170 protein-coding genes and 5 pseudogenes are annotated in these 202628 nt (G+C 63.4%); 81 read left to right on the forward strand and 94 right to left on the reverse strand.

Features of this window, described 5'->3' with window-relative positions:
• Positions 1–100 precede the first annotated feature (100 nt).
• From AC58NV_RS18365 to AC58NV_RS18400, 8 genes and pseudogenes are all read left to right on the forward strand, one after another.
• Complete coding sequence (locus AC58NV_RS18365) at positions 101–967, forward strand: PhzF family phenazine biosynthesis protein (RefSeq protein ID WP_497228408.1); 867 nt, start codon at positions 101–103, stop codon at positions 965–967.
• Positions 964–1959 carry an ornithine cyclodeaminase family protein gene (locus AC58NV_RS18370; RefSeq protein WP_497228409.1) on the forward strand — a complete coding sequence of 332 codons (996 nt, stop codon included), beginning with the start codon at positions 964–966 and terminating at the stop codon, positions 1957–1959. Before AC58NV_RS18365 ends, AC58NV_RS18370 begins: the two co-directional genes overlap by 4 nt.
• Positions 1960–2050: 91 nt before the next feature.
• A complete protein-coding gene (locus AC58NV_RS18375) occupies positions 2051–2473 on the forward strand; it encodes a hypothetical protein (protein WP_497228410.1) in 423 nt (140 codons plus the stop codon).
• Between the two features lie 2 nt (positions 2474–2475).
• Positions 2476–3216 (forward strand): SDR family NAD(P)-dependent oxidoreductase, encoded by a 741-nt coding sequence (locus tag AC58NV_RS18380; RefSeq protein WP_497228411.1) that lies wholly within the window; start codon positions 2476–2478, stop codon positions 3214–3216.
• Between the two features lie 60 nt (positions 3217–3276).
• Positions 3277–3897, forward strand: coding sequence for a TetR/AcrR family transcriptional regulator (locus tag AC58NV_RS18385; protein ID WP_497228412.1), 621 nt, complete (start codon positions 3277–3279; stop codon positions 3895–3897).
• Positions 3898–3919: 22 nt separating this feature from the next.
• A complete protein-coding gene (locus AC58NV_RS18390; RefSeq protein ID WP_497228413.1) occupies positions 3920–4834 on the forward strand; it encodes a DMT family transporter in 915 nt (304 codons plus the stop codon).
• 226 nt (positions 4835–5060) lie between these two features.
• Positions 5061–5264, forward strand: a pseudogene (locus AC58NV_RS18395) (IS110 family transposase); the annotation flags it as partial.
• A pseudogene (locus tag AC58NV_RS18400) lies at positions 5225–5599 on the forward strand (ATP-binding protein); the annotation flags it as partial. The pseudogenes AC58NV_RS18395 and AC58NV_RS18400, both read left to right, overlap by 40 nt.
• Positions 5600–5721: 122 nt before the next feature.
• Here the strand turns inward: AC58NV_RS18400 and AC58NV_RS18405 are convergent.
• From AC58NV_RS18405 to AC58NV_RS18415, 3 genes are all read right to left on the reverse strand, one after another.
• Positions 5722–8673 (reverse strand): response regulator, encoded by a 2952-nt coding sequence (locus AC58NV_RS18405; RefSeq protein ID WP_497228414.1) that lies wholly within the window; start codon positions 8671–8673, stop codon positions 5722–5724.
• A gap of 142 nt (positions 8674–8815) precedes the next feature.
• Positions 8816–9277, reverse strand: a complete 462-nt coding sequence (locus tag AC58NV_RS18410; protein WP_497228415.1) for a hypothetical protein — start codon at positions 9275–9277, stop codon at positions 8816–8818.
• 284 nt (positions 9278–9561) lie between these two features.
• Complete coding sequence (locus tag AC58NV_RS18415; protein ID WP_497228566.1) at positions 9562–10074, reverse strand: autotransporter outer membrane beta-barrel domain-containing protein; 513 nt, start codon at positions 10072–10074, stop codon at positions 9562–9564.
• Between the two features lie 541 nt (positions 10075–10615).
• On the opposite strand from AC58NV_RS18415, the gene AC58NV_RS18420 reads away from it, so the two are divergent.
• The 3 genes and pseudogenes from AC58NV_RS18420 to AC58NV_RS18430 all read left to right on the forward strand — a co-directional run.
• Positions 10616–11809 (forward strand): sensor histidine kinase, encoded by a 1194-nt coding sequence (locus AC58NV_RS18420; RefSeq protein WP_497228416.1) that lies wholly within the window; start codon positions 10616–10618, stop codon positions 11807–11809.
• A 25-nt stretch (positions 11810–11834) separates the two neighbouring features.
• The gene (locus AC58NV_RS18425) at positions 11835–12224 is read left to right on the forward strand and encodes a response regulator (protein ID WP_497228417.1); all 390 of its coding nucleotides are present in this window, start codon (positions 11835–11837) and stop codon (positions 12222–12224) included.
• Between the two features lie 131 nt (positions 12225–12355).
• Positions 12356–12576, forward strand: a pseudogene (locus AC58NV_RS18430) (tyrosine-type recombinase/integrase); the annotation flags it as partial.
• Here AC58NV_RS18430 and AC58NV_RS18435 read toward each other — a convergent pair.
• The 4 genes and pseudogenes from AC58NV_RS18435 to AC58NV_RS18450 form a co-directional block, all read right to left on the reverse strand.
• Positions 12503–12862 carry a helix-turn-helix domain-containing protein gene (locus AC58NV_RS18435; RefSeq protein ID WP_497228418.1) on the reverse strand — a complete coding sequence of 120 codons (360 nt, stop codon included), beginning with the start codon at positions 12860–12862 and terminating at the stop codon, positions 12503–12505. The pseudogene AC58NV_RS18430 and the gene AC58NV_RS18435 overlap by 74 nt on opposite strands.
• 173 nt (positions 12863–13035) lie before the next feature.
• Positions 13036–14508 (reverse strand): ATP-binding protein, encoded by a 1473-nt coding sequence (locus AC58NV_RS18440; protein WP_497228419.1) that lies wholly within the window; start codon positions 14506–14508, stop codon positions 13036–13038.
• Positions 14509–14539: 31 nt separating this feature from the next.
• Entirely contained in the window at positions 14540–15436 is an 897-nt protein-coding gene (locus tag AC58NV_RS18445) for a phosphate/phosphite/phosphonate ABC transporter substrate-binding protein (RefSeq protein WP_497228420.1), read from the reverse strand.
• A 226-nt stretch (positions 15437–15662) separates the two neighbouring features.
• Positions 15663–16091, reverse strand: a pseudogene (locus AC58NV_RS18450) (LysR substrate-binding domain-containing protein); the annotation flags it as partial.
• 46 nt (positions 16092–16137) lie between these two features.
• Between AC58NV_RS18450 and AC58NV_RS18455 the strand changes: the two are divergent.
• From AC58NV_RS18455 to AC58NV_RS18465, 3 genes are all read left to right on the forward strand, one after another.
• Complete coding sequence (locus AC58NV_RS18455) at positions 16138–16470, forward strand: hypothetical protein (RefSeq protein ID WP_497228567.1); 333 nt, start codon at positions 16138–16140, stop codon at positions 16468–16470.
• A 217-nt stretch (positions 16471–16687) separates the two neighbouring features.
• The gene (locus AC58NV_RS18460) at positions 16688–17041 is read left to right on the forward strand and encodes an isocitrate/isopropylmalate family dehydrogenase (RefSeq protein ID WP_497228421.1); all 354 of its coding nucleotides are present in this window, start codon (positions 16688–16690) and stop codon (positions 17039–17041) included.
• 539 nt (positions 17042–17580) lie between these two features.
• On the forward strand, positions 17581–18621 hold the full coding sequence (locus tag AC58NV_RS18465; protein WP_497228422.1) for a hypothetical protein: 1041 nt from the start codon (positions 17581–17583) through the stop codon (positions 18619–18621).
• Here the strand turns inward: AC58NV_RS18465 and AC58NV_RS18470 are convergent.
• Entirely contained in the window at positions 18593–20158 is a 1566-nt protein-coding gene (locus tag AC58NV_RS18470; RefSeq protein WP_497228423.1) for a winged helix-turn-helix domain-containing tetratricopeptide repeat protein, read from the reverse strand. The two genes, AC58NV_RS18465 and AC58NV_RS18470, sit on opposite strands and share 29 nt — an antisense overlap.
• A 165-nt stretch (positions 20159–20323) precedes the next feature.
• On the opposite strand from AC58NV_RS18470, the gene AC58NV_RS18475 reads away from it, so the two are divergent.
• From AC58NV_RS18475 to AC58NV_RS18485, 3 genes are all read left to right on the forward strand, one after another.
• Positions 20324–21280 (forward strand): homocysteine S-methyltransferase family protein, encoded by a 957-nt coding sequence (locus tag AC58NV_RS18475; protein WP_497228424.1) that lies wholly within the window; start codon positions 20324–20326, stop codon positions 21278–21280.
• Positions 21281–21345: 65 nt separating this feature from the next.
• Complete coding sequence (locus tag AC58NV_RS18480) at positions 21346–21618, forward strand: DUF1127 domain-containing protein (RefSeq protein WP_497228425.1); 273 nt, start codon at positions 21346–21348, stop codon at positions 21616–21618.
• Positions 21615–22619, forward strand: coding sequence for a peptidoglycan-binding domain-containing protein (locus AC58NV_RS18485; protein ID WP_497228426.1), 1005 nt, complete (start codon positions 21615–21617; stop codon positions 22617–22619). The genes AC58NV_RS18480 and AC58NV_RS18485 overlap by 4 nt, the downstream gene beginning before the upstream one ends.
• A 323-nt stretch (positions 22620–22942) precedes the next feature.
• On the opposite strand, the gene AC58NV_RS18490 is transcribed toward AC58NV_RS18485, so the two are convergent.
• Positions 22943–23479 carry a hypothetical protein gene (locus AC58NV_RS18490; protein ID WP_497228427.1) on the reverse strand — a complete coding sequence of 179 codons (537 nt, stop codon included), beginning with the start codon at positions 23477–23479 and terminating at the stop codon, positions 22943–22945.
• Entirely contained in the window at positions 23476–23883 is a 408-nt protein-coding gene (locus AC58NV_RS18495) for a hypothetical protein (protein WP_497228428.1), read from the reverse strand. The genes AC58NV_RS18490 and AC58NV_RS18495 overlap by 4 nt, the downstream gene beginning before the upstream one ends.
• Positions 23884–23949: 66 nt before the next feature.
• Between AC58NV_RS18495 and AC58NV_RS18500 the strand changes: the two genes are divergently transcribed.
• Positions 23950–24948, forward strand: a complete 999-nt coding sequence (locus AC58NV_RS18500; RefSeq protein ID WP_497228429.1) for a GlxA family transcriptional regulator — start codon at positions 23950–23952, stop codon at positions 24946–24948.
• A gap of 579 nt (positions 24949–25527) precedes the next feature.
• Here AC58NV_RS18500 and AC58NV_RS18505 read toward each other — a convergent pair.
• The 9 genes and pseudogenes from AC58NV_RS18505 to AC58NV_RS18545 form a co-directional block, all read right to left on the reverse strand.
• Positions 25528–26541, reverse strand: a complete 1014-nt coding sequence (locus AC58NV_RS18505; RefSeq protein ID WP_497228430.1) for an alpha/beta fold hydrolase — start codon at positions 26539–26541, stop codon at positions 25528–25530.
• Between the two features lie 49 nt (positions 26542–26590).
• Positions 26591–26719 carry a hypothetical protein gene (locus AC58NV_RS18510; RefSeq protein WP_497228431.1) on the reverse strand — a complete coding sequence of 43 codons (129 nt, stop codon included), beginning with the start codon at positions 26717–26719 and terminating at the stop codon, positions 26591–26593.
• A gap of 31 nt (positions 26720–26750) precedes the next feature.
• A pseudogene (locus AC58NV_RS18515) lies at positions 26751–27868 on the reverse strand (IS3 family transposase).
• Positions 27869–28122: 254 nt separating this feature from the next.
• Complete coding sequence (gene tcuA / locus AC58NV_RS18520) at positions 28123–29598, reverse strand: FAD-dependent tricarballylate dehydrogenase TcuA (RefSeq protein WP_497228432.1); 1476 nt, start codon at positions 29596–29598, stop codon at positions 28123–28125.
• A 5-nt stretch (positions 29599–29603) separates the two neighbouring features.
• Positions 29604–31286: a thiamine pyrophosphate-binding protein gene (locus AC58NV_RS18525; protein WP_497228433.1), complete on the reverse strand. Its 1683-nt coding sequence runs from the start codon at positions 31284–31286 to the stop codon at positions 29604–29606.
• Positions 31287–31290: 4 nt separating this feature from the next.
• On the reverse strand, positions 31291–33702 hold the full coding sequence (locus AC58NV_RS18530; protein ID WP_497228434.1) for an FAD-dependent oxidoreductase: 2412 nt from the start codon (positions 33700–33702) through the stop codon (positions 31291–31293).
• The gene (locus AC58NV_RS18535) at positions 33695–36100 is read right to left on the reverse strand and encodes a GcvT family protein (protein WP_497228435.1); all 2406 of its coding nucleotides are present in this window, start codon (positions 36098–36100) and stop codon (positions 33695–33697) included. Before AC58NV_RS18535 ends, AC58NV_RS18530 begins: the two co-directional genes overlap by 8 nt.
• On the reverse strand, positions 36097–37386 hold the full coding sequence (locus AC58NV_RS18540; RefSeq protein WP_497228436.1) for an aspartate aminotransferase family protein: 1290 nt from the start codon (positions 37384–37386) through the stop codon (positions 36097–36099). The genes AC58NV_RS18535 and AC58NV_RS18540 overlap by 4 nt, the downstream gene beginning before the upstream one ends.
• A complete protein-coding gene (locus tag AC58NV_RS18545) occupies positions 37383–38930 on the reverse strand; it encodes a trimethylamine methyltransferase family protein (protein ID WP_497228437.1) in 1548 nt (515 codons plus the stop codon). Before AC58NV_RS18545 ends, AC58NV_RS18540 begins: the two co-directional genes overlap by 4 nt.
• Before the next feature lie 105 nt (positions 38931–39035).
• Here AC58NV_RS18545 and AC58NV_RS18550 point away from each other — a divergent pair, with 105 nt between their 5' ends.
• Positions 39036–39926 carry a LysR family transcriptional regulator gene (locus AC58NV_RS18550; protein WP_497228438.1) on the forward strand — a complete coding sequence of 297 codons (891 nt, stop codon included), beginning with the start codon at positions 39036–39038 and terminating at the stop codon, positions 39924–39926.
• A 1258-nt stretch (positions 39927–41184) separates the two neighbouring features.
• Here the strand turns inward: AC58NV_RS18550 and AC58NV_RS18555 are convergent.
• The 8 genes from AC58NV_RS18555 to AC58NV_RS18590 all read right to left on the reverse strand — a co-directional run bounded on the left by AC58NV_RS18555 (position 41185) and on the right by AC58NV_RS18590 (position 49846).
• Positions 41185–42123, reverse strand: coding sequence for a 3-hydroxyacyl-CoA dehydrogenase NAD-binding domain-containing protein (locus AC58NV_RS18555; RefSeq protein WP_497228439.1), 939 nt, complete (start codon positions 42121–42123; stop codon positions 41185–41187).
• A 19-nt stretch (positions 42124–42142) separates the two neighbouring features.
• Positions 42143–42883, reverse strand: a complete 741-nt coding sequence (locus AC58NV_RS18560; protein ID WP_497228440.1) for an SDR family NAD(P)-dependent oxidoreductase — start codon at positions 42881–42883, stop codon at positions 42143–42145.
• A complete protein-coding gene (locus AC58NV_RS18565; protein ID WP_497228441.1) occupies positions 42883–44301 on the reverse strand; it encodes a gamma-aminobutyraldehyde dehydrogenase in 1419 nt (472 codons plus the stop codon). Before AC58NV_RS18565 ends, AC58NV_RS18560 begins: the two co-directional genes overlap by 1 nt.
• A 12-nt stretch (positions 44302–44313) precedes the next feature.
• The gene (kce, locus tag AC58NV_RS18570; protein ID WP_497228442.1) at positions 44314–45249 is read right to left on the reverse strand and encodes a 3,5-dioxohexanoate:acetyl-CoA acetone transferase; all 936 of its coding nucleotides are present in this window, start codon (positions 45247–45249) and stop codon (positions 44314–44316) included.
• A 10-nt stretch (positions 45250–45259) separates the two neighbouring features.
• Entirely contained in the window at positions 45260–46060 is an 801-nt protein-coding gene (locus tag AC58NV_RS18575; protein WP_497228443.1) for an SDR family NAD(P)-dependent oxidoreductase, read from the reverse strand.
• On the reverse strand, positions 46044–47585 hold the full coding sequence (gene betC, locus AC58NV_RS18580) for a choline-sulfatase (protein WP_497228444.1): 1542 nt from the start codon (positions 47583–47585) through the stop codon (positions 46044–46046). The genes AC58NV_RS18575 and betC overlap by 17 nt, the downstream gene beginning before the upstream one ends.
• On the reverse strand, positions 47582–48721 hold the full coding sequence (locus AC58NV_RS18585; RefSeq protein WP_497228445.1) for an aromatic ring-hydroxylating oxygenase subunit alpha: 1140 nt from the start codon (positions 48719–48721) through the stop codon (positions 47582–47584). The genes betC and AC58NV_RS18585 overlap by 4 nt, the downstream gene beginning before the upstream one ends.
• Before the next feature lie 96 nt (positions 48722–48817).
• Positions 48818–49846 carry a GlxA family transcriptional regulator gene (locus tag AC58NV_RS18590; protein WP_497228446.1) on the reverse strand — a complete coding sequence of 343 codons (1029 nt, stop codon included), beginning with the start codon at positions 49844–49846 and terminating at the stop codon, positions 48818–48820.
• A 246-nt stretch (positions 49847–50092) separates the two neighbouring features.
• On the opposite strand from AC58NV_RS18590, the gene AC58NV_RS18595 reads away from it, so the two are divergent.
• Entirely contained in the window at positions 50093–50452 is a 360-nt protein-coding gene (locus AC58NV_RS18595) for a transposase (RefSeq protein ID WP_497228568.1), read from the forward strand.
• Between the two features lie 49 nt (positions 50453–50501).
• On the opposite strand, the gene AC58NV_RS18600 is transcribed toward AC58NV_RS18595, so the two are convergent.
• The 3 genes from AC58NV_RS18600 to AC58NV_RS18610 are packed head-to-tail and all read right to left on the reverse strand — an operon-like array spanning position 50502 to position 53982.
• Positions 50502–51209, reverse strand: coding sequence for a sulfite exporter TauE/SafE family protein (locus AC58NV_RS18600; RefSeq protein ID WP_497228447.1), 708 nt, complete (start codon positions 51207–51209; stop codon positions 50502–50504).
• On the reverse strand, positions 51206–52621 hold the full coding sequence (locus AC58NV_RS18605) for an amidohydrolase family protein (RefSeq protein ID WP_497228448.1): 1416 nt from the start codon (positions 52619–52621) through the stop codon (positions 51206–51208). The genes AC58NV_RS18600 and AC58NV_RS18605 overlap by 4 nt, the downstream gene beginning before the upstream one ends.
• Complete coding sequence (locus AC58NV_RS18610) at positions 52618–53982, reverse strand: uracil-xanthine permease family protein (RefSeq protein ID WP_497228449.1); 1365 nt, start codon at positions 53980–53982, stop codon at positions 52618–52620. The genes AC58NV_RS18605 and AC58NV_RS18610 overlap by 4 nt, the downstream gene beginning before the upstream one ends.
• 173 nt (positions 53983–54155) lie before the next feature.
• On the opposite strand from AC58NV_RS18610, the gene AC58NV_RS18615 reads away from it, so the two are divergent.
• The 5 genes from AC58NV_RS18615 to AC58NV_RS18635 all read left to right on the forward strand — a co-directional run bounded on the left by AC58NV_RS18615 (position 54156) and on the right by AC58NV_RS18635 (position 58742).
• On the forward strand, positions 54156–55154 hold the full coding sequence (locus tag AC58NV_RS18615; RefSeq protein WP_497228450.1) for a LacI family DNA-binding transcriptional regulator: 999 nt from the start codon (positions 54156–54158) through the stop codon (positions 55152–55154).
• Between the two features lie 574 nt (positions 55155–55728).
• Entirely contained in the window at positions 55729–55893 is a 165-nt protein-coding gene (locus tag AC58NV_RS18620; protein ID WP_497228451.1) for a hypothetical protein, read from the forward strand.
• Between the two features lie 69 nt (positions 55894–55962).
• Positions 55963–56118 (forward strand): hypothetical protein, encoded by a 156-nt coding sequence (locus AC58NV_RS18625; RefSeq protein ID WP_497228452.1) that lies wholly within the window; start codon positions 55963–55965, stop codon positions 56116–56118.
• 427 nt (positions 56119–56545) lie between these two features.
• Positions 56546–57976: an NfeD family protein gene (locus AC58NV_RS18630; protein WP_497228453.1), complete on the forward strand. Its 1431-nt coding sequence runs from the start codon at positions 56546–56548 to the stop codon at positions 57974–57976.
• Between the two features lies 1 nt (position 57977).
• Positions 57978–58742 carry a slipin family protein gene (locus tag AC58NV_RS18635; RefSeq protein ID WP_497228454.1) on the forward strand — a complete coding sequence of 255 codons (765 nt, stop codon included), beginning with the start codon at positions 57978–57980 and terminating at the stop codon, positions 58740–58742.
• Between the two features lie 969 nt (positions 58743–59711).
• On the opposite strand, the gene AC58NV_RS18640 is transcribed toward AC58NV_RS18635, so the two are convergent.
• Positions 59712–61961: a methyl-accepting chemotaxis protein gene (locus tag AC58NV_RS18640; RefSeq protein WP_497228455.1), complete on the reverse strand. Its 2250-nt coding sequence runs from the start codon at positions 61959–61961 to the stop codon at positions 59712–59714.
• Positions 61962–62336: 375 nt separating this feature from the next.
• On the opposite strand from AC58NV_RS18640, the gene AC58NV_RS18645 reads away from it, so the two are divergent.
• Positions 62337–62786, forward strand: a complete 450-nt coding sequence (locus tag AC58NV_RS18645) for an Lrp/AsnC family transcriptional regulator (RefSeq protein WP_366662828.1) — start codon at positions 62337–62339, stop codon at positions 62784–62786.
• A gap of 21 nt (positions 62787–62807) precedes the next feature.
• Here AC58NV_RS18645 and AC58NV_RS18650 read toward each other — a convergent pair whose 3' ends face one another.
• On the reverse strand, positions 62808–63743 hold the full coding sequence (locus tag AC58NV_RS18650) for a LysR family transcriptional regulator (RefSeq protein ID WP_497228456.1): 936 nt from the start codon (positions 63741–63743) through the stop codon (positions 62808–62810).
• A gap of 168 nt (positions 63744–63911) precedes the next feature.
• On the opposite strand from AC58NV_RS18650, the gene AC58NV_RS18655 reads away from it, so the two are divergent.
• From AC58NV_RS18655 to AC58NV_RS18670, 4 genes are all read left to right on the forward strand, one after another.
• On the forward strand, positions 63912–64925 hold the full coding sequence (locus AC58NV_RS18655; protein ID WP_497228457.1) for a TRAP transporter substrate-binding protein: 1014 nt from the start codon (positions 63912–63914) through the stop codon (positions 64923–64925).
• A 72-nt stretch (positions 64926–64997) separates the two neighbouring features.
• Positions 64998–65534 carry a TRAP transporter small permease gene (locus AC58NV_RS18660; RefSeq protein ID WP_497228458.1) on the forward strand — a complete coding sequence of 179 codons (537 nt, stop codon included), beginning with the start codon at positions 64998–65000 and terminating at the stop codon, positions 65532–65534.
• A 17-nt stretch (positions 65535–65551) separates the two neighbouring features.
• Complete coding sequence (locus AC58NV_RS18665; protein WP_497228459.1) at positions 65552–66892, forward strand: TRAP transporter large permease; 1341 nt, start codon at positions 65552–65554, stop codon at positions 66890–66892.
• Positions 66893–66911: 19 nt separating this feature from the next.
• Entirely contained in the window at positions 66912–67415 is a 504-nt protein-coding gene (locus tag AC58NV_RS18670; protein ID WP_497228460.1) for a universal stress protein, read from the forward strand.
• Positions 67416–67472: 57 nt separating this feature from the next.
• Here the strand turns inward: AC58NV_RS18670 and AC58NV_RS18675 are convergent, their stop codons facing one another.
• From AC58NV_RS18675 to AC58NV_RS18705, 7 genes are all read right to left on the reverse strand, one after another.
• Positions 67473–68969, reverse strand: a complete 1497-nt coding sequence (locus AC58NV_RS18675; RefSeq protein WP_497228461.1) for a M81 family metallopeptidase — start codon at positions 68967–68969, stop codon at positions 67473–67475.
• Between the two features lie 2 nt (positions 68970–68971).
• Positions 68972–70594 (reverse strand): amidohydrolase, encoded by a 1623-nt coding sequence (locus AC58NV_RS18680; RefSeq protein WP_497228462.1) that lies wholly within the window; start codon positions 70592–70594, stop codon positions 68972–68974.
• 38 nt (positions 70595–70632) lie between these two features.
• Positions 70633–71556: an oligopeptide/dipeptide ABC transporter ATP-binding protein gene (locus AC58NV_RS18685; protein ID WP_497228463.1), complete on the reverse strand. Its 924-nt coding sequence runs from the start codon at positions 71554–71556 to the stop codon at positions 70633–70635.
• Complete coding sequence (locus AC58NV_RS18690; RefSeq protein ID WP_497228464.1) at positions 71553–72533, reverse strand: ABC transporter ATP-binding protein; 981 nt, start codon at positions 72531–72533, stop codon at positions 71553–71555. The genes AC58NV_RS18685 and AC58NV_RS18690 overlap by 4 nt, the downstream gene beginning before the upstream one ends.
• Positions 72530–73387: an ABC transporter permease gene (locus tag AC58NV_RS18695; RefSeq protein WP_497228465.1), complete on the reverse strand. Its 858-nt coding sequence runs from the start codon at positions 73385–73387 to the stop codon at positions 72530–72532. The genes AC58NV_RS18690 and AC58NV_RS18695 overlap by 4 nt, the downstream gene beginning before the upstream one ends.
• Positions 73388–73401: 14 nt before the next feature.
• Complete coding sequence (locus tag AC58NV_RS18700; RefSeq protein WP_497228466.1) at positions 73402–74340, reverse strand: ABC transporter permease; 939 nt, start codon at positions 74338–74340, stop codon at positions 73402–73404.
• 111 nt (positions 74341–74451) lie between these two features.
• Entirely contained in the window at positions 74452–76014 is a 1563-nt protein-coding gene (locus tag AC58NV_RS18705; RefSeq protein ID WP_497228467.1) for an ABC transporter substrate-binding protein, read from the reverse strand.
• Between the two features lie 222 nt (positions 76015–76236).
• On the opposite strand from AC58NV_RS18705, the gene AC58NV_RS18710 reads away from it, so the two are divergent.
• Positions 76237–77040: a helix-turn-helix transcriptional regulator gene (locus tag AC58NV_RS18710; protein ID WP_497228468.1), complete on the forward strand. Its 804-nt coding sequence runs from the start codon at positions 76237–76239 to the stop codon at positions 77038–77040.
• Positions 77041–77112: 72 nt separating this feature from the next.
• Here the strand turns inward: AC58NV_RS18710 and AC58NV_RS18715 are convergent, their stop codons facing one another.
• The 3 genes from AC58NV_RS18715 to AC58NV_RS18725 all read right to left on the reverse strand — a co-directional run bounded on the left by AC58NV_RS18715 (position 77113) and on the right by AC58NV_RS18725 (position 80578).
• Positions 77113–78810 (reverse strand): Na/Pi cotransporter family protein, encoded by a 1698-nt coding sequence (locus AC58NV_RS18715; protein WP_497228469.1) that lies wholly within the window; start codon positions 78808–78810, stop codon positions 77113–77115.
• Positions 78811–78814: 4 nt separating this feature from the next.
• Positions 78815–79588, reverse strand: a complete 774-nt coding sequence (locus AC58NV_RS18720; RefSeq protein ID WP_497228470.1) for an inositol monophosphatase family protein — start codon at positions 79586–79588, stop codon at positions 78815–78817.
• A gap of 192 nt (positions 79589–79780) precedes the next feature.
• Positions 79781–80578: a helix-turn-helix transcriptional regulator gene (locus tag AC58NV_RS18725; protein ID WP_497228471.1), complete on the reverse strand. Its 798-nt coding sequence runs from the start codon at positions 80576–80578 to the stop codon at positions 79781–79783.
• A gap of 99 nt (positions 80579–80677) precedes the next feature.
• Here AC58NV_RS18725 and speB point away from each other — a divergent pair, with 99 nt between their 5' ends.
• The gene (gene speB, locus AC58NV_RS18730; RefSeq protein ID WP_497228472.1) at positions 80678–81649 is read left to right on the forward strand and encodes an agmatinase; all 972 of its coding nucleotides are present in this window, start codon (positions 80678–80680) and stop codon (positions 81647–81649) included.
• Positions 81650–81674: 25 nt separating this feature from the next.
• Complete coding sequence (locus tag AC58NV_RS18735) at positions 81675–82760, forward strand: extracellular solute-binding protein (RefSeq protein ID WP_497228473.1); 1086 nt, start codon at positions 81675–81677, stop codon at positions 82758–82760.
• On the opposite strand, the gene AC58NV_RS18740 is transcribed toward AC58NV_RS18735, so the two are convergent.
• Positions 82749–83435 carry a TetR family transcriptional regulator C-terminal domain-containing protein gene (locus AC58NV_RS18740; protein WP_497228474.1) on the reverse strand — a complete coding sequence of 229 codons (687 nt, stop codon included), beginning with the start codon at positions 83433–83435 and terminating at the stop codon, positions 82749–82751. The two genes, AC58NV_RS18735 and AC58NV_RS18740, sit on opposite strands and share 12 nt — an antisense overlap.
• Positions 83436–83674: 239 nt before the next feature.
• Between AC58NV_RS18740 and AC58NV_RS18745 the strand changes: the two genes are divergently transcribed.
• From AC58NV_RS18745 to AC58NV_RS18775, 7 genes are all read left to right on the forward strand, one after another.
• A complete protein-coding gene (locus AC58NV_RS18745; RefSeq protein ID WP_497228475.1) occupies positions 83675–84538 on the forward strand; it encodes an ABC transporter permease in 864 nt (287 codons plus the stop codon).
• Positions 84539–84582: 44 nt separating this feature from the next.
• A complete protein-coding gene (locus AC58NV_RS18750) occupies positions 84583–85386 on the forward strand; it encodes an ABC transporter permease (RefSeq protein WP_497228569.1) in 804 nt (267 codons plus the stop codon).
• 14 nt (positions 85387–85400) lie between these two features.
• Positions 85401–86501: an ABC transporter ATP-binding protein gene (locus AC58NV_RS18755; RefSeq protein WP_497228476.1), complete on the forward strand. Its 1101-nt coding sequence runs from the start codon at positions 85401–85403 to the stop codon at positions 86499–86501.
• 20 nt (positions 86502–86521) lie between these two features.
• Positions 86522–87580 carry an extracellular solute-binding protein gene (locus AC58NV_RS18760; RefSeq protein ID WP_497228477.1) on the forward strand — a complete coding sequence of 353 codons (1059 nt, stop codon included), beginning with the start codon at positions 86522–86524 and terminating at the stop codon, positions 87578–87580.
• A 75-nt stretch (positions 87581–87655) separates the two neighbouring features.
• Complete coding sequence (locus AC58NV_RS18765) at positions 87656–89731, forward strand: oxidoreductase (RefSeq protein WP_497228478.1); 2076 nt, start codon at positions 87656–87658, stop codon at positions 89729–89731.
• Complete coding sequence (locus AC58NV_RS18770; RefSeq protein WP_497228479.1) at positions 89731–90930, forward strand: aromatic ring-hydroxylating oxygenase subunit alpha; 1200 nt, start codon at positions 89731–89733, stop codon at positions 90928–90930. The genes AC58NV_RS18765 and AC58NV_RS18770 overlap by 1 nt, the downstream gene beginning before the upstream one ends.
• A gap of 70 nt (positions 90931–91000) precedes the next feature.
• A complete protein-coding gene (locus AC58NV_RS18775; RefSeq protein ID WP_497228480.1) occupies positions 91001–92572 on the forward strand; it encodes a trimethylamine methyltransferase family protein in 1572 nt (523 codons plus the stop codon).
• A 15-nt stretch (positions 92573–92587) separates the two neighbouring features.
• On the opposite strand, the gene AC58NV_RS18780 is transcribed toward AC58NV_RS18775, so the two are convergent.
• Positions 92588–93796, reverse strand: coding sequence for a mandelate racemase/muconate lactonizing enzyme family protein (locus AC58NV_RS18780; RefSeq protein WP_497228481.1), 1209 nt, complete (start codon positions 93794–93796; stop codon positions 92588–92590).
• A 13-nt stretch (positions 93797–93809) separates the two neighbouring features.
• Positions 93810–95468 carry a GMC family oxidoreductase gene (locus tag AC58NV_RS18785; protein ID WP_497228482.1) on the reverse strand — a complete coding sequence of 553 codons (1659 nt, stop codon included), beginning with the start codon at positions 95466–95468 and terminating at the stop codon, positions 93810–93812.
• A 104-nt stretch (positions 95469–95572) separates the two neighbouring features.
• Between AC58NV_RS18785 and AC58NV_RS18790 the strand changes: the two genes are divergently transcribed.
• Positions 95573–96463 carry a LysR substrate-binding domain-containing protein gene (locus AC58NV_RS18790; protein WP_497228483.1) on the forward strand — a complete coding sequence of 297 codons (891 nt, stop codon included), beginning with the start codon at positions 95573–95575 and terminating at the stop codon, positions 96461–96463.
• Between the two features lie 50 nt (positions 96464–96513).
• Here AC58NV_RS18790 and AC58NV_RS18795 read toward each other — a convergent pair whose 3' ends face one another.
• The 3 genes from AC58NV_RS18795 to AC58NV_RS18805 all read right to left on the reverse strand — a co-directional run bounded on the left by AC58NV_RS18795 (position 96514) and on the right by AC58NV_RS18805 (position 100493).
• Positions 96514–97629, reverse strand: coding sequence for a cystathionine gamma-lyase (locus AC58NV_RS18795; protein ID WP_497228484.1), 1116 nt, complete (start codon positions 97627–97629; stop codon positions 96514–96516).
• 115 nt (positions 97630–97744) lie between these two features.
• Positions 97745–99436 carry a thiamine pyrophosphate-binding protein gene (locus AC58NV_RS18800; RefSeq protein WP_497228485.1) on the reverse strand — a complete coding sequence of 564 codons (1692 nt, stop codon included), beginning with the start codon at positions 99434–99436 and terminating at the stop codon, positions 97745–97747.
• A gap of 133 nt (positions 99437–99569) precedes the next feature.
• Positions 99570–100493: a LysR family transcriptional regulator gene (locus AC58NV_RS18805; RefSeq protein ID WP_497228486.1), complete on the reverse strand. Its 924-nt coding sequence runs from the start codon at positions 100491–100493 to the stop codon at positions 99570–99572.
• Positions 100494–100644: 151 nt separating this feature from the next.
• Here AC58NV_RS18805 and AC58NV_RS18810 point away from each other — a divergent pair, with 151 nt between their 5' ends.
• From AC58NV_RS18810 to AC58NV_RS18835, 6 genes are all read left to right on the forward strand, one after another.
• A complete protein-coding gene (locus AC58NV_RS18810) occupies positions 100645–101655 on the forward strand; it encodes a TAXI family TRAP transporter solute-binding subunit (protein WP_497228487.1) in 1011 nt (336 codons plus the stop codon).
• A 119-nt stretch (positions 101656–101774) separates the two neighbouring features.
• Positions 101775–104000, forward strand: coding sequence for a TRAP transporter permease (locus tag AC58NV_RS18815; protein ID WP_497228488.1), 2226 nt, complete (start codon positions 101775–101777; stop codon positions 103998–104000).
• Positions 103997–105262 (forward strand): NAD(P)/FAD-dependent oxidoreductase, encoded by a 1266-nt coding sequence (locus AC58NV_RS18820; protein ID WP_497228489.1) that lies wholly within the window; start codon positions 103997–103999, stop codon positions 105260–105262. Before AC58NV_RS18815 ends, AC58NV_RS18820 begins: the two co-directional genes overlap by 4 nt.
• The gene (locus AC58NV_RS18825; protein WP_497228490.1) at positions 105259–105987 is read left to right on the forward strand and encodes an aspartate/glutamate racemase family protein; all 729 of its coding nucleotides are present in this window, start codon (positions 105259–105261) and stop codon (positions 105985–105987) included. The genes AC58NV_RS18820 and AC58NV_RS18825 overlap by 4 nt, the downstream gene beginning before the upstream one ends.
• 121 nt (positions 105988–106108) lie before the next feature.
• On the forward strand, positions 106109–107362 hold the full coding sequence (locus tag AC58NV_RS18830; protein WP_497228491.1) for an aminotransferase class V-fold PLP-dependent enzyme: 1254 nt from the start codon (positions 106109–106111) through the stop codon (positions 107360–107362).
• A gap of 144 nt (positions 107363–107506) precedes the next feature.
• Positions 107507–109924 carry a GcvT family protein gene (locus AC58NV_RS18835; protein WP_497228492.1) on the forward strand — a complete coding sequence of 806 codons (2418 nt, stop codon included), beginning with the start codon at positions 107507–107509 and terminating at the stop codon, positions 109922–109924.
• A gap of 59 nt (positions 109925–109983) precedes the next feature.
• On the opposite strand, the gene AC58NV_RS18840 is transcribed toward AC58NV_RS18835, so the two are convergent.
• From AC58NV_RS18840 to AC58NV_RS18850, 3 genes are all read right to left on the reverse strand, one after another.
• Positions 109984–110370 carry a type II toxin-antitoxin system death-on-curing family toxin gene (locus AC58NV_RS18840; protein ID WP_497228493.1) on the reverse strand — a complete coding sequence of 129 codons (387 nt, stop codon included), beginning with the start codon at positions 110368–110370 and terminating at the stop codon, positions 109984–109986.
• A complete protein-coding gene (locus AC58NV_RS18845; RefSeq protein WP_497228494.1) occupies positions 110367–110591 on the reverse strand; it encodes an AbrB/MazE/SpoVT family DNA-binding domain-containing protein in 225 nt (74 codons plus the stop codon). The genes AC58NV_RS18840 and AC58NV_RS18845 overlap by 4 nt, the downstream gene beginning before the upstream one ends.
• Before the next feature lie 81 nt (positions 110592–110672).
• Positions 110673–111560, reverse strand: coding sequence for a LysR substrate-binding domain-containing protein (locus tag AC58NV_RS18850; protein ID WP_497228495.1), 888 nt, complete (start codon positions 111558–111560; stop codon positions 110673–110675).
• A gap of 209 nt (positions 111561–111769) precedes the next feature.
• Between AC58NV_RS18850 and AC58NV_RS18855 the strand changes: the two genes are divergently transcribed.
• Both AC58NV_RS18855 and AC58NV_RS18860 read left to right on the forward strand, forming a co-directional pair.
• Positions 111770–113122, forward strand: coding sequence for an MmgE/PrpD family protein (locus AC58NV_RS18855; protein WP_497228496.1), 1353 nt, complete (start codon positions 111770–111772; stop codon positions 113120–113122).
• 29 nt (positions 113123–113151) lie between these two features.
• Positions 113152–114690 (forward strand): trimethylamine methyltransferase family protein, encoded by a 1539-nt coding sequence (locus tag AC58NV_RS18860; RefSeq protein ID WP_497228497.1) that lies wholly within the window; start codon positions 113152–113154, stop codon positions 114688–114690.
• A gap of 96 nt (positions 114691–114786) precedes the next feature.
• Here AC58NV_RS18860 and AC58NV_RS18865 read toward each other — a convergent pair whose 3' ends face one another.
• The 5 genes from AC58NV_RS18865 to AC58NV_RS18885 all read right to left on the reverse strand — a co-directional run bounded on the left by AC58NV_RS18865 (position 114787) and on the right by AC58NV_RS18885 (position 122026).
• Positions 114787–115527 carry a maleate cis-trans isomerase family protein gene (locus tag AC58NV_RS18865; protein ID WP_497228498.1) on the reverse strand — a complete coding sequence of 247 codons (741 nt, stop codon included), beginning with the start codon at positions 115525–115527 and terminating at the stop codon, positions 114787–114789.
• Positions 115524–116591: a pyridoxal phosphate-dependent aminotransferase gene (locus AC58NV_RS18870; RefSeq protein WP_497228499.1), complete on the reverse strand. Its 1068-nt coding sequence runs from the start codon at positions 116589–116591 to the stop codon at positions 115524–115526. The genes AC58NV_RS18865 and AC58NV_RS18870 overlap by 4 nt, the downstream gene beginning before the upstream one ends.
• Positions 116588–118237, reverse strand: coding sequence for a hydantoinase B/oxoprolinase family protein (locus tag AC58NV_RS18875; protein WP_497228500.1), 1650 nt, complete (start codon positions 118235–118237; stop codon positions 116588–116590). The genes AC58NV_RS18870 and AC58NV_RS18875 overlap by 4 nt, the downstream gene beginning before the upstream one ends.
• Positions 118237–120348, reverse strand: a complete 2112-nt coding sequence (locus tag AC58NV_RS18880) for a hydantoinase/oxoprolinase family protein (RefSeq protein ID WP_497228501.1) — start codon at positions 120346–120348, stop codon at positions 118237–118239. The genes AC58NV_RS18875 and AC58NV_RS18880 overlap by 1 nt, the downstream gene beginning before the upstream one ends.
• 256 nt (positions 120349–120604) lie before the next feature.
• Positions 120605–122026 (reverse strand): aldehyde dehydrogenase family protein, encoded by a 1422-nt coding sequence (locus tag AC58NV_RS18885; protein ID WP_497228502.1) that lies wholly within the window; start codon positions 122024–122026, stop codon positions 120605–120607.
• Positions 122027–122336: 310 nt separating this feature from the next.
• Here AC58NV_RS18885 and AC58NV_RS18890 point away from each other — a divergent pair, with 310 nt between their 5' ends.
• A complete protein-coding gene (locus AC58NV_RS18890) occupies positions 122337–123746 on the forward strand; it encodes an efflux transporter outer membrane subunit (protein ID WP_497228503.1) in 1410 nt (469 codons plus the stop codon).
• A gap of 34 nt (positions 123747–123780) precedes the next feature.
• On the opposite strand, the gene nqrM is transcribed toward AC58NV_RS18890, so the two are convergent.
• The 3 genes from nqrM to AC58NV_RS18905 form a co-directional block, all read right to left on the reverse strand.
• Entirely contained in the window at positions 123781–124026 is a 246-nt protein-coding gene (nqrM, locus tag AC58NV_RS18895) for a (Na+)-NQR maturation NqrM (protein WP_497228504.1), read from the reverse strand.
• A gap of 35 nt (positions 124027–124061) precedes the next feature.
• The gene (locus AC58NV_RS18900) at positions 124062–125108 is read right to left on the reverse strand and encodes an FAD:protein FMN transferase (RefSeq protein WP_497228505.1); all 1047 of its coding nucleotides are present in this window, start codon (positions 125106–125108) and stop codon (positions 124062–124064) included.
• 89 nt (positions 125109–125197) lie between these two features.
• Entirely contained in the window at positions 125198–125386 is a 189-nt protein-coding gene (locus AC58NV_RS18905) for a hypothetical protein (protein WP_497228506.1), read from the reverse strand.
• 112 nt (positions 125387–125498) lie between these two features.
• Between AC58NV_RS18905 and AC58NV_RS18910 the strand changes: the two genes are divergently transcribed.
• Entirely contained in the window at positions 125499–126023 is a 525-nt protein-coding gene (locus tag AC58NV_RS18910; RefSeq protein ID WP_366662906.1) for a CBS domain-containing protein, read from the forward strand.
• A gap of 24 nt (positions 126024–126047) precedes the next feature.
• Here AC58NV_RS18910 and AC58NV_RS18915 read toward each other — a convergent pair whose 3' ends face one another.
• Entirely contained in the window at positions 126048–126491 is a 444-nt protein-coding gene (locus AC58NV_RS18915; protein ID WP_497228507.1) for a MarR family winged helix-turn-helix transcriptional regulator, read from the reverse strand.
• Positions 126492–126646: 155 nt separating this feature from the next.
• On the opposite strand from AC58NV_RS18915, the gene AC58NV_RS18920 reads away from it, so the two are divergent.
• On the forward strand, positions 126647–127225 hold the full coding sequence (locus AC58NV_RS18920) for a YceI family protein (protein WP_497228508.1): 579 nt from the start codon (positions 126647–126649) through the stop codon (positions 127223–127225).
• Between the two features lie 136 nt (positions 127226–127361).
• On the opposite strand, the gene nqrF is transcribed toward AC58NV_RS18920, so the two are convergent.
• The 16 genes from nqrF to AC58NV_RS19000 form a co-directional block, all read right to left on the reverse strand.
• Positions 127362–128585 carry an NADH:ubiquinone reductase (Na(+)-transporting) subunit F gene (nqrF, locus tag AC58NV_RS18925; RefSeq protein ID WP_497228509.1) on the reverse strand — a complete coding sequence of 408 codons (1224 nt, stop codon included), beginning with the start codon at positions 128583–128585 and terminating at the stop codon, positions 127362–127364.
• Positions 128586–128601: 16 nt separating this feature from the next.
• The gene (nqrE, locus tag AC58NV_RS18930) at positions 128602–129210 is read right to left on the reverse strand and encodes an NADH:ubiquinone reductase (Na(+)-transporting) subunit E (RefSeq protein WP_019296950.1); all 609 of its coding nucleotides are present in this window, start codon (positions 129208–129210) and stop codon (positions 128602–128604) included.
• The gene (locus AC58NV_RS18935; protein ID WP_222505390.1) at positions 129210–129863 is read right to left on the reverse strand and encodes an NADH:ubiquinone reductase (Na(+)-transporting) subunit D; all 654 of its coding nucleotides are present in this window, start codon (positions 129861–129863) and stop codon (positions 129210–129212) included. The genes nqrE and AC58NV_RS18935 overlap by 1 nt, the downstream gene beginning before the upstream one ends.
• On the reverse strand, positions 129863–130666 hold the full coding sequence (locus AC58NV_RS18940) for a Na(+)-translocating NADH-quinone reductase subunit C (protein ID WP_497228510.1): 804 nt from the start codon (positions 130664–130666) through the stop codon (positions 129863–129865). The genes AC58NV_RS18935 and AC58NV_RS18940 overlap by 1 nt, the downstream gene beginning before the upstream one ends.
• Complete coding sequence (locus AC58NV_RS18945) at positions 130659–131867, reverse strand: NADH:ubiquinone reductase (Na(+)-transporting) subunit B (RefSeq protein WP_497228511.1); 1209 nt, start codon at positions 131865–131867, stop codon at positions 130659–130661. Before AC58NV_RS18945 ends, AC58NV_RS18940 begins: the two co-directional genes overlap by 8 nt.
• Positions 131868–131872: 5 nt before the next feature.
• Positions 131873–133216: a Na(+)-translocating NADH-quinone reductase subunit A gene (locus AC58NV_RS18950; protein ID WP_497228512.1), complete on the reverse strand. Its 1344-nt coding sequence runs from the start codon at positions 133214–133216 to the stop codon at positions 131873–131875.
• A gap of 357 nt (positions 133217–133573) precedes the next feature.
• Positions 133574–134698, reverse strand: coding sequence for a mandelate racemase/muconate lactonizing enzyme family protein (locus AC58NV_RS18955; protein ID WP_497228513.1), 1125 nt, complete (start codon positions 134696–134698; stop codon positions 133574–133576).
• Positions 134695–135789 carry an alcohol dehydrogenase family protein gene (locus AC58NV_RS18960; RefSeq protein ID WP_497228514.1) on the reverse strand — a complete coding sequence of 365 codons (1095 nt, stop codon included), beginning with the start codon at positions 135787–135789 and terminating at the stop codon, positions 134695–134697. The genes AC58NV_RS18955 and AC58NV_RS18960 overlap by 4 nt, the downstream gene beginning before the upstream one ends.
• Before the next feature lie 199 nt (positions 135790–135988).
• Complete coding sequence (locus tag AC58NV_RS18965) at positions 135989–136228, reverse strand: hypothetical protein (RefSeq protein WP_497228515.1); 240 nt, start codon at positions 136226–136228, stop codon at positions 135989–135991.
• A gap of 3 nt (positions 136229–136231) precedes the next feature.
• On the reverse strand, positions 136232–137683 hold the full coding sequence (locus AC58NV_RS18970; RefSeq protein WP_497228516.1) for an aldehyde dehydrogenase family protein: 1452 nt from the start codon (positions 137681–137683) through the stop codon (positions 136232–136234).
• Complete coding sequence (locus AC58NV_RS18975; protein ID WP_497228517.1) at positions 137680–138834, reverse strand: aromatic ring-hydroxylating oxygenase subunit alpha; 1155 nt, start codon at positions 138832–138834, stop codon at positions 137680–137682. The genes AC58NV_RS18970 and AC58NV_RS18975 overlap by 4 nt, the downstream gene beginning before the upstream one ends.
• A gap of 96 nt (positions 138835–138930) precedes the next feature.
• Entirely contained in the window at positions 138931–139845 is a 915-nt protein-coding gene (locus tag AC58NV_RS18980) for a LysR substrate-binding domain-containing protein (protein WP_497228518.1), read from the reverse strand.
• A gap of 133 nt (positions 139846–139978) precedes the next feature.
• Positions 139979–140929: a GlxA family transcriptional regulator gene (locus AC58NV_RS18985; RefSeq protein ID WP_366662921.1), complete on the reverse strand. Its 951-nt coding sequence runs from the start codon at positions 140927–140929 to the stop codon at positions 139979–139981.
• A gap of 75 nt (positions 140930–141004) precedes the next feature.
• Positions 141005–141994 (reverse strand): glycine betaine/L-proline ABC transporter substrate-binding protein ProX, encoded by a 990-nt coding sequence (gene proX, locus AC58NV_RS18990; protein ID WP_497228519.1) that lies wholly within the window; start codon positions 141992–141994, stop codon positions 141005–141007.
• Positions 141995–142033: 39 nt separating this feature from the next.
• Positions 142034–142969, reverse strand: a complete 936-nt coding sequence (locus AC58NV_RS18995) for an ABC transporter permease (protein ID WP_497228520.1) — start codon at positions 142967–142969, stop codon at positions 142034–142036.
• Between the two features lie 12 nt (positions 142970–142981).
• Positions 142982–144064 (reverse strand): quaternary amine ABC transporter ATP-binding protein, encoded by a 1083-nt coding sequence (locus AC58NV_RS19000; RefSeq protein WP_497228521.1) that lies wholly within the window; start codon positions 144062–144064, stop codon positions 142982–142984.
• 160 nt (positions 144065–144224) lie between these two features.
• Between AC58NV_RS19000 and AC58NV_RS19005 the strand changes: the two genes are divergently transcribed.
• From AC58NV_RS19005 to AC58NV_RS19020, 4 genes are read left to right on the forward strand one after another with little or no spacing between them, the layout of a single operon-like run.
• The gene (locus AC58NV_RS19005; RefSeq protein WP_366662925.1) at positions 144225–144935 is read left to right on the forward strand and encodes a GntR family transcriptional regulator; all 711 of its coding nucleotides are present in this window, start codon (positions 144225–144227) and stop codon (positions 144933–144935) included.
• Positions 144936–144943: 8 nt separating this feature from the next.
• On the forward strand, positions 144944–145861 hold the full coding sequence (locus AC58NV_RS19010) for a dihydrodipicolinate synthase family protein (protein ID WP_497228522.1): 918 nt from the start codon (positions 144944–144946) through the stop codon (positions 145859–145861).
• Between the two features lie 3 nt (positions 145862–145864).
• Positions 145865–147364, forward strand: coding sequence for an aldehyde dehydrogenase (locus AC58NV_RS19015; protein ID WP_497228523.1), 1500 nt, complete (start codon positions 145865–145867; stop codon positions 147362–147364).
• On the forward strand, positions 147361–148701 hold the full coding sequence (locus AC58NV_RS19020) for an NAD(P)/FAD-dependent oxidoreductase (RefSeq protein WP_497228524.1): 1341 nt from the start codon (positions 147361–147363) through the stop codon (positions 148699–148701). The genes AC58NV_RS19015 and AC58NV_RS19020 overlap by 4 nt, the downstream gene beginning before the upstream one ends.
• Before the next feature lie 98 nt (positions 148702–148799).
• On the opposite strand, the gene AC58NV_RS19025 is transcribed toward AC58NV_RS19020, so the two are convergent.
• The 4 genes from AC58NV_RS19025 to AC58NV_RS19040 all read right to left on the reverse strand — a co-directional run bounded on the left by AC58NV_RS19025 (position 148800) and on the right by AC58NV_RS19040 (position 153007).
• Positions 148800–149534 (reverse strand): SDR family NAD(P)-dependent oxidoreductase, encoded by a 735-nt coding sequence (locus AC58NV_RS19025; protein WP_497228525.1) that lies wholly within the window; start codon positions 149532–149534, stop codon positions 148800–148802.
• A complete protein-coding gene (locus tag AC58NV_RS19030) occupies positions 149531–150265 on the reverse strand; it encodes an SDR family NAD(P)-dependent oxidoreductase (protein ID WP_497228526.1) in 735 nt (244 codons plus the stop codon). Before AC58NV_RS19030 ends, AC58NV_RS19025 begins: the two co-directional genes overlap by 4 nt.
• A gap of 15 nt (positions 150266–150280) precedes the next feature.
• The gene (locus tag AC58NV_RS19035; RefSeq protein ID WP_497228527.1) at positions 150281–151384 is read right to left on the reverse strand and encodes a mandelate racemase/muconate lactonizing enzyme family protein; all 1104 of its coding nucleotides are present in this window, start codon (positions 151382–151384) and stop codon (positions 150281–150283) included.
• A gap of 66 nt (positions 151385–151450) precedes the next feature.
• Positions 151451–153007 (reverse strand): trimethylamine methyltransferase family protein, encoded by a 1557-nt coding sequence (locus AC58NV_RS19040; RefSeq protein WP_497228528.1) that lies wholly within the window; start codon positions 153005–153007, stop codon positions 151451–151453.
• A 492-nt stretch (positions 153008–153499) separates the two neighbouring features.
• Between AC58NV_RS19040 and repA the strand changes: the two genes are divergently transcribed.
• The 8 genes from repA (at position 153500) to hutU (ending at position 163938) form a co-directional block, all read left to right on the forward strand.
• Positions 153500–154675 (forward strand): plasmid partitioning protein RepA, encoded by a 1176-nt coding sequence (gene repA, locus AC58NV_RS19045; protein WP_497228529.1) that lies wholly within the window; start codon positions 153500–153502, stop codon positions 154673–154675.
• A complete protein-coding gene (gene repB / locus AC58NV_RS19050; RefSeq protein WP_497228530.1) occupies positions 154675–155649 on the forward strand; it encodes a plasmid partitioning protein RepB in 975 nt (324 codons plus the stop codon). The genes repA and repB overlap by 1 nt, the downstream gene beginning before the upstream one ends.
• A 181-nt stretch (positions 155650–155830) precedes the next feature.
• Positions 155831–156973 (forward strand): plasmid replication protein RepC, encoded by a 1143-nt coding sequence (gene repC, locus AC58NV_RS19055; protein ID WP_497228531.1) that lies wholly within the window; start codon positions 155831–155833, stop codon positions 156971–156973.
• Positions 156974–157317: 344 nt separating this feature from the next.
• On the forward strand, positions 157318–158643 hold the full coding sequence (locus AC58NV_RS19060; protein WP_497228570.1) for an MFS transporter: 1326 nt from the start codon (positions 157318–157320) through the stop codon (positions 158641–158643).
• A 105-nt stretch (positions 158644–158748) separates the two neighbouring features.
• The gene (hutI, locus tag AC58NV_RS19065; protein WP_497228532.1) at positions 158749–159957 is read left to right on the forward strand and encodes an imidazolonepropionase; all 1209 of its coding nucleotides are present in this window, start codon (positions 158749–158751) and stop codon (positions 159955–159957) included.
• Positions 159954–161477: a histidine ammonia-lyase gene (hutH, locus tag AC58NV_RS19070; protein WP_497228533.1), complete on the forward strand. Its 1524-nt coding sequence runs from the start codon at positions 159954–159956 to the stop codon at positions 161475–161477. The genes hutI and hutH overlap by 4 nt, the downstream gene beginning before the upstream one ends.
• Positions 161474–162259, forward strand: coding sequence for an N-formylglutamate deformylase (gene hutG / locus AC58NV_RS19075; RefSeq protein WP_497228534.1), 786 nt, complete (start codon positions 161474–161476; stop codon positions 162257–162259). The genes hutH and hutG overlap by 4 nt, the downstream gene beginning before the upstream one ends.
• Positions 162256–163938, forward strand: a complete 1683-nt coding sequence (gene hutU / locus AC58NV_RS19080) for a urocanate hydratase (protein ID WP_497228535.1) — start codon at positions 162256–162258, stop codon at positions 163936–163938. The genes hutG and hutU overlap by 4 nt, the downstream gene beginning before the upstream one ends.
• Positions 163939–163991: 53 nt before the next feature.
• On the opposite strand, the gene AC58NV_RS19085 is transcribed toward hutU, so the two are convergent.
• Complete coding sequence (locus tag AC58NV_RS19085; protein ID WP_497228536.1) at positions 163992–164666, reverse strand: GntR family transcriptional regulator; 675 nt, start codon at positions 164664–164666, stop codon at positions 163992–163994.
• Positions 164667–164773: 107 nt separating this feature from the next.
• Between AC58NV_RS19085 and AC58NV_RS19090 the strand changes: the two genes are divergently transcribed.
• The 7 genes from AC58NV_RS19090 to AC58NV_RS19120 all read left to right on the forward strand — a co-directional run bounded on the left by AC58NV_RS19090 (position 164774) and on the right by AC58NV_RS19120 (position 170948).
• The gene (locus AC58NV_RS19090; protein ID WP_497228537.1) at positions 164774–165376 is read left to right on the forward strand and encodes an amino acid synthesis family protein; all 603 of its coding nucleotides are present in this window, start codon (positions 164774–164776) and stop codon (positions 165374–165376) included.
• A complete protein-coding gene (locus AC58NV_RS19095) occupies positions 165348–166151 on the forward strand; it encodes an alpha/beta fold hydrolase (protein WP_497228538.1) in 804 nt (267 codons plus the stop codon). The genes AC58NV_RS19090 and AC58NV_RS19095 overlap by 29 nt, the downstream gene beginning before the upstream one ends.
• The gene (locus tag AC58NV_RS19100; RefSeq protein WP_497228539.1) at positions 166148–167074 is read left to right on the forward strand and encodes a flavin reductase; all 927 of its coding nucleotides are present in this window, start codon (positions 166148–166150) and stop codon (positions 167072–167074) included. The genes AC58NV_RS19095 and AC58NV_RS19100 overlap by 4 nt, the downstream gene beginning before the upstream one ends.
• Positions 167071–168108: an LLM class flavin-dependent oxidoreductase gene (locus AC58NV_RS19105; protein WP_497228540.1), complete on the forward strand. Its 1038-nt coding sequence runs from the start codon at positions 167071–167073 to the stop codon at positions 168106–168108. Before AC58NV_RS19100 ends, AC58NV_RS19105 begins: the two co-directional genes overlap by 4 nt.
• 12 nt (positions 168109–168120) lie before the next feature.
• Entirely contained in the window at positions 168121–169584 is a 1464-nt protein-coding gene (locus AC58NV_RS19110; protein WP_497228541.1) for an aldehyde dehydrogenase, read from the forward strand.
• A gap of 179 nt (positions 169585–169763) precedes the next feature.
• Positions 169764–169970 carry a dodecin gene (locus AC58NV_RS19115; RefSeq protein ID WP_366662862.1) on the forward strand — a complete coding sequence of 69 codons (207 nt, stop codon included), beginning with the start codon at positions 169764–169766 and terminating at the stop codon, positions 169968–169970.
• An 81-nt stretch (positions 169971–170051) separates the two neighbouring features.
• The gene (locus AC58NV_RS19120; RefSeq protein WP_497228542.1) at positions 170052–170948 is read left to right on the forward strand and encodes a complex I NDUFA9 subunit family protein; all 897 of its coding nucleotides are present in this window, start codon (positions 170052–170054) and stop codon (positions 170946–170948) included.
• On the opposite strand, the gene AC58NV_RS19125 is transcribed toward AC58NV_RS19120, so the two are convergent.
• The gene (locus tag AC58NV_RS19125) at positions 170896–171921 is read right to left on the reverse strand and encodes a GlxA family transcriptional regulator (protein WP_497228543.1); all 1026 of its coding nucleotides are present in this window, start codon (positions 171919–171921) and stop codon (positions 170896–170898) included. The two genes, AC58NV_RS19120 and AC58NV_RS19125, sit on opposite strands and share 53 nt — an antisense overlap.
• A 138-nt stretch (positions 171922–172059) precedes the next feature.
• On the opposite strand from AC58NV_RS19125, the gene AC58NV_RS19130 reads away from it, so the two are divergent.
• From AC58NV_RS19130 to AC58NV_RS19145, 4 genes are all read left to right on the forward strand, one after another.
• Positions 172060–174006, forward strand: coding sequence for an acetoacetate--CoA ligase (locus AC58NV_RS19130; protein WP_497228544.1), 1947 nt, complete (start codon positions 172060–172062; stop codon positions 174004–174006).
• An 18-nt stretch (positions 174007–174024) separates the two neighbouring features.
• Positions 174025–174942, forward strand: coding sequence for a 3-dehydrocarnitine:acetyl-CoA trimethylamine transferase BcoG (gene bcoG / locus AC58NV_RS19135; RefSeq protein WP_497228545.1), 918 nt, complete (start codon positions 174025–174027; stop codon positions 174940–174942).
• An 88-nt stretch (positions 174943–175030) separates the two neighbouring features.
• Positions 175031–176452 (forward strand): carnitine 3-dehydrogenase, encoded by a 1422-nt coding sequence (locus AC58NV_RS19140; RefSeq protein WP_497228546.1) that lies wholly within the window; start codon positions 175031–175033, stop codon positions 176450–176452.
• 231 nt (positions 176453–176683) lie between these two features.
• Positions 176684–178375 (forward strand): BCCT family transporter, encoded by a 1692-nt coding sequence (locus AC58NV_RS19145; RefSeq protein ID WP_497228547.1) that lies wholly within the window; start codon positions 176684–176686, stop codon positions 178373–178375.
• 70 nt (positions 178376–178445) lie between these two features.
• Here the strand turns inward: AC58NV_RS19145 and AC58NV_RS19150 are convergent, their stop codons facing one another.
• From AC58NV_RS19150 to AC58NV_RS19170, 5 genes are all read right to left on the reverse strand, one after another.
• Positions 178446–178790 (reverse strand): RidA family protein, encoded by a 345-nt coding sequence (locus AC58NV_RS19150; protein WP_497228548.1) that lies wholly within the window; start codon positions 178788–178790, stop codon positions 178446–178448.
• A gap of 94 nt (positions 178791–178884) precedes the next feature.
• A complete protein-coding gene (locus AC58NV_RS19155; RefSeq protein WP_497228549.1) occupies positions 178885–180546 on the reverse strand; it encodes an acetolactate synthase large subunit in 1662 nt (553 codons plus the stop codon).
• 32 nt (positions 180547–180578) lie between these two features.
• The gene (locus AC58NV_RS19160; RefSeq protein ID WP_497228550.1) at positions 180579–182087 is read right to left on the reverse strand and encodes an FMN-binding glutamate synthase family protein; all 1509 of its coding nucleotides are present in this window, start codon (positions 182085–182087) and stop codon (positions 180579–180581) included.
• Between the two features lie 346 nt (positions 182088–182433).
• Positions 182434–183225 (reverse strand): SDR family NAD(P)-dependent oxidoreductase, encoded by a 792-nt coding sequence (locus AC58NV_RS19165; RefSeq protein ID WP_497228551.1) that lies wholly within the window; start codon positions 183223–183225, stop codon positions 182434–182436.
• Positions 183226–183291: 66 nt separating this feature from the next.
• Complete coding sequence (locus AC58NV_RS19170) at positions 183292–184302, reverse strand: zinc-binding alcohol dehydrogenase family protein (protein WP_497228552.1); 1011 nt, start codon at positions 184300–184302, stop codon at positions 183292–183294.
• A 111-nt stretch (positions 184303–184413) separates the two neighbouring features.
• Between AC58NV_RS19170 and AC58NV_RS19175 the strand changes: the two genes are divergently transcribed.
• From AC58NV_RS19175 to AC58NV_RS19200, 6 genes are all read left to right on the forward strand, one after another.
• Positions 184414–185310: a LysR family transcriptional regulator gene (locus AC58NV_RS19175; protein WP_497228553.1), complete on the forward strand. Its 897-nt coding sequence runs from the start codon at positions 184414–184416 to the stop codon at positions 185308–185310.
• 129 nt (positions 185311–185439) lie between these two features.
• Positions 185440–187143, forward strand: a complete 1704-nt coding sequence (locus tag AC58NV_RS19180; protein ID WP_497228554.1) for a sensor histidine kinase — start codon at positions 185440–185442, stop codon at positions 187141–187143.
• On the forward strand, positions 187140–188477 hold the full coding sequence (locus AC58NV_RS19185) for a sigma-54-dependent transcriptional regulator (RefSeq protein ID WP_497228555.1): 1338 nt from the start codon (positions 187140–187142) through the stop codon (positions 188475–188477). Before AC58NV_RS19180 ends, AC58NV_RS19185 begins: the two co-directional genes overlap by 4 nt.
• A 139-nt stretch (positions 188478–188616) precedes the next feature.
• Positions 188617–189627 (forward strand): C4-dicarboxylate TRAP transporter substrate-binding protein, encoded by a 1011-nt coding sequence (locus AC58NV_RS19190; protein WP_497228556.1) that lies wholly within the window; start codon positions 188617–188619, stop codon positions 189625–189627.
• 70 nt (positions 189628–189697) lie between these two features.
• On the forward strand, positions 189698–190330 hold the full coding sequence (locus AC58NV_RS19195) for a TRAP transporter small permease subunit (protein ID WP_497228557.1): 633 nt from the start codon (positions 189698–189700) through the stop codon (positions 190328–190330).
• An 11-nt stretch (positions 190331–190341) separates the two neighbouring features.
• Positions 190342–191742: a TRAP transporter large permease gene (locus AC58NV_RS19200; RefSeq protein WP_497228558.1), complete on the forward strand. Its 1401-nt coding sequence runs from the start codon at positions 190342–190344 to the stop codon at positions 191740–191742.
• Positions 191743–191796: 54 nt separating this feature from the next.
• Here the strand turns inward: AC58NV_RS19200 and AC58NV_RS19205 are convergent, their stop codons facing one another.
• The 7 genes from AC58NV_RS19205 to AC58NV_RS19235 form a co-directional block, all read right to left on the reverse strand.
• On the reverse strand, positions 191797–193344 hold the full coding sequence (locus tag AC58NV_RS19205) for a sensor histidine kinase (protein ID WP_497228559.1): 1548 nt from the start codon (positions 193342–193344) through the stop codon (positions 191797–191799).
• Positions 193329–194024: a response regulator gene (locus AC58NV_RS19210; protein ID WP_497228560.1), complete on the reverse strand. Its 696-nt coding sequence runs from the start codon at positions 194022–194024 to the stop codon at positions 193329–193331. Before AC58NV_RS19210 ends, AC58NV_RS19205 begins: the two co-directional genes overlap by 16 nt.
• Before the next feature lie 13 nt (positions 194025–194037).
• Entirely contained in the window at positions 194038–195564 is a 1527-nt protein-coding gene (locus AC58NV_RS19215; protein WP_497228561.1) for a DUF4153 domain-containing protein, read from the reverse strand.
• A 240-nt stretch (positions 195565–195804) separates the two neighbouring features.
• The gene (locus AC58NV_RS19220; protein ID WP_497228562.1) at positions 195805–196476 is read right to left on the reverse strand and encodes a TetR/AcrR family transcriptional regulator; all 672 of its coding nucleotides are present in this window, start codon (positions 196474–196476) and stop codon (positions 195805–195807) included.
• A gap of 1 nt (position 196477) precedes the next feature.
• On the reverse strand, positions 196478–198034 hold the full coding sequence (locus AC58NV_RS19225; RefSeq protein ID WP_497228563.1) for a trimethylamine methyltransferase family protein: 1557 nt from the start codon (positions 198032–198034) through the stop codon (positions 196478–196480).
• A 4-nt stretch (positions 198035–198038) separates the two neighbouring features.
• Positions 198039–200444: a GcvT family protein gene (locus AC58NV_RS19230; RefSeq protein ID WP_497228564.1), complete on the reverse strand. Its 2406-nt coding sequence runs from the start codon at positions 200442–200444 to the stop codon at positions 198039–198041.
• Between the two features lie 143 nt (positions 200445–200587).
• Positions 200588–202628: 2Fe-2S iron-sulfur cluster-binding protein (locus tag AC58NV_RS19235; RefSeq protein ID WP_497228565.1), on the reverse strand; the 2041-nt coding region annotated here is incomplete at its 5' end.

The following is a 202628-nucleotide window of genomic DNA, read 5'->3' on the forward strand; positions in this document are numbered from 1 at the left end:
TACGGCGCTTGGCATGCCTATTACGCGGCCCGTGGAATAAGTCTATCCGGGGAAAGGGGAGCTGCGTTCAGCTCCCGATTTGTGCAACAAGGCCTGCGGCATGCACTATGTCCTTTGCGATGTTTTCTCGGATGGCCCGTTCTCCGGCAACAGCCTGGCGGTTTTCCCCGAGGCTTGGGCGCTGGACGGCCGGCAGATGCTGAAGCTGACCCGGGAGCTCAAGCACTTTGAATCCGCCTTTCTGACGGGGCCTGCCCTCGCGGACGGCAGCCGCCCCCTGCGGGTTTTCGATCTGGAAGAGGAGCTGCTTTTTGCCGGCCACCCTTTGCTGGGCGCCGCGGCCGTGCTGCATCACCTGGAGCAGCCCGCAGAAACGGCTGAGGCCACCTTTGCCTTGGAAGACCGCCGGGTGACTCTACGTTCTGCCAACTGCGCAGCGGGGTTTGACGTGTGGATGGATCAGGGAAAGCCGCTGTACCTGGCAGAGCTGAACGGCGCCGCCGCCCGGGAGCTTGCCAGCTGTTTCTCGCTGGCGCCGGAGGATCTGACCCCGGGCCTGCCGCTGGAAGTCGTCTCGACCGGGTTGCGCTATCTGGTGGTGCCGGTCCGGCAGGGTTTGGACAGGGCGGCTATCCGTGTCCCGGACCTCGAGCAGCGGCTGGCGGACGTGGGCGCTCAGTTCGCTTACCTGTACGACGTCCACCAAACCGAAGGGCGCCATTGGACCAACGACGGGCGGATCGAGGACATCGCAACCGGCAGCGCCGCAGGCGTCATTGGCGCTTATGCCCATAAGCACGGTCTGCTGAACGCGGCCAACACGTTGGAACTAAAGCAGGGGCAGTATGCAGGCCGCCCCAGCCGGATTTCGGTGCAGGTCGACAGCGGGCCGGACGGGATCAGAGCTATCCAAGTCAGAGGTCAGGTTTCAATCCTGGGCACCGGCCGGTTCGAGGTGCTGCCATGACCCCTGCCCTGCGCCATATCACCCGCGAAGAAATCGCCGCCCGGCTGTCCCACGCAGCCCTGCTGTCACCAGTGCGCCAGGCGATGATTGCCTACAGCACGGGCAAAGCCACCGCGGCGGCTCAGGTGCTGTTCCCGGCGCCGGGCGCCGATGTGCATGTCAAAAGCGCAGTTCTGCCTGGCGCCCCCATTTTCACCGTCAAGCTCGCGGGCTGGTCGGAAAGCCTGAAAGCAGACACCGGCAGCGGCCATAGCGGGCTGATCCTTGCCTGCTGCTCCAAGACCTGCCAGCCGCTTGCGCTGCTGCACGACGGCCACCTGATTTCCGACTACCGGACCGGCGCTGCCGGCGCTTTGGCCGCGCACAGCTGCCTTTCCGCTGGCCCGGTGGACGCGGCGCTGCTGGGTGCCGGCACCCAGGCGCGCCATCAGATCCAGGCGCTGGCGCAATTGCGGGAAATCCGCAGCCTCTGCATCTGGGCCCGCCGGCCTGAGGCAGCCAGATCGCTATTAGCTTCCCTGCAGGCCGGATTTCCGGCAAGCCGGATCTCCACCGCCGGCAGCCCGGCCGAAGCGATGCTCGGAGCCCGGCTGGTTGTCTGCGCTACCGCCGCCACAGAACCCTTGTTCCAGGCCGAAGATATAGAGCCCGGACAGACGGTGATCAGCGCCGGTGCCGATGACGAAACCAAATGCGAATTGCCCCCTTCCCTGCTCGTCCAGGCCGGCAAGGTCTTTACCGACAGCCTCGGACAGGCCCGCGCCTATGGCAACGCAGCCCGCGCCCTGTCTTCTGGCCTGACGGAGGCAGAACTTGGGATGCAGGAATTGGGCGCTGCCTGGGCCAGCAATGACCGGCTGCGCAACAGCGGACGCCAAGTCATCGTTTGCAGCCTGACCGGGCTGGGCGTGCAGGACCTTGCTGCGGTTTCAACCCTGTTCAACTGGGAAACACCCCGGACGAACTCCGCACCCGCTCAAAAGACCGGATAAAGGCGGCGGCCTTGGGGAACCCGCTGTGGCGAGCGGGACCTGCTTCCGCCTTTTCATAATGATCGATGTGAAAACCTAAGGAGACATGAAAATGACCGACACTCTGGGCTGGAAAGTCGAAGGCCATTCGTTCCGGGACGGCAGCCTGCTGGCAGATTGGGAAAAGATCTACCAGGACAGCATCTGGCACTGGCAGTACGACACCCACGAGATGACCTTCGCCATCTACAGACACGACGGCCAGTACTGGAAACTGTATCATGCCCGCTTTGTACAGCCCGGCGCCGATGAATATTCTTATGGCTTTGGCGGCCAGTCATGCCGGATGGTGGAGGTGGAATACACACGCCGTGCGCGCTCGACCCATTCTCACATGCTGATGGAAAAGGGCGACCGCCAGTGGATCCGGACCTACGAGTACGACCCCGCGATCATGACCGTCATCACCGCCGGTGAGGAGAACGGAAAATACGGCGCGCCCTATACCGAAATCCGCAAGAAGCAGTGGGCCTGACCATGGCCGGGCCTCTCTGCATCATCACCGGCGTCGGCGACGCCACCGGCAGCGCCACGGTGCGCAAGTTCATCTCGCAAGGCTACCGGGTAGCCATGATCGCCCGCAACGCGGACCGCCTGCAGGCGCTGGCAGACCAGCACCCCGGTGCGCAAGCCTATGCCTGCGACCTTTCCGATCTGCAGGCCTTCGAGACCTGCCTGACCAGGATCGAGGCGGAAATGGGTGTGCCCCGGGTGCTGGTGCATAATGCGGTTTCGCACAGTTTTGGACGGTTCCGCGAGCTGGATCCGCTGGAGATCGAACGGAACTTCCGGGTCAACACCACCGCTTTTCTGGTCTTTGCCCGCTTCTTTGCGGACAAGATGGCCGCCAATGGCCGCGGGGCAATCCTGGCCACCGGCAATACCGCGTCGCACCGCGGCGTGCCGAACTACGCGCTATTTGCCCCGACAAAGGCCGCACAGCGCAACCTGTGCGAGGCGCTGGCGCGGGACTTGGGCCCGGAAGGCATCCATGTCTGCTACCTGTCGGTGGATGCCGCCATCGATGTGACCTGGCTAGGCGCCAGCGACGCAGAACGCCCCAGCTGGCTGGTGCCGCCGGCGGACTGGCCGCATGCGCGGGAGGATTTCTTCGCCCACCCCGACGGCATCGCCGCGGAGATCTATCACCTCACCCACCAGCACCGGACCACCTGGTCCTTTGAGACCACAATCCGCCCCTTTGCGGAAAAGTGGTGACCCCGCAGCCGCGGCAGGCGGCCTTAGCCTGCCGCGGCCTCAAGCAACAGGAAGAGCACCATGGGAAGGCACAAGGAGTTTGACCCGGACGACGCCGTGAATTCCGCGCTCAAGGTGTTCTGGCGCAAAGGCTACCATGATGCCTCGCTGAAGGATCTGATCGCCGGCACCGGTGTCAACAACTACGGGCTCTATTCGGTCTTCGGCTCCAAACACGGTTTATACCTGGCCGCCTTCGACCGCTACAACCGGGATGTGACTGGCCCGCTGGTCCGCGGTATTGCCCGAGCCGGCGCCAGTCCTGAAGGGCTGCGCGATGCCTTGCAAGGAGCAAGAGAGCGGCTGACCCCAGGCGGCGAGCCGCTGGGCTGCTTCGTTTGCAACAGCATGGTCGAAATGTCCGCTTCCGATGAGAAGGCTGCCGAACTGGCAGCCCGCAACCGTCAGATGCTGTCGCAGGAGTTTGCCAGGTTCTTGCAGCGGGCAGCGCCTGAGGACACGGAACCCGCGCGCCGCGCAAAGGCGGGGCTACTGGCCAATGGCATGTACACTTTCGGCCTGCTCATCCGGTCGCGCAGCCCGGAACCCCTCATCCTGGATCACCTCAGCGGCCTCTGCGCCCTGATCCGTCCCGCCGCACGCTGCCAGGCAGGCAGCAGCAGCCTGCATCTTAACGGTTGATGTGTTTAAGGAGGAAACCACAATGCGCTGGACACTGTTTCTGATCTTCCTGGGGCTGGCCTGGGGAGCAACCATACCTCTAAACAAGCTCGCCGTGGCGGGCGGGCATGCCACCGCTGCCCTGGTCTTTTGGCAGCAGCTGGCCGGGTTTGCCCTGCTGCTGGCCTGGCAGTCTTTCCGGCGGCTGAAAGGACGGCGCAGAGCGGCCAGGCCGCAATGGGGTCTCTATTTCATCGTTGCGTCGCTGGGTACGCTGCTGCCGCACGGGCTGAGCTTTGCGGCCGTCAGCATGGTGCAGGCGAACATGATGTCCGTCGGCATCGCCGTCACCCCGATGGCAGCCTACCTGATCGCCCTCGGCCTGGGCCGGGAAACGCTCAGTCTCCGGCGCGGCTCCGGTCTGCTCCTAGGCGCCACGTCCATCCTCCTGCTGCTGGGCATTTCGCTCACGCTGCTGGGTCAGCAGGCAGCCTGGGGCATAGCCATCGCCTTGCTGCCCGGGCTGTGCTACGCGGCCGAGAGCAACGTGATTGCCGCCCGCGCTCGCGACCGCTTCGACCCTGTCGAAACGCTGTTCTATGCGTCCGGCCTGTCTTGCCTTCTTGCTCTGCCCCTGGTCCTTGGCAGCGGCGCCGATTCGCTGGCCCTGGCCACTCAATCTCTGCCCTTTACGGCACTAATCCTCTCCGGCCTGCTGCATGTTCTATGCTACGCGGCCTATTTTGCAATCGTGGCCCGCACCGGCGCGGTCTTTGCCAGCCAGGTGGCCTATTTCGTGACAATTGGCGGTTTCTTGTCCGGCACTCTGTTCCTGAACGAGACGGCGCCGCCCGCCTTGATGATTTCCTTAGTACTGATGGTATTGGGGGTCGGGTTGGTGCAACCGCGGCAACAGCAGCGACAAGGGTTGGGCATCGCCGATAGTATCAACGGTTAGACTTCTGCATAAGCAGCTAATAGGTTCAATTCAAAAAGGTCTCCTTGCAGCCCGGTTTAGCGCCCCGCAACCAATGGTATTAGCGGCCCAATTCGGTCACTCGCCACAGTAACCGGGTGCTGCAGTGCGGCCCGTCAGGGGGGATGGGGTGGATGGCTCCTGCTCCACCGGCGTCGCAATGCGCCATAGTGCAGTTGTTATCGACTGCTAGGAAAGGAGCCATCCAATGCAGGTTGCAACAGTCGGGCTAGATCTGGCCAAGAACATCTTTCAGGTACAAGGGGTCACAGCGGATGGAACCGTTGCGTTCAATCGGTCGCTCAGGCGCGCGCAGCTCATACAGTTCTTCGAGAAACTTGAACCCTGCCTCATCGGCATGGAGGCTTGTGGATCTTCTCAACCGTCGAGCTGGTCAACGCCCTTGAACAGGAAAAGGCCGCAGGCAAGGCGGGCAAGATTGCCGAAAGCCTGGTGAGAGCCGATTTGGTCATCCTCGATGAGCTGGGCTACCTGCCATTCAGTGCATCCGGAGGCGCATTGCTTTTCCACCTGCTGAGCAAGCTGTACGAGCGCACCAGCGTGATCATCACGACAAACCTCAGCTTCAGCGAATGGGCCGCCGTCTTCGGGGATGCCAAGATGACCACGGCGTTCCTCGACCGGCTCACCCACCGCTGCCAAATCCTGGAAACCGGAAACGACAGCTACCGCTTCAAAGCCAGTTCCGCCGCCGCAAAATCAGAACAGGAGAGAAAGAGCCGTTGACCCAGACATAACCACCAGAACATAACTACCAGGCGGGTCAGATCTCGATGAAAATCCCGGGTCAGATCTCAGCGGAAATCAACAGCAAAGGTGCCTGGTTGCCTCCTCAGAGCGTCGCGCAGCTAACCTGTTTTGGCTAGGATCGCCTTCAGCGTTGATCTGCAGCGTTCCAATTGCACTTCGAGATCACGCTGCAACGGCGGTGCCTCTCCGAGACGCCGGTCACGTCCCACATTCTCCAGTCGTAGCGCGGCTTCGACCACTGGCAAGGCACTGACGGTCGCAGCCGACCCTTTGAGCGTATGAGCTGCGCGCCGAAGCTCTTCGGCGTTTCCGGTCCGGCACGCAGTTTCAATGTCCGCTGCCAGCCCCGGAGCCTGGGCCAGGAAAAGCTCTGCGATCTCTCGCAGCAAGCCTTCATCGCCCAGCTTCGCCAGGGCGCCCTGCCAGTCAACCGGCTCCGCCTGATTGCCGTCGCGTTTCGGACTGGCTGTGGCGGGTGTTGCAACCGACGGAACGGAATCGAGCCCAGTCTCCCCGGATCTGGCCTGCGCGGGCCCCTGCATTGCGCCGAAAACCGTCCGTTCGACGGCACGCAGCAAGCTATCAGCCCGGAAAGGCTTGCCGACGAAGTCGTCCATCCCGGCTTTGGCGCAGCGCTCCCGGTCCGCCGGCGTTACGCTGGCAGTGCAGGCAACGATCGGCAGACGACCACCTCCCGCCTGTTCGCTGGCCCGGATCGCTTTGGCGGCAGCCACCCCATCCATGACTGGCATGTGCATATCCATCAGCACCAGGTCGTATTTGCTGCGTTCTGTGGCTTCGACTGCCTCTTGGCCGTTCTCAGCGAGATCCACGCTGTGGCCGAGCCGGGTCAACAGATCGGTGGCGACCTTCTGATTGACCACACCATCCTCGGCCAGCAAGATTCTTAGCGGTGTGACACCCGCTGCGGCCGGCGTAGGGAGAGGCTCTGTCTCGCGAACGGCAGTACCAATTGCCGCGAGGACTGCGTTCAGCAGGTCGGACTGTTTCACCGGTTTGACCAGCATGCGGTGAATGTTGAGCTCACGCAGGGGTATTTCGGAGCCCGAGTAGCCGGCAGAGGACATTACCAGAATGCGCATTGCATCCAGCAGCGGTCGTTCGCGGATTTGCGCGGCCAGTGCGGTGCCGTCCATTTTGGGCATCATCAGGTCGAGCAGTGCTAGCCGAGGCGTTATACCACTGACGATCATCTCGTCCAAGCAGGCCAGCGCACTGGCCCCGCTGCCTGCCAGCACCGGTGTCATGCCCCAGTTCTCCAGGACCTCCGCGAGAATCCTCCGGTTGGTCTCGTTGTCGTCGGCAACCAGCACCGGCATCCCGATCAGCTCCTTGGGCACCGTCGCACGCGGCAGATCGTCCTCGCTAGCCAGCCCCAACTGGACAACAAAGGAAAAAACGCTGCCCCTGCCCGGAGCGCTGTCCAGCTTCATTTCCCCACCCATCTTGCGGGCAAGCTGTGCCGAGATTGCAAGGCCCAGACCGGTACCGCCGTATCGCCGGGTGGTCGAAGTATCGGCCTGTCCGAATGCCTCAAAGATCCGCTCCTGCTGTTTCGCGGGTATGCCGATGCCGGTGTCGCGCACTTCGAATTCCACCGTTACTTCCGTTTCGCAGCGCACGGCAAGCCGGGTATCGACCACCACTTCGCCCGCATCGGTGAACTTGATGGCATTGCCGACAAGGTTGACCAGAATCTGGCGCAACCGGGTCGGGTCACCGACAAGTCGGTCGGGCACTTCGGGCGGGATATGATGGGCTAGTTCAAGGCCTTTTTCGCCTGCGCGTGTGGCAAGTGTCTGCAACGTATCCCCCAGCAGATCGCGCAGACGGAATGGTGTAGACTCCAGTTCCAGCCGCCCGGCCTCTATTTTGGAAAAGTCGAGGATGTCGTTAATCAGAGCCAGCAGGGTGTCGCCGGATCGCACTATGATGCGGGCATACTCCCTCTGCTGCGAATTGAGATCAGTGCCACTGAGTAGTTCGGCCATGCCAATTACACCATTGAGCGGTGTTCGGATTTCATGGCTCATGTTGGCTAGAAACTGGCTTTTGGCAATGCTGGCTTGTCTGGCAAGGGCGAGCGCACGCTCGGTGTTCTTCTGCGATTTGTGCAGCTGTTCGGTCCGTTCCTCGAGCGTGGCAGTGCGCTTGGAGACCAGATCCTCCAGATGGTTCTTGTAGCACTCGATTTCGGTGATGTCGGAATAAACCCCGACCAGCCCGCCGTTGCGGGTGCGCACCTCTCGGATCCAAAGCACCCGGCCATCCATACGCTTACTACGGAAAGCGCCAGTGGGGTTGCGGTGTTTCTCCATCCGCCACGCCACCCATTCCTCGACACCCATCCCGGCGGCTTCGGCGTTGCCGGCCTCCGCCACCAACCGCGCTAGTGTCTCAAAACAGGTACCTACCGCGATGTGCCCCCCTTCGGAGCTCTTGAACATGTCCTCATAGGCTTGGTTGAACATCAGCAGCCGGTCGTCGGAATCGTAGATCGCAAACCCTTCGGAGGAGGAATCAATAGCGTTGACCAATTGACTGCGGGCGAGTTCCGCCGCTTCCTGGGCGCGCCGGGTTTCTTCCATTTGCCGGGCAAGCGCCTGTTCTGCACGGCGCTGTTCGGTGATGTCGGTAATGAAACCTTCCAGAAAAAGCAGGTCGCCCTTGTCATCGAAAATGCCGCAGCCCTGTTCCCAGACCCATTTCTCGGTACCGTCCCTGGTGCGTATGCGGTAGGTGATGCGGAAGCGGCGGCGGGCCTTCAGCGCTTGCTGCACGGTTTCCCAGACCCGAAGGGCGTCGTCAGGATGCATTAGGCTGCCAAAGCTGACCCGCCCGCCCGGCATCAGCTCGTCACGCGTGTAACCGGTAAGATCGAGACAGCCATCCGACAGAACGGTCATCGTCCAGTCGTTGTCGTTTTCCCCTCGGTAGGCAATTCCCGGGAGGTTGGACATTAAGGTTTGGAGTTGCCTCTGGCTGTCGCGGAGCGCTTCAAGTTCCTGATGCTGTTTGTTCCGGTTCATTGTTGCAGAACTCCTTGCTTGGCGGTCGCGGCTCTACGGGAAGACCCCGATCAGCAGTTTGGCCCGGGTCACCCGGGCAACGCCCTCGACCAGCGCGACAGTGCGCTCCAAAGCGTCGAGCATTATATCCCGGAGCCGACCGCTAATCTCTTCCAGCTCCATGATCTGCACCGCTTTCAGGAATTGCTGCTCGGCGAGCCGAAACATCGGGGAATCGTATTCTGCAGTCTGCTCCCGCGCACAGGCCGGCGAGTAACAGACCGTGCGGCCCAGTGAGACCAAGTTGAGATTGGACTTGAGCAGAAAGTCGCTGGCTTCGGCCTTTTACCGCATTTACGGCAAGCTTTAAGCCGTCCAATGCAGTCTGGATAACTGCCGACATATCCGGCGCCGCGCGGACCCAGAATAGCATCTCCAGGTCCTGGATGCCAGGCAGCACCAGGTCGATGCCTCCAGATGTCAGGCCGGCAAGGCCATCGGCCAGATTTCCGGCAGGATCGACGGAGCACTGCAGTTGAGGCTCACCTTTGATCAGCCGCTCGACCGGTTTCATATGAAAGGGGTTGTCATCGACAAGCAGGACACGGACGGGTTGGTCGGCCATGCTGTTTCCTTTCGGTACAGAAGAGGCGTTGGGCAGTCCCATGCTGATACAGAGTTCCGCCGCAGTCATCTCGTGGGCGGCTCAATCGCCAAGAAGTGATCGTCAGCCCCGTGCTCGCGCACCGGCGGAAACATAGACTTTCAAAGCGTACCATGTTTGCGCTCATGACGCCCGTCAGGCAAATTTTGGCATCCATCAAAATGAGTAAGAACCGGACCGTTTTTCAGTGTCTGCAGATATGCCTAACGTGAGAGACTGTGCGGTGATACCAGCCGCTTATCCGATCAAATTGACCATTTGAGGCCAGCTCTTACAAATGGTCCCTGTGCGTTGCTGCCGATTTCCTTCTCTGCGCTCAACTCGAGCTGCAGGTTGGAGGCAAATGCTTTCTCATAACCGGCTCGGAAGCTTGCTCCCGTAAAGTCTTCAGCCGAATAAGTGAGCGGGTTGGTGACCGAAAACACTGTTACATCAGCGGACGTATCACCCAGGTTTCGGCGCAAGACACCGGTTAAGCGGCCAGATAGTACCCCGCCTTTGGCAAGGGGCTTTTGCGCTTCGAACCCGAGCCTGGCTTCGGCCACTTCGGTTGTCACCTCGCTGACTGTGGCGTTGGGGGCTGAACCGCTTTCAGTGTAGCTGTCGTCATCCTGACGGGTATAGCGAAGGCTGCCAAAGCCAAGCAGCGTGTAGCTGTCCGTGGTATCAAATTCCCGTTCAACGCCAATACGTGCCGTCACCAAGGTGCTGTCATAATCCGCTGCCGCGTCGGCACTGCCGGAAACACTCCGGGTCAGAGCTCGTTGCTGCCCACGCTGACTACCGCAGCGAGGAGTCCAGAAACCGCCCGCACGAGCGACTGCTACGCGGAACTTTCCGGACTTTTACCCATGCGGCATTTGCTTGCGCAGAAAATGCTCGCGGACAGGGCATGGTTCTCGCTGCAAAGCAGCGTTGGTCGTCAGAACGGTCATTGAAAGGCAGTCTGAGGAGAGAAATTCAAACCGTCTCTTCCCCGCGACCGGGATTGACCATCGAGGAGCTGGACAAAGCGGCCCTACGCCAAAAGTACCCCAATGTCCGCTTACGGTTGATCGGAAGCTTGCAGGTCCTTTTTGTCAATCAAGATCACTTAGCGGGCGGATGAGGGCTTTGTCATGCCTCTCATCAAACCACATGGATTCGCGATGTGAATCCTTCAAAGCCAGAGTTCTGCAACAACACCCCCTCAGACGGTTTTCGTATCGGAGCCGAATACCCTGAGCACAAAAATTAACCTTTAGGTAACTGATTTGGAGCTAATAATTTTATTATTTGGCCGTCAGCTGAGTTCTCCATATGAGTGCAAAACACTACCTTGAAAAAGAGCTGGGTGAATTATTCCAGGCCGACGCCGAGATGTGGGAATTCCTGCAGAAGGGGTCTTTGGACGGGGTTTGGTACTGGGACCTGGAAAATCCTGACAATGAGTGGATCAGCCCAGAGTTCTGGCAGTTACTTGGTATCGATCCAGCATCAAAGAAGCACAGCCCAGAAGAGTGGCAGGATATCATCTTCCCTGAAGACCTGCAGGTCTCCCTTGAAAACTTCCAGAGGCACTGTGCCGATGAGGCTCATCCGTACGATCAAATCGTTCGGTACCGGCACGCTGACGGATCAACTGTTTGGGTGCGGTGTCGTGGATTGGCTATTCGCAACGTTGAGGGAAAGCCGATACGAATGCTGGGGGCGCACAATGATCTGACCCAGCTCAAAGTCCACGCTGAGAACGCGCGCGTGCATGAGCAGCAGAAGGCCGAACTCGCTCATGAAAAACAAGTTGTCGAGCAGGTTAATGAGGAACTCAGTGCATTTGCCTATGCAGTTTCGCACGACCTCAAAGCACCAGCCAACACCGCCCATATGCTGTTGAGTGAGCTCGTCAATCACAGCGACACCGTTTTTGATGATGAAGGTCGTGAGTTAGCTGAAACAGCGATGAAGACCATGGATCGCATGCGCAATCTGATCGAGGATCTTCTGCGTTATACACGGGTTATTGGCCAGGATTTGACTTTCGAGCCCGTTGACCTCAATGAGATCTTGCAGAATGTCGCAGACGATCTAACAGGCGACATCTATGATGCTCAGGCAGAGATCGCTATTGGTGACTTGCCATTAGTCTATGGCCACCCATTGCAGATGCGTGCCCTTCTACAAAACTTGATTACGAACGCCATTAAATTTAGGCGAGTCGGAGAAGCATGCAAAATAAGAGTTGAAAGCAGCGCGCACCACAACGCGTCTCGAGTTATGATCTCCGTCACTGACAACGGAATTGGAATTTCAGACGCGGACAAAAACCGGATATTCGGAATGTTCAAACGCCTGCATGGCCAGTCAGATCGGCCAGGTTTAGGTCTTGGGTTGGCGCTTTGCCGTCGTATTGCGATCAATCATGGCAGCGATATCACAGTGGATACTCCAGAAAATCACCCGGGTTCAGTCTTTAGTGTAAGTCTAGCAAAGCACGGTGAACAACATGTCTCATGAAAGAAAAAGCACAATTAGGAATCTAATGTTTGTCGATGACGATGAGGCCGATCAAATGCTTTATCGGAGAATTGTTAGAAGAAGCGAACTCGTCGAAAACACCCTTGAGTTTCACGCTGCCGATGATGCTCTGGAGTTTATACTGTCTGACGGCTGCCCGTTGCTTGATGCTATTATCCTGGATGTGAATATGCCTCGGATGGATGGCTTTGAATTCCTGGATGAACTTGCAAAGATAGGAAACGGTCATTCAAAGACCTGCGTCATTATTATGCTGACAACATCCCTTGACCCAAGAGACGAAGAGCGGGCAGAAAAAAATCCGCTCGTTAAAGGGTTTATGCACAAGCCGCTTACTATCGAACACCTAAACGAAATAGCAAGCTATATAAACCAGATGAACTCTGTTTCTTGACAATTCGATCGTCGGAATGGTTTTTTCCTCTAAACCTCCCCGTCTGAGAAAGCAGCGGAAGGCAAAATGCATGTAACCCACCTCTGGGAACCGTTCCCTACCAGCCTGATCTGGAATCCGATGCGCCGGATCGAGGATGGGCGGCAGCGATTGGGCTGGAACCCAGCGGATACAGCACCCATTCGCTGCGCAGGACCAAAGCAGCGGAGATTTACCGAAAACCGGAAATCTCAGAGACGTTCAACTGCTGCTAGGACACACAAAGGTTGACAGCTCTGTCAGATACCTTGGCGTCGATCTTGAAAATGCGCTAAGCGTCGCTGGGGAGCCTGATCTGACAGGTCCGGTTTGATTGTTAGTGCATGACTGGCCTTTGGTCCATCGGGACGATGGTTTCCGGCGCAGGCGGCCGGTAGCGCCCGGATGTCGGCCCTCACCTCATCCAGTGTCGAGGTCGGTGAAATCCTTGTGCCCGCCCGGTCAAGCAGGCGGCACTGATACTGCTGCTCCAGAGAATAAACGAGATTGGACACTGTCGGCTGCGACACGCCAAGCTCCTTGGCGGCCAAGGTGAAGCTGCCAAGCCTGGCCACCGCTTCCAGGGCCTGCAGCTGCTTTAAGCTGATCTTTGCTTTCATGCCTGTCTCCACCTGCCGCCTGGCTTTTCCTAGCAACAAAGGCAAACGCAATCCAAGAGACACGCGACGCGCAGCGGCCTGGATCGCCAGTCAGCTCAGTTCAGCATTTGGTTTCTTCCCGCCCCAGCTATGCCGCCCCGCCGCGCCACTGCCTCCGGCATTACACATCGCAGTTACCCCGTCACCAGATTTTCAGCGGTTGCAAAGGCGCATGTGAAGGTGAACGTAGAGCCCTTGCCAAGCAAAGACTGGACCTCAATACCGCCCCCCATTAGTTGCGCGAGACGGGAAGCGATCGCCAGACCCAGCCCGGTGCCGCCGTAACCCCGGGTAGCGGTACTGTTAACTTGTGAAAACGCAGTGAAGATCTTCTCGAGACTGTCTTCGGGAATGCCCACCCCGGTGTCTGTCACGGCGATCCGCATCTTCGCCATACCGCCAGCAGCCCGACCGGTGACTCTTACGGTCACCAATCCAGCCTCGGTGAATTTCAGCGCATTGCCGACAAGGTTCACAATGATCTGCCGAATCCGCCCTTCATCCCCCAGGATGTCCTTCGGCACCTCGGGATCATATTCCAGCCGCAGCGAGACCCGGCTTTCCGCCGGATTGGGTGCCAGCATACGGACCACCCCGCTCAGAAGCTCCTCCAGATCAAGCGGCGCGGTCCGCAGCTCCAGTTTCCCGGCCTCTACCTTGGAGAAATCGAGTAGCCCGTTGATGATGTCCAGCAGCGCTTCGCCGGATTCAGAGATTGTCCTGGCATAAAGCGCCTGCTCCTCATCCAGGCTGGTTTCCTCCAGCAACGAGGCCATGCCCAGCACCGCGTTCATCGGGGTCCTGATTTCATGGCTCATTGTGGCCAGAAACTCGGACTTCGCCTTGCTCCCTGCTTCAGCAGCCCGCGTCCTTTCCTTCACCTTATGCTCCAGCGAGTTCGCAAGCGCCTTCAGCTCGGCATTGCTGCGGTCCAGGTGGTTCAAAACCTCGGTGAAAGCATCTCCCAGGCGGCCGACTTCATCGTGGCCACACTCAGGGACTTCCCGCTTGGCACTGCCCAGGCGGATACTGGTGGCAAAGTCCGTCAGCCGCTTGATCGGCCGCGTTATCCGGTTGGCCACGATGACTGCGGCAATTGAGGCAAGACCGGCACAGACACCGGCCAGGAGCAGGGTCAGCCGGATATGCTTCATCCATTCCGCGTCAAGCCGCGCGGTGGAAAATTCCAGCACCACATACCCCAGCCGCCGGTCCGCCGTTGCCTGCACTGGGCCAGCAACCTGGATCACGCCGTCCTGCAGCCGGGTGACCCATTCAGCGGTTTCTCTGGCCTTCCGCAAATAGGGTTCATTGAACTCCTTTCCCCGCAGCGGATTTTCATCGGTCCCATCGGTCAGAACACGCGTGCCCGCATCCAGAATCATCACCTGCAAGGCACCTTCTCCGATCAGGACCGAGCTCACCTGCTGGCGCATCAGTTTGACATTCAGCTCATACAACGGTTCCAGAACTGCTTCGCCCAGGACCTTTGCGAGCACCGTTGCATGGCGTTCGAACGCAGCAACAGATGTCTGGTGGGCCAAGGTTATCGAAATGGCCGAAATCGCCCCTGCAACCGCAAAGACGATCAGAACCGTGTAGACCACCAGTTTTGTCCTGAGGCCCGACATAAGCAACTCAATTGCCGCCAATCAGGGCTGTCACCGGCTTCTCAAATTCTTCCAGCATGTCCAGCGTTTGATCCGGTATGGTATCAAATTTCGTGGTTCTTTCAAAATTTTCCAGAATCCAGCGGCCTTCATCGTTCTGATCCATGCTGATCAGCACGGCCTGCACCGCCGCGGTGAACTCAGCGGATGTCCCTGGCGACAAACTGACAACATGCCGCGGGATATTTTCCGTTTGGACAAGCACGTCGAGGCTCCCGAAATCATCTCCGGCGCGTTTTTTCAGCCCGATCAGCGACATGGCGCCGGCATCAACCAGCCCGCGCAGCACCCATTCGATGGTGTTTTCGTCATCCCCGGAAAACACATAGCCCGTGGCCTCCGCAGGCCGCGCCGCCCGAGGGCCGCTCATCGCGGCGAGCTGAACACCTTGCGTTGCAATCGTGTGGCGCGGCAGGATGTAACCGCTGGAGGAGAAGGCCTCTTCAAAGGCGATGACCCTGCCCTTGAGATCTTCCAGCGACTGGATGCCGCTGTCCCGGCGGACAAAGACGACAGACCGGTATTCGGCGACACCCTTTTTCCATCTTCGCGCCACCAAACGGCTGCCGCATTTTGCCCTGACCGCGAGCGAGACAAGTGGGCTGTCAACAAAGATATCGACCTCACCATTGCTCAACAGTTCCGCCATATGGGCAATGTTCCGGGCAATTCTGACTTCTCCCGCCGTGACCCCTTCATCCTGAAGCTGCGCTGCCAAATATTTGGCAAAGGGCAGAAAAACGCGGGTTTCCTTGACCGTCTCGTCACTGATTGTGCCGATGACGAGGCTACGGGCCCCGGCGGTATGACCGAAAAGCAGGCTGAGGCAAAGACAGGCTAAAGGGACTGCATTCTTGAGGTTCACGGGGCTATTCCTCTCATTTTCTGCAGACAGCGCGGGGCAAGGAACTGAATACCGCAAACTGCGCAGACAGGAAGGCAAAAGATAAAATTCTCAATTTGTCTCATGGGGACACCCAAGCACAGAGGTTACACTGCACAGGCAAAGCCTTCCTTAATTTTTTCCCACTGGCGGATTTTCCAGCTGCACTGACCGGAAAACAACGCCTTCCGGTCAGCCCGCGGGTCCATCAGATGTAGCCGGGAATACTGCGCCCTGACCGCTCCAACAGCCAGCGAGCCACTCGCTTGGCTATGGGCCGGGCATTTTCCAGCTGCTGTGCCGCAAAGCCATGCATCTTGCCCGGCAGGTATTTCCCGGGGAACGCCTCTACCAGCGTCTCTGATCGCAAGTCGCCCGAAATGAATGGTGCCGCCGCAAGCGAAACGCCGCTCCCGGCCCGGGCCAGCCGTATCGCGGCGGCCAGGGAATTGACCTCGACAACCCTTCCGTCGAGTGGGTCGGCTATTCCCAGTGCTGCACACCACTGGGGCCAGGCCACGCGCGGACCGGCACATTCAATCAACACACACTGCCCCCATTTGCCGCCATGCTGTTCCAGATAGGCCGGGGTGCAAACTGCCGTCACCGTTTCCTGCACTAAGGGCACAAAGCTCGCGGCATCGGGCGCGGCATTCGGGTGGCACCGAACCTTTCCTCACATGATGGGGATCGCTTTCGGGTTCGCCGTGATGATCAGCTCGGTCGTTCTGGGTCTCGGCGCCGTTCTTCAGCAGGAATCACAATTATGGATATTGTTGCGCATCGCTGGAACGGTTTGGCTCCTGTGGCTGGTATGGCAGCTTGCCGAACCGTTGCTGCGCACAAGCCGGCAGGAAAGCACATCTGTTTTCAGATCCCCGCCAGCCGTCCAATACGTTTCCACGAGGCCGCTATCTTTCAGTGGATTAAGCCCAAAGCGTGGACCATGGCTTTGGCGTCAAGCTCAGCCTATGCCGAAGTCGCATCCGATCCGATCACCCGTGCCGTCATCATAGCGGTGACGTTCCTGGTTCTGGCGCCGTTGTGCAACGGAACCTGGGTAGCCAACGGTCAAACCCTGCAACGCTTGATGAACTCGGGTCAGGGGTCCCAGTTCTTCAGTGCGATCATGGTGTGTTTGGTTGCTCTGAGTGCCGTGCTGATCAACTGGGGCTGAACAAGCGGCTGATCCCGGGATTTGGATAGCAGCAACATCGCGGGCTGAAGGAGCAGATGAAGATCAACCGAGAGTGGATCATCCTGCTTGGGCTCGCCCTTTGTGTCAGTGTCAGCAACACGTTCGCACGATTTGCCTATGGTCTGATCCTCTCTTCCTTGCAGGCTGGATCAACGCCGCCAATGCGCTCGGGTATCTCCGGACAGGGGGTCGCCAATCCGATGGGCGCTATCCTGTCGGTTGCGATGATGTTCGAGCACGGCTTTGGGCAGCCTCAGGCCGCGCGTGCCATCGAACAGGCCGTGGACAACGTATTGACTGCAGGTTTGCTGCCGCCGGACCTGGGCGGGTCGGCTGATACAGCCGCTATCACGCAGTCGGATTTGAACAGTCTTAGGCCGAACGCATAATGATCGGAGTGCCCCACTTGGACGCCTTCACCAGCCCGGGGACAGACTGATCCCGTCCAATCTGTGTTTTCATCCCGGTGATAGAAGGCTATGAGGCCATGCTTTCTTAGGCAGGCTCGCTTACTTGGTTACCCGATGTAGGGCAATGCCGCGCCACGCACCAATGACCGCTTCCGGGTGGCTGAATGCAAGCTGTGAAGGTTGGCTAAAGGTCGTAGCTTTCCAATAGATAATCCTCTTCCGGCTAAGTTGCCTAGAAGGTGGGGGTGCAATCCTAACAGTATTTCAATGCGCTGAACTGTGGCTTTCCTTGAAGGAGCCACGCGGGGACCGTGTTTTGACGTGGGAAACAGGGGAACTTCAAAGAGTTTGTAGTCCTAGGAAGCAGCCCGCTGCCATGGGGCCCGCAACACTCTCCTTCTAGCTGAGCCCTTTGCCTGCATTCTGGCTGCGAGGGGGTATAGAGCTATAATCTTTGGAGATTGGCAGAACTTGCGCCTTTCTGCACAGTGTGACCAGAAACTAGGACAGTAGGAAATTTGCGCATCCTAGAGATCAAAATTCCAATACTACTGATCGGTTACGCTGTGACCGTCCTGAACACGATGCCGGTCTGGCTGGCGGAACTTTCGGAAAAAAGCGGCAGCAGCACCAGCACGGCAGGATTGATTGCCAGCCTGCTTCTTCTGACATCAACGGCTGGCTGCCTGCTGGGGCCGGGATTGCCGCGGCCGTCCGGGCCCAGGGCCGCTGCCTGGATCGTCTTTGCCTGCGTGCTTTGCGCCGCAGCCGTCCCGGCATACGGTTTGGCCTATCTTGCTGCAGGGTCTGTTCTCGTCGGCATTTCTCTTGGCGTGGTGCTCTCCGTGCCTTTGTCCCACGGTCAGTACAGCGGGCAAGCGCTGCGGGTGTTCGGGTATGGCATGAGCCTGGGCTGTGTGGTCTCCTTTGTGCTTCTTGCCCTTCTGGCAATGGCGGGGTTGAATTCCTTGCCGTTCCTGGCTGCCTTGGCTGGTGTGCAGCTGGCCATCCTGTTGCTTGCGGTGCCGGAAGGCTGCAGCCTGGATTATAGATCTTTTGCCTGGTTGCGGGACCTCAGCCTGTTTCCCTTTTTTGTTTTTATGGGCGCTTACTGGGCCCTGCTGGAAATCTTTGCCTCCGAGCTGGGTATCGGCACATTGAGCGGTTGGCTGGCAGCAAGCCTGCTGTTTTCGGCACTTGGCTCTTACATTGCGGGTCTGGCCACCAGCCGCCTGAGGCAAGCGCTGCAGCTCGCCGGTCTGCTGATCGCGGCACTGGCGGGCGGACTCACCTATGTTGCCTTTTCTGGGGTCACTCTGGGGCTGGCGATCCTGTGCAATGCTTTCGGTCTGTTCCTTTTCTTTCCGCTGTATTTGGAGGCCACTGACGCACCGCCATTCGGAATGGCGAGATACCTGCTGGGATTTGCGCTTGGCGGTGGTGCGGGCAGTCTTCTGGTAACGGCCGGGGGGTTCCCGGCACTGGCTGCCGCCATCGCGGTCTCTGGGGCAGCTGCCGTTCCGGGTGTGCTTAGGTCGAGTCCCGGGACGAGCCGGTAAGGATGTTCAGCCCGGCCTTTCTCCAGCCATTGATTGCTGCTGCGCCGTGCTCTGCGCTGATGTTGGTCAGTTCCAGTTCCTGAAGCGCCACCTGCTCGAACTCGGGAAACATCTCCCGCATCAGGTCCACTGCCTGGGCCGCGGCCTGCATGTTGTCCAGTTCCGCGTGCAACCACGCCAGATGCGCCTGGTACCAGAAGAAGTCCGGCATCGGGACGCGTTCTACCTCGACCAAGGCGGCCTCGAAGAACCCCTGGCTGGCATAGAGCCAGCAGCGCGCGTAGTGGTACCAGCCGGGATGCACCGGGCTGAGGTCGATGGCCCGGTCCAGGAGTTCAACGGCACGGTCGTATTCGCCGAGGAACAGGTAGCAGGAGCCGATTTCCGCCAGCACATCGCAATGGCCGGCGTTCAGGGCCAGGGCGCGGTCCGCCGCGTCCCGGAAGCCGGCAATGTCCTTTTGATAGAAGATCGCCAGCGCCAGGGTCATCTGCGCAAAGGCATTCAGGCTGTCGCAGGCCACGGCCCGGCGCGCGGCCGCGGCACAGAGCGCCAGCGCGTCAGCATCCGGGCGCTGGTTGATGTGATAGCGGTGTTCTTCCAGCAGAAGCATGGCGTAAGCTGCCCAACCCTCGGCGGAGTCGGGGTCTGTTTCCAGCGCCTGGCACAGCCCGTCCCGGGCTTCCGCGTGGATGGCGGGGTCGTAGCAGCGGTAATACTCGTAAAAGCGGGAGATCAGGCGCAGGGTGTCCCAGGACTGGCTGCGTCCTGCGGGTGCGGTCCGGGCGATCTGATCCGCCATTTCGCCATGGCGGCTGCCAAGGCGGCCGGCAATCAGCCGTGCGATGTCCTCCAGAATGGCGAACAGGCCGCCGGTGCCGCCGCCGCGGTCGAACTGTTCGGTTGCGGCCAGATGGCCGCTGGCGGCCTCGGTCACCTGAACCGTCACCCGCAAGTGCTCTGCCGACCGCCGGACGCTGCCCTCGATGACATGCGAAACACCGTGCGCCTGGCTCATCTCCGCGTTTGAAATGCCGTCCGCTGCAAGCTGTTCCGTTGTGCGGTGCGACAGCAGGGTGAACTCGCGGAACCGGGACAGGCCGGCAATGGTGTCCTCGGTCAGGCATTCGCCGACAAAGGCATTGTCCGCGCTGCTGCCCAGGCAGCGGAAGGGCAGCACCGCCAGAACGGTCTGCCCAGTGCGCACGGCAGGATGGGCGGCCTTGGCGGGTTCCGTAACCGTTGCCACAAACCGGAACCCCTTGCCGTGAATGGTGCGGATCGTGTGCTGGTCGCGGCCGTTGTCGCCCACCACCTGGCGGGCTTCCTTGATCGCTGTCGACAGGGTCGCGTCGGTGATGAAGCGGCCGTCCCAGACCGCGACCACCAGATCCTCCTTCAGCACCACCCGGTCCCGGTTGCGGATCAGGTATTCCAGCAGCTGCATGGTCTGCGGCGTCAGGCTTTGCCTGACCCCGCCGCGCGAAATCTGGAACAGGCCGGTGTCAAGCTCGCAATCGTTGAAGGTGAATTTCATGCTGTTTCCCGGTTCCGGACTGGCTTTGCAGGCAAGAACTTAGCGCGCGGGCTCAGGGTTTCTCAGGAAAAGCTCAGAACCCGCGCAAGTCTCAGGCTGCGCCGCCGCCTATCCAATTGCTGCACGACATTGCCCGCACCCGGGCTGCAGCACTGGAGAAAGCAGATGAAATACCGTGATGCGCTGCCGCAATTGAACGGACAGCAAATGATTGCCGATGGCGGCCTGGAAACCACGCTGGTGTTCCATGAAGGGCTCGAGCTGCCGCTGTTTGCCGCCTTCATGGCACTGGAAACCAGCGAAGGCCGGGCGGCCATCAACCGCTACATGCGCGGTTTTGCCGAACTGGCGGTCCGCAACCGCCGCGGCTTTGTGATGGACACGCCGACCTGGCGCGCCAGCCCGCGGTGGGCGGCGGAACTGGGGGTCAGCAGGGAGCAGCTGCGGCAGGTCCATGCCGAGGCGGTGGCCACTCTGCGCGGGTTGCGCGATGCGTTTGAGACGCCGCAGTCGCCCTTTGTTATCAACGGGGTGATCGGGCCGCACAGCGACGGCTATGCGCCCAGCGAAATCCTGACCGCGGAGGAGGCACGGGTGTACCACCAGACACAGGTCGAGTGGTTCGCCGGATTGGGCGCCGACATGGTCTCTGCCATCACCATGACCTACGCGGAGGAAGCCATCGGCGTCGTCCTGGCGGCCCGTAGTGCGGGAATTCCGGCGGTGATCTCATTTACCGTGGAAACCGACGGCCGTCTGCCCTCGGGCCAGAACCTGCGAGCGGCGGTTGAACAGGTCGATGCAGAGACCGGCGGGGCTGCTGCCTATTTCATGATCAACTGTGCACACCCCGACCACTTTGCCGGTGTGCTGGCCGAAGGCGGCGAATGGACTGACCGCATCCGTGGCCTGCGGGCCAATGCGTCGCGGCTGTCGCATGCCGAACTGGACGAGGCGGAGGAGCTGGATGACGGCGACCCGCAGGAGTTCGGCGCGCTGCACCGGGATCTGGCGCATCTGCTGCCCAATCTGACTGTCGTCGGCGGCTGCTGCGGCACCGATCACCGCCATGTCGAACACGTCTGCACAGACAGCCGTCACACCGCCGCTGCGGCGGGCTGAGATCTTTAGCGATCACGAAACTGACTGGAGCGGCTGACCGGTCCGGCCTTCAAGGGAGATGAGATATGAAGCTCTACCAGACCACTTACACGCAATCCGATTTCCTGCGGCATCCGGGCAGCTTTCCCGGAGGAATTTCAGGTGCTGGGACACCGCCGCAGCCTGGCTTTTGGACTCGTCTGCGCAATTGGATGAACCGAAAATGGAAGCTGCGCAGGGACATTGCGCATCTTGAACAGCTTGATGCCCGGCTGCTGAAGGACGTCGGGCTCGAGCGGCACGATTTCAGAGGCCAGCTGCGCCGCGGACGGGATGTTTACTGGGAGTTCCGGCCATGAGCACGCTGAAGAACGGATCCAAGGGATCCCAGGTCAAGGCGCTGCAGCGCGCCTTGAATACCGCAGGCGCCAAACCCGTGCTTAAAGCCGATGGTAAATTCGGCAGCAAGACCGAGGCCGCGGTCAAGGCATTCCAGAAGAAGGCCCGCTTGAAGGCCAGCGGCATTGCCGGCATCGATACGCTGGCCGCGCTGGGTCTGGGCCGCAAGGCAGTGAAATGGCCGCTGCCGGACCTGCTGCCGGAACGCCGCGAGGTCGACAAGCATTACATGAAGGCCCGCAAGACCGTGAAGGCCGGCATCTTGCTGGCGTCCCGGCACAAGGCCTATTCCATCCGCGTGCTGCACGACGAAATGCTGGCGGCGGGCGAGCGGCTGGACACGGTCTATGCCGGGGTGGTCGATCCGCTGTGCGATGCGGAATTCCTAGAGCACCGCTTTGACCAGCTGCCCGCGACCGAGATCAGAAAACGCCAGGCCCTGATCGCACAGGCCAAGAAGAAGATGGATCAGTTCAGCAAGCAGTCCGCGATTTTCTATGGCCACATCATCGAGATCGGCCGCATCGAATCCGAGACCAAGAGCGCGATCAGCAAGCGCGGTCGGGTCGTCTGGCCGGTTCCCGATTACCGCAAGGTCTTCAACCGGAACATTCAGAGGCTGAAGGCTGTGAAGGAGCGGATGCAGGAGATTTTCAGCGACTGCCACGGGCACGAGAACGCCGAGGTCCGCGAATTTGCACAGGTGGCGCTCAAAGTGCTTTCAAAAACAGACAAGGCCTATGTCGCCTATGAGGCGCAGTTCATGGTGCTCAACGACACCAAAGAGGTCTTTGAACGCAGCTTTACTAAGGTCAGGGACGCCGAGCTGCTGAAGATCTCAAAGAAGGCCAAGATGCAATACTCCAAGCTACTGCAGCTTGCCCGCATCTGCATTGCCCAGCTGAAGTCCTGCTGGGGTATTGAGAAGCGGCACCGGGAGCTGATCGGGTTTTCAGCCTGAAAACACGACATCATGCTATCACCGAGCGGCGATGGAAATGGTTTAGTCAGCCAAGGCAGGGTTCTGTGGAAACCGCAGGACGGATATCAATTATGGTTGCTCACATCGCTTCCGCCTCGTCACGTTCCAACCGTTTGTAAGCTGCAACAGTCAGTTTGTTCCCGAAATGCTGCATCTGATTGCGAATGGCCGCTCTGGGGAAGCTGCATCGCGGCGGTTGGGGCAGTGATGAATGTCTGAATTGGGCCGTCGGCTCGATGACACACAAAGAGTAATGCGACCGGAGCGCCTTCGTCCGGTCGCTTACCGCGACTGACCGGCGGCTATTGCATGGGTCGTTTATGCTCCGGTTGCCGGCTTCCTTTGGGGGCAGCTACGGAGAGCAGGAACCCGGCAAGTCCTAGGTCCGCTGCGATGCAAGCGATGATGTACCAGTCCGGGACATACTCGGTATTTCCAAAGTGGAGCGCGTCCCAAACCGCATGCATTCCAACGCCTATCCAGATGATGTCTGTGCGCCAGCGGGATAAGACCGCGAGCCCCATCCAGAAGACGAGCCCAAGGAGTTCGAGCCATAGGGCCTCGGCCGAGCCTCCCCAGCGAAGCCAGTTGGCGACGTAGATTACGGGCAGGCCAGCCAGGAAAAGCGTGAAAAGCCCCCGCAACAACGGGCTCTCCAGATCCCATGACTTTTGAACAGCGACGATGCCAGCGACGCCGAGAAATCCCAGCACACCCCAGTGACTGGGATCATCGAGATGGCGTGTCGGCAGGTCGGGAACAAAAAGCAGAGCTACAAATGCCACCAAGGCGAGGAAGACGACCTGAGGGGATCTCAGGAGGTGAGACAACTTGTTCATGAGAGCAGGCTCCCCCTTATGCCGCGAAGCGTGATGCTTCCGGAGACCAAGAAAAGTGTTACAATGTGAAACGCGACAAGTTGATTGAGGTATCCGGCCTGCTCTGGCGAGGGCAAGAATTCGGCCGGGACGTCAAGTACCCACGTGCGGAACACGCTGTAGAGGATGATCTGGCTAACAGCGGCAATTGCGAATGCGGCGAGACCGACCCTAGGAAACAAGAAGATGCCTGCCACTACGGCCAAGTCGAGGATCAGATAGGAAACGTCCAGGCTTTGCCACTTCAGCGGTGCCGCCGACCAACTGAACCCGTTCATACCCGTCATATTGGCCACATGCACCCACGCGCCATACAGGTAGGCAGTAGAAAGAAGATATTTGAGCGGCGGATGTAAAAGTTCCATTGCGGTAGTTCCTTGTGAGAAACGGCCAGTTGGCCGGTATGGAACCCGTGCTAGAAAGATTGAGGGTTGGCAGCTACGACAAAGGCCGACAAAATTCTGCCAATGCAGAGCCGCCGCGTGATATTCCTTGTCTTTCCGAAGTTCGAGATGCTCGACATGTCGGGACCAGGCAGTGTGTTTACGGCCGTCAACGGCCTGCTTGAAAAAGATGTGTACGAGGCTGTCGCTGTGTCGGCCAATGGCGGGCTCGTCCGTTCCTGGTCCGGCTTTGAAGTGAACACGGCTAGCTGTGCTGCCGTGACGCCGGCAATGCATGACACGGTTCTCGCCGTCGGCGGTGTCGAGGATGTGATTGCAGCTGCCTGCGGAAATGAAGTTCTCATGAGCTGGCTGCGCAAGGCTTCGGAGAACGCCGCGCGAGTTGGGTCGGTGTGTACGGGTGCATTCCTTCTTGGAAGCGCAGGGATTGTCGGGAAGAAGCGTGTGGCGACCCATTGGATGGCTGTGGATATGCTTGCGGACCTGTATAAGGACGCAGAAGTCGACAGCGGATCAATATACGTCAATGACGGCAACCTCTGGACTTCTGCAGGCGTGACCAGCGGAATCGACATGGCTCTGGCAATGGTCGAAGAAGACCACGGTCCCGACATCAAGGCACGGGTGGCCAAAATGCTCGTCGTCTACGCCCATAGGCCTGGAAATCAGAACCAGTTCAGCGATGTCTTGTCGGCACAAATAGCGTCAGCGGGCAGGTTCTCCGACCTGGTCGATTGGGTCTTGAGCAATTTGAACCGCCCGCTGCGGGTCGGCGATTTGGCGGGCCAGGCTGGAATGAGTGAGAGAACCTTCGTTCGGCAGTTTCGGGCGCATATGGGCCAGACGCCTGGCCGGTTTCTTGAACTCGCACGGATCGAACGCGCCAAGGCACTCCTTCAAGCCGGCGCACCGGTGAAAACTGTTGCATACGCGGTTGGCTTTCGATCCGAAGCGGGCTTCCGGACAGCTTTCGAAAACCGACTCGGAATTTCCCCTTCGCTCTATCGGGAGATGCACGCGCATTAGACTCGGTGCCGTCAGACGCTGCAAATCTCGGTTCTTTCAAACAGTTGAACACCTGATTACCATTCAAATCGTAGCTCCGCGCATTCCCGGATTGAAGTTGCTGCGCCACCGCGAATAGCTGTTCTGGGGAAGCTGAACTGCAGCGTGGGAACGCTGATCAATGACCACATTGGGCCGGCTTCGCCACTAGGGCCTGAAGGACGCTCACATGGCAGCCGCAGCGGGGAGATCGGCTGGTTTGAGCCCATTGCCGCCATCTCTACCTTGCCACGGTATTGCAGGCGCACGAGACCGCTCCCCAGCCCAGACTCCCCCAATAAACGAGGTAGGCAGCGCCAACGGTCTTGAGCAGGGTGAAAGCTGCGGGCATCACCGTGCACAGCACCACCCGGCCGTTGGGGCGCACCAGCCCGGCCGGGGCGGACGGCATATCCTGCGGCCACAGCAGCCCCGGACCAGAATGCAGAGAAGAAAGAGCACCATAAGCCTGGCAGTTACCTGCCTTGGCTCTCTCAGATTGCGGTTCCCAATCACAAGAAAGATGGGGAAAGCCTTTACACTCCAAATTCTCACGAAGCACTACTCTCCAAGTAACTCCCGGATGTTTGCATCCAATTGGGCGGTAAATCCTGCATCATTGCCTGGGTTGGCAGCGCAATGGCCCCAGGGAGAGTCATAGGGGCGGAAGACGGCGTTTAGCATATGGCGGGCTTCGATCTCGTTGTCTTCGGGCAGGAAGTAGAGATCCTGGGTGCAGGGCATCAGGATGGAGCGGGCCTTGATGCCGCCAAGTGCAGCCTGGAAATCGCCGTTGTAGAGCGGCCCTGCTGAGATGTCGCCGGCCTGCCAGGTGGCGAGTTTGGCCAGCAGATTGTTGGCGTCCCAGCCCAGCACGTGGTCCTGTTCCCAGTCCTGCAGCAGGTCCTCTATGGTCTCGAACCCCAGCTGGCGGTAGAGCCCCTCTCGGTAGAAAGTCTGCGAGAAGGCCCAGCCGGCATAGACCGTGCCAAAAGCCTTGAGCCCGGCCTCGGGCGGGCTCGAATAATTGCCGCCGTTCCAGCTCTGGTCGGCGCAAAGGGCAGCTTTGACGCCTTCGAGGAAGACGAAGTTGTGCGGCGAAGTCTTCGCAGAAGCGCAGAAGGGCAGGATCGCTTGCACCATATCCGGATATTGCGTCGCCCATTGGTAGGACTGGCAGCCGGCCATTGACCAGCCTGCGACCAGGGCAATCTGTCCGATGCCCAGGTGGTCGTGGATCAGCCGGTGCTGGGCGGCGACGTTGTCCCACATCTGCACCAGCGGGAAGCGCGGGCCGTCCTGCGGGACAGGCGCATTGGAAGGTGAGGAGGAGCGGCCGTTTCCGAACAAGTTGGGGCTGACGATGAAATGCCGCGCCGGGTCGATGGCACGCCCCGGGCCGAAGAAGCCTTCGTTACCGGAATTGGTGCCGGTGTAGAAAGTGGGCAGAACGATGACGTTGTCACGCGCCGGCGAAAGGCTTCCGTAGGTCTGATAGGCAAGTTTTGCGCCTTTCAACACCTCGCCTGACAGCAGCGGGAAGTCTCCGAGGTCAAAGATTTGATAGTCCTGCATATTGAAACCCTTTGAAAATCTATCGGTCCCGCCGGCGGAACCTGAATTGCTAGGCGTCTTCTTCCTGCTTGGCTTCGCCGCGCATCAGCTGCATGATCTCGCGCTCGCACTCTGGGTATCCCGATAGTTCCACCAGATCCTCCTTGCTGCGGATCTCCTTGCCCTTCTTGAAATCCAACTCGAGGATAGTCTTGTGTCCAGCCCCATTTCTATGTGCCAATTCGAAGTAGAGTCTCGGGGGCTGGCGGGCGCATGTTAAGTGCCTGATGCGGGAGGGTTTGATTGTATTGTCTGAGCCAGCAATTGATGACGACCTGGGCCTGTTTGGTTGTTGTGAACCATTCCGCATTGAGAACCTCGTGGCGGAGAGTGCCATTGAACCGCTCGTTGTACCCGTTCTCCCAAGGTGATCCCGGATAAATCCGGATCGGGTTCACGCCAACTTTCTCGAGCCAGCTCTGGGTCGCCTGAGACGCGAACTCCGGGCCGTTGTCGCTGCGGATGAACTCAGGCTTCCCGTGGCGAAGAAACAGGCTGTAGAGCACCTCCAGAACGTCTTCGGAACGCATCCGGGTTCGGACTGCCACCGCGAGCGCCTGGCGGGTGTATTCGTCCAGAACCGTCAGCATTTTGTAGCTTCGGCCATTGCTGAGCTTGTCGTGAACAAAGTCCACGCTCCAGACGTGATTAGGATGCTTCGGCCGGAGCCGGATGATTGAACTGTCTTTGTGGTAGAGGCGCCTCTTCCTCTTGTGCCGCCGCGGAAGCTGCAGCCCTTCTTCGCGCCAGAGGCGTTCAACCTTCTTGTGGTTCACCCACCAGCCCTCGATCCGCAGCAGCTCAGCTATCTTGCGGTAGCCATAGCGGCCATAGTTCTTGGCCAGACGGATCATGGCAAGCCGCAGACCGTCATCGTTTCTTTTCACCGGCTGATACTGCATGGAACTGCGCGCAAGGCCGACGGCCTGACAGGTCCGACGCTCCGATGTGGCGAGCTTCTGGCGCGTGTGAGTGACAGCCTGACGAAGCTGGCTTGTCGTCAGGCCTTCGGCTTAAGGTAACTCAGGCTTTCCTTGAGGATCAGCTTGTCCAGCTCAAGCTCTGCCACAATCTTCTTCAGCCGGGCATTCTCTTTCTCCAGGCTGCGCAGCTCCGACAGCTGAGACCTGCCCATGCCACCGAACCGGCGCCGCCAAGTGTAGTAGGTCGCATCGCTGACACCGACACCGCGGCAAGCACTGCGTACGTCGCTGCCATCCGCCAGCTTCAGTTCAATCTCACGCAAAAGCTTCAGGATGTCCTCGTCCGAATACCGTTTCCGAGCCATCTTCTATCCCCCTTCCTCGGCAAAAGTAGTGGCCCAGGTTTAGGGGGCAAAGACAGGCTCGGTACCGGATTTGGCTGGAAATCGTGGCATGACCGGTCTTAGAAACCGAACGGCCGAAACCGTCCCCCCTTGATGAGTTTCAATCTTCCCGGCAGCGCTCAGCGCCTCTTCAAGTCCGGCGCCCAGGTATGCCATGGGAAACACGTCGTATCCCATGGGGCTGTTAGGACAGTCCCGGAAGGACCTAACTCTCTCTATCCGCCCAAGACATGCTCCCCGGCCAACCGGCCGAAAACCGATCCGCTGATCAGGCCTGTTCCGCCCGGGTAGTTGAAATAGAAGATGCCGCCGACCAGCTCGCCTGCAGCGAACAGGCCGGGGATCGGCGCGAGGTCGTTGTCCAGGACCTGCGCGCTGTCCGGATCGATCCTGAGCCCGCCGAAGGTGAAGGTGATGCCGCAGCCCACCTGGTAGGCTTCGAACGGGCCGTCGCCGATGGTGTTGGCCCAGTTGGATTTCGGCACCGCCAGCCCCCGCGTTCCGCGGCCGTCCTTGACGTTCGGGTCAAACGGCGTGCCGGTGTCCACCGCGGCATTGTAGGCACGGATTTCATCGAGAAAACCCTGCGGGTCCACGCCTTCCAGCTTCTGGGCAAGCTCCTCCAGCGTCGGGGCGGTCACCTTGGTCACCCGCTTGATGCGGTATTCGTCGCGCAAGAGGTGGGTGACCTTGGCATCAAAGACCTGCCAGGCGAACTGATCCGGCTGGTTCAGGATCACCCGGCCGTATTTGGCATAGGTGTAATTGCGGAAATCCGCGCCCTCGTCGACAAAACGGCGCCCCGTTGCGTTGACCATCACCCCCCAGGGGTAGGAATGCTTCTGGAAGCCGTCGCCCACATCCAGGTCGCCGAACTCCGGTGCGTTGTAGTCCCAGCCGACCGCGTGGCAACCCGACCAGTTGCCATAGGTGGAGGCGCCGGCCGCCATCGCCATCTTGATTCCCTCACCGGTGTTGAAGCGGGAACCGCGCACCCGGGCCATCTCCCAGCCGGGGCCGAGGTAGCGGGTGCGCATTTCCGGGCTGGCCTGGAAGCCGCCCGAGGCAATCACCACGGACCTTGCCCGCAGGTCCTGGAGTTCGCCCCTGTGGCGGACCTTCACTCCGGTCACAGCATGGCCATCAGTCAGAAGCTCCAGTGCGCGGGTTTCATAGCGGATTTCCACGCCGCTGGCCCGGGCGATTTCGGTGTGGGCATCCACCAGGCCGGGACCGCCGCCCCAGGCCTCCAGCGTCAGCCCGCCCCAGAACTTGAACCGCCCATCGACCTTGAACGCCTGCCGCCCGTAGATCGGCATGAAACGGATGCCCTTGCCGCGCATCCAGTGCATGGTCTCGCGCGAGGTGGTCACCAGCCGTTCGCACAAGGCCGGATCGGTGCGGAAACGTGTGACGCGGAACATGTCGTCAAAGAACTGCTCCTGCGTGTAGGTGCCGAAATCGGTGATGGCGATCTGCTCTTCCGAAAGGTCCGGGCACAGCGCGCGGATGTCCTCGACCCCGTCATAGGCAAAGCGGATGGCGCCCGCGGTATAGCGCGAGTTGCCGCCGTTTTCCGCCTTGGGCGCGCATTCCAGCATCAGCACGCTTGCCCCCTTTTCCCGCGCTGCGTGGGCGGCGCAGAAGGCGGCATTGCCGGCCCCGATGATGATCGTGTCCCAGGTTTGCATGGCGCTCACTCCTTTGCCGGCGCTGTGAACAGGTCCTTGCGCAGCGTCATCAGCGCACCGGGGTCGATCCTGGCCTGGATGATGGTGGTCTCCGCACAGGCAATCGCCGCCTCCAGCGCCAGGCCTATTTCGCCGGGACCATCCACCCAGATGCCCCTGCCGCCGCACAGTTCCGCGAATTTGTCATAGCGCGGCGAGGTGATCTCCGCGCCCAGCAGACGCCCGCCATAGAATTCCTGCTGATAAGCCTTCTCTGCTCCCCACGCCTGGTTATCCAGCACCACGATCACAACCGGCAGCCGGTGCTGAATGGCGGTCTGTATCTCGATCATCGTGTAACCCACGGCGCCGTCACCCATCACCGCCACCACTGGGCGCTCCGGGCTGGCAGCCTTGGCGCCGATGGCCGCAGCCAGGCCAAAGCCGACCAACCCGAAGTCCAGCGGCGTGATCAGGCTCATCGGCTCGTAATGCGCCAGCCGGTCGGCGGCCTGCAGGCAGGTGTTGCCAGTGTCGAGCGTGACGATAGCGTTCTTTGGCAATACGGTGCGGATCTCACCCAGCGCCCGGCGCGGGTGCATCGGCAATGTCGCGATCTGCGCTTCTTCCGCGCGCTCGGCAGCAAGGCTTTCCATATCTGCCTTGAAGGCTGCCCGCCATTCGTCCGCAGCAGGTTTGGAGGCCGCTGCGGCCAGTGCCTCCGCCGTCAGCCGGGCATCGGCCTGCACCGCAATCTCCGCCGGGAAGTAGCGGCCCACGGCAGAGCCGTCGATGTCCACATGGGCGATGCGGGTCTCCGCGCCGACATAGTCGTTGCTGTGAAAGGTGGAGTTGAAGCCCAGCCGCGCGCCCAGCACCACCATCACGTCGGCTTCCTTGGTCAGGCGGCTGGCCACCCGGTTGCCCCGCGGCCCCGCCTGGCCTGCAAACCACGGATGGCCATGGCGCATCACGTCGGCATGGCCGGTCGAGGCGACCACCGGCACCTTCAGCGTTTCGGCCAGTGCAGTCAGCGCCTCGCGCCCCCTGCCCCATTTGAACCCGCCGCCCGCAAAGATCACCGGGCGTTTTGCCGTGGAGAGCATGGCCGCGATGGCGTTGATGTCTTCCGGCGCCGCAGGCCCCGGGCGGGCGATGTTAACTGGCTTGGGATCAATGGCCGGCACGCCGGCAGCAAACAGGTCGCGCGGCACATGCAGCACCACCGGCCCGCGGCGGCCCGAATTGGCCAGCCGGATCGCGTCCTCCAGCATCGGCGCCAGGCGCGACGGATCGGTGACCATGACCGAGCGTTTGGAGATCGGCGCAAACAGGGCCACCTGGTCGACCTCTTGAAAAGTGTCCTTGGCCTGGTCGGCGCGGGTGATGGCGCCTGCAATCACCACCAGCGGCGAATAGGCCAGTTGCGCCTCCGCCACCGCGGTCACGATGTTGACCACCCCCGGCCCGGCCTGCGCCCCCAGCACCACACCGGGCTTGCCGGTCATCCTTGCCCAGGCATCGGCCATATGGCCCGCCGCACGCTCGTCCCGGGCACCGACATAGGCGATTTCGCCGCCCTGATACATCGCGTCATAAAGCTCCAGCATCGACCCGCCCAGCAGGCCGAATACGGTGCCGATGCCATTGGCTTTCAATACGCGGTAGACGGCCTCGCCTCCGGTGATCTTGCTGTTGATCGTGGTCATGGTCTCAATCCTCGGATCGGGGCCGCAGGTTCTGCGGGTCAAAAATTGCTTCATCATGGATGGTCACAGTGAATTGCTGGTTCAGGATCTGCACGGTCAGCCCTTCACGCGGCGTGCCCTTTCGGACAAACAGCCAGCCTAGAGATTTGCCAACCGTGTAGCCGTAGCCGCCGGAGGTGGTGAGGCCGACGGGCTTTCCCTCCAGCAGCACCGGCTCGCCGCCGTGGATGTCGATCCCGTCGGAATGCAGTTCCGCGTAGAACAGCTCCCAGCCCGGATCACGCGCCAGCAAGGCCTCCTTGCCCTGGAAATCCCGGCCTTCTGCCGCCACAAACCGCTCCAGCCCCACGTCCAGCGGCCCCGCGTCGGTGGTCAGCTCGCCGGAGGCACGGTAAGCTTTCTCCATCCGCATCCCGTTGAAGGCATAGGAGCCCAGGTCGGCCAAACCGTGCTTCTCTCCGGCAACAAAAAGCGCGTCGTAGAGTTCCCCGATTTGATCCAGCGGCGCGTGCAGCTCCCAACCCAGTTCGCCCACGAAAGAGACCCGCAGCGCATAGCAAGGAATCCCCGCCACGGTGATCTCCTGCCCCGAAAGCCAGGGGAACGCCTGGTTCGAGAGATCCGCATCCGTCAGCTCCGCCAGGATCCGGCGCGAGGCCGGGCCGGAGAGCGCCAGCATGCCCCAGTCGTGGGTGCGGTTGATCATCCGCACGTCTTCGCCATCGCGGATGTGCGATTTGATCCAGTCGAAATCAGGATTGCAGCGGGCGATGGGCGAGCCGGTGAAATAGCGGTCCTCCGCGATGCGCCAGATGGTGATCTCTGTCTCGAACCGGCCTCTCTCCGTCAGCAGGTGGTTGAGGCTCATCCGCCCGTCCTTGGCCGGGATCTTGTTGGCCGAGAGCCTGTCCAGCAGTGCGCCTGCGTCCCTGCCTGTGATCTCAAACTGGGCAAAGGCGCAGAGGTCGATGACGCCGGCTGCTTCCCGTGTTGCCTTGGCCTCCGCCATCGCGTTGGCATGCCACGGCTGGTGGCCCCAGCCGATCTGCTCAGTCTCGCCAACCTCGCCAAAGTAACGCGGCCGCTCCCAGCCGGCGACCTCGCCGAAGACCGCGCCCTTGGCGGCCAGCCGGTCATAGAGCACATGGCGGTTCAGAGGGCGCAGGCTCTCAAACTGCTTGCCGGGGCACGGGGTGTCATGGCGGCGCATGAACTCATCCTTGGTGCGCTCAACAATGAAATGATCGGTCGAGAAATTGCCATAACGGCGCGGATCGAGACCGCGGGTGTTTATCGGGGTCTCGCCATGCACCATCCAGTCGGCCAGCACCTTGCCCGCGCCGCCGCCCCAGGCAAGCCCGATGGAGGAGCCGCAGGACAGCCAGACATTCGGCGCACCCGAGGGGCCCACCAGCATGCCGCCATCCGGCGTATGGGTGATTGCGCCGCGCACCACGCGCTTGATGCCCAGCTCAGCCAGCACCGGCATCTTCTCAAACGCCACCATCAGGAAATTGCCGATGGAGTCGTAATCCGCCTCAAACAGCTCATTCTCCGCCGCCCAGGGCGCGCCCTGCGGCATCTCCCAGACGGTGGGGCAGGTGTGGCCCTCGTAGATGCCGATGAGGCCCGATTTCTGCTCCTGCCGGATATAGCCGCCATAGGCGTTGTCGCGCATCACCGGCAGCTCCGGCCGGTCCAGAAACTCCGGCACGGTATCTGTCACCAGATAATGGTGCAGGCAGCTGACAGACGGGATTTTGAGCCCGAACCATTCGCCCACCTGATTGGCATAGGAGCCCGCGGCGATCACCACATGCTCGGCCAGCACATCGCCTTTTTCCGTGCGCAACAGCCACATACCCCCCTTGCGGGAGGCGCCCAGCACCTGGTTGCGCCGCTCGATCTTCGCACCGCGCGCGCGGGTGGCGGCGGCCAACGCCATGGTCACCGAAGACGGGTCGATATGCCCGTCCTCATAGGTGCGCACCGCCGCTTTGACGCCGTCCACCTTGTAGAACGGGTTCACGCGGGCGACCTCCTCCGGACCGACCAGCTCCATCGGCAGGTCCAGCAGCTTGCCGACGCCCATGATCGACTTCATCCAGTCGACCTCATCGTCGGTTGTGGCAATGCGGAAACCGCCGACTTCATGCCAGCCGATGCTCTGGCCGGTCTCCTTCTCAACCCTCTTGTAGGTCTCGATCGAGGTCTTGTTGATCCAGCCCATCAGCCGGCTGCCGACCGCGTGGGCAATCTGCCCCGCCGCGTGCCAGGTGGAGCCTGAAGTCAGCTCGGCCTTTTCAAACAGGATCGTGTCGGTCCAGCCGTTCTCGGCCAGCTGAAACTGGGCAGCCACGCCCATGATTCCGCCGCCGATAATGGCAACCTGTGTGGTGCGTATGGTGTCAGTCATGGGCAAAGGCCTCTTTGGCGGGTTTCAGCGATGCCTTGGCGGCGTAGCGGGTGCAGGCGATTTCGACTTCGAAACCGGAAACAACTGTGCCGCTGGCAAGCTGATCCAGCGGCGCATCAATCATCGCCAGCGCAACCGAGCGGCCATAGCGGTAGCTCCAGGCCGCGGAGGTGATCTGGCCCGCAACTTGGCCGCCGTAGTAAACCGGCTCATCATGGATCGGGACCGCCTCCGGGTCGTCGAACAGCATCGAGACGATCCGGCGTTCCGGGATGTGGGCCCTCAGCGCATCTTCCCCCACAAACCCGGTGCCAAAAGCGCAGAATGCCCCCAGCCCGGCCTCCTGCGGCGTGGTGCCGGGGCCCAGTTCGTGGCCAAAGGCACGGAAACCGCTTTCGATCCGCAGCGAGCCGCTGGCATAAAGCCCGGCGTGACTCGCCCCTGCTGCCACCAGCGCCTCATAGGCCGCCATCGCCATGTCGGCAGGGATATAGAGCTCATAGCCCTCCTCACCGGTGAAGCTCAGCCGCCCGGCCCAGCCGCGCGCCAGGCCGATCTCAACCGGGCCAAACTGGAAGCGTTTCAGGTCCGGCACCGGCGCGTTTGAAGTGGCGTGCAGCACCTCACGGGCTTTAGCTCCGGCCAGGCCGAGGACCGCATAGCCGCTGGTCACGTCGGTGAACTCCACGCGGAACGCGCCTTTGGTTTCGCGCATCCGTTTCAGATCGCGCACAACCTCGCCCGCGCCCACGATCATCAGGTAGGTCTCCGGCCCGTGCCGCTGCACGGTGATGTCGCTTTCGATACCGCCCTTGCGGTTCAGGATCTGGCTGTAGGCAATGCGGCCCTCGGCAATATCCATCTGTGCGGCGCACAGATGGTTGAGGAAGGCGCAGGCATCCGGCCCCTGAACCATGATCTTGCCAAAGGCGCTCTGGTCCAGGATGGCGGCCCCGTTGCGGCAGGCGTCCACCTCGCGCCCCACCTTTTCCCGCCAGGCAGGCACACCAAAGGTCAGCGGCAGATGCGCGGCCTCGCCGCCGAAATGCACCGCCCGCTCCCAGCCGCCGCGGCTTTCAAACCTTGCACCGGCGGCAACCAGACCCGCGTGGATTGGGGAGCGGCGCTGGCCGCGGGCGGTCTCCATCGAACGGCCCGGGAAGGGGTTGTCATAATGGCGGCCCAGCACCTCGGGGATGCGGGCCTCCAATGCGCCCAGCACGTTCATCTCCGGGCTGAAGCGGCGGATGTCGGCTTCGTTCAGCTCCATCGTCGGCTCGCCCGCGATGATCCATTCCGCCATCGCGCGCCCGGCACCGCCCGCCAGCGCGATGCCGGTGGAATTCATGCCGCCCATCAGGAACAATCCCGGCACCTCGGGGCTTTCGCCCAGCATGAACTGGCTGTCGAGGGTGAAGCTTTCGGGGCCATTGAGCAGCATCCGCACCTCGGCCTTCTCCAGTGCCGGGATGCGGCGCAGGGCGTTTTCCATCATCGGCATGAAATGGTCCCAGTCCTCGTCCAAGAGGTCGAAGGAGAAATCCCTGGGCAGCCGGTCCAGCGGCAGCCCTTTGGCGTGCGGCTCAAAACAGCCGACCAGAAGGCCCTCCACATCGTCACGGGCATATAGGAAGGCATCCTGATCATTGAGCGTCGGCAGATGCGCGCCTTTGCCCAGGGCCTGCACCTCTTCCAGCGGCTTGGTCAGGATGTAGAAATGCTCGCAGGCATAGAGCGGCATATGCGCGCCAGCCATCGCGGCCACCTCGCGGGACCAGAGACCGCAGGCGACCACCACCTCCTCCGCCTCGACCAGATGCTCACCCACCGCGACGCCGGAGATCCGCCCGCCCGTCTTCTGCAGGCCCGTAACAGCAGTATCCTCAAAGATCTGCACCCCCCGTGCGCGCGCGCCCTTGGACAGCGCCAGCGCCACGTCCGAAGGGTTCACCCGCCCGTCCGCTGGCGACCAGACAGCGCCGATCACGTCGTCCGTTTCAATCAGCGGCCACAGCTCCTTGGCACGGGCGGCATCCACCACCTCGGCCTCCAGCCCGAATGCGCGGCCCAGCGAGACCTGCCGCTTGATATTGGTAAGCCGGTCCGGGTTGGTAGCCAAAGTCAGCGAACCGGTCTGGGTCCAGCCGGTGGCCTGACCGGTTTCGACCTCCAGCTCGCCATAAAGGTCGATCGAGTAATTGATCAGCTTGGTCAGCGTCGCCGAAGGCCGCAGCCGGCGCACCAGCCCTGCCGCGTGCCAAGTGGTGCCGCTGGTCAGTTTGGAACGCTCCAGCACCACGATGTCCTTCCGGCCCTCGCGTGCCAGGTGATAGGCGATGGAACAGCCGATGACGCCGCCGCCGATGATGACGGTGCGGGCGCGGGAAGGCAGGGTCATTGCAGCACTCCGTCCTGGATAAGCGCGGCAAACACCGCATCGAAGGCGTCCAGCGCCTCGCCGATCAGCTCCGGTGAATGCGCCGCAGAGGTCACGCAGGATGTATGGCTCATCAAATCCACGCCGCGCGCCAGCAGGCCGCCGCGCAGGCCAGCCACCAAGGCAGGCGGCACGCTGCGGATTTCAGCCGGGCTCAACCCCGCCGGGTCTGTTGCGCCGAACAGCAGATGGCAAGTTGAGCTTTCGCCATAGGCGCACCCCGTGATGCCATGCTGTGCCATCAGCGCATTAAGGCCACCGCGCAGGTGCTCTGCCATGGCATCGGCCTGTGCCTGCGCCTCCCCGGTGGCCAGCAGCGGCATCGCCGCGCAGGCCGCGGCGGCAATCAGTGGGGAGCCGTTGAAAGTTCCCTTGTGGCTGACCGGCGGCGACAGCCCGTCCCGCGCGGCGACGTTGTTCATCAGCTCCATGATCTCCGCCCGCCCGCAAACGGCCCCGCCCGGCAGGCCGCCGGTCACAACCTTCGCCAGTGTGGTCAGGTCCGGCACGATGCCATCGCGCGCCTGCCGTCCCCCGGGCGACCATCGCAGGCCGGTGATAATTTCGTCAAAGATCAGCACCACGCCCGCGGCACGGGCCGCGTCCTGCAAAGCGCGCAAAGTTTCCACGGACAGCGGCACCGAACCGTAATTTGCCCCGGAGGCCTCAATAATCACCGTGCCGATGCTGCTGTCCTGCAGGGCCGCTTGCATCGCCTGCAGATCGGCGGCGCAGACCTCGACCAGGCCCGTCACCGCGTCGGGAACTCCCAGCGACGCGGCCTGCAGACTGCCCGCCTTGGCACCTTTGAGCGCATGATCGTGCCAGCCGTGGTAATGGCCGTCGACCCGCAGCACCTTGTCCTTGCCGGACCAGGCCCGGCCCAGCCGCATCGCCAGCATGGTCGCCTCGCTGCCCGAAGCGGTGAAGCGGGTGCGTTCCGCGCAGGGAAACAGCCGGTTGACCCATTCCGCCCATTCAATCTCGCTCTCGTGGCAATCGGCACTGAATACTGTGCGCTCCGCCTGCTTCTGCAGCGCTGCTACAATGGCGGGGTGGCCGTGGCCCAGCATCTGGCTGGCCGACCCCATCTTGAAATCGATATAGCGGCGCCCTTCGGCATCCCATTTCTCGGCGCCGGCAGCGCGTTCGACATAGATGGGGTGCGGCGCGCGGTAGCGCAGCTCGTGGCTGACCCCGCCCGGCAGCGCCGCACGGGCTCGGGTGCTGAGTTCAATGGTGTTCATGCGGGCCTGCCGATCTGTTCGCGGGTGAGCCGGATATCGAATGCCGCGCGCAGCGCGCGGTCGGTCTCATCGCTGACATGCTGCGGGAAATGCGCACCCAGAATCCCGCGGGCTGTGTCCCGCGCCGTGTCGCCCACCGGCCGGGCGCCATCCTCCTGCCATTCGCGCGGGCTGCGCCGGTCGCCGATATGCGGATAGAAGTAGTCTGATTTCATCCGCTCAAAAGTGTGCTGCTCGCCCAGATAGTGGCCTTCGCCGCGGCACACCTGGGCGATCACATCAGCGGCAATGTTTTCCGGCGTGGCCTCGACCCCGCGGATCGTGCGCAGAATGTTGCCCAGCAGATCATTGTCGCTGACATAGGCCGCATGGCTGACCCCCAGCAGGCTTGCCTGCATTCCGGCTGCCTGGGTGACGATGTTGGATCCCGCGTGGGCGGCCATCGCCACGGCCAGCGATTTCTCGGCGCCGTACTGCGCATCCAGGCATTTGGAATCGGTGATCCCCGCGATGGAGGAAACCGGCAGGCCGAAATGCCGCCCCATCTGCGCCGCGCCCGCCATCAGGATCGCCTGCTCGCCGCCGCCGCCGCACATCGACCCGGTGCGCAGATCGGCCACCAGCGGCTTGGGGGCAAAGATCGCCTTGGCCCCCGGATCGACCAGCCTGGCAAAGACCAGCCCGGCCAGGGTTTCGGCAACCGCCTGCACCAGCGACCCGGCAATTGTGGCGGGGCTGGTCGCCCCGGCCTGGCCTGCGCTGATCAGCTGCACCGGGAACCCTGCCCTGATCGCGGCCTCCAGCACCTCGCAGGCCTCCTCGGCAAAGCGCATCGGCGGCACCACATGGCAGACCATCACCGTCAGGAAGGGCCGCGCCCGGAATGCGGCCTCGCCGCCGGCGATCTGGTAGCAAAGATCCGCGATTGGCCCCACGTTCTCCGGCGCGCTGATCGAGATCGAAACATGCTTGGAGGTGCCCATCAGGCAGGCATAGGCGGTGTTCAGATCCATCACCGCGTTGTCCTCGATGTCGCGGGCCACCACCGAGCGGCTGAAGTGGTGGATATTCTCCATCCGGTTGACTATCCGCGCCGCGTCATACAGGTCCGCCAGCGTCGAGTCGCGGTAGGCCCCGGTGTCGAGGTCGAACACCCCCGGTGCCGCGCCGCCGGTCGACATGTGGACCCGGGCGCCGGAGATCTGCAAATCGTGTTCCGGCTGCTGGCCGCACAGCGTGAAACCTCTCTGCGCGCCCTCCACGGCCCATCGCACCAAGGCACGCGGGAACAGCAGCCTGCAGTGTTCGGTCAGCTGTCCGCCAGCGGTGCAGACCTTGTCGATCATGGACGGTACGGCCTGGCTCAGCCCCAGCGTTTCCAGAAGCGACAGTGCCGTCTCCTCCACCAGCGCAACCTCCTCAGGCGCAAGCGGTCTCAGCCGTCCGCCTTCGACCCCGGGCCACACCGGCCTGACGCTGCCGGCCTCGCTGGCCGCATTAAGCCGCTCCTTGCGCCCGCGCCTTCGATTTCCGGATACCGCCATATCATGAGTCCAGCTAATTTCTCTCAGACGGTGATGCCAAAAACCCTCGTTTACAAATGGTCTTTGCTCAGCAAATAATGAGTTTTGCTCATCTAAGGAAACAGCATGCTGCCGTCTCTCTCCGCATTACGCGCCTTCGAAGCCGCCGCCAGAACGGGCAGCTTCCGCGCTGCGGCTGAGCATCTGTCCGTGACCCCCACCGCAATCAGCCACCATATCCGCGGCCTCGAGGAGCAGCTTGGCACCAAGCTGTTCAAACGTTCCGGGCGCGAGGTGGTGCTGACGGAAGACGGGCAGCGGCTGGCTGAAACGGCGGTTCAGGCCTTCGGCATGCTGGAAGATGCCGTCCGCGCCCTGAGACGCACGTCCCGCAAGACCGTGCGCGTTGCCACCGGACCGATCTTCACTGCCCGCTGGCTGATGCCGCGGATCAGCGACCTCTGGGAGAAGCATCCCGAAATCGAGCTGGAAGTGGTGCCGTCTTATCAGCCCGGCACGCTGAATAGGGAAAACGTCGATATCGTGATCCGCTGGGAGCGCATGTCGGAGATGCCCGAAGGGGCTGTCAAACTGCTTGAACTCAGCCCGGTGGCTATTGCGTCAAAAGAGTTCCTCACCCGGTTCGGCCCTGTGAAATCGCCCGGAGACCTGTTGCAGCTGCCTCTGTTGCACCAGAGAAACCACTGGGGATGGCTGGACTGGTTCACGGCGATGAACGTGCGGGTTCCCGGTTCTCTGCGCGGTCCGGTATTTGAAGACGCCAATGTGCTTTTACGGGGTGCGGCCGAAGGCCAGGGGGTCATTGTCGGATGGCTGCCGCTGATTGACCAGGATCTGGCAGACCACCGGGTCGTCCGGCTCTTTGATGAGCAGATCGCCCCGACCCATGGCTATTACCTAGAAGACCGCCATGGCAGCCGGACGCGCCGCGAAACGCAGGTTGTGCTGAAGTGGCTGACGGACCAAAGCGGCCGGGCCGGCATTGGACACCACTGACCTTCGGCCGGACTGATTTGGCCCGGCCGAACCGGCTTGCCGGGAACGGTCTGGCGAACCTCCGGCAGCCGGTATCTTCCCTGATACACGAAACCGAACAGTCGGATTGCAGGCATTAGACCCCTGTCGGAGGAGGGCTGCTTCATCTGCGCGGCCCAGCCTTGGCCTTTGAAACACCACTGTGCCTGGTCTGAATGGCCGGGTTTTCTTCTGCCATGCAGCGGGAGCTTTTGCACATCGAAGGTCCTCCCGCCGTGTTGGTTCTCGGTAACGTTGCCTGCAAGGTGGGACAGGGCTATTTCCCGGTCTTCTTACGGCACTACAACGTGTCTGACATCAGCACCTGTGGGACTCTGATTGAGGGATTTGCATAATGGAAGGTTTCTGGCTCATCTGAACCGTCAAGGAGTGAAAATGAGACGGAAAGCTGAAACCGGGGACAAACCGACGGCTGATCGGGTCGTTAAAGACATTCGCCGCAAGACGCGCAAGCACCTTTCGGCTAAGGAGAAGATCCGCATTGTGCTGGAAGGTTTCCAAGCGCGGATCCTAATGGCTGCGGACCGCCCGCCTGTCAGCAGAGCCAAAAGTGATCCATATTAGGTGACAACTCCGGCGCATCCTCGCCGATCACCGCCGTTTTTTTCCAGTCTCTTCCAGTCATAGAGGATTTCTTCAACAGCACCACCCATGGCGGAGGATGCTGCAACATGACAGCGTAGGACAGGCTGCAGGTCCTAGTCGGCAGCCAAGCGGCCCCTGAGCCATCGGTTACGGCTAAGCGGCATCGAGAACAGCTAAACCTTGCGGACCACGCCGGGCGCGTCGATGAACTTGGAAAACCGACCGGGGACTTGCCCCGGCGGAGTTTCGAGCCGCCGTTCAAATTGGGTTTGCTTGGCCGGTCGGACCTCACACAGGAAATTGGTCAACATCGTGTACCTGGCAATTCTTGACATAAATTCACTTAGGCGGTTTCCGGGCCCGTAGCATTAAGCGCTACCGGAACTCGCTAGTACACCTGCTGAGAGAGCCACGGGCCCGATGGCTTGGAATGCTCCAAGGCGATTGAAACCTTGCCGTTAGCGCTGCTTGCGAAGGCGCCCTTTTGCAGCCGTCTAACAAATTTGCAATTGCGACCGTACTGCTTGCCCAAAACGGCCGTTGCCACTCAGTGCAGGACGTCAGATTTAAGATGCCGATTAGCGACTATCTTGCAATTCTTCCCCACGCCCCCAAATCCTGCATTATTCTGATCTTACCGTCCCTTTTCCATGTCTGCCAGGGCGCTTTGCAGCTTCACGATTTTCGCGTCGCGCTGGGCTGCCAGGTCTTCGACAGACATATCGCCCGTCGCTTCGGCAAGGCCGTTTGCAAGGATTTCGGAGACTTCAGGGGTGAGTTCCGGCGACCCCAGATCATCCCACCAGCCGTTGAAGGTATCAGAGAAATGCTCGCAGAAAGCCGCCAGCCCGCCCGATCCGGCCCCCAGGCTGAAAAGAGTTGTCGGCCCCATCACCGCCCATCGCAGCCCGGGACCCGCGAACATCGCCTTGTCGACATCGCCAACGCTGGCCACGCCGGACAGCACCAGGTGGATCGCCTCGCGCCAAACGGCGGCTTGAAGCCGGTTGGCAACATGGCCGGGGACATCCTTGTTCACCCGGATCGTGACTTTGCCGATGTCCTTGTAGAATTGCTCCGCCGCCGGCACCGCGTCCGGATCGGTCAGACCGTTTCCCATCACCTCGACCAGGGGGATCAGGTGCGGAGGATTGAAGGGGTGGCCCAGAATGAAACGGCCGGGGTTTTCCCACCCGGCCTGCATCTGGCCCAGCGTCAGCCCGGAGGCCGAGCTTGCCACGATGGCACCAGGTGCAATACCGGGTTCGATTTCCGCAAAGAGGGCATGTTTGACCGGCAGCCGTTCAGGCACGTTTTCCTGAATGAAACCAGCGCCTTCAACAGCCTCCCGCGCCGAGCGCACGAAGGTGACGCGGTCCGGGTTGCCCCGTGCGGTCAGCCCCAGCGCGCTCATGGTCTGCCAGGCCTGGTCAATATAGGCGCGCACCGTGTCCTGTGCGCCTTCGGCAGGGTCGTAGACCGCAACCGACCGGCCGGAGGCCAGGAACAGCGCGGTCCAGCTGGCGCCGATAGTGCCGGCGCCCAGCACCGCAGTATGTGTGATATCTGCCATCAGAACAGCCCCGTTTCGATCAGAACAACCCGGTGTTGATTGGTGACGCAGCGGTCATGCCGCCGTCAATGGTGAACAGCTGCCCGGTGGCGAAACCGGCCTCGTCCGAGGCCAGCCAGACCGCCATGGCGGCAATATCGGCAGGCTGGCCGAACCGGCGCGCCGCATGGCGGGCCAGCGCGTCCCGGCGCGCGGCCTGCGGATCATCCGCGAGCTCAAATCCTGCCTCCAGCATGCCGGTTTCGATCCAGCCAGGGCAGATCGCATTGCAGCGGACATCGGGGCCATGGTCCACTGCGATGGAGCGCGTCAGCCCGTGCACAAAGGCCTTGGACGCGTTGTAAAGCGCCATGGAAGGATCCGCGGAGTTGCCTGAGATGGAGCCGATGTTGATGATCGACGCGCTCTTGGACAGGACCGGAATGAACGCCCGGCACATGTTGAACACGCCCCGGCAGTTCACGCCCATGACCAGCTCCCAGTCGGCGTCGGTGCTGTCCACGACGGTTTTCTCGACCTGGACACCCGCGTTGTTGACCAGAACGTCTATGGTTCCGGCAGCCTGTGCCAGCTCTGCCACCTGCTGAACATCCGCGACATCGACGCTGTGCCAGGCAACGGCATCCGGCAGCCCCTCGGGCCGGCCGCCGCGGCCGCAGGTGATGACAGTTGCGCCCTCAGTCAGGAACGCGTCGGCAATGCCGCGGCCGATCCCCTGACGGCCGCCGGTGACCAGTGCCCTTTTCCCTGCAAGCCGCATCAGTGCGCCACCATCACATGCCGGACCGAGGTATACGCATCGAGCGCATAGACGCTCATGTCGCAGCCGGTGCCGGAGCCTTTCATCGCCGCCCAGGGCATCTCCGGTGTGGCGATGCCGTGGGTGTTGACCCAGGTAAAGCCATAGCGCAGGCGGCTGGTCATTTCCATCGCGCGCCCGACGTTGGCGGTCCAGACCGACGAGGCCAGCCCGTAGCGCCCGCTGTTGGCAATGCGCAGGGCATCTTCGGCCTCGCTGAAGCGGGAGATGGAAACGACGGGGCCGAAGACCTCGCTGGTTGCAACCTCGGCATCGTTGCTGACATTGGCCAGCACAGTGGGGCGGTAGAAAAAGCCTGCGCCTTCCTCTGCCGTGCCGCCGGCCACAACCTCGCAAGCCGCGCGGGCGCGGTCGACAAACCCGGCCACACGGTCGCGCTGACCGGCTGAGATAACCGGTCCCATTTCCGTGCCCTCGGCCTTTTGCGCGCCGGTGCGGATCCGGCTGACCTGCGCCGCTATCGCCGCGACCAGCTTGTCGTAGACACCCTCCTGCGCCAGCACCCGGCAGGGCTGGGCGCAGTCCTGGCCGGCATTGAAGAAACTGCCGTAGCGGATGGTTTCGACAACCGCCTTGATATCGGCATCGTCAAACACGATCACCGGCGCCTTGCCGCCCAGCTCCAGATGCACATGGCGGATCTGATTGCCGGCCGCACGCATCGCCGCCATGCCGGTGGCGGGGCTGCCGGTCACGGTGATGGCCTCCATCTGCGGGCTGTTGATCAGCTGATCGCCGACACCCGGCCCGGTGCCGTGGATCACGTTCAGCACGCCCTTCGGCAGGATCCCGTTCAGCAGCTCCGCCATGCGCAGGGTGGACAGCGGCGTCAGTTCCGAGGGTTTCAGGACCACGGTGCAGCCCGCCGCGATCGGCGCCGCCAGTTTCCAGGCCGCCATCATCAGCGGGTAGTTCCAGGGCGCAATGGCGGCCACCGGTCCTACTGGATCGCGGCGGATCATGCTGGTGTGGCCTGCCACATATTCCCCCGCGGCGGAACCGGTCATGGTGCGCGCCGCGCCGGCGAAGAAGCGGAACGTGTCGATGGTCAGCGGCATCTCGTCGTCGCGGGCAGAGGGCCAGGGCTTACCGGCATTCAGGCTTTCAAGCGCGGCCAGCTCATCCTGATGTGCCTCCAGGCAGTCCGCAATCGCCAGCAGCAGAGCCGACCGTTCCACCGGGGTGCTGCGCGAAAAGCTATCGAAGGCCTCCTCGGAGGACCGCACCGCGGCCTCCACCTGTTCCGGGCTGGCTTCACGCACTTGGGTGATCTCAGTCCCGGTGGCCGGATCGGTGACCTGCAGCGCCGCTCCGTCACCGGCAACCAGTTCGCCGTTGATCAGTATCTTAGTCTGCATGGTCTCTCCCCCTCAGAATGCGACCTGATCGCCGCCCTTCAGGCCCAGGCGTGCGCGCGCCTCTGCCAGGGTGGCAACCTTGTGGCCCAGGTTTTCGATGATGCTGCGGATCTTCCTGACCTGCTGCGCGCTGGACACGGCCTTTTCGCCCGGCCCGATGTACAGGCTGTCCTCCATCCCGACGCGGACATTGCCGCCCAGCAGGGCGCTTTGGGTGGTGAAGGGCATCTGGTGGCGCCCGGCTGCCAGAACCGACCATTCATAATCGTCGCCGAACAGCTTGTTGGCGATGGTGTGCATATGCATCAGGTTGTCCAGATCGGCCCCGACGCCGCCCAGGATGCCAAACACCATCTGCACAAAGATCGGACCATCAATCCAGCCCTGGTCGCGGATCCAGGCGAGGTTGTAGAGGTGGCCCAGGTCATAGCATTCGAACTCGAACCTGGTGCCGTGGCCCTGGCCCAGTTCCTTCAGGCAATACTCGATATCCGCAAATGTGTTGCGGAAGATGAAGTCGCGGGTCATCTCCAGGAATTCCGGCTCCCACGCGTGCTTCCAGTTCGAATACTTATCCTTCATCGGGAAGATGCCGAAGTTCATCGACCCGATGTTCATGCTGGCCATCTCGGGCGAGGCGCGGGTGGCGGCGCGCAGGCGCTCCTCGCGGGTCATACCCAGCCCGCCGCCGGTGGAGACATTCATCACCGCATCGGTCGCCTGCTTTATCCGCGGCAGGAAGTCCATGAACAGATCCGGGTCCGGATCGGGCTTGCCGGTTTCCGGGTCGCGCGCATGCAGGTGGATGATCGACGCTCCTGCCTCCGCCGCCTCGATCGAGGCGGCGGCGATCTCGCTGGGCGTGACGGGCAAATGCTCGGACATGGTCGGGGTGTGAATGCCGCCGGTCGGGGCGCAGGTGATGATGACGGATTTCTGCTTGGCCATGGTTGAGTCCTCAGAGCTTCATCTGCTGCACCTGGGCCGACAATCCGCCGTCCAGCACCCACAGCTGGCCAGAGGCATAGCGCGCCTCGTCTGAGGCCAGCCAATTGACCAGGTTGGCGATATCCTCCGACGTCCCGTAGGTGCGCATCGGATGGACATCGCGCACCGCCTGCTGCAGCTGGTCAATCGTCTTGCCGCCGCCGCCGGAGCCGTCGCCGGTGAAGAAGCTTTGCAGCATCGGCGTGTCGATATAGCCGGGGCAGATGGCGTTGACGCGGATGCCCTCGGGGCCGTGGTCGCAGGCCATCGCCCGGGTCAGCGCATGCACCGCGCCCTTGGTGGCGCAATAGGCGGCAAGACCGGGATCGGCGATGAACCCGTCGTAGGAGCCGAAGTTGATAATGCTGGCGCTGCTGCCCGACCGGGCCGCCGCGCGCAGCAATGGCAGCGCGTATTTCGAGGCCAGGAAGGTGCCGGTGCAGTTCACCGCAAAACTGCGGTTCCAGTCCTCCAGCGTGGTGTCCTCGATGGTCTTTTCAATCTCGATCCCGGCGGCGTTGACCAAAATGTCCAGCCTTCCGGAATCTGAATTCACCTGCTCCATCGCAGCGATGGCATCGGCCTCCTGGGTGACATCCAGCCTGACGAAGATGCTGCCGTCCTCGTCATGCGCCGCCAATGATCCCTGCGGGGTCAGGTCTGCCGCATAAACCCGCGCGCCTTCGCGCAGAAACCGCGCCACAATCGCGCGCCCGATGCCGCCGCGGCCGCCGGTGACCAATGCGGTCTTGCCTTCAAGTTTTCCTGTCATCTGTGTTCCCCGGGTTCAAACGGTAATGCTCAGCGGCCACGGTCCAGTCCATGTGGTTGCGCACATACTGCTGGCTGGCGTCGGAGGGCGGGTTGTAATCCCAATGCTCTCCGGCCCCTGCTTCCATTGCGGCATGCAGGATGCGGCGGGATTTCTGGGTGGCGATGATGTTGCGGCGCAGCTTCTCGCTGTTCCAGCGATTGCCGGCCTCCGCCGCAAAACCGGCGGCGGCCTCCGCATAGGCCGGATCGGTGGCAAGGTTTCTGGTCTCCAGCGGATCCTTGGCCAGATCATAAAGCTGCGGCGGATCGGCGTCGCAGTGGATGTACTTGAGGCTCCCGCGCCGGATCATGAAAACGGGGCAGGGGGTCATCTCGGCGCAGTATTCGCCGATCGCTTCATCCACCGGGTCCGCGTCACCGCGGGCCAGCGGCAGCAGCGACCGGCCGTCCACCGGTTCACCCAGGATCGCCGCATCGCCGCCAGCGATGTCCACGAACGTGGGCAGCAGGTCGATCAGCGAGCAGGCATTGGCGGCCGTGCCCTGCGCGATGCCCGGCCCTGCCATCACCAGCGGCACCCGGGCGGAGTGCTCAAAGAAGTTCATCTTGTACCACAGCCCGCGCTCACCCAGCATGTCGCCATGGTCGGCGGTGACGATGATGATTGTGTCCTCACCTGCACCGATGCCGTCGATGGCTTTGACGATTTCACCCACCTTGCTGTCGAAATAGCTGACATTGGCCAGATAGGCGCGGCGGGCGCGACGCACCTCCTCCTCGCTCAGGGGGACAACACTGGCTTCAATTCCGTCCATGACACGGCGCGAGAAAGGGTCCTGGTCCTCAAGGCCCGGCACATATTCGGGCATCGGGATCTCTTCACCCTCATAAAGATCCCACCACTCGGGTTTGGCGACATAGGGGTCGTGCGGATGGATGAAGCTGGCCACCAGGCAGAACGGCGTCTCCTCCCCCGCCGCCCGCGCGCGGCCCCGGTCGATCAGCCAGCGGCGTGCGGCAAATCCGACCTCGTCATCGTAATCGGTCTGGTAGGTGGCAACTGCGACACCGCTTTCCTTGACCGTTTCCATGTTGTGATACCACTTGCCTATGCGCTCATCCGGCGCCTCCCAATCCGGGGTCCAGGCAAAATCGGCGGGGTAGATGTCGGTGGTCACCCGGTCCTGAAACCCGTGTTTCTGGTCCGGGCCGACAAAATGCATCTTGCCGGACAGGCAGGTGCGGTATCCCAGCGCCTTGAGGTAATGGGCAAAGGTCGGCACCGAGGCGCGGAATTCGCTGGCGTTGTCATAGGCGGCAATGCGGCTGATCAGCTGCCCGGACATGAAGGCAAACCGCGACGGCGCGCACAGCGGCGAGTTGCAGTAGGCCGCATCAAACCGCATGCCGCGCGCCGCCAGCGCATCGATATGCGGGGTCTTCGCCACCGGGTGGCCATAGGCGCCGGTCCAATGCGGCGCCAGCTGGTCGGCCATGATGACAACGATATTGGGCTGCGTCATCCTGCGGCCCCGGCATAGGCCTCCAGCACCAGCCCGTGGAAGTGGTGCACCGCATGCTCCGACTTGCCCGAACCCGTGGGGTCGTTGACGATGCGCCCCTGGGTGAACGCAGGCGTGTTCATACCGCGCTGGACGCTTTCCACCAGATTGATGTCCTCGACCTGCAGCACCTCGTCCAGGTAGCGGATGGCATCCAGCTCGCCCGCGTCGGGTTCCGGCGTTTCCAGGAAGAAATCATAGGTCTCCAGCGTCCGGTCCGGTCCGACGGGAATGATGTTCAGGACAATCATGCTGGACCGCCCCGGATAGCGCATCAGGCAGGTAGTCGGCCACAGCCACCAGACCGCATGGGTGCGCACGGTGGCATTGGACACGTCATAGGCCGTGTTCGCGGATTTTCCCGCATCCGCCATATGGCTGGAGTAAATCCCGTGCGTGGTCACCTTGTAGGTGTCCATGTCCACCAGATCGCAGAAATCCTTGTGCGCGGTCGGGCAGTGGTAGCATTCCAGGAAGTTGTCGACGACGTTCTTCCAGTTCGACTTGATGTCATAGGTCAGGCGGTGGCCGAAGGTCAGCCGGTCGATATCCGGCGCCCAGTGGCGGATTTCGGTTTCCAGATTGCCGGACTGCTCTCTGAGCGGCGCGGCGGTTGGATCCAGGTTGACGTAAACAAAGCCCGCGAACTCCTCGGCCTGCACCTGATCCAGGCAGATGTCACCGGTGCTGAAATTCTCCAGATGTTCGGTTTCCGGCGCCCGCACCAGCTGGCCGTTCAGCTTGTAGACCCAGGCATGATAGGGGCACATGATGCGGGTGGTGCTGCCTTCGCCCTTCAGCAGCTCGTGCGCGCGGTGCTTGCAGACGTTGTAAAAAGCGCGCAGCACGCCCTCGCGGTCCCGGACCACGGCAACCGGCTGGCCCGCAATATCAACGGTGACATAGGACCCGGGGTCGCGGAGCTTCTCCACGTGGCAGACCCATTGCCAGGACTTGGCAATGATTTCGCGCTGATCGGCGGCAAACCATTCCCGCTGAACGTAGGCATCCGCCTTCAGCGATTGCGAATTGCCCGCGTCGGCGGAATAGCCGTCAGCGATGGTTGCGAACTGGGCCTTGGTCGGTAGGTCTGTCACGCCGAACACTCCTTTGCCTGCCTGTTGAGGGCGTCAAGGATATGTTCGGCGAAAAACCGGCCCCTGTGCGGAACTCAAATCGCCGTCAATTGAACTTCATTCGCCATTCTGCAGGGCTTTTGATGGCCGGTACATGGGCCAGGCCCGGAATTCAAAAGGCACTCTTCCCTCGATCCGGTCTTGCCTTGGCGGCAGACCGAACCGCTGCTTGTAAGCGCGCGCAAAGTGCACATGGCTGGGAAAGCCGCAGGCCTGGGCAATCTCGGAGATCGGCAGCTCCGTCTGGGTGACCAGCCCGCGCGACCGGTCCAGCCGGATGTCGCGGTAGTACAGCTGCGGGCTTGTCCGCACATATTCCTGGAACAGCCGGTTCAGCTGCCGCTGCGACACCCCGGCCAGCCTGCACAGGTCGGGAATGCTGATCAGCGTTTCCAGATGGCGTTCCATGATCGCGATGGCTTCCCGGACCTTGGGCGGGGCGGTATTCCCCAGGGGCTCAAGCTGGCCGTCGGTCTGATGCGCGCCGGGGCCGCGCAGATTCTGGTAGAACAGATATTTCGCACAGTCGTTTGTCAGCGCGCCGCCAACGATCCCGTGCAGAAGGAACAAGGCGAATTCTCCCGCGGCAGAGCCGCCGCAACAGGTTCCGATACTGCCTTCGTGCAGAAACAGGTCCTCGCTGACCTCGGTTTGCGGGTATTTTTCCCCGAAGGCATCGATGTGCTCATAATGAACGGTCGCCCGCCACCCCAGCAGCAGGCCTGCCTCGGCCAGGATGAAGGCCGCGGTATCGAGCCCGGCAATATAGCTGCCCGTCCGCGCATGTTTCCGGATCGCGGACAGCAAGGGTTCGCTGGAGAAGGCCTCGGGCGTCCAGCTGCTGGAAACGGCAACGATATCGGGCTGCATCTGCTTCAGCGCTTCCAGCGGCCTGGTGGCAATTTCCAGGCCATTGCTGGCCCGGCAGAGCGCCCCGGCCTCGCTGGCGATGTGCCATTGGAACAGCTGCTTCCCGGCCAGATAGTTCGCCGCCCGGAACGGGTCCAGAAACGCCATCGTCGCCGCAAGGTTGAAATGCGGTGTGACCAGGACCAGAATTTCTGTGGTTTCCCTGTTTTTCAGCATGGCCTCTACACAGCAGCTTCCAGGTTGCACGGCGGCACATGCAGCAAACCACCCCGGCCGCGGAAACACCAGCCTCTGCAGACGAGGCGGCTCCAGGCAGGGCAACGTTTTCCGGCCCGGGCGGCATCGAATTCGCCCAGCAGCTGAAATTGAAGTAGAAGTGAACAGCCGAGTTTTACTTGCGTACAGTTAAGCGCTGCGACTTGATGGCAGCCCGCTTCACCTCAAGAGATGACCACGGATGCAATGCAGCATAAGTACCAAGGCGGCAGTATCCTCCGGCCAGAACGGCCCGTACCTGACTTTGATCAGGGTTTCAGTTGTCCTTTTCCCTCAAAACTGTGCCGTTACTTAAGCAGAGAAAAGGGACGGAAGACGGCACTGAAACAGTATCCGGACCAAGACAATCTCAAGCTTTTGCGTGAGATTGAACCGAGGCTTGCGGATGGCGGTGACGTGCGCACGGCTTGCCGAGGCGCCGGTGGTAGCGATGCGACCTACTACAAATGGCGCCGCCGGTTCAACGGTATGGGCAAGTCTTATCTGCCGAAACTGCACAGGCTTGAGAGAGAATGCCGGGTTGAAGGTGGTAGTTGCGTAGCTTGAGTTGGACAGGTTGCCCCTCGTCTGCCTGCTCTCATGGGTGCAGGGCCCGTCAGCCTGCAATCAGATACAGGCCGCTAACGATGGCGAACAGCAGCACCGCAACTCTCAGGCCAGGACCGCCGATCCGGCTGTGTGTCATCCGAGAAAGCGCGCTGCCCAGCATGACGGCAGGAAACAGGTACACTGCGGCCAGTAGCTGCACGGTTTCCATCCGTCCGGCAAGGGCGAGGATGATCAGGGAAATCACTTCACCAGCGAGGAAGCAAATCGCCACGGTCGAGCGCAGCACCGGGGCCGCAGCGTGCTGGTAGAGCAGCGCCAGCGGCGGGCCACCGATCCCAGTGGAGGTTTCGGTAACCCCGGTAAAGAGACCAACGCCCAAAGCTGCCGGGCGGGTGGGGTCAAAGCGCGGCGCAAGAAGCGCGACGCCAGCGGCGACAATGGTGAACCAGCCGACCGCCAGGTCCAGCTGCCGGCCGCTCAGCACCACCAGCAGCCAGAGCCCCGCAAACGTCCCGGCGAACCGGCCCAGCGTGATCCAGCCGGCGCCGTTCCAGTCGACCTCTTCCCGCTCGCGCCAGGCCACGTGGCTGTTGAGCGGCAGCATCAGAATGAGCAGCGTGACCGGCAGCAGCGAGGGCTCCACCAGTCCCAGGACCGGCGCCACGATCAGCGCAAAGCCGATACCCAGCGCGCCCTGGATGAAGGCCGCAGCAAAAACCACGGCCGACAGGATCAGCATAACCTCGAAAGTCACTTTGGTTCTGCCTGTTGCTGCAGCGCACGCGCCCTGTGGCTGGAAGAGACCGGGTGGATGCGCTGGATGCCTGCACTGGCAATGGCAGCGTCAGACAGCGCGCGTACCTCGGCCATCAGCGCCTTGGCGTCCCAATCAACTGGCCAGCCTTGCCAGAGCCGCAGCGCGCCTTGCGTGAAGACCGCATCGATCTGGTCGCGGCTGCCATAGCGGACCAGTTCCCAGATCAGGTCGTGCGAGGGGGTGAACTCCGGCCGGTCGAGATCAACGAGGAGGAAATCGGCTGCCAGCCCCGGTGCGATATCGCCCGTGACCGCGCCCAGCCCCGCCGCATCTGCGGCGCGGGTGGTGGCGGCGTCGAGCCAGAGCCAGCCGCCGCCGCAAGAACTGTCGCCGGTGGCGAGACCGAACCCCGCCCGCTGCAGGCTCTCGCCCGCATCCATCAGGCGGAACCCGTCGGCGCGGGTGCCGTCGGTGCCCAGGCCAAAGCGGATGCCAAGCGCCTCCATCTGCAACGCGGGTGCAATTGCGTTGCCCTTCCAGACACTGGCGACGGGGTTGTAGGCCACCGCCGTGCCGCTGTCGCGCAACAGGTTCAGCTCCTGCGGGGTGACAAGGGTGGAATGGGCGATCAGGACATGCGGCCCCAATGCGCCGATGGACGCGAGATGCTCCAGCGGCCGCTGGCCGCGCGCCACAAGCGAGCGCTCCACGGCTGCCAGATGCTCGTTCACATGGGATTGGAACACCACGCCCGCTTCGGCGGACAGGCTTGAAACGCTGGCCAGCATGCCGTTGGTGGCGACTTCGGGAATGGAGACCGCCAGCGAGGGGTGGATCAGCGGATCGCTTTCCCAGGCGGCCAAGTGCTGCTCCGCACGGGCCAGGATGGTGGCCTGATCCGCCACCTTGGCGGTACCGCCGAGGTCGTTGCAGATATAGCCCACCACGCTGCGCAGGCCGGTCTCCCGGGCCGCGGACGCCAGCGCGCCGATGCAACCGTCCGATCGGGTGCCGGCATCCACCGCCGTGGTGAACCCGCCGCGGAGACACTCCAGCGCCGCCAGCTTGGCCGAAAGATAGACCAAGCGTTCATTCAGGCTGGCTTCCAGCGGCACCCATATGCGGCGGAAGATCTCCGAAGGCTCGCCAAACACCAGCGACTTGCCCAGCGACTGGGTCAGATGGGTGTGGCTGTCGATGAACCCCGGCATCATCAGGTGATCCCGCAGGCGCAGCGGGTCCAGCTCGGGATGCCGGGCGCAAAGCGCCTCGGCATTGTCGATGTCCTGGAACCGGCCGCCGCGGACCAAAACGCCCAGGCCGGTCCGGCACTCCCCCTGATGGAGGAGCTTTCCGGGCAGGAGGAGGAGGTCGCCGCTCGCGGCGAGGCGGTTCTTGAGAGCGGTCATTTGCTTGCCTCCGCTTCGACGGTGATGGCTTCGGGTTCACCGGGGCGGTCTGCGCGCCCCACGTGCACAAAAAGCGCATTCACCACCGCGGCCGTGATCGTGCCCATGGCCAGGCCATTGCCAAGGATCATCTGCGACCACTTCGGAAACTGGCTGTAGAGGTCCGGGATCAGGGTCGGCAGCAGCCCCATGGTGAGCGCGGCGGCCAGCGTGTACATGTTGCCGTGGTCCCGCAGATCGACGCGGCGCAGCATGTCGATGCCGATCACGCCGATGATGGCAAAGACGATGACGGCAGTGCCGCCCACGACCGGGCCGGGCAAAGCAGAAGCCAGGCGGCTGACCGGTGCGAAGATCGCGATCAGGATCAGGATCACGCCGGCAGCGGCGGTCACATAACGCGATTTCACGTTGGTGGCGCGCACAATACCGATGTTTTCGCCGGAGGTGATGATCAGCGAGGTGCCGAACAGGCCGCCGATCAACGAGGTGATGGCGTCGCCACGGATGGTGGCCGGCACGATATTCTGCGCATTGCCGCTGCGGCCCGCGATCTCGGCGGTGGCCAGCGTCTGGCCGGTGGCTTCGGCCATGGAGATGATCGAGAAGATGATCAGCGGCAGCGAGGCGAAGATGTCGAACTTGGGCATGCCGTAAGGCAGCAGCTGCGGCACCGCGATGACCGGGCCAGTGAACAGGCCGGTGATCTGCGCCTCACCGATGGTGAGCGCGATCAGCGTGCCGCCGACGAGGCCCAGCATGACAGCCAGCCGTTGCAGCGTACCGGAGAGAAAGCGGGCACAGAGAATGGTCAGCAGTATGGTCGCGCCTGCAAGTGCGATCTTGATCGGGTCGGCAAAGCCTTCCGTGCCCGGCTTGCCGGTGATGGTGCCGCCGAAGATCTTCACCAGCTTGACCGACACAAGCAGCAGCATGGTGCCGACCACGATCGGCGGGAAGAACACGATCAGCCGTCTGAAGACTGGCAGGGCGGCGAAGTAGAACAGCGCAGTCATTATCACCGCCCCCACCGCGGTCTGTACGTCCGTCTGCACGGCAATCGCCATGAAGATGAAAATCGGCGCCCCGCCAGGCACCATGATGAAGGGCAGCCGGGCGCCGAAGCCGCGCGGGCCGAAGCTCTGCAGCAGGGTGCCGAAGCCGCAGACCAGGAAAGTCGCGCTGATCAGTGCAACTGTCAGGGCCTCGTCGAAATTGAGGGCACGTGACACCAGGAACACCGCGGTGATCGGCGATGCTGCCATCACCAGCACATGTTGCAGCCCGTAAATGGCAAGACTGCGCGGCGGCAGCATTTCATCCGCGGGGTCGCGGGTATGCGTTTGCTTGTGTGTTGACATTGTTTTCCTCCCTTAGGGGCCCGCCATCCCACGGGCAAAACCGGAACAAACCGTAAGAAATGACATGCAAACCGATTTGCATGATTGTTTGGCTTAGCACGGAAATTGATTCGCGCAAACCGATTTGCTAAACAGTTTGCGCCGGCCTGGCCGGGCACAAGGATGAGGCAGCGATGAAGAAACCGACAATTAGCGATCTAGCGCAGGCGGCGGGTGTTTCGAAAACCACGGTTTCCCATGCCTTTAGCGGGCGCCGCCATGTAGACCCTGAAACCCGGGAACGCATCGAGAAAATCGCTCAGGAGATCGGCTACAGGCCGAACCGCGCAGCGCAGCATCTGCGCACCGGGCGGACCGGGATGATCGCGCTTGCGTCATCGATGCCCTTCTCGGTGGCGGCGGGCCCGTCGCGGCTCGGCTTTCTGATGGAGATAGCCGCCACAGCGGCAGTGGCATCATTGACGCGGAATATGGCGCTTTGCCTGATCCCGCCGTTTCAGTCCGGGGCACAGCTGGATGCCATCACTCCGGACGGGGTGATCCTGGTCGAACCTTTCCAGGATGATCCGCTGGTTCAGCATTTCACCGGCCTGGGTGTGCCGGTTGTTTCTGTCGGCCGCATTCCCGGACGTGAGGATATCCCGCATGTTGATTTAAATTCAGGCGCGACCGCCCGCATGGTGCTGGAGCACTTGCGCGCCTCCGGTGCGTCCCGCATTGGTCTTGTCACAGGCGCGCAGCGGCGCAATTCCTATATCGAGACAGAGGCCGCCTACTGGTCTTTCTGCGATGAAACCGGCGCTGAGCCCATCAGCCTGCGGCTGGATGAAACCGGAGGCGAGGATCTTGCCGCGGACGCCGTCGCCGGCTTGCTGTCCCGCTGCGGGGACCTTGATGCGCTGTATGTGCCTGTAGACGCCTTCGCCTCTGGCGCAGTCACGGCAGCGGCGGCCAACGGTCTGGAAATTCCGCAAAATATCCGGATCGCAACCCGCTACGACGGGCTGCGCGCCAAGCTCTCCCAGCCTCCCCTGACCGCCGTGGAATTGCACCTGGAGGCCATTGCTGACCAAGCCGTCGGGTTACTGATGTCTGCAATTGAAGGTGGAGTTGCTGAGCCTGTCAGTGCGCCGCGACCACAATTGGTGCAGCGCGAGTCCACGGCGGGCTGAGCAGGGCACTTCCATGGCAACTAAACAAGTTGCTGATGGCAGTCTGCCTTTCAAAGCGCCTTTGCAGCGTGACCCTCAGCGAAAGAACCTGCGTCCCTGCGGTCGGAAAAGTCATTCGTTGCCATCAGCCTTTCGCACTAAACATTAGGATCTTCTGGTAACAGCCCCGGATTGTCTCGCTTGAAAGCCGGGGTCCTTTTGAAAGCACTATGACGCTTTGGATTGGGTGCAGCATTCAGCAGATCGGACTCTGATCTGGCATTTGCCGCGCACCGTACCAATGGCTGGTCTAGTGGTAAGTCATGTTTCGCCGCACAAACACCATTTCGCGCGATGAGTAGCCAGTGCGGACTTTCACATGGGAAGGAAACCGACAACCACGGCATCCTGACAATTAAAGTCTGCATGGTTGAAATGGGAGTTCACATTGTGGCCCGGCTGGTCGGTACCCCTTTGTCGGAATGCTGTTCACGCGTACTGACCACTCTGATTGCCAGCCTCAGCCTCGCCCATTTGCACGAGGTTGTTATGTGTGGATAACGAGCCTCGTCTTCTCAATTTCTTGGAGGCTAACATGGCACAGAAAATCTTCAACAATCCCGATTTCGTTACTGGCTACAGCCACCTTCCTCGGCAGGTGCATGGGCTGAACGGTGCGCCTGAGTGGCCCGCAATCCAGGCCGTTCTGCTTGAACTGACCGGTAAATGCATTTTCGATCTTGGCTGCGGTTTCGGGTAGGAGTTACGCCGGTTTCGCGAACGCCGCACAGATTGGTTCGCCAAGGGTGTGCTAAAGCACCATCGGATCTTGGCAACCACAATCAACACACATATTATTGTGGGGTTCGAGCTGTACTGGGTGGAAGAGTTTGCGCCCACACCTGAACAGATTGCGGAGATACCGGACCTGGCTGAAGAACTGGAACGGCCGGTGATGTTGTTGGTTTCGGCACACAAGATCTGATTCCAGCCCAGTCTAGTCGTCGGGGCGGCGGGTTCCCCATTGACCCCAAAGGACATTTTTCGGGCATTCGCCAAGTCAAGCACGAGCGTCAGCTTGTGGAAAGGCCTCTTTCGCCGCAACTCCAACAAATGCATGCAGTGCAAGACCAAAGCTGACAGAGCCGCAAAGACCTTGTCGCCACCTGAGCGGTTGAGCGTTTCCTCCAGCTGTGCCGACACTGTGTCTAACCCGTTGTAATACCCCCATTTCTTCATGGCTCTGGCAAGGTTCACGCGAACGATGCCTCGCCGTTGCCGAGTATGTCGTGCTGCCCTTCCCATCGTCGGCAAGATCGATGATGGCAAGCTATCTAGGGCAGCAAGTGCAGTAAAGGGCGCCGATTTGAGGCTTGTAGTCCCCGCACTACATTGTGCGGTGGAGAAACCGCATGGGAATTGCGAAACGTTTGCTTCTGCTTCTTGGCCTGATCGTCCTGGCCTTGATTGCAGCGGAGCCCCTGAAAGCCCAGACCGAAAGCGAAGGCGCTGCCGGACATCATGTGCTGTTCACAGTGATTGAAGGCCCGATCGGCCCGGCAACCGTTCACCATGTTGAGCGGGTGCTCCAGCAGTCCCGGAATCCGCCTGCGGAGGCGGTTGTGCTGCAGCTGAACACGCCTGGCGGGCTTGCCGACGCGATGCGCGAGATCATTTCGCTGATACTGCAGTCGCAGGTGCCTGTGATCACTTATGTGGCCCCGCCCGGGGCCCATGCGGCCAGCGCCGGAACCTATATTCTCTATGCCAGCCATGTCGCGGCGATGGCGCCTGGAACCAACCTGGGCGCGGCGACACCTGTCGCTATCGGCGGGCTTCCCGACGGCCTGCCCGACCGGGACCCCGCAAGGGAGCGGGATGAGGAGAAAGACACAAACGGCAGCCCGGCCCGCAGCCCAACAGCGCCCAAGACCGCCTTGGAGGCCAAGGCAACCAACGACGCGGCTGCACTGATCCGAAGCCTGGCGGAGCTGCACGGCCGCAATGCGGACTGGGCCGAAAAAGCAGTGCGCCAGGCCGAGAGCCTGTCTGCAACCAGAGCGCTGGAGCTTAATGTCATCGATCTGGTTGCTGCCGACCTTGACGCTCTTTTGCGGGATGCCGACGGGCACAGCGTGGTGATGGGGGAAGCCCGGAAGCAAATCTTTACCGCCGGACTGCCGGTCGAGCGGGTCGAAATGGACATGGTCATCCGTATTCTCAGCGTTTTGTCGAACCCGAATGTGGCCCTGGTGCTGATGATGCTTGGGGTCTACGGGCTGATCTTCGAATTCTGGAATCCCGGTGCCTTGGTGCCCGGTGTTGTAGGGGCGATCTGCCTGACTCTGGGGCTCTTTGCCCTCAACCAGCTGCCGTTGAATTACGCAGCCCTGGCGCTCCTGGGGATCGGTGTGGCCTTCATGGTTGCCGAAGCATTTTCACCAAGTTTCGGCGTCTTGGGGCTTGGCGGGCTGATCGCCTTTTCGCTGGGCGCGGCGATGCTGGTGGATGCCGATACACCCGCCTTCCGCGTCTCCTGGTGGCTGATCGCCAGCATGGCATTGACCAGCGCCGCGGTGCTGGTTCTGCTGCTCGGCTACACGATCCGTGTCTACCGGCGGCAGCTGGTATCGGGGTCGGCACGCATGATCGGCGCCAAAGCCAGAGTGCTCGACTGGCAAGATGGCAGCGGTTTTGTCTGGGTTGAAGGCGAACGCTGGCAGGCGAAGGGGCTTTCCGGCCTGCAACCGGGCCAATACGTCCGCGTCAACGGGATCAAGGACCTCACACTGCACGTTGTGGCCGACACCGGATCAGGACCGGGAACAACCAGGGGAGAATGAGATGGAAGCACTTCCTTTCGATTGGGTCGCCTATCTGCTGGCAGTCGTCCTGCTGGTGCTTTTCCTGCAGGCGGCAGTCTACATCTTCCGCGAGTATGAACGCGGGGTGCTGTTCACGCTGGGCCGGTTCACCCGGGTTTCGGGGCCCGGCTTTGTGCTGATCATTCCGGTGGTCCAGCAGCTGGTGCGGACAGACCTGCGCATGTTTGTCGAGGATGTGCCCAGCCAGGATGTCATCAGCCGCGACAATGTCTCGGTCAAGGTCAACGCGGTGATCTACTTCAGGATCGTCGACCCGCAGCGCGCGATCATCAACGTCGCGGACTTCCGGGCTGCCGTCAGCCAGCTGGCACAAACCACCCTGCGTTCGGTTCTGGGCAAGCACGAGCTGGATGAAATGCTTTCCGAACGCGACAAGCTCAATGCAGACATCCAGGAAATCCTCGACCGCCAGACCGACGCCTGGGGCATCAAGGTGGCAAACGTCGAGATCAAGCACGTGGATATCGACGAAAGCATGGTCCGCGCCATCGCCAAGCAGGCGGAAGCAGAGCGGCTCCGCCGCGCCCGGGTCATCAACGCCGCCGGCGAATTCCAGGCCGCATCCAAGCTGGTCGAGGCGGGCAAGCTGCTGGCCACGCAGCCCAATTCCATGCAGCTGCGCTATTTCAATGCACTGACCGACATTGCAACGGGCCGGACCACGACAGTTGTCTTTCCATTGCCAGTCGATCTTCTTCCCAACGCGAAAAAGCCAAAAGAGTGATGCAAGTGCGCTGAAGCCGGGTCTGGACGTAGCCCGGACTGCGGCCGGACAGTGATCTGAGACACGGGGCCGGAGCGGTGAAATTGGGAGGGGCTCTAGCCAGTCGCGGGAGGAAAGCGGAAGTTCACGGGCCGCTTGCTAAATGCGTAAGTTTAACCCTGCAGTTTCTCAGCCTTAGTGCTCAAGGCTGAAGCTAGGCTTCCGAGTTAAGTCCGGCTGCTGGCAATGATCCGCGTGTCTATTTGTCCTTTACCAATTTTTTCGGCTGCAAAAATTAAACCCGATACCTGACCAGAAATTCTCCTGACATCCCAATATGCGATGAACATGGCGACGGCTGTGTGGAGAGCAGAAACGCCGATTACCTAGTTACTAGCAAAAGCTGCCTCACGGCTTGCGCTGATCGCTACTTGGTTCGCTTCCGAGCGCCAGTTTCCTGCCAGCTCTCCAGTCAGCGGTGAAAACGGCTCATCGAACAATTCCTCAAGGATATGGGATCGAGCCGATTTGAACTGTCTTGGCGATTGCCCCTTCCAAGTTTTCCGGGCACCTGGCGAAACGGGCTGATCCGGCCCGGTTGTCGGCCCGCTGCCGACGTGACGCAGCACTGCTGCCCGCAATCAGGCGGATTTTCGAAGAGAACTGGCGGTCTATGGCCTTAGGAAGGTCTGCCGGCAATTGCAGTGGGAAAGTTTCGCTGTCCGCAGCTGCGCGGTCGCTCGGCTGATGAGGGGCATGAGGTTTCAAGACATTATTCGAGGGAAGCCGCGCTGGAGCACGGTGCCCGACACTAAGGCACCATGCCCGCTGGACAAGGTGAACTGGCAATTTCGCGTGCTCGCACCTAGCACGCTCTGGGTCAGCGATTTCACTTGTGCCGCCATATGGAAAGGCTTCGCTTGTGCCGCCCTTTGTTATTGATGCTTAGGCCCGCATTGCAACCTACTCAGTTAATGCTACAGAGCCGCATTACGCACTCAGGCGTTGCGGTTCTGAAACGAAGTCATAGCCCGCGGCCGCGCTTCCGCTGCCCAGGTCGAAGCGGCCAACGATGTCCGTCAGGCTGTGCGACTCATTCTGCAGCAGCTGGCTCGCGGCGGCGGCTTCCTCGGACATGGCGGCGTTCTGCTGGGTCATGCTGTCCAGCTGATGCATGGCGCCGTCGATCTTCTCCAAGCCTTCCGACTGGGCGCGCACGCCGTCTGCGATCTCCGTCACCAGCCCCGACACCGCCGAGACCTGCTCGATGATGCTGGTCAGCGCGTCGCCCGCGCGGCCGACCATGGCAACGCCGTTGGCCACGTGCTCCTCGCTGGCGGAGGTCAGCCCCTTGATCTGCCCGGCGGCGTTGGAGGCGCGCTGCGCCAGCGCCCGCACCTCTGAGGCGACCACCGCAAAGCCAGCGCCCGCGGGGCCGGCGCGCGCCGCCTCGACGCCGGCGTTCAGCGCCAGCAGGTTGGTCTGGAAAGCGATGTCGTCAATCATGTTGATGATCTTGGAGATCTCCGCCGAGGCCTCCTGGATCTGATCCATTGCCGCCACGGCGGAAGTTACCACATCGGTGCTTTGCTCCGCCTCGCTGCGGGCGCCGCGCATGGTTTCGTCCATCCGGCCAGCCCGGTCAGCGGTGTCGCGGATGCCGCCGGTCAGTTCGCGGATGGCGCCTGCGGTTTCCTCCAACGTTGCCGCCTGGCTTTCGGTGCGGTGCGCCATTTCGGTGGCTGCGCCGCGCTGCTCTTCCGAGAAGCGGCCGACGTTTTCCGCCGCGCCGACGACCTCTGCCATGGAGCCGCGCAGCCGTTCCAGGCTGCGGTTGAAGTTCTCCCGCAGGGTTTCGTAATGCCCGTCGAATGGCGCTTGGATGTCGCAGGCAAGGTTGCCGTGCTGCAATTCTGACAAGGCCGCGCTCATGCTTTCGACCACAGCTGCCGTGTGGCGGGCGGCCTCCACCTCGCGGGCGGCGGCCTCATCCGCTTCTTGCAGCTTGCCGCGGAAGGTGTCGAGGCTGCGGGCCAGGTCGCCCAGCTCGTCACCGCGTGCGAGGCCCTCAATTTCCGAAGAGTAGTCGGCATCGGCCAGCGCATTGGTGGCCTCGCGCAGGGCGTGGATCGGGCGGGTGACGCTGCGCGCGGCCAGCCAGGAGACCCCGATCGCCGCCAGGAGCGCAGCACCGATCATGCCGGCGGCAATCAGGCGGATGCGCTCGACCACGGCAAAAGCGGTGTGCTCATCGGTTTCCAACACCAGCGACCAGTCAAAGCCAGGCAGGTTCAGAGGCATGACCTGGGCAATGGCGCGTTCCCCCAGCGAGGAGGGCGCGCTCTCGAACTGGGCCGCTTCCCGCGATGCCGCAGCTTGGATCTGCGGCGTGTCCGGCATTTGCTGCAGCACCGGAAACAGGCCCTCGACCGAGGACGGGCTGCGGGCCACGCCGTCGCTGCTGACCACGTAAATATTCTGATGGGTGCCGCCGGACAGGTTGCTGGTCAGAGCTTTGACGACGCCGGCAGTGCCCAGCTGGATGGCAATCACCCCAGCAATTTTACCGTTCTTGGCGAACACAGGCGCGGCCATGAAGGCCGCGGCATCCGGGCTATGGCCGTAGGCGGCAAAATCCGCGACAGCGACCGTCCCTGCCTCTGCTTCCAACGCCGCATGGAACACTTGCGACAGGCCGCTGTCCGGCGTCTCCTGGACACCGGTCATGAAATCGCCCCGCTTCTTCACCGAATAGACCACCTGCCCGGCGGGAGTGATCAGGTAGAGGTCCTGATAGCCGTTGAGGCGCAGGCTTTGCAGGAAAGTTGGGTGATAAGTGACATGCGACTGATTGTAATAGGAGCCGTCACCCGCGTCCGTCAGCTCCTCCCGCTGGTCTGTGGCGTTGGGGTTTCCGGCGGCATATGTCTGTTTCAGATAGGCAATGGGGTCGTCTTCCTCGACCATGCCGATTACCCGCTCGAAGTTGCTGATCGCCCTGAACACCGCGGGCTGGCCTGCCAGGCTCGAGACATCGGAGCGCGCCGCCTTGATCAGGAACCCCAGCGCCTGGGCGCCGGATTTGGCCTCGATTTTCTGGGCGGCAAAGGCGTTTTCGCGGATGCTGCGCTCTGCCATGGAGTAGACCAGAAGCGACACGGTGACCAAGAAGACACCGGTCAGCGCCACCATGATCAGCGGCAATTTCAGTTTCAGCGGCAGTTTCGTTAGTCGGGGCATTGGCCAGGGTCTCCTGCGGTCTGCGGCGCCCGGGCAGACCGGGGCCTTGAGCAGTCATAATCCGGAAAGTCCTGAAAAAGTGTGTACCGCAAGCGGGTCGCAAATGTAGTTTTCCTGAATTCCTGAGAAATGATGCCGCAAATTTGAAATGTGTGCGGGGCGGGTGCGAAACTTGCAGAATTGCCTTATTATTATTGTTCATCTGGCCCTCATCAGTCAGCAGGCGGTTTCCTGGATGACGCAAACCGTCAGGCCTGGACGCATTCACATTCGATGATCTTGCATCAGCGGGGCGCATTCCAGGGCAGGCATCAGACGGTGCCGGCAGCAGGTTTTCAAGTTGTCATTCCAGCCAAACCGGACCAAAAATCAGCCATGGACAAAAAAGATCATGAAATCCTTCGGCTGATACAGGCAAATGCCCAGCTCACCGCCGAGGCGATCAGCCAGGAAGTCGGCCTGTCCGCACCCGCGGTGCAGAAGCGGCTGAAGAAGCTGCGCGACACGGGCGTGATCGAAAGGGAGATTGCGATCCTCTCGCCGGCCAAGATGGGCCGGGAAATGACCGTGATCGTGCAGGTGGTTCTGGAGCGCGAAAGCCGGATGCATCTGGATGCCTTCAAACGCAAGATGCGCAAGGCGCCGCAGGTGCAGCAATGCTATTACACGACCGGCGAGGCGGATTTCATCCTGATGGTCATCGTCAAGGACATTAAGGAATACGAGGCCTTCACTCAGGAGTACTTCTTTGATGAATCCAATGTCAGCCGCTTCACCTCGTCGGTGGTGATGGACAGGGTCAAGGTTTCGCTGGACATCATCTGAGCCGGGCAGCGGCAATGCCCGTCACACATCCGGCTTCCGAGCGGCATGCGCCGTGGTCAATTGGTCGAGAAACAGTCTGGTGATGCGGTTCATCGCCGGTCGCTTGCGGGTAACGGCAGCGAATTGGGTCCGGTAGGAGATTTTTTCCGGCAACACTTTCTTCATCATACCGTCGCGGACAAATTTCTCTGCCATATGGTCGGGCAGGAAACCCAGGTAGCTGCCTGACATGATGAGGATTGCAAGCGCCTGTTCGTTCTGCACCTTGGCGGCGCGACGGAAGCCCAGGGTCTGGCCGACGTGCAGGTTGGGGGAGTTCACCCGGATGCCCGCATAATTGGCCGCCCGCACATCCGCCAGGCTGAGACCGGATTGGCCGCAGTCCATGAAGGGGTGCCCTTTGCCGCAGTACAGGAACATGTCCTCACCATAAAGCGGTGCGTAATCCAGACTGGGGGAAGGCCGGTGCAGTGCCAGGATCCCAACGTCGATCTTGCCGCCGATCACATTGGTTTCAATCACGTTGGGCGGCTCCAGAGACAGGTCGATCTCAACCGCGGGCGCAGCCTTGTTGAAGGTGCGGATAGCACCGGCGACATATGCCTCGGGGTTTGAGGCGCATTGATCGAACAGGGCAATGCGCAGGGTGCCGGCCAGCTGCTGCTTTATCTCGTTCACTTCGGCCCTGAAGTCCGCAACGGACACCAGAAGGCCTTCTGCCGATTTCAGCACCTTGATGCCGTCATCTGTCAGCGAAAATCCAGCTGGTCCGCGGTTGCACAGCTTCAGGTCCAGCCGTAGCTCCAGGTCGGCGATGTATTTGGAAATCGTCGATTTACCGATGTTTAACTCGGTTTCGGCTGCCGCCAGCCCGCCGCTTTCGGCCACTGCCTTGAACACCCGCAACAGTTTCAGGTCGGCATCGGCAATATGTTTGACCTGCGATTTCCGGTTCATTCCTAGGTTCGATATATGTGAAACTTTGATTTCAAAAGTTTACATTCTAGAAACATAAAACGCAATGTAGCTTCCCGCAGACCAAGGACGGATCGGACTGGCAGTGACGCTGTGGAGGGCGGGCCAGCGCGCGCCTTGGGACCCAAGATGACAATACGGGAGGAAGTTATGTCATTTCTCAAGAAGGTCTGCACGCTGACCGCAGCCGTTTCTGCCGCCGCGATGCTGACCGCCGGTGCGGTGTCCGCCAAGAATTTCAAGATCGCCGTGGGCGACAGCGCAGGCAGCCCCCAGGAAGCCACCGGCAAGTTCTTCATTGAGGCACTGGAGGAAAAATCCGGTGGCGAGCACACCGCAACCCTGTTCCTGAACGGCCAGCTGGGGTCGGAGCAGGACACTGTCAACGAAGCTGCCATCGGCACCCTGGACATGTCGCTGCTGGCGATCAACAACGTTACCCCGTTCTCCCCGACTGTGGGCGTGTTCACCCTGCCTTACGTGATCCTGTCGCTGGAAGACGCCGAAACCCTGACACAAGGCCCCATTGGCCAGGAACTGACCGAAAACACCCTGCGCGATGCTGGCGTCCGCATCATCGCCTGGACCTACACCGGCTTCCGCCGCCTGACCAACTCCAAGAAGCCGGTCACCTCGGTTGCTGACCTGCAGGATCTGGTGATCCGCGTGCCCAAGAACGAGATCATGATCGAGACCTACAAGTCCTGGGGCATCAACCCGACCCCGATGGCCTGGTCGGAGACCTTCACCGGCCTGCAAACCAAGGTGGTTGACGGTCAGGACAATCCCTACATGACCATCAACGCGATGAAGTTCTACGAGGTGCAGAACCACGTCACCAACCTGCGCTACATCTTCTCGATCGAGCCGCTGATCGTGTCCGAGGCCGTGTTCCAAGGGCTGAGCGAGGAAGATCAGCAGATCATCCTGGAGGCGGGCAAGGAAGCGACCCTGAATTCGGCCCAGTTCCTGCGCGACTCTGAAGCCGCGATCAAGGAAGAGCTGGTTACCAAGGGTATGGAAATCGTCGACCCCGAAAACGATGAAGCCGAGTTCATCGAGCTGGCCACCGGTGCCGTCTGGCCGCAGTTCTACGACTCCATCGGCGGTGTCGAAAAGCTGAACGCAGTGCTGACCGCCATCGGCCGCGACCCGGTCCAGTAAGCCTCTGGCCTGATAATCAAGACACAACGGAGCAGCGCTGCGGCGCTGCTTCGCTCAGGGGAGGAGTGCATCATGTTCTGGAAGTTCATGGACAATATCGAAAGTTATATATGCCGCCTATTGCTGTCCGGCTTTGTCATTCTGCTGTTTGTGCAAATCGTCTCGCGCGAGATGTTCGGCCATTCGTTTTCCTGGATCGAGGAACTGTCGGTCTACATGTTCGTCTGGTTCGTTTACTTCGGCGCCTCTTATGCCGCGCTGAAAGGCGCGCATAACCGGGTCACCTTCCAGTTCAAGTTCCTGCCTGCTGGCTGGATCAAGTATATCGAGGCCTTCGCTGACCTCTTCTGGCTATTCTTCAACTGCTATTTCCTGTGGCTGGCCACCGATTTCGTCTTCAACAAGATGAACAAGTTCTGGAAGTCGCAGACCTTGGGCATCGAGATGAAATACATCTACATGGTGCTCCCCATCGCTTTTGCTCTGATGACGATCCGCATCCTGCAGGTGAATTACCGCAAGCTGATCCTCGGTGAAGACATCCACGACCCCGACCAGATCGACCTTGATGAGATCAAGGGCGCCGCTGTCGCGGACAACCGCACGTAACCGCGAGGGACAGAACCATGGAAACCGAAATCGTCACGATCCTGTTCGGATCCTTTCTGCTGCTGCTGCTCCTGGGGGCGCCGATCACCGTTGCGCTGGGGGTGTCGTCGCTCTTGTCATTCCTCTATCTGGACGAAAACCCGATTAAATTCGTGCAGATCGCCTTTACCTCGGTTGGCTCCTTCCCGCTGATGGCGCTGCCTGCCTTTATCCTGGCCGGTGCACTGATGGAGGCTGCGGGGATATCGAAACGCCTGATCAACGTGGCTGAAAGCCTGGCCGGGCCGTTCACCGGCGGGATTTCCGCCGCCACTGTGATGGCCTGCCTGTTCTTTGGCGCGATCTCAGGATCCGGCCCGGCCACCACGGCGGCCGTCGGCATGCTGATGATCCCTGCGATGATCGACCGCGGCTATGAGCGCGGTTATGCCTCTGCTGTCACGGCTTCATCAGGCGGCTTGGGCATCATCATCCCGCCGTCCATCCCGATGGTGATCTTCGGCATCGCCGCCCTGGGCTTTACCGCACCGCCGGAAGCGGTCGAGAAATTCGGCACCTTCCAGTCGGTGTCGATTTCGAAACTGTTCATCGCTGGCTTTGTGCCCGCCTTTCTAATTGCCACCAGCCTGCTGATCCTGAATTTCTTCATGTCGAAAAAACGCGGCTACAAAGGCTCTGCCGATGGCTGGTCGGTCCGCAATGTCGGCTGTGAGATGTACCGCGGCTTCTGGTCGCTGATGGCGCCCTTGGTGATCCTGGGCGGTATCTACACTGGCTTCTTCACCCCGACCGAGGCCGCCATCGTGGCGATCTTCTATACCCTTGTGGTGGGTGTCTTCATCTACCGCGAACTGACCTGGTCGTCGCTGTTCCAGTCGCTGGAGGCCACTACATGGCTAACCGGCCGGGTGCTGCTGATCCTGTTCACCGCCACTGTGTTCGGCCGCCTGCTGGTGGAAAACCAGATCCCGGCGATCATCGCGGATAGCATGCTGAGCTTCACCCAAAACCTTTATGTGATCTGGGCGTTGATCATCTTCTTCCTGCTGTTTGTCGGCATGTTCATGGAGACCCTGGCCACCATCCTGATCCTGGTGCCGGTGATGCTGCCGGTGGCCTATTCGGTGGGCATCGACCCGATCCATTTCGGGGTGGTGATGGTCTGCACGCTGGGCATCGGTTTCCAGACGCCGCCCTTGGGGGAGAACCTGTTCATCGCTTCTGGCATCTCGAACATCTCGATTGAGCAGATCTCGCTGCGTGCGCTGCCCTTTGCGGCCGTGAACACGATTGCGATCTTCATCATCGCCTTCTTCCCGGAGCTGTCGCTGTGGCTGCCGCGGCTGTTCGGCTATTGACCTGAAGGGAGGCTGAGACATGAAACCGATGATCACAAACATCCTGTTTGCCACTGATCTGTCGCAGAACAACTCATATGCGCTGCGCCATGCGGCCAGCCTGGCACAGGCGACCGGGGCGGAAATACATGTACTGCATGTGAACGAGCCGATTTCCGAGGATGCGCGCATCACGTTTGAGATGTTCGTGCTGAATGACGAGACCCGCAAGACGGCGGCCAAGCGGCGGCATGAGATGGTCAAGCAGGTGCTGGCCGAGCGGCAGGCGCGGTTCTGGGCAGCGTTTGAGGGCGATGACGCGAAAATACGCGATCAGGTCACCTCGGTTGAGGTGACCGACGGCCACCCGGCAGAGGTGATACTGCGCCGCTCGGTGGAGCTCGGCTGCGACCTGATCGTGCTGGGCGCCCATGACCACGGGTTTTCACACACCTTCCTGGGCACGGTGGCCAAACGCGTTCTGCGCCGGTCGCAGATCCCAACGCTGGTGGTGCCTTACCAGAACAGCGATGACGAGGACTGATCCTCCCCGCGGGCGGCTCCGCATGGCCGCCTGCAAGGACCATCCCTGAAATAGGCGTCAGCCCTTAGCAGGGATGGTCCTGACCTCCGGTTGCAAGTTTTTGTAGGGAGTTGTTCCCAGATCGCAGGGAAATACACCCGGGGCAGCTACCGGATAGACCGCGCTGGCAATCGGCTCGAAGTCGGCGCGGAAATGGGCGGTGCTTTTCACGCAGATTGTTTTGAAGGCCGCGGGGTCCAGCCCGATATGGGTGAAATGCCCCAGATCGAGGCATTGGTTGCGGATGCTGGTGACGACCAGGGTAATATCTGCCTGGGTTTCCGCCAGCTGCAGCGCGGCTGACGGTCCAAGCGCCGCCACCCCGCCGCCGTACATCTCTCCAGTATAGCGGCAAGTGCCATCGCCAAGCGCCAGTACCTTGAACGTTGCCTCAAACGGTTTGTCTCCCGTAACACCGGAGCGCCCGCCGAGAGCTGTACGGAATATACCGCCCTGCCCTGCCTCGTGCGCCGCCACGGCTGCTTCCGGGTCATGAAACAGCCCCATCAGCACACCCTGCGCCTCTGCTTCAGCCAATGCAGCCAGGAGGCCTGTTGTGTCTGCGGTGCCGCCGGCACCGGGGTTGTCCTGGACATCGGCCAGCACCACGGGCCTGCCTGCGCGCGGCTGGCAGGCGATCTCTGCCGCCTGTTCCAGTGACAGCATCGGGTGTGCCGACTGCGCTTCCAGTTCGGCGAACACGCCAGCGATATGGTCTGCCGCCTGCGCCGCGGCCGCGGCGGTCCGGGCATAGGCCACGCAGGAGGGCCGGGTGTCCGGAAAATCCGCCGCAGTGAACCCTAGCGCGATGTCTGCCAGCACGCCCGCCTGCTCCAGCGGCGGCAGCGCGGCATACAGCTCCCGCCCCGGTGTGGCACCGGTGTATTGGGCATGCAGCGGGATCAGGTAGTCCATCTGCCGGAATGCCTTGTGCAGCCTGTCGCCCGCCAGAAGGTGCTGCAGCGCCGGCACGCAGCGGGCGCCGGTTTCCGCCATATCGAGATGCGGATAGGTGCGGTAGATCGCGATGTAATCGGCCAGTTCCACTGACGCCGCAGAGATATTGGCGTGCAGGTCGAGGCTGACCACGATGGGCAGGTCCGGCCCGGCCCAGGCGCGCACCCGGTCTAGCAGTTCTCCTTCGCCGTCGGGGTGGCTTTCTGTCACCATCGCACCGTGCAGTTCCAGGAAAACGCCATCAAGCGGCCCTGCGGCGCGCAGGCCGTCCAGAACTTTCGCACAGACGGTTTCAAAAGCTTCATCGGTGACATGCGCCGAAGGTTCAGCCGCACTCCACAGGATGGGGGCTAGCTCCATTCCGGCTGCCTCCGCCGCTTTGGCAAAGCCGGCGATTGGCAGGTTCATGCCGCGGGTCTCCTCGATCACCGCGGCCCCGTGCAGCATGGCGGGCCAGGAATCCGCCATTTCGAACTCCGTCAGCCCTGCCTTGGTGGTGCCGAAGCAATTGGTTTCATGCTGAAAGCCTGCAATGGCGATCCGCGGTTTAGCCTGCATTATCAATGCTCCTGCGCCCAAACGGTCTGCCCGCGGCGGATGGTGCGGGTGACCCTGGTGGTCTCGATCCGGTCCGGGTCCTCCAGCGGATTGCGGTTCAGCACTGCAATATCCGCCAGTTTGCCCGTTTCGATGGAGCCGCGGGTGTCTTCTTGGAAGACCTGCCAGGCGGCGTCGATGGTCTGGGCGCGCAGGGCTGACAAGGCGCTGATCCGCTGCGCCTCACCCAGACGACGGCCGCTGGCGGTCAGCCGGTTCACCGCGCAATGGGCCAGATGGATGGGCCGGGTCGGAGTGACGGAGGCATCGTTGTGGATGGTGTAGCGCACGCCATAGCGTTCGGCCGAGGCACAGGGGGAAATCCGCTCTGCCCGCTCCGGCCCCAGGAAGGTGTCATAATGGCGGTCGCCCCAGAAATGCACATGCGCCGGGAAGAAGCTGACGGTCATGCCCAGTTCAGCCATCTGCTGCAATTGGTCGTCGCGCAGGGCTTGGCCGTGGATGATGGTGTGGCGGTGATCGGCACGCGGGTTGGCCTCCAGCGCCGCGGCCACCGCGTCAATGAACATCTGCGCCCCGGCATCGCCGTTGCAGTGGCAATGGATCTGATAGCCCAGATCGTGCAGTTTTTGCACCTCGCGGCGGTGTTCGGCGGCATCAGCATAGGACATCCCGCAGGGGTGCGCCGGATCCACTGGCTTGTGATACGGCGCGCTGAGCAAGGCGGTCTGCAATTGGAACGCCCCGTCGGTGAACAGCTTGCGCGGGCCGAGGGTGAAATGCGGGTTGCCGGGCCAGTCGAGGGCCTCGGGGCCGCTGCTCAACTCCGGTTCCAGTTCCCCGATCGGCAGCAGCATCAGGTCGTAGCCGGGGTCCTGATCTGCGGGCAGCGAGGCGAAATGCCCTAGCATCTCCCGCGTGGCCCAGGCGTTCTGGGCGTAGGTGACGCCATGCGCAAGGTACTCATCGCGGCAGCTGTTGAACCCGGACCAAAAGCGTTCGCGGTCGATTAGGAAATCGGTATCGCCCATCTCCCCCATCGCTGACAGGCCTTCGATCAGCCCGGTCAGCGCGCCTGTTTCAGGGTCGCGGCCGTAGCGGCCGCCCAAGGGGTCGGGCGTGCCCCGGTTGACGCCGCGGCGTTCCAGCGCCAGCGAATTTGCAGACCCGTTGTGGCCGGAGGCGTGGATGACCCAGACGGGGTGTTCGGTGGAGACGCTATCCAATTCGGTGCGGGTCGGCATTCGGCCCTCGGCAATGGCGGTATTGTCAAACAGCACCCCCATCACCCATTCCCCGGCAGGTGTTTCGGCTGCCTTGGCCCGCAGCCGGTCCAGCGCGGTGGGGATGTCCGGGCAGTCGCCGCTGGGGGCAGAGGCCAGGTTGACCCGGAACAGCCGGATGAAGCCGGGATCGGGGAAATGCCCGTGCGGGTCAATAAAGGCGGGGATCAGGGTCTGGCCCTGCAAATCCACCTCAATAGTGCCCGCAGGCATCTGCGCGCGCAGGTCCGCCTCGGCACCAGCGGCGCGGATAGTCTCGCCTTCGGTCAGCACCGCCTGGGCGCAGGAATTGGCCGTGTCCATCGTCAGGACAACGCCGTTGAAATACAATGTGCTGGTCATGGTCTTTCAGATGTTGAGGGGTTTCGGGCAGAGGGCCGTCAGCTCAAGGGCGCTAGGCAGCGCAACCCGTGGCCGTTTTCGACCTCCCATTGCGGGGTTTGAGTGCAGATTTCCTGCGCGAAGGGACAGCGCTCGCGGAACTCGCAGCCCGTGGGGCGGCGCAGCAGGCTGGGCGGCTCGCCCTTCAGGGCGATGCGTTCCAGCCGGGCGTCGGGATCGGGCTCCGGGTTCGCGGACAGCAGGCAGCGGGTGTAAGGGTGGCGCGGCTCCTTGAAGATCGCCTCTGTGGTGCCCTCCTCGACCAGCCGGCCCAGGTACATGATGCCCATCCGGTCGGCGACATGGCGCACGACGTTGAGGTTGTGGGTGATGATCACCATCGCCAGCCCCAGCCGTTCGCGCAGGTCGTTCATCAGGTTCAGAAGCTCCCCCTGCACAGACACGTCCAGCCCCGCGGTGGGTTCATCCGCCAGGATCAGCTTGGGCTCCAGCGCCAGCGCGCGGGCGACGCCCACCCGCCGCGCCTGGCCGCCCGACAGCTGATAAGGATAGCGGTCGGCGAAATGCGCAGGCAGGTTTACCATCTCCAGAAGGCGCTTGGCCTCGGCGTCCAGATCGCGGTCCTTCATGCCCTGGATGCGGTAGGGTTCGGTGATCAGGCTGCGGATCGTCAGGCGCGGCGACAGCGAGCCGACCGGATCCTGAAACATCATCGAGATGTCCTTGCGCAAGGGGCGCAGCTCCCGTTCCGAGGCGCCGCGGATCTCCCTGCCCTCGAACTTGACGGAACCCTCCTGCGCCGGGGCCAGCCCGGCAATCGCGCGGATCACCGTAGTCTTGCCGGAGCCGCTTTCGCCCACCAGGGCATAGGTCTCGCCCGGCTCCACGGTGAAGCTGACACCGGCCAGCACATTGACCGGGCCGTAGCTGGTCTTGAGGTTCTTTACATCCAGCAGGCTCATTCTGCGGCCTCCTTGTGGTTCAGCCAGCAGGCGGCGTGGTGGCCCTCTTTCAGCTGTTTCAGCGGCGGCACCTCAGCGGCGCAGTGCGGCATCGCCTGGTCGCAGCGGTCGCGGAAGATGCAGCCGCCGGGCAGGTTGGCCAAGTCCGGCACCTCCCCGGGGATCGTTGGCAGCACGCGGGCGCGCTCTTTGATGTGGCCCGGGTCGCAGTCGATCAGGCGGCGGGTATAGGGGTGCTTGGGATCGTGGAAGATCTCGCGCACCTCGCCGCTTTCGACCACGGCGCCGGCATACATCACCACCACCCGGTCGCAGAGCTCTGCAATCACCCCCAGATGGTGCGAGATGAACAGGATGGCGCAGTCAAACTCCTGCTGCAATTCCTGCAGGCGCTCGATGATCTGCACCTCCAGCGTGGCGTCCAGCGCCGTGGTCGGCTCATCCGCTATCAGCAGGTCCGGCTCCGACATCAGCGCCATGGCGATGGCGATGCGCTGGCGCATACCGCCGGAGAACTCATGCGGGAACTGTGCCAGCCGCGCCTCAGGGTCCGGGATGCCGACGGCGCCCAGCATCTGCGCGGCGCGGGCGCGCTTGTCGGCCTTGGACGCCTTGGAGCGGTGCTGGATATCCAGCATCTGCTGGCCGATCGACAGCACCGGGTTGTGGGTCTGCATCGGGTCCTGAAACACAATGGAGATATCGGCGCCGCGCAGATCGCGCATCTTACGTTCTGACAGTTGCAGCAGATCCTGTCCCTTGAACCGCACCTCGCCCTGGCGAAACCGCGTGTTCGGCGCAGTCAGCCGCAAGATCGAAGAGATCAGGGTGGACTTGCCGCAGCCCGACTCGCCGACGATGCCGACAATCTCGCCCTTGCGCACATCAAAGGAGATATCGCGCAGGGCTTTCAGGTCGCCTCGGGCAGTTTCGTAATCGACGCTGAGGCGGTCGATTTCCAAAAGCGTATCGGTCATCGCTGTTTCCTCAGTTTCGGGTCAACCACGTCACGCAGGGACTCGCCCAGGAAGGTGAAGCCAAGCGTTGCCAGGATGATCGGCAACCCGCCGCCCACCACCAACCAGGGGGTCTGGCGGATCAGCGAATAGCCGTCCTTCAAGAGTGCGCCCCAGCTGGGTGTCGGCGGTTTCACCCCGAGGCCGAGGAAGGACAGCCCTGCCTCCAGCGCGATCACGGTGGGGATGTCCATCGCCGCCAGTACCGCCAGCACGCCGACGATATTGGGCAGCATGTGCACGCCCAGGATGCGCTTCATGCTGGCGCCCATTGAGCGTTCGGCCAGGATGAACTCGGAATTGCGCAGCGTGAGCGTCTGCGTCCGCGCCACCCGGCCATAGGTCGGGATTGAGGTTGCCATCACCACAAACACCACGGTTTGCAGGCTCGGCCCCACCAGCGCCACCACGGCCAGTGCGAACATCACGGTGGGAAAGGAGCGGATGGTGTCAAAGAACAGCATCAAGAGGTTGTCGAGCCATTTCGGCCCGTAACCGGCAATCATGCCCAGCGTCAGGCCAATGGCCATGGCGCCGAACACCGCGGGCAGGGCAACCTGCAGCGCCACCTGGCCGCCCGCAATCACGCGGGAAAACGTATCGCGGCCCAGTTGGTCGGTGCCCAGAAGATGGGTCCATGACGGCCCCTGCAGGCGGTCTTTGATGTTCATGCCAACCGGATCGAAGGGCACGATCCAATAGGCGAAGATGGCGCAGAACACGATGGTGCCGACGATGATCAATCCCATCAGCCCTAGCGGGTCGCGGGCGACGCCGGTGATGATCTGGCCCAGTTCGGAACGGGATTTTGCCATATCTCACGCCCTCCTTATGCTGCCGTGCGGGCGCGGGGATCGAGCCAGGCGTTGATCAGATCGGCCAGCGCGGTGGACACAACAAAGAGGCCGGTGGAGATCAGCACCGATCCCATCACGATCGGGTAGTTGCGGGTGGTGATGCTGTCGATCACCAGCTTGCCCAGGCCGGGGCGGGCAAAGACGATCTCGGCAAAGACGGCGGAGGACAGCAGGAACCCCATACCGACGCCGATCACCGTGACCACCGGCAGGATGGCGATGCGCAGCGCATAGACCATCACCACCCGGCGCTCATGGATGCCAAAGGCGCGGGCGGTGCGGATGTGGCTCTCGCCCATCACCTCCAGCATCGACGCGCGTACCAGGCGGGCGATATAGCCGACCCAGCTGAGGCCGATGGCAAAGGCGGGCAGCACCAGGTGATCGAGGCGGCCCCAGAAACCCTCGCCTGCGCCGATGGCCGGGAACCACTGCAGGTTCACCGCAAAGATCAGCAGCGACAGCAGCGCAACAACAAAGGCGGGCGCTGCCACAAAGCTCACGGAAATGGCTGCGGTAATCCTGTCGATCAGCGTATTGGGGTGCGCGGCAGCATAGGCGCCAAGAGCGATGCCCAGCGTGGCAGACCAGGCGATTGAGCCCAGGATCAGCCACAGGGTGTGCGGCAGCTGTTCAAAGACAATCGCCGTCACCGAGCGGCCCGAGAACACGTCGATCCCCAGATCGCCCTGTATAAGGTTGCCATAGAAGATAAGCAGCTGTTTCCAGACCGGCTGGTCCAGTGCCAGTTCCGCCGTCAGCCGTGCCTGCAGCTCTGGCGTGGCGCGCGGGCCCAGCATGATCTGAACCGGATCGCCGGGCACGGCGCGGATCATCAGGAACATGACGGTGACCGCCACGATCAGGATCAGCAGTGCCAGCCCGAACCGCCGGGTTGCATAAAGTAACATGGCCGCATGGCTCCCTTGTCTTCGCTGTGCGGATGAAAATGGCACGGCTGCGCCGCATATTGCAGCCGTGCCAGGTCAGGCCCGGGGGGAGGACCGGGCCTGCGGGGAGTGTCAGGCCTTGCCAAAGTAGCGCAAGAGCGCCAGCCCGTCGGGCCGCAGCGCCGGCACAACACCCGCGGAGTGGATCACCGGCGTCGCCTCATGGGTCAGGAACCGGTAGGCGCCGCTTTCCTCCATCAAGTCCTGCGCCCGCCGGTACATTTCGTCCCGTTTGGCCAGGTCGGTCAGCTGCGACGCCTCGGCGTGGATCTTGTCGAACTCCTCGTTGCTGAACTGCTCCCAGTTCCAGTGGCCGACTTGCTCAGTGGTGAACCAGGAGGTCGCGTAGTACGGGTCCGGAGTCATCGAGTAGCGGTTCAGCACTAGCTGCAGATCCTCGTTATCAGCGCTGGCCCAGAAGGCACCGGATTCCAGCACGTTGACCTCTACCGTGATACCGATCTGCGCCAGCGTCGCCTGGATCACCTGCGCGGCAGTGGTGAAGGTGGTCTTGTTCAGCGTGTCGAGCTTTAGCGTCACATTGGTTTCACCGGATTCGGCCAGCAGTTCCGCGGCCTTGGCGAAATCCGCCTGCGGCGGCACCAGGGATTGCGGGCGGTGGCCCGCCAGGCCCGGGGCGATGATGCCGGTCGACGGCTCCACAGCACCGAAATAGGCGGCCTCAAGCACCGAAGGCACGTCGATGGCGTGCTGGATCGCCTGCCGCAGTTTCTTGTTTTGCAGCTTGGGGTGGTCCAGGTTCATGCCGAGCCATGCATAGTACAGCGACGGGTATTCCAGCAGCGTGCCGCCGTTCGGCACACCAGCACGGTAACGCTCGACGGAGCCGAGCGAGACACGGGTGAAATCCAGTTCCCCGGCCTCAAATGCGATTTCGGCGGTGTTTTCATCGTCGATCGGTAGAATCTCGATGGTGTCCCAGGCGGGGGCTTCGCCCTTCCAGTCCGGGTTGCGCCTCAAGACGGTCTTTTCCTTCGGCGACCAGCTGTCGCGCAGGTAGGGGCCGGATTCCGCCAGCGGATCGGTGGTTGCCTTGCCGCCCGCAGCCTCCCAGGCCTTTTTCGAAACGATATTGCCGGTGATATAGGGCAGCGCGATGGACCACAGCGGCGCAAAGGGTTCCTTCAGCACGATGGTGCCTTCCCGCTCGCCGGTGACCTCAACATGGCTCAGCGGCCCCATGTCGGGCTTGTTGGGGCTGTCGGTGACCTCATCCACGATCCGCTCAAAGCTGAACTTTACGTCTTCGGCGGTCATCGCACCGAACCCGTTGGTGAACCCGATGTCGTCGCGCAGCGCGAACTTGATGTGGGTGTCGTCGCCCTGTTCGATCATCGCGGCGGCGTCCATCTGCCAGTCCCATTCGCGGCCCGGTTTGTACTGGATCAGCTTGTTGTAGATCGAGGCATGGATTTCCTCGTCGATCACGCCTTTAGAAAACGCCGGGTCGATGCTTTGCATGTCGCCGTAGGAGCGCACCCGCAGGGTACCGCCCTCTGCCGCCATGGCACGGCCGCCCAGCCCCATCGGCAGCGCCGCCGCCGCCCCCAGCGCCGTGGCGCCCTTCAGAAATCCGCGGCGTCCCAGCGCCGTCTTGGTCCATTCGATCTTCATGGTGTCCTCCCTTGGATCAGATCATCTCCGCCCGTGCTCCTCCGGTCTGCCAGCGCCTTGCGGCGCAGCCCTGTCAGGTCATTCAGCAGGTTCCGGGTTCCCCAAGTCCAAGCGGCTTGCGTACAGAAAACGCCAGTTTCGCAGATAGCGGAACTGTGCAAACATGCGCGAACCAGCGCGGGATGCATCACTACCGCGTCACATTGCGAAGGATTCCTGGACGTGTCTGAAAATTTTTCCGAAAACCTGCGGTCACTGTGCGCCGAACACGGCAGCATTGCGCAGATCTGCCGCGAGGTCGGAATCAACCGCCAGCAATTCAACCGCTACCTCAACGGCTCCAGCCTGCCCGCAGCGCACAACCTGCGCCGGATTGCCCGCTATTTCGACATCCCGGAAGCCAAATTGTTCACTCCCCAGGCTGAATTCGAGGCCCAGCTCAGCGATGCTGCCCGCACGACGCCGCCTGGCCCCAGCGATAGTTTTCTGGAGCCGTTCCGGTGTCAGCAGCGCAATTTGAAGCGCTATCTGGGCTTTTACCATGCCTACTTCCGGACGCCCTCCTGGGGTGAGGGGATCTTCTGCTCCCTGACCCGGTTCATCGAAAAGGACGGGTTTATCCTGTCGCGCAACCTGGAGATTGCGCATGACCCGGAGCAGAGCATCCGGCAGATCTCGCGCTATGAAGGCATGGTGACCCAGCGCGGTAACCGGCTGTTCATCACCGAGCATGAGCACGCCCATGAGGGCAGCGTGGCGCAGACCATCCTGTTCTCAGCGCACCGGCAGCAGCTGAAGTATTTGCGCGGCATGACCATGGGGGTGGCCTGGCGCCCCTTCCCGCGGCCCTATGCGGCGCGGGCGATCTGGAAACGGCTCGATGAGCGGGTGTCGGCGCGCGAGGCGATTGCCGCCTGCGGCGTCTACCCGGTGCGCAGCACGCGGATCGACCCGACCGTCAGGAATTACCTGGAATCCGCGGCCAAAGAGGATCTTCCCGACATGGCTGGAGGCGTCCTGCTCTGAACCGCGGCGGCCAAAACTTCTCCGCAAAAGTTTTGGCATATTCCTTGGTCAAGGAATTTGGCCCGGGTGCGGTCAGCGGCCAGTTCCCTCCAGAGCGTCCTCGTCCCCTTCGGGCATCTCCTCGATCAGCCGTGTCTCCAGCAGCTGTCCGTTGCGGTAGAGCACCGGGTAGGCGACGGCGGCGATGTGGCTGTTGAACTCGCGCAGGGCGCGCAGCGTCTCCAGGTGGATGTCGGAGGTATCGAAACTCTCCCGCCCGCCGCTTTGCAGCCGCCGCAGGTGCCGCTTGCGGCTGTCGTGCTCCATCCGCTTCAGCTCGGTTTTTTCCAGGCTCAGCAGCCGGGCGCTCTCCAGATCGTCGGAGATCAGCACATTGGAGGCCAGCTGCAAGTTCGCCTGGATCGCCTCATGCATGCGGGTGATTTCCAGCCAGCCGTCGCGGGAGAAGCTGAGGTTCTTCTTGTTCATTTCCCCCGCCAGCACCGTCAGGCGGCGCGCCACCACATCGCCCGCGGTCTCCAGCCGGATCGCATATTCCATCAGGCTGCGGGCGGTCTTCAGCTCGGCCTTGCTGAACGCCTCCTCCGGGATCGCGGCCACGTACCGGCGGATGCCGGAGAGACAGGCGTTCACCTCGTCATCCATCCGCTGCACCGCCTTGATCTGTTCCTTGCTGCCGCCCTGATAGAGCTCCAGCACCGGGCGGAACATGGCGCCGGTCTGGTCGGCCATCCGCAGCAATTCGCGCTTGAGATTGGCCACCGCCTGGGCAGGCGAGCCGTAGCTGCCCTGTTCCAGCGCGCTGACAGGTTGCCCCGGCGCTGCGGTCCCGGCCTGTGCGGGCTCGGGAAAACTGCGGGTGAACAGCCCCTCCAGCGGGGTGCAGACCGGCAGCGCCAGCAGCAGGAGCGCGGCATTGAAGGCGAGATGCGCGGTGACCAGCATCTGGCCGCCCTGGGGATCGCCGAGCCAGCCCTGGCGCAGCGCCAGGTTGGCGGCGAACAGGCAGAGCACCGCCCAAGTGCCGCGCAGGGCCAGATTGGCATAGGGAATGCGCCGCGCCTTCAGCGCCATGCCGCGGCTGAGCCAGACCGGGATGAAGGCGGAGCCGAAATTCGCCCCCAGGACCAGCGACAGCCCGGCGGCAAAGGGGATGGCGCCGATCTGCACCAGGGTGACGCACATCAGGATCGCCGCAACGCTGGAATGCATCACAAAGGCCAGCGCGCCGCCGACCAGGAAGGCGGTGATGTAGTCGCGCGCCAGGTAGCCCGCGACGGCGGGCAGAAAGGCGCTGTCGCGGATCGGGTCCATCGCCTCGCGCAGAAAACGCAGCGAAATCAGGATGAAGGCAATGCCCATCAGGATCCGGCCCAGCTGGCGCGCCTTCTTGGCCTCGGTCTTGACGAACAGGTAGCCGCCCGCCGCCAAAAGCACCGGCACCAGCCAGTCGAGCTTGAACGACAGGATCTGGATGATCAGCGCCGAGCCGAGATCGCCGCCGAGCACGATCGCCAGCCCGGTGGGGAAGGCGAGGTAGCCGCTGGCGGCAAAACCGGAGGTCAAGAGCGCCACCGCAGCCGAGCTTTGCAGCACGATGGCCAGGATCAGCCCCATCAGCCCCGCCTGCAGATGGTTTTGGCGTGCGGTCAGCAGCCGCTGGAACGAAGCGCCGTAGCTGCGCTCAATCCCGGTCCGCACCATCCGCACCGCATACAAAAGCAGCATGGTCGCGCCTGCGAGGCTCATCAGAAAGGTCAGTATGGCCATATGGTTATCCCTTGATCAGCGCCAGCATCTCGGCATGCAGCGCAGACGTTGCCGCGGCAACCACCCGGCCATCGGACGCCAGCCCGAGCGGCTGGCCGTCCCAATCCGTGATCACGCCGCCCGCGGCTTCGATAACGGCGGATACCGGCAGATAGTCATAGGGCTGCAGATCAAAATCGATCACCGCATCCACATGGCCCGCCGCCAGCAGCGCATGCGGATAGCAGTCATAGGAAAACCGGCGCGTCTGCCCGGCCTGCATCAGCCGGTTGAACAGCTCCGGATAATCGCGGTGGATCTTGTCGCCTTCATTCACATACAGGACCGCCTGATCCAGCCGGGTCTGATCCGACACACGGATGGGCTGCCCGTTCAAAGTGGCGCCCTGGCCGCGCAGGCCGAGAAAGGTCTCCCCCAGCGCGGGCATGCCGATCACCCCCAGCTCCGGAATGCCGCCCTGCAGGAACCCCAGCAGGAAACCGAACAGCGGATGCCCCGACAGGAAGGAGCGGGTGCCGTCGATCGGGTCGATGATCCAGACCTCCGCGCGGCCCGCCCCGGCAAAGCCGTGTTCCTCGCCAAAGATGCCGTGGTCCGGGAAATGCTGCTCAAGATAGGCGCGCACCTCGCTCTCGACCGCCTTGTCGGCCTGGGTGACAGGGCTTTCATCTGCCTTGAACTCAATCCCCAGGCGGCTGCGGAAGTAGCCGCGCGCGGCCTCGGCGGCGATCCCGGCGATCCGTATCGCGTGGTCAGCGTGGGTTTCTGTCGTGGGCATCGTTGCGGCCTTCATTCCTGAGGTCGGAGACGGTGGCTATCCGACCGGATTGACCGCTAGAATTTGTAAAAAATGTGGATTTCGTCAACAGAAAAGCCCGCAAAGTGACCGAAAAGCCAAAATTCCGCCCCGAACAATTGCGTTTTTGGCGCAATTTTTAGGATTTTGCGGGTTTGATGGGCCTGGGCCAGGCTACCCTGCGCCCGCCAGGTGCCGGGTGGCCATCGAAAACAATTCCGCCTGCGAAGCAATACCAAGCTTGGAATAGGCGTGGTGGCGGTGGACCTTCACGGTGCCTTCGGCAATGCCCAGATAGGCGGCAGCGGAGGGGGTGGAATGGCCCTGCAGGATCAGCTGCACCACCTCCCGTTCCCGCGGGCTGAGGACGCCGGTGCCAAAGGTCTGCATCCGGTCCTCCCAGTCTGCGGGCTGATTAGCCGCCGCGGTGTCTTCCGCCTGTCCCCACTGGCGCCGGATGGCGGCGGCGATCACCGCGAACACCACATTCAGCCGTTCCGTGTCTGCCGCCTCAAACCTTTGCTGGCGGGCAAACCGGGCCAGGGACACGATAAACCAGCGCTCTGCCCCGTCCTGCACCAGGATGCCGATCTCGTCGCTGATGCTGATCTTTCGGTAGAAGGCGCGGTAGTATTCCGAGCGGTAGAACGCCTCCGGCGCCAGGTCCATCAGCCGGTAGGCGCCGGGCGTGCAGCCGTTGCGGCAGGCCTGATAAAGCGGGTCCAGCAGGTAGGGGCCGCTGGCGTAGAACTCCACCGTGATCGCCGCCTGAAGCTCATCCAGATCCTGATAGAGCGGCACCGGCGGCTGCGCGCCCGCGTAGTGCGAGATGACCATGGAATCAAAGCTGCAGCATTGCGACAGGATCTGCCGCAGCGCGCCGGGAAAACGCTCTGTCGCGATGGTGTCCGCCAGCGCCGTCATCGCCTTGGCCCAGCCAGCGGGCAGCGGAGGGAAGATCGGGTTACCCATCGTCTATACCAAAAGATATATATCTATAGCCAAGTTTACCGGCATAACCGGGAAAATCAAACTGGATCCGAGCGAAATTCCAACGATACGGAGCCCCAGATGACCGATTCTTCCAGCGTGAACCCCGTGCAGGGCGACCTGGCCTTTACCCGCAGCAGCGACCGCGGCGTGGTGGCAGAGGCCAGCTATGCCGGCGCGCTCAGCTTCATGCGCCGCCGCTATGCCCGCGACCTCAGCGGAGTTGACGTGGCTGTGATGGGGGTGCCCTTCGATTTGTCGGTGTCCAGCCGGTCCGGCACCCGGTTGGGGCCGCGGGCGGTGCGCTCAGGCTCCAGCCACATTGCCTGGTCCAAGCCCTGGCCGTGGGAAGCTGACCCCTATGAGGCGCTGCGGGTTGTCGATTACGGCGACTGCGAGTTTGACTATGGCTATCCGCACAAGGTGCCCGGCGAAATCGCCCAGGCGGCGCGCGATGTGCTGGCCACTGACACGGCGCTCTTGTCGATCGGAGGCGACCACTTCATCACCTATCCGCTGCTGCAGGCGCATGTGGAGAAGCACGGGCCGCTGAGCCTGATCCAGTTCGATGCCCATTCCGACACCTGGGCGGATGAGGAAGGCCGCATCGACCACGGAACCATGCTGTGGCACGCCATCCGCGAAGGACTCGTGGACCCGGCCCGGTCTGTTCAGGTCGGCATCCGCACCCACAACCCGGACACGATGGGGATGAACATCATCGACGCCATTGAGGTGCAGAAAACCGGTCCCGAGGCCGTGGCGGTGAAAATCCGCGGCATCGTCGGCGATCACAAGACGTATGTGACCTTCGACATCGACGCGCTGGAGCCGGCCTCTGCCCCCGGCACAGGAACGCCTGTCGTTGGCGGCCTGTCGCCCTATCAGGCGCAGGAGATCATTCGCGGCCTGGCAGGCACCGATGTGGTGGGCATGGACGTGGTCGAGGTCGCCCCGGCCTATGACATCTCCGAAATCACCGCAATCGCGGCGGCCACCATCGCCAACGATCTGCTCTGCCTTTACGCTGCCGGGCCCTCCGGCCAGCGCTGAGGCAGCGCGCAACAGGGAGGAAAAAATGATCAATAACAATATCATGACTGCAACCTTGCTGGCCGCCGCCTTGGCGGCGCCAGCCTCTGCCAGCGATCTGGCGATCTATAACTGGGCGGACTATTTCAGCGAAACCACTATTTCCGGTTATGAGGAGGCAACCGGCACCAGGGTCACGCTGGACTACTTCGACAGCAACGAGGTGCTAGAAACCAAGATGCTGGCGGGCGGCTCGGGCTATGACGTGGTGTTTCCCGCCGCCTCCAACGCCGAACGGCAGCTGCAGGCGGGCGCGCTGCATCCGGTCGACACAGCGCGGCTGAAGAACTACGGCAACCTGCGGCCGGAAATCCTGGCCTCGCTCGACAAGGTGCCGGGCGGGCGGCAGCTGGGGGTACCCTATACCTGGGGCACCATCGGCATCGCCTATAACCCGGCACTGGTGGCTGAGCGGCTGGGGGACGCGCCTGTCGACAGCTGGGACCTGCTGTTCGACCCAGCCAATGCCGCCAAGCTGAAGGACTGCGGCATCGGCGCGCTGGATTCGCCGGTGGAAATGCTGTCGATAGCCCTGAACTACCTAGGTGCGGATCCCTATTCCGAGGACAAGGCGGACATCGCCAAGGCACAGGAGTTGCTGGCCGCCGCAGCGGAAAACGTCAGCTATTTCAACAATCAGAAGCCCTCCACCGACTTGCCCGCTGGCAATGTCTGCCTGGCGGTGATGTATTCCGGTGACGCAGGCATCGCCCAGGCCCGGGCCAAGGATGCGAATAACGGCGTTGAAATCCTCTATTCCATACCCAAGGAAGGCACCCTGATGTGGATCGACCTGATGGCGATCCCGGAAGATGCGCCCAACGTGGATGCGGCTTATGCCTTTATCGACTACATGCTGTTGCCGGAGGTGATTGCCGGGGTTTCCAATGCCGTGTTCTTTGCCAATGCAAATGCGGCGGCGGATGCCCATGTTCTGCCAGAGGTGCTGTCCGATCCGGGGATCTATCCGGATGCTGCCATCCTTGCCCGCCTGTTCCCGGACAAGAGCTTGGGCGCCAAAGCGCTGCGCCAGCGCACCCGGGCCTGGACCAAGGTGAAGTCAGGAATCTGACGCCGCGGAGGCTACGGGTGCGGCCACCTTCTCCTGCTGGGGCCGGATCGCCCCCAAAAGCGCGAAATGCGCCGGGAACATCGCCGCCAGGAAGCGGAAGATGATCCGCGCCGCCTCCTCCCGGTCGAACCGGTCGGGGTGCAGCAGAAAGTCGGTCCACATGCCTTCAAGCAGCGCCAGCGTGCCATGAGTGGCATCGCGCGCCGCGCCGGAGGCATCCGGCGTTCCGGCCTCCCGCACGATCCGGGAGAAGGCGTTGTGGATCATGCCGCGCAGGCGTCCGTCGCGGGTGTCAGAATGCTCGGCAATGGCCTTGCGGTTGCGGGATTCGCCGCGGAAGGCGTACCAGATGTTGACATTGCGCCTGTTCAGCACCCGCTCGCTGAGGTCGCCGCGCACGATCATCTCGATCCGCTCCTGCGGGCTGTCGCCAGCGGTCTGCAAAAGCTCTTCCAGCCCGTCGTAATACTCTTCCGAGGAATGGTGCGCGGCTGCCTGAACCAAATTGTCCTTGCCGCCGAAATGCAGGTGGATCATGCCGCGTGACAAGCCTGCGCGCTGGATGATCTCGCTGACGGAGGTTTCGGAGATCCCCTTCTCCGCCACCGAATCCAGCACCGCCCCGATCAGGGCGAGGCGGTTCTGCTCGCGATTCTGTTCCCGTTTTCCGGCCATCTTTCCTTGAGTCCTGGTCGTTTCCACCGCTGTTACGCGGATCATTCCTGTGCGGCAAGCAGTGCCGCCTGTCCAGTTTAGACACAGGCAGCCAAGTTTCACCAGGAAAAATGGACGTTTGTACATTTTTTACAAAATTCTGTTGACAGGACCCCCTGCCAGCCGTCAGATCTTGATGGACGATTGTCCATTTTTAATGGCAGCACCCCGACCGCACACCTTGCAAGCTACGGAGACACATGGCCGGATTTCTCAGAACCGAGGCTGGAAAAGGCCTGGCGCTCAGCGCCCCTGCTTCGCTTTATGTGGGGCTTTTGGTGGCTGCGCCGCTGGGTATTCTGGTGGCCTACAGCTTCTGGACCCAGACCTATGTCGAGATCGACAAGACGCTGACCTGGGCCAACTACCTGGAGGCGGCGACCGATCCGCTGGTGCGGCATCTGATGCTGCGCTCGATCCTGATTGCCGGGGCGGTGACCATGGCGACGGTGGCGCTGGCCTATCCGATCGCCTATTTCATCGCCTTCCGCACCCATAAGAAAACCCTGTGGCTGCTGCTGATCACCATCCCGTTCTGGTCCAGTTACCTGCTGCGGGTGTTCAGCTGGAAGCTGATCCTGGGCTTTAACGGGGTGATGAACTCGGCGCTGATCTCGCTGGGGCTGATCGAGGAACCGCTGACCTTTCTGCTCTATAACGAGTTTGCGGTGGTGCTGACCCTGGCCCACGCCTGGGCGCCCTTTGCGATCCTGCCGATCTATGTGTCGCTGCAGAAGATTGACCGCGCGCTGCTGGAGGCGGCCACCGATCTCGGCTGCTCCAAGCTGGAGCGCTTTGCCCGCGTCACCCTGCCCCTGACGGTGCCCGGCATCATCGCCGCCAGCCTGATCATCTTCATCCCCACCGTCGGCGATTATGTGACCCCGTCGCTGGTCGGCGGCTCGCAGGGCAAGATGGTGGCGAACCTCATTCAGGTGCAGTTCGGCCCGGCCAACAACTGGCCGCTGGGGGCAACCCTGTCGCTGGCGGCGATGGCCTCCGTTGGCTTTGTCGCCATCCTGTTTGTCATCCTGGCCACCGCATTGGGGAGGAGGATCCGTTGAGCACTCCGGTAAGCGATCCGCTGAGCAAACCGCTGGCTTCCTCATTGAGCAAGCCCCGTCGCAGACCCCTCCGCTTCCCCTGGCTGCTGGCTTATGCCATCGGCTACCTGATCTTCCTGTATCTGCCGGTGCTGCTGCTGCCGCTGTTCTCCTTCAACGATGGCACCATCGTGGCCTTCCCGATGAAGGGCTTCACCCTCAAATGGTATGCCCAGCTCAGTGAACAGGACACGCTCCTGCAGGCGATGGCGAACTCGCTGATCGTCGGCGCGGTGACCGCGCTGGTCGCCACCTCGCTGGGGCTGTTCGCCGCCCGCGCCTATGTGCGCTACCGGTTCAAGGGGCGCGAACTGTCGGAGGGGCTGGTGATGCTGCCGCTGGTCATCCCCGGCATCATCGTGGCGTCCTCGATGCTGGTGCTGTTCATCTCGCTGGGGCTGAGGCCGTCGCTGACCACGGTGATCCTGGGTCATGTGTTTGTGGCGCTGCCCTTTGCGGTTTCGATCATGAAATCCGCCTTTGACGACTTCGACCAGTCGCTGGAGGAAGCGGCCTTCGATCTTGGCGAAAGCGTGATCGGCACCTTCCGCCGGGTGACCCTGCCGATTGTGGCGCCGGGGATTGTCGCCAGCCTCTTGGTCACCTTCACCGTCTCGTTTGACGAGTTTGTGCTGGCCTTTTTCCTGTCCGGCAACCAGCCCACGCTGCCGGTCTATATCTGGAGCCAGATCCGCTTCCCCGCCAAGCTGCCGAACACGCTGGCGCTCGGCTCGCTGCTGCTGCTTGCCTCGGTGCTGCTGTTGCTGGCCGCCGAATACTTCCGCCGCCGTTCCGCCAAATCCGCCTGATGAAGGATACGCAAATGACCAGCCAGAACATCATCGAAATCTCCGGCGTGGAGAAACGGTTCGGCACCTTCACCGCGGTGCGCGACCTGAACCTGACGCTGCGGGAAGGCGAGTTTTTCTCTCTGCTGGGCCCCTCCGGCTGCGGCAAGACCACGGCGCTGAGGATGATTGCGGGCTTCCAGGACCACGATGCCGGCAGCATCCGCATCGGCGGCCAGGACATGGCGCATATCCCGGCGAACAAACGGCCCGCCAACATGGTGTTCCAGTCTTATGCGATCTTCCCGCATCTGAATGTCGGCGATAACGTCGCCTTTGGACTGCGCAAGCTGAAGCTGGGCAAGGCCGAAACAGAGGCCCGCGTCGCCGAGGCGCTGGAGATGGTGGAGCTGGGCGGGTTGCAATCGCGCAAGGCCACGGAACTGTCCGGCGGCCAGCGCCAGCGGGTGGCGCTGGCCCGGGCGCTGGTGATGCGGCCCAAGGTTCTGCTGCTGGACGAGCCGCTGTCGGCGCTCGACAAGAACCTGCGTGAGGCGATGCAGTTCGAAATGCGCCGCCTGCAGCAGAAGCTCGGGATCACCTTTGTCATGGTCACCCACGACCAGTACGAGGCGATGACCATGTCCGACCGCATCGGGGTGATGTTCAAGGGCCAGCTCAAGCAGGTGGACAAGCCCGAGGTGCTCTATGCCCGCCCCTGCAGCCAGGAGGTCGCCGCCTTCATCGGCGGCATGAACTTCCTGGATGCGGCTGTCACCGGAGAGGCGGACGGTAAGCTGCACGCCGATGTGCAGGGCTTCGGCCCGCTGTCCATCGACGTGAACCCCAATGTGGCGCGGCGCGGGCCGCAGCTGCTGGCAGGCATCCGCCCGGAGCAGCTGGAGATCTCGGCGCAAAAGCCCGGCGGCTACGACGGCTATCTGCAGGGCACTGTCACCAACGCCGCCTTCTACGGCGAGAACGTGCATTACCACGTCACCGCCGAGGGGCTTTCGCAGCCCATCGCGGTGTCGGTGCCGAACTACTTCCACACGGTGGATCACAAGCAGGGCGACCCGGTCTGGCTGGGGGTGCAGAACGCCTCCGTGATCGACCTCGGCGCCCGCGAGGCATGAGAATAAAGGGAGGACAACACATGAAACACTTCAAAACGGTACTGGCCGCGGCCACGGCCCTGACCGCCTCGGCGGGCATCGCAGCCGCCGACGCCGCCAGCCTGTCGGTCTTTGACTGGTCCGGCTATGAGGACCAGGGGTTTTACGGCGACTACGTCGAAAAATACGGCGGCGCCCCCAGCTACACCTATTTCGGCAGCGTCGAGGAGGCTTTCACCAAGCTGCAATCGGGTTTTGCCGCAGACCTCGCCCACCCTTGCACCGACGGGCTGCGCAAATGGGTGGCAGCGGGGCTCTTGAAGCCGATCGACACTTCGAAAATCAGCAACTGGGACAGCCTGCTGCCGCAGATCAAGGATGTGGACGGCGTCACCATCGACGGCCAGACCTATATGGTGCCGTTTGAATGGGGCAACACCGGGCTGATCTACCGCACCGACCAGATCGATGAGCGCGCGGTCTCGCTGCAGCTGCTGGGCGACCCCGCCTACCAGGGTAAAATCGCCATTCCCGATGCGGCCTCTTCGGCATATGCGATGGCGGCGCTGGCGACCGGCGCCTCCAGCTACACCGATATGTCGGACGAGGAGTTCCAGAAGGCGTCTGATTTCCTGCGCCAGATCCACCCCAATGTGCGCTTCTACTGGTCCGACGCGGGCCAGCTGGACCAGGCCATCGCCTCGGGCGAGGTGCTGATGGGCTGGGGCTGGAACCAGTCGGAGCTGAACCTGATCTGGAACGAGACCCCGGCCCGGATGATGCGCGACGTGGACAAGGGCATCGCCACCTGGGTCTGCGGCTATGTGCATCTGAACGCCTCGACCCAGAGCGACGAGCAGGTTTACGACATGCTGAACGCGCTGAGTTCCGAGCCCAGCGGCAAATACATCATCGAGAACTGGGGCTATGCCCATGCCAATGCCGAGGCCTTCAAATCCGCCGATCAAAGCCTGATCGAGACCTACGGCTTTGCCGATGTCGACAAGTTCTTCGAAGGCAGCCTGTTCTTCGACGCGGTCAACCCGGAGCTGGAAGGCCGCATGCTGAAGGAATTCGAGCGCATCAAGGCCGGCTTCTGATCCCAGAAAGCGGCGGGCGCCAAAGCCCGCCGCCCCGCCCAGACCAAAAACCAAGACATAAAAGGATGTGCCAGCATGCCAGGCGCAAATGGGTATTCCATTCTGTTCGAGCCGGTGAAGATCGGCCCCGTCACGACCCGCAACCGCTTTTTCCAGGTACCGCATTGCACTGGGCTGGGCCACGTCCGCCCGCAGGCCGAGGCCGCGGTGCGCGCGATGAAGGCGGAGGGCGGCTGGTCCGTGGTCTCGACCCAGGAGACCGAGATTCATCCGACCTCGGACCTTGGCCCCTATGCAGAGCACCGGTTGTGGGACAAGCATGACGTCCCGGCGCTGCAGCTGATGACGGAACAAGTCCACGCCAAGGGGTCGCTGGCAGCGATTCAGCTGGCCCATAACGGCCATCACGCCACCAACCACCTGACCCGCGCCCCGGCGCTGGGGGTCAGCGACCGCCCGATTGATGCGGTCTACCCGAAACAGGCGCGTGCCATGGACAAGCAGGACATCCGCGACCTGCGACGCTGGCACCGCGACGCGGCATTGCGCGCAAAGGAGGCCGGGTTCGACATCGTCTATGTCTACGCGGGCCATCAGATGACGCTGCCGCATCATTTCCTGCTGCCCCAATACAACACGCGCAGCGATGAATACGGCGGCTCGCTGGAAAACCGCGTCCGGCTGACCCGCGAACTGCTGGAGGATACCCGCGAGGTGCTGGACGGCCACTGTGCCGTTGCCTTCCGCTTTGCCGTTGATCAGATGATAGGCGCCGACGGCATGCAGGCCAGTGAGGAAGGCCGCGCCGTGGTGGAAATGCTGGCGGACCTGCCCGACCTCTGGGACGTGAATGTTGCCGACTGGAGCAACGACAGCCAGACCACCCGGTTCCAGCCTGAGGACGGCTATCAGATCCCCTACACCGATTTCGTGAAGCAGGTGACGAACAAGCCGGTGGTGGGCGTCGGCCGCTTCACCTCGCCCGACCTGATGGCCTCGCTGGTCTCCAAGGGCGTGCTGGACCTCATTGGCGCTGCCCGCCCCTCGATCGCCGACCCCTTCCTGCCTAAGAAGATTGAGGAAGGCCGGATCGAGGAAATCCGCGAATGCATCGGCTGCAACATCTGTGTCTCTGCGGACAACCTGGGCGTCCCGATCCGCTGCACCCAGAACCCGACAATGGGCGAGGAATGGCGGCGCAAATGGCACCCGGAGGTGATCGCCCCGAGGCAGCAGGAAGAGGCGGCGCTGGTGGTCGGCTCCGGCCCTGCGGGCCTGGAATGCGCCATGCAACTGGCCAAGCGCGGCTATCAGGTGACGCTGGCCGAAGCCGCAGAGGAATTCGGCGGCCGGGTGCTGAAAGAAAGCAAGCTCAAGGGCCTGTCCGCCTGGAAACGGGTCGCCGACAACCGCCTGTGGGACCTGCAGCAGCGCGGCAATGTGCAGATGTTCACCGGCAGCAAGCTCGGCGCGGCGGAAGTTGCTGAACTTGGCATCCCCAATGTCTTCCTCGCCACCGGCAGCACCTGGCACCGCGACGGGCGCGGGCGCACGTCACCGCTGCCCTTGGAGATCAAGGACATCCCCGTGTTCACCCCTGACGACGTGATGGAAGGCACCCTGCCACCGGACAATGGCCCGGTGCTGCTTTATGACGACGATCAGGGCTACATCGGCGGAGTGCTGGCCAGCCATCTGGCCGCCGCAGGCCGCAAGGTGGTGCTGGTGACGCCGGGCGCCATCGCTTCGGCCTTCACCGAGCTGACCCTGGAACAGCACCGGGTGCAGGCGGAACTTCTGCAGGCGGGTGTCGAGATCATTCCGCTGCATTCCCTGCAATCGGCGGATGCCACCGGAGCAGATCTATCTTGCGTCTACACCGGCCGCTCCCGCCGCGTGGACTGCGCCAGCCTGCTGATGGTCACCTCCCGCCAGCGTGAAACCGCGCTCTTTGATGAGCTGAAAGCAAACCACGCAGACAGCCTGACCACGCTGGAGCTGATCGGCGACGCCGCCTCCCCCGGCCTGATTGCCGATGCGGTCTTTGCCGGCCACCTGGCGGCCCGCAATTTCGAACGCGACCCGGCGGCGGCAGATGCCGACTGGTTCCGCCGCGAACTGATTTCCCTCGAAGACATGGGAGGCGCATGATGCCTAAAGATGACCTGCAAGTGATGCGCGAGCTGATGGAGAGCCACCGCGAGGGTTTTGCGCTGGACCGGCATTTCTACACCTCGGAAGCGGTCTATGACCACGACATCAAGATGTTCTGGAACCGCAACTGGATCTGGGTCGGCCACGTCAGCCAGATCAAGGAGCCCGGCGATTACTTCCTGTTCGACTACGGCCCGGAATCGGTCATTGTCGTGCGCGACCGCGAAGGCGAGGTCCGCGCCCATATGAATATCTGCCGCCACCGGGGCTCCCGCGTGTGTTTGGAAAAGGAGGGCACCGCGCGGGTGTTCTCCTGCCCCTATCACGCATGGACCTTTGGGCTTGACGGGCGGCTGCGCGGCGGCCGTGCCATGGGGCCGGATTTCGACCCGTCCGAATACGGACTGTTCCCGGTGCAGGTGCAGATTTTCCAAGGGCTGATTTTCATCTGCGCCGATGAAAACCCGCCGCCGCTGGCCGAAAGCCTCGACCGTCTCGCACCGCTTTCGGCGCCGATGGGCTTGGAAAACCTGAAACTGGCGCATGAAGCATCCTACCCGGTGCCTGCGAATTGGAAGCTGGCGCTGGAAAACTACCTGGAATGCTACCACTGCGCCCCCTCGCATCAGGATTACTCCCGCAGCCACTCGCTCAAGGATCCGGCGGATGTGGAGAAATACGGCGCGGATCTGCGCGCCCGTTCTGCCGCCGTCGGGCTGCCGGTCGAAGAGCTGGACCAGACCGGTCCTAATGCGCAGGCGCCCGGCGCCGACGTCTACTGGCGCCGTTACCCGCTGTTCCCCGGCTACCAGACCGGCAGCAGGGACGGTGAGCCGCTGGCGCCGCCGCTCGGGCAGCTCAGCGGTCATGACGGCGGTGCCACCGATCTGGCCATCGGCACGCTGAACTATTTCCTTATCTATGCCGACCACCTGGTGGGCTACCGCTTTGTTCCCCGCGGACTGCAGGAAACCGACATCCAGATCGCCTGGTACGTGCGCGGCGATGCCGAGGAAGGGCGCGACTTTGACAAGGAAGCCCTCACCTGGCTTTGGCATGTCACCTCGCTCGATGACGAGCGCATCATCCGCCACAACCAGGAAGGCGTGAATTCGCACCGTTTCGCGCCCGGCCCGCTGTCCGAGATGGAATGGAGCCTGCCCGGCTTCTACCGCAGCTATTTCAGCATGCTCTGACCGGATCTGCCCTACACTTTGCCGCAGGCCCGCATGGGGCTTGCCCTGACCCAACCCCGGAGACCGCTATATGGTTGACGTTACCAAGACCCGTTCCCGCCGCCGCAGCGGCGGCCGCGATGCCCGCGCCGCGGCCCGCACCCAACCCTCCGCCAGCCAGGCGATCTGGCCCGGCCTTTCCGGCGGTCGCTACCGGCCGCTGTCGGATGTGGACATGCAGAAGATCCACAACGCCGCGCTGACCATTCTGGAGCGCACCGGCATCGGTGATCCGACAGAGGAATTGCTGGATCTGGTGCTGCCCAAGGGCGCCATCCTCAACGAACACGGCCGCCTCTGCTTTCCCCGCGCGCTGATGGAGGACCTGCTGGCCGGCGCGGCCAATGAATTCTATGTCCACGCCCGCGGCAGCCGCGCCGGCAAGGACGACATGCACTGCACCAAGGACAAGGTCTATTACGCCAATTCAGGCACCGCGGTGACGACCTTTGACGCGGCCAGCCGCAGCTACCGCCCCTCCACCATCCGCGACGTCTATGACTTCACCCGGCTGGTGGACCGGCTCGACAATATCCACATGACCGGCGACACCGTGCTGGGCACCGACGTGCCGCAGGATTTCGAGCATGACATGTCGATGCTCTATTCCATTCTGGCTGGCAGCGAGAAGCCGTCTTGCCTCACTTTCCGCGACCGCTCCCACATCAAGCCGGCCATTGAGATGTTCGACATCGCCTCGGGCGGTGAGGGCAAGTTCCTGCAAAAACCCTCAGTGATCTTCGGCGGCTGCCCGATCGTGTCGCCGCTGCGGCTGGGGCGCGAGAACCTGGAGATCATGATCGACACCGCCAAGCTGGGCCTGACCTGCGATCTGGCGGTGCCGCCGCAGGCCGGTGCAACCTCCCCTGCCCCGCTGGCGGGCACCCTGGCGCAGGCGGTGGCGGAGACGCTCTCCTGCGTCGCCATCGTCAACCTGATCAACCCCGGCACGCCGGTTGTGTTCGCCGCCTGGCCCTTCATCACCGACCTGCGCACCGGCTCCTTCACAGGCGGCTCCGGCGAGCAGGCGCTGATTGGCGCGGCTGCGATCCAGATGGGTAATTTCTACAACCTGCCCACGTCCGTAGGCTGCGGCATGACTGATTCCAAGATCCCCGATGCCCAGTACGGGCTGGAAAAGGCGCTGACCTTCTCCCTTGCCGCCCATGCCGGTGCCAACCGCCTGTGCGAGTTCGGCGGCATGGTCGGCTCGCTGATGGGATGCTCCTTCGAGTCGATGGTAATCGATAACGAGGCCGCCGGCATGATCTCCCGCACCCTGCGCGGGATCGAGGTCAGCGACGACACCCTCTCGGTCGATGTGATCCACGACTGCGCCACCGGGCCAGGCCATTTCCTCGGCAACACCCAGACGCTGCAGTATATGGAAACCGAGTACGTCTATCCGGATCTGATGGACCGGGAACTGACGGATACCTGGGAAAAGGCGGGCAAGCAGACCATGTTCGACCGTGCCCGCGAGGTGTCGGACCGGATCCTGGGTGAGCATTACCCGAATTACTTTGGCAGCAAGCTCGACGCGGAGATCCGCGCCAAGTTTCCGGTCAAACTGCCGCCAGAGGCAATGCGCCCCGGCAGATGATGCCGGGGGCCGCGCTTACTGAACCACCGGCTCCTGCGCCAGTTCCAGGTGCAGCTCTGTGCCGGTATAGGGGCTGGCGGCGATTGCCTCGTCGTCCAGCTCCACCCCCAGGCCCGGTTCCTTGGAGGGGATCACATAGCCGTCTTCCCAGGTGATCGCGGATTTGAGGCAGGACATATAGGGGCCTTCAAAGGTGCCGATGCTTTCCAGGATCAGGAAATTCGGGCTGCAGGTTGAAATCTGGATGTTCGCCGCCGCCACCACCGGCCCGCAATAAAGATGCGGCGCAATCTGCGCCTGCCGGGTCTCGGCCATGGAGGCGATCTTTTTGGCTTCCAATAGGCCCCCGACCCGCCCCAGGTCCATCTGCAGGATCGAGGCCGCGCCGGCCTCCAGCACGCGGGCGAACTCATGCTTGGTGCAGAGCCGCTCGCCGGTTGAAATCGGCACCGAGGTGAAGCGTGCTACCTCTGCCATATTGGCGGGGTTTTCCGGCGGCACCGGCTCCTCGAACCACAAGGGCTCATAGGGTTCCAGCCGCCGCGCCATTCGTTTGGCACCGGAGACGGTGAACTGCCCGTGGGTGCCGAACAGCAGGTCCGCGCGGGTGCCGACCGCCTCGCGGATGCGCTTCACGAACATCTCGCTGCGCTCCAGGTCCTCCAGCCGCGGCTGGTGCCCGTCATAGATTGTGTAAGGCCCGGCGGGGTCGAATTTCACCGCGGTAAATCCTTGCTCCACCCGCTGCAGCGCCACCTCCGCCGCGATGTCAGGATCGTTGTAGACATTGGGTGTGTCCGGGTCCGGGTACACATCGCCCTCTGGCGGATAGAGGTAAGTGTAGCTGCGCAGCCGCTCATGCACCTGGCCGCCCATCAGCTCGTAAACCGGATTGCCCGCTGCTTTGCCGATGATATCCCAGCAGGCCATTTCCAGCCCGCTCAGCACCCCCATCACTGTCACGTCGGGCCGCAGTGTGTAGCCGGCGCCATATGACTTGCGCCACAGCTTCTCGATATGGTGCGGGTCGCAGCCTGCGAACTGGCGGGCAAACATCTCTTCCGCCATCGCGCAGCACAGATCCGGGCCGAAAGTGGCGTTGTAGATCTCTCCCACGCCGTTGATGCCGCAAGCGGTGGTCAGGCGCACAAAGATGAAGTAGCGGCCGCCGTGGCGCGGCGGCGGGTTGCCGAACACAAAGGTTTCAATCTTGTCGAGCTTCATCTGAATTTCCCTGTCATTCAGCCGCCAAGGGCCTGTTTTCATTATCTTCCAGAACCATTTCCGCGCCGCGGGCGGCCAGCATCATGGTGGGGGCATTGGTATTGCCTGAGGTCACATTCGGGAAAGACGAGGCGTCGATTACCCGCAGGCCCGCCACCCCATGCACCCTGAGCCGCGCATCCAACACCGAGTCGGCTGCATTATGCCCCATCCGGCACGTGCAGCTTGCATGAAACACGCTGCCCGCGCGTTCACGGAAGTTCTCCAGCAGCGCCGCATCGTCCATCCCGGCGATATCCGGCATCCGCCTCTCCCGTGTGACCCGTTTCATGGCGGGGGTGGCGGCCAGCGCCTGCAGCAGATGGCTGGCGCGGATGGCGGTTATCTTGTCTTCCTCTGCCGACAGCGAGTTCGGCTCGATCAGCGGTGCTTGGCCCGAGTCGGCAGATTGGATAGTGATCTGCCCGCGGCTGGCTGGGCGGCTCGGCTGCACGCAGAGCAGGAAACCATTGTCCTTATCGATCTGCGGCTTGCCGTTCGCCTGCGTCGAATAAGACGCCGGGTTGCAGTAAACCTGCACATCCGGCAGCGCTGCGCCCGCTGTGCGGACAAAACCGCTGCACTGATTGACCGGCACGCTTAGCGGCCCCTTGCGGGTCAGCACATATTGCAGCCCGGCCTTCATTTGCCCGGCGAAACTGCCCAGCCGGTCGTTCAGCGTTGCGGTGTTGGCCCAGAAAAAGTGCGAGACAGCCAGATGGTCCTGCAGCCCTTGCCCCACCTGCGGCAGATCGTGGGCGACTTCGATGCCATGGCTTTGCAGAAGTGCCGCCGGGCCGATGCCGGACAGTTGCAGCAGCTGGGGCGAGTTCACCGCGCCGGCGCTCAGGATCACTTCGCGCGCCGCCATGGCGGTTTGCGCTTGGCCGTTCACCCGGAAGGCCACGCCAGTGGCCCGCCTGCCCGCCGTCAGCACCTTCTCCACCAGCGCGCCTCTGATCACCGTCAGGTTTCTGCGCTTCATAGCGGGTCGCAAAAACGCATCCGCCGAGGACCATCGCCGCCCATCCTTCACCGTGCTGCGGACATAGCCCATGCCCACGCTGGGCAGGGTATTTGCACCGTCTTCAACCGCGGCGTTCATGTCTGGCAGAAAGGGCCAGCCCATGTCCTGCCCTGCTGCCAGAAAGTTCTTGGCAAAGGGATGCATCCGCTCGCTGAGATCGGTGACCCGCACCGGCCCCGACCCGCGCAAACGGCGGCGGCCCTGATGCCATTCGTCGTTGCTCTCCAGAGCCTCATAGCTGCGGCGCACATTCTCCCAGCCCCAGCCAATGGCTCCCGCCGCCTCCCAATCATCGAAATCATGCGGCAGCCCGCGCACATAAGCCATCGCGTTTATTGAGCTGGAGCCGCCCAGCACCTTTCCCCGCGGCCAGTAGACCTCGCGCCCGCTCAGCCCCGGATCTGCCGCGGCAGAGTAACGCCAGTTCACCTTGGGGTCCGAGAAGGTAAAGCCATAGCCGACCGGGATCCTGATCCAGAACCGCCGGTCAGTGCCGCCGGCCTCGATCATCAGCACTTTGTAGCGGCCATTGGCCGTCAGCCGCTCGGCCAGCACACAGCCCGCCGATCCGGCGCCCACGATGATGAAGTCAAATGTCTGCGCCATGGCTTGCCGAGTCCGTTTATTCCCGGCGACCTTGCACAGTGCGCTTGGTGCAAATCAAACAATGTGTTTTGCCCCTATGACCTAACTGTGCTTAAAGCTAAGCCATGACCGATCTGCCCCATGTCACCTGGCTCAAAGCCTTCGAAGCCGCTGCGCGGCTGAACAGCTTTTCTGCCGCCGCGGAGGAGCTGGGCCTGACCCCTGCCGCGATCAGCCAGCAGATCCGGCTGCTGGAAACGCACCTGAACACGCAGCTGTTCAAACGGCTTCCCCGCGGGGTGGCGCTGACCGACACCGGCCAGGCCTATGCTCAGCCGATCCGCAAATCCTTTGACGACATGCAACGGGCCACCAACGGGCTGTTCAGCAAGAAACGCCAGCGGGTGGTGCACCTGCGCGCGACGATTTCCTGCGCGGCGCTGGTGATCGCGCCGCAGCTGGCGCGGTTCAGGGCCGAGCATCCGGATATCTTTGTGCAGCTCTCCTCCACCGTCTGGTCCAGCCGGTTCGACGAGGAGGCGCTGGACATCGACATCCGCTATGGCGGCGGCGACTGGCAGGAGGCGCAGATCCTGCACCTGGGTCACGAAAGCGCCATCCCGGTTTGCAGCCCCGCCTATGCCAAAGCCCTTGGCGGGAGCCCTTCTATTGAGGATCTGGCCAGTTCCGACGTGGTGCAGATCATCGGCTCGGAGACCGACTGGGGCCGTTTGGCCGATCTGCATGGGCTGACCCTGCAAGTGACCACCGACTGGCTCAAGGCGGACTCATCGTTGCTGGCGCTGCAAACAGTGGCGGCGGGCCATGGGGTGACGATGGTGCTGGAAAGCTTTGCCCGGCAATACATTGAGCAGGGGCTGGTGATTGCCCCCACCGCATTCAAACTGCCAAAGCGCCGCTCGCACTACATGGTGATCAACGACCGCGCGGGTCAGCGGGAGGAAGTTAAAACCGTCGCCGCCTGGCTGACGTCGCTGTATCAGGCTCTGACTTGACATGGTTTCCGCGCCTGTCCCGGCGGGGTAAGTGCAGAAAACGTTTTGTCCTAGCCTTGCAGCCGGTCCAGCGAAGCCGCCATCGCGCTCCACAGCTCCTCTGCCGGTTCGGTGCCGACCGAGATGCGGATGAACCCCGGCGCCACGGCATCGCCCCAGCGGGCGCGGCGTTCAGCCGAGGTATGCACCCCGCCAAATGACGTCGCGGAGCGGATAAGCGGGCAGCTGTTGATGAAGGCATCGGCCAGTTCGGCACTGTCGAGGGTAATCGAGATCAGGAAGCCGAACCGGGCCATTTGTTGCTTGGCCAGTTCATGCGAGGGGTCTGACTCCAGCCCCGGAAAGCGGATCCCCCGTACTAGCGGATGCGCCGCCAGCTGTTCGGCCAGCACCTCCGCGGTGCTGCACATCCGGTCAAAGCGCACTTCCAGCGTTTCCAGCCCCCGGTGCGCCAGCCAGGCCTCCTGCGGACCGGGGATGCCGCCGCCGAACTGGCGCCATTCACGCGCGGCCAGCAGCACATCCGAATTACGGGTGGCCAGATGCCCCATCAAAACATCGGAATGCCCGCCCGGCGCCTTGGTGTCAGAGGCCACCACGACATCCGCACCCAGTTCCAGCGGGCGCTGGCCCAGCGGGGTCATGGTGGTGTTGTCGACAAGCAGCAGCCCGCCAGCGGCGTGAACCGCCTCAGCAACGGCGCGGAGGTCGCACAGGTCCAATCCGGGGTTTGAAGGGGTTTCCGCAAAAACAACGTCAAAGCCATCGAAGCCGCCCTCGGCAAAACTGGTGGTGGGGCGCTGGTGAACTTCCACGCCGAGGCTCTGCAGGAACCGCTCGCTCAGGCGCCGGGTCACATAGTAGCCGTCCGACGGGATCAGCAGTTTCGACCCTGCTTTCACGGTGGCAAACAGCGCCGCAGAGATCGCTGCCATGCCCGACGGAAATGCCAGCGCGGGTGCGTCTTCCAGATACCCCAGCACATGCTCCAGATGCTCCCAGGTGGCATTGTCCACCCGGCCATAGCTGGGACCGCCGGTCCAGTCGCCCGGCAAATGGTACATCGAGCTTTGTGTCAGCGGCAGGGCTACAGGGTCGCCTTCGGACAGCGTGTTGCCGCGCAAGTGCAGCATGGCGCCGGATTTGGGAGCGGTGGGTTTGTCCATTGGCGGCGCCTTTCCTGAATGCGGGTTCGGCAAATTCATAGCGGGCGCCCCGCAAAGGAGACAAGGCCGGAAACGCAATGTTCCCGGCCTTCGGCTTTGTCCGGCTTTTGGGGGTTCAGCCCATCCAGCGCCGGACCGGGGCTGCGGATTCCTCCAGCGCCTGGCAGACCACGTCGATCAGGGTCGGGCCATCATGGGCAAAGGCCTCTTTGATCGCCTGATCCAGATCTTCCGGACGTTCCACCCGCCAGGTCTTGACCCCGAACGCCTCAGCCACTGCGGCGTGGTTGGTGCGGTTGAAGTCCACATTGTAATAGCGCTTATCGCAGTCGTCGCGCTGGCTGGCCTTGATCCAGCCGAAGTTCGCGTTGGAGAACACCACATAGGTGATCGGCGCGTTGCAGCGGACCACGGTCTCCAGCTCGCCGCAGGTGAAGTTGAAGGAGCCATCGCCCATCATGCCGACAACTTTGCTGGACGGCCGCCCGAACCAAGCGCCAAGCGATGCCGACAGCGAATACCCCAGCGCGCCGTGGGCGCGGTTGGTGATGTACTGTCGGCCGGGATGCTTCTGCTGCGAATAGGCGTTGTAGTAGGGGCAGCTGGTACCCGGGTCGGAGACCACGATGGCGTCATCGGGCAGGTTCTGGTTCAGCGCATGAATGATCTGCTCCGGCAGAACCTGATCGGTCTTGCTGTTGGCCAGTTCCTCGAACTTGGCGAACTTGCGCTGCTTGATGTCAGCGATCTTTGCGGCACCGCCGAAGGACGGCAGGTCGCCCTCGCGGGTGTCCAGGTGGGCGTTCACCGCCTGCAGCGCCAGCTTCAGGTCTGCTACCACGCCCACCTCGGTCGGGTAATTGGCTCCGATGGTCATCGGATCGTTGTCGAAGTGCACAATACGCTGGCCCGGCTTCGGCGCCTCCCAGCGCGAGGTGGTGGTAGAGCCCGCACGGCAGCCCATGAAGATCACCAGATCGGCCGCTTCCATCAACTCCCAGGTCTCGTTGGTGCCGCCGTTGGAGCCGACAACCCCCAGCGACTGTGGATGGGTGTCGGCCAGCGACCCCTTGCCGGAGATCGAGGTTCCGACAGCGATATCGAGACGGGAAGCGAGCTTGCCTAGCTCCTCCATCGCGCCGGAAATCACCACGCCGCCGCCGCAGACGACCAGCGGTGACTTGGCGGTGAGGATGGCCTCCACGGCAGCCTCCGCCGCGCCCGGTTCCGGCGCCGCGCGGTAGGCGGGGTAGCTCTGATGCTTGGGATCGCCCCAGATGTCGTCCGCCGGAACGGCGTCGTACTGAATGTCATAAGGCAGCCCCAGATGCGCGGAGCCGGAGCGGCCTGTGGTCATCGCCCGGAACGCCTGGCGCACCATGCGCGGGATGTGATCGGCGCGCTTGATCACTGTGTTGAACTTGGTCAGCGGTCCCATCAGGACCTCTTGATTGACCTCGGTCAGCGGGTACTTCCCATAAGACCCAACCGAAATGTCAGTGGTGATCGCCAATACGGCATAGGAGCTTTCGTTGGCCTCGATCAGCCCCGGCAGGATGTAGGTGGCGCCGCCGCCAGACGGCCCCTCGCACACCCCTACCCGGCCGGTCACGCGGGAGAAACCGTCGGCCATATAAGCCGCACTGCGCTCGTCGCGGGTAAGGACATGGGTGATGCCATGCTCCAGCCGGTTCATCGCGTCATAGAAAGGCAGCGTGGTGTCGCCGCAAAGACCAAAGATGTGGGTGACGCCGTGCGCCTCCAAAGAGCGCACCATCGCCTCAGCGCCGTTCATCGTGTTTTTCATGGGTGCCCCCTGAAGCCGTCTTGAAACCTCTCCCGGAAGACGCCCGGGATTCGCGCTCTAAATTGTATACAATTCTGTAGATAGAAGTGAAGACCAAATTTCAGTTTTCTGAAAAGACCCGCCCAAAGCACTTCTACCTTGCAGATTCCGTGAGGATTTCAGTCACATACTTTCGCCAGGCCTCAGCAAAACTGGCGGCCAGCTGCGATAGCGGACGCTCGCTGGGGGTGAGAATCGAATAGCCAAAAGGGATCTGCGGCTCAAACGGCAGGAACCGGATCCGCTGGTCGCCCGCGTTGCTGCGGCGGTAGCTTTCGGCGCTGAGCACATCAACCACGGCACAGGCCTGGCCCGCGGCGATGAAGTGGAACAGCGGCAGAAAGTACTGCGCGTCATAGCGCAGGTTGAACTCGGCGCCCGCGGCCAGAAACACCTGCGAAGTGGCCTGATAGGTATTGTGATCCGGCTGCAGCGCGCCCATCGGCTGGCCGTCCAGATCGGCCGCCGTGATCACCTCGCGCTCCGCCAGGGGGTGGCTGGCCGGCATGGCGCAGAGGCAATTGCTGGGAAGCTCTTCCGCCGCGTACAGCTTGCGGTCGCCGCGGAACCGGGTCATGTCGCAGAAGCCGATGTCAAAGCTGTTGGCCGCCACCAGGCTGCGCACCTGCGGCGACGACCGGGTGGCCAGCGTCACCCGCACCTCGGGCTTGCCGGCGACAAACCGGCTGATGAATTCCGGCAGCAGAAAGGTCGATGGCCCCGGCATCGCCACGATGCGGATCGAGCCTTGCACCCGGTCGCGCATATTGGCCAGGTTCTGCTGCGCGGTCTCCATCCGCGACAGGATCTCGGTCGCCTCCTCCATCAGATACTGCGCCTCGGGCACCGGCACCAGGCGGCGACCCTCACGCAGGAACAGCGGCAGGCCCAGCTCTTCCTCCAGCGTCTTGATGGCGGCACTGATCGCGGGCTGGGTGCGGTGCAGGTTGCGGGCCGCTTGGCTGACCGATCCGGTCTTCATGACCTCGTGAAAGACAGCGAGCTGGTGAGAGTTCATCAAAGGTCCCCTGGCGCAAAACAAACATAAATCTGATCTATATATACAGTATAATTTTAAATTTGTACTTATGCTTTTCCTTTATCATGATGCAAAAATCGGAGGAGAGAGCTGCCGGGCGAGGCGGCAGCCAAAACCAAGGGAAGAGACAATGGGAATTTTCAAGAAACTGACCGGGGCCGCACTGGCCTGCACCATGCTGACCGGCGCCGCGGCGGCGCAGGACATGACCTTTTTCCGCATCGGCACCGGCGGCGCGGGCGGCACCTATTTCCCGATCGGCGGCATCATCGCCAATGCGATTTCCAACCCGCCGGGCTCGCGCTCCTGTGACGAGGGCGGCAACTGCGGCGTGCCGGGCCTGGTGGCGATGGCGCAGTCGACCAACGCCTCGGCGCACAACGTGAACGCGATCCAGGCAGGCCAGATGGAAGCGGGCCTCTCTGGGGCCGCAACCCTGCATTTCGCCTATCACGGCAAGGGCAAGTTCGAGGGCAACGCCAAGCCCGACCTGCGGGTGATTGCGAACCTGTTCCCGGAAGACCTGCACCTGGTGCTGCCCGAGGGCCACGAACTGGGGAGCCTTGCAGACCTCAAGGGCAAGCGCGTCGGGATCGCGCAGGCCGGTTCCGGCACCCAGATCGCGGTGGAGCTGATCCTGGGCGACCACGGCGTGAACCGCGGCAACATCGACGAGGCTGAACTGAACAACGCACAATCCGCCGAGCGCATCGCCGACGGCCAGCTGGACGCCTATTTCTATGCCGCGGGCACGCCCGTCGCGGCGATGATCCAGCTCGACAACACTAAGGGCATGGAGCTGCACAACTGGTCGGCGGAAGAGGTCAAGATGGCCAACACCACTGTGCCCTACTACATCCCCTCGACCATTCCGGCAGGCACCTACCCGGGTGTGGACTATGACGTGAACACCGTGGCGGTCTCCGGCATGCTGGTCACCAATGCCAACATGGATGAGGAGCTGATCTATCAGATCACCAAGGCGATGTGGTCCGATACAGCCCGCAAGCTCTTGGACAACGGCCACCCGAAAGGCAAGGCGATCACCCTGGAAACCGCGCTGGACGGCGTCGAGGGCATCGGCGTGCCGCTGCACCCGGGTGCTGAACGCTTCTACCGCGAAATCGGCATGCTGAAGTAATTCCTCCCCTGAACTGCGGCAGCAGGGTACGCTCTGCTGCTGCTTTTGTTTCCCGGCGCCCCTGTCCGCAGCGCGGATGAACGGCGCGCGCCGGCAAGGCCCCGGACTGGAGACCCCCGATGTCCCTGGACACCCATCTCGACAACAAGGCGCTTGAGGAGCTGGAGAAGCAGTATGACTCCGCTTTGAACACGCGCGACAACGGCCCCACGCTGACCGGCGTCATCTATTGGGCCAGCATCGCCTTTGCACTTTACCACCTGTGGACGGCCGGTTTCGGCACGCCGGTGGACCATGTGCATATGGGCATTCACCTGGCGGGCCTGTTCCTGTTCATCTTTGTGGGCTTCCCAATGATCCGGACCGCGCACAGCCTGGACTGGCGCGGGCCCAGCCTGCTGCGCCCTGGCAACGTGCCGCTGTATGACTGGGCGCTGACCGGCCTCAGCATGGCGGCGGCGCTGTTCCTCTGGGTCAGCTGGCGGGGCTTCGACATGTTCAGCTTTGACATCGCCGAGCAGGCGCTGCGGCAGGGCAATCCGTCGGGCCTCGATGTGTTCTTCGGCTCGGTGCTGATCCTGACGGTGCTAGAGATCGCGCGCCGCACCATCGGCTTCGTGCTGCCTCTGATCATCCTGGTGTTCATGGTTTATGCGCTATTCGGCCCCTACATGCCCGCGCAGATCCTCAAGCATCCGGGCGTCAACTGGCAGCAGTTCGTCAACAACATGTATTTCCCGTCCGAAGGCATCTTTGGCGTGACGCTGTGGGTGGTCTCCACCGTGGTGTTCCACTTTGTGCTGTTCGGCGTGGTGGCGCAGCGGATGGGGCTGGGGCAGTTCTTTGTCGACAACGCCATGCTGCTCGCTGGCCGCTACACCGGCGGTCCGGCCAAAGTGTCGGTGGTGTCCTCGGCCTTCTTCGGCACGATTTCCGGGTCTTCCATCGCCAACACGGTCTCCACTGGCTCGCTGACCATCCCCAACATGAAGAAACTGGGCTACCCCGGCCATTTCGCAGGCGGGGTTGAGGCGGCGGCTTCGGCAGGCGGCCAGATTACCCCGCCGATCATGGGGGCTGCGTCCTTCCTGATGGCGGAATATCTGGAGGTGCCCTACACCACCATCGTGATTGCGGCGATCGTGCCCGCGCTGATGCACTATATCGGTGTGATCTCGATCGTGCATTTCACCGCCAAGAAGCTGGGCCTCACCGCCTACCCCAAGGATCAGCTGCCCAAGTTCCTGCAGGTCTGGAAGGACGGCTGGTACACCATCATTCCGCTGATCGCGCTGCTGCTGGTGCTGTTCTCGGGCTATTCGCCCAACATGGCGGCCTTCATCGGCCTCAGCCTGTGCATCGTCGTCGGCTTCTGCGCCTTCGACAAGCCTGCCACCCTGCTGATCCCATTTGCCCTGCTCGGCTTCATCCTGTGGAAGGCGTCGCCTTACTCCGGCGAAGGCTACACACCGGTCATGGCCGGGATGCTGGCGGCGCTGACCATCATCGGCTGCCTGCACCGTAATGAGCGGCAGAACTTCCGCGACCTGTTCGACAGCTTCCACGTCGGCGTGCAATACGCACTGGCAGTGGGTGCCGCTTCGGCCGCTGTGGGCATTGTGGTGGGTGTGATCAACACCACCGGCGTCGGCTTCCGCCTCGGCTTCATGGTCACCGGCGGCGCCGCGGATATGGCATCAGCAATCGCGCCGCTCCTGGACTGGACCACGATCGAGGCCTTCAGCCAGCCGTCGATCCAGCAGTTCCTGTCGCTGGTGCTGATCGCCATGGCCTGTATCCTGATGGGCGCCGGCCTGCCGACCACCGCGCTCTATATCATGCTGGTCGCGGTTGCGACGCCGGCCCTCAGCCAGCTGGGCGTGCCGCCGCTCGCCACCCATATGTTCGTGCTCTACTACGGTGTGATTTCCGAGATCACCCCGCCGGTCTGCGCCTCGGCCTATGCGGCAGCAGGGATTGCGGGCTCCAACCCGTTCCGCACCGGCCTCAATGCCTTCACCCTGGGTCTGGGCAAGCTGATGGTGCCGATGGTGTTCGTCTACGCGCCCACCATGCTGATCGTGCTGCCAGAGCATTTCACGCTGCTGAGCTTCACTCAGGTCACCCTGACCTGCGCGGCAGGCGTCTTTGCCATCGCCACGGCTGTCTCCGCCTACTTCCTGGCCCCGCTCAGCGGCATCTGGCGGCTGCTGATGGCCATCGGAGGCCTGCTGCTGGTGGCGCCCTCCGGCGGTTCTGACATCGCAGCGCTGGTGGTGATGGCACCGGTGCTGGTGCAGCAGTTGGGCCAGCAGCGCAAACTTCAGGCCGAGGCCGCGCAATGAGCGGCCCCGCCTCCCCCGATGTCACGGTCCTGGGGGCCGGAATCGTCGGCATCTGCTCGGCCCTCTCCCTGGCCGAGCGGGGCCTTCGGGTCCGGCTCATCGACCGGGATGCTCCAGGCCAGGCGACGTCTTATGGCAATGCCGGCATCATCTCCCCCTGGTCGGTGGTGCCGCAATCCATGCCGGGACTGTGGAAGAAGGTGCCGGGCTGGCTGCTGGACCCTCTGGGGCCGGTGACGGTCAAACCTGCCTACCTGCCCAAAGTCGCCCCTTGGGGCTTGCGGTTCCTGTCGGAAGGGCGCGAAGGGCGGATCCGGCAGATCTCCGACGCGATGGACACGCTGAACCGCAACTGCGTTGAGCTGTACCGCCAGCATCTGGCGGGCACCGGGCATGAGGATCTGGTGCAGGACAGCTTTTACGTCCACGCCTTCCGCAACGCGGACGCCGCCGATCTGGATTCGGTGGATTACCGGATGCGCGGCGATCGCGGCGCCGACATGGAGCGGATCGGCGCGGCAGAGCTGCGCGATCTGGAACCGGCGCTGTCTCCGGAATTCCAGGCTGCGATCCTGATCAAGGGCCAGGCCCGGGCGCTGTCGCCGGGACGCATCGGCACCGTTCTGGCGGAGAAGTTCCAGTCGATGGGCGGCGAAATCCTGACCCGGACGGTGCGGGGCATCCTGCCTGCACAAAGCGGTGGCTGGACCTATACCACCGAGGCGGGCCAGGAATGGACGCCCAAGCTGGTGCTGGCGATGGGGGTCTGGTCCGGTGAACTGCTGAAGCCCTTGGGCATCAGGATCCCGATGGAATCCGAACGCGGCTACCATGTGTCATTCCCGGCCCCGGGCGTCGTGCTCAACAACTCGATCATGGATATGGACATGAAATTCGTGGCCTCCTCGATGGAGGAAGGGTTGCGGGTGGCGGGCACTGCCGAGTTTGCTGGTCTCGACCAGCCCCTGAACCGGAAACGGCTCGACGGGCTGGTAAAACTGGCCAAGGCGCTGCTGCCGGACCTGCGGGCAGACGACATGGACACCTGGTCCGGTCAGCGCCCCAGCCTGCCCGACAGCCTGCCCTGCATTGGCGAGGTCGAGGGCTTCCGGGATCTGATCGCCGCCTTTGGCCACAGCCACTACGGCCTGATGATGGCGCCGAAAACCGGGCGGCTGGTGGCGGATATCGTGAGCAAAACCCCTCTGAACGAAGACCTCTCGCCGTTCCGGGCGCGGCGTTACGAAAGGATCAAGGCATGACCATCCACCCCGGCGGGCAGAATATCTGCGGCGTCTCCATCGGCGTTCTGGCGCTGGAAAGCTATTTCCCCAAGCCGCCCGGCCATATCAAGAACCCCTCCAGCCTGCATTTCACCACGCTCTATGAAATGCTGGACGGGATCACCGTGCCGAAACTGCTGGCGAACCCCACCGGCGAGATGAAGGACCGGCTGATCGACGCCGCCAAGCAGCTGGAGGCCAAGGGCGTGCGGGCGATCACCGGCTCCTGCGGGTTCCTAGCGATTTTCCAGAAGGAGATCGCGGCGGCGGTGAATGTGCCGGTGTTTGTCTCCTCGCTGATCCAGGTGCCGCTGGCGCATCAGATGACCGGGCGCACTGTGGGGGTGATCACCGCCTCCGCCGGCAGCCTGACCGATGCGCATCTGCAAGGTGTTGGCGCGGAGAACACACCCATCGCGGTGCAGGGGCTGGACGATGCCGAGGAGTTCTCTACCGTCATCCTGCGTAATGAGCGCACCGCTATGGATCTGGCCAAGGTGGAGGCGGAGCTGCTGGCCGCGGCCAAGGGCATGATCGCGCGCAACCCCGGGATCGGGCCGATCGTTCTGGAATGCACCGACCTGCCGCCCTATGCCCATGCGCTGCAGGCCGAGTTGAAGCGGCCCGTGTTTGACATCATCACCCTGTCGGAGATGGTGCATAGGGCCGCGCTGCGTACTCCTTTCCACGGCTTCATCACCTGACAAACACGCTGAAGGCTGGTACAGAGATTTCCAGCCCTCAGCCCCGGATTTTTTTGTATCTCCCAGCCGGGCATCCACCCTACTGTGACGGCAAATCAAACGCCCTTCTGTTGGACTTGCCATGCCCCAGATCACTGACATCCTCCTTGACCAGATCCGTGCCCGCTTTGCCCAAGTGGACAACTGCCCCGAACGGGGCAGCCGCATCTTCTTCGAAAACGCCGGCGGCGCGCTGACGCTGAACGCGGTGGTGGAGACCTCTGCCCGCTACGCCGCAATCCCCGACAACCAGGGCCGCGACAACCCCGGCAGCCATGAGCTGGTGCGGGTGATCACCAAGGCCAAGGACGACATACGCGTCTTCATGAACGCGCCCGGCGGCCAGTTTTTCGTTGGCGAAAGCGGTACCGAACTGCTGTTCCGGCTGATCATGAACGCCTGCCTTGGCACCTCCGAAGGCGGAACTGTGCTGGGCTCAACGCTGGAGCATCCGGCGACCCGTTCCGCCTGCGCCCGCTGGGCCGGGGTGGCGCGGCAGACACATGTGCTGATCCCGCATGACGACGCCAGTGGCACGATCACCGCCGAGGCTTACGCCAAGGCAGTCACGCCGGACACGGGTGTGGCCACCATCGTGCATACCTCGCCTGTCACAGGCATGGGCGTGGATGTGGCGGCCTGCGCTTTCGCCATCCGCGAGGTTGCGCCGGAATGCTTCATCATCGTTGACGGCATCCAGCACGCCGCCCACGGGAGCATCGACCTGACCGCCTATGGCGTGGATGGCTATGTGATCTCGCCCTACAAGATGTTTTCGCGTCATGGCTACGGGCTCGCCTGGATCTCGGACCGGCTGACCGCGCTGCCGCATGACAGCCTGATCGACGGGCCTGCGGACAACTGGGAAATGGGCACCCGCGACACCGGCAGCTATGCGACGCTGTCGGATGTGGCCGCCTACCTGGAATGGCTCGGCGGCGAGGTCAGCGATGCCACGGACCGGCGCGCGAAATTCGTGGCGGCGGGAGAGGCGATCCATGCCCACGAGAAAGCCCTGACCGATGCGATGATCCATGGCACCGGCAACCTGCCCGGCCTGGCAGAGATGGCGGGCGTCACCATCCTGGGCGGTCCGGACAACCCGGCACGCGAAGGGCTGGTCTCGCTGACCGTGGACGGCGTGCCTTCGGTGGATGTGGTCAAACGCTTGAACGAACAGGGCATCCGCACCCATCTGCGCAAGGCGGACCATTATTCTGGCAACATTCTGGCGCCCCTGGGCATGGACAGCTGCGTGCGCGTTTCCATGTGCCACTACAACAGCGTGGGCGAAGTGGCGAAGTTCCTGGGTGTGATGAAAGAGATCACCGGATGACCCATCGAATCCGGGGCCATTGGGTTTGAATTCTTCACGGGTCATCACCCGCCCCCGCCGCTAGGGTCGCCAGGAAGGAATTGGCGGCCCGCCCCGGCCTGCAGGGCGCGCTGTTTCAGGCACGCAGGCAAGGGAACATGACGCATGAAAACCCATGCACAGGCAGTTGTCATCGGCGGCGGGCTGGTCGGCTGCTCGATCCTCTACCACCTGGCGAAACTCGGCTGGAAAGACGTGGTACTGCTGGAACGCGATGAGCTTACCGCAGGCTCCACCTGGCACGCGGCGGCCAACATCCACGGGCTGCACGACAACAACAACGTGACCCGCATCCAGCACTACACCATGAATCTCTATAAGGAGCTGGAGAAGGAAACCGGCCAGGGCTGCGGTGTGTTCCAGCCGGGGTCCCTGTACCTTGCCAAGACCGAAGAGCGCGAGCACCAGCTGCGCCTGCAGGAGGCCAAGGCGAAATACTACGGCCTGAACTTCTACGAGGTCAGCCGTGAGCAGGCCAAGGAACTGCACCCGCTGGCGCAGTTCGACGACATCCGCTGCATCATGTTCGAACCCGATGGCGGCAATGTGGATCCCTCGGGCGTGACCATGGCCTATGCCGCCGGAGCCCGTGCCATGGGCGCCCAGATCGAACGCTTCTGCCCGGTGATCGGCACCGAACAGCAGCCGGACGGCAGCTGGATCGTGAAATCCGAAAAGGGCGACATCCACACCCAGTGGGTGGTCAACGCAGGCGGCCTCTGGGGCCGTGAAGTCGCCGCCATGGCGGGCCTCACCCTGCCGCTGCAGCCGACCGAGCACCAGTATTTCGTGACCGAATCCATCGACGAGGTCGCCAAGCTTGGCCGCCGCCTGCCCTCGATCGCGGACCGCGACGGCGAATATTATTTCCGCCAGGAGGGCAACGGTTTCCTGATCGGCGCCTATGAAAAGGACATGCGCTTCTGGGCCGAGGACGGCACCCCACTGGACTTCGCGCATGAGCTGTTCCCCGACGATCTGGACCGGATCATGGAAAACGTGATCCGCGCCACCGAACGCGTGCCCTGCGCCGAGACCGCCGGCGTCAAGCGGGTGATTAACGGCCCGATGATCTGGTCGCCGGATTCCAACGCCATCTGGGGCCCGGTGCCGGAGCTGAAGAACTACTTCTGCTGCACCGGCATCATCCCCGGCTTCTCGCAATCCGGCGGCCTCGGCCTGCTGGCGGCGCAATGGATGATCGAGGGCGAGCCGCAGTACGACATGTTCGCCTGGGACCTCGCCCGCTTTGGCGACTGGGCCGACAAGAAATTCACCAAGGCTCGTGTCGAGGACCAATACGCGCACCGCTTCGCCATCCATTTCCCGAACGAGGAACGCAGCGCCGGCCGCCCGGCCCGTGTGCGCCCCGCGTATGAGATGCAAAAGGAAATGGGCTGCGTATTCGGCCTCAACTGCGGCTGGGAGCATCCCCTGTGGTTCTCCGGCGTGCCCGGCACCACCGACACCAACAGCTTCACCCGCCAGAACTGGTGGGAGCCGGTTGGCCGCGAAGTGAACATGCTGCGCGAGAACGTCGGCGTCATCGACATCTCGAACTTCGCCAACTACGTGGTCAAGGGCCCGGGCGCCTATGACTGGCTGGACAAGCTGGTCGCCAACAAGGTGCCTACTGAGGTCGGCCGTTCCTGCCTGACCCCGCTGATTTCGGTCCGCGGCGGCGTGGCCGGCGACTTCACCATCACCAAGGTGGCGGATGATGAGTACATGATGGTCGGCTCCGGCATGGCGGAACGCTATCACCAGCGCTTCTTCAACATGGTCGAGCTGCCGGAAGGCACCACATTTGAGGTCGCCACCAACCGCATCGCAGGCTTCAACGTTGCTGGTCCGAAATCGCGCGACATGCTGCAGCGGATGACCAATGCGGACCTGGCGAACGAGAACTTCCGATTCATGCGCTCCTGCACCATTGACGTGGCAGGTGTCGAGTGCCTGGCGATCCGCGTGTCCTTCACCGGCGATCTGGGCTGGGAACTGCACTGCGCTGAGGAAGATCAGGTCAAGCTGTACGCCGCCCTGCTGGCAGCTGCCGCAGAGTTCGACGGCGGCCCGGTGGGCGGCCGTGCGCTGGGGAGCTTGCGGATCGAAAAGGGCTACGGCTCCTGGGGCCGCGAATACAGCCAGGAATACTGGCCGCAAGAGGTTGGCCTGGCCGGACTCATCAAGCTCGACAAGGACTTCCTCAACAAGGACGCCTATCTCAAGGTCAAGGATAACGCCCCGCGCGAAATGCTGTCCGCCTTTGAAATCGACGCGGTGAACGATGCCGACGCTTCCGGCGGCGAGCCCATCTTCACCCCCGATGGCAAGCCGGTTGGGCGGGTGACATCCGGCGCCTTTGGCTACTCCGTCGGCAAGTCTCTGGCGCTGGGATATGCCAACCCGGCTGTTGCCAAGCCGGGAGATGAGGTTGAGGTCTATATCCTCGGCAAGCCGCACAAGGCACGCATCCTGGAAGCGGCTGCCTTCGACCCCTTAGGTGCGCGGCTGCGGGCCTGACCGAAAACAGCAAAAGCCGCCCTCCCGGGCGGCTTTTCTTTGGCGGCAGCGGCTGAGGGTCAGAGCGGTTTCATCCCGGCCTTCAGCCATTCAGCAAAGGCCGCCTCATCCACATCGCCGGTGGCCAGATCCTCCATCATCCGCACACCCTCCACCGGGTCCGGGCGGAACTGGTAGCCGTTGAGGCGCAGGAAGGTGACAGCGGTCACAAAGGCCGTGCGCTTGTTGCCATCGACAAAAGCATGCGCCTTGGCGATGCCGAACGCATAGGCCGCCGCAACCTCCGCCACGCCGGCATCGGCATACGCCGCCAGGTTCATCGCCCGGGCGCAGCCCATCTCCAGCAATGCTTTGTCACGCATCCCCGCCGCGCCGCCATGGCGTGAAATCTGCCGGTCGTGGAAGATGGTCACCGCCGCCAGCGGCACCCAGGTGTATGTGCTCACGCCAGCGCCTGAAGCAGGTCGCGATTTTCATCCATCACGACCTCAGCCGCCGCCAATGCCTCGGCCACCGTGGGGTCATGCGCCATCACCTTGAGGCTGCCGTCATCGCCGCGTACTACAAACAGCGTGTCGCCTTCCTTGGCGTCCAGCATCGTCAGCATCTCCGTCGTCAGTGTAATGACGGCGGAGTTTCCGACTTTCCTGATCTTGGTCTCAATCATCAGCAGGTTCCGTGTATATATGTGTGTATATACGCGAAACGCCGCCAGAATTCAATGCTGCCCGCGGCCAGCCGTGAAGGCCTACAGTTCCATCTCTGCTGCCGCCTTCAGCAGCCAGGCCTTGAAATGCTTGACCGAGGGCGTCGCCGCCTTGTCCTTGAAAGTGGCGAAATAGGTCCAGGGGCAATCAAGGTCGAAATCAAACGGCTCCACCAGCCGCCCGTCCGCTACATGGGACCGGACGAGTGTTTTCGGCAGAACAGCACAGCCCAGCCCGTTTGCAGCAAACTCCAGCCCCATGTTGGAGGAATTGGTCTGCAAGCCTCCCTTCAGCTCGATGCCCGTCAGCCCGAAATGCTTGGCGATCTTCTCCCAATAGATCGGCCGTCCCAGGATATGGATCAGCTTTGCCTGCACCAGCTGTTCCGGCTGTGTCAGCGCCTCACCCGCCACATTGAAATCCGGGGCGCAGACCAGCGCCAGCTTTTCGTCCCACAGCTTGACCGCAGGCCCCATCACGTCATCGACATGGTTGATGGTGATCGAAATGTCGGAGACATTGGTCTCCACGTCGACCCAGATTGTGCTGTGGATAGTCAGATCGATATCCGAGTGCGCCGCCGAGAACCCCTCGATCACCTTCAACAGCCAGCGCTCCGCCAGGCTCACCGGGCAGGAGATCACCACCTCCCGCTTGTGGCTTTGCGAAATCAAGAGCTGGGTGGCACTGTCGATTTCCTGCAGCGCATGCCGGACCGAGGGCAGATAGGCCTCGCCCACGTCAGTCAGCGACAGCGACCTAGGATGGCGCACGAACAGCGGGCGGCCGATGAATTCCTCCAGGCTGCGCACATGGTTCGACACCGCTGACTGGGTGCAGTTCAGCTCATCCGCCGCCGAGGTGAAGCTCAGATAACGCGCGGCGGCCTCGAAAGAGCGCAGGAAAGTCAGGTGGGGGAGATTCTTCATCAATCAGTCCGCTGGCGGTTTCGGGGCCATGTTCCCATGCAATGGTTTGGGCTGCAATTCCAAAGGGATCGCGCCCCAGCCAGGTCAAAAAGCGACGTCTAGCACGCATTTCGCGAAATATAACGGCCCTATGACCCCGGTTTATTTGCGGGTCACTTGCGGCGGCTGCCCCTACGCTTTGGCCAACGCCCCCATATGGACCGCCTGATATGACAGCCACATTTGACCGCGCCGCCGACTTCACCTTCGGCCTATCCCCCAGTGATATGCCGGAGACCACCCGCAAAGCTGCCGCGCTGATGTTCCTGGACACGCTGGGCATCACCATCGGCGCCACCCCGATGGAGGCCGGGCGCATCGCCCGAGACACCGCCGCGGCGCTTTATGGCTGCGGCGAGGACGGGCTGGCCGCGCGCATGATGTTCGACGGCCGCCGGGTAAGCGTCGCGGGCGCCGCCTATGCCGCCGCCACCGCCACCGACAATCTGGACGGCCACGACGGCTATTACCCGACCAAGGGCCATATCGGCGTGGTGGTGATCCCGGCAATCGCCGCACTTGCGGAAACCGTGCCGGACTTTTCGGGCCCCGAGGCGCTGGCGATCACCACCCTGGGCTATGAACTGGCAGGCCGCGCGGCGCTGTCGCTGCATGCAACCGTCAGCGACTACCACACCTCCGGCGCCTGGAATGCGCTGGGGGTGGCCGCGATGGCGGCCCGCATGCGCGGCCTTAGCCGTGACCAGCTGCGCCAAGCGCTGGGGATCGCCGAATTCCACGGCCCCCGCAGCCAGATGATGCGCGAAATCGCCAACCCCTCGATGCTGCATGACGGCTCCGGCTGGGGCGCGATGGTCGGCATGTCGTCGGCCATCCTGGCGGAAAAGGGCTTCACCGGCGCCCCCGCCATCACCATTGAGGAGGACCGGGTGGCGGACCACTGGGAGGATCTCGGCAGCTTCTGGCAAATGGAACACCAGTATGTGAAGCCTTACCCGATCTGCCGCTGGGCTCATGCCCCGATCGACGCCTTGCGCCAGGTGATGCTGGAACACGGGCTGAGCCACGAGCAGATCGCCAAGATCCACATCAACACTTTCCACGAAAGCGCCTGCCTCTACCCGGGCCTCCCCGCGACCACCAGCCAGGCGCAGTATTCGCTGGGCTTTGCCGTTGCCATCCAGGCCGCATACGGGCGGATCGGAGTGGAGCATATCTCCGGCGCGGGCCTCGCGGATCCGCTGGTTGCCTCAATCCACGAGCGGATCTCGGTTGCGGAGGCCGCGCGCCATTCGGCCCGCTTCCCGGCCTGCCGGGTGGCCGATGTGGTGGTGACGCTGACCGACGGGCGCGTGTTTGAGACCGGCGACGTCCACGCCCGCGGCGGCCCCGAGGCGCCGTTTTCGCAGGACGACATCGTGCGGAAGTTCATGGAATTCGCATCCCCGTCACTGGGCGAGGCCCGGGCCGGCGCCATCCGCGACGCGGTGCTGGGCTTCACCAACGAGGGCAGCAAATTCTCCGATTTGGGGCGGCTGATCTACGACGCCCCGGAAGCTTAAGCCACCAACCTGACCAGAAAGACAGACACATGGCACGCGACAGACGCGGTGGCGGGCGCCGCGGAAAATCCTCCCGTTCCGGCGGCAGTATCGAACAACTGCCCTGGCAACAGGTGAAAAACACCTATCCGGCGTTTGAACTGCTGAACCCGGAGCAGATGGACCAGCTGCACGCCACCTCGATGCGGATCCTGTCGGAGGCCGGCATCCGGGTGATGGGCGAGAACGTGATGCGCATCTTCGAGGCCGCCGGCGCCATCGTCGACCGGGATACCAAGACCATCCGCATCGACGAAAGCATCGTCGCCGCGGCGCTGGAAACGGTGCCGTCTGAATTTACCCTAACCGCCCGCAACCGCGCCAAGCGGATCACCCTGGGCGGCAACAACCTGACCTTCGGCCTAGTGGCCGGTCCGCCCAACGTGCACGACTGCATCAACGGGCGGCGGCAGGGCAACCTGACCGACTACCAGAACTTCATCAAGCTGGCGCATCACTTCAACGCCATCCACCTCATCGGCAACCAGGTGACAGCACCGCTGGAGCTGCCCGCCAACAACCGCCATCTGGACACCTACCAGGCCAACCTGACCTATTCGGACCTGTCCTTCCACTGCTCCGCCATCGGCCGCGGCCGGGCGCTGGACGGGATCAACATGATGGCGATCACCCGCAGCCAGACACCCGAAGAGATGAAGGGCGATCCGGGTGTTATCACCATCATCTCGGTGAACTCGCCGCGGCTGTTCGACGACGCGATGGGCGACGGGCTGATCGCGATGGCGGAATACGGCCAGCCGGTAACGGTGACGCCCTTTACCCTGATGGGCGCAATGACCCCGGTGACCCTGCCCGCAGCCCTTGCCCAGCAGAACGCCGAGGCGCTGTTCGGCGTGGTGCTGACCCAGCTGGTCAACCCCGGCACGCCGGTGATGTACGGCTCCTTCACCTCCAACGTCGACATGCGCTCCGGCGCGCCGGCCTTCGGGACGCCGGAAAACGCCAAGGCCAATATCGTCGGCGGCCAGCTAGCGCGGCGCTATGGCTTCCCCTACCGGACCTCGAACGCCAACGCCTCCAACGCGGTGGACCTGCAGGCGGCGTATGAGACCATGATGGCGACCTGGGGCGCGGTGCTAGGCGGCGCCAATATCGTCTATCACGCGGCCGGCTGGCTGGAGGGCGGGCTGACCGCGTCCTACGAGAAGTTCATTCTGGATGTGGAGATCATCCAGAACATGATCGAATTCCTGAAGCCGATGAAATTCGATACCGATGAGCTGGGCTTTGACGCCATCCAGTCGGTGCCCACCGGCGGCCATTTCTTTGGCGCCGAACACACGATGGCGCGTTATGAGGCCGCGTTTTACCGCCCGATGCTGTCGGACTGGCAGAACTACGAGAACTGGGAAGCGGCTGGCGCCAAGGACGCCTTGCAGCGGGCCACCGGAATCTGGCAGCAGGCGCTGCGGGATTATGAGGAACCGGCGATGGATCCGGCGGTCAAGGAGGAGCTTACGGCCTATGTGGCCAGGCGGAAGGAAGAAATTGGTTCCGGCGAGCCTTGATGGGACGGGTGCGAGGGGTCGGGCCCTCGCGCTCCCCGGAGTATTTTCGCAAAAAAGAAGGAACCAGGGCGCATTTGGACGCCCTGGTTCATCACCTTAAAGACAGTGGAACAACCGGCCCGGCAGCGCGTCATGGCGCGGCAGGCCAAGCGCCCGCATCAGGCAGAACATCATCGCCTGGTTGGAGGTGATCACCGGTTTGCCCAGATGCGCCTCGATCCGCTCAACCGCCTCAACTGCGCGCATGTCGGTGCAGCTGAGCACGATGGCCTCGGCCTCCGGGTGGTCGGCCTGGCAGGCGAGATCAAAGACCTCCTGCGGCGTCAGCTCCCCCTGCCCGTAATTGCCCAGCTCGCGGCCGATATCCGCGCATCTGACGGTTTCGATGCCGTTGGCGGCCAGAAACTCCACCGCCTGCCTGTTGATCTCGCCAAGATAGGGCGAGGAAAACCCAACCTTCACCGCCCCCAGCGCTTGAATGCCCGCCACAAGCGACCCCGCCGCGGTCAGGGAAACCGCGCTGGACCCTGCCTTGATCCGCGCCGCCAGATCCGCGTCAAAGCCTGGCCCGTGGGTCAACGTGGCCGAGGTGCAGCCGTAAAGCACCGCATCGGGGCGCACGCCCGAGATCATCCTCAGGTCATGGCTGATATCTGAGGCGCCAAGCCCCGCCATCTGGTCGGAACCGGGGATCTCGTCCATGTCATAGCCGCCCATGCGCTGGAAATGCACCGTGGTGTCCGGGCAGCGCATCAGCATCATGTCCGCTTCGAGATTGGTGTTGGTGAAGGGCACCAGCACGCCGATTTTCGCGCGGGTGCGGGTTTCATGCGTCATGTTAGTGCTCCCTCCAGAACCGCCAGCGCGCGGTCCATTACGTCCTGGCTGCAGATGGTGGCGCGCAGGCAGTCGTCCAGGCCATAGCCGCCCATGCCGCGCATCAGCAGTTTTTCTGCCCGCAGCGCCGCATCCGCCGCCTTCGCCTGATCGGGCGAGGCAAAACGGATCAGCACAAAGTTGGTATGGCTCTGCGGCACTGTGAACCCCAGCGCGCGGCAGTCTTCGGCAAACGTGTCCCGGATGGCAGCGGTTTGGGCCACCACACCCTGCATATGAGCCTGGTCCCGCATCGCCGCCGCCGCCATGGCTTGCGAGGGAATGGAGATATTGTTGGGGTTCAAGAGCTTGCGCACTTCCCCGGCGATCTCCGGCGGGAAGTACCCCCACCCTGCCCGCGCGCCCGCAAGGCCATAGGCCTTGGACAGGGTGCGCATCACCACCGTATCGCCGCGCTCCGCCAGCGCGAAGATTTCTGCCGGATCGTTGTCCGCATCGGCAAACTCGGCATAGGCCTGATCCACCACCAGCAGCACATCCGCAGGCAAGCCCGCGCGCAGCCGCAGGATTTCCGTGTTCGGGATCAGCGTCCCCGTCGGGTTGCCCGGGTTACAGACGAAAACGATGCGGGTCTCAGGTGTGACGGCAGCGAGGATATCATCCGCCGAAACCGTCAGTTCCCGCTCCCGCGCCTTGACGTAGTCCGTCTGCACCTGGGCCGCGGCCGAGGCCACAAAGGCATAGCCGTAATCGGTGCCCAAGACCTGGTCGCCCGGTCCGGCGAAGGCGCGGACCAGGCAGCCGATCAGCTCCATCGAGCCTGCCCCGCACAGCACCTTGGCCGGGTTCAGCCCATGCACTTCCGCCACCGCGGCGCGCAGCTCCGGCCATTCCGGGTCCGGGTACAGCGGCATCTGATCCAGCACCGCCCGGCCCGCCTCGATGGCAGCAGGGCTGGCTGGGAAGGCACTTTCGTTCTGGGCCAGCGAGATGGTTCCCCCGCCGCCCAGATCCGCCAGCGCATAAGGCGCCATGGCGGCTACATGCGGAACCGCGCGGATCATTCTCCACCTCCGTAGGCAGCAGCGCCTTCTTCAGTGACAAGACCGCGTTTCAGGTCCAGTGCCAGCACCTGCCTGTCACGCTCTGACGGGTCGCCAAAGCCGCCCCCGCCGGGGGTTTCAAAGATCAGGTAATCCCCAGCCTCCACCCGCAACTCGCCCTTGCCCGGGATGTCCTGGCCGCCATCGCGGAACCGGATGCGGCCCGGGGCGCCGGGTAAACCGCCCATGCGGCCAAGCGCCGGGAACTTCAGCCGCTCCACCGACAGGAACACGATGAAGGGCGCGCCGTTCGAGGCCGTCATCTCGATCCGCTGGCCCAGCCCGCCGCGGTATTTGCCCGCGCCGCCGCTGTCGGGCCGCAGCTCTCGGCGCCACATGATCACAGGCGCCACCGCCTCGGTAATCTCCACTTGCGAGCCATAGACTCCCGAGGGGTAAGCCGTCGCCGACAGCCCGTCGGCATGGGGCCGCGCGCCGGTGCCGCCGTTGTGGACCGGCTCAATGGCAAATTCGCGGCCGCCGTCGCGAGCCACCTCCGGCGCGTGGCGCATCGGCAGATCGAACATGCAGGACGCGCCTTCGGCCGGAACCTGGTCCGGCAGCGCCTGATGCAGGCAGCCCAGCACAAGGTCCGGCGTCACCTGCCCCAGCGTGTGCCGCATCGCCACCGGTACCGGGCGCTGCGCGTTCAGGATGCAGCCCTTGGGACCATCCACGGTGAACGGCTCCAAACTCCCGGCATTGTTCGGAATGTCCGGCCCGACAATGCAGCGCAGGGCAAAGACGGTATAGGCGGTGGCATAGTTCAGCGGCACGTTGATGCCTTTGCTGGAACAGCCCGAGGTGCCGGTGAAATCCACATGCATGCCCCCTTGGGAAACAGTCAGCGTGGCGTGCAGCTCCAGCTCGTTCTCGTAGCCGTCCATCTTGAGGACATTCTTGTAAACGCCCTCCGGCACCTCGGCGATCGCCTCCAGCGTGCCGCGGCGGGAGGTGTCGATGATATAGGCGCCCAGAGCATCCAGATCGTCGATGCCGAACTCCTCCATCATGCCAATCAGACGCTTCACCCCCGCTTCGCAGCAGGCGATCAGCGCATAGATGTCTCCCTCATTGGCGATGGGCTCACGGCTGTTGGCGCGGATGATATCCATCAGCAGCGCATTGGGCTCGCCTTCGTCCACCAGCTTGCAGGGCGGGATCAGCAGCCCCTCATCATAGATGTCAGAGCCTTCCGGCCCCATGCCAAGGCCGCCCAGATCCACCAGATGCGAGGTGCAGGAGGTGAAGCCAATCACCTTGCCGTTCTTGAAGGCGGGCATCATCAGCAGGAAATCATTCAGATGCCCCGAAGCCAGCCAGGGGTCGTTGGTCATGTAGATGTCGCCGGGCTTCATGACCTCAACCGGGAACCGCTCGCGCAGATGCATCACCGCTTCGGCCATGGTGTTGATATGGCCCGGCGTACCGGTCACCGCCTGCGCCAGCATCCGGCCCTGCACGTCGAAGATGCCGGCCGAGATGTCGCCGCATTCGCGCACGATGGGCGAAAACGCTGCGCGGATCAGGGTCTGGCCCTGTTCCTCGACCACCGCCAGCAGGCGGTTCCACATGACTTGCAGGCGTGCGGGAGAGAGGTCAGCCATCATGCGCCTCCTTTCTGATCGTGCTTCTGATCCTGGATCAGGACAATGTTGCCAATTGCGTCCACATGGGCCGAGAAATCCGCCGAGACCAGCGTGGTGGTCTGCGGCTCGGTGATCAGCGCCGGGCCTGAAACCCGGTCGCCGGGTTTCAGGCTGCCACGCGGGACAAAAGCCGCCTCTTTCGGCGTGCCGTCCACGTCGCAGGTGATTACGCGGAAGGCAGCGGGAGTGATGGTCTTCAGCTCAGGTGTCTCTGGCACCGCAGCCGCCTCGGCATCAGGCGTTGCCACCCGCACCGCCCAGTTCAGGATCTCGATCTTCATGCCCGGCACGGGCCGCGAAAACTGCCTGGCGTATTCCGCCTCGAACGCCGCGGTCAGCGGACCAAGATCCTCCGCCGTCAAATCTCGGTCCGGCAGGGAGATTTCGATCTCATGCCCCTGCCCGCTGTAGCGCATGAAAGCGCTGCGCTGGACCTGCGTTTCAGCCTCGCCTGCACCCTGCGCGACCACCGATTGCGCTTCATCGATCATCTGGGCGAACAGGGCGTTGATGCTGCCGATGCCCATGGTTTCCAACAGCGAATAGCGCGAGCGCACGATTTCAAAGGACACCGGCGCAAACAGGAAGCCCACAGCCGAGCCAACACCCGGATTGGGCGGGATCACGATGCGCGACACCCCGGCGGAGCGCGCCACCCGGGTCGCATGCAGAGGGCCGTTGCCGCCAAAGGCGATCATCGTGCGCGGGCCCAGGTCTTTGCCGGACTCCACAGCGTGCATCCGCCCGGCGCTGGCCATGCTCTCATCGACAATCCGGCTGACGCCATCCGCCGCGCCAATCGCGTCCAGTTCCAGCCTGCTGCCGATCACCCGCGCCAGAGCCTCCTCCGACGCCTCCGGGTCAATCCGGATATGCCCCTCTGCAAAGGTATCGGGCACGATGTAGCCCAGCGTGATGTCGCTGTCGGTCACCGTCGGCTCGGTGCCGCCGCGCCCGAATGCCACCGGTCCCGGCTCGGAGCCCGCGGACTTTGGCCCCACGGTCAGCCGCCCCAGCCGGTCCACCCCGGCGATGGAGCCGCCACCCGCGCCGATCTCGATCATCTCGATCACCGGGATCCGCACCGGCATCCCCGACCCCTTGATGAACCGCGCCGCACGAGCGATCTCGAACTGGCGCGAGGCCTGCGGCCGGGTGTTGTCAATCAGGCAGAGCTTGGCGGTGGTGCCGCCGACGTCAAAGGACAGCACCTGCGCGAGTCCCGCCCGCGCCGCAATCCGCGCCGCCAGAATGGCGCCGCCCGCAGGACCCGACTCCACCAGCCGGATCGGGAACCGCTCCGCGGTCTGGACCGTGCACATGCCGCCGCCCGCGGTCATCATCAGGATCGGGCAGGTCACGCCCTCCGCCGCGAACCGCTCGGCAAAGCGCGCCAGATAAGTTTCCATCAAAGGCTGGATATAGGCGTTGGCCACCGTGGTGCAGAGCCGGTCGAACTCCCGCGCCTCGGGGCTGACTTCGGAGGAAATCGAGACCGTCAGCCCGGGACGGCGCGATGCCAGAATATCCCTCAGCCGCCGCTCGTGATCCGGGTTGGCATAGGCGTGCATCAGGCAGACCGCCACCGCATCGGCACCGCTGGCGTCCAGTTCTGCGATCAGCGCCTCAACCGCGCTGTCCTCCATCGGAATCAGCACAGCGCCTTCCGCAGACATCCGTTCCCGGATGGTCAGCGACCGCTCGCGCGGCACCAGCAGGTCGGGCTTTTCCAGATTGATGTCATACTGGGAATAGCGCCGTTCATATGCGATCTCGAGGATATCGCGGAACCCCTCGGTCGTGACCGTCGCCACCGTTGCCCCGCGCCGCTCGATCAGCGCGTTGGTGGCCAGCGTGGTGCCGTGGATGAAACCCGTGACCTCGCTTAGGGAGCGCCCGGCTTGCGCCATCACCCGCGCGGCGCCCTCCATCGCGCCATCTGCCGGATTCCGGTGGGTGGTCAGGGTTTTGGTAGAGGCCAGAATAGTGTCTTGCCCGATCACCAGAACGGTGTCGGTGAATGTGCCGCCAATATCAATGGCGAGGCGCAGCGCCTGTGATGCTGTCATATGTCATTCCAAAGTCTGCCGTTGAGAAACCGTCAAAGCCCGTAAAGGGCGGCGGATCTCAGGCAGCGACCAGATCGCACCCGGTTGCGCGGCGGTCCATGCGTTTTGGAATGAATTCGTGTGTCATGTCCCCATCCTGAGCCGCTGCGGGGAGGCACGCTTGGCGGATTGCGACACACGCAAAGTCAGATAGCGGCATCACGCAGGCCGCAGGCGGCATCCCTCCCGGCAGTTCCCCGCCGGGAGGAAGGGCTTCTCAACCGAAATGCAGGGTTTTGACTTCCTGGTAATCCTCCAGCCCCAACATGCCGCCTTCGCGGCCATTGCCGGACTGCTTGTATCCGCCGAAGGGGGAGCCGTAGTTGAAGCCGCCCCCGTTGATATGCACCGCGCCTGCGCGCAGGCGGGCGGCGACACGCTCGGCCCGTTCAGGGTCGCCGGTCTGCAGATAGGCCGCCAGGCCGTACGGCGTGTCATTGGCGATGCGGATGGCGTCTTCCTCATTCTCAAACGGGATGATCACCAGCACCGGGCCAAAGATCTCCTGCTGGGCGATCGCCATATCATTGGTCACATCGGAAAACACCGTCGGGCGCACATACCAGCCCTTGTCCAGCCCCTCGGGCCGGCCCAAACCGCCCGCTAGCAGGGTGGCACCCTCGCCGATGCCGTTCTGGATCATGCTCTGCACCCGGTCGAACTGGATACGGTCAAACATCGGGCCGATGTGATCGCCTTCCTGCGACGGATCGCCCACCGCCTGACCCTCGGCTGCCGCCTTGGCGATCTGCAGCACCTGATCATAGCAGCTACGCTCAACCAGCATCCGGGTCGGCGCGTCGCAGCTCTGGCCGGTGTTGTACATGCATTCCAGCACCGAGGCGGTGACCTTATCTTCAAGGTCGGCATCGGCAAACACCAGGTTCGGGGACTTTCCGCCCAGCTCCAGCGTCACCCGCTTGACGGTATCCGCAGCGTCCTTGGAGACCGCGATGCCCGCCCGGGTCGAGCCGGTGAAGGACATCATGTCCACGTCCGGATGCCGCGACAGCCCCGCGCCCACCGTCGGGCCGTCGCCGTGGATCAGATTGAACACACCCGCCGGATAGCCCGCATCATGGATCATCTGAGCGTAAACCGCAGCGGACATCGGCGTGTGCTCCGACGGTTTCAGCACGCAGGTGGAGCCGGTCGCCAGGGCCGGCAGCACCTTGAGCGCGATCTGGTTCACCGGCCAGTTCCACGGCGTGATCAGGCCGCAGACCCCGATCGGCTCGCGCACCAGGATGTCGCCGTTCGGCAGGGTTTCGCGCAGCTCCTGGGTTTTCAGCGCCTCCAGGATGCCCTCCAGATGCCCGATCCCCGAATCGGCCTGGGCATCGCGCGCCATCGAAATCGGCGCCCCCATTTCGGCAGACATTGCCCGCGCCAGCTCCTCGCGCCGGTCTTTGCTGATTTCCAGAAGCCGCTCCAGCAAAACAATCCGCTCAGCGCGGGAGGTCTGCGAAAAACTCTCAAAAGCCGCACGGGCCGCTGCAACCGCAGCGTTCACGTCATGCTCATCTCCCAGGATGATGGTCCCGATCCGCTCCTCCGTGGCCGGGTTCAGCACCGGGAATTCGCGGCTGGAATGCGGCGTCACCCAGGCGCCGCCGATATAGAATTTTTGCAGGTCCATCAGGTTGTTCTCGCTGTAGCACCGCATTTGCGGCTTGGGTTTAGGCAAAAGCGCAGCGCATCTTGAATGCATCTGCCGTTGCCAGTGGATTGGAAGGGCGGGTTTGATCCGGCAGCCTGCCCGCCTTTTTGCGCACAGGATAGGCCAAAACCGCCACCTCGCGGGTCATTTTTCGACAAACCCCTGCTGTGGGATGGACGCATCAGTAGCCCGGAAAGACACTGTTAACCGCCGGAACCGCTTCGCGGCCCGCTGCCGCGCTGGCTATGCTGCCCGAAAGCCCGCCAAAAAGGGCGCCCAGAGGCAGAACATGAGCAAACCCCATTGGACAGCACGGTCCGTGCTGCTGGCAGGCACGTTCCTGTGCGGCTGTACCGTTGTCGGCATCGACTACCACCGCCCCGATTTCGCGGTGCCGGTCAGCTATTACCAGTCCCGCAGCTATGCCACCGCCAAAGGCGCCTCCGAGAGCTGGTGGCAAGGGCTGAACGACCCCGCGCTGAACCGGCTGGTTGCCGCAGGCCTGCAGCAGAACCTCGGGCTCAAGGCGGCCAAGGAACGGCTGATCGCAGCCGAGGCGTTGCGCCGCGGATCCGGCCGTCCGCAGCAGGCCAGCGGCGATCTGGAGGCCAGCTCGATCTTCTCGCGCCGCGAATCGCAGGATGGCTCCACCAGCACCGACACCGCCGCCGTTGGCGCCACCTATGTCTTTGACCTGTTCGGCGAGTTCCAGCGCCGCTCCGAACGGGCCGTGGCGGACCGCGACGCGCAATTCTACCAGCTGGCCACCACCCGGCTGGCGGTGATCGACGCGATCACCCGCACCTATATCCAGGCGCGCTTCTTCCAGCGCGGCGCCGCCGTCACCCGCAAGACCATCCAGCTGCGCCAGCAGATCCTGCAAACAGTGAAGGAGCTGGAGGCGGCCCGCGCAGTGCTGGCGCTGGACCTGGAGCGCACCAAGCTGCAGGTCGCCAGCGCCAAGGCGGATCTGCCAAACTTCATCGCCAGCTACGAATCCTCGGTCTATGCCCTGGCCACGCTCTTGGACCGCGATGCCTCCGAGGTCTTCGCGATGATGCAGGGCAGTTACGGCCAGCCCTCCCCCGCCACCCAGCCGGAACTGGGCGTGCCCGCCACCCTGCTGCGCAACCGCCCCGACGTGCTGCTGGCCGAGGCCCAGCTGCGCGGCGCCACCGCGAACATCGGCGTCACCGAGGCAGAGCTGTATCCCTCGCTGGAAATCACCGGGTCGGTTCAGGCCACACGCGGTGTGGATAACCTTTATTCCATCGGCCCGGCGCTTAACCTGCCGCTGTTCAACCGGCCGGTGCTGCGCGCCTTCCACCAGAGCGCAATTGCCGAGGCCAAGGCCACGGAATACGACTACCGCGCTGCGGTGCGCACTGCGGTTGAAGAGGTCCAGTCGCAGCAAAGCAACCTGCGCGCCGCCCGCGAACGCGCCGCCGCCCAGGCGCGGGCGGTCAATCTGGGAACCAAGGTCGCCGATCTGGCGCGCGAAACCTTCAAGGCCAATGAAATCACCCTGTTCGACCTCTTGAACACCGAAGAAGCCCTGCGCGACAACGAGCTGAACCTGATCACGGCCCGGCGCGACCTGGCGCTGGCCTGGGCGCGCCTGCAGATTTCACTGGGCAAGGGCTGGGCGCCGCATCAGGATCCGGACAGCGCGGTGGTTCTGGTCAAGAAACCGGACTAGGAAAATCCTGCGGCGCGAATGCAGCAGGCCGCGATCAGGCCTGCTGCGCCTCGCGCTCCATCTGCTCGACCATCTTGCGGGCGCGCTTGCACTGCAGCTTGTCGCGCAGCGGGCTGTCGGGGTTGATGTCCTTGGAGCAGACCACGCATTTGTCGGCACCGGAAATCGCGTTCAGGCCACCGCAGCTGCCCTTGATCTTCTTGCCCATCAGAATGACCCCCAGCGACATGCCCAGGGTCACGATCAGCAGCAGGATGAAGGCCAGAAGAAAGGTGCTCATGGGTGGTCCCTCGCAGGATGGCTTGGTGTGCGGCTTCAGTTTTCGGTCAGCGCCTCGAAGGCGCTGCTTGCCGCTGTCATATAGGCATCCGCGCCGGCTTGCACGTCCCGATCAATGAAAAACACGGCAAGTTTATGCTCTTCCGCAAGCTTCAGCCCGGTTTCGCGGCCCAGAACCAGCATTGCGGTGGCCCAGGCGTCCGCCAGCATCGCGTTTTCCGCAATCACCGTGACCGATGTGGTGGCATGGGTCACCGGCCGCCCGGCCACCGGATCAAGGATATGGGAATAGCGCTTGCCCTCATGCTCGAAGTAATTGCGGTAATCGCCCGAGGTCGCCAGCCCATGGTTGCTGACTGGCACGATCAGCTGCACCGTTTGCGCCGCCGCGTCGGGTTTCTCGATGCCGATGCGCCAGGCCTCGCCCTTGGCGTTTTCGCCCTTGGTGACCAGATCGCCGCCGATCTCAACCATGTAATTCTCGATGCCGAACCCCTGCAGCGCCTCCGCCACTGCATCGACGCCGTAGCCCTTGGCAATGGCCGAGAGGTTGATGCCGGTTTCCGGCGCGGACTTCTTCAGGGTTCCGGCCTCAGCATCCAGCACCAGCAGCCGCGCCTGCCCAACGCCCTCCAGCGCGGCATCGATAGCCTCTTCCGACGGCACCGGGTCCTCGGGTTCACGCGGTCCAAAGCCCCACAGCTCGATCAGCGGGCCCAGGGTCACGTCAAACTTGCCGCCGGTCTTGGCGTGCACATCATTGGCCGCCGCCAGCACATGGGCGAATTCCGGCGTCACCCGCACCGGCGCAGTGCTGCGCTCGGCTGAGAAGGTGGAGACCTCCGACGCCGGGTCCCAGTTCGACATCTTGGCATTGACCGCCGCCAGGGTGCCTTCCACCGCGGAACCCAGCGCCTCCTGGTCCAGATCCTTGCCAATGGCGATCACGCTGTAGGTGGTGCCCATGGTTTCGCCCGACAGCCGCACCTCTTCCGGCGCGCTTCCGAACCAGCAGCCGGACACCGCCAGCACCGCGGGCAGGGTCAGGGCAAGCAGGAACTTTCTCGGCATCTGGCTGGGCATTCGGCAACCTCCGGCGGCAAAACTGGCGCAGCTATGCCCCTGCACCGCGCCAGAGTCAAACTGCGCCAAACCGCGCGCGGTGTCAGGCCTCAGAACTTCAGCGGAAGAAAGGCCAGCGCCAGAAGGCCAACCGCGGCGGGCACTCCGTAAAGCCAGGCCCTGAGCCGCGCATTCGGCGCTTCATTTTTCCAGTTCTGGCGGTAGAGATGGCCGCAGACCACCACCAGGAACACGGTCAGGGCGCCGGTCACGGGGGTCAGGTAGAGGGTTTCGAACATGTTGTTTTTCCGCCGTTGTTAGCGCTCGCGTCATTTCGCCCCTTCCCGGATCATATTCCGCCGCTAAGATGGGGGTATGACCTGATGCAGGATACAGGAGGAAACCCCGCGCATGGCACCGTTCTCATACCAGCCTCCCACCCGGGGCGACAAGGCCGGGCAGGAAAGCCACAGCCAGTCGGCCGAGTCGAATTTGTCGCATGAACAGTCCACTGTCGCCAAGCTGCTGGAGGCCAAGGGCGATGCGATCTTCTCGATCCGGCCGAATGATACGGTCGGCCACGCGGTGGAGGCGCTGAAGGAGAAGCGCATCGGCGCGCTGGTGGTGACCGACCAGAACGGCGCGCTGCAGGGCATCCTCTCGGAACGCGACATCGTGCGCCGCCTGGCGGAAACGCCGGGCCACACCCTGCCGCAGCTGGTCGAGGACATCATGACCCGCGAGGTGCAGACCTGCGCGCCTGACGACCTGCTGATCGATGTCGCCAAGGTGATGAACGAAGGCCGCTTCCGTCACCTGCCGGTGGAAAAGGACGGCCACCTCTGCGGCATGATCACCGTCGGCGACGTGGTGAACTTCCGGTTGAAGGAGCTGGAATACGAAGCCCTGCGCATGAAGCAGATGATCGTCGGCTGACTTAAGGTTTGCGGCAGCGGCGGATCAGGGAAATGGGCCGCCGCCCGTCTCCTGCAGGTGTTCCAGAAACGCCTGCAGGTCTCCGGCCCCGGCCAGCGCCTCCATCTTGCGCTTGATCGCGGGGCCATAGATCGCCCACATCTTCAGGCGCAGCGCCGCACCCTCAGCGGTGATGTGCAGTAATTTACCGCGCCGGTCCTGCTCAAAAACCGTTTCGCGCACCAGCCCTTGTTTGATCATCTGCGCCAGAATGCGCGACAGGTTGGACTGTTCGAACAGCAGGTTTCTGGTCAGCTCAAAGGCGCGCACTCCGCCCTCCCCCGCCATTTCGATCCCCCACAGCACATCATACCACCGAAGCGCCGGCAGACCGGCCTCCCGCAGCTCCGCTTCCATCTCACGGTGCGCCTGGCGGTGGGCCCGGTTCAAAAGGATCCAGATTTCGGTTTCCCGTTTGCTTGGTGTCATTTGCCTTCACGAGTTGGTGAGCGAACTGGCTGCCGGGCCAGTTGCCTGTGGATACACTCCAATAGATGCCATAGCATCTATACAGGGTTCAATGCATACAATGCCGCCCGAAGTTCAAAATTGCACCAAGACTGAAATCAGACAGGGATACCGTCATGATGATCAAGATTGCTCCCCTCGCAGCCGCCGCATTGCTGGCAGCCCCCGCCGCCTTGGCCGCAACCTACAAAACCGACCAGGGTCATACTGAAGTCCACTTCAGCTGGAGCCATGCAGGGGTATCTGTCCAAAGCGGCGAATTCACCCAAGTAGACGGCACCTTGGAACTCGATCCGGAAAACCCGGAAGCGGCGTCCCTGAACGTGACAATCCAAACGGACAGTCTTGCTACCGGTTTCGAACCGCTGGACGATGACCTTGCCAGTGCGAATTTCCTTGAAACAGCCACTTACCCGGAAATCACCTTTGTCAGCACCAGCGTGGAAAAAACCGGCGAAAACACGGCCAACGTCACCGGCGACCTGACCATTCACGGCACGACGCAGCCGGTTGTGCTGGAAACAACAATGACGCATTTCGGCGACCATCCGCTGGCTGGGGTTTTTGACTACTACAAGGGCGACTGGGCTGCGTTTGAGGCCACCACCACCATCGACCATCAGGCCTTTGGCGTGGGCGCGTTCTCAACCGGTCCGATCAGTATCCGGATCGTCACCGAGATGAAGGCGCAGTAAGCGCCCGCCGTCTGCTGCACAGCCGGTGCACAGGGGGTGTACGGATGGCACCCTCTACCCTGCGCCGGCCGGAAGACACAAGAAAGCCCCGGATGTTTCCATCCGGGGCTTTTGATTTTCCCCTCTGCGCTCCGGCTCAGCCGCCGAAATCGTCCAGCATGATGTCCTCGCGGTCCACGCCCAGATCCAGCAGCATGTTGATCACCGACTGGTTCATGATCGGCGGGCCGCACATGTAGAATTCGCAGTCTTCCGGCGCCGGGTGGTTCTTGAGGTATTCCTCGTACAGAACGTTGTGGATGAAGCCGGTGTAGCCTTTCCAGTCGTCCTCCGGCTGCGCGTCGGACAGGGCGACGTGCCATTCGAAGTTGTCGAACTCCTCGGCCAGCTGATCGAAGTCCTCGACAAAGAACATCTCCTTCTTCGAGCGCGCACCGTACCAGAAGCTGATCTTGCGGTTGCGGTTCTCCAGCCGTTTCAGCTGGTCGAAGATGTGGGAGCGCATCGGCGCCATGCCGGCACCGCCGCCGATGAACACCATTTCCTTCTCGGTCTCACGGGCGAAGAACTCGCCGAACGGACCGGAGATGGTGACTTCGTCGCCCGGCTTCAGGTTGAAGATGTAGGACGACATCTTGCCTGCCGGAATGTCGCTGCTGCCCGGAGGCGGCGAGGCGACGCGGACGTTCAGCATGATGATGCCCTTCTCGTCCGGGTAGTTCGCCATCGAATAGGCGCGCTCGACCGGCTCATCCACGACGGATTTGTACTGCCACAGGTTAAAGCGGTCCCAGTCCTCGCGGTATTCTTCCTGCACATCGAAATCGGTGTATGAGAGCTGGTGCGCTGGCGCCTCGATCTGGATGTAGCCGCCGGCGCGGAAATTCACGTCCTCGCCTTCGGGCAGCTCCAGAACCAGCGCCTTGATGAAGGTCGCCACGTTGTCGTTGGAGCGCACCTTGCAGCGCCACTTCTTGACGCCGAAGACCTCCTCGGGGACCTCGACTTCCATGTCCTGCTTAACCGCAACCTGGCAGGACAGGCGGTCGCCGCAGGCAGCTTCGCGCTTGGTGATGTGGCTTTCTTCGGTCGGCAGGATCGAACCGCCGCCGGAATGCACTTTCACCCGGCATTGGGCACAGGTGCCGCCGCCGCCGCAGGCGGAAGGGACGAACAGTTTCTCTGCCGCCAGCGTTTGCAGCAGCTTGCCGCCAGCCGGGACTGAGATGGTTTTTTCACCGTTGATGGTGATGTTGACGTTGCCGGACGCGACCAGGCGGGAACGGGCGGCCAGGATGATGGCCACTAGCGCCAGCACAATCAACGTGAACAGGACAACGCCGAGCGAGAAAGTTTCCATAACTTCAGACGCTCCCTTACAGTTTGACGCCGCTGAAGGACATGAAGGCCATCGCCATCAGACCCGCGGTGATAAAGGTGATGCCCAGGCCCTGCAGGCCGTCCGGCACGTCGGAATACTTCAGCTTCTCGCGCACGCCCGCCATCGCGGTGATCGCCAGCGCCCAGCCAAAGCCGGAGGAGAGGCCGTAAGTGGTTGCTTCCGCGAAGTTGTAGTCGCGTTCCACCATGAACAGCGAACCGCCCAGGATGGCGCAGTTCACCGTGATCAGCGGCAGGAACACCCCCAGCGCGTTGTAAAGCGGCGGGAAATACTTATCGAGGATCATCTCCAGGATCTGCACCATTGCCGCAATCACCCCGATATAGGAGATCAGGCCGAGGAAGGTCAGATCCACATCCGGGAAACCCGCCCAGGCCAGGGCGCCCGGCTTCAAGAGGTAGGTCAGCAGCAGGTTGTTGGTCGGCACGGTGATCGCCTGAACCAGCATCACCGAAATCCCCAGACCCAGCGCAGTGGAAATCTTCTTGGACACCGCGATGAAGGTGCACATGCCCAGGAAGAAGGAGAGCGCGAGGTTCTCGACAAAGATGGCCTTAACGGCGAGTGAAATCAGCCCTTCCATCAGTGCGCCTCCACATTCTGGATTTTATATTCACGCTCTTCGACCTGGTTCGGCTTCCAGGTGCGGAAACCCCAGATCAGCAGGCCGATCACGAAGAACGCCGAGGGCGGCAGCAGCAGCATGCCGTTCGGGACATACCAGCCGCCGTTGTTCACGGTTTCCAGGATGGTGATGCCGAACAGGGAGCCGGAGCCGAACAGTTCGCGGATGATGCCGACCAGCATCAGGATCAGGCCATAGCCCATGCCGTTGCCAAGGCCGTCGATGAAGGAGGCCACCGGCGGGTTGCTCATGGCAAACGCTTCGGCGCGGCCCATCACGATACAGTTGGTGATGATCAGGCCCACGAAGACCGATAGGGTCTTGGAGATCTCAAAGGCATAGGCCTTCAGCACCTGATCCACCAGGATCACCAGCGAGGCGATAATCACCATCTGCACGATGATCCGGATCGAGCTGGGGATCTGGTTCCGCAGGATCGAGATGAACATCGACGAGAACGCGGTCACGAAGGTCACCGCCAGGGTCATCACAAACGCCACCTGCAGAGAGGAGGTCACCGCCAGCGCCGAGCAGATGCCAAGAACCTGCAGCGTGATCGGGTTGTTGTCGACCAATGGGTCGACCAGCATGTCTTTCTTGGTCTGCGCCATCAGAGCTCTCCCGCTTTAAGGGCGGCCAGGAAGGGTGCGTAGCCCTCTTCGCCCATCCAGAATTTCACCAGGTTGTCCACGCCGACAGAGGTCAGCGTCGCACCGGCCAGCGCATCAATGTGATGCTCCGGCCCGGCCGGACCCTGCGCCTTGGCAACGCTGATCTGCAATTCGCCGCTGTCGTCATGCAGCTTCTTGCCGCTCCACAGGGACTTCCAGCGCGGGTTGTCCACCTCGGCGCCGAGACCCGGGGTTTCGCCGTGCTGATAGAACTGCAGGCCAAAGATGTCGTTGCCGTTTTCCTCAACCGCGATGAAGCCGTAGAGGGTGGACCACAGACCGTAGCCGTGGACCGGCAGGATCACCTTGTCCAGATCGCCGTTATCCTCCCGCAGCAGGTAAACGGTCTTGTAGCGCGACTGGCGGCCGATGCCCGCCGGATCGTTTTCCAGCGCGCGGCTCAGCTCCGGGTCCTGCGCGGCGGCCAGATCATCAAAGCTGGCGGCGTCGAACTGGTCGGTGAACTGGCCGGTTTCCAGGTCCAGCACCTGCGGTTCGAAGGCGGCGAACGCCTCAGCCACCTTGATGCCGGGCTCATAGAGCCCCGCCACCTGCAGAACGTTCAGCTGCTTGTCGCGTTTCTTGTTGATCTCCTGCACCGGGCGCAGGGACACCGCGGCGGTGGACACGATCATCGAAGCCACCAGGCAGACGGCAACAGCGATGAAGATGGTCTTGCCGACGGAATCCGGCGATGCGGCGAGGAAGCGGCCAATCAGGCCCTTGCTTTGGGTATCAGCCATGGCGGCGCGCCCTCCGTTTGATGTTGGCCTGCACGACGAAGTAATCGATCAGCGGTGCAAAGACGTTGCCGAACAGGATCGCCAGCATCATGCCTTCGGGGAAGGCCGGGTTCAGCACCCGGATCAGCACTACCATCACCCCGATGAGGGCACCGTAGATGTAGCGGCCCGCGTTGGTGTGGGATGCGGACACGGGTTCGGTAACCATGAACACCAGGCCAAAGGCATAGCCGCCCAGCACCAGGTGCCAGTACCACGGCATCGCAAACATCGGGTTGGTATCGGAGCCGATGAGGTTCAGCAACACTGAGAAGGCGATCATGCCCGCCAGGCAGCCGACGATCAGGCGCCAGTTGGCGATTCTGGTGAACAGCAGGAAACCCAAGCCGATGGCGCAGGCCAGCGTCGAGGTCTCGCCGAAGCTGCCCTGGATGGTGCCAAAGAACGCGTCCGACCATTCGATGCCCTTGGCGGCCAGCGCCTGCATGCCGTCGGCGGCGGTGACACCCAGCGCGGTCGCACCGGAGAAGCCGTCAACCGGTGTCCAGACAGCGTCGCCCGACATGTTGGCAGGATAGGCGAAATACAGGAACGCACGGCCCACCAGTGCCGGGTTCAGGAAGTTCTTGCCGGTGCCGCCAAAGACTTCCTTGCCGATCACCACGCCGAAGATGATGCCAAGCGCCACCTGCCACAGCGGCGTCGATGCCGGCAGGATCAGGGTGTAAAGCATCGAGGTCACAAGGAAGCCCTCGTTGACCTCGTGGCCGCGGACGGTGGCAAAGATCACCTCGAAGATACCGCCCGCAACCAGCGTCACGACGTAGATCGGCAGGAAATACAGGAAGCCGTGCGCGATATTGGCCATCGGGTTCGCCGCATCCAGCGAGATGCCGAACATCTGCAAGAGCGCAATCCGCCAGCCGGTGGCCGCGTCGGCGCCAAGCGCGGCAATTGCCGAGTTCGCCTGATAGCCGGTGTTCCACATGCCCCACAGGATGCAGGGGATGGTGGCGATCACCACATAGGTCATGATCCGCTTCATATCGACGTATGAGCGGGCATGCGGCGCCACCGAGGTGACGGTTTTCGGGGTGTAAAGGAAGGACTCCACCATCTCGTAGACGGGGAAGAGCTTTTCGTACTTGCCCCCCTTCTCGAAATGCGGCTCGATCCTGTCAAAGAAGCTGCGCAATCCCATCCGGCTCAGCCCTCCTTTTCAATCTTGGTCAGGCAGTCGCGCAGCGCCAGCCCGTATTCGTACTTGGCCGGGCAGGCAAAGCCGACGAGGCCCATGTCCTCTTCGTCGAGCTCCAGCGCACCCAGCGCCTGTGCGGTGTCGGTGTCCATCACCAGCAGCGCGCGCAGCAGCTGTGTCGGCAGGTAGTCCTGCGGCATCAGCCGCTCAAAGGTGCCGGTGGGCACCATCGCCCGGCGGCCGCCGTTGAGGTTGCTGGTGAGGGCAAACAGCTTGCGGCTGAGCGCCGAGCCCAGCACCGGCTGCACCGCGTATTTGCCGCCCATCGGACGGATCCAGCCCAGCGGGATCTGCTTGCGGTCTTCCTCGATGATCGCCACCTGGCGGGCGAAGCGGCCAAGAAAGGCCAGCGCACCAGCCGCCTGCCGGCCCGACAGGATCGAGCCGGAGATCACCCGGACCGGATCGTCCGAGGCGATTTCGCCGCGGGTCAGCTCATCGGTGGAGGCGCCCATAACGGTGCGGACCAGACGCGGCGACCGTGCAGCGGGACCGGCAATGGCAACCACGGTGGAGGGGTCCAGGTGGCCGGTCAGCAGCAGGCGGCCGATGGCGATCACGTCCTGATAGGAAACGGTCCAGACCTGATCGTCAGCGCGCACGGGGTGCAGGAAGTGGATGTGGGTCCCGGCCAGGCCCGACGGATGCGGGCCGGAGAACGCGGCGGCCTCGACACCGGCAATGCCAGTGCCCGGAATGCTGTCACCCGCTTTCTGGCACAGATAGGTGGTGCCGTCTGTCAGCACGGTCAGCGCCTTCAGGCCCGCCTCAAACGCCTCAGCCGCATCGTTGATGATCACGGCGGCGTCCGCGGCCAGCGGCTCGCTGTCCATTGCGGTCACAAAAATCGCCGCGGGCTTGGAGCCCGGCTGCGGCATCTTGGAATAGGGACGGGTGCGGAAGGATGTCCAAAGGCCAGCAGCGCAGAGCTTCTCGGTCAGGCCTTCGGCGGTATCGGCATTGCCGGTGGCAGAGAAATCCACACCGGTGTCTCCGGCGTCGGAAATCGCGATCACCACGCTCTCCAGCACCCGGCGGGCGCCGCGGTTGATTGCCACGACCTTGCCGGTCATCGGCGCCACCATCATCGCGGCCTCTGCATCCTTGTGGCAGAACAGCGGGGTGCCGCGGCGGACCTCCTCGCCTTCCTGCACCAACATGCGGGGCTTGAGGCCCACATAGTCGGGGCCCAGCACGGCCACCGAGGTGATGGCGGGGCCGTCGTGGATCACCTGCTCCGGTGCGCCTGTCACCGGCAGATCCAGCCCCTTTCTCAAGTTAAATGTCTTCATATTTGCGCTACGTCCCTCCAAGGCCGAATCCCGAGGCGGTTCTTACCCCGTTCCGGCAGCGGCGGCAAAGAAAACGCACAAAACGCCGTTTTCCGCACATCCGCACAGCCTGTCCTGATTTCCGGCGCACTCGAATCAAATTCGGCACCGATTGGCAAGGCTGTGGCCCCGCCTGTTCCCCAATTTCCTGTGCACTGCGCGCTTTTATCAGACTGTTGGCGCTCACGGCCTCCGGGAAACCGTCAAAGCGGACAGGCGGAAACGGCACCGCCGTTCCCGCAGGCGCCGCCTAGGCGGGCCAGTCTGCCTGTCAGTCTCAACAGGCCGTTGAAACTGATTCTACCAAATACTGCTTAGTCAGGCGTCCCAGACGGCCAGCGGTTCGCCCATCAGATCCCGGTCAACGGTGATGCCCAGCCCCGGCGCATCCGGAACCAGCACACCCCCGTCCTTGACCGGCGCATCGAATTCCGCCGTTTTCAGCGTCACCATATCGCGGCAGTCCAGAATGCAGCGCAAGGAGCGCTCAGGCACCGTCGCACCCAGATGGGCGATGGCGGAGAACGCGACCACAGACCCAACGGTATCCTGCACGCTGACGGTCGCGCCCGCGGCCACGCACATGTCCCGGTGCCGCCGCCCATGGGTCAGCCCGCCGGCCTTGGAGATCTTGAGGCCGATGCCGTCGGCCACATCTTCCGCCAGCATCAGGACGATGTCCTCATCCTGCTGCACCAGCTCATCCAGGATGATCGGCACGTTGCAGCGCTTGCGCAGCGACATGGTCTCGCGCCAGGTTTTGCAGGGCGCCTCCAGCACGAAGTCCAGCCCCTCCGGCAGCATCCGCAGCATGCGCAGCGCGGTTTCCGGCGTCAGCCCGCCATTGGCATCAACCAGAAAGAACTCGCCCGGCTGCCGGTCGGCCAGCGACGCACGGATGCGCGCGGCGTCCAGCGCCGGGCCGCCTTCGGCATCAAGCGCGCCGATCTTCACCGAATGGCCCAGATACCCCATCTCGCGGTGCTGCGCGACGCGGGCGCGCATGCCCTCCGGTGTTCCGGCATAGATTGAGGAGATCACCGGCAGGCGCTTGCCCGTCGAACCGCCCAGCAGCTCGCAAACCGGCATGTTCACCGACTTTCCGAACAGGTCCCAGCAGGCCAGATCAATTGCAGACTTGGCATGGTTATGGCCCAAGAGCGCCTCGTCCATCGCCTCATTGATCCGGTCCATCTGCCGAAGATCGCGGCCCAGCAGATAGGGCGCAATCTCGGCAATACCCGCCCGCGCCCCCATCGCGTGCGACGCGATATAGGTGGAGCCGAACGGCGTGCTTTCACCCCAGCCCTCGAGGCCCGTGTCAGTGGTGATGCGCACGAAGGATGCATCAAAGCTGCGGTACTCCCGCCCGCCCGACAGCATGTAGACGCCGCCGGAATAGGGCAGATCCAGCTGGTACAGCTCGATTTTCCTGATCTTCATTCGGAAACCTCCGGGATCATCAGCACCAGCTTGCCGGTGTGCTTCTTGCTCAGGAAATCCTCCTGCGCGGCGGCAATTTCATTCAGCGGATAGGTCTTGGCCACCAGCGGGCGGATTTCGCCGGCTTCGATGTAGGAGATCAGATTGGCGAACACTTCGTCCTCCTGGAAGGTGCAGCCCATCAGCGTCAGGTCCTTGAGGTAGAGCGTGCGCACGTCGATCTCGCTGATCGGCCCGGCGATGGCACCGGCGGTGGCGTAACGCCCGCCGCGCCGTAAAACGTCCAGAAATGACGGCCACTGCGGCCCGGCAACCAGATCGACCACCACGTCGGTGGAGCCTTCACCCAGTTCCTCGACCAGATCCGCGTTGCGGTCGACAACCTTGTCAGCGCCAAGTGCCAGAACCTCCTCGGCTTTGGCGGCAGAGGACAGCGCGATCACAGTAGCGCCGCGGCGTTTTGCCAATTGCACAGCGGCAGAGCCGACGCCGCCAGACGCACCGGAGATCAGCACGGTTTCTGCGCCCAGGCCAACGCGGTGCAGCATGTTTTCCGCCGTGGAATAGGCGCAGGGGATCGAGGCCAGCTCGGCATCGGACCAGTCGCAGCTCACCGAATGGGTTTCGCGCGCAGGGGCCACCGCAAACTGGGCGAAGCCGCCATCGCATTCGCTGCCGAAAGTCCAGCATTCATAGGGCCGGTAGTCGACATAGGTCCGCAGCATGTTGCGGACCAGCACCCGCTCGCCGATGCGGGAGGCATCGACGCCCTCCCCCACTGACGCGATATGCCCGCAGGCATCCGCGCCTTGAATGCGGGGGAACTCCAGCGGCTTGCCGGACCAGCTGGCGTCATCGTCGTTCACACTGTCAAAGCCGCTGGCGCCGCCCGCATTGGTGTCGGCGTCGACCGCCTTTGAGTACCAGCCGATGCGGGTATTGATATCGGTGTTGTTGATGCCCGCCGCCGCAACGCGGATCAGCACCTCACCCGATCCGGGCTGCGGCACCGGCACATCGGTGCGGTATTCCAGTTTGTCGATGCCGCCGTGGCCGGTCAGCAGGACCGCCGCCATTTTGCTGGGGATCATGAGTCTTTCTCCCTCCAAGCATGCTGCCCGCAAACGGATTCCGGTTTTGGGCTCCCTGAACATGCGAAATCAAAAATTCTGGCACATGCCGCGTGAACGGTAGCGAACGCGGCATGTGCCGGTAATCAGATTGGCCGGCCCTCCCCTGCCGGCCAAAACAGACCATTGCCCCCGCGGGGACAACAGCCTGAAACTTGTGTCAGAGCTCCAGCGGATGCGCCCGGCCCCGCTCTGCCAGACGGCGGTTCAGCTCTTTCGCTTCCGGCAGCCCGGCCTCCAGCGCAAATACGAATGCGTGGGTCAGGTAGAAGCAGGCGGCATCAATACTGCCCGCCTCTTCGGCCATGTCACCGGCCAGCGTGTAAAGCCGGACCAGCTCTGCGCTGTCCTTGTCCTCATGCGCCTTAAGGAGCGCCCGGTCGAGATCTGCACGCTCCATTCCTCAGCCCTTCAGCGAGATCGCGATGTTCTTGGTGCGCACGTAGTTATAGAGCGCCTCCAGTCCCTTTTCGCGGCCAAAGCCGGATTTGCCGACCCCGCCGAACGGGGTGGAGATGCCGCCCGCGAACCATTCGTTCACAAACACCTGCCCGGCGCGCAGACGGTTCGCCACCCGGTGCGCCCGCGCCAGATCGCGGGTGAAGACGCCCGCGACCAGCCCGAACTCGGTGCCGTTTGCCATTGCGATTGCCTCGACTTCCGTGTCAAACGGCGTGAAGCAGGTGACGGGGCCAAAGATCTCCTCCTGAGCCACGCGGGCCGCCGGGTCCACATCCGCGAGGATGGTCGGCGCCATGAAGTAGCCTTCCCGCTCCAGCCGGGCACCGCCGGATGCCGCGCGGGCGCCGCTTTGGCGGGCAGTGGCGGTCAGGGTTTCGATGCCATCCAGCTGCCGGGCAGAGATCACCGGGGTCAGGCCAGGGTTTTCCAGCCCGTGCCCGACGCTGAGGCCGTTTGCCAGCGCAGCGGCGCGTTCGACCGCCTCGTCATAAATCGAGCGGTGCACCAGCACCCGCGACATGGCCGAGCAGACCTGGCCGGCGTTGTAGAAGATGCCGCTTTGCAGGGAGGACATCAGCGTGTCCAGATTGGCATCCTCAAAGGCCACAGCAGCGGATTTGCCGCCCAGCTCCATCAGCGCAGGTGTCACCGGGTTGGCGGCGGCGCGCAGGATGGCCTGGCCGGTCGGCACCGAGCCAGTGAAGACGATCTGATCCACGGCGGAGCTTTCGACCAGCCGTGCGCCCAGTTCAGAGCCGATACCGTTCAGGATCGAGACCGTCCCCGCGGGGACCTCGGCGCGTTCCAGCGCCACGCCCAGCATCGCCAGCGCCATCGGGTCCAGCTCTGGCGACTTGATGATCACCGAGTTGCCCGCCGCCATCGCAGGGGCCAAGGAGCGTGCGGCGATCGACACCGGGAAGTTCCACGGCACGATCTGGGCAGAAACCCCGTAGGGCTCATAGACCGTGTAATCGGCGTAGTCGGGGCCGAGCGGGATCGACTTGCCTTCGATCTTGTCGGCCATGCCGCCGTAGTATTCGAAATACTGCGCGGCCTCCTCAAACTCGTCATGCGCGGCGCTGAGGCTCTTGCCGCTTTCGAGGCACAGAAGTTCAGCACCCTCGTCGGCAATGCCCCGGATCTCTGCCGCGATGCGCTGCATCAGCTGGCCGCGCTTGGCGGGTTTCATCGCGGCTAGGTCGCCACGCTCGAAACTCGCCCGCGCCGCGTCCAGCGCTTTGGCGAGGGTTTTCTCGCCCGCCAGCGCACAGTCGGCCACATGGCTGCCGTTGCCCGGATCCTCGACCGCCATGCGCGCACCGCCGTCGCCTTCGACCCAGGCACCGGCCAGGAAATTCCTGGCCAGCCCGTCTTTCAGGAGAGAACTCATGCCTCGCGGCCTTTGGTCACCTGATCTGCCACCCAGGCGTGGAAATTGTGGGTCGGCCCGTCCATCGCAGGCGAGAAACGGCCGCCGTCAAACAGCTCGCCGTGGCGGCCCTTCTGCATGCCCTCGACGACAAACACGTCTTCCTCGAACACGGTCTTCCACAGTTTGGCGTTCTCGGTGCGCAGGTCTTCCAGCTCCGGGGTCTCTTCCGGGGATTTGGAATAGTAGAGCTCGATATGCTCAACAGTGTTTTCGGTGTCGACCGGCTCCAGGATGATCGCAAAGGCATGATCGCGCTGCACGCCCAGCAGGACGTTGGGATAGACGGCGGTGTATTCGCCGCCCTCATCCCACTTGCTACTGAGCCCCTCGAAGTCCGGGAACAGCTCGCCGTTTGCGCCCTTCAGCTGGCGGTAGACCAGGGTTCCCTGGCCGGAATACTTGCCCGGCACTTCGATGTTGTAGTGGTCTTCCAGCCGGGAATAGCTGTTCAGGCCCGGATGCACCCACGGCAGGTGGTAGCTTTCGCAGTAGTTCTCTACCGCCAGCTTCCAGTTGGTTTTCACCTCCAGCTTGAAGCCGGAGCCTTCGCCGCCGTGATGCACCGGGGTGTTGAATTCCTTCCAACGTTCCAGCAGGCCGGCGTGGGCCTCCTCGAACTCCGGCGCGGTGCCGTCGACGTTCACGAACACCACGTCGCGCCAGACATAGGAGCGGATGCGCACCAGGCCCAGCTCATCCAGCTTGATGTCTTCATGCTTGTTGTTGCCGGGGCCGCCGACGTGCGGGGTGGAGACCAGGCGGCCGTCCAGGCCATAGCACCAGCTGTGATAAGCGCAGCGGATGGCGCCGCGAATCTTGCCGGCCTTCTCGACCAGGATCATGCCGCGGTGGCGGCAGGTGTTCTGAAAGACGCCGATCTCGCCGTCCTTGTCGCGCACGATCAGCAGCGGCATGCCCAGGAAATCCACCGGCTTGGCATAGCCCGGCTCCGGCACGTCCTTGCCAAAACCGATGCCCGACCAGTTCTTGAACAGAACCGAGCGTTTTTCTTCGGCAAAGACGGCGGGGTCGATGTAATGGGCGTTCGGCAGGCCGTTGGCCACGTTGACCGGAGCCATCACCGGGGCAAGCGTGTCATGCTTGTTCATCTGGGGTCTCTCCAAGGCAGAAAAAAGATGTGCGTGTTTTGCGCCATTGAAAGGAGAGAGGGGATTCACTCAATATCAGGAATTTTCGCGTTGGGATTAGCTGGATTCACCCGAGCTTCGATTGACCTCGTCAATCACCCAATTGCGAAGCAAACGGGCGGATTCCGACAGATCCGCATCCGGCCGGCCCACCAGGTGAAACCCGTGCGGCGCCGCCAGCACATGCGGACCGATCGGCACCAGCTGGCCTGTTGTCAGCAACGGATTCAGCAGCCGCTGCCAGCCCAGAGCCAGCCCTGCCCCGTCCTGCGCCGCCTGCAGCGCCACCGAATAGTTGTTCACCCGCACGCCGGGCGCAATGGGGCCGTCATAGCCCAGCTGCTGGAACCAGTCGGTCCAGGTGGTCCAGCTCCTGTCGTCGGACTCAAGATGCAACAGCCGCTGCTGGGCCAATTCCTCCAAGGGGCAGCCGGTGAGTTTCTCCGCCAGATCCGCATTGCCGACCGGCACCAGGTGGTCGCGGTACAGCTCTGTCTGCTCCAGACGGGTATCCCGCTCGCGCCCGTAACGGATGTAGAAATCCACATCCGGCATGCTGCGCAGCGGCCGGTCGTTGACGATCTGGTTGACGTTCACATCCGGGTGCTGCCGCCAGAAGCGCACCACCGAGGGCGACAGCCAAAGCGAGGCAACCGCGGAGGTGGAGCCGATGGTCACGGTGTCGCCGGTCTGGCGGTCGCGAATGGTCTTGAGGCTGAGGGAAATCTTGGAGAACGAGGACGCCAGGGTTTCAAACAGCGCCTCTCCTTCCTCCGTCAGCTCCACGCCGCGGTGCTTGCGCTGGAACAGCGGCGCCTGCAGCTCCGCCTCCAGCGCCTTCACCTGATGGCTGACGGCGCCGGGGGTCACGGACAATTCCTGCGCCGCGTTCTTGAAGCTCAGGTGCCGGGCCGCGGCCTCGAACGCGGCCAGGGTGGTGAGCGGCGGCAGGTTGTAGTAGCGGCGGGACATCTGCGGCTCCTGGCTGGCGGCTCGGATGAGCGATTCTCATTTCAATATGGGAAATGCGCCTTTGATGGCCAGAGCGAAATTTTCAGGTATCCGCCGTCTGCTCGGCCGGAATCCGCACCAGTTTCCGGCTGCCTCAATCAATCCGGCCGCGCTGCAGCATCGGGGTCACGTTGAAGGCCGCCTTGTAGACCCGCGAAAAATGGCCGGGGCTGTCAAAGCCGCAGGACAGCGCCACGTCTGTCACCGAAGCCTCGGTCTGGATCAGCAGATTGCGGGCGCGCTCCAGCCGCATCTCCATCGAATATTTCTTGGGTGAGGTGTTGAGGTATTTGCCGAACAGCCGCTCCAACTGGCGGGTGGAGATGCCGATTTCCTCGGCGATCACCGAGGGCGACACCGGGTCGCTGATATGGTCGTGCATCATCTGGATGGCGCGGGCCAGGTGGGCGTTGCGCATACCGTTGCGCGATTGCAGCGACACGCGCTGCTCTGCGGTGGCGTTGCGCACCGCGTTATAGACCATCTGGTCGGCCACCGCGACGGCCAGATCATAGCCGTGCTCGCGCTCGATCAGGTGCAGCATCAGGTCCGCCGTGGCGGTGCCGCCGGAGGCGGTCACATGCTTTTCATCCGCCACAAACACGCTGCGCACCAGGTTCACCTCCGGAAACGCCTCCATGAAGCTGTCGTGGTACTCCCAGTGGATCGCCGCCTGCATGCCATTGAGAAACCCGGCCTCTGCCAGCACCCAGGCGCCGGAGCACAGCGCGCCGACGGAAATCCCCCGCGCCTTCTCCCGGCGCAGCGCCGCCAACAGCGGCTTGGTCACGTGGTTGCGCATATGGATACCCGACAGGGCAAACAGCCGGTCGCATTTCGGGATCGCGTCAAACCCGTAGTGCACCAGCGTCACCGAGCCGTTGGAGCAGGTCGCGGTCTCGCCGTTCTCCGATCCGAACGACCAGTCATAGAGATCCTTGCCGCTGACGAGATTGGCGATCCGCAGCGGTTCCACCGCGCAGGAAAACGCCAGATGTGAGAACTCCTCCACCAGGAGAAAGGCAAAATGCTGTGTCTTGGTCATGGCTTGCCCTCAAAATGGATTGGGCTGCGCGAGGGGTTTGCCCCGCGCAGCCCGGTGGCACGGGTATTGCTGCTATTATTCCGCCGCCGCGCGGGCCGCGTCCAGCCAGCTGTCGTATGTTTCGCGGTTTGCCTCGATCCAGGCATCGACATGGCGGTCGATATCGTCCGAGCTGTCCTCGCCGTCGGCGATCAGCTTGTTCTGGGCCGAGATGTCGTTGATGTCGATCTTGGCAAGTTCGAACAGCTTGGCCGCAGCCGGGTTGGCGGTCAGGAACTCATCCGTGGCAACAATCCGGATGCTGTCGACCGCAAAGCCCAGGTCCTTGCCGTTAAAAGTAGTGTCGGCGGTGGCGCCATCAGGCAGCGACGAGTAGGGCACCGCCAGGAACTCCACGTCTTTGCCCGGCACCAGCGCGCCGGAGACCCAGTAAGGCGTCCAGGTGTAGTAGAGCACGTTTTCGCCGGCCGCGTTGCGGGCGATGGTGTCGGCGATGATGGCGTTATAGGCGCCCTGGTTGTGGTTCACGGTGTCGCGCAGACCGAACTCGGACAGCTGATGCTCGATCACCCGCTCGCAGCCCCATCCCGGCACGCAGCCGGCCAGATCCGCCTTGCCGTCGCCATCGGCGTCGAACAGCTTGGCGTTTTCCGGGTCGGTCAGGTCGCCCAGGTTCTGAATACCCGCGTCATAGGCGGATTTGTTGATCAGATAGCCCTGCAGCGCGCCCTCGATCAGGGTGCCGACCTTTTGAAGAACCGCGTCGCCGCCGGATTCCTCGAAGAAGGTGTGGTGCAGGGTGTTCCAATGCACCGCGGTGAAATCGGCATCGCCGGTTCCCAGCGCCAGGTGCACGGTCTGCGCCTCGACTTCCTGCGGCTCGGCGACCTCATAGCCCAGATCCTCCAGCGCGCGGAACAGGATGCGGTGCTGGAAGAACTCCTCCAGATAGGACTGGATCACCGGGCGGACGGTGACGCCTTCGCCGGGTTTTTCGCTGGCAAACGCAGTGCCCGCCAGCATGGTAGAGGCTGCCAGCGCAGCCAGAGCGGTTTTCCTGAACATAAGTAAGTCCTCCCTTGGGTGTTCAGATGAAAGAGAAAGTCAGTTTTTCCCGGCCAGGCGCATCACCGCGCCAACGGGGCCGCCCTGCCACCAGTGGCGGTGGCCGCGGTCACGGCCCGACTGGCCCATGCCCTGGGTGATGCGGTCCAGCACGATGGCCAGGATCACGATGCCGAGGCCGCCGACCAGCGCCTTGCCCGCATCGAGCCGGCCCATGGCGCGCAGCACCTCGTTGCCCAGCCCCTTGACCGAGATCATCGAGGCGATCACCACCATCGACAGCGACAGCATGATGGTCTGGTTGACCCCGGCCAGGATGGTTGGCGTGGCCAGCGGCAGCTCGACCTTGAACAGGATCTGGCGCGGGCTGGCGCCAAAGGCGCGCGCGGCCTCCACCACAGAGGCATTGACGCCGCGGATGCCCAAGCTGGTGAGGCGGATCAGCGGCGGCAGCGCAAAGATGATCGTCACGATCACGCCCGACACATTGCCGATGCCGATCAGCATGACCACGGGCACCAGGTACACAAAAGCCGGGATCGTCTGCATGGTGTCCAGCACCGGCCGCATCGCCGCCTCGAACCGGTCGTTCTTGCCAGCCAGCACCCCCAGCGGCAGGCCGATGATGAAGCACAGGATCACCGCCGAGACCACAATCGCCAGGGTGGTCATCGCCAGCCCCCAGGCGTTGGGCGACAGGAAGCCGAGCGCAAACATCGAAACGCCGACCAGGATCGCCACCCGGCGGCCCGCTGCCTGCCAGGCGATCAGGATCAGGATCGCCAGCATCACCAGCGGCGGCACCGCATTCAGCGCGGTGTCGATGCCGACGATCATCTCGTTGAAGAACTTCTTCACCGGCTGGATCAGCGCGCGGTTGGCAATCGCCCACTGCTTGACCCCGTCCGCCGATTCCGCGAGCCCCAGATCAACCGCGGAAAACGGGTCGAGGATGCTGTAGGTGTTCTCTGCCATGGTCTTGCCTCCTCAGTGCTTCAGGCTGGCCGCGTCGTCGGCATGGCCCTGGATGCCGCGCAGCAGGGCGTTCTTGGTGACAATGCCGATGGGCCTGCCGTCGGCCTTGACCACCACCGGGTGCTGGGTGGCGATGGACAGGTTGACCAGATCGTCGAGCGAATGATCGGGATGCGCCTCCGGCCAGCTGCCCAGGTCGATCGGCCCCTGCCGCTGCTCGAAGGAAGCGACCGGCTCCATGATCTTGCCCGCGGAAATCAGCTCCAGCTTGGAAATGCCCGCGACGAAATCGGCGACATAGTCGTCCGCCGGGTTGGTCACGATGTCCTCAGGCGAGCCGACCTGCACCAGGGCGCCGTCCTTCATGATGGCGATGCGGTCGCCGATGCGGATCGCCTCGTCCAGGTCGTGGGTGATGAACAGGGTGGTCTTCTTCATCTTCGCCGACAGCGACATGAACTTGTCCTGCAGCTGGCGGCGGATCAGCGGGTCGAGCGCCGAGAAGGGTTCATCCATCAGCAGGATCGAAGGATCGGCGGCAATGGCGCGGGCGAGGCCTACCCGCTGCTGCATCCCGCCCGACAACTCGTCCGGGTATTTCTGGTCCCAGCCGTTGAGGTCGACCGCGTCGATGGCGCGCATCGCGTTCTCGCGGCGTTCGCGCGCATCATGGCCGCGCACCTCCTGGCTGAAGGAAACGTTCTCCAGCACTGTGCGGTGCGGCATCAGCGCCATGTTCTGGAACACCATGCCGATTTTCTCGGCGCGCACCTCGCGCAGATCCTTCGCGGACAGCTGGTTCACGTCCTGGCCTTCGATGAACAGCTGGCCTGAGGTCGGTTCGATCAGCCGGTTCACATGGCGAATCAAGGTCGATTTGCCAGAGCCGGACAGCCCCATGATGCAGAAGATCTCACCCCGTCCGACGGTAAAGGTCGCATCCTGAACCCCCACCACACAGTCGAACTGGTCGCGGACCTCAAGCTTGCCAAGCCCCTGTTCCTGAACGGCTTTCATCGCCTCATCCGCGCGGCGGCCAAAGATCTTCCACAGATTGCGGCAGTCGATCACGGCTTCGTCAGGTTGCGTCGTCACCCGGTTCCCTCCTCCGAAAACATTTCGTGCATACTGCATATTTTTTCTCTGTACACAAATTGTATTTTCTTCTAACACAAAATGAGCAATCAGGTTGCACAGGCCTGTGCCGCCGGGCCATCCTGCCCGCACAGGTTCAGATGCAACGATGGAGACTGAGATGAAGGACGCGTCCAAAAACAGGAAAGCAGCGCTTTATGGCCACCTGAAAGCGGCCATCATGACGCTTGCCCTGCGGCCGGGCGCCGATCTCGACGAATCGAAGCTGTCGGAGGAGTTCGAGCTGTCCCGCACCCCGCTGCGGGAGGTGCTGCGCCAGCTGGCCGGCGAGGGCTATGTCGATCTGCGGGAAAACCGCGGTGCGCGGGTCAGCGAGATGTCGCATATGACTTTGCGCGATTTCTTCCTGGCGGCGCCGATGATCTATGGCGCGGTGCTGCAGCTGGCGGCCAAGAACGCCACCGAAACCCAGATCGCGGAGCTGAAAGCGGCGCAGGAGGACTTCAAGGCGGCGCTGCGCTCCGGCTCCGGCGCCGACCGGGCGATGGCCAACAACCGCTTTCACGAGATCACCGGCGAGATGGCCGACAACATCTATCTCGCCCCCTCCTTTCAGCGTCTGCTGATCGACCATGCCCGCATCGGCATGACCTTCTACCGCCCCCAGGACCGCCAGATGGCGGAAAACCTGGGCGAGGCCAGCGCCCAGCACGACGCCATCATCGCCGCCATCGAGGCCGGTGACGAGGCGGCGGCAGGCCAGCTGGCGATCGACCATTGGAACCTGTCGCGCGACCAGATCGAGCTGTTCGTCATGCCCGCCGGGCTTGACGTGCCGCTGGGGACGGTGGCGCGCAAAACCCCTGCATGAGGACCCAGATGACCCCAATTTTCCGGTTTGAGGGGATATATACCCCCATCGTGACGCCCCATTTCGAGGACGGCAGCGTCAATTGGGACGCGCTGGCCGATGTCATCGAATACCTGATTGACGCCGGCGTTCACGGGCTGATCTCCGGCGGCTCCACCGGCGAGAACTATGCCCAGACTGTGGAAGAGCGCATCGCCCTGGCCCGCTTCACCCATGAACGGCTGAAGGGCCGCCTGCCGCTGGTGGTGGGCACCGGTGCCATGCTGACCAGCGACTCCATTGCGCTGGCCGAGGGCGCCAGGGACATTGGGGCCGACAGCATCCTGCTGGCCTCGCCCCCCTACTCGGTCCCGACCGACCGCGAAAACGCGCTGAATGCGCTGGCGATCGACAAGGCCGCCGACCTGCCGGTGATGCTCTACAACTACCCGCACCGCACCGGCACCATGATGGGCGAGGAGTTCCTCGACCGCGTTGGGCGCTCCCGCAATTTCTGCGGCATCAAGGAAAGCTCCGGCGACATCAACCGGGTGCACCTGCTGGCGCGGGATTATCCGCATATCCAGCTGGGCTGCGGCATGGACGACCAGGCGCTGGAATTCTTTGCCTGGGGCGCGCCCTTCTGGGTCTGCGGCGGCTCGAACTTCCTGCCGAAGGAGCACGTCGCGCTCTATAATGCCTGCGTGATCGAGGGCAACTTTGCCAAGGGCCGCCGCATCATGTCGGCGATGATGCCCTTGATGCGCGTCCTGGAGCAGGGCGGCAAGTTCATCCAGACCATCAAACACGGCGTCACCATGAACGGTATCGAAGCCGGTGCCATGCGGGCGCCGCTGAAGGGGCTGAACAAGGACGACAAACGCGCGCTGGAACAGGTCGTGCGGGTGCTGAAACAGAAAATCGCAGATATCGAGGCGGAGGGCTGATCCATGTCGCTGCTTACTCAGGACGAATACAAATCCATCGCCGCCAATTTGGACCTGCCCACGGGCGCGTTCATCGACGGCAAATTCTGCCCGGCCGCGTCCGGCAAGACGTTCGAGACCTTGAACCCGGCCACCGGCGAGAAGCTGGCCGATATCGCGGCCTGCGGCGCTGCGGACGTTGATGTCGCAGTCGAAAAAGCCCGCGAGGCCTTCGACGACGGCCGCTGGTCCCGCCTGCACCCCTCCGAGCGCAAGGACGTGCTGATCCGGCTCTGCAAGCTGATGACCCGCAACGCCCATGAACTGGCGGTGATGGAAAGCCTCGACAGCGGCAAGACCATCTATGACTGCGAGACCGTGGACGTGCCGGAGACCATCCACTGCCTGAAATGGCACGCTGAGGCGATCGACAAGATCTATGACCAGGTGTCGCCGGCGTCAGACGATCACATCGCCATGGTGGTGCGCGAACCCATCGGTGTGGTCGGCCTAGTGCTGCCCTGGAACTTCCCGCTGCTGATGCTCGCATGGAAAATCGGCCCGGCGCTGGCCGCAGGCTGCTCCGTGGTGGTGAAACCGGCGGCGGAAACCACCCTCACCGCGCTGCGCGTTGCGGAACTGGCAATGGAAGCTGGCCTGCCCCGCGGTGTGCTGAATATCGTGCCCGGCGGCGGCGCCGAGGTGGGCGAGCCCATCGGCCGCCACATGGATATCGACATGGTCTCCTTCACCGGCTCCACTGTGACCGGCAAGCGCTTCCTGACCTATTCGGCGGAAAGCAACGCCAAGGAAGTGGTGCTGGAGATGGGCGGCAAGAACCCCGCCATCGTCATGGACGACGCCGAGAACCTGGACCGTGTGGCCTCCTACGTGGTGAACGGCGCCTTCTGGAACATGGGCGAGAACTGCTCCGCCTCCTCCCGCCTGATCGTGCACAAGGATGTCAAGGCAGAGCTGCTGGAGCGCATCGCGCATCACGCCAAGGCTTGGAATGTCGGCGATCCGCTGGACCCGGAAACCCGCATGGGCGCGCTGGTCAGCAAGGCGCATTTCGACAAGGTCTGCGGCTATCTGGAACAGGCCGAAAGCGTGGTGCTGGGCGGCAAGGCGCATGACGGCGCATTTGTCGAGGCCACCGTCGTCGAGGTGCCGGGCAATGACGCAGTGCTGGCGCGCGAGGAAATCTTCGGTCCTGTTCTGTCGGTCATCGAGGTCACCGGCTTTGACGAGGCGATTCGCATCGCCAATGACACCCAGTACGGCCTCTGCGCTTCGATCTTCACCGCAAACGCCAAGCGCGCGATCCGCGGCGCCCGCGCCATCCGCGCAGGAACAGTGACGGTGAACAGCTTCGGCGAGGGCGATATCACCACGCCCTTCGGCGGCTACAAGCAGTCCGGTTTCGGCGGCCGCGACAACTCGGTTCACGCCCACGACCAGTACACCCAGCTGAAAACCATCTGGATCGACCTGGCCGACGACGCAGACGAGGCCGTGGATTGACCGCCTACACTGCCAAACGCTTGCCCCGGCAGACCGGCGCGGCGGGATGGAATGCCATCCTGCCGCCGCAGGCCCCGCTGCCGGTGCTGGACCACGACCTGACCGCCGATGTGACCATCATCGGCGGCGGATTTGCGGGCCTGTCCGCCGCCCGCCGCCTGCACCAGCTGGACCCCTCGCTGAAGGTGGCCCTGCTGGAGGCCGGCCGATTTGCGGAAAGCTCTGCGGGCCGCAATTCCGGGTTCATGATCGACCTGCCGCATGATCTGGCCTCCGACAACTACGCAGGCTCCGGGCTGGAGGCTGACAAGGCCGCGATTGCCTTCAACCGCAAGGCCATAGATTTCGCCAAGGATGTGGCCGGGGACTGCGCCCTGCCCCAGGAGATGTTCGACCCCGCAGGCAAGATCAACGCCGCCGCCACCAAGGCCGGCGACCGGCACAACCGCGACTTCGCCGCCCATCTGGAGCGGCTGGGCGAACCGCATCAGCTGCTCGGCCGGCAGGAAATGCAGGAGCGCACCGGCAGCCCGCACTACACCTCCGGTCTCTATGCGCCGGGCACGGTGATGATCCAGCCCGCCGCCTATATCCGCGCCTTGTCGGCGCATCTGGCCGGGCAGATCGGCGTTTTCGAAAACTCCCCTGCCACCGGGTTCGAGAAACAGGGTAACGGCTGGGTTGTCAGCACCCCAAAGGGCCGCATCAGCACCGGCAGCGTCATCCTGGCCAACAACGGCCATCTGGAAAGCTTCGGCTTCTACCAGCGCCGCCTGATGCACATCTGTCTCTATGCCTCGATGACCGAGCGGCTGACGCCGGAGCAGATCAAACGCCTGGGCGGAGAGCCGCGCTGGTCGGTCACCCCCGCAGACCCGATGGGCACCTCCGTGCGGCGGATCTCCGGCTCCTACGGTGACCGGATCCTGGTCCGGACCTGTTCCAGCTTCCACCCGGCAATCGAGACCAGCGATATGCGCCTGCGCAACGCCGGCTGGGTGCATGACCGCAAGTTCAAGGAGCGGTTTCCGCATCTGGCCGATGTGCGGATGGAACACCGCTGGGCCGGCATGCTCTGCCTCAGCCGCAACGGATCTGCGGCTTTCGGGGAGCTGGACCAAGGTGTTTATTCCGCCTGCTGCCAGAACGGCCTCGGCATTGCCCGCGGCACTTTGCAGGGTATGGGCATTGCCGAATTGGTTCTACAGGGCGGATCCGAGATCGCCAGCCATTTCCTGGCCCAGCCGATGCCGCCCAAACTGCCGCCGGAACCCTTTGCCTCGCTGGGCGCCAATACCTACCTGATGTGGAAGGAATGGCGGTCCGGCAAGGAGTAACGGGTAAAGGGGGCGCTGCCCCCGCCGCCTGCGGCGGCTCCCCCGGAGTATTTTACCAAGGTGAACGGGGGAGCTTCGAGGTCCAGCTCCCCTCTTTTCTAAGGCAAACTCAGCTTGGCCATCCGCCCGCCATCGGCAGTATAGACCTGGCCGGTGATAAACCCGGCATCCTCTGACGCCAGGAAGGCCACCAGCGCCGCCACCTCCTCCGGCTTGCCGGTGCGTGCAACCGGGTGGATGCGCCCGATATCGCGGCGGAAGCCGTCCGGGTCAGGCATCGCTTCGATGAAGTCCAGGTTCAGCTCGGTGTCGATCCAGCCGGGCGCCACCGCGTTGCAGCGGATGCCCTCGTGCCCGTGATCCACCGCCACCGCACGGGTGAGGCCATGCAGACCGGCCTTGGAGGCGCAATAGGCGGCGTGGCCGGGATTGCTGCCCAACCCCTCGATAGACCCTGTGTTGACGATGCTGCCGCGGGACCTGCGCAATTGCGGCAGCGCCGCCTGAATCATCAGGAACGGCGCGGTCAGGTTCACGGTCAGGTTGCGCTGCCAGTCGGCGAGGCTCATCTCCTCGACGCCCGCTTCCTGCATCATGCCGGCATTGTTGACCAGCACGTCGAGGCCCCCTGCCCGGCTGACCGCTTCTGCCACCGCCTGTGCGGGGCTGTCCGGGTCGGTGAAATCCGCCGCTATCGCTTCAAACTCCGCATCCGCACCGCGCTGCGCGGTGAACACCCGCGCGCCCTCGTCACGCAGACGGCGGGCTATCGCCTGACCGATGCCGCTGCGGCCGCCTGTGACCAGCGCTACCTTGCCCTCAAACCGCATCATGACACCGGTTTCCCGCCGTTCACCTCCACCAGCGCACCGCACATGTAGCGGGAGGCGTCAGAGGCCAGGAACATCACCACGTCGGCGATGTCCTCCGGCTCGGCGATGCGGCCGAGCGGCACGGTTTTACCCAGTTCCGCCACCGCGCTGTCCGGGTCAAAGCCGCGCTTTTCGAACCCGGTGCGCAGCATCGGGGTGTTCACCTCATTCGGGCAGACCGCGTTGATGCGGATGCCCTGATGCGCGTGATCCATCCCCATGCACTGCGTCAGCGAGGCAACCGCCGCCTTAGTCATGCAGTAAAGCGCATGGTTCGGCCCCGGGTTCCTGCCGCCCCAACAGGACGAGGTGTTGACGATGGCACCGCCTCCCGAGCGCGCCATGATCGGGATCGCGGCGCGGCAGATGCGGAAGGGCGCCTCCACGTTCACCCCAATCGACAGGTGCCAGTCGGCGTCCGAGGTCTCGGTCACCGGGCCGCGGGTGATGACACCGGCGTTGTTGATGACGATGTCCAGCCCGCCAAGTGCCAGCTGCGCGGCCTGCGGCAGCGCGTTGGCATAGTCCGGTTCCAGCAGATCGCCCGGCAGATGCGCCTCCGCCTCGATCGCGCTGGTGTCGCGGTCGGCCACGGCGACCCGGGCGCCCGCCGCCCGAAGACGCTCAACGATGGTGGCGCCAATGCCGCCCGCGGCGCCGGTGATCAGCGCGCATTTTCCCTGAAATTCCATGGTGTTCTCTCTCCCTTAGAACGAGGCCGCCGGGGCACCGAACAGAGTCTCATCCGGCGTGACGCCCAGACCCGGCCTTTGCGGCACGCTAATGTGGCCGCCCTCGATGCGGATGCCGTTCTCGGCGTCGTAGTTGCCTTCGATATACGGCGCAGCCAGCCAGACGCCCTCCAGCAGGCCCGGTTTCACCGTAGCGCCGATGTGGGTGCAGGCGGCAGCGATGATGTCGCCGCCCCAGCTGTCATCGCAGGTGTGCGGCAGGTTGCGGGCCTCGCAGATGTCGCGGAAGGCGCGCATCGGATGCAGCCCGCCGATGCGGGTGACCTTCATGCCGAAGCCATCCACCAGCCCGGTGCCGGCCGCGGTAATCACCGTGTTCAGGCTGGTGCTGTTTTCATCCATGTACAGGCCGTGGCTGATCTGCGGACGGATTTTCTGCAGGTCTTCCAGCGTGTTGCAGGGCTGCTCCATGATGAAGGGGATCTGGGGGCATTCGCGGCTCACGCGCAGGGCGTCCCGCGTGGTCCAGCCGCGGTTCCCATCGACGGCCAGCCGCATCCCCGAACCGCCGATCTTTTCCCACACCTTGCGGATAGTCTCGATATCCAGCTCCACCGGGCGGCCACCGACCTTGATCTGTAGGCGGGGATAGCCCTCCGCCAGCTTCTCGGCGGCCAGCCGGGCGATGTCGTCCGGGGCGCCGACGCCGGTGGCGTAATATGACGGCACCCGGTCCGTCGCCGCGCCGCCCAGCAGGGTTGAAACGCTGACGCCCAGATGCTTGCCCAGCAGGTCATGCGCGGCGATGTCGATGGCCGCCTTGGCGTAGTTGTGGCCGTTCAGCAGCCCGTCCATCCGCCGGTGCAGGGTCACCGGTGCCACCTCGGCCCCGATCAGCCCTTCAGCCATCGCAATCAGCGCCGCGCGGGCACCGCCTGCGTGGGCCTCGGCGTAGGTCGGCCCTACCGGACAGGTCTCGCCCCAGCCGGTCTGGCCGTTGTCGGCCACCAGTTTCACCAGTGTCGTGTCCAGCGCCCAGACCTCGGCATTGGCCATTGTATAGGGGCCGTTCTTCACCGGCAGATCATGCTGGTAGATGTGGATTTCCGCGATTTTCATGTTTTACACCCTGTCAGAAAAAAGGCCCGCCCATTTTGGTTGGGGCGGGCCAGTCGGGGAGGAAGCTTAGTAATCCTGGTTCAGCTCATCCGCGGCGGGGATTTCACGCTCGCGGCGGGCGATATAGTCGAGCAGTTCTTCGTTCTTGGCCTCGTCCAGCTTCGGTTCCTGGTATTCCGCCAGCAGTTTCTTGGCGCGGGTCAAGGCGCGTTCGGTGATCTCGACGCTGCCCTCGGCCTGCCACTGCTCGATCGAGTTGTTGTCGAACAGCTCCGGCATGAAGAACGCCTGCTGGAAGTTCTCCTGGGTGTGCGGATGGCCCAGGTAGTGGCCGCCAGGGCCGACATCCGGCACCGCGGCAACGGCCTGTTCAAAGTCGTCCCATTTCGGGCCTTCCGCCATCCGGTAGGCCATCGCGCATTGCTCTGCATCAACGATGAACTTGGCGACCGAGCAGTGCATGCCGGCCTCGTTCCAGCCCGCCGAGTGCCAGATGTAGTTGGCGCCGGCGTGGATCACAGCCGACAGGGTGGTGGCGGATTCATACCCCGCCTGCGCGTCAAAGGTCTTGGCGCCGCCCAGGGTGTTCGAGGTCCGCCACGGCACATCGTAATAGCGCGCCATCTGGCCGATCATGAAGTTCATCAGACTGATTTCCGGAGTGCCCGCCATCGGCGCGCCGGACTTCATGCTGACGGTCGACAGGTAATGGCCGTAGATCGCCGGGGTGCCCGGGTTGCAGACCTGGGTATAGGCCAGCGCCGACAACGCCTCGGCATTCAGCTGCGCAACCGAGGCTGCGACCGAGGCCGGGGTGTTGGCGCCGCCCAGAACGAAGGGCGAGCAGAGCACCGGCTGGCGGCGCTTACCGAAAGCGCGCATGGCGCCCAGCATGGTTTCATCCCAGACCAGCGGCGAGTTGCCGTTGCAGTTGCCTGTGGTGACCGGGTTGTTCATAATGAACTCTTCGCCGAACAGGATGGCGCACATATCCATCACGTCCTCGGCGTTCTTGGGGCTGGTGGTCATGCCCATGAACGTCTTGTCCGAATATTTCATCGACGAATAGGTGATGCGCAGGTGGCGCTGGCTGATCGGGTGATCGTAAGGCTCAACGATGTGGTGCGCCGAAGAATGCAGCGCCGGCATCATATGCGCCAGCTTGTGGAACATCGCCAGATCTTCCAGCATCGGGTTGCGACGCACATCCTCCAGGTCGCGCAGGAACGGCGCGCCGGTCATCGGCACGAAGATCGAGTTCTTGCCGCCCAGGCGCACGTTTTTCTGCGGGTCGCGCGCGTGATAGGTGAAATCGCTGGGGATGGTCTTGATCAGCTCGCGCACCAGGCCGCGGTCGAGATAGACAAGCTCGCCATCAACCTTGGCGCCCGCGCGCTTCCAGTCTTCCAGCGCGATGGGATCGCGGAACTGGACGCCGACGTTTTCCAGGATGTTCATCGACGCGTTGTCGATACGCTCGACCTGGCTGCCATCCATCACCTCGCACAGGGGGATATTGCGGGTCAGGCCCGGCAGCATGTCGAACTTGGGGGCGGTGCGCAGGGCGCGGCGGGCGTTGCGGCCGCCGGAGCGTGCGCGGGATGTGGTGGCTTGCTCAGTCATGGCAGGGGTCTCCTTTGACCGGCAGTTTCACCAAATGAATCGGGATTCACCTGCAGGATTGCGAAATCCGGTTGCAGAAACCGACACTCCATCCCATGGAACCGGCCCGGGCCTGTCCACCCCTGCCTGGTGTGGGCCAGACGGCACGCACCTTCCCCCTGCCTCCGGCCCTGTTTAGAGCCTGATTTCGCTGCAAACACAGGATTTTCCGAATTTCGCGCGACTCAGCCGCGGTCGAATGCTGCGCAATATGCAAAGTCGCACCGGGTTTTGCCCCTCCCCTGCCCTGTGTTGCGCCTAGTGAAGGTTTTTCATACATTTCAGCACGTTATCCGAGATATTGCCATGCAGGCGGGAATCCGGCACACCACGGCCAAGGCCCGATGCAACCTTTAAATGAAGGAATCTATTGCAAAACGCTGCTCGCATTGCGTATAGAAACGATAAATAAAGCGCTGACGCAAAACAGCGTTACTATCGAGAGGGCAGCAGGTGGCAATAGCACTCCACATCAATCAGCGTATCCGCGAGAACGCGGAAAATCTCAGTGCGGCCCTCAACAGCCACATGCTGGCCAGTTTCGCGCCGGATGCAAGGAAGGAATTGCGCCTGTTCAGCGCCGGCGAGGCGGCAGAGATGCTGGGGATCTCTCCCAGTTTCCTGCGCAAGCTGCATTTTGACGGCAAATTCCCCGAGGTTCACACCACGCCGGGCGGCCGCCGCCACTATTCCGCCGCTGACCTGATGGAGATGCGCAAGGTCCTGGATGCCGCGGCCAAGACACCCGGCACCTACCTGCGCGGCCGCCGCGAGGGCGACAAGGTTCAGGTGCTGTCGTTCCTGAACTTCAAGGGCGGCTCGGGCAAGACCACATCGTCGATCCACACCGCGCAGCGGCTGGCGCTCAAGGGCTACCGGGTGCTGGCGGTGGATATCGACCCGCAGGCGTCCCTGACGACGCTTTTCGGCTACCAGCCGGAGGTCGATTTCCTCGAGACAGGGACTATTTATGACGCAATCCGCTATGAAGACCCCCTGCCCCTGCGAGACATCATCCAGGAAACCTATTTCGCCAATCTGGACCTGGCGCCGGGCGGGCTGATCCTGCAGGAATTCGAGCATGAGACCCCGCAGGCGCTGATCAACAACGTGCAGCCCGCGTTCTTCTCGCGCATGGCCGCGGCGCTGGAGGAGGTTGAGGCCGATTACGATGTGATCATCTTCGACTGCCCGCCGCAGCTGGGCTATCTCACCATGTCGGCGCTCTGCGCCTCGACGGGCGTGATCATCACCGTGGTGCCGAACATGCTCGACATCGCCTCAATGTCGCAGTTCCTGCAGATGTCAGCCGAGCTGCTGGATGTGGTCTCCAACGCGGGCGCCACGCTGGAATTCGATTTTCTGCGCTTTCTGATCAACCGTTACGAGCCGAATGACGGTCCGCAGCAACAGGTGGTTGCATTCCTGCGGCAATTGTTCGGCGAGGAGGTCATGGTCGCCCCGATGCTGAAATCCACCGCGATTTCCGATGCGGGGCTGACCCAGCAGACGGTCTACGAGGTCGAAAGATCCCAGTTTCACAGGTCAACCTATGACCGTGCGGTCGATTCACTGAATCAAGTTAACGATGAAATAGAATCGCTCCTTCAACAAGCATGGAGGCGTTGATGGCACGCAAAGGCATTCTCAGCACGGCACTCAGCAGCCCGGCAGCAACCGCTGGCGGGCCGAAACCCAAGATGATGCCCCGCGGCGCGGTCGGCGCGCTGCAATCCTCGCTCAGCAAGCTGCAGGAAAGCGCGGTGCAGGAGATCGACGCCGCGCTGATCGACGACGCCGGTTACGAGGACCGGCTGGGCCTGGACGGTGCCGCGCTTAACCAGCTGAAGGAGAGCCTGCGGACCTATGGCCAGCAGGTGCCGGTGCTGCTGCGCCCGCATCCCAAGGCGCCGGGCCGGTTCGAGATCGTCTATGGCCGCCGCCGCCTGATGGCGCTGCGGGAGCTTGGCCTGCCGGTCAAGGCGATGGTGCGGCAGCTGGACGACCACGCGCTGGTAATGGCGCAGGGGCAGGAAAACACCTCGCGCCTGGACCTCAGCTTCATCGAAAAGGCGTCATTTGCGGCGCAGCTGCAGGACGACGGCTATGACCGGCCGACAATTGCCGCGGCGCTATCGATCGACCTGCCGATGGTGTCGCGGATGCTGAAGGTCGGTACGGCCTTTGAGCTGCCGTTCTTGCGGGCCATCGGCTCTGCCCCCGGCATCGGCCGCGACCGCTGGATGCAGATGGTCAAGCTGTTTGACGATCCCGCCGCGCGGGCCCGGGCAGTCACCCGGACTAACCGGCCCGATTTCACCACTTTTGACTCCGACGGGCGGTTCGAGGCGGTTCTGACCCATGCCCAGGGCGTGAGCCAGGAGGTGAAAGCACCCCCTGCCCCGCCGAAATCCCGCGCCCTGCCGGGCAGCAACGGCGCTGAGGTCGCAGGCATCAAGACAACCGCCAAGGGCATCACCCTGACGATCTCCGGCAAGCACGCGCCCGGCTTTGACGCCTGGTTCGACGAAAACGCGGAAGAGATCATGGCAGAGCTTCACGGCCGCTGGCAGCAAGACCAGCCCGAGCAGCCGGAAGACTGAGCAAGAGCAGAGAAAACAGGACAGGAGGCACGTAAACAGGCAAAAGAAAAGCCCCCCAGGACATTACATCCCAGAAGGCCGTTCTCAGATTTAGCACCTTTGGAATAGCCTCTCAGACTCGTCAGTGTCAACTCTGTGCGTCGCACAGGGGCGGGTATTTTTTGTCTTTCGTGAAAAAATCATGGAACAGGCGTCCCAAATCGCATTTGGGCGGCAGGATCCGTGCGGCCGGCTGGCGGGTACTCACGACAAGTGGGACCTTCTGGCTGCGCTGACGCACGCCGCCGCGGAATTTGAACTGAGCCACCGCACCCTGGGCGTCTTGAAGGCACTGCTGACCTTCTTCCCGGACCGCGCCCTGCCTGCGGAACCGGGCAGCGCCATCGTGTTCCCCTCGAACCGCAAGCTGATGGAGCGCCTCAACGGAATGCCCGAAAGCACCCTGCGCCGCCATCTGGCTGCGTTGACCCGCCTCGGGATTGTCAGCCGGAAGAACAGCCCCAACCGCAAACGCTACGCGCGCCGGGTTGGCGAGGACACCGCGATGGCCTTCGGCTTCGACCTCTCTCCCCTCGCCCGCAACGCCGCTCAGGTCTTTGACGCCGCGCTGCATGCCAAGGCCCGCACCGAGCGTCTGGCTGTACTGCGCGACACCGTGGCCGTCCTGCGGCAGCGACTGCTGGAAGTGGCGTATGACACGGCTGACGCACTGCTGGACTCCGCCCGCAAACTGCTGCGCCGCAAACCCTGCGAACCCGAACTGACCGGAATGGCCGAGGCCCTGCGCGCAGAAATTGCCCGCCGTGCGCCCCAAGAAGAAACCCAGGAGTCCAAGCTGGCAGCACCCGAAATGAGCGGCCACGACAGCCGGAATGAGCGGCACATACAGGATTCAGTAAAAAAAGATTCTGACTCTGAAGGGCCGCAAGCTTGCGCACCCTCCCCCCAGCCGCAGTGCTCAGGCGCAAATGACAGCGCTACTGAGAAAGCCAGTGATCTCTCCACCGTCCTGCGCGCCTGCCCCGAGGTGCAGAGTTATTACCCCGGCTCGTTGCGCAGCTGGCAGGATGCCGACCGGATTGCCGAAACCCTGTCACCGATGATGGGCATCGAGATGCCGGTTCTGAGCGACGCGCGCGCTGCCATGGGTCGCAAGGAAGCGGCAACCGCAGTGATGTGCATGCTGGAGAAACTGGGAACCATCCGCAGTCCCGGCGCCTATCTGCGGCGGCTGGCGCAGAAAGCACGGGCAGGCCAATTCTCCACCGCGCCGATGCTGAATGCGCTGCTGCAATCGCCTCGCCCGGCGGAAGTTGTCAGCTGACAATTTTTGCTAAGCGGGGTTTCCCGGAGGAGTTACAAAACGCCGGCAAACCCGCTTCCGCACCTTTGATGCATCAGCTTGCCCACTCCCAGTGCTATGGCATCACAGCGCAGCGCCCAGAATTGTCAGCTAGCAATTCCTCAGAGGGCCTGGTTTCCAGGCGGGGTTGCAATGGTCCAAAATGCTCACTCTGCAGCAAACAGGTTTCGGTCCGGCCGAACAGAAATTGTCAGCTGACAATTTTCACCTCTGCTGCGGTCTTCCGGCAATTTGAAGCATTGCCTTCTGCGCCATCTGGTAGTCACAGTGACGGGAAACTACCCAGCCTAAGGACCCCGCCGCTCATACTTTCGATCCTGCGTAACCGGACGTACCGGCATCTGTTTTTGGCCCAGATCGTGGCGCTGTCCGGCACCGGTCTCGCCACCGTGGCGCTTGGCCTTCTGGCCTTTGACCTGGCCGGGGAGCGCGCCGGTGTGGTGCTGGGCACTGCGCTGACGATCAAGATGGTGGCCTATGTCACCGTAGCCCCGATCGCTGCCGCCTGGGCGGAGCAGGTTGACCGGCGCAGGATGCTGATCACCCTGGACATGGTGCGGATGGCGGTGGCTGTTTGCCTGCCGTTCGTAACGGAGGTTTGGCAGGTCTATATTCTGATCTTCGTGCTGCAGTCCGCGTCCGCGGGTTTCACGCCTGCCTTCCAGGCTTCGATCCCCGATGTGCTGACGGAGGAGAAAGACTACACCCAGGCGCTGTCGCTGTCGCGGCTGGCCTATGAGCTTGAAAGCCTTGTCTGCCCGATGCTTGCAGCGGCGCTGCTGGTGCTGGTAAGCTCCTCGACGCTGTTCTGGGGGACTGCGGCGGGGTTTGCCGCCTCTGCGCTGCTGCTGCTCTCCATCGCTTTGCCGTCGCCGGAGCCCAAGGCGCCCCGGCCAGTCTGGGACCGCACCACCCGCGGCATCCGCAACTATCTGCGGACACCGCGGCTGCGCGGGCTGCTGGCGCTGAACTGGGTGGTGTCGGCTATGGCGACGATGGTGCTGGTCAACACGGTGGTGCTGGTGCGCGCAGGCATGGGTCAGGGGGAAAGCGCGGTGGCCCTGGCCCTGGCTTGCTTTGGCGGCGGCTCGATGCTGTCGGCGATGCTGCTGCCGCGGCTGCTGGAGCGCTTGCCGGACCGCAGCGTGATGCTGGCGGGCGGCGCCCTTGGGAGTGCTGCACTGGGTCTGCTGGCGCTGACTTCCCTGGCTTGGCCACTGGGGTTTGCACGGCTGGCAATTGCCTGGTTCGTGATCGGCCTCGGCTACTCCGCGGTGCTGACGCCTTCAGGGCGGCTGCTGGCGCGCTCCGCCCATGCGGCGGACCGGCCTGCGATCTTTGCCGCGCAGTTCACCCTGTCGCACGCCTGCTGGCTGGTCTTTTATCCGCTGTCGGCCTGGCTGATGGCGGCCTGGGGGGCGGGTGCGGCGATGCTGGTCCTAGCGCTCTTGGCCGCCGCGGGTCTGATCGCGGCGGGGTATCTGTGGCCCCGCGACAGCGCGTCCCCGGTTGCGCATAGCCACCCGGACCTGCCCCCGGATCACCCGCATCTGCAGGGCGGCCATCCGCACGCGCATCCGATCATCATCGATGAACTGCACCCGCGGATACCTCAGAAAGGGCGCATCTGAGGGCGTCCGGGGCAGGGAACGGCTTAATCATTTTATGACTAGACATAATCCTCTAAATGAGTAGCTTATTGCCAAACCGGCAACTGAGCGACTCGGGGGGATTCCGTGACAGGAAACTACGTTCTGACAGGCGCCCGGCTGGTCACGATGGCCAGTTCAGGCACGCCCTACGGGCTGATTGAAGACGGCGCGGTGGCGGTGTCGGACGGGCAGATCGTCTGGGCCGGGCCGCGGCAGGAATTGTCAGCTGACAATTTCCCCTGGAAGCATGTTGATCTGGCCGGGCGGCTGGTGACGCCGGGTCTGATCGACTGCCACACCCATATCGTCTTTGGCGGCAACCGGGCGATGGAGTTCGAGATGCGCCTGAACGGGGCGTCTTACGAGGAAGTCGCAAGGGCAGGGGGCGGCATCGTCTCCACTGTCTCCGCCACCCGCGAGGCCTCGCTGGAGGCGCTGGTGCAGGACGCGCTGCCGCGTCTGGATGCGCTGATCGCCGAAGGCGCCACGGTGGTGGAGGTGAAATCCGGCTACGGGCTGGACCTGAAGACCGAGCTGAACATGCTGCGCGCTGCCCGCCGCCTGGGGGAACTGCGCCCGGTGACGGTGAAAACCACCTTCCTCGGCGCTCATGCGACGCCCGGCGAATACAAGGGCCGCGACGATGACTACATCGACGCGGTCTGCATTTCCGCCCTGCGCGCCGCCCATGCCGAGGGGCTGGTGGATGCGGTCGACGGCTTCTGCGAAAACATCGCCTTTGCGCCTGCGCAGATCGAGCGGGTGTTCAAGGCGGCGCAAGAGCTGGGGCTGCCGGTGAAACTGCACGCCGAGCAGCTGAGCCACCAGGGCGGCACCGCGCTGGCGGCGAAGTACGGCGCATTGTCAGTCGATCACGTGGAATACGCCACCGAGGACGATGCCAGGGCGATGGCTGCGTCCGGTTCTGTCGCGGTGATCCTGCCGGGCGCCTTCTATACCATCCGGGAAACGCAGGCGCCGCCGATCGAACACTTCCGCGCCCACGGAGTGCCGATGGTGCTGGCGACGGACTGCAACCCCGGCTCCTCGCCGCTGACCTCGCTGCTCTTGACGATGAACATGGGCTGCACCCTGTTCCGGATGACGCCGGAGGAGGCGCTGGCAGGCGTCACTCGCAACGCTGCCCGTGCGCTGGGGCTAACGGACCGCGGCCAGATCACCGCCGGTATGCGCGCCGATCTGGCGATCTGGGACGTGGAAACGCCCGGCGAGCTCGCCTACCGCATCGGCTTCAACCCGCTTTACACCCGTATCTATGAGGGAAAACGATGATCGAGATGATCCCCGGCAAGGTAACGCTGTCCACGCTGGAAGATATCTACCGCAACCTGACCCCGGCCAAGCTGGCGTCTTCGGCGCGCAAGCCGGTGGAGGCTGCGGCGCAGATGGTGGCAGATGCCGCTGGCGGACAAGAGGCGGTCTATGGCATCAACACGGGTTTCGGCAAATTGGCCTCGACCAAGATCGCTCCGGCTGACACTGCCACTCTTCAACGCAACCTGATCCTCAGCCATTGCTGCGGGGTAGGGGAGGCGCTGCCGGAGGACAAGACCCGGCTGATGATGACGCTGAAGCTCTTGTCGATGGGCCGCGGCGCTTCAGGCGTGCGCTGGCTGGTGATCGAACAGATCGAGCAGATGCTGGCGCGCGGCGTGGTGCCGGTGATCCCGTCGCAGGGCTCCGTGGGTGCATCGGGCGACTTGGCGCCGCTGGCGCATATGGCGGCGGCGATGATCGGGGCAGGGGAGGCCACGTTCGATGGCACCCGCATGTCCAGCGCGGAAGCGCTGAAAAAGGCCGGGTTAGAGCCGATTGTGCTGGGTCCCAAGGAAGGCCTGGGGCTGATCAACGGCACCCAGTTTTCCACCGCCTGCGCCTTGGCCGGTTTGTTTGACGCCTGGCGCATGGCTGAGGCCTCGATGGCGATTGCCTCGCTCACCACCGACGCGATCATGGGCTCCACCGCGCCGCTGGTTGCCGACATCCATAGCTTGCGCGGCCATGCCGGGCAGATCGATGTGGCGCGGGAAATGCGCGATATCATGGACGGTTCCGAGATCCGCGAGAGCCACCGCGAGGGCGACACCCGGGTGCAGGACCCGTACTGCATCCGCTGCCAGCCGCAGGTGGTGGGCGCGGCGTTGGACGTGCTGCGGATGGCCGCCAAGACGCTGGAGATCGAAGCCAACGCCGTCACCGACAACCCGCTGGTGCTGGTGAACGAAGGGCGCATTGTCTCGGGCGGCAACTTCCATGCCGAATACGTAGGCTTTGCTGCCGATCAGATCGCGCTGGCGGTGGCCGAAATCGGCGCCATCGCACAGCGCCGGGTGGCGCTGATGGTGGACCCGACTCTGAGCCACGACTTGCCGCCGTTCCTGACGCCTGATCCCGGTTTGAACTCCGGCTTCATGATCGCCGAGGTGACCACCGCCGCGCTGATGAGCGAGAACAAGCATTTAGCGAACCCTTGTGTCACCGACTCAACCCCAACGTCAGCTAATCAGGAGGACCACGTGTCGATGGCCGCCCACGGCGCGCTGCGGCTGGGACGGATGAACGCCAACCTGTCGGTGATCCTTGGCGTCGAAATGCTCTGTGCCGCGCAAGGGGTGGAGGCGCGTGCGCCGCTGCAAACCTCGGCCCGGCTGCAGGACGTGCTGGCAATGCTGCGCTCTGACATCCCCGCACTGGCAGAGGACCGCTACCTGGCGCCGGATATTGAATCCGCAAGCGCCATGGTCCGCGCGGGCCGGGTTGCGGATGCCGCAGGCGTGAAGGTGGCGGCATGATCGAAGTGACCCAAGGCACCTCGCCGCTGGTGCTGGGGCTGCCCCACACCGGCACCGATGTGCCGCCGGACATCTGGGACTGCCTGAACGAGACGGGCAGGGCGCTGGCGGACACAGACTGGCATATCCATGACCTGTATTCCGGGCTGGTAGAAGACATCACTACCGTCCGCACGCCGGTCCACCGCTATGTGATCGACGTGAACCGTGATCCGGGTGGTATCAGTCTCTATCCCGGGCAAAACACCACTACTCTGGTGCCGCTCACGGATTTTGACGGGCTGCCGATCTGGCAGGAGGGCAAGGAGCCGGATGAGGCGGAGATCACCCGCCGCCGTGACGCCTATCACGCGCCCTATCACGCGGCGCTGATGGCGGAGCTGGAGCGGGTGAAGGCCATTCACGGTTTCGCCATCCTCTACGATTGCCACTCGATCCGCGGCGACATTCCGTTCCTGTTCGAAGGCCGTCTGCCGGATTTCAGCGTCGGCACCAACATGGGCGAAACCTGCGACGCGGCCATCGAGGCGCTGACCGTGGCCCATTGCGAGGCGGCGGAGGGCTATACCTCCACCCTCAACGGGCGCTTCAAGGGCGGCTGGACCACCCGCCACTACGGGCGCCCCGCTGACGGCCTGCACGCGATCCAGATGGAGCTGGCACAGGCCACCTACTGCCAGGAAAGCCCGCCCTGGACCTACCTGCCGGAGCGCGCCGAACAGCTGCGCGTCCATCTCACCAACATTCTGACTGATCTCAAAACCTGGAGGCCCTCGGCATGAGCGATCCCCGCAAGAACACCCGCGACATCTTCCCGCCCACCGGCCCGGAAATCACCGCCAAGTCCTGGCTGACCGAGGCGCCGATGCGGATGATGATGAACAACCTGCATCCCGACGTTGCGGAAAACCCGCATGAGCTGGTGGTCTACGGTGGCATCGGCCGCGCCGCGCGGACCTGGAAGGATTTCGATCTGATCGTCGAGAACCTGAAAAACCTCGAGGAAGACCAGACCCTGATGGTGCAGTCCGGTAAGCCGGTCGGCGTGTTCCAGACCCACAAGGACGCGCCGCGGGTGCTGATCGCCAACTCCAACCTGGTGCCGCATTGGGCCAACTGGGACCACTTCAACGAGCTCGATAAGAAGGGTCTGATGATGTACGGCCAGATGACGGCTGGTTCGTGGATCTATATCGGCACGCAAGGCATCGTGCAGGGCACCTATGAGACCTTTGCCGAGGCCGGCCGCCAGCATTACGGCGGCGACCTCAAGGGCAAGTGGATCCTGACCGGCGGCCTGGGCGGCATGGGCGGCGCGCAGCCGCTGGCCGCTGTATTCGCCGGTGCCTGCTGCCTGGCGGTGGAGTGCAACCCCGACTCGATCGACTTCCGCCTGCGCACCAAATACCTGGACGAGAAGGCCGAAACCCTGGACGAGGCGCTGGAGATGATCGAGCGCTGGACCAAAGCGGGCGAGGCGAAATCTGTGGGCCTTCTGGGCAACGCGGCTGAGATCTTCCCGGAGCTGGTGAAGCGCGCCGAAGCAGGCGGCATCCGCCCCGACATCGTGACCGACCAGACCTCGGCCCACGATCCGGTCAACGGCTACCTGCCGCTGGGCTGGACCATGGGCGAGTGGAAAGAGCGCCGTGAGAGCGACAAGAAAGCGGTTGAGAAGGCCGCCCGCGCCTCAATGAAAGTGCAGGTCAAGGCGATGTGCGACTTCCACGCGATGGGCGTTCCGACCGTCGACTATGGCAACAACATCCGCCAGATGGCGCTGGAGGAAGGGCTGGAGAACGCCTTTGACTTCCCGGGCTTCGTGCCCGCCTATATCCGCCCGCTGTTCTGCCGCGGGATAGGCCCGTTCCGCTGGTGCGCGCTGTCGGGCGACCCGGAGGACATCCGCAAGACCGACGCCAAGATGAAAGAGCTGTTCCCGGAGAACGAAGGCCTGCACCGCTGGCTGGACATGGCGCAGGAGCGTATCGCCTTCCAGGGCCTGCCCGCGCGGATTTGCTGGATCGGCCTCGGCGACCGCCACAAGGCAGGCCTCGCCTTCAACGAGATGGTCCGCAACGGCGAGCTGTCGGCGCCGGTCGTCATTGGCCGCGACCATTTGGATAGCGGCTCTGTGGCCTCGCCCAACCGCGAGACCGAGGCGATGATGGACGGCTCCGACGCGGTCTCCGACTGGCCGCTGCTGAACGCGCTCTTGAACACTGCTTCCGGCGCAACCTGGGTGTCGTTGCACCACGGCGGCGGTGTCGGCATGGGCTTCTCGCAGCATTCCGGCGTGGTGATCTGCTGCGACGGCACCGAGGACGCAGACCGCCGCATCGGCCGCGTGCTGTGGAACGACCCGGCCACCGGCGTCATGCGCCATGCGGATGCAGGCTATGACATCGCCAAGGATTGTGCGCGCGAGCACGGGCTGAACCTGCCCGGCATCCTGGGCTGATAAATCAGCCCGCCAAACAAACCTGGGTAGCCGGTTTCTAGTGAGGAGACCGGCTATTTTTCTTGCAACAGGCGCTCTGCGGTGTGTTTGGCATCGCTCAGGTGCTGCTCGATGGCGGACTGCGCAGCCTTTGCATCCCCTGACACAATCGCCTCGCAGATGTCCTGCATATGGGCGGGGCCGGGTTTCTGCCGCTCTGCGGTCGACAGGGTCACCGCCCGCAGCCGGCTGATCCGGCCGTTCAGACGCTGGGCTATTTCCCAAGCGACGTTGTGGCCGGCGCCGTCAAAGATGATCCGGTAAAACTCCGTCGTGGCGCGCAGCATCGGGGTGGGCACGCCTGCCGCCACAGCCTCCTGCAGGCTCTGCAGCGCTGCCCTTAGCTGTTCCGCCAGTTCCGGAGTGATGTTCTGCGCGCAGGCGGTGGCGGCGGCGGTCTCCAGCATCTGGCGGATGTCGTAGATCTGCCGCGCGTCCTGCCAGGTAAGCTGCGCCACAATCGGGCCTTTGCCGGGCAGGATCTCCACCAGGCCTTCGGCCTCCAGATACCGGATGGTCTCGCGCACCACGGTACGGCTGACGCCAAGCTGGTCGCACAGGGGCCGCTCCACCAGCCGTTCGCCGGGCGCAAACTGGCCGGAGATGATCGCCTCGCGCATCCGTTCCTGCACGATGTCGCGCAGGGTCTGCGGCTGGTGGTCGATTTTGCTCATGATGGGGCTGGTCATGGTTCTTCCGATAGCAACCGGGGCAGGGCGGAACAAGTCTGCATTGACATACTGTATGATGGTATACCATATTACGGCAACTGGAATCAGACAGGAAAGATCCGCCCATGCCCGCCGAAATCCGCAAGACGCTGCTGCATGTCGAAGAAACCCTGATCGAGGGCGGCAAGGCAGCGGAAACCCCGCTCAAGATGATTGCCGCGGTGGCGGTGATCAAAAACCCCTGGGCAGGGCAGGGGTTCGTCGACGACCTGCGCCCGGCAATCCATGACTGCGCGCCGGGTCTGGGCGAGAAGCTGACTGCGATGATCCTGGAGGCCGCCGGCGGCGGCAACAAGGTCGAGGGCTACGGCAAATCCGCCATCGTCGGCGTCAATGGGGAGGTGGAGCATGCCTCCGCCCTCATCCACACGCTGCGCTTTGGCAACCATTTCCGCGAGGCAGTGGGGGCGAAATCCTACCTGGCCTTCACCAACACCCGCGGGCCGGCCAATGCCTCGCTGCAGATCCCGCTGATGGACAAGAACGACGGTGGGCGGCGCAGCCATTACCTGACCATCCAGCTGTCGGTCGCGGATGCGCCGGGCCCGGATGAGATCGTGATCGCGCTTGGCGCCTCGATCGGCGGGCGGCCGCATCACCGCATCGGCGACCGCTATCAGGACCTGAAGGAACTGGGCCATGACGTCGACAACCCCGCCGCTGTCTGAGCCTTACGGTGCCGTCACCTGCCAGAGGGCAGGGGAGGGGAGGCCGCTGGTGCTGATCCATGGGGTCGGCATGCAATCGGCAGCCTGGGGGCCGCAGGTTGAGGCTTTTGCCCAGATCCATGAGGTCATTGCGCTGGACATGCCCGGCCACGGCGGCAGCGCGCCGCTGCCGGAAGGGGCGGAGCTGCCGGATTACGTGGCTTGGCTGCACGCTGTGCTGCAGGCGCTGGACCTTGGCCCCGTTTCACTGGCGGGCCATTCTATGGGCGCACTGATTGCCGGCGGTTATGCTGTCAGCCATCCGGAAAACGTCGCCCGCGTGGCGCTGCTGAACGGGGTGTTCCGCCGCTCTGCCGAAGCACGGGCTGCGGTTGAGGCGCGTGCCGCCGAAATCCGTGCCGGCAGCTTTGATCTGGAAACACCGCTGGCGCGGTGGTTCGGGGAGAGTGAGGCTGATCAAGCCGCGCGGGCGCAGGTGGCCGGATGGCTGTCGGGTGTGAACATGGCGGGCTACGCCGCCGCCTACAGCGCCTTTGCCCGTGGCGATAGCACCTATGCGGACGGGTTTGCGGGCATCCGCTGCCCGCTGCTGGCGCTGACCGGCGATGGCGATCCGAATTCGACACCCGATATGGCGCATGCGATGGCCGCCACCGCGCCGCAGGGCAGGGCAGTTGTCATCGAGGACCACCGGCATATGGTCAACCTGACCGCCCCCGCAGCGGTCAACGCCGCCCTGCGGGACTGGCTGAACACCGAAGGAGCAACGTCATGAGCGAGATCGACCCGCGTGCCCTGCGAAACGCATTCGGCACCTTCATGACCGGCGTCACCGTGGTGACAACGCATGATGCGGACGGAAACCCCATCGGTTTTACCGCCAACTCCTTCACCTCCGTGTCGCTGGATCCGCCGCTAGTGCTGGTCTGCATCGCCAATTCCTCCAGCAACTACGCTGCGTTCGAACAGACGGCAGGCTTTGCCATCAACGTGCTGGCGGAGGACCAGAAGGACGTCTCCAACACTTTCGCCCGGCCCGTTGAGGACCGCTTTGCCGCCGTCAGCTGGCAGCAGGGGCCGCAGGGCAGTCCGGTGTTCGAAGGCGTTTCTGCCTGGTTCGATTGTTCCATGCACAACCGGGTCGAAGCCGGTGATCACCTGATCCTGATCGGCAGGGTCGAAGCATTTGAAACCTCGCCCGCGCCGGGGCTGGGATACGCCCGCGGCGCCTATGTGACCGCTGCGGCAGAGGCCGAGGCCCTTAGCCAGGGCGCCAAGCTGATTGTCTCGGCATTGATCGAGCATGAGGGCAAGGTGCTGCTCATGGGCAACGATCAGGGCAAGCTGACGCTGCCGGAAATCCGCGTCGGCAAGGAGGGCGCCTCTGCCGCCCTGGCCAAGCTGATCGCGGACACCGGCGTCGAGGCGGAGCCGGGGTTCATCTATTCCGTTTACGAAGACAAGACGCGCGAACATCAGCACATCTCGTTCCTGTGCCAATCGGCCGGCGGCACACCGGCCAAGGGTGTTTTCACACCGCTGACCCAATCCACGCTGATGGACATTGCCGATGCGGCGATGTGCACCATGCTGGAGCGGTTCGCCAGTGAAGCCCGGATGGGAAATTTCGGGGTGTATTATGGCAATCAGACCACCGGGCAGGTCCGCCCCGTGGCGACAGGGAGCAAGGGCGCATGAAATTTTCCCTCTTTGCGCATATGGAGCGGATTTCCGCGGCAGATGATCAGAAGCGGCTTTATGACGAGTTCATCCAGCTGTGCAAAATCGCCGATGACGGCGGTATGCATGCGGTCTGGACGGGTGAGCATCACGGGATGAACTTCACCATCTCGCCGAACCCGTTCCTGAACCTGATTGACGTGGCGCGGCACACCAAGAACGTGCGCCTGGGTACGGGGACGGTGATTGCGCCGTTCTGGCATCCGATCCGGCTGGCGGGCGAGGCGGCGATGACCGACATCATCACCAATGGCCGCCTGGATCTGGGCATCGCGCGTGGTGCCTATTCGTTTGAATATGAGCGGATGATGCCCGGCATGGATGCCTGGGAGGCGGGCCAGCGGATGCGGGAGCTGATCCCGGCGGTGCAGGGCCTGTGGCAGGGAGACTATGCGCAGGAGGGGGAGTTCCATTCCTTCCCCAAGACGACTTCTTCGCCCAAGCCGCTGCAGGAAAACGGCCCGCCGATCTGGGTGGCAGCGCGGGACCCGAACAGCCATGAATTCGCGGTGGCCAATGGCTGCAATGTGCAGGTGACGCCGCTGTGGAAAGGCGACGAGGAAATCGCCGACCTGATGGGCAAGTTCAACGATGCCTGCGCCAAGCACAGCGATGTGCCGCGGCCCAAGATCATGCTGCTGCAGCACACCTATGTGGCCGACAGCGCCGAGGATGTGAAACGCGGGGCGGAGGAGCTCAATCTCTTCTACTGCTACTTCGGGGCCTGGTTCATGAACAAGCGGGACGTCAGCCAGGGCCTGATCGACCCGCTGAGCGACGAGGAGATTGCCGAGCATCCCTTCTACAGCCCCGAAGCGATGGAGCGCGATCTGGTGATTGGCGAACCGGCGGCGGTGATCGAGCGGCTGAAAAAGTATGAGGCGCTGGGGTATGATGAATACTCGTTCTGGATCGACAGCAGCATGAGTTTCGAGCGAAAGAAAGCCTCGCTTGAGCGGTTCATCACCGAAGTCATGCCCGCGTTTCAGTAAAGGAACCTGAGAATGCAGACCTTCCAGCAGTATATCAGCGGTGCGTTTGAAGATGCGGGCGCAACGTTTGAGAGCCTCGATCCAGCCACCGGAAAACCCTGGGCGCAGATGCCGGCCGCTTCGGCGGAGGATGTGGACCGGGCGGTGCGGGCTGCGGATGCTGCGTTCTTCTCCCCTGAATGGGCTGGGATGAGTGCCACCCAGCGCGGCAAGCTGTTGATGCGGCTCGCCGATCTGGTGGCGGAGAACGCGCCGCGTCTGGCGGAGCTGGAGACCCTCGACACTGGCAAGATCATCCGCGAAACTTCGGCGCAGATCGCCTATGTGGCGGAATACTACCGCTACTACGCAGGCCTCGCCGACAAGATCGAAGGCGCGCATCTGCCGATTGATAAACCGGACATGGAGGTCTGGCTGCGGCGCGAGCCGGTGGGTGTGGTCGCCGCCATCGTGCCGTGGAATTCGCAGCTGTTCCTGTCTGCTGTCAAAATCGGCCCGGCGCTGGCGGCGGGTTGCACCGTGGTTCTGAAGGCGTCGGAGGAAGGCCCGGCGCCGATGCTGGAATTTGCCCGGATTTTTGATCAGGCGGGTTTCCCACCCGGCGTGCTGAACGTGATCACCGGCGGGCCGGAGGCGGGTGCGGCGCTGACCAGCCACGCGGGCGTTGCCCATGTGGCCTTTACCGGCGGGCCGGAAACCGCGCGTCATATCGTGCGCAATTCGGCGGAAAACCTCGCCTCCACCTCGCTGGAGCTGGGCGGCAAGTCGCCCTTCATCGTGTTTGACGATGCCGATCTGGAAAGCGCGGTGAATGCGCAGGTTTCTGGCATCTTCGCCGCCACCGGGCAAAGCTGCGTCGCCGGATCGCGGCTGGTGATCCAGAAGGGGATCAAGGACGCCTTCCTGAAGCGGCTGAAGGAAAAGGCCGAAGCGGTGGTTATCGGCGCGCCGGATGACATGGCGACCGAAGTGGGGCCGCTCTGCACCCTGAAACAGCGCGACCATGCGGTGCAGCTGATCGAGGCGTCTGTTGCGGCCGGAGCGAAGCTGGTTACAGGCGGCACGGTACCGGAAGGGGAGGGGTTCTATTTCCCGCCCACGGTTCTGGAGTGCTCCGATGCACCGGAGGCGCCCTGCCTGTCGAACGAATTCTTCGGCCCCGTGCTGTCGGTGGTGGCGTTCGAGACCGAAGCCGAGGCCATGGAGATTGCCAACAACACGGCCTTCGGCCTGGCCTCGGGCGTGTTTACGCAGAACCTCACCCGCGCGCACCGGATGATCCGTGGCATCCGGGCCGGTATCGTCTGGGTCAACACATACCGCGCCGTCAGCCCGATTGCGCCGTTCGGCGGCCATGAGCTGTCCGGGCATGGGCGCGAGGGCGGGCTGCAGGCGGCGCTCGATTACACCAAGGTCAAGGCGGTCTGGCTGCGCACCAGCGATGATCCGATCCCCGATCCCTTTGTGATGCGCTGAATTGGTTCGGGCGGAAACGAGGGGGCTGCCTGCCTCCTCGCGCTCCCCCGCGGATATTTCCAGCCAGATGAAGATGCGATCCGCGTCTTGGGGACGCGGAATCTCTGGACGCGGGCGCTGATCCGGTCACACTGGGTGCATACTGCGGCCGCAGTGGCCGCTGCGTAAGGAGATTTGTGATGAGTGACGCGGTTTACAAGACGGTGGATGTGGTGGGCAGCTCGCAGTCCAGCATCGAGGATGCCATCAGCGGGGCGATTGGCCGGGCGTCCAAGACCATAGACCATATCAGCTGGTTTGAAGTCGGGGAGATCCGCGGCCATGTCGAGGACGGCAAGGTCGCCCACTATCAGGTCGGGCTCAAGATCGGGTTCCGGCTGGACTGATCCGGCAGTGCCGCCCGCCAGTGGCGCGGCGGGCACGATGCGCTATCTGGTGGCGCAGACCCGGATGGGGAGCGTTTCCAGATGCAGATCAGCCCCGGCAAAGTGATTGTGCTGGGCGGCACGGGTTTTCTCGGCCGCCGGGTGGTGCGGCGGCTGCAGCAGCAGGGCTGCAGCGTCAGCGCAGGCACCCGCGCGCCCGGAACGCCGCCGCCGGAGGAATGGGAGCCCGGGGTGCAGCAAGTGCAGGTGGATCTGGCGGAGCAGAGCGTCATGGCCCGCGCTCTCAGCGGGGCCGGATGGGTGGTCAACTGCATTGGGTTTTATGCTGAAACACAGCAGCAGAGTTTTCAGGACGTGCATCTGGCCGGCGCCCGCAGGATTGCCCGGTTGGTGCAGGAAACGCCTGGCCAGCGGCTGATCCACATCTCCGGGATCGGCACCAGCCTGCATTCGTCTTCGGCCTATGTGCGGGCGAGGGCAGAGGGCGAGGTGGCAGTGCGCAGCGACTGCCCCGATGCGGTGATCCTGCGGCCCAGCGTCATGTTCTGCCAAGGCGGCGTGTTCTTCGGCGACCTGCAGAAAATCGCCGCGCGGCTTCCGGTCATCCCCTTGTTCGGCACAGGCCGCACCCGGCTGCAGCCGGTGTGGGTGGAGGATGTGGCAGAGGCGGTCGCCTGTGTGCTGGAAGGTCCGCGGGCAAAGCGGAAAGTCTATGAACTGGGCGGCCCGGATGTGTTTGCCTACCGCGATATCCTGCGGCGGCTGGCAGCCCGCACCGGCCGCCGCCGCCTGCTGCTGCCGGTGCCCTTTGCGTTGTGGCGGCTGGCGGCGGCACTTCTGGCGCCGCTGCCGAAGCCGCCGGTCACCCAGGCGCAGATCGCGCTGATGCGGCGCGACAATACCGTGGGCGCGGCAGTTGCGGGGTTCAGCGATCTCGGGATCGAGCCGCATTCACCCGCGGAAATGGGTCTGGTGTAGGGCTGGCGGTTTTTTTCACCCAAGGTTTTTCCTGCACTCGTGCCTCGCGGATGGTCCGGCCGAAATGCCCGCAGAACGACCGCCCCAGCGAGGAGGCAGAGGAAAATCCGCAGCGCATCGCAATCTGCTCCAGGCTCAGATAGGTTTCCTCCGACAGGTAGCGGGCGTGCTGCAGCCGCAGCATCTTGTAGTATTTGCCCGGTGTCATGCCGAGTTCGCGCTGGAACGCCCGCGCTAGAGTGCGCTCCGACAGCGACACCCGTTTGGCCAGCGCTGCCGTGCTCAGCGGGGTTTCGATGGTTTCTGCCATCAGGTTCGCCGCCCTAAGGATCTTGGGTGAGCCCTTTTGCTCCAACCGCGCGGCGCCGCGGTTCAGCTCCGACTGGCGCGAGGGGTCGTAGACGAACATGGTCGAGGCGCCGAAGGCGGCGGCAGAGCCGTAGAGGTCCTGGATCAGGCTCAGCATCATGTCGAGCGCGGTACTGGCGCCGCCGCAGGTCATGAAAGGGCCGGAGCGCACAAACCGCGCAGTGGAGACCTCAACCTTGGGGAAGGTCTCGGCAAAGGCGTCCAGTTCCTGCCAGTGGATCGTTGCTGTATGGCCGTCCAGCACTCCCGCGGCGGCCAGCAGCCAGGCGGCGGTATCCAGCGCCAGCACCCGCTCCGCCCGCCGGGTGGCGGCTCTGAGTTTGGTCAGCAGCTCGGGCGTCACCTGTTCGCGCACGTGATAACCCGCAACCAGCACCAGGGTGCGGTTGCCCAGATCCTCGCTGAACGCCCCGTCCGGGGTGATCTGCAAGCCGCTGGAGCTGGTCACCGGTGCGCCATCAAGGGTGCTGACCCGCCAGCCCGCGGCGTCCTGGCCGGAGTTCATCCGCACGTCGCGCAGCGGTTCCATGGCGCTGGCCAGCACCATGTTGGAAAACCCGCCGAACAGCAGGAATTCGAATATCGGCGGCGGTTTTGACGGCATCTGTATAGTATTTGGCTGAAACTGTATAAACGTAACGTCATTTCCTGCGCTAATCACGCTGCAAGTCAAGTCTTTTGACCCGATCCGAACCGACGCGCAGACGACCTCCAAGCCCGCTCTCTAGCCACTGAGACTTCCATGACCACCGCTTCCCTTCTCTGGCAGCCGGATCTTTCGGCGCGCCGCAAACCTCTGATGTCCGGTTTCATTGCGCAGGCCTCTGCCGCTGCCGGAACCGCCCTGGGCAGCTTCGCCGATTTGTACGTCTGGTCGGTCGCCCGGCCGGAAGAGTTCTGGCCGCTGGCCTGGGACTTTTGCGGGCTGGCGGGGGACAAGGGCGCGGTGCCGCTGCTGACGGATGCCGACCCGATGCAGGTGCGCTTTTTCCCCGAGGCACGGCTGAACGTTGCCGAAACCTTCCTGAAGAACGCCGACGGGCGTGAAGCCATTGTTTTCATTGGCGAGGATGGCCGCCGCATGGTCTGGACCCGCGCTGAGCTGAAGCGCGAGGTTGAAATGCTCGCAGCCGCCCTGCGGGATGCGGGGATCGGGGCGGGCGATCACGTCGCGGGCTATGTGCCGAACATGCCGCAGACCGTCGCAGCCATGCTGGCCACAGCCTCGCTGGGCGCGGTCTGGTCTTCCTGCGCGCCGGAGAGCGGGCCGGATGTGGTGGTCGACCGCTTCGGCCAGATCGCGCCCAAGCTGATGTTTGCCGCCGACGGTTATTTTTACAACGGCAAGATGTTTGAAACCCGCGCCGCCATTGCCGAGGTCGCCGCCCGGGTGCCGTCGATCCAGCAGATCGTGGTCTGGCCTTATGCAGGCGGGGCTGACGGTCTGCCGGAGGGCATGACCGCCTATGAGACTTTCAAGCAGGCAGACGCCCCGGCGCTGGGCTGTCGCGTGATGGGCTTCCGTGACCCTCTCTATGTGATGTTCTCCTCAGGCACCACCGGCAAGCCCAAGTGCATCGAGCATTCCGGCGGCGGCACCCTGCTGCGGATGCTGGTGGAGCAGCAGCTGCATTGCGACCTGCGCCCGGGCGACCGGATGTTCTATTACACCACCTGCAACTGGATGATGTGGAACTGGCAGGTGGCGGCGCTGGCCTCTGAGGCGGTGATCGTGCTGTTTGACGGCAACCCGATGTATCCCGGCATCCGCCGCCTATTTGACCTGGCAGAGGCCGAGAAGGTCACGCATTTTGGTATTTCCGCCAAATACATAGACGCCTCGCAAAAACGCCGGAACCGGCCAGTGGAGAGCCACGATCTGGGCGCTTTGCGCGTGGTTTTGTCCACCGGCTCGCCGCTGTCGCCCGAGGGCTTTGCCCATGTTTATGCCGACTGGAAGGCGGATGTGCAGCTGGCCTCGATCTGCGGCGGCACCGATATTCTGGGCTGCTTCATTGGCGGCTGCCCGCTGCTGCCGGTGCACCAGGGCGAGATTCAGGCGCCGATGCTGGGGCTGGACGTGGCGACCCTGAACGACCAGGGCGAACAGGTGGAGGGCGTTGCGGGCGAACTCGTTTGCCGTAACGCGCATCCGTCGATGCCGACCCGGTTCTTGAACGACCCCGGCAATGCCCGCTACCGGGCCAGCTACTATGAGACCTATCCGGACATCTGGCGGCAGGGTGATTTTACCATCCGCACGGAACATGGCGGCTACGTGGTGCTGGGCCGCTCGGATGCGACCCTGAACCCTGGCGGCGTGCGGATCGGCACGGCGGAGATTTACCGTCAGCTCGACAAGATCGACGAGGTCGCGGATGCGGTGGTTGTCGGCCAGAGCTTCGACAACGACGTGCGGGTGGTTCTGTTTGTACAGACCGCAGACGGAACCGTGCTGGATGATGCACTAACCGCCCGTGTCAAAACGGAAATCCGCAAGAACGCCTCGCCGCGCCATGTGCCCGCGAAAATCATCTCTGTTGCCGATATCCCGCGCACCAAATCCGGCAAGACCGCCGAGCTGGCGGTGCGTGATGTGGTGAACAAACACCCCGTCCGCAACCTCTCCGGCCTCGCCAATCCGCAGGCGCTGGAGCTGTTTGCGGATCACCCTGAATTGCAAGCTTAACCCCAAAGGAGCGAGACCATGCCCCTGAACATGAACCGTGAAGTCTTCATCACCGCCGCCGTGACCGGCTCTGGCGGCACCCAGGACAAATCCCCCCATGTGCCGCGCTCGCCCAAGCAGATCGCCGAGTCCGCGATTGCTGCTGCCAAGGCTGGCGCAGCTGTTGTTCACTGCCATGTGCGCGACCCGGAAACCGGTGCGCCGTCCCGGAAACTTGAGTATTACCGGGAGCTTACCGACCGGATCCGCGATTCCGAGGTGGATGTGGTGCTGAACCTGACCGCGGGCATGGGCGGCGACATCGTGTTCGGCTCGACCGAGGCGCCGCTGCCGGTCAACGAGGCGGCGACCGACATGATCGGCGCATCCGAGCGGATGGCCCATATTGCCGAATGCCTGCCGGAAATCTGCACGCTGGACTGCGGCACCATGAACTTTGCCGAGGCCGATTACGTCATGACCAACACCCCCGGCATGCTGCGGGCAATGGGGCAGATGATGACCGATCTGGGCGTGAAGCCGGAGATCGAGGCGTTTGACACCGGCCATCTGTGGTTTGCCAAGCAACTGGTAAAAGAGGGAATTCTGGAACCGAACGCCTTGGTACAGCTGTGTATGGGGGTGCCGTGGGGCGCACCGAACGACCTCAACACCTTTATGGCGATGGTCAACAATGTGCCGTCGGACTGGACCTGGTCGGCGTTCTCCCTTGGCCGGGATCAGATGCCCTATGCGGCGCAGTCGGTGCTGGCGGGCGGCAACGTGCGGGTCGGCCTTGAGGACAACCTGTTCCTGGACAAGGGCGTGCTGGCCACAAACGCGCAGCTGGTGGAGCGCGCGGCGGGCGTGATCGAGGGCATGGGCGCCAAGATCATCGGCCCGGATGCGGTCCGCGAGAAGCTGGGCCTGACCAAGCGCGCGCCGGTGGCGAAGTAAGCCGAAATCCGGGGGTGCCCTGCGTGCACCCCCTGTACACCCCCTGTGCACCGGCGGGCGCGCAGGGAGGGCGATCAGAGGATAGATCATGAAAACAGCAGCAATCATCGGCGGCGGGGTTATCGGCGGCGGCTGGGCCGCGCGGTTCCTTTTGAACGGCTGGAACGTGCGGGTGTTCGACCCGGACCCGGAAGCAGAGCGCAAGATCAACGAAGTGCTGGCCAATGCCCGCCGCTCGCTGCCGTCGCTGTATGACAAGGCGCTGCCGGCCGTAGGCGAACTGACCTTCCACGCCGACATGGCGGAAGCGGTGGCGGAGGCATCCTGGATCCAGGAGAGCGTGCCGGAGCGGCTGGATCTGAAGCACAAGATCCATGCGCAGATCCAGGAGCACGCGCCCGCAAATGCGGTGATCGGCTCGTCTACCAGCGGTTTCAAACCGTCGGAGCTGAACGCCGAGGGCGCCCGCGTTGTTGTCGCGCATCCTTTCAACCCGGTTTACCTCTTGCCGCTGGTCGAGCTGGTGGGCGATGCGGAGACCTGCGCGCAGGCCTCGGACCTGCTGCGCGAGGTGGGGATGTATCCGCTGACCGTGCGCAAGGAGATCGACGCGCATATCGCCGACCGCCTGCTGGAAGCGGTCTGGCGCGAGGGGCTGTGGCTGATCAAGGACGGCATCTGCACCACCGAGGAGCTGGACGAGTCGATCCGCATGGGCTTTGGCTTGCGGTGGGCGCAGATGGGCCTGTTCGAGACCTACCGGATTGCCGGCGGCGAAGCGGGCATGAAGCATTTCATGGCGCAGTTCGGACCGGCGCTGGAATGGCCCTGGACCAAGCTGATGGATGTGCCGGAGTTCACCGAGGAACTGGTCGACCTGATCGCGGGCCAGTCCGATGCGCAGTCCGGCCACATGTCGATCCGGGAGCTGGAACGGCTGCGGGATGACAACCTGGTTGGCATGATGCGGGCGCTGAAGAAATCCGGCAGCGGTGCTGGGGGGGTCATCAACACCCATGAGGAAACGCTGCCCGTGCCGGAAGCCGTCGTTCTGCCGGTCACCGTCAGCCGCCCGGTGCCGCAGAGCTGGACCGACTACAACGGCCACATGAACGAGGCGCATTACACCGAAGCCTCGGCCCAGGCGACTGACCGGTTCATGGAGATGATCGGCTGTGATGCCGGGTACATCGCCGCGGGCGGCAGTTATTTCACCGTCGAGAACCACGTGCGCTTCCTGGATGAACTGCACGAGGGCGATGCGCTGACCGTGACCACCCAGGTTCTGAAGGGCGAGGGCAAGAAAATGCACCTGTTCCACCGCCTGCACGGCCCCGAGGGCAAGCTGGCGGCAACGGTGGAGACGCTGCTCTTGCACATGGACCTGAACGCGCGCGGCACCTCGCTGCCGTCGCCGGAGGTCGCGGACAAGCTGGCGTCCTATGCCGCCGCCCACGCGGGGCTGGCGCTGCCAGAAGGCGCCGGGCGCCACGTCGGCCAGCGCGGATGACTTGGAAACCCGGCGGCTCGCGCGCTGCCGGGTTTCTTTTTGCGGGCCGGGTCTCCTCCCCGATCCGGTCCGCTTTTTTCAAATGTGCTGCCGCAGCCGCGGCGGCCGGGGGAGGTGCAAGCCGGAGCGCCGGGCAATCGGGAAGACTTAATCCTGCCGGGCGGTCCGCTCAGTGATCCGCGGGTGGAGGGCTCCGGGAGCTGACGAATTTGAAACAAATGGGAGGACCAAATGTCTGAAAGCAATTCCAACAGCCACCTGGTGGCGAAGTCCGGTTTCTTTACCGGTCTTCACCCGGGGATGGGCATGGCATCAAAGGCGATGATCGCCGCCTTTGTGATTTTCACCGTTCTGAACGTCGAATTCGCAGGCGGCCTGTACAAATCCATCCGCGGCTGGATCGAAGGCGGCCTCAGCTGGTATTACATCTCGGTTCTGGCCGGGATCATGTTCTTCTGCTTCTTCCTGATGTTCTCGAAGTTCGGCAGCCTGCGGCTGGGGGACGATGATGCGCGCCCCGAGTTCAGCAACTTCAGCTGGTTTGCGATGCTGTTTTCCGCCGGTATCGGCATCGGCATCCTGTTCTTTGGCGTGGCTGAGCCGATCTTCTACTTCGACAACTCGGCGGTCTGGGGCTATCCGAACAACCCGCATGCAGAGCTGGCAGGCCATTCGGAAATGAACATGCAGCGCGCGATCGACGCGATGCGGGTGACCTATTTCCACTGGGGTTTCCACGGCTGGGCGCTCTATGTGATCGTCGGGTTGTGCCTGGCCTATTTCGGCTTCCGCAAGAAGCTGCCGCTGACCATGCGGTCGGCGCTGTATCCGCTGATCGGCGAGAAGATCTATGGCCCCTGGGGGCATTGCGTCGACCTGTTGGCTGTGTTCGGCTCGGTCTTTGGCATCGCAACCTCGCTGGGGCTGGGCACCAGCCAGATGGCGACCGGCCTGAATGTGCTGTTCGGCATGGAGCCGACCCTGACGCTGAAGATTGCGCTGATCGTGATTGTGACCATCATCGCCACCGCCTCCACCGTGTCGGGCGTGGGCAAGGGCATCCGGCTGATTTCCGAGTGGAACATCTGGCTGTCGATGTTCCTGCTGGCCGCCTTTGTGGTGATCGGGCCGGTCAAATGGCTGCTGGGGTTCTATGTGACCACGCTGGGCGATTACATCTGGAACTTCATCCCGATGGGATTCTGGACCGCAAGCTCCGACGAGAATATCGCCTGGCAGGGCGGCTGGACCATCTTCTACTGGGGCTGGTGGATTGCCTGGGCGCCGATGGTGGGCATGTTCATCGCCCGCATCTCGCGCGGGCGCACCATCCGGGAGTTCATGATCGGTGTGCTGTTCGTGCCGACCGCAATTGCGTTCTTCTGGCTGTGCATGTTCGGTGGCAACGCCATCTGGCAGGAACTGAACATGGCGGGCGGCCCGGCGGCCGAAGGCGGCGCGGGGGTGATCCAGACCGTGCGCAACTGGGACCTGCCTGCGGCGCTTTATGGCACCATCGGCAACCTGGGCGCGACCTCCTGGCTGGGGGATCTGAGCTGGACCGCTTGGCCGCTGTCGGCGCTGGCGACGCTGCTCTTGTTCTCGTGGTTCGTGACCTCGGCAGATTCCGGCACGCTGGTGATCACCACCATGCTGTCGATGGGTGATGACAACCCGCCGAAGAAGTTCCGCATCATCTGGGGCGCGGGCATCGGTGCCACCGCGATTGTGCTGCTGATGGCGGGCGGCCTGGGCGCCCTGCAGACCGCGTCGATTGCGGCGGCCTTCCCGATTTCCTTTGTGATCATCGCGATGACCGTGGGGCTGTACAAATCGCTGAAGAGCGATCCCTCGGCTGCGCCGATCAGTGAAGGCGCTGCCGCGCCGGACGGCACAAGGATTGCGCAGGATCTGCACGCCTGATGCGGGTCCAGAAGCTGAAAATGAGAGCGCCGGGCTGGAACAGCCCGGCGCTTTTTCTGCCTGACAGGTATCAGTCGCAGGCGGCGGTGACGATGATTTCCACCTTCAGGATTTCGCGGGCCAGCTTGGCCTCGCCGCAGGCGCGCGCCGGGGCGTGGCCTTCGGGAACCCAGGCGTTCCAGACCTCGTTCAGTTCCGCGAAATAGGACATGTCGGAGAGCCAGATCACGGTCTGCAGCAGGCGGGTCTTGTCGCTGCCGGCTTCTTCCAGCAGGGCGTCGACCTTGGCCAGGATCTCGCGGGTCTGGTCTGCGGCGGTATCGGCCTCGGAGACTTGGCCGCTGAGATACACAACGCCGTTGTGCTTGACGATCTTGCTGGAGCGGGCGGTGGTGCCGATACGGGTGATTGTCATGGGGTTTGCCTTTCCTAGGGTAAGCTGCCGCGGTCATAGCGGCCGCGGCAGCCGGGGGAAAGGGCGGGCAGATCATCCGGTCAGGTCAGGCCACCTAGATCAGGCAGGTCTTGGCGGCCAGCTCATCAATCAGGACGCGCTGGTTTTCGCTGTAGTCCACCGGCACGTCGATCAGATGCACGCCGCCCGCGGCAAAGGCCGCCTCAAACGTTGGAACCAGGTCCTCGGTCCGGGTGATCCGGTGGCCGGTGGCGCCGTAGCTGGCGGCGTATTGCACGAAATCCGGGTTGTTGAACTCCAGCCCCCAGTCGGCAAAGCCGACGTGCGCCTGTTTCCAGCGGATCATGCCGTAGGCGCTGTCGTTCAGCACCGTGACCACCAGGTTCAGGCCCAGCCGCACCGCGGTTTCCAGCTCCTGGCTGTTCATCATGAAGCCACCGTCGCCGCAGATCGCCATCACCCGGCGGTCCGGGTTCAGAAGCGCCGCCATCATCGCCGAGGGCAGGCCCGCGCCCATGGTTGCCAGCGCGTTGTCCAGAAGCACGGTGTTGGGCTGATAGGCCCTGTAGTTGCGGGCGTACCAGATCTTGTAGATGCCATTGTCCAGCGCGATGATGTCGTTTTCGCCCATCACCTTGCGGGTGTCTGCAACCAGCCGCTGCGGGATCACCGGAAAGCGCGGGTCGTCGGCGCCTTCGGCGATGTGCGTGTCGGTGTCCGCCTTCATGTGCCCGAAGAAGCTGCGGTCGAAATCCAGCGGGCCGCCAAGGGCCTCGCCCAGCCGGGTGATGGTTTGAGCCAGATCGCCGACCACCTCCATCTGCGGGAAATAGACCTGGTCGACCTGCGCCGCCTTGTAGTTCACGTGGATGACCTTGGTGCCGCCGTGCTCCATGAAGAAGGGCGGTTTTTCGACCACGTCGTGGCCCACGTTGAGGATCAGGTCGGCGCGTTCGATGGCGCAGTGCAGGTAGTCGCCGTCCGACAGCGCCGCAGTGCCCAGGAACAGACCGGAGCGTTCGTCGACCACCCCTTTGCCCATCTGGGTGTTGAAGAAAGGGATCTGCACCTGCTCTGCGAAATCACAGAGCGCCGCGCGCGCCTTGCGGCGGTTGGCGCCGGCCCCGACCAGCATCAACGGCATCCTGGCGCTGCGGATCATCGCGGCCGCCTCCTGAAGCACGCTGCCGCTTGCCACCGCGTAGTTGCGCGGGGTGGGGGAGAGCACCGGGGCATCGGTCGCCTCTGCCGCGATGTCCTCCGGCAGCTCCAGCAGCACCGCGCCCGGCCGTTCCTCCTCTGCGGTGCGGAAGGCCTCGCGGATCAGGGCCGGGATTGTGTTGCCGTGCACGATCTGGCGCGACATCTTGCAGACCGGATCAAACAGGTTGACCACGTCGATGATCTGGAACCGGCCCTGTTTCGATTTCTTGATCGGTTTTTGCCCGGTGATCATGATCAGCGGCATCGCCCCCAGGTGGGCATAGGCCGCGGGCGTTGCCAGGTTGGTGGCGCCGGGGCCGAGGGTGGCCATGCAGACGCCCGGCTTGCCGGTGAGGCGGCCATAGGTCGCCGCCATGAACCCCGCGCCCTGTTCGTGGCGGGTCAGGACCAGCTTGATCTTTGAAGTGCGCAGCGATTCCAGCAGGTCGAGGTTCTCCTCGCCCGGAACGCCAAAGACATACTCGACGCCTTCGGCTTCCAGCGCGGCCACGAGGAGATCGGAGGCTTTGGTGGGGCGGGACGTGTCTGGCATGGGGGCTCCTTTGCTGCCCGGATCGGGGCGGGTCATTGCGCTGCGTACTGCTGGGCCTGTTCCGGGTACAGCTCAGCCATCGAGGCCGACCGGCCGTTATCGAGCACGATCCGCGCGTGGTAGCGCCGCAGCAGCCGCGGTTCCGTGACGCCGCAGCTATGGGCGATGATGGTGGCCTCCTTGACCATGTTTTTGGCGTAGGAGGCGACGCGGTTGGCCTTGCTCATGGGGTCGAGGCCGAATTGCAGCTTGGGGTCATGGGTGGTGATGCCGGTGGGGCAGGTGTTCTTGTTGCACTGCAGGGCCTGGATGCAGCCGAGCGCAAACATGAAGCCGCGGGCGGAGACCACGAAATCGGCGCCGGCGCAGAAGGCCCAGGCGGCCTCTGACGGGTTGATCAGCTTGCCGCTGACGCAGACCTTGATGCGCTGGCGCAGCCCGTAGCGGGTGAGGACATCCACCGCCAGCGGCAGGCTTTCGCGCAAGGGCATGCCCATGTTGTCAATCAGGCTCATCGGGGCGGCGCCGGTGCCGCCGTCGGCGCTGTCGATGGTGATGAAATCGGGGGCGCTGGCCTCGCCGCGGGCGAGGATCTCCTGGCAGAGCCCGTCGAGGAAGCCATAGGCGCCCAGCACCGCCTTGAAGCCCACCGGCTTGCCCGTCACCTCGCGGACATAGGCGATCATGTCCAGCAGCTCGCCCACGGTGGCGGCCTCCGGGTGCCGGTTGGGGCTGATCGCGTCTTCGCCGGGCGTCAGGCCGCGGATGGCGGCGATTTCTTCGGTCACCTTGGCGCCGGGCAGGATGCCGCCCTTGCCGGGCTTGGCGCCCTGGCTGAGCTTCAGCTCGAACATGCGGACGGTTTCATGGGCGGCGACGGCGCGGAGCTTCTCTTCGTCAAAGCCGCCTTCGGGCTTGCGCACGCCGAACTTGCCGGTGCCGATCTGGAACACGATGTCGCAGCCGCCCTCCAAGTGGTAGGGCGACAGCCCGCCCTCGCCGGTGTTGAGCCAGATGCCCGCCTTCTTGGCGCCGCGCGACAAGGCGCGGACGGCCGGAACCGAAATGGCGCCGAAGCTCATGCCGGAGATGTTAAAGATCGACGATGTGGTGTAGGGCGTGCGCGCATTGGGGCCGATGGTGACGGCGGCGGGCGGGGCAGCGCCGTGTTCCAGGTCCGGGAAGGGGGCGTTGGCGAAATAGACGGTTCCGGCCGGGCGCAGGTCGCGGGTGGAGCCGAAGGCGACGGTGGAATCCACGTTCTTGGCGGCGCGGTAGACCCAGGAGCGTTCGGCGCGGTTGAACGGCATTTCCTCGCGGTCCAGCGCAAAGAAATACTGCCGGAAGAATTCGCCCAGATGCTCGAACAGGTAGCGGAAGCGGGCGATCACCGGGTAGTTGCGCCGCAGGGTGCTGGCGGTCTGGGTCTTGTCGCGGATGTAGATCGCAATCAGCCACAGGAGGCCGGCGCCGATGGCAAAGATGAAGGCGTAGGACAGGATTTCGAGCAGCGCCAGGACGGTGCTGGATATCTGGTACATGTTTTCCTTCGCTCCTCTGAGGCCGGGCGGTGCGGGCCTGGTTTTTTGCCACTCAAGACTGCGCCATTGCGGCGGAACTTGCAGCCGTGGGGCGGTCACATCCTCGGGAGCCGCAGTGCGGATTGCAGTGAGCTGTCCCAAGAGGCAACGTGCCGCCGCCCGGAACGGTTCCGCGCGGCGCAGGTTAATTGTTCCCGGATAGTGCGGCAGAGGCGCAGAAGTTGTCCAGCCTCGGGTGCGAAGGGCAAGGCTGGAGCGGCCGGCGGCGTGCCGCGGTTCGCAAAGAGACGCCGGGGGAGCCGGCACACGGTCCGGAAACCCGTCCCGGCGCCTGATGCGTTGACGGTCAGTCCAGTGGAAGCTGTTGCAAAATCCGGTCCACGCCTGCGCTGACGGCCCTGGCATCTTCCGCGGGGTACAGCGGTGCAAGATGTCCGGCGTCATTGTCATAGTAGCGCCCGGAGACGTCTGCGAAGTCTTCGGAGAGGGCGGCCCGGGTCAGGATATCAACGCCGATGTTGAGGTCATTGCCGGAGGTGCCAAAGCCCTCGCGCACCATCCGCGTGGCCAGCAGCGAGCCGGGATTGACGGCGATGGAGACCGGGCCTTGGGGGCGCTCGGACGCGAAATGCTGGCTCCAGAGGGTGACGGCAAGCTTGCTTTGGGCGTAGGCCTCCATCGCTTGCAGGTGGCTGCCGCTTGCCATCGCGTCCAGGTCGACAGGCGCCTGCGCGGCAGAGGACAGGTGGATGATGCGGCCATTCCCGGGAATGACGGGAAGAAGCCTCTGCGTCAGCAGCGCAGGGGCGAAGGTGTTGACGGCAAACCGCACGTCGAAGCCGCCGGGGGAGACGGTCTGCGCGGTTTTGAACACGCCGGCGTTGTTGATCAGCACGTCGATGGCGGGGTGGTTTGCAATGACCTGCCGGGCCATTGCCGCCGCTTGGTCCAGGGCGGACAGATCGGCCTGCACGGTTGCCACCGTTGGGTTTGTCTCGCGCAGCTCCTGCGCGGCGGCCTCCAGCTTGCTTTTGTTGCGGCCGTGAAGGATGAGGCTGTGGCCCTGTCCGGCCAGCGCCTCAGCCGTGGCGCGGCCCAGGCCATCGGTTGCGCCGGTGATGAGAATGGTCTTGGTCATGGAATGTCCCCTGTCAATGGCGGGCAGCACATTGTATGCCCGCCGCTCCAATGTAGCGGCGTGAGGTCAGGCAGACAGGCCCGGCAGCACCTGCTTGCCGATGACGCGGCCGCTTTCCTGCCGTTTGTGGGCCTCGGCGAGGGTCTCAGGGGTGAGCGCATCGGCGCATTCTGTCACGGTCGGGATGAGCTCGCCCGCGTCCAGCATGGCGGAGACGCGGTTCAGCAGATCGCGCTGCGCGCCGATATCGGACGTGGCGAACATGGAGTGGGTGAACATGAACTCCCACGAGATGCTGAGCGCCTTGGGTTTGGCGGGTGTGATGTCGAGATCCTGCGGGTCGTCGATCAGGGCGATGTGGCCGCGCGGGGCAATCAGCTCGACGATGGCGGGCCAGTGCTGGCCAGTGGCGGTCAGGGCAGCTACATACTCCGGCGCCAGTCCCAGGCCGCGCAGCTGTTCTGCCAGATTTCCCCGGTGATCGACGACGTGATCGGCGCCCATCTTGCGGACCCAGTCCCGGGTTTCGGGGCGGGAGGCGGTGGCGATCACCGTCAGACCGGTCAGCCGTTTGGCCAGCTGGATCAGGATCGAACCGACGCCGCCGGCCCCGCCGATGACCAGCAGGCTCTGCCCTGCGCCGCCGCCTTCGGTCAGGCGGAAGCTGTCGAACAGCATTTCCCAGGCGGTGATCGACGTCAGCGGCATTCCCGCGGCCCCGGTGAAGTCCAGCGAGGCGGGCTTGCGGCCAACGATACGTTCATCAACGGCCTGGAACGCCGCATTGCTGCCGGGGCGGGTCACGTCGCCGGCATAGAACACCTCGTCCCCGACCTTGTAGCCGGTGACGTCAGTCCCGGTGGCGGTCACCACCCCGGCGGCGTCAAAGCCGAGGATGCCCGGGCCGCCCTCTGGTGCACGGGCGGCGCGCAGTTTCACGTCCACCGGGTTGACCGAGATGCCCTTGACCGCGACCACAAGGTCACGCGGGCCGGGCTGGGGCTGGTCCAGCTCCACCTCCTGCAGGGCGCCGCTGCCATCCACCGGGCCGGTCCGGGTGTATCCGATTGCTTTCATCTGTGCATTCCTTTGATTTGTCGCTTGGCAGCAGAGATACGCCTTTGAATTTCAGAATAAACGGGTCATATCAGAGTTCAGAATTCGTGATTTCGACATAATGAGGGACGAATGGATACCGATTGCCTGCGCCTGTTCATCGCCGCCGCCGAGCGGTTGAATATCTCTGCCGCCGGGCGCAGCCTGGGGCTGGCACCGGCGATGGCCAGCGCCCGGCTGGCGAAGCTGGAGCATGAACTGGGTGCAGAGCTGCTGCACCGCACGACGCGCAAGGTGTCGCTGTCGCAGGAGGGCGAGGCCTTTCTGCCCTATGCGCGGGAGATTGTTGCCCAGTCGGAGGCGGCGCGCGCGGCGCTCGGGCTGAACGCGGCGGAGCCGTCCGGCACCCTGCGGTTTGCGGCACCGAGCAGCTTTGCCCAGCTGCACATCATGCCGCTGCTGCCCGCGTTTCATGCGCTATACCCGCAGATCACGCTGGATCTGCGCCTGTCGGACACGCGGTTCGACCTGATCGAAGGCAGCTTTGACCTGGCGCTGCGCAATGCGCCGTTGCAGGACAGCAGCCTGCGCGGCCGCAAACTGGCCAATGACACGCGGATCCTGTGTGCCGCGCCGGAGTATCTGGCACGCCGCGGAACACCGCAGACACCGGACGAACTGCAAGGCCACGACTTCCTGTCTTGGGCCAATACCGCCCCGAGGCAGTTGATCCATAGCGGCAGAGAGCGGGCGGTGCTGGACCCCGCCCGGATGATGTGCCGCACGATCCTGGACGACGGAGCATCGCAGCGGGCGGCCACGCTTGCCGGCTGCGGCCTGTCGGTGAACTCGCTGTGGAGCGTTGCGCATGAGATCACGGCGGGCCGCCTGGTGCAGGTGCTGCCCGGCTGGCAGCAGGATGATGCCTCTGTCCTGTGGCTGATCTATCCCCGCTCCAACGTGCTGACGCCCAAGGTGCGGTGCCTGATGGACTTCCTGCTGCAGAGGCTGGCACCCACCCTTCCGTGAAGCCCCGCGGCGAGCAACTCCTGCCCCGCGGATTCAGCGCCAGCGGCGGATTTCCACTAATATCTTGCCATCGCGGGTTTTCCCGGCCTATCGACGGGAATGCGCCTGATCCCGTTTCTGATATCCGCCGTGGTGACTCTTGCCGTTGCGGCCGGCGTGTTCAGGGTGTCCAGCGCCTATTTTCAGTCAGAAGAGGTTTCACAGGCCGAAGGGCCGCTGTCGCTTTACCAAAGCTCCGTCGTTGCTGAGCTTGAGCGGTTCTCCCACCTGACCCATGTGCTGGCGCGGGATGCCGCGGTCATTGACGCGGCCAGCGGCAAGGACACCGGCGCGTTGAACCTGCGGCTGGAGGATTTTGCCGCCAGGGCGGGGCTGGATGCGATCTATCTGATGGATATGAGCGGGGTTGCCATCGCCGCCTCCAACTTCCGCGAGCCTGGCAGCTTTGTCGGGCAGAACTACGCATTCCGCCCCTATTTTCAGCAGGCTTTGCGGGGCGAACAGGGACGGTTCTATGCCATTGGCGCGACCACCGGCCTGCCGGGGTATTTCATCGCCGATGCCGTGCGCGGCAGGGATGGCGCGCTTGCCGGCGTCATTGCGATCAAGATCGGCTTCCAGCCGCTGGAGCGGAGCTGGAACAGTTCGGGCGAGCAGGTTTTGCTGGCCAATGAGGACGGTGTCGTGCTGCTGGCCTCCGACCCTGCGTGGCGGTACCGGGTACTGGCGCCGCTGTCGGAAGACCAGCGGCAGCGGATCAAGGCGGCGCGGCAGTTTCCGGGCCAGCCGCTGGAGGCGCTGGTGTGGCAGACGGGCGAGGGGCCGCGCGCCGAGATCGCCGGCCGGGAGCAAATTCACCTGACGGCAAAGATCCCGCCGCACGGCTGGACGCTGCATTATTTCGCCAGCGACGGCCGGGCGGTGGCGCGCAGCTGGCTGGTCACCTCGCTGGTTGGGTTTGCAGCGGGTCTGGCGCTGATCCTGTTTCAGGTCCAGCGGGCGCGCCGGATCAGCGCCGCGCTGGCGCGGTCCGAACGTGAGGAAGCGCAGCTGCGCCGCGCAAACGAGATGCTGGCGAGCGAGATCGAAGACCGCCGCACCGCGGAGCGGCGGCTGAAACGCACCCAGGACGAGCTGGAGCGCGCCAGCCGTCTGGCAGCCCTGGGCAGGCTGGCCGCATCGGTGACGCATGAGCTGGGCCAGCCGATTGCGGCCATGAAGAACCATCTGGTTGCCGCCGAAATCGCTCCGGACAACTCCGCTGCGCTGCCAGACAGGATCGGCGCGCTGGTGGACCGGATGGAGGGGATCACCCGGCAGCTCAAGTTTTTCGCGACGCCTGATGCGGAGGCGCAGACCGCGGTTGACCTGAACGCGGCGATGCGGGCCTCTGCCGCGCTGGTTGCCCCCAATCTGGAGGAAGCGGGCGCGGAGCTGCGGCTGGATCTGTGCCTCGGCCTGGTCAGCGTGCTGGGCAGCCGCCTGAGGATCGAGCAGGTGATGACCAACCTGTTGCGGAATGCCATCGATGCCAGCGAGGACAGCTCGGCGCCGCTGATCGAGGCCCGCACCGGCGCCGCTGACGGGGAGGTCTGGTTCGACATCAAGGACAACGGCCATGGCCTGGGCGAAGCCACGCTGGCTGATTTGCAGGAACCTTTTGTCACTACCCGCGAAAGCGGCCGCGGCATGGGCTTGGGCTTGGGCTTGGCGATCTCCGCCGGTATCGTGCAGGATCACGGCGGGACCATGATTGCCCGCAACAGGGACGCGGGCGGCGCCGTGTTCCGGGTCGCGTTTCCGGTCCTGCCAGCGGAGGAAAAACGGCCATGAGCAGCGCCAGGCCCTTCAGCATCCTGGTCATTGACGATGACAAGGCGATGCGCCAGTCGGTGGCGGAACTGCTGGAGGCCGCGGGCTGGCAGGTTACCGCGGCGGCAAGGGCGGCGGCGGGGCTGGAGCGGCTGGCGGAGCTTCAGCCCGATGTCATCCTGTCGGACGTGCGGATGCCCGGCATGTCCGGGCTGGATCTGCTGGCCGCGCTGGATCCCGCCGCGCCGCCGCTGGTGCTGATTTCCGCCCATGGCGACATTCCGATGGCAGTGAAGGCGATGCAGGACGGGGCCTACAGCTTTGTCGAGAAACCTTATGAGCCGCGCCGTCTGCTGGCGATCCTGCGCCACGCGGCCGAACAGCACCGGATGCAGCAAAGCAACGCGCGGCTGAAGGCGCGGCTGTTTGCGCTTTCGGGGCTGGACCGGGTGCTGCTGGGACAGTCGGCGCCGGTGGTGCAGCTGCGGCAGGATATCCTGGATCTTGCGGAGACCGGCACCACGGTTCTGATCGAAGGCGAGACCGGCACCGGCAAGGAGCTGGTCGCCCGCGCATTGCATGATCTGGGGCCGAACGCCGATGCGCCGTTTCTGGCGCTGAACTGCGCTGCGCTGTCGCCCGCCACCTTTGAGGCGGAGATGTTCGGAACCGAGGATGGAACCGGCGGGCGGCTGCTGGCGGCTTCAGGGGGCACGCTGTTTCTGGATGAGGTCTGTTCCTGTCCGCTGGAAGTGCAGGCCAAGCTGCTGCGGGTAATCGAAGACAAGCAGATCCTGCCCGCAGGCGGCCAGTTGCCGGTGCCGGTCAGCTTCCGCGTGGTCTCCGCCACCAATGAGGATGTTGAATTGGCGGTGCAGGAGAACCGCCTGCGCAAAGACCTGCTGTTCCGCCTGAATACCATGGTGCTGACCCTGCCGCCGCTGCGCCAGCGCCGCGATGACCTGATGCTGCTGGCGGCGCATTTCCTTGAAGAATTCTCGCGGCTTTACGAAACTGCCGTGCCCGATATCTCTCAGGACGACCTGACCGCGCTGCTGGCGCATGATTGGCCGGGAAATGTGCGCGAGCTGCGCAGCGTGTGCGAACGCCGGGTGCTGGCGGCGCGCCGCGGCGGCGGTACCATGGCTGAGGCGATCCGCCTGGACCAGCACCCGGACGACGTTCCGGACACTCTGCGTGAAGCGGTGGCTGCGTTTGAGCGCGAACTGATCGGCAAGGCGGTGAAGGCCCACGAAGGCCGCATGGATGCCGCCGCCGAGGCGCTGGGGATCGGCCGCCGTACGCTGAACGAAAAGATTGTCAAACTGGGCCTCGACAAGGACGCCCTTCTCTAGGGTCCCGGTCCGTGTCCGCGTGCCCTGCGGAAATCCGCAGGGCCGCTCGCAGATGCCGCGCGGTTTCCTTCATAGGCAGGCCGCCCGCCGTCCCGGATACTCCCCCAATCATTTCCGCATGCATCTGGGAGGAGCACTGATGCGCACTTATCTTAAGGGGGCCGCGCTGGCCGCCCTCACCGCCGCCTTTGGCACCGAAGCCCTGGCCACCGAATGGAATGTCTCGCTGTGGGGCAAGCGCCGGGCCTTTACCGAACACGTCGAGAAACTGGCTGATCTGGTCTCCGAGAAGACCGGTGGCGAATTTACCCTGAACATCAGCTATGGCGGCCTCAGCAAGAACAAGGAAAACCTCGACGGCATCTCCATCGGCGCCTTCGAGATGGCGCAGTTCTGCGCTGGCTACCACCGCGACAAGAACCCCACGATCACCGTGCTGGAGCTGCCGTTTCTGGGCGTGACCTCGCTGCAGCAGGAAATTGCCGTTTCGCAAGCCGTCTACCAGCATCCGGCGGTGCAGAAGGATCTGGCCCGCTGGAACGCGACCCTGCTGATGCCCTCGCCGCTGCCGCAGTACAACCTGGTCGGCACCGGTGATGTGCCTGGCACGCTGAAGGACTTTGAGGGGCTGACCGTGCGCGCAACCGGCGGTATCGGCAAGGCAATGGAAGCTGTCGGTGCGGTGCCCACCTCGATGTCGGCCACCGAGGTGCGCCAGGCGATGGACAGCGGTATCGTCAAGGCGGTGGCCTTTGCGCCGCACGCGCATATGTCCTTTGGCACCATCGAAAACGGCACCTGGTGGACCACCAACCTGAACCCCGGCACGGTGAACTGCCCTGTGGTGGTGAACGCCGATGCGCTGGACAGCCTGTCCGATGAACACCGCGCAGCGCTGCTGGGCTCGGTAGATGAGGCGCTAGCCCATTACGTGGACTTCTACAAGTTCAACTCTCTGGACACCTGGGAGCCTACGCTGGATGCGGCCCGCATTGAGCTGGTAACCTTTTCGGATGCGGAAATCGCCGCGTTCAAGGAGGCCGCCGCCGCACCTGCGGCCCAGGCCTGGATCGAGGAAAACGCCGCCCGCGGCCTGCCTGCGCAGGAACTTTACGACCTGGTGACAGGCCTGATCGCCGAAGGCAATTGACCCTGCCGCGCCCCGCAGCCGCACGCTGCGGGGCGTCTTTTTTCTCCCGTAAAACTGATGGAGTCCCGCTATGGCCGGCTCATCCCTCGTGCTGACAGACGGCAGCCGTCTCAGCGCGCTTGACCAGAAAATTTACCGCCTGGAAAAGCCCCTTGCCCTGCTCAGCGGCCTGGCGGTTTTTTCCCTGATGCTGCTTGCCGTCGGCTCAGTCGGCGGGCGCAATTTGTTCAACAGCCCGCTGCCGGGTTACGTGGACTGGATCGAGCAGGCAATGCCGCTGATTGCTTTCATGGGCATTTCCTTTACCCAGCGCGACGGCGGCCATATCCGCATGGACATGCTGGTGGGCGCCCTCAGAGGCCGGGCGCTGTATCTGGCCGAGTTTCTGACCACTGCAACCGTGCTGATCCTGATGCTGCTGATGGTTTGGGGCAGCTGGGCGCATTTCCAGCGCAGTTTCGACTTTGCCGCGCCCTGGTGGAGCGCCGACAGTTCGATGGACATCTCACTGCCGCTCTGGCCTGCGAAACTGCTGGCGCCGGTGGCGTTCAGCGTGCTGTGCCTGCGCCTTTTGCTGCAGCTCTGGGCCTATGGCCGTGCCCTGCGCAGCGGCACGGATACCCCCGTCGCTGTCCCGATGATCGCCGATGCCGCCACCCAGGCCGCGATGGAGGCGGGTCACGTCTCCGGCCACGACAGCTGAGGAATTTCGACATGGAACCGATTGAAATTGGGCTGATCGTCTCAGCCGGGCTGCTGGTGATGGTAATCCTGGGCATGCGGGTGGCCTTTGCTGCCGCCGCCGCGGGGATGATCGGCCTCATCTGGATCTTCTGGGCCAAGTTCGGCTATGACCCTGCGCGTTTTGGCAAGGCGCTGACCATTGCCGTCAAGACCGCAGGGCAAGTGCCGCATTCCAAAGTGTCCAGCCAGGCGCTGAGCCTCATACCGACCTTCATCCTGATTGGTTACCTTGCCTATTATGCGGGCCTCACCCGGGCGCTGTTCGAGGCTGCCAAGCGCTGGATGGCCTGGGTTCCGGGCGGGCTGGCGGTGTCCACTGTCTTTGCCACCGCAGGGTTTGCTGCGGTGTCCGGCGCCTCGGTGGCCACCTCCGCCGTCTTTGCCCGCATCGCCATCCCCGAGATGCTCAAGATCGGCTATAACAAGCGCTTTGCCGCCGGGGTGGTGGCGGCGGGCGGCACGCTGGCGTCTCTGATCCCGCCCTCGGCCATTCTGGTGATCTATGCGATCATCGTTGAACAGGATGTGGGTAAGCTGCTGCTGGCAGGATTCATCCCCGGTGCGTTCTCCGCAGTGATCTATGGCCTGCTGATCATCGGCATGGCGATGGTGATCAAGGACTTCGGGCCCCGCGTCACCGGCTTCACCTGGCGCCAGCGGTTTGCGGCCCTGCCGCCTGCATTGCCCATTGTGTTTGTCGTCGTGACCATCATCTTCTTTGTCTACAACCCCTTTGGCGGCGACGCCTGGGGCACCCCGACCGAGGGCGGGGCCATCGGGGCGTTTGTGGTGTTCCTGATGGCGCTGCGCCACGGCATGCGCTGGAGGGAATTGAAGGATGCGCTGCTGGAGACCGCCAAGCTGAGCGTGATGATCTTCACAATCATCTGGGGGGTGCTGATCTATGTGCGGTTCCTGGGGTTCGCAGACCTGCCGGGTGCCTTTGCCGATTGGATCACCTCGCTGACCATGAGCCCGATGCTGATCCTGATCTGTATTCTGCTGGCTTATGCGGTCTTGGGCATGTTCATGGATGCAATCGGGATGCTGCTTTTGACGCTGCCGGTGGTTTACCCAGCGGTGATGGCGCTGAACGGCGGTGAGGCGGTTTCGGCAGCGGACAGCACCTTTGGCATGTCCGGCCCGATGTGCGCGATCTGGTTCGGTATCCTAGTGGTCAAGATGGCTGAGTTCTGCCTGATCACCCCGCCAATCGGCCTCAACTGCTTTGTGGTTGCGGGCGTGCGCGATGACCTGAGCGTGCAGGACGTGTTCAAAGGGGTGACGCCGTTCTTCATCGCCGATGCGGTGACAATCGCGCTGCTGGTGGCCTTCCCGGCGATTGTGCTGTGGCTGCCGGGGCAGGTCTGACACGTCTTTGATGCGCTGAACCGGGCCGCCTGCTGCTGGGCGGCCCGGCTGTTTTCAGCGGAAGGTCAGCCGGAAACAGGCGCCGAGGCCGGAGGGGACTACATTCAGGGTGCCGCCAAGGGCCTCTGCCGTTGCCTTGACGATGTTGAGGCCCATGCCGGTGCCGCCGCTGTCCCGCCGGGTGGTGAAGAAGGGCTGCAGGATCTTGTCTGCATTGCCTGCGCTGATGCCGGGGCCGTCGTCTGCGATCTGAAGACAGGTGGCGGTGCCGTCCTGACAGGCGGTCAGCACGACCCCGGTTGCGCCATGCTGCTGCGCGTTTTCCAGCAGGTGGGTCAGGATAATCTGAAGGGTGCGCGTTTCCAGCGGCAGCGGCAGGGTGCCGTTCTCTACTTTGACGGCAAGGGCCGGGAAGGCCTGTGACATCTGCGGATGGATTTCGTTCAGGCAGCAGCTTCCTGCCATCGCGCTTTGATCGGCCAGGCTGAAGGCGCGCATGTTGGCCAGCAGGTCCTCCATGCGTTTGCCGCCCTTGTCCACGGTATCCAGCAGCCGGTGTTTCTGTGCCGGGGGCAGATCGTCGTCGCGCAGCAGCTCTGCCGCGCCTTTCAGGGCGGTGAGAGGCGATTTCAGCTCATGCGTGACATGGGCGGTGTAGGTCTTCAGCGCGTCCTGCTTGTTTTGCAGGCGGCCGGTCAGCGACTGGAAGCTGTGGCTCAGATCCTCGATCTCGCGGGTGCCAAGCTGGTCCGGCGGCTCCCACGTTTGGTTGCCGTGGCCTGCCAGTTGGCTGCGCTGGATCAGCAGTTGGATCGGGCGGGTGATGAAACGCCAGAACACGTAGCCGATGAGCATGGTGGACAGGGCAACAAAACCCGCGGCTTTGGCGAGGTTGAAGCGCTCGCCATAGAGAAAGCGGAAGATGTGGTTCGGGGTGCGGCTGAGGTAGACCGCCCCGATCAGGGTCTGGTCAACAAAAACCGGCATCGCCACGAACACGCGCACCCGGGCGCCGCGGCTGAGTGTGTAGAGCGCGGGCGGCGCATCCGCGCGCAGGCGGGTGCGCGCAACTGAGACGGTTTCGCCTGCCAGTGCGTCCTGCACCTCTTCAACATGGCCCAGGAACGTGCCGGTTTCGGCGGTGCCTGCAAAGACGTTGCCGCGGGCATCCAGGAACCGGTAGCCGGCCAGCGTCTGCGCCTGCGCCGCATTGGCGATGCGGGTCAGCGGAGTAGCGATTTTGCGGTAGGGGGCGCCCGCAGGACCAGAGAGCGGTTTTGCGTCGGGGCGGGGCGGCAGCACGGTTTCGCTGTTGACCGACAGCGACGGAAACACCGCGTGTTCGCCGGAGACGGCGCGCACGCGGGGCGGTTCGGTGCCAGCCGCGCCTGCATAAAGCTCAGCATAGGCCGCTGACATCACCGCGGCCTGGGTCAGCAGGCTTTCCTCGGTCTGCTGCACCAGCTGGCTGTCGTAGAAGCGGAACAGGATCAGCCCGGCAAAGGGCAGGCACAGGACCAGCGCCAGCACCAGGAGCACCACCGCCCAGAGCCGCGGCCGCCATTTGCGGGTCATCCCGTTGCGGTTCAGGCTGGGGTGCATGCGCCCATCCTGAGGCCGACGCCGTGGACGGTCACGATCCCCTCGGCGCAGCCTACCTGCGCGAGCTTGGCGCGGATGTTGCGGATATGGCTGTCGATGGTGCGGTCGGAGACATGGATGTTGTAGCCGTAAAGAGCATCCACCAGCTGCGCCCGCGACAACACGCGGTCAGGGCGGGCCATCAGGGTTGCCAGCAGCCGGAACTCCGACCCGGTCAGGGGCACCGGCGCGGCGGCGAAGCGGCACAGGTGGCGGTCCGCATCCAGATGAAGGCTGCCCTGCGTCAGCACCAGTTCGGGCTGCGCCGGGGCAGCAGGGGCGCTGCGTTTCAGGATCGCCTTGATCCGGGCCACCAGTTCGCGCGGGGAGAAGGGTTTGGTCAGATAGTCGTCGGCGCCCAGCTCCAGCCCGACGATGCGGTCGATCTCGTCATCGCGGGCAGTGAGGAACAGGATCGGCACGTCGGAGGATTTGCGGATCTCGCGGCAGACCTCCAGCCCGTCTTTTTCCGGCAGGCCGATGTCCAGCACGATCAGGTCGGGGTTTGCCTCCCGGCTTGCGTTCAGCGCGGCGAGGCCGTCGCTGGCAAATACGGTCTCATACCCAGCCTTTTCCACCGCGAAGCCGGTCACCTCAAGGATATCGGGATCGTCATCGACAACTAGAATGCGGGCTGGCATCAAATGGGGTCCTTCAATTCTGCTGCTGATAATAGGCTTGGATCCGCCACCTCCGAAAGCCCCATTCGCGCCAGTTGGTGATGGTGTTCTTGTACAGGTCATAGTGCATTGCGCTGCCGCAGACCTGCTGTCCGGTTTCGGTTTCAAAGGCATGGACAGCGGGGTAGGCACCGGCGCCGAGGCTGCAGATGTAATAGCTGTCCTGTTTCACCAGCGTGCTGCCATGGGTCAGGTTGTAGCGGGCGATGACTTCGGCGAAGTTCACGAAGCCGCAGATGTAGAGGGTTCCTGCAAGGGCGGCAAAGCAGCGGCGCAGCAGCCAGGCATTTCCGTGGCCGCGATGGATCTGGACCACGGTCAGCACCAGCCCCGCCAGCACCAGCGCCATCCAGATGAAGGCAGCAATCCGCAGGTAAGTCAGCGCATAGGCCCCGATATAATGGTGCAGCCGGATGGCGGCGGTCAGCACCAGGAACATGTTCTGCGCCAGCCAGAGGTAGACCAGGGCGCGCAAGCTGCGGTCGGCGCCGGTCATGTTGCGCGTCACCAGCGTGAATACACCGGCCAGCAGCGCCGTCACCACCAGCGGGTAGGAACCGCGGTGGGCGTAGGAGGCATAACTCATCCCTTCAGGCAAGGACACGCCGCCGGTCAGGATGCCAAGGTCCATCACTGTCTGGACCAGAAACAGCAGGTTAAACAGCACCAGCGAATTGCGCACCGAGACCGGGTTGATCAGAAAGGCGGCCCGGCTGGGGGCTGCCTTCTGCGCGGAGACGGGCGGTGTTGAACTGCCCAGCCATGTCCCGCTGAGGTTGAGGCAGGGCCACAGCAGCGCCGCCGTCACGGTCCAGAACAGGAGCCGCAGCCAGAATTCCAGCTCGAACAGGCGGCCCGGGTCCAGCTCTGCCAGAAGCTCCTCCAGCACCGGGTTGGCGGCAGCCAGAAGCATCAGGAAGACCGCGCCCATGAGCAGCGGCAGCGCCATCGCTGTCACCTGGCGGCGGGCGCCTGAGCCGAGGTCCGTGGCAGGCATGGCGCGGACGGCATCGCGCAGCAGCAGCACGGCGCCGATGGTTGGCAGCCGCAGGGCGGTGCGCAGCGCCACTCGCTCGCTGACGGCTGGGCCGTAGACCGCCCAGGCCGTCAGGCAGATCAGGCCGCCGAGGCTGAGCAGAACCGACAGGAACTGCAGCTCAATGGCGGCAGGCAGGTTACTGAGCACAGCAAAACCTGCCGCCCCGGCCCATTCCCGGGCCGTTGGCCGCCGCGGTTTCATCGCCATGACGGCAGCAGAGAGTATCAGCGCAAAGACCGCGATCGAGATGCCCGCAGGCTGTTCCCAGAACAGCCAGTCGGCAATTGCGACCAGCGATGCCAGAAGCGGTATTGCGTGACGTGCCCGCAGTGAGGCAAACAATGGCCCGCCGCCTTCGTGGCGGCGGGGCTGAGCCTGCGGCGGCCCGCCAGCCGCTTCCAGCCACCACGCGTCCAGCCTGATGCTGTCGGGCACACCGTGAATAATCAGTTCCTGCCTCATGTCCTGTCTCCTGCCTGCAAGTTTCTTTGCCTGGCAGGATGACTGCAGCACTTGCAGCTTTGGCGTGCCGTGTCCGCAGATTTCAGGAGGCTTTTGTGCAGAAATTGTGCATGGAAGCAGCGTCAGCCTGATGACGTTTTCCGGGTATGCTGCCGTCTGCGTCCCCTCGGCGTGCATCTGGCGTTTGCGGCCGCGAGCGCGGCGGGCCGGCCCCTTGCTCCGGCCTACGCCGTAAGCATATCAGGGGGTCATCTTGCTTTCGGCAAAGGCACGGGCAGCGGCCACCGCCTTTTGGTCCGGCTCAACGCCGGTGAAGCCCAGCAGATAGCCCTCCAGCCGGGCGGTGCGGGCCTGCATCGGCTCGCGCACCTCCAGTGCGTGGTAACCGCACTGCATGAAGTAGAGGATCCGGGCGCGGGCCTCCGCCTCGTAGGCGGAGTAGCCGTGGCGCTCGAACATCGCCGTCACCGCCTGCAGCCTTTGCGCATCCGCCGCGTCGAACCGGTTGCGCACCTTGCCGTCGCGGCGCGACCATTCGCGGACCGCGAAGTCCAGGGATGCGTCGAACAGGTCCGGGTCGACAAAACAGCGGAAGAAATTGCAGACCGCCCAGGAGATATTGGCGGCGGGCAGTTCGCAGTGGTCGAGTATGGGCGCGGTATTGCGCGCCTCCCAATCGTCTAGCAGCGCCTCCAGCAGATGTTTGCGGCTTTTGAAGTACCAGTAGAAGCTGGAGCGCGAGACGCCGAGCCGTTCGCCGATCGCCAGCACCTTGACCCCGGCCACCCCTTCGCTCACCAGCAGGTCGCGGGCCACGTTCAGCCAGTCCTCCGGCGTGACCTTCACATGGCCGCTGAGGGGTTCCTTCTCGGGGTTGTCCCGGTGCAGCACCGGGGCGGCGCGTCTGGCCATGTCAGCTCTCCGGCGGGGCGCCGCCTTCTGCGGTGCGCTTGGCGATGAAGGCTTGCAACGCTTCAGCGCAGGTTTCATCCGTTGCCGGGCGGTTATCATGTGCCAGGATATCCTTCCAGACCCGGGTGGCGCGCTGGTTGGCGTCCAGGGCACCGCGTTCGGTCCAGGTGCCGAAATTGGCGTAGTCATGCACCACCGGCTCATAGAACTCGGTGCTGTAGCGTTCCATGGTCTGGGGGGCGGCAAAGAAATGACCCTGCGGCTCCACCTGTGCCAGCGCGCTGGCGTAGCCGATTTCGTCCGTTCCGGCTTGGGCGCCTGCGCAAAGCTCGGCAATCATGTTCAGGATTTCGGCGTCGGTGACCAGTTTCTCGTATGAAACCGAAAGCCCGCCTTCCAGCCAGCCGGCCGAGTGGATGATCACGGTGGCGCCGGCCATCAGGCAGCCCCAGAGGCCCATCTGGTTCTCATTGGCTGCTTGTACGTCGTTGGTGTTCGAGGCTGACCCCGCCGCTGACCTCCAGGGCAGGCCGAGGAAGCGTGCCAGCTGGCCTGCCGCCAGCGACGCCTGGAAATGCGCAGGCGTGCCGAAGGCCGGGGCGCCGGACTTCATGTCGACATTGGAGGTGAAAGTCCCATAACACACCGGCGCGCCGGGGTTTGTCAGCTGAGTCAGGGTCAGCGCCGCCAGCACCTCGGCATGGCTGAGGGTGATGGCGCCGGCCACGGTGATTGGCGCCATCGCCCCCATCAGGGTGAACGGCGTGATGATCGAGACCTGGCCGTGCCGTGCAAAGTCGATCAGACCTTGCGCCATCGGAATGTCCAGCGTGCGGGGGCTGTTGGTGTTGATGATGGTGTAGCAGCGCGGCTCAGACCGGAAATCAGCGTCCGACAACCCGCGAAAATCGCGGATCATCTCGAAGCAGTCCATCACCTGCGGCGTGCCGCGCGAAAAGATGAAGGGGAACTTGTCGGTCCGGGTCATCTGCGCCTCGGTGGTGAAATAATGGCGCAGGTGGATGGGGACGTCCTGCGGCTCCACCTGGGGGGAGATCATGTGGAAGATGTCGAAGTGATGGGTGAGCTGCAGGTATTCCAGGTAATCCCGGGCTGAGCCGGGGCGGCGGCCGCGTTCCAGATCGGTGGCATTGGGGGCGCCAGCGCCGGCCTGGAACACCAGGCTGCCCAGCTCCAGCGTGATATCGCGGTCCCGTGCCCCGGCGCGGCAAGTGATCGAGCGGGGGGCAGAGGCCAGCGCCGCCTCCACCACGTCGCGGCCGATATAGACCATTTCGCTGTCTTCATCGACGCGGGCGCCGCCCTTGGCGTAGATCTTGCGGGCCTCCGGCAGCAGCACCTTCATGCCCAGTTCCTCGAGCATCTTCAGCGCGGTTTCATGCATGTCCGCGATCTGATACGCCGGGAAGACCTCCATCAGCGGGAAGGGGTTCTTTAGCTGACGGTAGTTCGCCTTGCGCTGCGGGGCCGGGGCGGCCTCGGCCCCGCGGCTGCGCCGCCGGCGTCCGCGGGCATTGCCTTCGTTTTCGATGGTCATCGTGTCAGCCTCTCATCGCTTTGCCGGACGGGTCGTAGTGGGAGGGCGCAATCACGCGGGCGGCGCGTTCCTGGCCCACGATGTGGACGGTCAGGTCTGTGCCTTCGGCAGCGGCATTGCGGTCCACCATCGCCATGGCGAGCGACTTGCCCGTGGTGTGGCCATAGCCGCCGGAAGTGACAAAGCCGACACGGGTTTCGCCCTGCCAGACCGGTTCGTAGCCGCTGGCGTCGGCATCCGTGGCGTCCACCTCCAATGTCACCACGGCTTGTTCCGGGCCGCCTGCGTCACGTTCCTTCAGCGCTGCGCCGCGGCCGATGAAGTCCTTGTCCCAGTCGATCCAGCGGTCCATGCCGGTTTGCGCTGCGGTGTAGCCTTGGGTGAATTCCGCGCTCCAGATGCCGAAGCTTTTCTCCAGCCGCAGCGATAGCAGCGCGTTGAAACCGTATTCGCGGATGCCGAGGTCGGCGCCTGCCTCCAGCAGGGTCTCGCGCAGGGTGATGTGCTCGGCGGCGGAGCAATGGAGCTCAAAGCCCAGTTCACCGGCGACCGAGAGGCGGCCGACCTTGAGGCGCAGCATCCCGATGTCGAAGGTGCCGCAGCCCATGAAGGAGAGGTCCGCGATGGGGCCGTCTGTCAGCTTTTCCAGTACCTTGCGGCTGTTCGGGCCGGAGAGGCTGAAGCCGGTGATGGCGTCGGTCACGTCGCGCACCTCGACGCCGTCGCCCATGTGGTCCTGGAACCAGCGCATGTGCCATTCGCGCAGGTAATAGCTGCCCATGATCCACCAGGTGCCATCCCCCCAGTTGAACACGGTTAGATCGCCCTTGAGACGGCCTTCGGGCGACAGCATCGGCGCCAGTTTGGCACGGCCCGGGGCGGGGAGTTTCGAGGCCATGACGCGGTTGAGCCAGGCTTCGGCGCCGGCGCCTGAGACCTCAAACCGGGAGAAGGCGGAGATGTCCAGGAGGCCCACGGCCTCGCGCACGGCCTTGCATTCCTCTGCGACGATTTCAAAGGCGTTGGAGCGTTTCAGGGTCGGGGTTTCGGTGAAGTCTTCCGACGGGGCAAAATAGAGCGGGACTTCCAGCCCGTAGCTGGCGCCCCAGCGGCAGCCTGCGCGGGTCATGTCCGAGTAGGCGGGGGCTTTCTTCAGTGGGCGGCCTGCGGGCAGCTGCTCGTTCGGGTAGGTCATCACGAAGCGGCGGGTGTAGAACTGGCCGGTGGTTTCCTTGATGAAGCGCTTGTTCTGGGCGTAGTCGCCGAAACGGGCCACGTCCATGCCGAATACATCGGCCTCCGGCTCGCCGTGGATCATCCATTCGGCCAGAGATTTGCCGACGCCGCCGCCCTGCAGGAAGCCCGCCATCACACCGCAGGCGCACCAGTAGCCGGGCTTGCCGCGCACCGGGCCGACCAGCGGGTTGCCGTCGGGGGCAAAGGTGAAGGCGCCGTTGACCCAGGTTTTCACACCGGTGGTCTGCAGCGCCGGGTAGCGTTCGAAGCCGAGGGTCAGTTCGCGCTCGATCCGGTCGGGGTCCTCCTGCTGCAGCTCGAACCCGTATTCCCAGGGCGCGCCGTCCATCATCCAGTGCTCGTGGTCGATCTCGTAGATGCCCAAGAGGATGCCCTTCTGGTCCTGGCGCATATAGGTGAAGCCTTCGAGGTCCACGGTCATCGGCACCTCGAAGTCGAGCTGTTCCAGCTCGGGGATGGTGTCGGAGATCAGGTAGTGGTGGTTCAAGGGCGAGACGGGCAGTTCAATGCCCGCCATGCGGCCCACCTGTTTGGCCCAGAGGCCTGCGGCGTTGACCACATGTTCGGCGTGGATGGTTCCCTTCTCAGTGACGACCTGCCAGCCGCCCTCCACCTGGTGCAGCTCCAGCACGCGGTTGTGCTCGATCACCTCGGCGCCGCGTTTCTTGGCGGCGCCGGCATAGGCGTGGACGGTGCCGGTGGTGTCGACATAGCCCTCGCGGTCGGCCCACATGCCGCCGAGGATGCCCTCGGTGGACATGATCGGGCAGAGCTCTCCTGCCTCCTGCGGTGTGATCAGGCGGCAGTCGTCGATGCCGATCGACTGGAAGGTGCGATAGGCTGACTGCAGCCATTCCCAGCGGTCCGGGGTGCCCGCCAGCGTCATGCCGCCGGTCATGTGCATGCCGACGGATTGGCCGGATTCCTGTTCGATTTCGGACAGTAGGTCGATGGTATAGGCCTGCAAGCTGGCGATGTTGGGATCCGCGTTCAGCGCGTGAAAGCCGCCCGCGGCGTGCCAGCTGGATCCGGCGGTCAGAACCGAACGCTCGATCAGGCAGACGTCGGTCCAGCCGAACTTGGCCAGGTGATAGAGAACGGAGGTGCCGACAACGCCGCCCCCGATGACAACTGCACGATAGTGCGACTTCATGGCTTTGCTCCCTGTCTGACACCGCCGGGCCAGCGGGGAGGCCCCCGAATCTGCCCTTTGGACATTGCTGTCCAATTCATCGGCGATCCTGGACACACTTGTCCAGAGTAAACTTGCGCGGTGGTATCAGGAGCAGGGCAGGGTCAGAGATCCAGCTCGATCGTGTCTGTTGCCGGGACCGCACAGCAGATGAGCGCGTCTCCGTCCTCGGGCGCGGCGGAGGGCGGGGTGCGGTAGGCGAGTTTACCTGCAAGAAGCCGGGTGGCGCAGCTGCCGCAATTGCCACTGCGGCAGCTGAATTCCGGCGTCAGCCCGTGGCTTTCGGCCAGCTCCAGCAGGGTGCCGCCCGCCGGGGTCCAGGGCTGCTCAAACCCGGATTTCCTGAAGCGGACGATGGCGGAGTCTGCTTCGGGTACCGCGTCCCGGAGGCTCGGTGCGTCTGTGGCGCGTTGTAGTGCGGAAGGCCCGAAGGCCTCGGCATGGATATCTGTGTCCTTGACCCCAAGGCCCAGCAGGCCGTTATAGGCCGCCTGCATGAAACCGCCCGGGCCGCAGAGGTAGATATCGGCGTCCTCCTGCGGCAGCACCTGCTGCAGGACGCCGGCGCTGAGGCGGCCAGCGTGGTCGAAGTCCCGGCCTTCCGCCTCTCCCGCGGCAGGGGTGCTGATCAGCGAGACATAGCGGATCTGCCCGCCGCAGGTTTGCTCCAGATTGCGGAATTCGCGGGCAAAGGCGCGTTCCTGAGTGGTGCGGGCCGCGTGCAGGATGGTCAGCGGGCGCATCTGCCGGGTGCGGACCCCCTCGCGTAGCGCGTGGCGCGCCATGGCGATCATCGGGGTGATGCCGACGCCGCCGGCGATCAGAACCGCCGGGCGGTCCGCTGTGGTGTCCAGGAAGAACCCGCCGCGCGGCGCCTTGGCCTCGATTACCGCGCCGGTTTGCAGGTGGGCGTGCAAGTGGCGGGATACGGTGCCGGCCTCCTCGCGCTTGACCGAGATGCGGTAATGGCCCTCGCCGGGGGCGGAGGACACGGTGTAGGTCCGCACCAGCGGCTTTGCCGCGCCAGGCGGCGTGATGCGGATGGTCAGGAACTGGCCAGCCTCGGAGGGTAGCAGCGGGCCGCTATCCTCCGGCTCCAGGTAGAAGGAGCGGATCACGGTGCTTTCCATCTCCGTCCGTACAACCCGGTAGGGGCGCCAGGCATTGCGCTGTTCCTCCAGCTTGGCGCGGGCCTCGGCCTCTGCCCAGGTGTCGGTCATCAGCGTATTGGGCGAAAAGGCACCGCGTTCGGCGCGCAGGGGCAGGATGCCTTCCAGCCAGGTGCCCTTGTGCAGGGTGAACCGCCAGCCGCGCTCAGCGCCGTGGAAGGCGGTGACCTCCGGGTGTGTTTCATCCAGCAGCTCGACGGTGCCGGTCAGTAGCAGCAGGCTGCCGGTGGTGAAGTCCGGGAACACCAGGCCCGCGCGCGGGTTCAGCAGGAAATTCCCCAGCGTGTTGAAGTGGTTGTTGCCCGGGAAGTCTGGGATCGTCAGGCTGTTGCCGTCGATGCGGACAAAGCCGGGCCGCCCGCCGCGGTGCGAGACATCGACGCCTTCGCGTTCCGGGCGGCTGGCGGCGGGGATGTGGCTGGCGACAAAGAACATGTCGGCCCCGGCGATCAGCGCGGTATGGCTGCTGTCGAAGCCGGTGAAGTGCTGAGGCTGCGCGGGGGCGTGCTGTTTGGCGGGTTCAAGCCCGCGCAACTGGATGTACTGCGGGCAATTGCCGAAGGACTGGTCGACGCGCAGGATAAAGCCATTGGGGCCGGCCGCAGACACCCGCCCGTTGACCCGGTTTCGGCGGCGGCTGTGCAGTTCGATACCAAGCATCCCAAGCGCGGCGCCCTCGCGGATCGCGGCCTGCACCGGATCGCGGGTGTCAGGCTGCAGCGCGATATCCAAGTGCTGCGAGTCCGGTGAGGCGGCAAAACCGGGCGGGCCGCTCAGCAGGCTTGCCCAGGGCCAGCCTTCGCTGTCCACGGCGCCAACTGCCAGGAAAGGCAGCTGGGCATAGAACAGCCGGTGCTGGTCCGGCATGAATGAGCGGATCACCCTGCGGCCGAAGGTCTCCATCATCTCGCGCTTGCCGGTGCGGCGCTGCATTTCCTTTTCGCCATCATGGAAGGGGGAGGGGGTGTTTGCGTCG

Source organism: Leisingera sp. ANG49 (genome assembly GCF_059694505.1).

Coding starts and splice junctions, on each gene's coding strand:
- AC58NV_RS18365 (WP_497228408.1), top strand. CDS start 101: ATGCACTATGTCCTTTGCGATGTTTTCTCGGATGGCCCGTTCTCCGGC.
- AC58NV_RS18370 (WP_497228409.1), top strand. CDS start 964: ATGACCCCTGCCCTGCGCCATATCACCCGCGAAGAAATCGCCGCCCGG.
- AC58NV_RS18375 (WP_497228410.1), top strand. CDS start 2,051: ATGACCGACACTCTGGGCTGGAAAGTCGAAGGCCATTCGTTCCGGGAC.
- AC58NV_RS18380 (WP_497228411.1), top strand. CDS start 2,476: ATGGCCGGGCCTCTCTGCATCATCACCGGCGTCGGCGACGCCACCGGC.
- AC58NV_RS18385 (WP_497228412.1), top strand. CDS start 3,277: ATGGGAAGGCACAAGGAGTTTGACCCGGACGACGCCGTGAATTCCGCG.
- AC58NV_RS18390 (WP_497228413.1), top strand. CDS start 3,920: ATGCGCTGGACACTGTTTCTGATCTTCCTGGGGCTGGCCTGGGGAGCA.
- AC58NV_RS18405 (WP_497228414.1), bottom strand. CDS start 8,673: ATGAACCGGAACAAACAGCATCAGGAACTTGAAGCGCTCCGCGACAGC.
- AC58NV_RS18410 (WP_497228415.1), bottom strand. CDS start 9,277: ATGGCCGACCAACCCGTCCGTGTCCTGCTTGTCGATGACAACCCCTTT.
- AC58NV_RS18420 (WP_497228416.1), top strand. CDS start 10,616: ATGAGTGCAAAACACTACCTTGAAAAAGAGCTGGGTGAATTATTCCAG.
- AC58NV_RS18425 (WP_497228417.1), top strand. CDS start 11,835: ATGTTTGTCGATGACGATGAGGCCGATCAAATGCTTTATCGGAGAATT.
- AC58NV_RS18435 (WP_497228418.1), bottom strand. CDS start 12,862: ATGAAAGCAAAGATCAGCTTAAAGCAGCTGCAGGCCCTGGAAGCGGTG.
- AC58NV_RS18455 (WP_497228567.1), top strand. CDS start 16,138: ATGGGGATCGCTTTCGGGTTCGCCGTGATGATCAGCTCGGTCGTTCTG.
- AC58NV_RS18460 (WP_497228421.1), top strand. CDS start 16,688: ATGAAGATCAACCGAGAGTGGATCATCCTGCTTGGGCTCGCCCTTTGT.
- AC58NV_RS18470 (WP_497228423.1), bottom strand. CDS start 20,158: ATGAAATTCACCTTCAACGATTGCGAGCTTGACACCGGCCTGTTCCAG.
- AC58NV_RS18475 (WP_497228424.1), top strand. CDS start 20,324: ATGAAATACCGTGATGCGCTGCCGCAATTGAACGGACAGCAAATGATT.
- AC58NV_RS18480 (WP_497228425.1), top strand. CDS start 21,346: ATGAAGCTCTACCAGACCACTTACACGCAATCCGATTTCCTGCGGCAT.
- AC58NV_RS18485 (WP_497228426.1), top strand. CDS start 21,615: ATGAGCACGCTGAAGAACGGATCCAAGGGATCCCAGGTCAAGGCGCTG.
- AC58NV_RS18490 (WP_497228427.1), bottom strand. CDS start 23,479: ATGAACAAGTTGTCTCACCTCCTGAGATCCCCTCAGGTCGTCTTCCTC.
- AC58NV_RS18495 (WP_497228428.1), bottom strand. CDS start 23,883: ATGGAACTTTTACATCCGCCGCTCAAATATCTTCTTTCTACTGCCTAC.
- AC58NV_RS18505 (WP_497228430.1), bottom strand. CDS start 26,541: ATGCAGGACTATCAAATCTTTGACCTCGGAGACTTCCCGCTGCTGTCA.
- tcuA (WP_497228432.1), bottom strand. CDS start 29,598: ATGCAAACCTGGGACACGATCATCATCGGGGCCGGCAATGCCGCCTTC.
- AC58NV_RS18525 (WP_497228433.1), bottom strand. CDS start 31,286: ATGACCACGATCAACAGCAAGATCACCGGAGGCGAGGCCGTCTACCGC.
- AC58NV_RS18530 (WP_497228434.1), bottom strand. CDS start 33,702: ATGACTGACACCATACGCACCACACAGGTTGCCATTATCGGCGGCGGA.
- AC58NV_RS18535 (WP_497228435.1), bottom strand. CDS start 36,100: ATGACCCTGCCTTCCCGCGCCCGCACCGTCATCATCGGCGGCGGCGTC.
- AC58NV_RS18540 (WP_497228436.1), bottom strand. CDS start 37,386: ATGAACACCATTGAACTCAGCACCCGAGCCCGTGCGGCGCTGCCGGGC.
- AC58NV_RS18545 (WP_497228437.1), bottom strand. CDS start 38,930: ATGGCGGTATCCGGAAATCGAAGGCGCGGGCGCAAGGAGCGGCTTAAT.
- AC58NV_RS18550 (WP_497228438.1), top strand. CDS start 39,036: ATGCTGCCGTCTCTCTCCGCATTACGCGCCTTCGAAGCCGCCGCCAGA.
- AC58NV_RS18555 (WP_497228439.1), bottom strand. CDS start 42,123: ATGGCAGATATCACACATACTGCGGTGCTGGGCGCCGGCACTATCGGC.
- AC58NV_RS18560 (WP_497228440.1), bottom strand. CDS start 42,883: ATGCGGCTTGCAGGGAAAAGGGCACTGGTCACCGGCGGCCGTCAGGGG.
- AC58NV_RS18565 (WP_497228441.1), bottom strand. CDS start 44,301: ATGCAGACTAAGATACTGATCAACGGCGAACTGGTTGCCGGTGACGGA.
- kce (WP_497228442.1), bottom strand. CDS start 45,249: ATGGCCAAGCAGAAATCCGTCATCATCACCTGCGCCCCGACCGGCGGC.
- AC58NV_RS18575 (WP_497228443.1), bottom strand. CDS start 46,060: ATGACAGGAAAACTTGAAGGCAAGACCGCATTGGTCACCGGCGGCCGC.
- betC (WP_497228444.1), bottom strand. CDS start 47,585: ATGACGCAGCCCAATATCGTTGTCATCATGGCCGACCAGCTGGCGCCG.
- AC58NV_RS18590 (WP_497228446.1), bottom strand. CDS start 49,846: ATGCTGAAAAACAGGGAAACCACAGAAATTCTGGTCCTGGTCACACCG.
- AC58NV_RS18595 (WP_497228568.1), top strand. CDS start 50,093: ATGCAGCATAAGTACCAAGGCGGCAGTATCCTCCGGCCAGAACGGCCC.
- AC58NV_RS18605 (WP_497228448.1), bottom strand. CDS start 52,621: ATGACCGCTCTCAAGAACCGCCTCGCCGCGAGCGGCGACCTCCTCCTC.
- AC58NV_RS18610 (WP_497228449.1), bottom strand. CDS start 53,982: ATGTCAACACACAAGCAAACGCATACCCGCGACCCCGCGGATGAAATG.
- AC58NV_RS18615 (WP_497228450.1), top strand. CDS start 54,156: ATGAAGAAACCGACAATTAGCGATCTAGCGCAGGCGGCGGGTGTTTCG.
- AC58NV_RS18620 (WP_497228451.1), top strand. CDS start 55,729: ATGGCACAGAAAATCTTCAACAATCCCGATTTCGTTACTGGCTACAGC.
- AC58NV_RS18630 (WP_497228453.1), top strand. CDS start 56,546: ATGGGAATTGCGAAACGTTTGCTTCTGCTTCTTGGCCTGATCGTCCTG.
- AC58NV_RS18635 (WP_497228454.1), top strand. CDS start 57,978: ATGGAAGCACTTCCTTTCGATTGGGTCGCCTATCTGCTGGCAGTCGTC.
- AC58NV_RS18640 (WP_497228455.1), bottom strand. CDS start 61,961: ATGCCCCGACTAACGAAACTGCCGCTGAAACTGAAATTGCCGCTGATC.
- AC58NV_RS18645 (WP_366662828.1), top strand. CDS start 62,337: ATGGACAAAAAAGATCATGAAATCCTTCGGCTGATACAGGCAAATGCC.
- AC58NV_RS18650 (WP_497228456.1), bottom strand. CDS start 63,743: ATGAACCGGAAATCGCAGGTCAAACATATTGCCGATGCCGACCTGAAA.
- AC58NV_RS18655 (WP_497228457.1), top strand. CDS start 63,912: ATGTCATTTCTCAAGAAGGTCTGCACGCTGACCGCAGCCGTTTCTGCC.
- AC58NV_RS18660 (WP_497228458.1), top strand. CDS start 64,998: ATGTTCTGGAAGTTCATGGACAATATCGAAAGTTATATATGCCGCCTA.
- AC58NV_RS18665 (WP_497228459.1), top strand. CDS start 65,552: ATGGAAACCGAAATCGTCACGATCCTGTTCGGATCCTTTCTGCTGCTG.
- AC58NV_RS18670 (WP_497228460.1), top strand. CDS start 66,912: ATGAAACCGATGATCACAAACATCCTGTTTGCCACTGATCTGTCGCAG.
- AC58NV_RS18675 (WP_497228461.1), bottom strand. CDS start 68,969: ATGCAGGCTAAACCGCGGATCGCCATTGCAGGCTTTCAGCATGAAACC.
- AC58NV_RS18680 (WP_497228462.1), bottom strand. CDS start 70,594: ATGACCAGCACATTGTATTTCAACGGCGTTGTCCTGACGATGGACACG.
- AC58NV_RS18685 (WP_497228463.1), bottom strand. CDS start 71,556: ATGAGCCTGCTGGATGTAAAGAACCTCAAGACCAGCTACGGCCCGGTC.
- AC58NV_RS18690 (WP_497228464.1), bottom strand. CDS start 72,533: ATGACCGATACGCTTTTGGAAATCGACCGCCTCAGCGTCGATTACGAA.
- AC58NV_RS18695 (WP_497228465.1), bottom strand. CDS start 73,387: ATGGCAAAATCCCGTTCCGAACTGGGCCAGATCATCACCGGCGTCGCC.
- AC58NV_RS18700 (WP_497228466.1), bottom strand. CDS start 74,340: ATGTTACTTTATGCAACCCGGCGGTTCGGGCTGGCACTGCTGATCCTG.
- AC58NV_RS18705 (WP_497228467.1), bottom strand. CDS start 76,014: ATGAAGATCGAATGGACCAAGACGGCGCTGGGACGCCGCGGATTTCTG.
- AC58NV_RS18715 (WP_497228469.1), bottom strand. CDS start 78,810: ATGGCCATACTGACCTTTCTGATGAGCCTCGCAGGCGCGACCATGCTG.
- AC58NV_RS18720 (WP_497228470.1), bottom strand. CDS start 79,588: ATGCCCACGACAGAAACCCACGCTGACCACGCGATACGGATCGCCGGG.
- AC58NV_RS18725 (WP_497228471.1), bottom strand. CDS start 80,578: ATGGGTAACCCGATCTTCCCTCCGCTGCCCGCTGGCTGGGCCAAGGCG.
- speB (WP_497228472.1), top strand. CDS start 80,678: ATGACCGATTCTTCCAGCGTGAACCCCGTGCAGGGCGACCTGGCCTTT.
- AC58NV_RS18735 (WP_497228473.1), top strand. CDS start 81,675: ATGATCAATAACAATATCATGACTGCAACCTTGCTGGCCGCCGCCTTG.
- AC58NV_RS18740 (WP_497228474.1), bottom strand. CDS start 83,435: ATGGCCGGAAAACGGGAACAGAATCGCGAGCAGAACCGCCTCGCCCTG.
- AC58NV_RS18745 (WP_497228475.1), top strand. CDS start 83,675: ATGGCCGGATTTCTCAGAACCGAGGCTGGAAAAGGCCTGGCGCTCAGC.
- AC58NV_RS18755 (WP_497228476.1), top strand. CDS start 85,401: ATGACCAGCCAGAACATCATCGAAATCTCCGGCGTGGAGAAACGGTTC.
- AC58NV_RS18760 (WP_497228477.1), top strand. CDS start 86,522: ATGAAACACTTCAAAACGGTACTGGCCGCGGCCACGGCCCTGACCGCC.
- AC58NV_RS18765 (WP_497228478.1), top strand. CDS start 87,656: ATGCCAGGCGCAAATGGGTATTCCATTCTGTTCGAGCCGGTGAAGATC.
- AC58NV_RS18770 (WP_497228479.1), top strand. CDS start 89,731: ATGCCTAAAGATGACCTGCAAGTGATGCGCGAGCTGATGGAGAGCCAC.
- AC58NV_RS18775 (WP_497228480.1), top strand. CDS start 91,001: ATGGTTGACGTTACCAAGACCCGTTCCCGCCGCCGCAGCGGCGGCCGC.
- AC58NV_RS18780 (WP_497228481.1), bottom strand. CDS start 93,796: ATGAAGCTCGACAAGATTGAAACCTTTGTGTTCGGCAACCCGCCGCCG.
- AC58NV_RS18785 (WP_497228482.1), bottom strand. CDS start 95,468: ATGGCGCAGACATTTGACTTCATCATCGTGGGCGCCGGATCGGCGGGC.
- AC58NV_RS18790 (WP_497228483.1), top strand. CDS start 95,573: ATGACCGATCTGCCCCATGTCACCTGGCTCAAAGCCTTCGAAGCCGCT.
- AC58NV_RS18795 (WP_497228484.1), bottom strand. CDS start 97,629: ATGGACAAACCCACCGCTCCCAAATCCGGCGCCATGCTGCACTTGCGC.
- AC58NV_RS18800 (WP_497228485.1), bottom strand. CDS start 99,436: ATGAAAAACACGATGAACGGCGCTGAGGCGATGGTGCGCTCTTTGGAG.
- AC58NV_RS18805 (WP_497228486.1), bottom strand. CDS start 100,493: ATGAACTCTCACCAGCTCGCTGTCTTTCACGAGGTCATGAAGACCGGA.
- AC58NV_RS18810 (WP_497228487.1), top strand. CDS start 100,645: ATGGGAATTTTCAAGAAACTGACCGGGGCCGCACTGGCCTGCACCATG.
- AC58NV_RS18815 (WP_497228488.1), top strand. CDS start 101,775: ATGTCCCTGGACACCCATCTCGACAACAAGGCGCTTGAGGAGCTGGAG.
- AC58NV_RS18820 (WP_497228489.1), top strand. CDS start 103,997: ATGAGCGGCCCCGCCTCCCCCGATGTCACGGTCCTGGGGGCCGGAATC.
- AC58NV_RS18825 (WP_497228490.1), top strand. CDS start 105,259: ATGACCATCCACCCCGGCGGGCAGAATATCTGCGGCGTCTCCATCGGC.
- AC58NV_RS18830 (WP_497228491.1), top strand. CDS start 106,109: ATGCCCCAGATCACTGACATCCTCCTTGACCAGATCCGTGCCCGCTTT.
- AC58NV_RS18835 (WP_497228492.1), top strand. CDS start 107,507: ATGAAAACCCATGCACAGGCAGTTGTCATCGGCGGCGGGCTGGTCGGC.
- AC58NV_RS18845 (WP_497228494.1), bottom strand. CDS start 110,591: ATGATTGAGACCAAGATCAGGAAAGTCGGAAACTCCGCCGTCATTACA.
- AC58NV_RS18850 (WP_497228495.1), bottom strand. CDS start 111,560: ATGAAGAATCTCCCCCACCTGACTTTCCTGCGCTCTTTCGAGGCCGCC.
- AC58NV_RS18855 (WP_497228496.1), top strand. CDS start 111,770: ATGACAGCCACATTTGACCGCGCCGCCGACTTCACCTTCGGCCTATCC.
- AC58NV_RS18860 (WP_497228497.1), top strand. CDS start 113,152: ATGGCACGCGACAGACGCGGTGGCGGGCGCCGCGGAAAATCCTCCCGT.
- AC58NV_RS18865 (WP_497228498.1), bottom strand. CDS start 115,527: ATGACGCATGAAACCCGCACCCGCGCGAAAATCGGCGTGCTGGTGCCC.
- AC58NV_RS18870 (WP_497228499.1), bottom strand. CDS start 116,591: ATGATCCGCGCGGTTCCGCATGTAGCCGCCATGGCGCCTTATGCGCTG.
- AC58NV_RS18875 (WP_497228500.1), bottom strand. CDS start 118,237: ATGGCTGACCTCTCTCCCGCACGCCTGCAAGTCATGTGGAACCGCCTG.
- AC58NV_RS18880 (WP_497228501.1), bottom strand. CDS start 120,348: ATGACAGCATCACAGGCGCTGCGCCTCGCCATTGATATTGGCGGCACA.
- AC58NV_RS18885 (WP_497228502.1), bottom strand. CDS start 122,026: ATGGACCTGCAAAAATTCTATATCGGCGGCGCCTGGGTGACGCCGCAT.
- AC58NV_RS18890 (WP_497228503.1), top strand. CDS start 122,337: ATGAGCAAACCCCATTGGACAGCACGGTCCGTGCTGCTGGCAGGCACG.
- nqrM (WP_497228504.1), bottom strand. CDS start 124,026: ATGAGCACCTTTCTTCTGGCCTTCATCCTGCTGCTGATCGTGACCCTG.
- AC58NV_RS18900 (WP_497228505.1), bottom strand. CDS start 125,108: ATGCCCAGCCAGATGCCGAGAAAGTTCCTGCTTGCCCTGACCCTGCCC.
- AC58NV_RS18905 (WP_497228506.1), bottom strand. CDS start 125,386: ATGTTCGAAACCCTCTACCTGACCCCCGTGACCGGCGCCCTGACCGTG.
- AC58NV_RS18910 (WP_366662906.1), top strand. CDS start 125,499: ATGGCACCGTTCTCATACCAGCCTCCCACCCGGGGCGACAAGGCCGGG.
- AC58NV_RS18915 (WP_497228507.1), bottom strand. CDS start 126,491: ATGACACCAAGCAAACGGGAAACCGAAATCTGGATCCTTTTGAACCGG.
- AC58NV_RS18920 (WP_497228508.1), top strand. CDS start 126,647: ATGATGATCAAGATTGCTCCCCTCGCAGCCGCCGCATTGCTGGCAGCC.
- nqrF (WP_497228509.1), bottom strand. CDS start 128,585: ATGGAAACTTTCTCGCTCGGCGTTGTCCTGTTCACGTTGATTGTGCTG.
- nqrE (WP_019296950.1), bottom strand. CDS start 129,210: ATGGAAGGGCTGATTTCACTCGCCGTTAAGGCCATCTTTGTCGAGAAC.
- AC58NV_RS18935 (WP_222505390.1), bottom strand. CDS start 129,863: ATGGCGCAGACCAAGAAAGACATGCTGGTCGACCCATTGGTCGACAAC.
- AC58NV_RS18940 (WP_497228510.1), bottom strand. CDS start 130,666: ATGGCTGATACCCAAAGCAAGGGCCTGATTGGCCGCTTCCTCGCCGCA.
- AC58NV_RS18945 (WP_497228511.1), bottom strand. CDS start 131,867: ATGGGATTGCGCAGCTTCTTTGACAGGATCGAGCCGCATTTCGAGAAG.
- AC58NV_RS18950 (WP_497228512.1), bottom strand. CDS start 133,216: ATGAAGACATTTAACTTGAGAAAGGGGCTGGATCTGCCGGTGACAGGC.
- AC58NV_RS18955 (WP_497228513.1), bottom strand. CDS start 134,698: ATGAAGATCAGGAAAATCGAGCTGTACCAGCTGGATCTGCCCTATTCC.
- AC58NV_RS18960 (WP_497228514.1), bottom strand. CDS start 135,789: ATGATCCCCAGCAAAATGGCGGCGGTCCTGCTGACCGGCCACGGCGGC.
- AC58NV_RS18965 (WP_497228515.1), bottom strand. CDS start 136,228: ATGGAGCGTGCAGATCTCGACCGGGCGCTCCTTAAGGCGCATGAGGAC.
- AC58NV_RS18970 (WP_497228516.1), bottom strand. CDS start 137,683: ATGAGTTCTCTCCTGAAAGACGGGCTGGCCAGGAATTTCCTGGCCGGT.
- AC58NV_RS18975 (WP_497228517.1), bottom strand. CDS start 138,834: ATGAACAAGCATGACACGCTTGCCCCGGTGATGGCTCCGGTCAACGTG.
- AC58NV_RS18980 (WP_497228518.1), bottom strand. CDS start 139,845: ATGTCCCGCCGCTACTACAACCTGCCGCCGCTCACCACCCTGGCCGCG.
- AC58NV_RS18985 (WP_366662921.1), bottom strand. CDS start 140,929: ATGACCAAGACACAGCATTTTGCCTTTCTCCTGGTGGAGGAGTTCTCA.
- proX (WP_497228519.1), bottom strand. CDS start 141,994: ATGTTCAGGAAAACCGCTCTGGCTGCGCTGGCAGCCTCTACCATGCTG.
- AC58NV_RS18995 (WP_497228520.1), bottom strand. CDS start 142,969: ATGGCAGAGAACACCTACAGCATCCTCGACCCGTTTTCCGCGGTTGAT.
- AC58NV_RS19005 (WP_366662925.1), top strand. CDS start 144,225: ATGAAGGACGCGTCCAAAAACAGGAAAGCAGCGCTTTATGGCCACCTG.
- AC58NV_RS19010 (WP_497228522.1), top strand. CDS start 144,944: ATGACCCCAATTTTCCGGTTTGAGGGGATATATACCCCCATCGTGACG.
- AC58NV_RS19015 (WP_497228523.1), top strand. CDS start 145,865: ATGTCGCTGCTTACTCAGGACGAATACAAATCCATCGCCGCCAATTTG.
- AC58NV_RS19025 (WP_497228525.1), bottom strand. CDS start 149,534: ATGATGCGGTTTGAGGGCAAGGTAGCGCTGGTCACAGGCGGCCGCAGC.
- AC58NV_RS19030 (WP_497228526.1), bottom strand. CDS start 150,265: ATGGAATTTCAGGGAAAATGCGCGCTGATCACCGGCGCCGCGGGCGGC.
- AC58NV_RS19035 (WP_497228527.1), bottom strand. CDS start 151,384: ATGAAAATCGCGGAAATCCACATCTACCAGCATGATCTGCCGGTGAAG.
- AC58NV_RS19040 (WP_497228528.1), bottom strand. CDS start 153,007: ATGACTGAGCAAGCCACCACATCCCGCGCACGCTCCGGCGGCCGCAAC.
- repB (WP_497228530.1), top strand. CDS start 154,675: ATGGCACGCAAAGGCATTCTCAGCACGGCACTCAGCAGCCCGGCAGCA.
- repC (WP_497228531.1), top strand. CDS start 155,831: ATGGAACAGGCGTCCCAAATCGCATTTGGGCGGCAGGATCCGTGCGGC.
- hutH (WP_497228533.1), top strand. CDS start 159,954: ATGATCGAGATGATCCCCGGCAAGGTAACGCTGTCCACGCTGGAAGAT.
- hutG (WP_497228534.1), top strand. CDS start 161,474: ATGATCGAAGTGACCCAAGGCACCTCGCCGCTGGTGCTGGGGCTGCCC.
- hutU (WP_497228535.1), top strand. CDS start 162,256: ATGAGCGATCCCCGCAAGAACACCCGCGACATCTTCCCGCCCACCGGC.
- AC58NV_RS19085 (WP_497228536.1), bottom strand. CDS start 164,666: ATGACCAGCCCCATCATGAGCAAAATCGACCACCAGCCGCAGACCCTG.
- AC58NV_RS19090 (WP_497228537.1), top strand. CDS start 164,774: ATGCCCGCCGAAATCCGCAAGACGCTGCTGCATGTCGAAGAAACCCTG.
- AC58NV_RS19095 (WP_497228538.1), top strand. CDS start 165,348: ATGACGTCGACAACCCCGCCGCTGTCTGAGCCTTACGGTGCCGTCACC.
- AC58NV_RS19100 (WP_497228539.1), top strand. CDS start 166,148: ATGAGCGAGATCGACCCGCGTGCCCTGCGAAACGCATTCGGCACCTTC.
- AC58NV_RS19105 (WP_497228540.1), top strand. CDS start 167,071: ATGAAATTTTCCCTCTTTGCGCATATGGAGCGGATTTCCGCGGCAGAT.
- AC58NV_RS19110 (WP_497228541.1), top strand. CDS start 168,121: ATGCAGACCTTCCAGCAGTATATCAGCGGTGCGTTTGAAGATGCGGGC.
- AC58NV_RS19115 (WP_366662862.1), top strand. CDS start 169,764: ATGAGTGACGCGGTTTACAAGACGGTGGATGTGGTGGGCAGCTCGCAG.
- AC58NV_RS19120 (WP_497228542.1), top strand. CDS start 170,052: ATGCAGATCAGCCCCGGCAAAGTGATTGTGCTGGGCGGCACGGGTTTT.
- AC58NV_RS19125 (WP_497228543.1), bottom strand. CDS start 171,921: ATGCCGTCAAAACCGCCGCCGATATTCGAATTCCTGCTGTTCGGCGGG.
- AC58NV_RS19130 (WP_497228544.1), top strand. CDS start 172,060: ATGACCACCGCTTCCCTTCTCTGGCAGCCGGATCTTTCGGCGCGCCGC.
- bcoG (WP_497228545.1), top strand. CDS start 174,025: ATGCCCCTGAACATGAACCGTGAAGTCTTCATCACCGCCGCCGTGACC.
- AC58NV_RS19140 (WP_497228546.1), top strand. CDS start 175,031: ATGAAAACAGCAGCAATCATCGGCGGCGGGGTTATCGGCGGCGGCTGG.
- AC58NV_RS19145 (WP_497228547.1), top strand. CDS start 176,684: ATGTCTGAAAGCAATTCCAACAGCCACCTGGTGGCGAAGTCCGGTTTC.
- AC58NV_RS19150 (WP_497228548.1), bottom strand. CDS start 178,790: ATGACAATCACCCGTATCGGCACCACCGCCCGCTCCAGCAAGATCGTC.
- AC58NV_RS19155 (WP_497228549.1), bottom strand. CDS start 180,546: ATGCCAGACACGTCCCGCCCCACCAAAGCCTCCGATCTCCTCGTGGCC.
- AC58NV_RS19160 (WP_497228550.1), bottom strand. CDS start 182,087: ATGTACCAGATATCCAGCACCGTCCTGGCGCTGCTCGAAATCCTGTCC.
- AC58NV_RS19165 (WP_497228551.1), bottom strand. CDS start 183,225: ATGACCAAGACCATTCTCATCACCGGCGCAACCGATGGCCTGGGCCGC.
- AC58NV_RS19170 (WP_497228552.1), bottom strand. CDS start 184,302: ATGAAAGCAATCGGATACACCCGGACCGGCCCGGTGGATGGCAGCGGC.
- AC58NV_RS19175 (WP_497228553.1), top strand. CDS start 184,414: ATGGATACCGATTGCCTGCGCCTGTTCATCGCCGCCGCCGAGCGGTTG.
- AC58NV_RS19185 (WP_497228555.1), top strand. CDS start 187,140: ATGAGCAGCGCCAGGCCCTTCAGCATCCTGGTCATTGACGATGACAAG.
- AC58NV_RS19190 (WP_497228556.1), top strand. CDS start 188,617: ATGCGCACTTATCTTAAGGGGGCCGCGCTGGCCGCCCTCACCGCCGCC.
- AC58NV_RS19195 (WP_497228557.1), top strand. CDS start 189,698: ATGGCCGGCTCATCCCTCGTGCTGACAGACGGCAGCCGTCTCAGCGCG.
- AC58NV_RS19200 (WP_497228558.1), top strand. CDS start 190,342: ATGGAACCGATTGAAATTGGGCTGATCGTCTCAGCCGGGCTGCTGGTG.
- AC58NV_RS19205 (WP_497228559.1), bottom strand. CDS start 193,344: ATGCACCCCAGCCTGAACCGCAACGGGATGACCCGCAAATGGCGGCCG.
- AC58NV_RS19210 (WP_497228560.1), bottom strand. CDS start 194,024: ATGCCAGCCCGCATTCTAGTTGTCGATGACGATCCCGATATCCTTGAG.
- AC58NV_RS19215 (WP_497228561.1), bottom strand. CDS start 195,564: ATGAGGCAGGAACTGATTATTCACGGTGTGCCCGACAGCATCAGGCTG.
- AC58NV_RS19220 (WP_497228562.1), bottom strand. CDS start 196,476: ATGGCCAGACGCGCCGCCCCGGTGCTGCACCGGGACAACCCCGAGAAG.
- AC58NV_RS19225 (WP_497228563.1), bottom strand. CDS start 198,034: ATGACCATCGAAAACGAAGGCAATGCCCGCGGACGCCGGCGGCGCAGC.
- AC58NV_RS19230 (WP_497228564.1), bottom strand. CDS start 200,444: ATGAAGTCGCACTATCGTGCAGTTGTCATCGGGGGCGGCGTTGTCGGC.